208 protein-coding genes, 2 tRNA genes and 1 pseudogene (2 of these 211 only partly in view) are annotated in these 227390 nt (G+C 64.1%); 111 read left to right on the plus strand and 100 right to left on the minus strand.

What is annotated here, in order from left to right; all coding sequences use genetic code 11:
- Both U1R88_RS09065 and U1R88_RS09070 read left to right on the plus strand, forming a co-directional pair.
- Nucleotides 1-659 carry the 3' portion of a nucleotidyltransferase family protein gene (locus tag U1R88_RS09065; RefSeq protein WP_322430945.1) on the plus strand. It extends 28 nt beyond the left edge of the window, so 659 of the gene's 687 nt are visible here — the last part of the coding sequence; the start codon falls outside the window, past its left edge; its stop codon occupies nucleotides 657-659.
- 369 nt (nucleotides 660-1028) lie between these two features.
- The gene (locus U1R88_RS09070) at nucleotides 1029-2204 is read left to right on the plus strand and encodes a fumarylacetoacetate hydrolase family protein (protein WP_322430946.1); all 1176 of its coding nucleotides are present in this window, start codon (nucleotides 1029-1031) and stop codon (nucleotides 2202-2204) included.
- A 199-nt stretch (nucleotides 2205-2403) separates the two neighbouring features.
- Here U1R88_RS09070 and U1R88_RS09075 read toward each other — a convergent pair whose 3' ends face one another.
- On the minus strand, nucleotides 2404-3309 hold the full coding sequence (locus U1R88_RS09075) for a metallophosphoesterase family protein (RefSeq protein WP_311933620.1): 906 nt from the start codon (nucleotides 3307-3309) through the stop codon (nucleotides 2404-2406).
- A gap of 519 nt (nucleotides 3310-3828) precedes the next feature.
- Between U1R88_RS09075 and U1R88_RS09080 the strand changes: the two genes are divergently transcribed.
- A complete protein-coding gene (locus U1R88_RS09080) occupies nucleotides 3829-4272 on the plus strand; it encodes an NUDIX domain-containing protein (RefSeq protein WP_425545398.1) in 444 nt (147 codons plus the stop codon).
- A gap of 240 nt (nucleotides 4273-4512) precedes the next feature.
- Entirely contained in the window at nucleotides 4513-5010 is a 498-nt protein-coding gene (locus tag U1R88_RS09085; RefSeq protein ID WP_068286022.1) for a GNAT family N-acetyltransferase, read from the plus strand.
- A gap of 33 nt (nucleotides 5011-5043) precedes the next feature.
- Here the strand turns inward: U1R88_RS09085 and U1R88_RS09090 are convergent, their stop codons facing one another.
- From U1R88_RS09090 to U1R88_RS09105, 4 genes are all read right to left on the minus strand, one after another.
- The gene (locus U1R88_RS09090) at nucleotides 5044-6261 is read right to left on the minus strand and encodes a CCA tRNA nucleotidyltransferase (RefSeq protein WP_322430947.1); all 1218 of its coding nucleotides are present in this window, start codon (nucleotides 6259-6261) and stop codon (nucleotides 5044-5046) included.
- Between the two features lie 115 nt (nucleotides 6262-6376).
- Complete coding sequence (locus U1R88_RS09095) at nucleotides 6377-6637, minus strand: DUF6111 family protein (RefSeq protein ID WP_322430948.1); 261 nt, start codon at nucleotides 6635-6637, stop codon at nucleotides 6377-6379.
- Between the two features lie 21 nt (nucleotides 6638-6658).
- Nucleotides 6659-7324, minus strand: coding sequence for a CoA pyrophosphatase (locus U1R88_RS09100; protein WP_322430949.1), 666 nt, complete (start codon nucleotides 7322-7324; stop codon nucleotides 6659-6661).
- 1 nt (nucleotide 7325) lies between these two features.
- Nucleotides 7326-7922 (minus strand): DUF1285 domain-containing protein, encoded by a 597-nt coding sequence (locus tag U1R88_RS09105; RefSeq protein ID WP_322430950.1) that lies wholly within the window; start codon nucleotides 7920-7922, stop codon nucleotides 7326-7328.
- Nucleotides 7923-8074: 152 nt separating this feature from the next.
- On the opposite strand from U1R88_RS09105, the gene U1R88_RS09110 reads away from it, so the two are divergent.
- From U1R88_RS09110 to serS, 6 genes are all read left to right on the plus strand, one after another.
- On the plus strand, nucleotides 8075-9073 hold the full coding sequence (locus U1R88_RS09110; RefSeq protein ID WP_322431365.1) for an AAA family ATPase: 999 nt from the start codon (nucleotides 8075-8077) through the stop codon (nucleotides 9071-9073).
- Between the two features lie 5 nt (nucleotides 9074-9078).
- On the plus strand, nucleotides 9079-10002 hold the full coding sequence (locus tag U1R88_RS09115) for a DUF58 domain-containing protein (protein WP_322430951.1): 924 nt from the start codon (nucleotides 9079-9081) through the stop codon (nucleotides 10000-10002).
- A gap of 40 nt (nucleotides 10003-10042) precedes the next feature.
- A complete protein-coding gene (locus U1R88_RS09120) occupies nucleotides 10043-12826 on the plus strand; it encodes a DUF4159 domain-containing protein (protein WP_322430952.1) in 2784 nt (927 codons plus the stop codon).
- Nucleotides 12826-14901 (plus strand): hypothetical protein, encoded by a 2076-nt coding sequence (locus tag U1R88_RS09125; protein WP_322430953.1) that lies wholly within the window; start codon nucleotides 12826-12828, stop codon nucleotides 14899-14901. The genes U1R88_RS09120 and U1R88_RS09125 overlap by 1 nt, the downstream gene beginning before the upstream one ends.
- 330 nt (nucleotides 14902-15231) lie before the next feature.
- Entirely contained in the window at nucleotides 15232-15474 is a 243-nt protein-coding gene (locus U1R88_RS09130) for a hypothetical protein (RefSeq protein WP_068288358.1), read from the plus strand.
- 240 nt (nucleotides 15475-15714) lie between these two features.
- On the plus strand, nucleotides 15715-16977 hold the full coding sequence (serS, locus tag U1R88_RS09135) for a serine--tRNA ligase (RefSeq protein WP_322430954.1): 1263 nt from the start codon (nucleotides 15715-15717) through the stop codon (nucleotides 16975-16977).
- A gap of 30 nt (nucleotides 16978-17007) precedes the next feature.
- On the opposite strand, the gene blaOXA is transcribed toward serS, so the two are convergent.
- The 3 genes from blaOXA to U1R88_RS09150 all read right to left on the minus strand — a co-directional run bounded on the left by blaOXA (nucleotide 17008) and on the right by U1R88_RS09150 (nucleotide 19516).
- Nucleotides 17008-17844, minus strand: coding sequence for a class D beta-lactamase (gene blaOXA, locus U1R88_RS09140; protein WP_322430955.1), 837 nt, complete (start codon nucleotides 17842-17844; stop codon nucleotides 17008-17010).
- Between the two features lie 205 nt (nucleotides 17845-18049).
- Nucleotides 18050-18961 carry an oxygen-dependent coproporphyrinogen oxidase gene (gene hemF, locus U1R88_RS09145; RefSeq protein WP_322430956.1) on the minus strand — a complete coding sequence of 304 codons (912 nt, stop codon included), beginning with the start codon at nucleotides 18959-18961 and terminating at the stop codon, nucleotides 18050-18052.
- 84 nt (nucleotides 18962-19045) lie between these two features.
- Nucleotides 19046-19516, minus strand: coding sequence for a tRNA (cytidine(34)-2'-O)-methyltransferase (locus tag U1R88_RS09150; protein ID WP_322430957.1), 471 nt, complete (start codon nucleotides 19514-19516; stop codon nucleotides 19046-19048).
- Nucleotides 19517-19828: 312 nt separating this feature from the next.
- On the opposite strand from U1R88_RS09150, the gene petA reads away from it, so the two are divergent.
- The 7 genes and pseudogenes from petA (at nucleotide 19829) to U1R88_RS09185 (ending at nucleotide 27371) form a co-directional block, all read left to right on the plus strand.
- Nucleotides 19829-20383, plus strand: a complete 555-nt coding sequence (gene petA, locus U1R88_RS09155) for a ubiquinol-cytochrome c reductase iron-sulfur subunit (protein WP_105861606.1) — start codon at nucleotides 19829-19831, stop codon at nucleotides 20381-20383.
- An 11-nt stretch (nucleotides 20384-20394) separates the two neighbouring features.
- Nucleotides 20395-22545 (plus strand): annotated as a pseudogene (locus U1R88_RS09160) (cytochrome c1).
- A gap of 189 nt (nucleotides 22546-22734) precedes the next feature.
- The gene (locus U1R88_RS09165) at nucleotides 22735-23298 is read left to right on the plus strand and encodes an adenine phosphoribosyltransferase (RefSeq protein WP_068288376.1); all 564 of its coding nucleotides are present in this window, start codon (nucleotides 22735-22737) and stop codon (nucleotides 23296-23298) included.
- A 163-nt stretch (nucleotides 23299-23461) separates the two neighbouring features.
- The gene (locus tag U1R88_RS09170; protein WP_068288379.1) at nucleotides 23462-24082 is read left to right on the plus strand and encodes a 50S ribosomal protein L25/general stress protein Ctc; all 621 of its coding nucleotides are present in this window, start codon (nucleotides 23462-23464) and stop codon (nucleotides 24080-24082) included.
- Between the two features lie 168 nt (nucleotides 24083-24250).
- Nucleotides 24251-24853 carry an aminoacyl-tRNA hydrolase gene (pth, locus tag U1R88_RS09175; protein ID WP_068288382.1) on the plus strand — a complete coding sequence of 201 codons (603 nt, stop codon included), beginning with the start codon at nucleotides 24251-24253 and terminating at the stop codon, nucleotides 24851-24853.
- A 193-nt stretch (nucleotides 24854-25046) separates the two neighbouring features.
- Entirely contained in the window at nucleotides 25047-26144 is a 1098-nt protein-coding gene (gene ychF / locus U1R88_RS09180; RefSeq protein WP_322430958.1) for a redox-regulated ATPase YchF, read from the plus strand.
- 186 nt (nucleotides 26145-26330) lie between these two features.
- Entirely contained in the window at nucleotides 26331-27371 is a 1041-nt protein-coding gene (locus U1R88_RS09185) for a LacI family DNA-binding transcriptional regulator (RefSeq protein ID WP_322430959.1), read from the plus strand.
- A gap of 22 nt (nucleotides 27372-27393) precedes the next feature.
- Here U1R88_RS09185 and phnN read toward each other — a convergent pair whose 3' ends face one another.
- From phnN to phnG, 8 genes are read right to left on the minus strand one after another with little or no spacing between them, the layout of a single operon-like run.
- On the minus strand, nucleotides 27394-27999 hold the full coding sequence (gene phnN / locus U1R88_RS09190; RefSeq protein WP_322430960.1) for a phosphonate metabolism protein/1,5-bisphosphokinase (PRPP-forming) PhnN: 606 nt from the start codon (nucleotides 27997-27999) through the stop codon (nucleotides 27394-27396).
- On the minus strand, nucleotides 27996-29159 hold the full coding sequence (locus U1R88_RS09195) for an alpha-D-ribose 1-methylphosphonate 5-triphosphate diphosphatase (RefSeq protein ID WP_322430961.1): 1164 nt from the start codon (nucleotides 29157-29159) through the stop codon (nucleotides 27996-27998). Before U1R88_RS09195 ends, phnN begins: the two co-directional genes overlap by 4 nt.
- 15 nt (nucleotides 29160-29174) lie before the next feature.
- Nucleotides 29175-29885, minus strand: coding sequence for a phosphonate C-P lyase system protein PhnL (gene phnL, locus U1R88_RS09200; RefSeq protein ID WP_322430962.1), 711 nt, complete (start codon nucleotides 29883-29885; stop codon nucleotides 29175-29177).
- Entirely contained in the window at nucleotides 29882-30664 is a 783-nt protein-coding gene (phnK, locus tag U1R88_RS09205) for a phosphonate C-P lyase system protein PhnK (protein WP_322430963.1), read from the minus strand. The genes phnL and phnK overlap by 4 nt, the downstream gene beginning before the upstream one ends.
- The gene (locus U1R88_RS09210) at nucleotides 30661-31755 is read right to left on the minus strand and encodes an alpha-D-ribose 1-methylphosphonate 5-phosphate C-P-lyase PhnJ (protein ID WP_082979741.1); all 1095 of its coding nucleotides are present in this window, start codon (nucleotides 31753-31755) and stop codon (nucleotides 30661-30663) included. The genes phnK and U1R88_RS09210 overlap by 4 nt, the downstream gene beginning before the upstream one ends.
- Nucleotides 31752-32864 carry a carbon-phosphorus lyase complex subunit gene (locus U1R88_RS09215; protein WP_322430964.1) on the minus strand — a complete coding sequence of 371 codons (1113 nt, stop codon included), beginning with the start codon at nucleotides 32862-32864 and terminating at the stop codon, nucleotides 31752-31754. The genes U1R88_RS09210 and U1R88_RS09215 overlap by 4 nt, the downstream gene beginning before the upstream one ends.
- Nucleotides 32864-33484, minus strand: coding sequence for a phosphonate C-P lyase system protein PhnH (gene phnH / locus U1R88_RS09220; protein ID WP_322430965.1), 621 nt, complete (start codon nucleotides 33482-33484; stop codon nucleotides 32864-32866). Before phnH ends, U1R88_RS09215 begins: the two co-directional genes overlap by 1 nt.
- Entirely contained in the window at nucleotides 33484-33975 is a 492-nt protein-coding gene (phnG, locus tag U1R88_RS09225; RefSeq protein ID WP_425545399.1) for a phosphonate C-P lyase system protein PhnG, read from the minus strand. Before phnG ends, phnH begins: the two co-directional genes overlap by 1 nt.
- A 134-nt stretch (nucleotides 33976-34109) precedes the next feature.
- On the opposite strand from phnG, the gene phnF reads away from it, so the two are divergent.
- On the plus strand, nucleotides 34110-34862 hold the full coding sequence (gene phnF, locus U1R88_RS09230; RefSeq protein ID WP_322430966.1) for a phosphonate metabolism transcriptional regulator PhnF: 753 nt from the start codon (nucleotides 34110-34112) through the stop codon (nucleotides 34860-34862).
- A 65-nt stretch (nucleotides 34863-34927) separates the two neighbouring features.
- Here phnF and U1R88_RS09235 read toward each other — a convergent pair whose 3' ends face one another.
- Nucleotides 34928-35965, minus strand: a complete 1038-nt coding sequence (locus tag U1R88_RS09235) for a lysine-2,3-aminomutase-like protein (RefSeq protein WP_322430967.1) — start codon at nucleotides 35963-35965, stop codon at nucleotides 34928-34930.
- Nucleotides 35966-36145: 180 nt separating this feature from the next.
- Between U1R88_RS09235 and U1R88_RS09240 the strand changes: the two genes are divergently transcribed.
- On the plus strand, nucleotides 36146-36394 hold the full coding sequence (locus U1R88_RS09240) for a hypothetical protein (RefSeq protein ID WP_322430968.1): 249 nt from the start codon (nucleotides 36146-36148) through the stop codon (nucleotides 36392-36394).
- Between the two features lie 21 nt (nucleotides 36395-36415).
- Here the strand turns inward: U1R88_RS09240 and U1R88_RS09245 are convergent, their stop codons facing one another.
- Complete coding sequence (locus U1R88_RS09245) at nucleotides 36416-36745, minus strand: NIPSNAP family protein (RefSeq protein ID WP_322430969.1); 330 nt, start codon at nucleotides 36743-36745, stop codon at nucleotides 36416-36418.
- 75 nt (nucleotides 36746-36820) lie between these two features.
- Between U1R88_RS09245 and U1R88_RS09250 the strand changes: the two genes are divergently transcribed.
- On the plus strand, nucleotides 36821-37501 hold the full coding sequence (locus tag U1R88_RS09250; RefSeq protein WP_322430970.1) for an ArsR/SmtB family transcription factor: 681 nt from the start codon (nucleotides 36821-36823) through the stop codon (nucleotides 37499-37501).
- A gap of 2 nt (nucleotides 37502-37503) precedes the next feature.
- Here U1R88_RS09250 and phnE (U1R88_RS09255) read toward each other — a convergent pair whose 3' ends face one another.
- The 4 genes from phnE (U1R88_RS09255) to phnC all read right to left on the minus strand — a co-directional run bounded on the left by phnE (U1R88_RS09255) (nucleotide 37504) and on the right by phnC (nucleotide 41183).
- Complete coding sequence (gene phnE, locus U1R88_RS09255; RefSeq protein WP_322430971.1) at nucleotides 37504-38397, minus strand: phosphonate ABC transporter, permease protein PhnE; 894 nt, start codon at nucleotides 38395-38397, stop codon at nucleotides 37504-37506.
- Entirely contained in the window at nucleotides 38394-39275 is an 882-nt protein-coding gene (phnE, locus tag U1R88_RS09260) for a phosphonate ABC transporter, permease protein PhnE (RefSeq protein WP_068288421.1), read from the minus strand. The genes phnE (U1R88_RS09255) and phnE (U1R88_RS09260) overlap by 4 nt, the downstream gene beginning before the upstream one ends.
- Before the next feature lie 108 nt (nucleotides 39276-39383).
- Nucleotides 39384-40316: a phosphonate ABC transporter substrate-binding protein gene (phnD, locus tag U1R88_RS09265; protein WP_322430972.1), complete on the minus strand. Its 933-nt coding sequence runs from the start codon at nucleotides 40314-40316 to the stop codon at nucleotides 39384-39386.
- Nucleotides 40317-40376: 60 nt separating this feature from the next.
- On the minus strand, nucleotides 40377-41183 hold the full coding sequence (phnC, locus tag U1R88_RS09270) for a phosphonate ABC transporter ATP-binding protein (RefSeq protein ID WP_322430973.1): 807 nt from the start codon (nucleotides 41181-41183) through the stop codon (nucleotides 40377-40379).
- Between the two features lie 197 nt (nucleotides 41184-41380).
- Between phnC and U1R88_RS09275 the strand changes: the two genes are divergently transcribed.
- The 3 genes from U1R88_RS09275 to U1R88_RS09285 are packed head-to-tail and all read left to right on the plus strand — an operon-like array spanning nucleotide 41381 to nucleotide 42964.
- Nucleotides 41381-42031: an LbetaH domain-containing protein gene (locus U1R88_RS09275; protein ID WP_322431367.1), complete on the plus strand. Its 651-nt coding sequence runs from the start codon at nucleotides 41381-41383 to the stop codon at nucleotides 42029-42031.
- Between the two features lie 4 nt (nucleotides 42032-42035).
- On the plus strand, nucleotides 42036-42494 hold the full coding sequence (locus U1R88_RS09280; RefSeq protein ID WP_322430974.1) for a MaoC family dehydratase: 459 nt from the start codon (nucleotides 42036-42038) through the stop codon (nucleotides 42492-42494).
- Nucleotides 42491-42964 carry a MaoC family dehydratase gene (locus tag U1R88_RS09285; protein ID WP_322430975.1) on the plus strand — a complete coding sequence of 158 codons (474 nt, stop codon included), beginning with the start codon at nucleotides 42491-42493 and terminating at the stop codon, nucleotides 42962-42964. The genes U1R88_RS09280 and U1R88_RS09285 overlap by 4 nt, the downstream gene beginning before the upstream one ends.
- A gap of 117 nt (nucleotides 42965-43081) precedes the next feature.
- Here the strand turns inward: U1R88_RS09285 and U1R88_RS09290 are convergent, their stop codons facing one another.
- From U1R88_RS09290 to pgeF, 9 genes are all read right to left on the minus strand, one after another.
- Nucleotides 43082-43750: a class I SAM-dependent methyltransferase gene (locus tag U1R88_RS09290; RefSeq protein ID WP_322430976.1), complete on the minus strand. Its 669-nt coding sequence runs from the start codon at nucleotides 43748-43750 to the stop codon at nucleotides 43082-43084.
- Entirely contained in the window at nucleotides 43747-45012 is a 1266-nt protein-coding gene (locus U1R88_RS09295) for a BtaA family protein (protein WP_322430977.1), read from the minus strand. The genes U1R88_RS09290 and U1R88_RS09295 overlap by 4 nt, the downstream gene beginning before the upstream one ends.
- Before the next feature lie 113 nt (nucleotides 45013-45125).
- Nucleotides 45126-46775 (minus strand): ABC transporter ATP-binding protein, encoded by a 1650-nt coding sequence (locus U1R88_RS09300; protein ID WP_322430978.1) that lies wholly within the window; start codon nucleotides 46773-46775, stop codon nucleotides 45126-45128.
- A 113-nt stretch (nucleotides 46776-46888) separates the two neighbouring features.
- The gene (locus U1R88_RS09305) at nucleotides 46889-48013 is read right to left on the minus strand and encodes an ABC transporter permease (protein WP_322430979.1); all 1125 of its coding nucleotides are present in this window, start codon (nucleotides 48011-48013) and stop codon (nucleotides 46889-46891) included.
- Nucleotides 48006-48929, minus strand: a complete 924-nt coding sequence (locus tag U1R88_RS09310) for an ABC transporter permease subunit (RefSeq protein WP_068288442.1) — start codon at nucleotides 48927-48929, stop codon at nucleotides 48006-48008. The genes U1R88_RS09305 and U1R88_RS09310 overlap by 8 nt, the downstream gene beginning before the upstream one ends.
- A gap of 121 nt (nucleotides 48930-49050) precedes the next feature.
- Complete coding sequence (locus tag U1R88_RS09315; RefSeq protein WP_322430980.1) at nucleotides 49051-50646, minus strand: peptide ABC transporter substrate-binding protein; 1596 nt, start codon at nucleotides 50644-50646, stop codon at nucleotides 49051-49053.
- Nucleotides 50647-51066: 420 nt separating this feature from the next.
- Nucleotides 51067-52035, minus strand: coding sequence for a ribose-phosphate pyrophosphokinase (locus U1R88_RS09320; RefSeq protein ID WP_322430981.1), 969 nt, complete (start codon nucleotides 52033-52035; stop codon nucleotides 51067-51069).
- 150 nt (nucleotides 52036-52185) lie between these two features.
- Nucleotides 52186-53334 carry a M24 family metallopeptidase gene (locus U1R88_RS09325; protein ID WP_322430982.1) on the minus strand — a complete coding sequence of 383 codons (1149 nt, stop codon included), beginning with the start codon at nucleotides 53332-53334 and terminating at the stop codon, nucleotides 52186-52188.
- A gap of 127 nt (nucleotides 53335-53461) precedes the next feature.
- Nucleotides 53462-54250, minus strand: a complete 789-nt coding sequence (pgeF, locus tag U1R88_RS09330) for a peptidoglycan editing factor PgeF (RefSeq protein WP_322430983.1) — start codon at nucleotides 54248-54250, stop codon at nucleotides 53462-53464.
- A 179-nt stretch (nucleotides 54251-54429) separates the two neighbouring features.
- Here pgeF and U1R88_RS09335 point away from each other — a divergent pair, with 179 nt between their 5' ends.
- Nucleotides 54430-55005, plus strand: coding sequence for a DUF992 domain-containing protein (locus U1R88_RS09335; protein ID WP_322430984.1), 576 nt, complete (start codon nucleotides 54430-54432; stop codon nucleotides 55003-55005).
- A 137-nt stretch (nucleotides 55006-55142) separates the two neighbouring features.
- Here the strand turns inward: U1R88_RS09335 and U1R88_RS09340 are convergent, their stop codons facing one another.
- Both U1R88_RS09340 and lgt read right to left on the minus strand, forming a co-directional pair.
- On the minus strand, nucleotides 55143-56231 hold the full coding sequence (locus tag U1R88_RS09340) for a class I SAM-dependent methyltransferase (RefSeq protein ID WP_322430985.1): 1089 nt from the start codon (nucleotides 56229-56231) through the stop codon (nucleotides 55143-55145).
- Entirely contained in the window at nucleotides 56228-57088 is an 861-nt protein-coding gene (gene lgt / locus U1R88_RS09345) for a prolipoprotein diacylglyceryl transferase (RefSeq protein ID WP_322430986.1), read from the minus strand. Before lgt ends, U1R88_RS09340 begins: the two co-directional genes overlap by 4 nt.
- 426 nt (nucleotides 57089-57514) lie before the next feature.
- On the opposite strand from lgt, the gene U1R88_RS09350 reads away from it, so the two are divergent.
- From U1R88_RS09350 to U1R88_RS09370, 5 genes are all read left to right on the plus strand, one after another.
- Nucleotides 57515-57769, plus strand: coding sequence for an accessory factor UbiK family protein (locus U1R88_RS09350; RefSeq protein WP_068288466.1), 255 nt, complete (start codon nucleotides 57515-57517; stop codon nucleotides 57767-57769).
- Between the two features lie 179 nt (nucleotides 57770-57948).
- A complete protein-coding gene (locus tag U1R88_RS09355) occupies nucleotides 57949-58449 on the plus strand; it encodes a type III secretion system chaperone family protein (RefSeq protein WP_068288472.1) in 501 nt (166 codons plus the stop codon).
- A 159-nt stretch (nucleotides 58450-58608) separates the two neighbouring features.
- Nucleotides 58609-59436 (plus strand): pyrroline-5-carboxylate reductase, encoded by an 828-nt coding sequence (proC, locus tag U1R88_RS09360; protein ID WP_322430987.1) that lies wholly within the window; start codon nucleotides 58609-58611, stop codon nucleotides 59434-59436.
- A 99-nt stretch (nucleotides 59437-59535) separates the two neighbouring features.
- A complete protein-coding gene (locus tag U1R88_RS09365) occupies nucleotides 59536-60276 on the plus strand; it encodes a TetR/AcrR family transcriptional regulator (RefSeq protein WP_322430988.1) in 741 nt (246 codons plus the stop codon).
- Nucleotides 60273-60635: a tRNA-binding protein gene (locus U1R88_RS09370; protein ID WP_322430989.1), complete on the plus strand. Its 363-nt coding sequence runs from the start codon at nucleotides 60273-60275 to the stop codon at nucleotides 60633-60635. The genes U1R88_RS09365 and U1R88_RS09370 overlap by 4 nt, the downstream gene beginning before the upstream one ends.
- Before the next feature lie 334 nt (nucleotides 60636-60969).
- Here the strand turns inward: U1R88_RS09370 and U1R88_RS09375 are convergent, their stop codons facing one another.
- Nucleotides 60970-62160 carry an acetyl-CoA C-acyltransferase gene (locus tag U1R88_RS09375; RefSeq protein ID WP_322430990.1) on the minus strand — a complete coding sequence of 397 codons (1191 nt, stop codon included), beginning with the start codon at nucleotides 62158-62160 and terminating at the stop codon, nucleotides 60970-60972.
- An 87-nt stretch (nucleotides 62161-62247) separates the two neighbouring features.
- On the opposite strand from U1R88_RS09375, the gene U1R88_RS09380 reads away from it, so the two are divergent.
- Together U1R88_RS09380 and U1R88_RS09385 are read left to right on the plus strand one after the other, a co-directional pair.
- Entirely contained in the window at nucleotides 62248-63027 is a 780-nt protein-coding gene (locus U1R88_RS09380) for an alpha/beta fold hydrolase (RefSeq protein WP_322430991.1), read from the plus strand.
- A gap of 17 nt (nucleotides 63028-63044) precedes the next feature.
- Nucleotides 63045-63653 carry a TetR/AcrR family transcriptional regulator gene (locus U1R88_RS09385; protein WP_322430992.1) on the plus strand — a complete coding sequence of 203 codons (609 nt, stop codon included), beginning with the start codon at nucleotides 63045-63047 and terminating at the stop codon, nucleotides 63651-63653.
- Nucleotides 63654-63692: 39 nt separating this feature from the next.
- On the opposite strand, the gene U1R88_RS09390 is transcribed toward U1R88_RS09385, so the two are convergent.
- The 3 genes from U1R88_RS09390 to U1R88_RS09400 form a co-directional block, all read right to left on the minus strand.
- Nucleotides 63693-65045: an ATP-binding protein gene (locus U1R88_RS09390; protein WP_322430993.1), complete on the minus strand. Its 1353-nt coding sequence runs from the start codon at nucleotides 65043-65045 to the stop codon at nucleotides 63693-63695.
- A gap of 95 nt (nucleotides 65046-65140) precedes the next feature.
- A complete protein-coding gene (locus tag U1R88_RS09395) occupies nucleotides 65141-65854 on the minus strand; it encodes a response regulator (protein ID WP_068288500.1) in 714 nt (237 codons plus the stop codon).
- Nucleotides 65851-66402, minus strand: a complete 552-nt coding sequence (locus U1R88_RS09400; protein ID WP_322430994.1) for a MarR family winged helix-turn-helix transcriptional regulator — start codon at nucleotides 66400-66402, stop codon at nucleotides 65851-65853. The genes U1R88_RS09395 and U1R88_RS09400 overlap by 4 nt, the downstream gene beginning before the upstream one ends.
- 575 nt (nucleotides 66403-66977) lie before the next feature.
- Between U1R88_RS09400 and U1R88_RS09405 the strand changes: the two genes are divergently transcribed.
- Both U1R88_RS09405 and U1R88_RS09410 read left to right on the plus strand, forming a co-directional pair.
- Complete coding sequence (locus tag U1R88_RS09405) at nucleotides 66978-67871, plus strand: branched-chain amino acid aminotransferase (RefSeq protein WP_322430995.1); 894 nt, start codon at nucleotides 66978-66980, stop codon at nucleotides 67869-67871.
- Between the two features lie 168 nt (nucleotides 67872-68039).
- Nucleotides 68040-68390 (plus strand): hypothetical protein, encoded by a 351-nt coding sequence (locus tag U1R88_RS09410; RefSeq protein ID WP_322430996.1) that lies wholly within the window; start codon nucleotides 68040-68042, stop codon nucleotides 68388-68390.
- 54 nt (nucleotides 68391-68444) lie between these two features.
- On the opposite strand, the gene U1R88_RS09415 is transcribed toward U1R88_RS09410, so the two are convergent.
- On the minus strand, nucleotides 68445-69443 hold the full coding sequence (locus U1R88_RS09415; protein ID WP_322431368.1) for an aldo/keto reductase: 999 nt from the start codon (nucleotides 69441-69443) through the stop codon (nucleotides 68445-68447).
- 94 nt (nucleotides 69444-69537) lie between these two features.
- Here U1R88_RS09415 and U1R88_RS09420 point away from each other — a divergent pair, with 94 nt between their 5' ends.
- Nucleotides 69538-70428, plus strand: a complete 891-nt coding sequence (locus U1R88_RS09420; protein ID WP_322430997.1) for a LysR family transcriptional regulator — start codon at nucleotides 69538-69540, stop codon at nucleotides 70426-70428.
- Between the two features lie 9 nt (nucleotides 70429-70437).
- Here the strand turns inward: U1R88_RS09420 and U1R88_RS09425 are convergent, their stop codons facing one another.
- From U1R88_RS09425 to U1R88_RS09440, 4 genes are all read right to left on the minus strand, one after another.
- The gene (locus tag U1R88_RS09425; RefSeq protein ID WP_322430998.1) at nucleotides 70438-71025 is read right to left on the minus strand and encodes a dihydrofolate reductase family protein; all 588 of its coding nucleotides are present in this window, start codon (nucleotides 71023-71025) and stop codon (nucleotides 70438-70440) included.
- Between the two features lie 25 nt (nucleotides 71026-71050).
- The gene (locus U1R88_RS09430; protein ID WP_322430999.1) at nucleotides 71051-71527 is read right to left on the minus strand and encodes an SRPBCC family protein; all 477 of its coding nucleotides are present in this window, start codon (nucleotides 71525-71527) and stop codon (nucleotides 71051-71053) included.
- The gene (locus tag U1R88_RS09435) at nucleotides 71520-71870 is read right to left on the minus strand and encodes an ArsR/SmtB family transcription factor (protein WP_322431000.1); all 351 of its coding nucleotides are present in this window, start codon (nucleotides 71868-71870) and stop codon (nucleotides 71520-71522) included. The genes U1R88_RS09430 and U1R88_RS09435 overlap by 8 nt, the downstream gene beginning before the upstream one ends.
- A 166-nt stretch (nucleotides 71871-72036) precedes the next feature.
- Nucleotides 72037-74367, minus strand: coding sequence for a heavy metal translocating P-type ATPase (locus tag U1R88_RS09440; RefSeq protein ID WP_322431001.1), 2331 nt, complete (start codon nucleotides 74365-74367; stop codon nucleotides 72037-72039).
- A gap of 81 nt (nucleotides 74368-74448) precedes the next feature.
- Here U1R88_RS09440 and U1R88_RS09445 point away from each other — a divergent pair, with 81 nt between their 5' ends.
- Complete coding sequence (locus U1R88_RS09445; RefSeq protein ID WP_322431002.1) at nucleotides 74449-74877, plus strand: MerR family transcriptional regulator; 429 nt, start codon at nucleotides 74449-74451, stop codon at nucleotides 74875-74877.
- A gap of 50 nt (nucleotides 74878-74927) precedes the next feature.
- Here U1R88_RS09445 and U1R88_RS09450 read toward each other — a convergent pair whose 3' ends face one another.
- Nucleotides 74928-75779 carry a LysR family transcriptional regulator gene (locus tag U1R88_RS09450; RefSeq protein WP_322431003.1) on the minus strand — a complete coding sequence of 284 codons (852 nt, stop codon included), beginning with the start codon at nucleotides 75777-75779 and terminating at the stop codon, nucleotides 74928-74930.
- A gap of 98 nt (nucleotides 75780-75877) precedes the next feature.
- Here U1R88_RS09450 and U1R88_RS09455 point away from each other — a divergent pair, with 98 nt between their 5' ends.
- Together U1R88_RS09455 and U1R88_RS09460 are read left to right on the plus strand one after the other, a co-directional pair.
- Entirely contained in the window at nucleotides 75878-76336 is a 459-nt protein-coding gene (locus U1R88_RS09455; protein ID WP_322431004.1) for a RidA family protein, read from the plus strand.
- Between the two features lie 33 nt (nucleotides 76337-76369).
- Nucleotides 76370-77158 (plus strand): SDR family oxidoreductase, encoded by a 789-nt coding sequence (locus U1R88_RS09460; RefSeq protein ID WP_322431005.1) that lies wholly within the window; start codon nucleotides 76370-76372, stop codon nucleotides 77156-77158.
- Here the strand turns inward: U1R88_RS09460 and U1R88_RS09465 are convergent.
- Both U1R88_RS09465 and U1R88_RS09470 read right to left on the minus strand, forming a co-directional pair.
- The gene (locus U1R88_RS09465) at nucleotides 77155-77697 is read right to left on the minus strand and encodes a hypothetical protein (RefSeq protein WP_322431006.1); all 543 of its coding nucleotides are present in this window, start codon (nucleotides 77695-77697) and stop codon (nucleotides 77155-77157) included. The two genes, U1R88_RS09460 and U1R88_RS09465, sit on opposite strands and share 4 nt — an antisense overlap.
- Before the next feature lie 132 nt (nucleotides 77698-77829).
- Nucleotides 77830-79044, minus strand: a complete 1215-nt coding sequence (locus U1R88_RS09470) for an alanine racemase (protein WP_322431007.1) — start codon at nucleotides 79042-79044, stop codon at nucleotides 77830-77832.
- A 251-nt stretch (nucleotides 79045-79295) separates the two neighbouring features.
- Here U1R88_RS09470 and U1R88_RS09475 point away from each other — a divergent pair, with 251 nt between their 5' ends.
- Genes U1R88_RS09475 through U1R88_RS09485 form a run of 3 tightly spaced genes read left to right on the plus strand, consistent with a single transcriptional unit; the run spans nucleotide 79296 to nucleotide 80770 of the window.
- Nucleotides 79296-79736: a hypothetical protein gene (locus tag U1R88_RS09475; protein ID WP_068288558.1), complete on the plus strand. Its 441-nt coding sequence runs from the start codon at nucleotides 79296-79298 to the stop codon at nucleotides 79734-79736.
- Nucleotides 79733-80398 (plus strand): ribonuclease T2 family protein, encoded by a 666-nt coding sequence (locus tag U1R88_RS09480; RefSeq protein ID WP_322431008.1) that lies wholly within the window; start codon nucleotides 79733-79735, stop codon nucleotides 80396-80398. The genes U1R88_RS09475 and U1R88_RS09480 overlap by 4 nt, the downstream gene beginning before the upstream one ends.
- Nucleotides 80399-80419: 21 nt before the next feature.
- On the plus strand, nucleotides 80420-80770 hold the full coding sequence (locus tag U1R88_RS09485) for a cupin domain-containing protein (protein WP_322431009.1): 351 nt from the start codon (nucleotides 80420-80422) through the stop codon (nucleotides 80768-80770).
- Between the two features lie 112 nt (nucleotides 80771-80882).
- On the opposite strand, the gene U1R88_RS09490 is transcribed toward U1R88_RS09485, so the two are convergent.
- Nucleotides 80883-81008 (minus strand): hypothetical protein, encoded by a 126-nt coding sequence (locus U1R88_RS09490; protein ID WP_322431010.1) that lies wholly within the window; start codon nucleotides 81006-81008, stop codon nucleotides 80883-80885.
- Nucleotides 81009-81070: 62 nt separating this feature from the next.
- On the opposite strand from U1R88_RS09490, the gene U1R88_RS09495 reads away from it, so the two are divergent.
- Together U1R88_RS09495 and U1R88_RS09500 are read left to right on the plus strand one after the other, a co-directional pair.
- Nucleotides 81071-82270 (plus strand): low temperature requirement protein A, encoded by a 1200-nt coding sequence (locus U1R88_RS09495; protein ID WP_322431011.1) that lies wholly within the window; start codon nucleotides 81071-81073, stop codon nucleotides 82268-82270.
- The gene (locus U1R88_RS09500; protein ID WP_322431012.1) at nucleotides 82267-83121 is read left to right on the plus strand and encodes a 23S rRNA (adenine(2030)-N(6))-methyltransferase RlmJ; all 855 of its coding nucleotides are present in this window, start codon (nucleotides 82267-82269) and stop codon (nucleotides 83119-83121) included. The genes U1R88_RS09495 and U1R88_RS09500 overlap by 4 nt, the downstream gene beginning before the upstream one ends.
- A 67-nt stretch (nucleotides 83122-83188) precedes the next feature.
- Here U1R88_RS09500 and U1R88_RS09505 read toward each other — a convergent pair whose 3' ends face one another.
- On the minus strand, nucleotides 83189-84442 hold the full coding sequence (locus tag U1R88_RS09505) for an ROK family protein (protein WP_322431013.1): 1254 nt from the start codon (nucleotides 84440-84442) through the stop codon (nucleotides 83189-83191).
- Between the two features lie 297 nt (nucleotides 84443-84739).
- Between U1R88_RS09505 and U1R88_RS09510 the strand changes: the two genes are divergently transcribed.
- Nucleotides 84740-85447: an SDR family NAD(P)-dependent oxidoreductase gene (locus tag U1R88_RS09510; protein WP_322431014.1), complete on the plus strand. Its 708-nt coding sequence runs from the start codon at nucleotides 84740-84742 to the stop codon at nucleotides 85445-85447.
- A gap of 4 nt (nucleotides 85448-85451) precedes the next feature.
- A complete protein-coding gene (locus tag U1R88_RS09515) occupies nucleotides 85452-85985 on the plus strand; it encodes a 2,4'-dihydroxyacetophenone dioxygenase family protein (RefSeq protein ID WP_068288577.1) in 534 nt (177 codons plus the stop codon).
- 6 nt (nucleotides 85986-85991) lie between these two features.
- On the opposite strand, the gene U1R88_RS09520 is transcribed toward U1R88_RS09515, so the two are convergent.
- Both U1R88_RS09520 and U1R88_RS09525 read right to left on the minus strand, forming a co-directional pair.
- On the minus strand, nucleotides 85992-86471 hold the full coding sequence (locus U1R88_RS09520) for a hypothetical protein (RefSeq protein ID WP_322431015.1): 480 nt from the start codon (nucleotides 86469-86471) through the stop codon (nucleotides 85992-85994).
- A 158-nt stretch (nucleotides 86472-86629) separates the two neighbouring features.
- A tRNA-Gln gene (locus U1R88_RS09525) sits at nucleotides 86630-86704 on the minus strand.
- 145 nt (nucleotides 86705-86849) lie between these two features.
- Between U1R88_RS09525 and U1R88_RS09530 the strand changes: the two genes are divergently transcribed.
- Nucleotides 86850-86926, plus strand: a tRNA-Pro gene (locus tag U1R88_RS09530).
- 391 nt (nucleotides 86927-87317) lie between these two features.
- A complete protein-coding gene (locus U1R88_RS09535; protein ID WP_322431016.1) occupies nucleotides 87318-88559 on the plus strand; it encodes a polysaccharide biosynthesis/export family protein in 1242 nt (413 codons plus the stop codon).
- Nucleotides 88560-88571: 12 nt separating this feature from the next.
- Here the strand turns inward: U1R88_RS09535 and U1R88_RS09540 are convergent, their stop codons facing one another.
- From U1R88_RS09540 to tssA, 14 genes are all read right to left on the minus strand, one after another.
- A complete protein-coding gene (locus tag U1R88_RS09540; RefSeq protein ID WP_322431017.1) occupies nucleotides 88572-89495 on the minus strand; it encodes a protein kinase domain-containing protein in 924 nt (307 codons plus the stop codon).
- Nucleotides 89492-90877, minus strand: coding sequence for a type VI secretion system-associated protein TagF (gene tagF / locus U1R88_RS09545; RefSeq protein ID WP_322431018.1), 1386 nt, complete (start codon nucleotides 90875-90877; stop codon nucleotides 89492-89494). The genes U1R88_RS09540 and tagF overlap by 4 nt, the downstream gene beginning before the upstream one ends.
- Before the next feature lie 9 nt (nucleotides 90878-90886).
- Nucleotides 90887-94357: a type VI secretion system membrane subunit TssM gene (tssM, locus tag U1R88_RS09550; RefSeq protein WP_322431019.1), complete on the minus strand. Its 3471-nt coding sequence runs from the start codon at nucleotides 94355-94357 to the stop codon at nucleotides 90887-90889.
- A complete protein-coding gene (gene icmH / locus U1R88_RS09555) occupies nucleotides 94354-95862 on the minus strand; it encodes a type IVB secretion system protein IcmH/DotU (RefSeq protein ID WP_322431020.1) in 1509 nt (502 codons plus the stop codon). The genes tssM and icmH overlap by 4 nt, the downstream gene beginning before the upstream one ends.
- Nucleotides 95863-95875: 13 nt before the next feature.
- A complete protein-coding gene (gene tssK, locus U1R88_RS09560; protein WP_322431021.1) occupies nucleotides 95876-97216 on the minus strand; it encodes a type VI secretion system baseplate subunit TssK in 1341 nt (446 codons plus the stop codon).
- Nucleotides 97213-98475, minus strand: coding sequence for an FHA domain-containing protein (locus U1R88_RS09565; RefSeq protein ID WP_322431022.1), 1263 nt, complete (start codon nucleotides 98473-98475; stop codon nucleotides 97213-97215). Before U1R88_RS09565 ends, tssK begins: the two co-directional genes overlap by 4 nt.
- Before the next feature lie 10 nt (nucleotides 98476-98485).
- Nucleotides 98486-99481, minus strand: a complete 996-nt coding sequence (gene tssG / locus U1R88_RS09570) for a type VI secretion system baseplate subunit TssG (RefSeq protein ID WP_322431369.1) — start codon at nucleotides 99479-99481, stop codon at nucleotides 98486-98488.
- A gap of 16 nt (nucleotides 99482-99497) precedes the next feature.
- Nucleotides 99498-101276, minus strand: coding sequence for a type VI secretion system baseplate subunit TssF (tssF, locus tag U1R88_RS09575; protein WP_322431023.1), 1779 nt, complete (start codon nucleotides 101274-101276; stop codon nucleotides 99498-99500).
- On the minus strand, nucleotides 101269-101778 hold the full coding sequence (gene tssE / locus U1R88_RS09580; RefSeq protein ID WP_322431024.1) for a type VI secretion system baseplate subunit TssE: 510 nt from the start codon (nucleotides 101776-101778) through the stop codon (nucleotides 101269-101271). The genes tssF and tssE overlap by 8 nt, the downstream gene beginning before the upstream one ends.
- Complete coding sequence (locus tag U1R88_RS09585) at nucleotides 101771-102592, minus strand: type VI secretion system accessory protein TagJ (RefSeq protein ID WP_322431025.1); 822 nt, start codon at nucleotides 102590-102592, stop codon at nucleotides 101771-101773. The genes tssE and U1R88_RS09585 overlap by 8 nt, the downstream gene beginning before the upstream one ends.
- A complete protein-coding gene (gene tssC / locus U1R88_RS09590; RefSeq protein WP_425545409.1) occupies nucleotides 102589-103977 on the minus strand; it encodes a type VI secretion system contractile sheath large subunit in 1389 nt (462 codons plus the stop codon). Before tssC (U1R88_RS09590) ends, U1R88_RS09585 begins: the two co-directional genes overlap by 4 nt.
- An 81-nt stretch (nucleotides 103978-104058) precedes the next feature.
- The gene (gene tssC, locus U1R88_RS09595) at nucleotides 104059-105540 is read right to left on the minus strand and encodes a type VI secretion system contractile sheath large subunit (RefSeq protein WP_068288616.1); all 1482 of its coding nucleotides are present in this window, start codon (nucleotides 105538-105540) and stop codon (nucleotides 104059-104061) included.
- A 26-nt stretch (nucleotides 105541-105566) separates the two neighbouring features.
- Entirely contained in the window at nucleotides 105567-106082 is a 516-nt protein-coding gene (tssB, locus tag U1R88_RS09600; RefSeq protein ID WP_068288619.1) for a type VI secretion system contractile sheath small subunit, read from the minus strand.
- Nucleotides 106083-106228: 146 nt separating this feature from the next.
- A complete protein-coding gene (tssA, locus tag U1R88_RS09605; RefSeq protein ID WP_322431027.1) occupies nucleotides 106229-107293 on the minus strand; it encodes a type VI secretion system protein TssA in 1065 nt (354 codons plus the stop codon).
- Nucleotides 107294-107664: 371 nt separating this feature from the next.
- Between tssA and tssH the strand changes: the two genes are divergently transcribed.
- The 9 genes from tssH (at nucleotide 107665) to U1R88_RS09650 (ending at nucleotide 123355) form a co-directional block, all read left to right on the plus strand.
- The gene (gene tssH, locus U1R88_RS09610; RefSeq protein WP_322431028.1) at nucleotides 107665-110436 is read left to right on the plus strand and encodes a type VI secretion system ATPase TssH; all 2772 of its coding nucleotides are present in this window, start codon (nucleotides 107665-107667) and stop codon (nucleotides 110434-110436) included.
- Nucleotides 110437-110478: 42 nt separating this feature from the next.
- A complete protein-coding gene (locus U1R88_RS09615) occupies nucleotides 110479-110955 on the plus strand; it encodes an Hcp family type VI secretion system effector (protein WP_068288623.1) in 477 nt (158 codons plus the stop codon).
- Between the two features lie 123 nt (nucleotides 110956-111078).
- Entirely contained in the window at nucleotides 111079-111585 is a 507-nt protein-coding gene (locus U1R88_RS09620; RefSeq protein ID WP_322431029.1) for a hypothetical protein, read from the plus strand.
- A 117-nt stretch (nucleotides 111586-111702) separates the two neighbouring features.
- Nucleotides 111703-114219, plus strand: a complete 2517-nt coding sequence (gene tssI / locus U1R88_RS09625) for a type VI secretion system tip protein TssI/VgrG (protein WP_322431030.1) — start codon at nucleotides 111703-111705, stop codon at nucleotides 114217-114219.
- A gap of 42 nt (nucleotides 114220-114261) precedes the next feature.
- Nucleotides 114262-115467, plus strand: coding sequence for a DUF2169 family type VI secretion system accessory protein (locus U1R88_RS09630; RefSeq protein ID WP_322431031.1), 1206 nt, complete (start codon nucleotides 114262-114264; stop codon nucleotides 115465-115467).
- Nucleotides 115464-115874, plus strand: coding sequence for a PAAR-like domain-containing protein (locus tag U1R88_RS09635; protein WP_322431032.1), 411 nt, complete (start codon nucleotides 115464-115466; stop codon nucleotides 115872-115874). Before U1R88_RS09630 ends, U1R88_RS09635 begins: the two co-directional genes overlap by 4 nt.
- Nucleotides 115875-115906: 32 nt before the next feature.
- Nucleotides 115907-120685 carry an RHS repeat-associated core domain-containing protein gene (locus U1R88_RS09640; RefSeq protein ID WP_322431033.1) on the plus strand — a complete coding sequence of 1593 codons (4779 nt, stop codon included), beginning with the start codon at nucleotides 115907-115909 and terminating at the stop codon, nucleotides 120683-120685.
- Nucleotides 120682-121491 (plus strand): hypothetical protein, encoded by an 810-nt coding sequence (locus U1R88_RS09645; RefSeq protein ID WP_322431034.1) that lies wholly within the window; start codon nucleotides 120682-120684, stop codon nucleotides 121489-121491. Before U1R88_RS09640 ends, U1R88_RS09645 begins: the two co-directional genes overlap by 4 nt.
- A 199-nt stretch (nucleotides 121492-121690) precedes the next feature.
- Nucleotides 121691-123355 (plus strand): flavin monoamine oxidase family protein, encoded by a 1665-nt coding sequence (locus U1R88_RS09650; protein ID WP_322431035.1) that lies wholly within the window; start codon nucleotides 121691-121693, stop codon nucleotides 123353-123355.
- Between the two features lie 159 nt (nucleotides 123356-123514).
- Here the strand turns inward: U1R88_RS09650 and U1R88_RS09655 are convergent, their stop codons facing one another.
- Nucleotides 123515-124420, minus strand: a complete 906-nt coding sequence (locus tag U1R88_RS09655) for a LysR substrate-binding domain-containing protein (protein WP_322431036.1) — start codon at nucleotides 124418-124420, stop codon at nucleotides 123515-123517.
- An 83-nt stretch (nucleotides 124421-124503) separates the two neighbouring features.
- On the opposite strand from U1R88_RS09655, the gene U1R88_RS09660 reads away from it, so the two are divergent.
- Nucleotides 124504-124992 (plus strand): DMT family transporter, encoded by a 489-nt coding sequence (locus tag U1R88_RS09660; RefSeq protein ID WP_322431037.1) that lies wholly within the window; start codon nucleotides 124504-124506, stop codon nucleotides 124990-124992.
- A gap of 60 nt (nucleotides 124993-125052) precedes the next feature.
- Here U1R88_RS09660 and U1R88_RS09665 read toward each other — a convergent pair whose 3' ends face one another.
- Nucleotides 125053-126327, minus strand: a complete 1275-nt coding sequence (locus tag U1R88_RS09665; RefSeq protein WP_068288870.1) for a hemolysin family protein — start codon at nucleotides 126325-126327, stop codon at nucleotides 125053-125055.
- Nucleotides 126328-126612: 285 nt separating this feature from the next.
- On the opposite strand from U1R88_RS09665, the gene U1R88_RS09670 reads away from it, so the two are divergent.
- Entirely contained in the window at nucleotides 126613-126747 is a 135-nt protein-coding gene (locus U1R88_RS09670) for an entericidin A/B family lipoprotein (RefSeq protein ID WP_068288645.1), read from the plus strand.
- Nucleotides 126748-126760: 13 nt separating this feature from the next.
- On the opposite strand, the gene U1R88_RS09675 is transcribed toward U1R88_RS09670, so the two are convergent.
- The 4 genes from U1R88_RS09675 to hutI form a co-directional block, all read right to left on the minus strand.
- A complete protein-coding gene (locus tag U1R88_RS09675; RefSeq protein WP_322431038.1) occupies nucleotides 126761-127336 on the minus strand; it encodes a HutD/Ves family protein in 576 nt (191 codons plus the stop codon).
- Nucleotides 127337-127526: 190 nt separating this feature from the next.
- A complete protein-coding gene (gene hutG / locus U1R88_RS09680) occupies nucleotides 127527-128354 on the minus strand; it encodes an N-formylglutamate deformylase (RefSeq protein WP_322431039.1) in 828 nt (275 codons plus the stop codon).
- Nucleotides 128351-129898 carry a histidine ammonia-lyase gene (gene hutH / locus U1R88_RS09685; RefSeq protein WP_322431040.1) on the minus strand — a complete coding sequence of 516 codons (1548 nt, stop codon included), beginning with the start codon at nucleotides 129896-129898 and terminating at the stop codon, nucleotides 128351-128353. The genes hutG and hutH overlap by 4 nt, the downstream gene beginning before the upstream one ends.
- Entirely contained in the window at nucleotides 129895-131112 is a 1218-nt protein-coding gene (gene hutI / locus U1R88_RS09690; protein ID WP_322431041.1) for an imidazolonepropionase, read from the minus strand. The genes hutH and hutI overlap by 4 nt, the downstream gene beginning before the upstream one ends.
- A 201-nt stretch (nucleotides 131113-131313) precedes the next feature.
- On the opposite strand from hutI, the gene hutC reads away from it, so the two are divergent.
- The 9 genes from hutC to U1R88_RS09735 all read left to right on the plus strand — a co-directional run bounded on the left by hutC (nucleotide 131314) and on the right by U1R88_RS09735 (nucleotide 139715).
- Nucleotides 131314-132051: a histidine utilization transcriptional repressor HutC gene (hutC, locus tag U1R88_RS09695; protein WP_322431042.1), complete on the plus strand. Its 738-nt coding sequence runs from the start codon at nucleotides 131314-131316 to the stop codon at nucleotides 132049-132051.
- A gap of 128 nt (nucleotides 132052-132179) precedes the next feature.
- Nucleotides 132180-132968, plus strand: a complete 789-nt coding sequence (locus U1R88_RS09700; RefSeq protein ID WP_322431043.1) for an ABC transporter ATP-binding protein — start codon at nucleotides 132180-132182, stop codon at nucleotides 132966-132968.
- Nucleotides 132969-133131: 163 nt separating this feature from the next.
- Nucleotides 133132-133902 (plus strand): ABC transporter permease, encoded by a 771-nt coding sequence (locus U1R88_RS09705; protein ID WP_322431044.1) that lies wholly within the window; start codon nucleotides 133132-133134, stop codon nucleotides 133900-133902.
- A gap of 107 nt (nucleotides 133903-134009) precedes the next feature.
- On the plus strand, nucleotides 134010-135041 hold the full coding sequence (locus U1R88_RS09710; protein ID WP_322431045.1) for an ABC transporter substrate-binding protein: 1032 nt from the start codon (nucleotides 134010-134012) through the stop codon (nucleotides 135039-135041).
- Nucleotides 135042-135292: 251 nt separating this feature from the next.
- On the plus strand, nucleotides 135293-135460 hold the full coding sequence (locus U1R88_RS09715) for a DUF3311 domain-containing protein (protein WP_082979752.1): 168 nt from the start codon (nucleotides 135293-135295) through the stop codon (nucleotides 135458-135460).
- Nucleotides 135460-137010: a monocarboxylate uptake permease MctP gene (mctP, locus tag U1R88_RS09720; RefSeq protein WP_322431046.1), complete on the plus strand. Its 1551-nt coding sequence runs from the start codon at nucleotides 135460-135462 to the stop codon at nucleotides 137008-137010. The genes U1R88_RS09715 and mctP overlap by 1 nt, the downstream gene beginning before the upstream one ends.
- A gap of 265 nt (nucleotides 137011-137275) precedes the next feature.
- Complete coding sequence (gene mgrA / locus U1R88_RS09725) at nucleotides 137276-138310, plus strand: L-glyceraldehyde 3-phosphate reductase (RefSeq protein WP_322431047.1); 1035 nt, start codon at nucleotides 137276-137278, stop codon at nucleotides 138308-138310.
- A 279-nt stretch (nucleotides 138311-138589) separates the two neighbouring features.
- Nucleotides 138590-139279: an outer membrane protein gene (locus U1R88_RS09730; RefSeq protein ID WP_322431048.1), complete on the plus strand. Its 690-nt coding sequence runs from the start codon at nucleotides 138590-138592 to the stop codon at nucleotides 139277-139279.
- A gap of 106 nt (nucleotides 139280-139385) precedes the next feature.
- Nucleotides 139386-139715, plus strand: coding sequence for a YnfA family protein (locus U1R88_RS09735; RefSeq protein ID WP_322431049.1), 330 nt, complete (start codon nucleotides 139386-139388; stop codon nucleotides 139713-139715).
- A 135-nt stretch (nucleotides 139716-139850) separates the two neighbouring features.
- Here U1R88_RS09735 and nagA read toward each other — a convergent pair whose 3' ends face one another.
- A complete protein-coding gene (gene nagA, locus U1R88_RS09740; RefSeq protein WP_322431050.1) occupies nucleotides 139851-140999 on the minus strand; it encodes an N-acetylglucosamine-6-phosphate deacetylase in 1149 nt (382 codons plus the stop codon).
- Between the two features lie 2 nt (nucleotides 141000-141001).
- Nucleotides 141002-141865, minus strand: coding sequence for a glucosamine kinase nucleotide-binding domain-containing protein (locus U1R88_RS09745; RefSeq protein ID WP_322431051.1), 864 nt, complete (start codon nucleotides 141863-141865; stop codon nucleotides 141002-141004).
- A gap of 388 nt (nucleotides 141866-142253) precedes the next feature.
- Here U1R88_RS09745 and U1R88_RS09750 point away from each other — a divergent pair, with 388 nt between their 5' ends.
- The 5 genes from U1R88_RS09750 to U1R88_RS09770 all read left to right on the plus strand — a co-directional run bounded on the left by U1R88_RS09750 (nucleotide 142254) and on the right by U1R88_RS09770 (nucleotide 152006).
- Nucleotides 142254-144767 carry a glycogen/starch/alpha-glucan phosphorylase gene (locus U1R88_RS09750; protein ID WP_322431052.1) on the plus strand — a complete coding sequence of 838 codons (2514 nt, stop codon included), beginning with the start codon at nucleotides 142254-142256 and terminating at the stop codon, nucleotides 144765-144767.
- A 427-nt stretch (nucleotides 144768-145194) separates the two neighbouring features.
- A complete protein-coding gene (gene glgB / locus U1R88_RS09755) occupies nucleotides 145195-147411 on the plus strand; it encodes a 1,4-alpha-glucan branching protein GlgB (RefSeq protein ID WP_425545400.1) in 2217 nt (738 codons plus the stop codon).
- 110 nt (nucleotides 147412-147521) lie between these two features.
- Nucleotides 147522-148793, plus strand: coding sequence for a glucose-1-phosphate adenylyltransferase (gene glgC / locus U1R88_RS09760; RefSeq protein WP_068288695.1), 1272 nt, complete (start codon nucleotides 147522-147524; stop codon nucleotides 148791-148793).
- An 86-nt stretch (nucleotides 148794-148879) separates the two neighbouring features.
- Complete coding sequence (gene glgA, locus U1R88_RS09765; protein ID WP_322431370.1) at nucleotides 148880-150313, plus strand: glycogen synthase GlgA; 1434 nt, start codon at nucleotides 148880-148882, stop codon at nucleotides 150311-150313.
- 64 nt (nucleotides 150314-150377) lie between these two features.
- Nucleotides 150378-152006, plus strand: a complete 1629-nt coding sequence (locus tag U1R88_RS09770) for an alpha-D-glucose phosphate-specific phosphoglucomutase (protein WP_322431054.1) — start codon at nucleotides 150378-150380, stop codon at nucleotides 152004-152006.
- Nucleotides 152007-152047: 41 nt separating this feature from the next.
- Here the strand turns inward: U1R88_RS09770 and U1R88_RS09775 are convergent, their stop codons facing one another.
- Nucleotides 152048-152989 (minus strand): lysophospholipid acyltransferase family protein, encoded by a 942-nt coding sequence (locus U1R88_RS09775; protein ID WP_322431055.1) that lies wholly within the window; start codon nucleotides 152987-152989, stop codon nucleotides 152048-152050.
- A gap of 198 nt (nucleotides 152990-153187) precedes the next feature.
- Here U1R88_RS09775 and glgX point away from each other — a divergent pair, with 198 nt between their 5' ends.
- From glgX to U1R88_RS09790, 3 genes are read left to right on the plus strand one after another with little or no spacing between them, the layout of a single operon-like run.
- Nucleotides 153188-157024: a glycogen debranching protein GlgX gene (gene glgX / locus U1R88_RS09780; protein ID WP_322431056.1), complete on the plus strand. Its 3837-nt coding sequence runs from the start codon at nucleotides 153188-153190 to the stop codon at nucleotides 157022-157024.
- 2 nt (nucleotides 157025-157026) lie between these two features.
- Nucleotides 157027-157470, plus strand: coding sequence for a hypothetical protein (locus U1R88_RS09785; RefSeq protein WP_322431057.1), 444 nt, complete (start codon nucleotides 157027-157029; stop codon nucleotides 157468-157470).
- 50 nt (nucleotides 157471-157520) lie between these two features.
- Nucleotides 157521-158471, plus strand: a complete 951-nt coding sequence (locus tag U1R88_RS09790; protein WP_322431058.1) for a LysR family transcriptional regulator — start codon at nucleotides 157521-157523, stop codon at nucleotides 158469-158471.
- Here U1R88_RS09790 and U1R88_RS09795 read toward each other — a convergent pair.
- A complete protein-coding gene (locus U1R88_RS09795; protein ID WP_322431059.1) occupies nucleotides 158422-159150 on the minus strand; it encodes an SDR family oxidoreductase in 729 nt (242 codons plus the stop codon). The genes U1R88_RS09790 and U1R88_RS09795 overlap by 50 nt on opposite strands.
- Before the next feature lie 352 nt (nucleotides 159151-159502).
- On the opposite strand from U1R88_RS09795, the gene U1R88_RS09800 reads away from it, so the two are divergent.
- The 7 genes from U1R88_RS09800 (at nucleotide 159503) to U1R88_RS09830 (ending at nucleotide 166523) form a co-directional block, all read left to right on the plus strand.
- A complete protein-coding gene (locus U1R88_RS09800; protein ID WP_322431060.1) occupies nucleotides 159503-160147 on the plus strand; it encodes a CDP-alcohol phosphatidyltransferase family protein in 645 nt (214 codons plus the stop codon).
- Nucleotides 160131-161891: a bifunctional alpha/beta hydrolase/class I SAM-dependent methyltransferase gene (locus U1R88_RS09805; RefSeq protein ID WP_425545401.1), complete on the plus strand. Its 1761-nt coding sequence runs from the start codon at nucleotides 160131-160133 to the stop codon at nucleotides 161889-161891. Before U1R88_RS09800 ends, U1R88_RS09805 begins: the two co-directional genes overlap by 17 nt.
- 115 nt (nucleotides 161892-162006) lie before the next feature.
- Entirely contained in the window at nucleotides 162007-163404 is a 1398-nt protein-coding gene (locus U1R88_RS09810; RefSeq protein ID WP_322431061.1) for a phosphatase PAP2/dual specificity phosphatase family protein, read from the plus strand.
- Nucleotides 163388-163840 (plus strand): hypothetical protein, encoded by a 453-nt coding sequence (locus tag U1R88_RS09815; RefSeq protein WP_322431062.1) that lies wholly within the window; start codon nucleotides 163388-163390, stop codon nucleotides 163838-163840. Before U1R88_RS09810 ends, U1R88_RS09815 begins: the two co-directional genes overlap by 17 nt.
- Nucleotides 163837-164502 (plus strand): lysophospholipid acyltransferase family protein, encoded by a 666-nt coding sequence (locus tag U1R88_RS09820; RefSeq protein ID WP_425545402.1) that lies wholly within the window; start codon nucleotides 163837-163839, stop codon nucleotides 164500-164502. Before U1R88_RS09815 ends, U1R88_RS09820 begins: the two co-directional genes overlap by 4 nt.
- A complete protein-coding gene (locus U1R88_RS09825; RefSeq protein WP_322431063.1) occupies nucleotides 164502-165440 on the plus strand; it encodes a phosphatidate cytidylyltransferase in 939 nt (312 codons plus the stop codon). The genes U1R88_RS09820 and U1R88_RS09825 overlap by 1 nt, the downstream gene beginning before the upstream one ends.
- A gap of 66 nt (nucleotides 165441-165506) precedes the next feature.
- Nucleotides 165507-166523, plus strand: a complete 1017-nt coding sequence (locus U1R88_RS09830; protein WP_322431064.1) for an aldose epimerase family protein — start codon at nucleotides 165507-165509, stop codon at nucleotides 166521-166523.
- Nucleotides 166524-166545: 22 nt separating this feature from the next.
- On the opposite strand, the gene U1R88_RS09835 is transcribed toward U1R88_RS09830, so the two are convergent.
- Nucleotides 166546-167310: a metallophosphoesterase family protein gene (locus tag U1R88_RS09835; RefSeq protein WP_322431065.1), complete on the minus strand. Its 765-nt coding sequence runs from the start codon at nucleotides 167308-167310 to the stop codon at nucleotides 166546-166548.
- A 206-nt stretch (nucleotides 167311-167516) separates the two neighbouring features.
- Between U1R88_RS09835 and U1R88_RS09840 the strand changes: the two genes are divergently transcribed.
- Complete coding sequence (locus U1R88_RS09840; RefSeq protein WP_322431066.1) at nucleotides 167517-167960, plus strand: YqfO family protein; 444 nt, start codon at nucleotides 167517-167519, stop codon at nucleotides 167958-167960.
- Nucleotides 167961-168078: 118 nt separating this feature from the next.
- On the opposite strand, the gene U1R88_RS09845 is transcribed toward U1R88_RS09840, so the two are convergent.
- A complete protein-coding gene (locus U1R88_RS09845; protein ID WP_322431067.1) occupies nucleotides 168079-168711 on the minus strand; it encodes a hypothetical protein in 633 nt (210 codons plus the stop codon).
- A gap of 213 nt (nucleotides 168712-168924) precedes the next feature.
- On the minus strand, nucleotides 168925-169929 hold the full coding sequence (locus U1R88_RS09850; protein ID WP_322431068.1) for an asparaginase: 1005 nt from the start codon (nucleotides 169927-169929) through the stop codon (nucleotides 168925-168927).
- Nucleotides 169930-170080: 151 nt separating this feature from the next.
- Here U1R88_RS09850 and U1R88_RS09855 point away from each other — a divergent pair, with 151 nt between their 5' ends.
- Nucleotides 170081-171544 (plus strand): NAD-dependent succinate-semialdehyde dehydrogenase, encoded by a 1464-nt coding sequence (locus U1R88_RS09855; RefSeq protein WP_322431069.1) that lies wholly within the window; start codon nucleotides 170081-170083, stop codon nucleotides 171542-171544.
- A 68-nt stretch (nucleotides 171545-171612) separates the two neighbouring features.
- On the opposite strand, the gene U1R88_RS09860 is transcribed toward U1R88_RS09855, so the two are convergent.
- On the minus strand, nucleotides 171613-172665 hold the full coding sequence (locus tag U1R88_RS09860; RefSeq protein ID WP_322431070.1) for a DUF7847 domain-containing protein: 1053 nt from the start codon (nucleotides 172663-172665) through the stop codon (nucleotides 171613-171615).
- A gap of 72 nt (nucleotides 172666-172737) precedes the next feature.
- Between U1R88_RS09860 and U1R88_RS09865 the strand changes: the two genes are divergently transcribed.
- Nucleotides 172738-173778, plus strand: a complete 1041-nt coding sequence (locus tag U1R88_RS09865; protein ID WP_322431071.1) for an alpha/beta hydrolase — start codon at nucleotides 172738-172740, stop codon at nucleotides 173776-173778.
- Between the two features lie 36 nt (nucleotides 173779-173814).
- Here the strand turns inward: U1R88_RS09865 and U1R88_RS09870 are convergent, their stop codons facing one another.
- Both U1R88_RS09870 and U1R88_RS09875 read right to left on the minus strand, forming a co-directional pair.
- Nucleotides 173815-174156: a cupin domain-containing protein gene (locus U1R88_RS09870; protein ID WP_322431072.1), complete on the minus strand. Its 342-nt coding sequence runs from the start codon at nucleotides 174154-174156 to the stop codon at nucleotides 173815-173817.
- Nucleotides 174157-174247: 91 nt separating this feature from the next.
- On the minus strand, nucleotides 174248-174991 hold the full coding sequence (locus tag U1R88_RS09875; RefSeq protein WP_068288767.1) for a FadR/GntR family transcriptional regulator: 744 nt from the start codon (nucleotides 174989-174991) through the stop codon (nucleotides 174248-174250).
- 261 nt (nucleotides 174992-175252) lie between these two features.
- Between U1R88_RS09875 and U1R88_RS09880 the strand changes: the two genes are divergently transcribed.
- The 6 genes from U1R88_RS09880 to U1R88_RS09905 all read left to right on the plus strand — a co-directional run bounded on the left by U1R88_RS09880 (nucleotide 175253) and on the right by U1R88_RS09905 (nucleotide 183170).
- Nucleotides 175253-176332 carry an ABC transporter ATP-binding protein gene (locus tag U1R88_RS09880; protein WP_322431074.1) on the plus strand — a complete coding sequence of 360 codons (1080 nt, stop codon included), beginning with the start codon at nucleotides 175253-175255 and terminating at the stop codon, nucleotides 176330-176332.
- 10 nt (nucleotides 176333-176342) lie between these two features.
- Nucleotides 176343-177272: a carbohydrate ABC transporter permease gene (locus tag U1R88_RS09885; protein WP_068288890.1), complete on the plus strand. Its 930-nt coding sequence runs from the start codon at nucleotides 176343-176345 to the stop codon at nucleotides 177270-177272.
- Nucleotides 177273-177275: 3 nt separating this feature from the next.
- Nucleotides 177276-178121, plus strand: a complete 846-nt coding sequence (locus tag U1R88_RS09890) for a carbohydrate ABC transporter permease (protein ID WP_068288771.1) — start codon at nucleotides 177276-177278, stop codon at nucleotides 178119-178121.
- 78 nt (nucleotides 178122-178199) lie between these two features.
- A complete protein-coding gene (locus tag U1R88_RS09895) occupies nucleotides 178200-179522 on the plus strand; it encodes an extracellular solute-binding protein (protein WP_322431075.1) in 1323 nt (440 codons plus the stop codon).
- A 196-nt stretch (nucleotides 179523-179718) separates the two neighbouring features.
- Entirely contained in the window at nucleotides 179719-181230 is a 1512-nt protein-coding gene (gene arfA / locus U1R88_RS09900) for an arabinosylfuranosidase ArfA (RefSeq protein ID WP_068288779.1), read from the plus strand.
- A gap of 356 nt (nucleotides 181231-181586) precedes the next feature.
- A complete protein-coding gene (locus tag U1R88_RS09905; RefSeq protein WP_322431076.1) occupies nucleotides 181587-183170 on the plus strand; it encodes a Na+/H+ antiporter in 1584 nt (527 codons plus the stop codon).
- Nucleotides 183171-183251: 81 nt separating this feature from the next.
- Here the strand turns inward: U1R88_RS09905 and scpA are convergent, their stop codons facing one another.
- From scpA to U1R88_RS09920, 3 genes are read right to left on the minus strand one after another with little or no spacing between them, the layout of a single operon-like run.
- Complete coding sequence (scpA, locus tag U1R88_RS09910; protein WP_322431077.1) at nucleotides 183252-185411, minus strand: methylmalonyl-CoA mutase; 2160 nt, start codon at nucleotides 185409-185411, stop codon at nucleotides 183252-183254.
- Complete coding sequence (locus U1R88_RS09915) at nucleotides 185408-186760, minus strand: methylmalonyl-CoA mutase family protein (RefSeq protein ID WP_322431078.1); 1353 nt, start codon at nucleotides 186758-186760, stop codon at nucleotides 185408-185410. The genes scpA and U1R88_RS09915 overlap by 4 nt, the downstream gene beginning before the upstream one ends.
- Nucleotides 186761-186763: 3 nt before the next feature.
- Nucleotides 186764-187156, minus strand: coding sequence for a DUF2780 domain-containing protein (locus U1R88_RS09920; protein WP_068288794.1), 393 nt, complete (start codon nucleotides 187154-187156; stop codon nucleotides 186764-186766).
- 201 nt (nucleotides 187157-187357) lie between these two features.
- Between U1R88_RS09920 and U1R88_RS09925 the strand changes: the two genes are divergently transcribed.
- From U1R88_RS09925 to U1R88_RS09940, 4 genes are all read left to right on the plus strand, one after another.
- Nucleotides 187358-188860, plus strand: a complete 1503-nt coding sequence (locus tag U1R88_RS09925) for a helicase HerA-like domain-containing protein (protein WP_068288798.1) — start codon at nucleotides 187358-187360, stop codon at nucleotides 188858-188860.
- 196 nt (nucleotides 188861-189056) lie between these two features.
- Nucleotides 189057-189515, plus strand: coding sequence for a response regulator (locus U1R88_RS09930; RefSeq protein ID WP_322431079.1), 459 nt, complete (start codon nucleotides 189057-189059; stop codon nucleotides 189513-189515).
- A 139-nt stretch (nucleotides 189516-189654) separates the two neighbouring features.
- Nucleotides 189655-191040, plus strand: coding sequence for a M20/M25/M40 family metallo-hydrolase (locus tag U1R88_RS09935; protein ID WP_068288804.1), 1386 nt, complete (start codon nucleotides 189655-189657; stop codon nucleotides 191038-191040).
- A 64-nt stretch (nucleotides 191041-191104) separates the two neighbouring features.
- Nucleotides 191105-192145 carry a zinc-dependent alcohol dehydrogenase family protein gene (locus tag U1R88_RS09940; protein WP_322431080.1) on the plus strand — a complete coding sequence of 347 codons (1041 nt, stop codon included), beginning with the start codon at nucleotides 191105-191107 and terminating at the stop codon, nucleotides 192143-192145.
- Here U1R88_RS09940 and murJ read toward each other — a convergent pair.
- The 4 genes from murJ to msrB form a co-directional block, all read right to left on the minus strand.
- Entirely contained in the window at nucleotides 192123-193652 is a 1530-nt protein-coding gene (gene murJ, locus U1R88_RS09945) for a murein biosynthesis integral membrane protein MurJ (RefSeq protein ID WP_322431081.1), read from the minus strand. The genes U1R88_RS09940 and murJ overlap by 23 nt on opposite strands.
- Before the next feature lie 698 nt (nucleotides 193653-194350).
- A complete protein-coding gene (locus U1R88_RS09950; RefSeq protein WP_322431082.1) occupies nucleotides 194351-194950 on the minus strand; it encodes a superoxide dismutase in 600 nt (199 codons plus the stop codon).
- 258 nt (nucleotides 194951-195208) lie between these two features.
- A complete protein-coding gene (locus U1R88_RS09955) occupies nucleotides 195209-197329 on the minus strand; it encodes a S9 family peptidase (RefSeq protein WP_322431083.1) in 2121 nt (706 codons plus the stop codon).
- Between the two features lies 1 nt (nucleotide 197330).
- Nucleotides 197331-197738, minus strand: coding sequence for a peptide-methionine (R)-S-oxide reductase MsrB (gene msrB, locus U1R88_RS09960; protein ID WP_322431084.1), 408 nt, complete (start codon nucleotides 197736-197738; stop codon nucleotides 197331-197333).
- Between the two features lie 656 nt (nucleotides 197739-198394).
- On the opposite strand from msrB, the gene U1R88_RS09965 reads away from it, so the two are divergent.
- A complete protein-coding gene (locus tag U1R88_RS09965; RefSeq protein WP_068288823.1) occupies nucleotides 198395-198814 on the plus strand; it encodes a Ros/MucR family transcriptional regulator in 420 nt (139 codons plus the stop codon).
- Between the two features lie 126 nt (nucleotides 198815-198940).
- On the opposite strand, the gene U1R88_RS09970 is transcribed toward U1R88_RS09965, so the two are convergent.
- Together U1R88_RS09970 and U1R88_RS09975 are read right to left on the minus strand one after the other, a co-directional pair.
- Nucleotides 198941-199360 carry a SufE family protein gene (locus U1R88_RS09970; protein WP_322431085.1) on the minus strand — a complete coding sequence of 140 codons (420 nt, stop codon included), beginning with the start codon at nucleotides 199358-199360 and terminating at the stop codon, nucleotides 198941-198943.
- A gap of 41 nt (nucleotides 199361-199401) precedes the next feature.
- The gene (locus tag U1R88_RS09975) at nucleotides 199402-199704 is read right to left on the minus strand and encodes a hypothetical protein (protein ID WP_322431086.1); all 303 of its coding nucleotides are present in this window, start codon (nucleotides 199702-199704) and stop codon (nucleotides 199402-199404) included.
- A 353-nt stretch (nucleotides 199705-200057) separates the two neighbouring features.
- Here U1R88_RS09975 and U1R88_RS09980 point away from each other — a divergent pair, with 353 nt between their 5' ends.
- The 3 genes from U1R88_RS09980 to U1R88_RS09990 are packed head-to-tail and all read left to right on the plus strand — an operon-like array spanning nucleotide 200058 to nucleotide 202931.
- A complete protein-coding gene (locus U1R88_RS09980; protein ID WP_322431087.1) occupies nucleotides 200058-201806 on the plus strand; it encodes a PAS domain-containing sensor histidine kinase in 1749 nt (582 codons plus the stop codon).
- Nucleotides 201799-202584: a peptidoglycan-binding domain-containing protein gene (locus tag U1R88_RS09985; protein ID WP_068296738.1), complete on the plus strand. Its 786-nt coding sequence runs from the start codon at nucleotides 201799-201801 to the stop codon at nucleotides 202582-202584. The genes U1R88_RS09980 and U1R88_RS09985 overlap by 8 nt, the downstream gene beginning before the upstream one ends.
- Nucleotides 202581-202931 (plus strand): DUF1491 family protein, encoded by a 351-nt coding sequence (locus tag U1R88_RS09990; protein WP_322431088.1) that lies wholly within the window; start codon nucleotides 202581-202583, stop codon nucleotides 202929-202931. Before U1R88_RS09985 ends, U1R88_RS09990 begins: the two co-directional genes overlap by 4 nt.
- 265 nt (nucleotides 202932-203196) lie before the next feature.
- On the opposite strand, the gene U1R88_RS09995 is transcribed toward U1R88_RS09990, so the two are convergent.
- Nucleotides 203197-203454, minus strand: a complete 258-nt coding sequence (locus U1R88_RS09995; protein WP_322431089.1) for a hypothetical protein — start codon at nucleotides 203452-203454, stop codon at nucleotides 203197-203199.
- A gap of 8 nt (nucleotides 203455-203462) precedes the next feature.
- Here U1R88_RS09995 and U1R88_RS10000 point away from each other — a divergent pair, with 8 nt between their 5' ends.
- Nucleotides 203463-204368 carry an ADP-ribosylglycohydrolase family protein gene (locus U1R88_RS10000; protein ID WP_322431090.1) on the plus strand — a complete coding sequence of 302 codons (906 nt, stop codon included), beginning with the start codon at nucleotides 203463-203465 and terminating at the stop codon, nucleotides 204366-204368.
- Between the two features lie 56 nt (nucleotides 204369-204424).
- Here U1R88_RS10000 and U1R88_RS10005 read toward each other — a convergent pair whose 3' ends face one another.
- From U1R88_RS10005 to U1R88_RS10015, 3 genes are read right to left on the minus strand one after another with little or no spacing between them, the layout of a single operon-like run.
- Nucleotides 204425-204952, minus strand: a complete 528-nt coding sequence (locus tag U1R88_RS10005; RefSeq protein ID WP_322431091.1) for a DUF1254 domain-containing protein — start codon at nucleotides 204950-204952, stop codon at nucleotides 204425-204427.
- Nucleotides 204949-205560 (minus strand): DUF1214 domain-containing protein, encoded by a 612-nt coding sequence (locus U1R88_RS10010; RefSeq protein ID WP_322431092.1) that lies wholly within the window; start codon nucleotides 205558-205560, stop codon nucleotides 204949-204951. The genes U1R88_RS10005 and U1R88_RS10010 overlap by 4 nt, the downstream gene beginning before the upstream one ends.
- A complete protein-coding gene (locus U1R88_RS10015) occupies nucleotides 205557-207641 on the minus strand; it encodes a transglycosylase domain-containing protein (RefSeq protein WP_425545403.1) in 2085 nt (694 codons plus the stop codon). The genes U1R88_RS10010 and U1R88_RS10015 overlap by 4 nt, the downstream gene beginning before the upstream one ends.
- 307 nt (nucleotides 207642-207948) lie before the next feature.
- On the opposite strand from U1R88_RS10015, the gene U1R88_RS10020 reads away from it, so the two are divergent.
- Nucleotides 207949-208404 carry a VOC family protein gene (locus U1R88_RS10020; protein ID WP_068296756.1) on the plus strand — a complete coding sequence of 152 codons (456 nt, stop codon included), beginning with the start codon at nucleotides 207949-207951 and terminating at the stop codon, nucleotides 208402-208404.
- Nucleotides 208405-208464: 60 nt separating this feature from the next.
- The gene (locus tag U1R88_RS10025; protein ID WP_068296759.1) at nucleotides 208465-208956 is read left to right on the plus strand and encodes a YcgN family cysteine cluster protein; all 492 of its coding nucleotides are present in this window, start codon (nucleotides 208465-208467) and stop codon (nucleotides 208954-208956) included.
- A 19-nt stretch (nucleotides 208957-208975) separates the two neighbouring features.
- On the opposite strand, the gene U1R88_RS10030 is transcribed toward U1R88_RS10025, so the two are convergent.
- From U1R88_RS10030 to U1R88_RS10040, 3 genes are all read right to left on the minus strand, one after another.
- Nucleotides 208976-209119: a hypothetical protein gene (locus U1R88_RS10030; protein WP_322431094.1), complete on the minus strand. Its 144-nt coding sequence runs from the start codon at nucleotides 209117-209119 to the stop codon at nucleotides 208976-208978.
- A gap of 512 nt (nucleotides 209120-209631) precedes the next feature.
- Nucleotides 209632-210420 (minus strand): S1 family peptidase, encoded by a 789-nt coding sequence (locus U1R88_RS10035; protein ID WP_068296762.1) that lies wholly within the window; start codon nucleotides 210418-210420, stop codon nucleotides 209632-209634.
- A gap of 118 nt (nucleotides 210421-210538) precedes the next feature.
- Nucleotides 210539-211393, minus strand: a complete 855-nt coding sequence (locus tag U1R88_RS10040) for a S1 family peptidase (RefSeq protein ID WP_322431095.1) — start codon at nucleotides 211391-211393, stop codon at nucleotides 210539-210541.
- A gap of 187 nt (nucleotides 211394-211580) precedes the next feature.
- Here U1R88_RS10040 and U1R88_RS10045 point away from each other — a divergent pair, with 187 nt between their 5' ends.
- From U1R88_RS10045 to U1R88_RS10080, 8 genes are all read left to right on the plus strand, one after another.
- Nucleotides 211581-211865, plus strand: coding sequence for a PepSY domain-containing protein (locus tag U1R88_RS10045; protein ID WP_311933365.1), 285 nt, complete (start codon nucleotides 211581-211583; stop codon nucleotides 211863-211865).
- Nucleotides 211866-211875: 10 nt separating this feature from the next.
- Nucleotides 211876-212550 (plus strand): response regulator transcription factor, encoded by a 675-nt coding sequence (locus U1R88_RS10050; protein ID WP_068296769.1) that lies wholly within the window; start codon nucleotides 211876-211878, stop codon nucleotides 212548-212550.
- Nucleotides 212547-213971 carry an ATP-binding protein gene (locus tag U1R88_RS10055; RefSeq protein ID WP_322431096.1) on the plus strand — a complete coding sequence of 475 codons (1425 nt, stop codon included), beginning with the start codon at nucleotides 212547-212549 and terminating at the stop codon, nucleotides 213969-213971. Before U1R88_RS10050 ends, U1R88_RS10055 begins: the two co-directional genes overlap by 4 nt.
- Nucleotides 213972-214251: 280 nt before the next feature.
- Nucleotides 214252-214650, plus strand: coding sequence for a hypothetical protein (locus tag U1R88_RS10060; RefSeq protein WP_068296777.1), 399 nt, complete (start codon nucleotides 214252-214254; stop codon nucleotides 214648-214650).
- 222 nt (nucleotides 214651-214872) lie between these two features.
- Nucleotides 214873-216015 (plus strand): c-type cytochrome biogenesis protein CcmI, encoded by a 1143-nt coding sequence (ccmI, locus tag U1R88_RS10065; protein WP_322431097.1) that lies wholly within the window; start codon nucleotides 214873-214875, stop codon nucleotides 216013-216015.
- Complete coding sequence (gene ccmE / locus U1R88_RS10070) at nucleotides 216012-216467, plus strand: cytochrome c maturation protein CcmE (protein ID WP_068296783.1); 456 nt, start codon at nucleotides 216012-216014, stop codon at nucleotides 216465-216467. The genes ccmI and ccmE overlap by 4 nt, the downstream gene beginning before the upstream one ends.
- Nucleotides 216464-218449 carry a heme lyase CcmF/NrfE family subunit gene (locus tag U1R88_RS10075; RefSeq protein ID WP_322431098.1) on the plus strand — a complete coding sequence of 662 codons (1986 nt, stop codon included), beginning with the start codon at nucleotides 216464-216466 and terminating at the stop codon, nucleotides 218447-218449. Before ccmE ends, U1R88_RS10075 begins: the two co-directional genes overlap by 4 nt.
- Before the next feature lie 3 nt (nucleotides 218450-218452).
- The gene (locus U1R88_RS10080; protein WP_322431099.1) at nucleotides 218453-218911 is read left to right on the plus strand and encodes a cytochrome c-type biogenesis protein; all 459 of its coding nucleotides are present in this window, start codon (nucleotides 218453-218455) and stop codon (nucleotides 218909-218911) included.
- 47 nt (nucleotides 218912-218958) lie between these two features.
- Here U1R88_RS10080 and U1R88_RS10085 read toward each other — a convergent pair whose 3' ends face one another.
- The 5 genes from U1R88_RS10085 to U1R88_RS10105 form a co-directional block, all read right to left on the minus strand.
- Entirely contained in the window at nucleotides 218959-219468 is a 510-nt protein-coding gene (locus tag U1R88_RS10085; protein ID WP_068296793.1) for a Dps family protein, read from the minus strand.
- 181 nt (nucleotides 219469-219649) lie between these two features.
- A complete protein-coding gene (locus U1R88_RS10090) occupies nucleotides 219650-220537 on the minus strand; it encodes an energy transducer TonB family protein (RefSeq protein ID WP_322431100.1) in 888 nt (295 codons plus the stop codon).
- 85 nt (nucleotides 220538-220622) lie between these two features.
- On the minus strand, nucleotides 220623-223313 hold the full coding sequence (locus tag U1R88_RS10095) for a TonB-dependent receptor (protein WP_322431101.1): 2691 nt from the start codon (nucleotides 223311-223313) through the stop codon (nucleotides 220623-220625).
- A gap of 180 nt (nucleotides 223314-223493) precedes the next feature.
- Nucleotides 223494-224456, minus strand: a complete 963-nt coding sequence (locus U1R88_RS10100; protein ID WP_322431102.1) for a FecR family protein — start codon at nucleotides 224454-224456, stop codon at nucleotides 223494-223496.
- A gap of 39 nt (nucleotides 224457-224495) precedes the next feature.
- Complete coding sequence (locus tag U1R88_RS10105; RefSeq protein ID WP_322431103.1) at nucleotides 224496-225026, minus strand: RNA polymerase sigma factor; 531 nt, start codon at nucleotides 225024-225026, stop codon at nucleotides 224496-224498.
- Nucleotides 225027-225397: 371 nt separating this feature from the next.
- Here U1R88_RS10105 and U1R88_RS10110 point away from each other — a divergent pair, with 371 nt between their 5' ends.
- Complete coding sequence (locus U1R88_RS10110; RefSeq protein ID WP_322431104.1) at nucleotides 225398-226933, plus strand: Do family serine endopeptidase; 1536 nt, start codon at nucleotides 225398-225400, stop codon at nucleotides 226931-226933.
- Nucleotides 226934-227180: 247 nt separating this feature from the next.
- Nucleotides 227181-227390 carry the 5' end (the start) of a response regulator transcription factor gene (locus tag U1R88_RS10115; RefSeq protein WP_068296804.1) on the plus strand. It continues 471 nt past the right edge of the window, so the window shows 210 of its 681 coding nt (coding positions 1-210); the start codon lies at nucleotides 227181-227183; the stop codon falls past the right edge of the window.

Here is a 227390-nt window from a genome sequence, read left to right on the forward strand (position 1 = left end):
CCGCTTTGCCTTTTCCAAAGAGAAAAGTGTCATCCATGCCCGTGGACGATGATCGGCCTTTGGCGAATTACATCGCGATCGTCCTCGCCGGCGGCGAAGGGCGGCGCATGGGCTGCAACAAGCTGTTGCTCGATATCTCGGCCCGCCCGATGATCCGCCATGTTGTCGAGACCATCCGTGGCGTCATCGCCGACGTCATTGTGGTGACCGGCCATCAGCAGGAACGCATCGAGGAGGCGCTCGTTCGTACACCGGTCGAATTCGTGGCTTCCCCTCCGTCCGATGGCACGGCGACCGCGATCCGGCGTGCCTTTGAGCGCGCGCGCCTGTTGGCGGCCCAGAGGAATTGTGACGGTATCATGTTATGTGTCGGCGACCAGCCGCGGCTGACGGAGCGTGAAATCGCCGGTTTGATCAAGCAATACAGCGCCGGCGACCGGCGCAAGGCACTGGTTCCGGTGCGCGGTGAGCGACGAGGCTACCCTGTGATGATACCGCCGGATTTTGACGTGGAGGGCGTTGATCTTTTGAGTGAAAGTCTGATTGCCGACTATCCCGACCAAATCACGGCTTTTCCTACACGCAATCCTGTCTATGATTCCAGCTTGGACACGCCGGAAGATTTTCGGAGCTTTTTTGCAATCTCGGAACGTCTCTAACACGTACTTTAATACCTGGAGCGCTCCTTGCCGCGTGGAATTCGTCGGACTAGTTGCATGTATGGGATGGCCGAATGTAGCCGTAGACGTTAGGTTTTGTGTGTTAAACTTTTAAAACAAAATCTAATACCAAAATATTGGCGTTTCAGTTTTTGAAATATTTTGTATTTATCTCTTTATATATTGAATTAATTCTTAAATTCATGAGAATACGTCGCTAGTCAATTTTGCTTACAGGCCTATACCCGTGAGGTTAATCCACATTCGTACGACGCATATCTTTGTATACCGCTTATGCAAGTCTTGCCCATTCGCGCGGTTGACGCTAAGGGCAGGTTGATAGAGCTCTTACCAGCCGCGAGGTCCGCAATGTCGTTCACGCTCACCCCCGAAAATACTCTCCCGGTCGACGGTGTCGCCGGGACATTGATCGGGCGTGTCTGGCTGCCGGATGTCGAAGGGCCGGCCGTCGTGGTTGCCAAGGAGGATGGCCTGCACGACATTACCTCCAGCTTCCCGACGGTCAGGGATCTCTGCGAGGCGCGAAATCCGGCCCAGGCTGCCAAGGCGGCGCCCTCCACCGAAATCGGGCCCCTGGCGGAAATCCTCGCCAACACGCCGCCGGCCAACCGTGACCTGCGCAAGCCTTGGCTGCTGGCGCCGATCGATCTCCAGGCCATCAAGGCGGCGGGTGTCACCTTCGTGGTGTCGATGCTCGAGCGGGTGATCGAAGAGAAGGCGCGGGGAAACTCGGCCGCAGCCGCTTCCCTCAGGGCTGAGATCGTCAAGCTGGTCGGTGACGACTTGGCGCGCCTGCGTCCCGGCTCGGTCGAGGCGGCGCGGCTGAAGGAGGTGCTCATCGCCCAGGGCGCCTGGTCGCAATATCTGGAGGTGGGCATCGGGCCGGATGCAGAGATCTTCAGCAAGGCCCAGCCCATGGCGGCCGTCGGTACCGGCGCCGATGCCGGCCTTCATCCCAATTCCACCTGGAACAATCCCGAGCCCGAAGTGGTGCTGGTGGTGTCTTCGGCTGGCAAGATCGTCGGCGCGACGCTGGGCAACGACGTCAACCTACGCGATTTCGAGGGACGGTCGGCCCTGCTGCTCTCCAAGGCCAAGGACAACAACGCATCGGCGGCGGTCGGCCCCTTCGTGCGGCTGTTCGATTCCACCTTCTCGCTCGACCATGTCAGGCGCGCCGACGTAACGCTGGAGGTACGCGGGCCGGAAGGCTACCGGCTCACCGGCATGAGCTCGATCTCCAAGATCAGCCGCGATCCGGGCGATCTCGTCTCGCAGATGATCGGCGTCAACCATCAATATCCCGATGGCGCGGTCCTTTTCCTGGGCACCATGTTCGCGCCCATCGATGATCGTGACGAGAAGGGCAAGGGTTTCACCCACAAGATCGGTGACATCGTCACCATCGCCGCGCCGGAACTCGGCTCGCTGACCAATCGCATGGTGCGCAGTTCCGATGCGCCGCCCTGGACCTTCGGAGCCAGCCACCTCCTGCGCAACCTGGCGCGGCGCGGCTTGCTGTAATCGGCCAGGGGTGGGCGGTCGCGTAACGGCTGTTCCGCCTGAAGGTCCGAAGGGGACTCTCGTCCGTAATACGATTCGCTTCAGCGTCATTGCCGGGCCCGGCCCCGGCAATCCAGCCTGGGTGTCCGCCGCGGGCGGGTGGCTTCTGGATAGCCGGGTTGGCCCGGCTCATCTGCTTTCTTGAGCGATCCTGCCGCCTTCAAGCCAGTTCTTGCGAACGCAATTGCTCCGGCGGGTGGCCGGCGGCTACGAAGCCCCTGACGGTCAGTCCGATTTTCCAGTTCTTCTGCTTGCCGGTGATCGAGAAGAGATTGTAGGAGGCCGGCCAGCGGGCTCGCTCCGGCGCGGCCGAGGCCGAGGGGGTGCACACCACCGGTATCGGTCCCTTGGGCCCCTTGATACGATGCACCAGCCCGGTATGGATATGCCCGTGCAGGACGAGCTCTGCCCCGGTACGGCGCAGTACGGCGTTCAGCCGGTCGCAATCGATCAGCATCGCGGTCGGCCCGGCATCCTGGCGGCGCACCGGGTGGTGAAGCATGACTACGCGGCAATAGCCCTCATGCTCCAGATGTTCGAGAATGGGGCCGAGCTTGGCGATCTGGCGCGGGCCGAGCTTGCCGGTGGCCATGAACGGCGCGGTGGGGATGGCACTGGACAGGCCGACAAGCGCCACTTTTCCGCGGATGCGCACATAGGGAAAGCGCTCGTCCTCATCGAGAGGATGGGCGCCGGCGTTGTCGCCGCGCATCCAGGGGTCGAAGGCCGACAGCAGATGGAGGGCGCCGCCCTTGGTGTAGGCATCGTGATTGCCGGGCACCAGCGAGACGAAGTCGGGCGCGCCGACGGTTTCGAGAAAAGCGCGCGCCGCCGGATATTCGCCAGGCAGAGCGAGATTGACCACGTCACCGGTCAGGGCGATGTGGTCGGGCGCTTGCGCGTGCAAATCCACCAGGAGTTGCTGCAGCACATCCATGCGGTGGACGTCGCGGCGTCCGCGATTCCAGTTGATCCAGCCCAGAACCCGCTTTCCCGCCAGTTCCTTGGCCCTGGCTCGCGGCAAAGGCCCGATATGGGGGTCTGAAAGATGCGCGAGCTTGAACATGAGGGGGCAATCGGGAAGGCGGGGTATCACGAAGCGACAGGCAGTAATGCTAGCGTGGCCATATGGCCTGCCTCTGTCAACGCAAAACGCCTGCGCGTTCTCGCGAACGGCAGGCGTCCTTTTGGTCGGGGACCATCAACCGCCGTTAGGCAGCGGGACGATCGTTAAGCTTTGCTGAAGGTCAACAATGCGACAGTGTCGCGGGTAGCCTGGGTCTTGGCATGGATACGAACGGCGCTGGCAAGCAGCCGGAAATAGGTAAACATCGAACTATACCGGGGCGAAGGCCCCTGGGTCTCCTCTATTGGGGTGGCGCCTCTATACCGTAAGAACAGGTATTTTACCAGCCGATAAAGGCTGCTTGGCGCGCTGGACAGCCATGCGTGGGCGGGATGGCAGGGTGTAGGAAGTTTTTTTGCGATATGATCCCAGACGGGGCCTGGCCACTTCCTTCCAATCACTGAGCATCGATGGATGAATTCTTCTTCAATTACATTGCGACAGAAGATCGGACGTCTGGTGACTCCGCTTTTCATGGTCTATTCCCGCATGCAGCGCGGTATGACTTTGGGCGTCCGCGCCGCCGTGCTCGACGGGCAGGGCAGGGTCTTTCTGGTGCGGCATACCTATGTGCCAGGCTGGTATCTTCCGGGAGGAGGCGTCGAGACCGGGGAAACCGCACTGGCGGCCTTGGCCCGTGAGCTCGAGGAGGAGGGGCATATCCAGCTCAAGGGACCGCCCGAGCTGCAGGGGCTCTACTGGAACCGCGAAATCAGCCGCCGCGACCACATCGCCTTCTTCGTGGTGCGGCACCACACCCAGTCACAACCCCGCCTGCCGGATCACGAGATCGCCGAGGCCGGTTTCTTCCCTCTCGATGCCTTGCCGGAGGAAACCACCAAGGCGACACGCCGCCGGCTCGACGAAGTGGCGGGCCGGCGCCAGCCCGACGGCCTGTGGTGATGCAGCGGTGCATGCCGGCGGCATTTGCAGTGAGCGGGTTCCCGAAATGGCACGATCCGCGCAGCAAAATATCGTTTGATCGATAAATCCGGTTGTAAGGCGCCTGCTTTTGCTGTACGCGCCGCCCATGATGACGAAGAGCCTTCAGCTGCGACGACGAACCGTGGTTTCGCCCCACTCCCTTTCGTGCGCCTGAACGGCTGAGCCGGCGGGCGCTCCCTGCCTGCCGGAACCATCGCAATGCCTGAAATCGCCATCGACCTGACCCCCGAGACGCCCGACGACGGTGCCGTCATCGACAAGCTGCACGAGCGTGCCTTTGGGCCCGGCCGCTTTGCCCGCACGGCCTTCCGCCTGCGCGAGGGGGTGCCGCCCCATCCCAAGTTGTCCTATGTGGCGCGCATCGGTTCGATGATCGTGGGCTCGATCCGGCTGACACCGATCCATGTCGGCGAGGCCTCGGCCCTGCTGCTCGGGCCCCTGACGGTGGAGCCCGCCTTCCGCTCGCGCGGCATCGGCCTGACGCTGATGCAGGCCAGCCTGACCGAGGCCGCCGAGATCGGCCATCGGCTCGTCATCCTGGTGGGCGACGAACCCTATTACAGCCGGGTCGGCTTCAAGCGCATCGCGCCGGGACGTGTGGTGCTGCCCGGGCCGGTCGATCCGCTGCGCCTCCTGGTGAAGGAACTCGTCGATGGGGCCTTCGACGGCGTCGCGGGTGCAGCGCGCGGCGGCTGAGACAGGTCGCGCATTTTCAACATGCCGCGCTGGTCATGTCATCATGCGCACGGCGTCCTCCAGGATGGCTTGGCGCTGCGAGCCGTCCTCCGCGAAGCCGCCGTCGATCCAGGCCTGCTCGGCGCGCGCGAGGATGCGGCCGATGCGCGGGCCAGGCTTGATGCCGAATTGCGCGAGATCCCTGCCGCTGAAGGGGGGCTCGGGAATGCTCCAATGCTCCGGTAAAGCCAGGGCCTCGGCGAAATCCGCGTCGGGGTGGTGCGCGGCCGCGACGAGCATGCCGTCGCGATAAAGCGCAGGACCGAGGCGATAGAGCCATTCCCGGGCTTCGGGAAGCGCAGGGGCGCGTCTGACGCGCTCCAGCAACAGGGCAATCCTTGTCAGGCGCTTGGCCTCGGCGTTGGAAAGGCGCAGCCGCACCGCCAACCGCTCGGCATCGAGGCGCGTGAACAGGCCGAGGGCCGCCAGCCGCCGGATGGCGTCGGGTTCCGCCCCGCTTCCGGCTTCGAGGCCCGCGAGGCGCTGAAGCGCGTCGACACGGGCGATGCCGCCCAAAAGAATGCCGAGAAACCCGGCAGCGCCGATCTCGGCGAGGACCTCGGTCGCCCGCGGCGCCGTGAGCAGTTTGAGAAGTTCGGCCCTGACGCGTTCGGCCGAGAGCCGGCGCAGGCCCTCGCGCCCGCGTATCGCTGCAGCGAAACTCGCTTCATCGAGCGGACCCTTCCCGAAACGAGCATGAAAGCGAAAAAGGCGCAGAATGCGCAGATAATCCTCGGCGATGCGCCGATCGGCATCGCCGAGGAAGCGCACCCGTCGCGCGGCGATGTCGGCGAGGCCGCTGGCATAGTCGTGCAGCCGGCCGTCCGCGGAGAGTGAGAGCGCATTGATGGTGAAATCGCGCCGGAAGGCATCGGCCCGGAAATCGCGGCCGAAATGCACGACGGCGCGACGGCCGTCCGTTTCGATGTCCTCACGCAACGTCGTTACTTCAAGAGGGTGGCCATCAATGACCACGGTCACGGTGCCGTGCTCGATGCCGGTCGGCACCACCTTCCAGCCCCGTGCCCGAGCCCGGGCCTGGGTCTCGACGGGCAGGGCAGTGGTGGCGATGTCCCAGTCGGCGACGGCCACGCCGAGCAGGGCGTTGCGCACGGCTCCGCCTACCACCCGTGCTTCTTCCCCGTCTTGGTTCAGGGCTGCGAGCAGCGTCGACAAGGGGGGCTTGTCGAGCCAGGAGAAACGCTCATCCATCCGATCAGGCATCCAAAAGCATCTTCCAGGAAAGTCGTCGAGCTTCTCAGCTGAGAAAATGCATTAAAACAACAAGTTAGAGAAAAAATCCGATTCGGAGAATGCGCACTTTTCCCTATCGTGTCTGAGGCTCGACCAGCTTGCCGTTCTCCATATGCGCGGGGACATAGGCACTGCCGGCGGGGGCTCCGCCATAATGGGCGAAGAGGGCCAGGCCGACCGCCATGCTCATCACACCCAGCGCGATCAGTCGCAGCAGCGGCAGCCCCGACCGCGCGGGGGCATCGGATTGACCGCCGCGCAGCAACAGCCAGATCCCGTAGACCAGGAAAGGCAGGATGAACAGTACCGCCTCGAACAGGAAAGGCCGGAACATCAACGTACGACCTTCATCGTCTCAACCATAGATCCGCTCATAGAGGGTATGGATGATCCCCGCCGTCACACCCCAGATATAGTGGTCCTGCCAGGGAATTGCATAATATTGGCGCATGGCGCCGCGCCATTCACGGCTTTCTGCAATATGGTTGGCCGGATCCATCAGGAAGGTGAGTGGGCATTCGAACACGCTGTCGACCTCGGCGGGATTGAGATGCAGCACCATGCCCGGATCGGCCAGCGCCACCACCGGCGCGATGCGGTAGCCCGAGCCCGTGAGATAGAGATCGAGATAGCCGATCGGGCTGATCAGGTTGGCCGACAGCCCGACTTCCTCTTCGGCCTCGCGTATCGCGGCCGCCAGCGCACTGCCGTCTTCGGGATCGATGCGCCCGCCCGGAAAAGCGATCTGGCCCGAATGGTTGCGCAGCGCGCTCGAGCGATGGGTGAGCAGCACCGTCGGTCCGTCGGGCCGGTCGATGAGGGCGATCAGCACGGCCGCGGGCTTGGAGGGCGCTGCGGGCAATTCGGCAAGCAGGCCGGGGGAGAATCGGTGATCGCCATGATCAGGCACGCCGTCGAGATGGAGCCCTGCCGGCGCCTCGACGGCAAGCCGGTGCCGGGCTCGTGCGAGGAAGGCCTCGAGCTCGGGATGGTGGGTCGAAGGGGGCAGGGCGGTCAGCATGTCAGGGATCGGTGTTTCGGGGCTCGGCACCGATTTCATCGGCAGGGGCCATGGCAAAGAAATTGCCGCCAGAGGCGACACCGAACATGGCGACCCCGTCGATCTCCCGGATCTCGCCGAGGTCGGCAAGATCGTAATAGAGAGCGCGGTTGACCCGGGCCCAAAGGCCGGCGCGCACATGTACATAGGGCTTCAGTCCCTCGGATGCGCCGATCTCGAACCGCATGGGATGGTCCGGGCCAGCCTCGGTCCAGTCGTCGACATTGGTGCGGAAGGACAGGACCTGCCCGTTCGGCCCCGTTCCCACGCGCATCTCCACGGCCACGAAGGGCACGTCGTCCACCACGATGCCGACGCGCTCCACTGGCGTCACCAGCACATAGCGATCCTCGTCACGCCGCAGGATCGAGGCAAACAGCTTGACGAGTTCGATCCGTCCGATCGGGCTCTTCATATAATGCCAGCTGCCATCGGCCGCGATGCGCATGTCGATATCGCCGCAGAACGGGGGATTCCACAGATGCACCGGACGGGCGCCGGCATGTTTGCCGGTTTCCTTGACGGCCTTGGTCAATCCGGCCAGATCGGTCTGGGCCATAGTCGAAAACACTCGGTGATAAAACGGACGTGAAAACGACAGACAAGCTCTCGCTCCTGCCTTAGTTGCTCTCTAGTATCCTGCGATACAAGGGAATCGCGCAAGCTTTCCCATTATCCAGCGCCTGTCCGGCGCGTTTCCTGCGAGGCATGATGACGGCCGATACCGCCACCAATCTCGATGAAGCCATCATCCGCTCGGCCGAAAACACGGCAGATCTGATCAAGCGGGCCCGCGAAGCGGTGCATGGCGTGATCTTCGGCCAGGAGGCCGTGGTCGATGGCGCCCTGATCACCTTGCTGTCGGGCGGGCACGGCCTGCTCGTCGGCGTACCCGGGCTTGCCAAGACCAAGCTGGTCGAAACGCTCGGCGTGGTGCTGGGGCTCGATGCCAAGCGCGTGCAGTTCACGCCGGACCTGATGCCCTCGGACATCCTCGGCACCGAAGTGCTCGACGCCAGCGAGACGGGCAAGCGCAGCTTCCGTTTCGTGCGCGGGCCGGTTTTTGCCCAATTGCTGATGGCCGACGAGATCAATCGTGCCTCGCCGCGCACACAGTCGGCCCTGCTGCAGGCGATGCAGGAATATCACATTACCGTGGCGGGCGAGCGCCATGACCTGCCCAAGCCTTTCCATGTCCTGGCGACCCAGAACCCGCTCGAGCAGGAAGGGACCTATCCCCTGCCGGAAGCCCAGCTCGACCGGTTCCTGATGCAGATCGACGTGCCCTATCCCGACCGAGAGGACGAGAAGCGCATTTTGCTGTTCACCACCGGAGCCGAGGAAGCCCCGGCGCGGCCTGCCATGAGCGTGGAGGACCTTCTGGGCGCGCAACGCCTGGTCCGGCGGTTGCCGGTCGGCGAATCGGTGGTCGAGGCCATCCTTACGCTGGTGCGCTCGGCCCGTCCCGGCGAGACGCCCGACCTTGCCGGGAAGATCGCCTGGGGTCCGGGCCCGCGCGCCAGCCAGGCCCTGATGCTGGCGGTGCGCGCACGTGCCCTGGTGCAGGGCCGGTTCTCTCCTTCGATCGACGATGTCATCGCCCTCGCCGAACCCGTGCTCAAGCACCGCATGGCCCTCAGCTTTGCCGCCCGGGCCGATGGCGAGAGCATCGAGGGCGTGATCGGACGCCTTGCGCGCAAATTGGGCTGAGCCGAATGGCGGTTTCCACGCGGCTGATCGACGAGCATAAGGCCGTCAGGTCATCAGGCCTGCAGCAGGCGGCGCTCGATCTGGGCGAAGCCATGCCCAGGCTTGCCCTGGAGGCGCGCCGCGTGGCGGCGACGGCATTGCACGGCCTGCATGGCCGCCGCCGGGCCGGACAGGGCGAGAATTTCTGGCAGTTCCGCCATTTTGCGCCAGGAGAAGCAGCCGCCAATGTCGACTGGCGCCGCTCGGCGCGCGGCGACGAACTTTATGTGCGCGAGCACGAATGGGACGCGGCCCAGACCCTGTGGCTGTGGGTCGATCGCTCGGTCTCGATGAATCTGGCCTCCAGCCTGGCGCAGACCTCCAAGCTCGAACGGGCGCTGGTGCTGTGCCTGGCTTTTGCCGATCTCCTCGTGCAGGGCGGTGAACGCGTCGGGCTGATCGGCCTGGCGCGGCCGACCTCGCAACGGGCGATCATCGAAAAATTCGCCCTCGCCTTGATGGCGGCGGCTCCGCCCGCCACGACGGAGCGCAGCGGCCTGCCCGAGCGGATCGCGCTCGGGCCCCGCAGCGAAGCCATTCTGATCGGCGATTTTCTCGACGAGCCGGAGGTGACGGGCGGCACCATTGCCGCCCTGGCGGCCCGCGGCGCGCGCGGTCATCTGCTGGTCGTCGCCGATCCGATCGAGGAGACCTTCCCGTTTGCCGGCCGTACCGAACTGATCGATCCCGAGACGGGTGAAAAATTCCAGGCTCCGCGGGCCCAGGACATCCGCCAGGCCTATGAGGCCCGGCTCGCCGCCCATCGCGACGCCTTGCGGGCGATCACGCACCGTTATGGCTGGAGCATGACGCTGCATCGCACCGACAAGCCGGCCTCCCAGGCCGTGCTGGCCCTGCATCCGCTGCTGCAGCAGGGGGAGGGGATATGATGGCGGCGATCGAGAGGCTAGATCCTCTGAGGCTTGGTCGATGCTAGGTTCGCTGGCTCTCGCCTCACCCTGGATGCTGGCGGCCCTGGCCTTGCTACCGGCCATCTGGCTGCTGCTGCGCCTGGTGCCGCCACGGCCGCAACGTGTCGACTTTCCACCCCTGCGCCTGCTCTACGGCCTGTTGCCGCGCGGGCGGGTGGCGGCGCGCTCGCCATGGTGGCTGACGGCCTTGCGCCTCATCCTGGCTGCCTTGGTGATCGCCATGCTGGCCGTGCCGACGCTGCGGCCTTTCAGTCAGGCCGGACCGACGCGTACGGCACCGCTATTGTTCCTCGTCGACAATGGCTGGGGTTCCGCCGCGACCTGGGCAAAGCGCCAGGAAGTGATCCAGGCCGCGCTTGCCGCGGCCGAGCAGGACCGCCGCCCTGTGGCAATGGCGGCCCTGGCCGAACCGCTCACCGATCTTTCGCTCAGCCCCGCCGCGAGCCTCGGTCCTCGCCTTGCGGCGCTGGCTCCCCAGCCCTGGCAGGCCAGTCGCGGTGCCTATGCGCCCGCCATCGCTTCCTTCCTGCGCGCCGCGCCAGAGGCCGAGATCGTCTGGTTCTCCGATGGTCTGGCTGATGACGGCGACGACGTCTTTCTCGCCACTCTGTCGGAAGCCGGCAAGCAGGGGCGCGTGACGGTCTATCGTGACGATGCCCGCAGTTCCCTGGCGCTCGCCGGCGCGTCCAATTCGCCGAGCGGCATCTCGGTGCGCGTCCTGCGCATGAGCAAGCTCGACCGCACCTTGTCTGGCACGGTCAGGGCACTCGACCTCAAGAATCTGCCGGTCGGCCAGGCCGATTTCAACTTCCCGGCGGGCGCGGCCGAGACGACGGCCCAACTCGACCTGCCTGTGGACATCCGCAATGATGTGGCGCGGCTCGAAATCGTCGGCGATGCCTCGGCCGGCGCGGTGCAGTTGCTCGACCGCACTTGGCGCCGCCGCATGGTCGGTATCGTCTCGGGGCAGGACAAGGATGTCAGCCAGCCCCTGCTCTCGGCGAACTACTACCTCACGCGGGCGCTCGAACCCTATGCCGATGTGAGGACCGCCGAGGGAACGTCTCCGGCCGAGGCGATCGGCCGCTTTCTCGATGACAAGCTGCCGGTCTTGATGCTGGCCGATGTCGGCAATCTCGGTGAGGCCGAAGCCAAGCTCTCGACCTGGATCGAGAATGGCGGCGTTCTGGTGCGCTTCGCCGGCTCGCGCCTTGCTGCCGCCGAAAACACGCTGCTGCCGGTGAAGCTGCGCCAGGGCGGTCGTACCCTGGGCGGTACGCTCTCTTGGGAGAAGCCGCAAAAACTCGGCAGCTTCGACGCCAATAGTCCTTTTGCAGGCTTGGCCTTGCCGGACGACGTCAGCGTCAAGCGCCAATTGCTGGCCGAGCCCGATATCGATCTGCCCGGCCGGACCTGGGCAGCCTTGGCCGACGGCACGCCGCTGGTCACGGCCGAGAAACGGGGCAATGGCGTCATTGTGCTCTTTCACGTGACGGCGGACACTACCTGGTCCAATCTTGTCTTGTCGGGGACCTTCGTGGAGATGCTGCGCAAGGTGGTGGGGCTGGCCAAATCCGCGCCGGTTGCGGGCGCATCCGCAACGCCGGCGGGCGCTGCGGCACCGGTCTATGCGGCGCCGAGCCGGACGCTCGACGGGCTGGGGGCCTTCCAGGTCCCACCGGCGACCGCCCAGCCCGTGCGGGTGGACCAGCCCGGCATCGGCCGGCCCGATCATCCGCCCGGTTTCTATGGGCCGCCCGATGGTCTGGTGGCCGTCAATGCATTGGCAGCCAATGCCGTGTTGAAACCCCTGGACTACAAGGCGCTGAATGCCTCCCTGGCCGATTATACGGTTGCCAAGCCGGTCGCCCTTGGGCCCGTCCTGCTGCTGTTCGCCTTGGCGCTGCTGCTGGCCGATGCATTGATCGTCTTCTTCATGGCGGGCGGCTGGACGCGCCTTGCCCGCGCCGGCGCTGGTTCGGCGGCTTTGGTCGTGTTGGCTCTGACCTTGCTCGCGCCGCCGGACGCCCAGGCGCAGAGCCGTCCCTTCGACGCGGCGCTGAAGACGCGCCTTGCCTATATCGTGACCGGCGACAAGGAGACGGATGACACCAGCCTCGCCGGCCTCAAGGGCCTGACCGCCTATATCGCCGAGCGCACGGCGCTGGAGCCGGGGCCGCCCGACGGTATCGATCCGGCCAAGGACGAACTCGCCTTCTATCCCCTGATCTACTGGCCGATCGTGCCGGGCAAGGAACCTCCGCCGCCGGAGGTGATGGCGCGTATCGACGCGTTCATGAAATCGGGCGGCACCGTCATTTTCGATACACGCGACGCGGTACAACAGGATGCTGGCGGGGCAGCCACGCCGGCCGGCGAAACGCTCAAGCGCCTGCTCTCGGGGCTCGACATTCCCGAACTCGAGCCCATCCCGGCCAAGCACGTGCTGACCAAGACCTTCTACCTGCTCGATAAATTCGTTGGGCGCTATGACAATGGCGAGACCTGGGTGCAGGCCACCGCGCCGACGTCGGAGGACAGCGACAAGCCGGTGTTGGGGGGAGACGGCGTATCGCCCCTGATCATCACCTCCAACGATCTGGCTGGGGCCTGGGCCGTGGATGCCCAGATGAATCCGCTCTTTCCCGTTTCCACCGGGCTGGAGCGTCAGCGTGAGCTGGCCTATCGCGCCGGCGTGAACATGGTGATGTATGCGCTGACCGGCAATTACAAGGCGGATCAGGTGCATGTGCAGGATCTGCTGGAGAGGCTCGGACGCTGATGAGCGATTTCTCCCTGCAATTCCTGCCTCTGCTGCCCTGGCCTGTTGTCATCGGACTGGCCGTGCTGGCGGCTGCCGTCGCGGGGCTGTGCCTGCTGGCGCGGTTGCGCGGGGCCTGGCTGCGCACGCTGGTGCTGGGCCTGTTCGTCCTTGCTCTCACCGGGCCCATTCTGACGCGCGAGCAGCGCGCCGTGTTGCCCAATGTGGTGGCGCTGGTGGTCGACCGCTCCGCGTCCCAGTCGCTGGACGAAAGAACGCGGCAGACGGACGCGGCGCGCGACGAACTGAGCCGGCAGATCAAGGCGCTGGGCAATACCGAATTGCGGGTGGTCGAAGCGGGGGGAGGGGTCAACTCCAGCGCCGACGGCACCCAGCTCTTCGCGCCCTTGGCGACGGCCCTGTCCGATGTGCCGCCGGACCGCGTCGGCGGTGCCATCCTGCTGACGGACGGCGTGGTCCACGACGTGCCGGCACGGGCGGCAGCCCTCGGCTTCAAGGCGCCGCTCCATGCCTTGATCACGGGCCGCGAGGATGAACGCGACCGCCAGATTACCCTGGTCGAGGCGCCACGTTTCGGCCTGGTGAAGCAGGCCACCACCATCCGCTTCCGGGTCATCGATCGCGGCCCGAACATGCCGTCGACGGCCGCCGTGATCCTGCGCCGCGACGGCGAGGAGATTGCGCGTACGACCGTGCCGGTCGGCGAATTGTCCTCGCTGCAGGTACCGATCGAGCATGCCGGCGTGAACGTGGTCGAGCTTGAAGCCGAAACCGTGCCGGGTGAACTCTCGCCGGTGAACAACCGGGCCGTGCTGCAGATAGAGGGCATCCGCGAGAAGATGCGTGTCCTGCTGGTCTCGGGCGAACCCAATGCGGGCGAGCGCACTTGGCGCAACCTGCTCAAGGCCGACGCCAATGTCGAGCTCGTGCATTTCACCATTCTCAGGCCGCCGCAGAAGGGGGACGGCACGCCGATCAACGAACTCTCCCTGATTCAGTTCCCGACGCATCGCCTGTTCGACGAGGAGATCAACCGCTTCGACCTGATCATCTTCGACCGTTATGCGCAGGAAGGCCTGCTGCCGGCCGCCTATTTCGACAATATGACGGAGTTCGTGCGCAATGGCGGGGCCATTCTGCTGGCGTCGGGCGCCGATTACGCGTCCGAGAACAGTCTGTGGGGGACCGGCTTGGCCGAGATCCTGCCGGCCTCGCCGTCGGGCAACGTGCTCTATCAACCCTATCGGCCGGAGATCAGCCCGCTCGGCAAGCGCCATCCGGTGACGCGTGACCTGCCGGGCGGCAACGCCAATCCGCCGGCCTGGGGGCAGTGGTTCACGACGGTGGAGACCAAGCTGCGCGAAGGCAGCGCCGTGATGACCGGTGCTCGGGGCGACCCGTTGCTCGTGCTGGCCCATCAAGGCAAGGGGCGGGTGGCCCTGCTGCTGTCCGACCATGCCTGGCTGTGGGCACGCGGCTATGAGGGCGGTGGCCCCCATGTCGATCTGCTGCGCCGCCTGTCGCACTGGCTTTTGAAGGAGCCCGATCTCGACGAGGAGGCTCTGCGGGCCCGGGCGGTCGGCCGCGACATCACCGTCGAGCGCCAGACCATGGCGGAGACGGCGGTGCCCGTCGAACTGACAGGCCCGAATGGCGAAAAGGTCCGGCTCGCCCTCAAGCCGGAGAAGCCCGGCCTGTGGAGCGCGGTCTATTCCACCGACGTGATGGGGCTGTGGCGGGCAGAGGACGGCGCCTTGCAGGCGATCACCAATGTCGGCCCCGCCAATCCGCGCGAATTCCAGGACCTGCTTTCCACGCCCGATCGGCTGAAGGGCATCGCAGGCGAGACCGGCGGCAGCGTGGAACGTCTCGCCACCCCGTCCGGCCTGTCGATACCGGCGGTTCGTGCTGTCGGCGCCGGTTCCGCTTATGGCGGCAGCGGCTGGATCGGCCTCAAGCGCAGCGAAGCGTCGGTGGTACAGGGCATCGACACCATCCCGCTCTTCGCGGGCCTGCTGGGCCTTGCCTTGCTGCTGGGCGGCGTCACCCTGCTCTGGGCCCGCGAGGGCCGGTAACTTTCTGAAGCGGAATGCGATTTTCGCGAAGGGTCCCCTGGCCCCTCATCCCCCTGCCGGGACCTCTAGCCAACTCCAAAGGAGTTGGCGGCACCCGCAAGGGGAGAAGGGACTAGACCGGGAAAGCCTTGTGCGGCCCGGTCGCTGTCCAACAGGTGCTGCGCTATAAAGTTAACCTCCTTCTCCCCTTGGGGGAGAAGGTCCCGGCAGGGGGATGAGGGGAGCCCGAGTATTACCTTTGCGATTCGACTCTTGAGCCGTGAGGCCCTAAATTGGATCCTTAGGTTTCCGATCGGGCTTGCCTCAACGGAATAGGCCAAGGATACGAGAATGCGTAGCGACGAGATCCGGCCAGGAACGTTGGCCAAACGCCATGCAGACCGACGATCCCAGACGTCGCTTGGGTTCCGGCGCGAGAGTTTTACTTTGCCGCGTGAGGAAGCACGTGCCAAGGCGCGCGATCTGTTTACCCGCTATCCCAAGGCGGCCTATATGACAGAGATCGAATACTGGGAAGAACTGCCGGACGGGCAGATCTTCGTCACCATGCGCCATTTGCCGACGGCCGACTGAGAAGGGCGGTTTTCGCGGCCAGGGCCAGTTGACCTGCGCCGGCGTCACTGGCAGGGTGGTTCTATGTTCAGGTTCAATCGATCGAACTCGCGGCTGATCTCGTCCGACCCCCTGGGGCCGGGTTGCAGTCGCATGCGCTGAACTCTTTCCGCCATCGCGTTTCAACCAGGGCCCCGCCATTCCGGCAGGGCCTTTTCGTTTGCTCCTGCCGCTGCGCGTCGCCAGTATCAGGAGGCAACATTGCTGGACATCGCTTTCATTCGTAACAACACCGCCGCGGTCGCTGAAGCCACCCGGGCCAAGGGCACGACGGTCGATCTGGATCGGATCCTGGCCCTCGATGCTGATTTGCGTCGCGGCAAAATGCGGCTCGAAACCTTGAGGGCGGAAAGAAATCGTATCACGGCACAGTTCGCAGGTGCATCCGCGCCGCTGCGCGCGGCCGGCGCCGAACGTTCCAGGGCGATCGCAAGCGAACTTACCGCTCTCCAGGGGAATGTCGGAGAAACGGAACAGGCCTTGCGTGACCTTTTGCTGACGGTTCCCAACCTTCCCTGGCCAGGGGCGCCTGTTGGGCCGGATGAAAAGAGCAATCAACTGGTGCGCGCCGTCGGCGATCGGCCCGACTTCGCCTTTCCGCCGCTCGATCACGTCGCCATTGCAGACAGGCATGGTTGGATCGATCAATCCCGGATTGCCAAGGTTGCCGGGGCTCGCAGTTATGTGCTGAAGGGGCGTCTGGCCTTGCTGGAGCAGGCGCTGCTGTTCGACACGTCTCGTCGGCTCGCCCGCGAGGGATTCCAGCCCATCTCCGTTCCGGCCCTAGTCCGTGGGGACGCCTTCGTCAACACCGGTCATTTTCCCTTCGCCAGGGACGACACGTTCGAACTCCCGCGTGATGGTGCATATCTCGCCGGCACCGCCGAGATCGCGCTGACCGGCCTGCATGGCGGCGAGATTATTGAGGAGCGCGATCTACCTTTGCTCTATGTGGGCTTTTCTCCCTGCTTCCGTCGCGAGGCCGGCAGCGGCGGGCGTGACGTGCGCGGCCTGCTCAGGGTTCACCAATTCTACAAGGTGGAGCAATATGTGATCTGCCGCGACGATCCCGAGGAATCCGCCTATTGGCATGCCCGGCTGCTCGCCAATGCCGAAACCATCCTGCAGGCCCTGGAACTGCCCTATCAGGTCGTCGAATGCTCCACTGGAGACATGGGGCCGGGCAAGGTGAGAATGAACGACATCGAGACCTGGGTGCCGAGCCTCGAGTGCTACCGGGAAACCCATAGCTGCTCTAGCCTGCATGATTGGCAAGCACGGCGAGCCAATATCCGCTGGCGCGATCGGCGGGGGCAGGTCCGATTTTGCCACACGCTGAACAACACCGCGATCGCGACGCCACGCATCCTGGTGCCCTTGATCGAGAATCACCAGACGCCGCAGGGGCGGGTCCGAGTGCCCGCCTTCCTGCGCAACTATCTCGATGGGAAGGAATTGCTGTGACGAGGGCCAGCCCGACCGGGACAGACCGGATTACAGCCCGTCCAGCAGGTCGGGTAACTCCGCCAGGAAGGCATCGCGCGCCTGCAGCCCGGCCCGGAGATTGCCCTTGCCGGCCATCTGCACCTGGTGAACGAAGGCCACGTTGCGGCCGTCCCTGTTGGCCCAGCCGACGAACCAGCCATAGGCATGATCGAAATCGAGCCTGCCGTCGGAGCGCCGGGGCGCACCGGAGCCGGTCTTGCCGTGAATTTCCCAGCCATTGGACAGCGGCGCCAGCACGAGGATGCGGGCTGTCATGTCGTAGGCGCGGCTCGAGACCGGCAATTGGTGTCGCACCATCCGCTCGAGGAAGTCGAGCTGCTGGAGCGGCGTGATCTTGAGGGACGAGCTCAGCCAGGCCTGGGTGAGCCCGTTCTGCTTGCCCGGATCGCCCGAGACGTCCTGATTGCCGTAGTCGAATTCGGCGACGTAGCGTTTGAAGCGCAGCTTGCCGAGACTCCGGGTGATCTGCTGCGAGTACCAGACCACCGAATTCTTCATCCAGCTTGCCGGATCTGTGCTGGTGCGCCATTCCGGCACCCAGTCGGCATAGCCTTCGCGAAAGGGCAGGGCGGGCACATGCTCGTTCTTCAGCAGGCCCGAATCATAGCCCATCAGGCTGATGGCGATCTTGAAGGTCGAGGCGGGCGTGATCGGTCTGTCGCAGCTTCCTTCCCGCTTGAGCAGCTTGCCGGTCGCCACGTCGGCCAGCAGCGTGCAGGCGCTGGCGACTTCCGATGGCTGGGCCAGGGCACTGCCTCCTCCGGCCGGTATCGTCGAGAAGACGGCGGCGGCAAGGGCCACCAGGGCGGTCGTCGGACGGTGCATGCAGCAGGGTCTCCGGAGTCGACGCGCATCTGTCAGAGACATTGTGGCCCGATCTTGTCGATGGCAGCAACAGGCCGCGCCGCCCCTGGGGACAAAGTGCGATTTGACGTGATTCCGTCAAATCGCAAAATGCGTTGGTCCGAAAGCGGGCTGCGAACCTATCCGGCTGCGGCCTGACGGCAGGGAGAGGGCGGGCGCTGGCGAGTCAGGGCCATTTCACCGTGGGCGGCATCGACGACAGGATCGAGGACACATTGCCCCCTGTCCTGAGGCCGAACAGCGTGCCACGGTCATAGAGCAGGTTGAATTCGACATAACGTCCGCGGCGCACCAACTGTTCGTCGCGCTCGGCGTCCGTCCAAGGTTTTTCGAAATTGCGCGTCACGATCTCGGGATAGATGGCGGCGAAGGCCGTGCCGACCGTCTGGGTGAAAGCGAAATCGGCCTGCCAGTCGCCGCTGGCGAGCCCGTCATAGAAAATGCCGCCGATACCGCGCGACTCGTTGCGATGCTTGAGGAAGAAATAGTCGTCGCACCATTTCTTGTAGCGGGCATAGTCGGCCACCGCGTGAGCCTCGCAGGCCCGGCGCATGGCGGCGTGAAAATCGAGGCTGTCCGGGTCTTCCTGTGTACGGCGCCCGTCGAGCATCGGCGTCAGGTCCGCACCGCCGCCGAACCAGGCCTTGGTTGTCACCACGAATCGGGTGTTCATGTGCACGGTGGGCACATGGGGGTTCCAGGGATGGGCGATCAGGGAGATGCCCGAGGCCCAGAAGCGCGGATCCTCGGCAGCGCCGGGGATGTCGGTACGAAATTCGGGTGAGAATTCCCCGTGGACGGTCGAACAATGCACGCCCACTTTTTCGAAAACCCTGCCATGCATCATCGCCATCACGCCGCCGCCGCCCGGGCGACCGGTGTGGTCGGTCCGCTGCCAGGGTGTGCGCTTGAAGCGTCCTGCGGCCGTATCGGCAGGGGCTCGGGTCTGGGGCAGCGTGTCCTCGAGGGTTTCGAAGGCGACGCAGATCTGATCGCGTAGAGCCTCGAACCAGGCACGGGCCTCGGCCTGGCGGGGGGCGATCTCGGAAGAAAGAGGGGCGGAACCGGGCTTTGTCATGCTGCCTCTATAGTCCGTTTCCGCTAGCAGGCAATTGCGCAGGATCAATGACGGCCGAAAGGCGGCCGTGCCTGATCAGGGGGACTATGCCTGGGAGGGAAAGCCGTCGGTCTGGCGCAGGGCCTCGCCCAGCACCATGGCGGCGGCGACGGCCACGTTGAGCGAGCGCAGTCCCGCCCGCATCGGTACGAATACCCGTGCGTCGGCCGCGGCATGGACCGCATCGGGCACGCCGGCTGATTCCCTGCCGACCATGAGGATGTCGTCCGGCCGGAAGACGTGGCCGGTATGGGGTACCGCGCCCTTGGTCGTCAGCAGCACTAGTCGCTGCCTGCTTGCGGCGCGCCAGGCCTCGAAGGCGGGGAAGGACACATGGCGGTCGATGGTGAGGCGGTCGAGATAATCCATGCCGGCGCGGCGGAACGCCCGGTCCGAAACAGGAAAGGCCGCGGGCTCGACGATGGCCGCCTTCACGCCAAGGCAGGCGCACAGGCGCAGCATCGTGCCGGCGTTCTGGGGGATGTCGGGCTGAAACAAGGCGAGAGTGAGCGGCATTGGAGCATCGGCGGGGCAAGAGCGGAGACGTTCTTCATAGGGGACACTTCCGGCATCGGGGATAGAGAATTTGCATTTATGGCGTTGATGTCATGCGACATAGCGCCATTTGCGGGCTGCACGATCTAGACAACTTCGCAACAGAGTGGCATGAGCCCCTTGATAAGGTTTGCCCCAGTTTCGCCGCGATCCGGTTCGGCGCGGCTGGGGTGGCCGAGATTTGGCAGAGTATGGATGGTGCGGGGCGGTCGCGTCCGGTTCCTCCATCATCCCGGCGGCGGCCGGGATGCGACGTATGAGAAGGATCGATCCGTGGCAGTCACGAACGAACACGCCGCAGAGCCCACTCGTCGCGATTTCATTTACATTGCCACCGGCGCGGTCGGTGCTGTGGGTGTCGCTGGCGCAGCTTGGCCTTTCATCAGCCAGATGAATCCGGACAAGGCGACCATCGCGGCGGGCGTGCCGGTCGAGGTCGACCTGACGCCGATTCCCGAGGGACAGTCGGTGAAGATCTTCTGGCGCGGCAAGCCGATCTTCATTCGTCACCGCACCAAAGCCGAAATCGCAGCGGCCGAGGACGTCAAGCTGACCGACCTGAAGGACCCCCAGGCCGATGCTGACCGGGTCAAGAAAGACCAGGCGCAATGGCTGGTCGTGGTCGGTATCTGCACGCATCTGGGCTGCATCCCGCTGGTCAACGAAGGCTCCTATCATGGCTGGTTCTGCCCCTGCCATGGTTCGGTCTACGATACCTCGGGACGCATCCGTCAGGGTCCGGCTCCGCTCAACCTGGAAGTTCCGCCCTATAATTTCGAGAGCCCGACCAAGATCATGATCGGCGCCGAATCGAACGCACAAGCTTAAGGTCACATTTCATGAGCGGAACCTCGACCTGGACCCCGAAATCCAGCCTTGGACGGTGGTTCGAGAGCCGCCTGCCGATCGGTGGGCTCGTCCACTCCTCGTTCATCGCCTATCCCACGCCGCGCAACCTCAACTATATGTGGACCTTCGGCGCCATCCTCTCCTTCATGCTGGGGGCGCAGATCCTCACGGGCGTGGTGCTGGCGATGCATTACGTCTCCGATTCGAGTCTGGCCTTCACCTCGGTCGATCTGATCCGCCGCGATGTGAACTGGGGCTGGCTGATCCAGAAGCTGCACGCCAACGGCGCCTCGATGTTCTTCATCGCCGTTTATCTCCACATCGCCCGCGGCATGTATTACGGCTCTTATAAGGGGCCCCGTGAGGTGCTGTGGCTGCTTGGCGTCGTCATCTTCCTCTTGATGATGGCAACCGGCTTCATGGGCTATGTGCTGCCCTGGGGCCAGATGTCGGGCTGGGGCGCTACCGTCATCACCAATCTGTTCTCCGCCATTCCCGTGTTCGGCAAGTCGATCGTGACGTGGCTGTGGGGCGGCTATGCGGTTGGTAACCCGACCCTGAACCGCTTCTTCTCGCTGCACTACCTCCTACCGTTCATGATCGCCGGCGTCGTGGTGCTGCATATCTGGGCGCTGCACGTGGTCGGCCAGAACAATCCGGCCGGCGTCGATATCAAGTCGGACAAGGATTCGGTGCCCTTCACGCCGTATGCGACGCTGAAGGACGCCTTCGGCATCGCCTGCTTCCTCGTCTTCTTCATGTATTTCGTGTTCTACATGCCGGATTATCTGGGCGATCCGGAGAACTATATCACCTTCGATCCCGGCAAGACTCCCGCGCATATCGTGCCCGAATGGTACTTCCTGCCTTTCTACGCGATCCTGCGCTCGATCCCGGACAAGCTGCTGGGCGTCATCATGATGTTCGCTGCCATCGTCATGCTGGCACTGCTGCCCTGGCTCGACACCTCGAAGGTGCGTTCGGCGGTCTATCGTCCGGTGTTCCGCTGGGTGTTCTTCATCTTCGTGGCGATCTGCATCGGCCTCGGCTGGATCGGCTCTCAGCCGCCGGAAGGCTCGAAGGTGCTGATCGGCCAGATCCTGACCGCGCTGTACTTCGCCTACTTCCTCATCGCCCTGCCGCTGCTGGGGTTGTTTGAGCAGACCAAGCCGGTGCCCGCTTCCATCGCCGATGCCATTCTGGCGAAGTCGGGCGGCATCCCCCTGCCGGCTGCAAACACCGCCGAATCGCAAAGCAAGGGCTGAGGGGCGAACGAGATGATTGAGATGTTCAAACCGTCACGCGTGGCCGGCCTGGCTGTCGCCCTTGCCACCCTGTTCGGCGCTGCCGGCCTCTCCCAGCCCGCCTGGGCGGAGGGAGGCGAGCAGCCGACCCGCCAGCAATGGAGCTTTGCGGGTCCGTTCGGCCGCTATGACCAGGGCCAGCTGCAGCGCGGCTTCAAGGTCTATCGCGAGGTCTGCTCGGCCTGCCACAGCCTGCATCGCGTTGCCTTCCGGACCCTGGCCGATCCCGGTGGCCCCGGTTTCACTGAAGGCCAGGTCAAGGCTCTCGCGGCCGAATACACCGTGATGGACGTGCCCAACGACAAGGGCGAGGTGCTCGAGCGCAAGGGGCGGCCCGCGGATTATTTCCCGCTGGTCTATCCCAACGATCAGGCTGCCGCCGTTGCCAACAATGGTGCCATTCCGCCGGACATGTCCCTGCTTGCCAAGGCGCGCGGTGTGAAGTCCGGCTTCCCCGGCTTCGTCTTCGACATCTTCACCCAGTACCAGGAGCAGGGGCCGGACTATATCCATGCCCTGATCACCGATGGCTATCTGAAGGATGACGAGAAGCCGCCGGAGGGCGTCACCGTTCCGCCGAACGGCCACTACAACAAGATCTTCGGCGCTTCGATCGGCATGGCCAAGCCGCTGGCCGATGGGCAGGTGGAATATACCGACGGTGCGCCGCAGACGGTCGACCAGTACACACGTGACGTCGCCGCCTTCCTGGCATGGGCGGCCGATCCCTCGCTGGAGAAGCGCAAGCAGACCGGCTTCGTGGTGATCATCTTCCTGATCGTGCTGTCCGGGCTGCTCTATTACACCAAGAAGAAGATCTGGGCCGACGCCCATTGAGGGCTTCGACCAACGCTTGATTGAGCAAAGCCGGGGATCGCCGATCCCCGGCTTTGCTGTTTCAGGCCCTGCAGTTTCCTCTCGATCGATTTATTGGCTCGACCGGTGGGAAGCCGGCTGGCTGGTCCGGCCTCGACTCTTGCGTGCGAGCGTGGTCTTTTTCGGCAACGAATCCCCGGAAGGCAGATCATGACCGCCAAGATAGAACTCTCGGGCTCCACAGCCCGCTTCCTCAAGGACGCGATCCGCACCATTCCCGACTATCCCAAGCCGGGAGTGGCGTTCCGCGACATCACCACCTTGTTGGGCGATGCCTGGGCTTTCCGACGGGCGATCGACGAATTGGTGCAGCCCTGGGCGGGTGCCAAGATCGACAAGGTGGCTGGGATCGAGGCGCGCGGCTTCATCCTGGGGGGCGCACTCGCCCACCAGCTCTCCTCCGGTTTCGTGCCGGTGCGCAAGAAGGGCAAGCTGCCGCACGAGACCGTGCGCATCGCCTATTCGCTGGAATATGGCCTCGACGAAATGGAAGTCCACAAGGATGCGGTAAAACCGGGCGAGCGGGTCATCCTGGTCGACGACCTCATCGCCACCGGCGGTACGGCAGAGGCGGCGGTCAAGCTGTTGCGCGAGATCGGGGCCGACGTGCTGGCTGCGGTCTTCATCATCGACCTGCCCGAGCTGAAAGGGGCCGACAAGATCCGGGCGCTGGGCGTGCCCGTGCATACGCTGGTGTCCTTCGAAGGCCATTGAACGGGGCAGCGGCCTTCCGGCAAGACGAGCGGGTTCTTGCTTTTCGCCCGGGATGCGTCTATGAGAACGCCGTTCCGCGACCAGACACCCCTGGAGGCAATGCGGAACGACCGAACCGGCCGCGCCAGCGGCCTTTTTCTTTGAACAACCCTAGGAACATACAATGTCCGTGAAGCAGATTTCCGCCACGGCTCGCACGCAAGTGGGCAAGGGGGCCGCGCGTGCCGTTCGTCGTGAAGGCAAGGTGCCGGCCGTGATCTACGGTGCCGGCAAGCCCCCCGTTTCCATCGCTCTCGACGCCAAGGAAGCCAACAAGCTGGTTTATGCCGGCCACTTCCTCACCACCGTGTTCGAGATCGAGGTTGATGGCAGCAAGACCCGCGCCATTCCGCGCGACTATGCTCTCGACCCGGTCAAGGACACCGTCGAGCATGTCGACTTCCTGCGTGTCGATGCCGGCTCGCGTCTGCGCGTCGATATTCCCGTGCATGCCGTCAACGCCGCGACCTCCGTGGGCGTGAAGCGCGGCGGTGCCGTCAACATCGTGACGCACTCCCTCTCGGTTCTGGCTCCCGCCGACAAGATCCCCGATTCGATCGATGTCGACGTCGCCGCTCTCGATATCAACGATTCGGTCCACGTCTCGCAGATCAAGCTGCCGGAAGGCGTTTCCTACGCCGGGCAGGACGATGCGACGCTGGTCTCGATCGTGCCGCCGGTTGGTGAAGAGGCTGCTCCCGCCGCCGAGGCGGCTGCCGAGCCCGCCGACGCCGCCAAGAAGTAATCCGGCTGCATATCCATTGCTGCGATGGCCGGGCTCGTCCCGGCCATTCGTGCTTTCATAGCGTTTGGCGATTTGATGGAGTCACCAAGAATCGCAAAGACGCGTTCGAACGAGGAGCTGGAGCAAAACAGCGTTTTCGCTTAAACGCGCTTTGCTCCAGAGACTATCATGCGTCTGTTCGTCGGCCTCGGCAATCCAGGGGCCAAATATGCTGCCAACCGGCACAATATCGGTTTCCTTGCCATCGACGAGATCGCGCGGCGCCATCGCTTCGCACCCTGGCGCTCGCGCTTTCAGGGCCAGGTCAGCGAGGGCAGCGTCGGCGCCGAACGGGTCATGCTGCTCAAGCCTCAGACCTATATGAACGAAAGCGGGCAATCGGTCGGAGAGGCCATGCGCTTTTACAAGATCGGCCTGGCCGATCTCACGGTCTTCCACGACGAGCTCGACCTGGCGCCCGCCAAGCTGCGCGTGAAGGTCGGCGGCGGCAATGCCGGGCATAACGGCCTCCGGTCGATCACGGCCCATTGCGGCAACGACTATCGCCGCGCCCGGCTCGGCATCGGTCATCCCGGTGACAAGGCGCTGGTGCATCATTTCGTGCTGAGCGACTTTGCCAAGGCGGAATGGCCTTGGGTCGAGGATCTGTGCACGGCCTGTGCCGATGCAGCGCCACTGCTGGCTGATGGAGAGGATGCGAGCTTCCAGAACAAGGTGCATTTGTTCATGGAGGCGAGGGGGCACGGCGCCGCCAAGCTAGCGGGAGCGTGAGGGGGTTTCTGGGAGCGCGGACGTCCTCGTCCGCTCTTGGAAGCGTCACGATTACAGGATGGGACGATGCGGACGAGGACGTCCGCGCTCCCAGGGAAGCATTGACGTTGCGCTGCTTCCTATCTACCCAGCACCCTAACGGATTTCGTCGGCGGCAGGAGCGCGCCGGCTACAAGATGAACGAGCGATCACCATGGGTTTCAAATGTGGAATCGTCGGCCTGCCCAATGTCGGCAAGTCGACCCTGTTCAATGCGCTGACGCAGACCGCGGCGGCGCAGGCGGCCAACTATCCCTTCTGCACCATCGAGCCCAATGTCGGCGATGTGGCGGTGCCCGACGAGCGCCTGGAGAAGCTCGCTGCCATTGCCAAGTCCGGCACCATCATTCCCACCCGCCTGACCTTCGTCGACATTGCCGGCCTGGTGCGGGGGGCCTCCAAGGGTGAGGGCCTCGGCAACCAGTTCCTGGGTAACATTCGTGAATGCGACGCGATCGCCCATGTGGTGCGCTGCTTCGAGGATGGCGACGTTACCCATGTCGAGGGCAAGATCGACCCGGTGGCCGATATCGAGACCATCGAGACCGAGCTGATGATCGCCGATCTCGACAGCTTGGAGCGCCGCGTGGTGGCGCTGGAGAAGAAGGCGCGGGGTGGCGACAAGGAAGCCAAGGAAAGCCTCGATTTGATCAACCGGGCCCTGGTGCTGCTGCGCGAGGGCAAGCCTGCCCGTCTGGTCGAGGTCAAGCCGGAGGAGCGCCGGGCCTTCGACATGCTGCAGCTCCTTACCGCCAAGCCGGTCCTCTATGTCTGCAATGTCGAGGAAGCCTCCGCCGACAAAGGCAATGGCCTGTCCGACAGGGTGAAGGCCCGCGCCGCCGAGGAAGGCGCCAAGGCGGTGGTGGTCTCTGCCAAGATCGAGAGTGAGATCGCCATTCTGCCGCCCGAGGAGCAGAAAGACTACCTCGATGCCATCGGCCTGAACGAGCCTGGCCTCAACCGCGTCATCCGCACCGGCTATGAGCTGCTCGATCTCGTCACCTATTTCACGGTGGGGCCGAAGGAAGCCCGGGCCTGGACCATCACCAAGGGCATGCGCGCGCCGCAGGCCGCCGGTGTGATCCATTCCGATTTCGAGAAGGGCTTCATCCGCTCCGAAACCATTGCCTATGGCGACTATGTCACGCTGAACGGCGAAGCGGGTGCCAAGGAAGCCGGCAAGTTCCGTCTGGAAGGCAAGGACTATGTGGTCGCTGACGGCGATGTCCTGCATTTCCGCTTTGCGACTTGAGTGCAAATAAAAAGCGCTCGATTTGAAGATCTTGAAAGGTCTTTGTTTGCCTGCGGGTTCGGCGTAATTTAACATTGTGATATGCCAATTGGTGGCTCCTGGTGGAATGCTGCCGATTGGCGGAAGGAAATCGATTTATCTGTGCTATGATGGCGTGAGTGTTCGTTCGTGACAGGGGCGGGGGCCATGCAATCCAACGAGCCGCCACGCAAGACGCCGGGCGAGCGGGCGACCATTCATGACGTTGCCCGGCTTGCCAATGTTTCGCCCGCCACCGTTTCCAAAGTGCTTCGCGGCCTCGGCGCCGTGAAGGCCGAGAGCGTGGCGCGTATCCATGCCGCCGTGCGGGAGCTTGGTTTCCGGGTCGACCCGCTGGCAGCCAATCTGCGCCGCTCGCGCCGCTCGATCGTCGGGCTCATCGTTCCGGACTTCCGCAACCCCTTCTTCGGTTCGATGGTCGCCCATTTCGAGCGCCTGGCGGAGGGGAGCGGCTATCGGCTGGTGACCGTTTCCAGCGCCGAGAAGACCGAGCGGGAGGCTGCCCAGACCGAGGCACTGCTCGATTGGCGGGTCGCCGGCATGATCGTGGTGCCGACGGATGGGCGTCCGGCCGCCGAAGCTTCCTTGCTCGATCAGAAGGTTGCCACGATCCTGCTCGACCGCGTTCCCGACGAGACGGGCTTCGATCGCGTCAGCGTCAACAATGTCGAGGCCAGCGCCGCCGTCATCCGTGCACTCGTGGCACGGGGGCATCGGCGTATCCTGCTCGGCCCTTCCTCGCTCGATCTCACCAATATGCGTGATCGCGTCAATGGCGCGATGGCTGCAGCGCAACAGGCCGGCATCGCTGACGATGTTGAAGTCCTGCTATGCGGCCCCGATGTCGCGTCGGCCATGACGGCGATGGCCTCACGCTTCGACAAGGGAAGGCTGCCGACGGCCATCTTCACGCTGTACAGTCCCGCCACGCTTGCGGCGTTGCGGGAGGTGGAGAGACGCGGCCTCGTCATGCCACGGGATCTGTCGGTTGTCGGGTTCGACGACATCGAATGGATGCAGGTGACGCACCCGCCGATTGCCGCGGTGATACAGCCGGTGCAGGCGATTGCCGAAGTCGCCTGGGCCCAGCTCATGCAGCGCCTGGCCGAGCCCGGCGAGGCGCCCCGGACCGTCGAGGTGGCCTGCGAGCTCGATTTGCGGGGATCGGTCGCCGGTCCGCGCGCCTGATCCTACGATCCGCCGTTCCGGCCTATTCCATCGCCTGTGCCTGTCCGGAGAGTTCGGCCTGCAGATGGGCGATCAGCCTGTCTGTTGCCGCTTCCACCGGGCCGTCATTGCGGATGATGAGGTCGGGGGCGAGACTGTCCTCGCGGTCGATCTTGCGGGCCAGGCGCGCCCGGATCATCTCTTCGCTTTCGCGACCGCGGGCCGCCAGGCGCTGGGCGATGATCTCGGCCGGCGCGGTCACCAGCACGACGCTGAGGCCGGCGAAGCGCTGGCGTGCTTCCGGCAGGCTGGAGCGCGAGAGGTTGCAGACGGCATGGCGACCTTCCTCGGTCGCCAGCCGCACCTCGAGGGGCAGGGCATAGCTCAGGCCATGCGCACGCCAGGACAGCGAAAAGCCTCCTTGCGCTTCCAACTCGGCAAAGCGCTCCTCGGACAGCGTATCGTGATCTTCCGAGCTGTTGCTTTCACGCGTGATGATGCGGCGCGGGAAGATCAGGCCGGGATGGTCGGCGAAACGCAGGCGGGCGGCATCGATCAACGTGTCCTTGCCCGCGCCGCTCGGTCCGACGATGGCGATCAGCTTGCCGAGGCGCGGTTTGGGCTGGATCAAGGCGGGTTCGTCGGTCATGCCGCGATCTTGCCCTCGCTCCAGACACGGCGGATGATCGGCGTGGTGCCGGCACCCGAGGCAACCTGGGTTACCCGCACCAGATCCGCGCGGCGTCCCTGCTCCAGCCGGCCACGATCATGAAGGCCGGTGGCACGGGCCGGCGTATCGCTGACCATGCGCACCGCCGCCGGCAGGTCGATCGAGGGCACCCGCTCGGGCAGCTGGAAGGCGGCAAGCAGCAGGCTGGCCGGTACGTAATCAGAGGAGAGAATGTCGAGTACGCCCTCTCCGGCGAGGTCCGACGCCGCGATATTGCCGGAATGGGAGCCGCCGCGCACGACGTTGGGCGCACCCATCATCACGCTGATGCCGGCTGCGTGGGAGGCGAGGGCCGCTTCGAGCGTAGTGGGGAATTCGGCGATGGCGACACCGTCGGCCACCGCTTCTTCCACATGCCCGGCGGTGGCATCGTCATGGCTGGCGAGCACGATGCCATGTTCGCGCGCCAGCGCCACCAGGCTGGAACGGCTGTGCAATGCGAAGCGGGCATGCCTGTCGAGCTTGTCCTTGATGTAGGTCTCGACATCGGTTTCGCCGCGCACCCGGCGTGGAAAATAGAAATTCATCCAGGTGTTGAGATCGCGGAACTGGCGCTGGCCGGGGGTATGATCCATCAGCGACGCCAGATGAACGGGGTAGAGTTCCCGGAAGGCCTGGAAGGCCGTGAGGACGTCGGGTGTGGCGAGCTCGCAGCGAATATGGGTGCGGTGCTCCACGCGCAGATGTCCGTGCTGGCGTGCTTCTTCCAGGGCTCCGGCCAGCGCCGTGCCCTCCTTGGAGATGGTGCCTTCTTCCGTCTCGGATCCGAGACGGATGGAATCGAACACGGTGGTGATGCCGGCAGCCGCGATCTGGGCGTCATAGGCCATCACGGCGCTGAGGGCATGCCAGCGCACCGAAGGGCGCGGCGAGTAATGGGCTTCCAGATGGTCGGTATGGAGTTCCACCAGGCCGGGCAGGATATGATCCCCTGCCATGTCCAAACCTTTCTCCGGCGCCTCGCCCTCGCCCATCTCGGCGATGCGGCCCTTGTCGACGGCGATCCAGCCCTTGCCGATCACGCGGTCGGCCAGGACGAGGCGGGCATTTGAGAGAACAAATTGCTCAAGATCAGGCATGGTTGAAATGTCCGTTCAGGCGGCAAGTGAAGTTACGGAAAACCGGGTGACGTCGACGACGCGGTCCGCGACTCGTTCGCGCACATCCTCGTCATGAAAGATGCCGACAATTGCGACGCCATTTTGTTTCTTGGCGGTGACGAGGTCGACGACGACCGCCCGGTTGGCGGCGTCGAGCGAAGCGGTCGGCTCGTCGAGGAGCAGAAGCGGCCGGTCGGCGGCGAGGCCGCGCGCGATGTTGACGCGCTGTTGCTCGCCGCCCGAGAAGGTCGCGGGCGGCAGGCGCCAGAGCCGCTCCGGCACGTTGAGCCGGTGAAGCAGATCCTGGGCGCGCCTGGTGGCGGCGTCCTCGGCCAGGCCGGTTTCGCGTGCCGCTTCCGCCACGATGGCGAGGGCGGAGACGCGGGGAATCACGCGCAGGAACTGGCTGACATAGCCCATGGTGCGGCGGCGTAGCGCCAGGATGCGCCGGGGTTCGGCGGTGGCGATATCGACGACCTCCTCACCTTCGCGCAGCAGGATCGCGCCGCTATCGCAGCGATAATTGCCGTAGATCATCTTGAGGATCGAGGATTTGCCGGCCCCGGACGGCCCGCCGAGCACGACGCATTCGCCGGGGGCGACGGCAAAGCGAACATCCTGCATCACGCCGATGCTCTGGCCTCCCTGAAGATGCAGGGTGAAGCTCTTGGAAACGCCTTCGAGGGTGAGAATGGGGGAGGTCATGCTGCCAGCACCGAAGAAACCAGAAGTTGGGTGTAAGCCTCGTGCGGATCGTCGAGGACCTGGTCGGTCAGGCCCGTCTCGATCACCCGGCCCTGCCGCATCACCATGATGCGATGCGATAACAGCCGTGCGACAGCGAGGTCGTGCGTGACGATGACGACCGCGATGCCGAGATCGGCAACGAGGCCGCGCAGGAGGTCGAGCAAGCGCGCCTGCACCGAAACATCGAGGCCGGAGGTCGGCTCGTCCATGAAGACGAGGCGCGGGCGGGTGACGAGGTTGCGGGCGATCTGCAGGCGTTGGCGCATGCCGCCGGAGAAGCTGGCGGGGGTATCGTCGATGCGGTCGGCCTCGATTTCCACCCGGCCGAGCCAGTCCAGTGCCGATTCGCGAATACGCCCATAATGCCGCGCGCCGACCGCCATCAGGCGCTCGCCGACATTGGCGCCGGCCGAGACGCCCATGCGCAGGCCGTCGCGCGCATCCTGGCGCACGAAGCCCCAGTCGGTGCGCAGGAGGAAGCGGCGTTCGGCCTCGCTCAGCGCGAAGAGGTCGCGGACGGCCCCGTCACGCATGCGATAATGCACCGAACCGGCAGTGGGCTCGACCTCGCTGGAGAGGAGGCCGAGCAGGGTGGACTTGCCCGACCCGGACTCGCCGACCACGGCAAGGACCTCGCCCTCATAGAGATCGAAGGAAACGTCGGCGCAGCCCAGGCGTGTGCCGTAATGCTTGGTGAGCCCGCGAGCCTGGAGCAGGGGGGAGCTGTCGAAAGTCATGGCTCATCCTTCCTGGGAGCGCGGACGTCCTCGTCCGCTCGTGAAAACGATGCACTCGACGACAAGGCTGGAGCGGGTGAGGACGTCCGTGCTTCCAGGGGCGACGAGCCCAGCATCTCGCCCCTGTGCCCCGCGGCCCGCCTCGTTTCGCAATGGTCGGTGTCCGAGCAGACGAACATGCGGCCGCCGCGATCGTCGAGGACGACCTCGTCGAGATAGACGTCCCGCGCGGCGCAGAGGGCGCAGGGCTGACTGAAACGCTGCACGCTGAACGGATGATCTTCGAAGTCGAGGCTCTTCACCCGCGTATGTGGCGGCACCGCATAAATGCGCTTCTCGCGCCCGGCTCCGAAGAGCTGCAGCGCCTCGCAATCGTCGATCTTGGGATTGTCGAATTTCGGCGTCGGCGAGGGATCCATGACATAGCGCCCGGCGACTTCCACCGGATAGGCGTAGGTTGTGGCGATATGGCCGTGGCGGGCGATGTCCTCATAGAGCTTCACATGCATCAGGCCGTAATCGGCGAGAGCGTGCAGCTTGCGCGTCTCGGTCTCGCGCGGTTCGAGGAAGCGCAGCGGCTCAGGGATTGGCACCTGATAAACCAGGATCTGGTCAGGCTTGAGGGGCGCTTCCGGCACGCGGTGGCGTGTCTGGATGATGGTGGCGTCCTGCGTGGCGGTGGTGGTGGCGACGCCGGCCGTCTTGGCGAAGAAGCGGCGGATCGAGACGGCGTTGGTGGTGTCGTCGGCGCCCTGGTCGATCACCTTCAGCACGTCGTCGGGGCCGATCACCGCCGCTGTTACCTGCACGCCGCCGGTGCCCCAGCCATAGGGCATCGGCATCTCGCGCGAGGCGAAGGGCACTTGGTAGCCGGGGATGGCGATGGCCTTGAGGATCGCCCGGCGGATCATGCGCTTGGTCTGTTCGTCCAGATAGGCGAAATTGTAGCCGCTGGGATTGTCATCCCGTGCGCGGTGCAGCGCGGAGCGATGCCCCGCAGACACGGGACCGTTCGAAGAGTGAGCCTCTTCCTGCTTGCGGTCCCGGCTCTCCGCTTCGCTCCGACCGGGATGACTTGCTGCCTCGGTCATGCTGCGTCCTCCTGCCGGGTTTCGGCCAGCGCCGTCTCTCGCCGCTCGGCATGCTCGGCCCTCAGGCGCCTGACGAGGTCGAGCTCGGCCTGGAAGTCGACATAGTGGGGCAGTTTCAGATGCTCGACGAAGCCCGTCGCCTGCACGTTGTCGCAATGGGACATCACGAACTCCTCGTCCTGGGCGGGCGCAGTCCTCTCTTCGCCGAACTCGCGCGCCCGCAGCGAGCGGTCGACCATCGCCATGGACATCGCCTTGCGCTCAGCCTGCCCGAAGACCAGGCCATAGCCGCGTGTGAATTGCGGCGCGGCTTCGGCAGAGCCTGCGAACTGGTTGACCATCTGGCATTCGGTGACGGTGATCGAGCCCATCGGCACGGCAAAGCCGAGCTCCTCCGGCACGAATTCCACCTCCACTTCGCCGAGCCGGATTTCGCCGACGAAGGGGTGGGTGCGGCCAAAGCCGCGCTGGCTGGAATAGGCGAGCGCCAGGAGGAAGCCTTCATCGCCCCGGGCGAGCGCCTGCAGCCTGAGATCGCGGTCGGCCGGGAAGGCGAGGGGTTCGCGGGTGAGATCGCCCACCGGGCGTTCGGGGTCGGGAGCGGCGTTGCGCTCGATCAGGTCCTCGCCGCCGAGCAGGTCGCTGACGCGCGGCGTCTTCTCCCCGGTGGCGGGCTTTTCCTTGGGGGGCTCGACCTCGGCGCTGGCGGCCAGCATGAAGTCGAGCAGGCGATGGGTGTAGTCGAAGGTCGGGCCGAGCACCTGGCCGCCCGGCAGGTCCTTGAAGGTCGCCGAGATGCGACGACGAATGGCCATGTCGTCGGTATCGACAGGCGTGCTGGTGCCGAAACGCGGCAAGGTGGTGCGATAGGCGCGTACCAGGAAGATCGCTTCGATCAGGTCGCCCCGGGCCTGCTTGATGGCGAGGGCGGCCAGATCGCGGTCGTAAAGCGAGCCCTCGGCCATCACGCGGTCGACGCCGAGGGTGAGTTGCTCGCGGATCTGATCGGTGGCGAGATCGGGAACCGCCTTGTCGCCGCGCCGGACATGAGCGAGCAGGCGATGGGCGTTGTCGATGGCTTCCTCGCCACCCTTGACGGCGACATACATCAGGCTACTCCAAGAATTTGGGACGAGCGCGGCAGGCCGGCGATCCTGCCCGGTGCCGTGAAGACGATATCGACGCCGCATGGAAAGGCGGCATGGTTGGCGCTGAGCTGCCGGCGGAAGTCATCGGGAAGCGGCGCGAGCGCCAAACCTGCGTCGGCCTTGATGCCGGGCCCGGTAAAGGCGAGATCATGGCCGGCTTCGAGCCGCTCCAGTGCGATCAGCAGCGTGGTCGAGCGATCGGGATATTCGTCACTGCCCTGGGCGAAACTGGCGAGGTCAGGACAGGCGGCGGCATCTGCGACAAGGGCAAAGGCTGCCTCTTGTGGGTCTTCCGTCAGGTGGGCTCCGGTATGGAAGGTGAGATAGGCTCGTACCTCCGCTGTCCGCAGCCTGGCATCGAGCCAGAGCGGGGCCTCGTGATCGGCCACAGCGAGGGCAAGGGCGGCCAGTTCCGGCGTCAGTGGTGCCGGTGGCACCAGCCCCGTCAAAAGGGGCTGGGGACGGGCCGGCCGGGCCAGCGCATTCATGCAGGCGCGGAAGACCGCCTGGGATTCGAGTGCCGCATCGGCAAAGCCGGGCGCCAGATCCTGTGCAAATTGGTCCTGTGCAAGGCTGATCATCAGTCCTCTCCCCGTACCATGGTGAAAAAATTGACCTTGGTCGCTGCGGTCTGCCGGGCTGAAACGCCGGCTTCCGCATTCAACCGGGTGGCCACCGGCCGCAGTGCCCGTTCGACCGCCTTGCGACGGGCCTCGTCCTGCCAGAGTGCGTCGAGCAGGGCGGCGGCGCTGGCCTTGGCGCTGTTACGGCCGAGATGATAGGCAAAGCCGACAGGCCCATTTTCGAGCCGGACGGTGGCGCGCGACGTGCTCGCCTCGCCCAGGTTGAAGGCGGCGCCGTCGCCGCCGACCCGGCCCTGCAGCATGACGAGGCCGGTTGCGGCGGGCCGCAGCGCGGCATGGGCCGGCAACGGAGCCAGGGTCGAGAGGGCCTGGTCGAGTTCGCTGCCGGTTGCGTGGGCGCAAAGGCGCATGACGGCCTGGCGTGCCTTCAGTCCGGCAGCCGGCTCGGCCGCCATCTGGCGATGACGATCTGGGGAGGACTCATTCATGTCGGAACCATTGCTCTGCCTTGGGTCACAACAGGCTGGCGAAGCATGTTGTCTAGTGATATAGACAACTATATGAGGAACCTTGCAACGCTTCCATGACAAAACCAGTCCCGCCTAGGAATTTTTCGTCGCAGATGGCAACAAGCGATTTTGCTGCTGCGGAAGACGGTGTTTCCCGTGGCGATGGTATCGCCGCCTGGCGCAAGATCGTGGATCTCGTCGAGGCGGAGATCATTGGCGGCATGCTGGCCCCCGGGACGCAATTGCCGACGGAGGCCGCACTGGCCGCCCGCTTCGGCGTCAACCGGCATACGGTGCGCCGGGCCCTCGGCGAACTGGCCGGCAAGGGCCTGGTGCGCACCGCGCAGGGCAGGGGGACCTTCGTCGAGCTTTCTCGGCTTGCCTATCCGATCGGCGAGCGCACGCGTTTCAGCCAGAACATGGCGCAGGAAGGGCGCGAGGCCGGGGGCATCGTGCTGGAGGCCGTCGAAATCGAGGCCGATCCGCGCCTTGCCGGATTGCTGGCCATTGCACCGGGCAGTCCGGTGCTGAAGCTGCTGACCATGCGTTCGGCCGACGGGGTGCCGATCGCCTTCGGCAATTCCTTCCTGCCGCTGCCGCGCTTTGCCGGTTTTGCCGATGCCTATCGGCGCTTCGGGGCCGTGACGCCGGCCTTGGCGGCCTGCGGCGTCGAGGATTACAAGCGGGTATCGACCCGTGTCGGGGCGCGCTTTGCCTCACCCGATGAAGCAACCAGGCTCGATATTGCGGTCGGCCGCCCCGTCCTGACGGTGGAGGGTGTCAACATCGATGCCGACGGCGTGCCGATCCAGGCGATCTTCAGCTTGTTTGCCGCGGACCGTACCGAGATCGTGGTGCAGAGCTGACGGGCGCTGAGTGCCGGCCTTTCAGCTCCATCAATCGATGGAGCGTGGTCGACACACCAAGATCCCTAGCCGCGATAGTCGTGCCGGATGCCGCGCGGATCCGTCACGACAGGGCCGTTCTCGCCATCGTCGAGATAACCAGGCCCGATCGGCACCTTGCCGTGTCCGCCGGGAATGTCGAGCACATAGGTGGGCTGGCCGAGGCCGGTGAGGGTGCCGCGAAGGTCCCGCATCACCGCCTGGCCCTCGGCGATGGTGGTGCGGAAATGGCCCGTACCCTTGGCGAGGTCGCCATGGTGCAGATAATAGGGCTTGATGCGCAGGCCGAGCAGAGCCCGGAACAGGGCCGACAGTTCCTCGGCCGTGGCGTTGACGCCCTTGAGCAGCACGGTCTGGCTGACCATGGCGATCCCCGCCTTGACCAGCCGCGTACAGGCAACCCGCGCGGCGGGCGTGAGTTCGCGCACATGATTGGCGTGCAGGGCGACGAACACGCCCTTCGGGCTGTCGAGGCTTTCGATGAGCTCGTCCGTGACCCGTTCGGGCGCCACCACCGGCACGCGCGTATGAAAGCGGATCACGCCGACATGATCGATGGCCGACAGCGCTCTCACGATCCGGCCGATGCGCCGCGGCGACAGCGCGAAGGGATCGCCGCCGGTGATGATGACCTCGAAGATCGCCGGATTGCCGGCGATATAGGCCAGGGCGGCATCGAGTTCGCCACTGCCGAGCATGTCGCCCTCCGGCCCCACCATCTCCCGCCGGAAGCAGAAGCGGCAATAGACCGGACACACATGCAGTGGCTTGAGCAGGACGCGGTCGGGGTAGCGATGAACGATGCCCTTCACCGGCGAGAAGGCGTCGTCCCCGATCGGGTCCGAGAGTTCGTCCGGGCTCCATGTCAGTTCATGGCTGGTCGGTACGAACTGGGCGGCGATTGGATCCTGATCGGGGGGGCCCTCGATCAGGTCCGACATCGCAGGGGTGATGGCAACGGAGAAACGTCGCGCGACCTCCTCGATGTCGAGGCGTTCGAGCGGCGAGACAAGGCCGGCGGCCTCCAGATCGGAAGCGCTCCTGAGACTGGAATGCTTGTTCATGTGATCGTCTGTTCCGGGAGGCCCGTTTCGGTCCTGTCCCGGAAATCCTGCAGGGTTTCAAAATCTGGCCCTGCTCATAAACCTTTGGGCCGCCTTTCGGAAGGTGAAAGGCAAGAATCGTCTCGACCGTACCCTGCGGGCCATGCATGCTTCGCCGGGGGCTGTCCTGGGAGAATCAGCATGATCCGTTTGCTCGGTGTTGCTCTCGTTTCGTCTTGCCTCGTCGCCAGTGCCATGGCCGCAGGTGCCACCTGCAAGGCCCAGGCAACCGACAAGAAGTTGGCGGGGGCCGCCTTGACGGCCTTCACCAACAAATGCGCCAAGGATGCCGCCGGCGCCTGCGATGCGCAGGCCGCTACCAAGAAACTGAACGGTGCGGCCAAGACGAGCTTCGTCAAGAAGTGCACGGCTGACGCCGTCGGCGGCTAAGATCCATCAGGCGCCGCGTTCTCATGCCTTCACAAGAGGAGCATGCGGCGCCGAAACCTGCCGCAGGAAAAGGCGATCTTCCCGCCGGATGAAGGCTTCGCGCTTGGCGAGATCGTAGTTGGCGCGGCCGCCGGCGCTGTTGCGCAACCGGGCTCGGTAGGCCTCATAGGCGGCGAGGTCCTCGATATTGTAGACCCCGTAGGCCGTCGTGGCCGATCCCTCATGCGGCGCGTAGTAACCGATGAGGTCGGCCCCGCAGGCCGGGATGAGCTGGCCCCAATTGCGGGCATATTCCTCATAGGCTTCGAGCTTGAAGGGATCGATGTCATAGCGGATGAAGCACGTGATCATGGCCGTCTCCTTGGTTGGCTGACCGGGACAGGCTAGGCGATTGAGCGACGTCAATGCTTCGGCTATGATCGTAGTATGAAAGACGGACCGATGATCGCCTCTGTCGCCGCCCTGATCGGCGACCCCGCCCGCGCCAACATGCTCACGGCGCTGATGGATGGGCGGGCCCTCACCGTGAGTGAATTGGCCGAGGCCGGGGGCATCACCCTGCAGACGGCCAGCGGCCACCTTGCCAAGCTCGATGCGGCCGGCCTGCTCTCAGCTGAGAAACAGGGACGGCACCGCTATTTTCGCCTGTCCGGCCACGATGTCGCGCAGGTGCTGGAAGCGCTGATGGGGCTGGCCCAACGCACCGGCGCCGTCAGGGTGCGAACCGGCCCGCGCGACGAAGCCATGCGGACAGCCAGGATCTGCTACGACCACCTCGCCGGAGCGCGCGGCGTCGCCCTGCTGGACGGCTTCGTCTGTCAGGGCTTTATCAGCGGTGATGACGATCCCGTGGTCACGGCCACCGGGCAGCAATTCTTCGTCGGGCTGGGGCTCGACGTGCCGGCCATGGCCAAAAGCCGGCGCCCGCTCTGCCGGCGCTGTCTCGACTGGAGCGAGCGCCGCAGCCATCTCGGCGGTGCCCTTGGTGCGAGGCTCCTCGACTGGGTGATCGAGCGTGATTGGGCTCGGCGCAGGGAGGGGCGCGTGATTGCCTTCACACCGGTCGGCGCAAAGGCTTTCGATGCGGCGTTCGGCCTGGCGGGATAGGATCAGGGCCGTTGCGGCTGGCCGATGATCGCGAGGCGCAGGCGCGACGAGATCACGTCGATGACGGCGACGGTCACCAGGATCATGAAGATCAGCACGCCGAGGGGCGGCAGGTCGAGCACCCGCAGCAATTCGGCCAGATATTGGCCGACACCGCCAGCGCCGACGATGCCGATGATGGTGGCCGAGCGCACGTTGGATTCGAAGAAATAGAGCACCTGGCTGGCCATCACCGGCAGAACCTGCGGGATCAGGGCGAAACGGATGCGGTGGATGCGGTTGCCGCCGGTGGAAAGCACGCCCTCGCTCGCCTTGTTGTCGGTGGTCTCGATCGCTTCGGAGAACAGCTTGCCGAAGGCGCCGAAGTCCACGCAGATGATGGCGAGCACGCCGGCGAAGGGACCGAGGCCAACCACGCCGACCCAGACCAGCGCCCAGATCAGCGCATCGACCGAGCGGATCACGTCGAGGCCGCGGCGCACGGCAAACCGGACGAAGACATTGGGAATGACGTTGCGGGCTGCCAGGAAGGCTACGGGCGCGGCCAGCACGGCCGCGGTGAGCGTTCCCGCGAAGGCGATGGCGAGCGTTTCGGCGAGGGCCTCGACGAAGAACCAGAATTTGCCCTCGTCATTGGGCGGGAACATCTGCACCACGAAGGTGCTGAGCCGCGAAAGGCCGCTGAAGAACCGATCCGGCGTGACCTCGAGCCGGATCATGGCGACGACGGCAAGGGCGAGCAGGACGGCGATCACGCCGCCCGCCAGGAAACGCGTGCGCCAGGAGGTCTCGAAATGGGCGCGATGGCGAGCCGCCACGGAGGCGAGTTTTTCAGGGCCGAGCGGGGCGAGAGGGCCTGCCGGACGCGGTGCCGGGCCGTTGATGCGGTTGTTCATGGCGTCGCCTCCTGACCGATCAGGCGGTGGCGCAGCTTCTCGGTGGCGAAATCGATGATGAAGACGGTGACGATGATCATCAGAAGAATGGCGCTGACATCGGCATAGGCGAAGGTGCGGATCGCCACCAGGAGTTCCTGGCCGATGCCGCCGACGCCGATGAAGCCCATGACGCCGGCCTCCCTCACATTGATCTCGAAGCGGAGCAGGGAATAGGAGGCGAAGTTCGGCAGGGTCTGGGGCAGCACGGCAAAGCGTATGCTCTCCAGCCAGGAGCCGCCGGTCGCGACTGTCCCCTCTACCGGCTTCATGTCGACATTCTCGACCACTTCGGCAAACAGCTTGCCGAGCGCGCCCATGGTGTGGATGGCGAGTGCCAGGGCGCCGGCCATCGGTCCCGACTTGAAGGCGATCAGGAAGATCATGGCAAAGACGATGGTGGGAACCGTGCGGCAGAATTCGAGCCAGCGGCGGACCACGGCCCGCAGAAGCCGGCTACGCGTCAGATTTGCCGCGGCCATGAAACACAGGGCGAAGGCACCGAGAACGCCGAGCAGCGTGCCGAGATAGGCGACGAGCAGCGTGTCGCCGAGCAGCACCAGCCACTTGCCGAAGCCCCAATACCACTCCCTGATATCGCCGACGAAGTTGCCGAGAGTGAGGGGAGGGGCGATGCGGCTGAAGAAGGACGTAAAGTTGCCGATATGCGTCCACAGGAAGCCCGGCCGGACCGACGCCACATGCGCCGACAGCGCGTAGAGGGCGATGCCGACAGCGACGGCGAGCCAGATCCGCCGCTTCTTGGCGGCAATGGTTGCCTGGTAGGCTTTCAGCAAGGCTCGGGCCTGCGCTTCCGGCAAGCTATTGATAGCCGGCAATGTTATATCCTCCTGCCTGGTCGAGCGGCCGTGGCCTACTGCGAAATCCGCCTGTGCAAAGGGCGCGCACCTCGCGGTGCGCGCCCTCTCTTGCGATCATGCCTGGCCTTACTGGGTCTTGCGGAGCGTGTCGTTGAACTTCACCATGTCGACGATCGGCTGATATTCCTTGGCGCTGATCGCCGTGAGTTCAAGATCCTTGCCGTCGGAAAGCTTGTCGAAATTGGCCTTGTCGTTCTTGGCATAGTCGATCAGGGCCGTGCCGATCTTCTTCTTCAAATCGTCGGGCAGCGAGGCGAGCACCGTATAGGGACCTTCCGGCAGGAAGGGCGTCTTGTAGATGACGCGGAAGTCGGCCCTGGTCATCGGAGTGCCGTCATCCTTCTTGAGGATGCCGCGGCTGAGCATGCGGGTCAGGTTGGAATCGTCTTCCGAGTTCCAGCTGTTGGCCGCGGCGTCGGCGGTACCCTGGGCAAGGGCCAGCACGGCGTTGTCATGGCTGCCGGCGAAGACGACGGAGGAGAAGAACTTGTCGACGTCGATGCCCTGGCTGTGCAGGCCGAAGCGCGGCGCATTGTTGCCGGAGGTCGAGTTGGGGTCGACGAGGGCGAGCTTCTTGCCCTTGAGGTCCTCGATGGTCTTGTAGGGGCTGTCGGCCTTCACATAGATCACGGAGTAGTAGCCGGTAAGGCCGTTGTTGTGGCGGGGAACTGCGACCGGCTCGGTGGCGACGCCGGTGATGATGGCGCGGGCGTAGGAGGCCGGGCCATACCAGGCGATCTGGGCAAAGCCGGCGCGCTGGGCTTCGATCACGGCGGCGTAGTCGTTGGCGATGTTGAGCTTGACCGGCACGCCAACCTGCTTGGCGATGTAGTCGGCCAGCGGCTGGTAGCGATCATTGGTGGTGGAGGCGTTTTCAGCCGGAATGACGGCGAGCGTCAATTCGGGATACTGGGCCTTCCAGTCCTCGGCCTGGGCAGTACCGGCGGCAAAGCTCATGGCTGCTGCGGCAAGGCCGAGCAGCGTGCGGCGCGAAAGCATAGGTCTCTCCTGTCGGAAATATCGTGTTCTTGTGGCTCTTGAAGATGCGCGGCCGGCCTGTCAGGCGGCGACGCTGGCGGGGCGAGCCTGACCTGCCCATTTGGTGTCGGCATCGGCGTCCATCACCTCGCCGGCCTCCAGGCCGTAAAGGTCGCGGGCCGCGTCTGCCGTCAGCGCTGCGGGAACGCCGTCGAACACCACACGGCCTGCGGACATGCCGATCAGGCGGTCGCAATAGCCGCGAGCGAGATCGAGCGAATGGAGGTTGCAGATGACGGTGATGCCGAAATGCTTGTTGATGCGCAGCAGGGCATCCATCACGATCTTGGTGTTGCGCGGGTCGAGCGAGGCGATCGGCTCGTCCGCCAGGATGATCGAGGGTTCCTGCACCAAGGCGCGGGCGATCGCTACGCGTTGCTGCTGACCGCCGGACAGGCTGTCGGCGCGCTGGCCGGCGAGATTGGCGATGTCGAACTGCTCCAGCGCGGCGAGTGCCATGGCCTTGTCTTCGAGGCCCCAGAGCTGCAGCACGGCGCTGGCCGTCGAGACCTTGTTGAGGCGGCCCATCAGCACATTGGTGAGCACGTCGAGGCGGCCGATCAGGTTGAACTGCTGGAAGATCATGGCGCAGCGCGCGCGCCAGTCCCGCAAGGCCTGTCCACGCAAGGCCGTGACGTCGACGCCGTCGAAGGAGATCGTGCCCTCGCTCGGGTCGACGAGGCGGTTCAGCATGCGCAGCAAGGTCGACTTGCCGGCCCCCGAGCGGCCGATCACGCCGATGAAGGCGCCGGGCGTAATTTCCAGATTCACATCGGCGACAGCCGTCTTGCCGCCAAAGCGCCTGGAAACTCCTTTGATCGCCAGCATGAACAGATCCCTTCTCGTGCAGGTTTCCGGAGTCGGTAACGCCGGGCGATTACAGAGGGATGGCAGTTCAATGATGTTTCAGTGACGATCCCCCGCGGATGTCGCCGGCAATTGCGACAGGCCGGGCGCTCGGATCGTTTCTTGTCATGGCATTGTCGCAGGAGGATGGGAAGCAGGAGGCTTTCCATCACCGGTGAATTGCCTTGCCCAAACTCAGCCACGCGCCTTTCATCGACCCGACGGCTTTGATTTCAGCGAGCCGGCTCGGGCGTTACACCGAGGTGGGTCCGCGGACCAGCCTGAACGAGGTCGAGCTCGGCGACTATTCCTATGTCGTCAACGATGCGGACATCGCCTACAGCCATATCGGCCGTTTCGTCTCGATCGCGGCCCATACCCGCATCAATCCGGGCAATCATCCGATGGACCGGGCAAGTCAGAGCCATTTCAGCTATCGCGCCTCGGCCTATTTCGAAGGCGAGGAGGACGAAACGGAATTTTTCGCCTGGCGCCGACGGCATGACGTCCATATCGGTCATGATGTCTGGATCGGCCATGGCGCGATCGTGCTGCCGGGGCGCCGGATCGGCAGCGGCGCCGTGGTGGGCGCTGGCGCCGTGGTTACCCGCGACGTCGAGGCCTACACCATCGTCGCCGGCAATCCGGCGCGGCCGATCCGCCGTCGCTTCGAGGATGCGATTGCCGATCGCCTGCAGGCTCTGGCCTGGTGGGACTGGTCACATGAGGCGCTGCGCATGGCCCTTCCGGACTTCCGTGAGCTCCCGGTCGAGGCTTTCCTCGACAAGTATGAGACTCTTGCCGTTGAGGGGCTAATCGGTCCATCCTGAGGGCATGGCTGATGCACTGCTCCATTTTGAAGATTTCCCGGTCGGCGAGATTGCGACATACGGGTCGTACCGGCTGACGCGCGAAGCCATCCTCGCCTTCGCCAGGGAATATGATCCCCAGCCGTTTCATCTCGATGAGGAAGCGGCAAAGAACACCATGCTGGGTGGACTTGCTGCTTCCGGCTGGCATGCCTGCTGCATTTTGATGCGGCTCAACTGCGATGGCTTCATGCTCAACTCCACCTCGATGGGCGCGCCCGGCATCGACGAGGTCAAATGGCTGGCGCCGCTCCGCCCGGATGTCACGCTGAGCGTTCGCCGCACGACCCTGGAGGCGCGCGCTTCCAAGAGCCGCCCCGAGATGGGCCTGGTGAAGTTCCTGTTCGAGCTTGTGGCTGATGGAAAGACGGTGGTGACCACCCAGACCGGCTCCATCATGTTCAGCCGGAGGCTGGCGGCATGAAATATTTTGAGGATCTCGCCATCGGCGATACCGACGAGATCGGTGCCTTCACCTTTTCGGTCGAGAACATCAAGCGCTTTGCGATGCTCTACGATCCCCAGCCCTTTCACGTCGACGAAGCGGCTGCGGCGGCCAGCCATTTCGGCGGCCTGGTGGCGTCGGGCTGGCAGGTTGCGGCCGTGTGGATGAAGCTCCTGGTGGCGCATCAGGAGGTCGAGATCGCCAGAGCACACCAGCTCGGCAAGCCGGTGGTCAAGCTCGGCCCGTCACCGGGCTTTCGCAACATGGTCTGGGCTAGGCCGGTGCGCGCCGGCGATACGCTGCGCTACAGCGTGGAGGTCACGGGCAAGAAGGAGAGCACCTCCCGGCCCGAATGGGGCATTGTCTCCATGCTGAGCTCGGCGCTCAACCAGCACGGCGAACAGGCCTTCCGCTTCGAGGGCACGGTGTTTTGGGAAAGGCGGGGGTGAAAGAATCAAGCCAATCCTCCGTACCCCCAAGCGTGCCCTACCGTTGCGTTTGCCTAAAAGAGCACGGGATAGGCTGACACTCCAAATCCCCTTCGAATAAAAACCGCAACTGCAGTACTACGTCACTGTGGCAGGCCGCTCCAGCTCCGCATAGAACGCGTAGCCGCGGTAGAGGTCACTGGTCCGGAGCTGCAGGTGCTCGCGGCTTGCGAGTTCCGCCAGAGCCGCGGGCAATGCCGCGATCGGATGGACGTGGAAGCGCGCCAGCCAGGCAAAGAGCAGCCGCTTGAACCAGCTCGGGAGGCCCTCCTGCTGGCCGAAATCCACGATCAGGAGGCGACCGCCCGGTCCGAGGGCTGCAATGGCCCGTTCCAGCACGGCCTGCCAATCCGGGATCATCGACAGTGTGTAGGAGATATAGATGCGCTCGAAACCCTTGCGCCCGAATTGCTCGGGTGAGAAACGGGTGGCGTCGGCCTGGGCCACGGTGACGCGGGCCAGCCGATTGCGGTCCAGCGAGTGCCGTGCCGTTTCGAGCATCGCCGTCGAAATGTCGAAGCCGGAGAGCGGCGTGGCGGGGTAGCGCCTGGCCACGGCAATGAGGTTGCGGCCGGTGCCGCAACCGATTTCGAGAATGGCATCGCTAGCAGCCGGCCGCAGCGATGCGATCAGGTGATCCCGGCCGAGCAGATAATATTTGCGCGTGAGATCATAGATGTAGCGCTGGTGGCGATAGATCCGGTTCATCGCCGCCGCGGCATCGCCCGTCTGGATCTCGATGCTCAATGGAGGGCTCGCAGCTCGTAGAGATGGAAGCCGCCATAGATGGCGGAGCGGTCGCGCGCAGTCCAGGCCCGGCAGCGCTCGCGATCATAGGACCAGCGCGCTAGCAAATCGGCGGGAATACGCCCCGGCAGCAGGCTTTCCTCGGCGGCGGTGCGGAAGATCACGCGGGCGCCGGGGCGGGCCGTGCGGGTGATCTCGCTCCACAGTTTGGTGAGGATGACATCGGTCATCCAGTCCTGGGCATCGAGCAGCACATAGGCGTCGAGGCTGGCCGCCGGCTGGGCCTTGAGATGGTCGATCAAATTGACATGGCGAACATCGATGCGGTCGGCGCGGTCGCGCACGGCCTCGTAGGCCGCCGGCTCGAGATAGGGCGGCACCGGCCCGTCGCCATCGGGTTTGTAGCCGCGGCCGAAGGCCTGCCAGGCGAAATAATTGTCCTTGAGGTCGAAATCGCAGGCGAGGCGTTCCAGCCGCTCGCGCAGCACGTCGGCAATGCCTTCCCCGTCGGCTGCCGCCCCGGCCAGGGCGTCATACTGCTCGGGCGGAATGCCCAGGCCATAGAGCGAGGCCCGCCGGCGCGTGAGCCATTTGATATGGGGGCGATCGAACAGGGGCGCGATGCGCTCGTCGAAGACCCGGCGCTGCTCGGCGAGATCGCGAGCGGCCAGGAGGTCGGCCGGATCGATGCGATGCAGCCGTCCGATCAGATGTCCCAGGCCGATGAAACGGCCGAGCAGGCCGTACCGATAGAGGTTCTTGCCGAAATAGCCGATGCGGCGGCGGCCGAGCAGGTCACGCCCGTCCCAATAGGCGCGTGTCTCGGCGTCGAGATGGGAGCGCAGTGCCGTCTCGTAGATCGAAACATTGCGGCGCTGGTGGGCGCGCGCGAAGAAATCGTAGAAGGCGGCATGGTCGGGCAGGTGCCGGGCCGCCGCGATCTTCAGCCGGTTGAGGGCGATATGGTGGCGGTTGAGGTCGACCGCGGTGATCGCGGCCGGGCCAGCCTTGAGATAGCTCATCACATTGCAGCCGCCGGAGGCGATGGCAACCAGCCGGTCGTCGGATTTGAGAGCCAGCGCTTCCATGTCGATCTCGGGATCTTCCCAGATCTGGGCGTAGACGAGGCCACTGAAAGCCAAGGTGAAGAGCCGGTCCTGCATGCCGCGCAGCGACAATAGCCGGTGATGCTCCACGGCCTGCTTGACATGGCCCTGGCCCTTGGCTGGCGCCTGTGTCCCGATGCTGTTCACATCCGTCATGCCCATCCGCTCCTTCGCCGAATCCGGGTTGCGCGATGGGATTCGCGGATAAGACCAAGCGATGACGGGGGGATGACAAGGGGCCGCCAAAGCGACGCGCAGGCGACAGGTCCTCAGGCCGTACCGGCCGCCTCCACGCGTTCCTTGCCGAGTGCCGCCGCCATAAGCGTGCGGGTATAGGTTTCGCGCGGTGCGTCGAAGATCTGGGCGGTGGAGCCCTCCTCGACGATGCGTCCCTCCTTCATCACGACGACATAGTCGGACAGCGCGCGTACCACCGACAGATCATGGCTGATGAACAGATAGGACAGGCCGTAGGTGGCCTGCAGGTCGCGCAGCAGTTCGACGATCTGTTTCTGCACCGAGCGATCGAGCGCCGAGGTCGGCTCGTCGAGCACCACCACCTTGGGCTTGAGGATCATGGCGCGCGCAATGGCGATGCGCTGGCGCTGGCCGCCCGAGAATTCGTGCGGATAGCGGTTGCGGGCGGTGGGATCGAGGCCGACCTCCGTCAGGGCCTGGACGGCCCGCTTGTCCCGTTCGGCAGCCGACAGGCTGGGCTCATGCACCCTAAGGCCTTCGGTGATGATGGATCCCACCGACATGCGGGGAGAAAGCGAACCGTAGGGGTCCTGGAACACCAATTGCAGGGCGCGCCGCAACGGACGCATGTCGAGCGCGCTTGCCCGCGAGATGTCGCGGCCATCGAACCGGATGTCGCCTTCGCCGGTATTCAGCCGCAGCAAGGCGCGGCCCAGGGTCGACTTGCCCGACCCCGACTCACCCACGATGCCGATGGTCTGTCCCTGCTGCAGGCGCAGGGAAACATCGTCCACCGCCTTCAGATCCATCGCCTTGTGGCCGCCGAAAAGACTGCCGCTGAGATGATAGGTGACGCGGATGTTGCGGCCCTCGAGCAGCACGGGAGCATCGGGACGTGGTGGATCCTTATGGCCCGACGGTTCGGCCGCCAGCAGCATCTTGGTGTAGTCATGCCGGGGATTGTCGAAGACCTCCTGCGTGGTACCGGCCTCCACCACTTCGCCACGACGCATGACATAGACGCGATCGGCGAAACGCCGGACGATGTTGAGATCGTGGCTGATGAAGACGATCGACATGCCCAGGCGCTGCCTGAGATCGGCGAGCAGGGACAGGATCTGGGCCTGCACGGTGACGTCGAGCGCGGTGGTCGGCTCGTCCGCAATCAGGAGATCGGGATCGTTGGCGAGCGCCATGGCGATCATTACACGCTGGCGCTGGCCGCCCGACATCTCATGGGGATAGGCATCCACCCGCCGCTCGGGATGGGGAATGCCCACGAGCTTGAACAGCTCCACCGCCTTCTTGCGGGCTTGCTTGTAGCTGCCGCCGCGATGATGGACGATTGGCTCGGCCACCTGACGCCCGACCTTGTAAAGCGGGTCGAGCGAGGTCATCGGCTCCTGGAAGATCATGGTGATCTTGTCGCCACGTACCTTGTTGAGCTCCTTCGCCGGCAGGCCGAGCAATTCCCTGCCGCGATATTTGGCCGATCCCCGGACCTGGCCATTGCCGGCGAGCAGGCCCATCAATGCCATCATGGTCTGGCTCTTGCCCGAGCCGGATTCGCCCACGATGGCGACGGTCTCGCCTTTGCTGACCTTGAGGTCGATGCCCTTGACCGCCTTGACCGTACCGTCGGGGGTGCTGAAGTCGACCTCCAGGCCGCTGACGTCGAGGAGGATGTCTTTCGTATCCGGATCCGAGGGTGTCTGTTGCATCGGTCTTCCCTTGAGCAAAATGCGGCTAGGCCGAACCGCCCCCGCGTTTTTTAACGTGTTGATATCGGCAGCATTTTGCGGTTCAAAGCGCCTCCGTCTGAAAGAAAAACGCTCTAGCGATCTTTGGGGTCGAAGGCGTCGCGCAGGCCGTCGCCGATGAAATTGAGGCAGAACAGGGTGGTGACCAGGAAAATGGCCGGGCAGATCAGGAGATAGGGGGCGGCTTCCATGGAATCGGCGCCTTCCTTGATCAGAGCGCCCCAACTGGTGAGTGGTGCCTGCACGCCGAGCCCGAGGAAGGAGAGGAAGCTTTCGAGCAGGATGATGCGGGGAATGCGCACCGTCAGGAACACCAGCACCGGGCTCAGCGTGTTGGGAATGATGTGGCGGCGAATGACCGCCCCCTCGCTGAGCCCCAGGGCGTGGGCTGCCGAGATGAAGTCGCGCCGCTTCAGCGACAAGGTCTGGCCCCGCACGATGCGGGCCATGTCGAGCCATTCGATGGCGCCGATGGCAACGAAGATCAGCCAGAAGTCACGCCCGAAGGAGGCCACCAGCAGGATGACGAAGAACATGAACGGGAGAGAATAGAGGATCTCGACGAAACGCATCATCAGATTGTCGGTACGCCCGCCAATATAGCCCGACACGGCGCCATAGGTGACGCCGATGACCAAGCTGACCAGGCTGGCGAGCAGGCCGACGAGCAGCGAGACCTGGCCGCCGATCATGATACGCGTCATGAGATCGCGGCCATTGCCATCGGTGCCGAGCAGGAAATACTGGCCATTGATGTCACCCTGCATGACGACCGTGCGGCCGTCGTCCCGGGTCTCGGTGACCTTGGTGTTGCGGAATTCGTCGATGCGGTCGACATAGCGGGTGGCGCGCGGATCGATCGCCCGGCTCGACGTCAATGTCGCCGTGAACTGGGTGCCCGATGTCTCGAAGGATTGGACCTGCAGACGGGCCTGGGAAGCCGCACGCTTCATGGCCTCCTCGAGCGTCGCATGCTTGGGATAGGGCGAGAGGCTGGGCGGAACCTTGACGTAGGACCCATAGACCTGGTCGTAGCCGTGAGGCGAAAAGAACGGCCCCAGCACGGAAAAGATCACGATGGCCGCAAACACGAACAGGCTGACCATGGCGGCCTTGTTGCGGCGCAGCCGCAGCCAGGCGAGTTCGAGCAGGCTGCGGCTGCGCGGGAGTGTGGCGGGTGCCAGGCTTGTTTCAGTCATGACGCACCCTCGGATCGAGCCAGGCATAGAGCAGGTCGACGATCAGGTTGAAGATGATGATGAAGACCGAAACCAGCACCACGGTCGCCATCACCAGCGTGTAGTCGCGGTTGAGGGCACCCTCGACGAAATCCTTGCCGACGCCGGGAATGCCAAAGACCTTTTCGACCACCACCGAGCCCGTCAGCAGCGAGGCGGCGGCGGGAGCAAGATAGGTGACGATCGGCAGGATGCCGGCGCGCATGGCATGGGCGACGATGGTCAGTTTGGCGGGCAGGCCATAGGCCTTCGCCGTGCGGATGTGGTCGGCGTGAAGGGCTTCGAGCATGGAGCCGCGCATCAGGCGGGCAAAGGTCGCCAGTTCCGGCAGCGCCAGGGTGATCATCGGCAGGAGCAAATAGCGAAACGAACCGTCGCCCCAGCTGCCGGTCGGCAGCCAATGCAGGGTTTGTCCGAAGAGGAGCGCGAGGACCGGCCCGATGACGAAATTGGGTATGGTGATGCCGATATTGCCGATCGCGGTTACGGCAACATCCACGATCGAATTCTGGCGCAGTGCAGCGATCGTTCCGATCAGAATGCCGCCGACGACAGCCAAAAGCAGGGCCATGCTGCCCAGTTGCAGGGAGTATGGCAGTTTCTGGAGGATGATTTCAGAGACCGTATAGTCGCGATAGACGTAACTGGGGCCAAAATCGCCGCGCAATACGTTCCAGATATAATTTAGATACTGTTTCCATACCGGGTCATCGAGATGATAGACGCGGTTCAGGTTGTCCATGATCTGCGGCGGCAGCGGCCGGGCGAGATTGAAGGGCCCGCCCGGTACCTGGCGCATCAGGAAAAAAGAAAGCGTGACGATCACGAACAGGGTCGGAATCGCGCTCGCCAGACGCTTCAGCACGAATGAAAGCATGACATCGCCTCGGATTGGCTGTCTGCGAAGCGTTCAGGCCCATCATCGGCGAGGCAAGCACGCTTCTCCAGCCGCGGATGAGAGACAGGAGGATGGCCTCCTGCCTCTCACACGCAGCAGCTCATTCCTTGGTGAGGAAACGCGTGCCGTGGTGGTTGGCAAGGTTGTCGTGCCAGCCCTTGACCTTCTTGGAGACCAGCCAGGGGTCGTTATAGACCAGCAAGGGTGTGACCGACGCATCGCGCAGCAGCATGGCTTCGGCGTCGTGCAGGATCTGCATGCGCTTGGCCACGTCCCGCTCGGTGAAGGACTTGGCCATCAAGGCATCGAATTCGGGATTGTTGTAGTGGCCGTAGTTGAAGACCTTGTTGGTGGAGACACCCAGGGTCAGGAAGTTCTCGGGATCGGCATAGTCGGCGACCCAGCCCGCCCGCGTGACGTCGAAACTGTTGCCCTGCTGCAGATAGGAATAGTGGGACTTGAGATCGGAATTGAGCATGGTGACCTCGGCGCCGAGGCCCTTCCACATATCGGCGATCGCCGTGGCGACTTTCTTCCAATTCTCGTTGGTGTTGTAGCGGATCTCGACCTTGAGCGGCTTGCCGCCCGGACCGTAACCGGCTTCTTTCAGCAATTCCTTGGCCTTATCCTCGCGGTCGAGCTGAGGCATGTCGGCGAAGTCGGCCTTGGCTGGCGTGTAATTGACGATGCCGTCCGGGATCCAGCTATAGAGCGGCTGATAGACGCCGTTCAGCACGTCATTGGCCAGGAAGTCGCGGTCGATCGCCATGGCGAAGGCCCGTCGGACCCGGATGTCGTCAAAAGGCGGCTTGCGGGTGTCGAAGGCGTAATATTCGCTCGACGTCGATGGCGAGACGTGAACCTCGTCGCCGACCTTCTCCTGCAGGAACTTGCGCTGATCGGCCTGGAATTGATAGGCGAGGTCAAGTTCTCCGGCCAGGAAACGGCGCTGGATGGCGGCCTGGTCCTCGCTCGGATAGGCGATCACGCGGTCGATCTTCACATTCGCCGCACCCCAGTAATTGGGGTTCTTCACGAAGGTGAGGTGATCGCCGGGGATCTGCTCGGTCACCGTATAGGCGCCGTTCGACACCAGCTTGCCCGCCTTGGCGAAATCGCGGCCATATTTCTCGACATTGGCCTTGTTCACCGGCACGACGCTTTGATGAGCCAGGAGTTCGGGGAAGAAGGGAACGGGGCTTTCGAGGGTGATTTCCAGCGTGCCGGCATCGATGGCCTTGACGCCGAGCGTATCCACCGCTGCCTTGCCCGTATTAATCGCCTGAGCGTTCTTGATCGGGTAGGACAGGCTGGCATATTCGCCGGCTTCCTTGGGATCGAGATTGCGCCGGAAGCTGTAGACGAAATCCTCGGCCGTGACCGGGTCGCCGTTCGACCACTTGGCGCTGGGCCGCAATTTGAAGGTGTAGACCAGCCCGTCCGGCGAAACCGTCCAGCTTTCGGCGACGGCGGGACCCACCTTGCCGGCGCCGTCATAGGCGGTGAGACCTTCGTAGAGGTCGTCGATGATGAACTGCTCGATATTGGTAGTCGTGTGGATGGGATCGAGCGATTGGGGTTCGCCGCCCAGGCCCTTGTTCAGCACGGTTTCGGCGGAAGCCGACAAGGCCGTGCCGCTGAGCAAGCCCACGGCGAGCAGGGCGCCGAACAAGCGCGTTTTCAAGGCTGCTGTCATCCTGATGTCCCCTCTGAAGCCAGTTGTTCCGGCTATTGGTTGAAGGCCGGCAGTAAAGGCCTTCGCATTCGCTACGGCAACCCGCGATTTTCGACGGGGAGAGGAAGGGTAGAGCTGCTCGGTCCGCGTGCAAGGGGATAGTATGTCGAAGGGTATAGTGATCGTCTGAAAATTACGGATGGCCGGGATGCGACGCAATATTCGCCATAACCGACTGCGCTTTATGCCCCTTGCATTGCGAAGACTGATGGGACGAAGGTCGGGCTGAATTATGGGGATAAGCCCTGCACAACCTGGCCGCGTGTGACGGGGCAGAATGTGGCGCCATGCCGGGGCCAGGCAAAACCAAACCGCCGCGCGAATGGTGACATTCGCACGGCGGTTCCGGGACGGTAATTCGAACTGATGAGAACGGCCGGTTCAGTTGAACAGGCTGGAGACGCTCTCTTCGGAGGCTGTGCGGCCGATGGCCTCGCCGATCAGCGGCGCGATCGAGATGACGCGGATGTTCTGGGCGACGCGTACCGCCTCGGTCGGCATGATCGAGTCGGTGATCACCAGTTCGCGCAGCTTGGAGGAGGCGATACGGGCCACCGCGCCGCCTGAGAGCACGCCATGGGTGATGTAGGCCAGCACATCCTTGGCCCCGCGTTCCAGCAGGGCTTCAGCGGCATTCACCAGCGTGCCGCCGGAATCGATGATGTCGTCGATCAGAATGCAGGTGCGGCCCTTGACGTCGCCGATTACGTTCATGACCTCGCTCTCGCCGGCGCGCTCACGGCGCTTGTCGACGATGGCAAGGGGAGCATCGATGCGCTTGGCGAGAGCACGGGCACGTACCACGCCGCCGACGTCGGGCGAGACCACCATGAGCTTGTCGAGCTCCATGCGGGCCTTGATGTCGCGCTCCATCACCGGAGCGGCGAAGAGGTTGTCGGTCGGAATGTCGAAAAAGCCCTGGATCTGCCCGGCATGCAAATCGAGGGTCAGCACGCGGTCGGCGCCGGCATGGGTGATCAGGTTGGCGACCAGCTTGGCCGAGATCGGCGTACGGCCGGAAGCGCGGCGATCCTGCCGGGCATAGCCGAAATAGGGGATCACCGCCGTGATGCGTCGGGCCGAGGAGCGGCGCAGGGCATCGGTGATGATCAGCAGCTCCATCAGATGGTCATTGGTGGGGAAGGAAGTCGACTGGATGACGAAGACATCCGCACCGCGGACATTTTCCTGGATCTCGACGAAGATCTCCATGTCGGCGAACCGCCGCACCGAGCACTTCGTCAGGGGGGTCTTCAGATAGGTCGCAATCGATTCGGCCAGTGCACGATTCGAATTGCCGGAGACGAGCTTGATCTCGCCCGAACCGTGGCCCCTGTCACCTGCCGCCATGAAGCCGGCTCCCACTTTGAGAAAAATGCACCCGGCTCTTAGCAATTGACCGGCCCGCATACAATGGGGGCGTCACAAGGAGTTCACACTTGCATGGCTGGAATGCGTGCAGATTGGGATGATTTGCCGCTGTTCCGATACCCGGCCGGGTCAACGCATCTGCAAGCCGGCGTCCGCCCCGTTCAGCACTTCGCTGCCTTTCTCGGTCGTCAGGCTGGTACGTCCCAGGCACATGGCGGTGCCGCTGTCGGAATCCATCAGGATCATATGGGCGAACATCACCATGCCCGGTTCAAGCACCCAGTCATTGCCTTCGTAGAACATCGGCCGGTCCATCCAGGACGGCGTGAATTTGGCGCCGAGCGAATAGCCGCAGGCGGCGAGCCGGTGCTCCTCCAGCCCGTGCGAATCCATCACCCTTGCGTGGGCGGCGAAGACATCGCCGGCCGTGCGTCCCGGCCGGATCTCGGCCTCGCAGGCGAGCAGGGCCTCATGGGCGGCGGTATAGAGTTCGCTGTGACGGGGCGAGACGTCCCCAATCGTGATCGTGCGCATCAACGCCGCGTGGTAGTGGCGATAGACCCCGGCGAATTCCAGCGTGATCTGGTCGCGTTCGGCGAGCTTGCGGCGGCCGCTCTTGTAACGGCAGAGCAGGGCGTCGCGCCCCGAGCCGATGATGAACTCGTTGGCGGGATAGTCGCCGCCGGCCGAGAAGATGGCATTGTGCTGGGCGGCGAGGATGTCGCCCTCATCGGCGCCGGGAAACACGGCGGCGATGCCGGCTGCATCGGCCGCGTCGGAGAGGCGTGCGGCTTCGCGCACATAGGCGATCTCTGCGGCCGACTTGACGGCCCTGAGATGGGCGACGACATCGGAAGCGTCGACCAGTTCGAAATCGCCGGCAAAAGCTGCCTCGAGCTTGCGGCCATTGGCATGGGTGAGGCCGTAGGAATCGAACTCGACACCAATGCACCCGCCTGTCACGCCGAGATCGCGGACCATGTCGAGCAGTTGCTGGGCTGGCGTGGCATCCTTGCGATCGGTCCAGATGCGGATATCGGCGAGGATGGAGGTGTGCTGGGCCTGGCGCAGGTCGGCCGTGCGCGTGAGCAGCGCCATCGTGCCGTCGGCGCGCACCAGCAGCGATTGGAAGAAGCAGAAGCCGAAAGTGTCGTAGCCGGTCAGCCAGTACATGCTCTCCTGGGCGAAGAGCAGTATGGCATCGAGCTTTTGCGTGGCCATCTCCGCCTGCAGGCGTTTCAGGCGAGCGGCGAATTCATCCGTCGAAAAATGCAGCATGGCAGGTCCTGCCTCGAACCTTGTTCCCAAAGCGTTTTGCGATTTGGTCGTTTCACCAAGAATCGCAAAGACGCGTCGAACCAAAGAGTTAGAGCAAACAAGCGTTCACGCCTGAACGCGCTTTGCTCTAGTGATCCACCAGCGCGATCGCATGCAGCAGGCGGCCATAATCGGGCTCCTTGCGATGGGTCACCCGCCGATAGGAGAAGAAGCGATCCTCATCCTGATAGGTGCACAGCGCCATGTTCTCGAAACGGCCGACGCCGGCCGCCGTGAGGCGCATGGTGATATAGGCCGGCAGATCGAACATGGCATGACCGGCATTAGGGCTTGGACCGAAGAAACGCTCATTGGCCACGTCGACCTCCAGGAAGCGGGCCTTGAACTCCGGCCCAACCTCATAGGCCGCGCGCGAGATCATAGGGCCGAGTACCGCGACGATGTCGCCCCTGATGGCACCGAGGCCCACCATGGCGTCGAGCGTGGTTTCGAGCACGCCGGTGAAGGCGCCCTTCCAGCCGGCATGGGCCGCGCCGATCACGCCGGCCTTGGCGTCGGCGAACAGGACGGGGCCGCAATCGGCGGTGGCGACGGCCAAAGCGAGATTGCGTTCGCGCGTCACCATGGCGTCGACCTTGGGGGCATGTTCGCGGGCCCAGGGGGCGGTGACGGTGACGACGTTGGGGGAGTGCACCTGGTAGCAGGTGATGAAGCGATCACGCGGCACGCCGAGGCTGTCGGCCATGCGGCCCCGGTTCTCGCGGACACGCTCCTGATCGTCATCGGAGCCCGAACCGCCGTTGAGCGAGGCATAGATGCCGTTCGACACGCCTCCCTGGCGCGTGAAGAAGCCGTGGCGGATGCCGGGCAGGTCGAGGGCGGCGTGCTGGAGCGCGATGGCGGACGAATCGGTCATGGCGGCAGGATCGGGAGGAAGTGGAGGGATGTCAAACGGGCGCCCTAAAGGGAACCCGAACCAGTCAGGGTTGTGATACCGGCGATTTCGCGGCGGGAACCGTTGCGTTTTCAAGCCGTTGGTTCAAAGTGCCCCGGTATCCGGCCATGGCTGGAGAAGATCTGTTGAATAGGTGCCCCATGAAGATCACGAAAATCCTGCCTGCCTTCGCTTTGGCCGCCTTGCTGGCGCCCGCGGCAGCCGGTTCGGCCGAGGCCGCCGTCAGGACGGGAACGCTCACCTGCGACATCGGCGGCGGCATCGGCGTGGTGCTCGGTTCGCGCAAGCCGGTATCCTGCCGGTTCTCCGGCTTCAACGGCTACAGCGAACTCTATGACGGCACCATCACCAAGGTCGGCGTGGATATCGGCTTCACCTTCGGCGGGCGCATGGTCTGGGCGGTCTTCGAGCCTTCCAACCGTCACGCGCCCCTGGGCGGCAACTATGCCGGCGTGTCGGCCGAGGCCAGCGCTGCGGTGGGTGTCGGGGCCAATGTCCTGCTCGGCGGCGGCAATGGCGGCGTGACGCTGCAGCCGATCTCGGTGCAGGGGCAGACCGGCCTCAACGCGTCGGCTGGCATCGGCAGCCTGCATATCCGCCCGGTCGCGGCGCCGGTGATCATCCAGACCGAGCGGGCTTACCGCCCGCGCCACAAGGTGCATCGTCATCACCACAAGGTGAAGAAGCATCGCAAGAGCTGCCGCTGCAGGGTCTGAGATTCCTGAAGAGCTGACCGAAAACCGAGAGAACCTCGATTTCTTGTGATCATCGGGCCGGTCCCGGTGATCCGGGACACGTGGCGGTATCCTGGATGCCCGGGACGAGCCCGGGCATGATAATGGCGGTGCTTTGCTCAGCCTCGCTCGATCCCTGGCGCCGAGACTGCCAGCACCTTGAACAGCGAACCCATGGCGCGCGGGGCGTCGTCGGTGAGGCGCTCGAGCGCCCTGGCGATCGCGTCTGCCTGTTCCGGCGTAGCATGTCGGCTGAGATTGGCAGCCATCGGGCGGATACCGAGTTCGTTGAGGAAGTGGGCCTGCGTGGTGAGGATGTCGATCGCCAGCTGCTGGTCGGCGGCGATGCGGGCCAGCGTCTCGAAGCAGACATGGGTGGTGAGGTCGGCCTCGCCGGGGCGGCCCAGCGGATCGACGAAGGCATGGCCGGCCATGGCCTGCAGCGTGTCGCCGACGCCGAATTCGAGATGCCCGTAATCGATGATCAGGGCGGCGCCGCCGAAGCGGCCAAGGCGCGCAGAGAGGGTCGCCATCACCCTTGAACCGGCTTCCGGATATTCGACGATCGTGCCGTCGAGCGCGCCATCGGAAAGGGGAGGCGCCTGATTGGCCGGTACGGGCTCCGGGGCGAGGCCGAAGGCGAGTTCGTCATCGACCAGGCCGACCAATCGTTCGTGCCAGCGCCCGCCCTGATGCACCAGCTGGTGCACGGGCAGGGCATCGAAGAACTCGTTGGCGATGATGATCGACGGCCCGTCGGGCAGGTCGGCGATGTCGTCATGCCAGGTCGGGCGGCGTCCCCCGAGGCTGTCGGCCAAGGTAGCGGCCTGGGCCTTGCGCAAGACCGGGCTCGTCTCCACCAGATGGAGCGCGATGGCGTCGGTGAGATCAGGCACGACCTTGCCGATGGCCCGCAGGGCGTCCCCCATCAACGTGCCGCGTCCGGGGCCCAGCTCGACCAGGTTGATCCGGCCGGGCGAGCCCAGGATCATCCAGCGATGGGCCGCCCACAGGCCGATGATCTCGCCGAACATCTGGCTGATTTCCGGAGCGGTGGTGAAATCCCCGGCGGCGCCGAGCGGGTCGCGCGTGATGTAATAGCCGTGACGGGGGTGGCCGAGCGCGAGCGTCATGTAGCGCGCCACGTCGATCGGCCCCTCCTGGCGGATGAGATCCTTGATCTCGCGGGCGAGAGGGGTCTCGCTCATGCCGATTTCGATGCGTCGGAAGCCTTGGGCGCCTCGGGGCGGCGCGCCAGGGCGTACACCACCAGGCCAAGGCCAGCCACGACCATGGGCAGCGAATAGGCTTGTCCAATGGTCAGCACGTCCTGGATCCACCAGCCGTCCGGCTCGCGATAGAGTTCGCTGAAGGAGCGCGCGCCGGCATAGCCGATGCCGAACAGGCCGGCGATCAAGCCCGGCCGTTTCAGGGCACCGAAGCGCGTCATGATGGCAAACAGCACGAACAGCGCGAAGCCCTCCAGGGTAGCCTCGATCAACTGGCTCGGATAGCGCGGCGTCGGCCCCTGCGGAAACACCGAGAACGGACTCGATGGCGAGATCATGCCCCAGGACGAGCCCCAGGCCGGACGCCCCCATAATTCGTCATTGATGAAATTGGCGATGCGGCCGAGGAACAGGCCGATCGGTGCGACGCAGGCGGCAATGTCGAGATAGGACAGGATCGGGATCTTGTTGAGCCAGGCGAACAGGATCACCGCGAGCGCAGCCCCCAGGAAACCACCATGGAAGGCCATGCCGCCTTCCCAGACCTTGAAGATCTCGATCGGATTGGCGAGATAATAGTCGGGTTCGTAAAGCAGCATGCCGAGCCGCCCGCCGATCACCACGCCGAGCGTGACCCAGATCAGGAGGTCGTCGAATTGCAGCTTGGTGCCAGGCTGCACCAGCCAGAGCCTGGTGTTGTCGATCAGGCGGCGCCCATACCACCAGCCGCCGAGCAGGCCGAAAATATAGGCCAGTGCATACCAGCGAATGGCGAGCGGGCCGAGATGGATCAGCACCGGATCGAAGGCGGGGACGATGAAATATTGCTCAGGCATGGGGGCCTTTTGGTGACTAGAGACGACAGCGTCAAGGCAGAAGCTTCTAGGACGTGTCGTCAGTTATGGTTTGGAGCGAGATGAGGTCAAAAATGGCGAGATGGGAGGAGCGAGCGCTGCCAGGACTTTTGTCTTGGCAAGCGAAGCGACGCCGCAGATGGCCATTTTTCACCTCACCGCCCAAGCTATTGACTACAGACGGGTTTCCAATCCGCGGGATTGGAAACCCTTCCCCGGCGGGGCACTTTTGGCCGATTGGCGCGTCGGATATCGTAGCAAGTCGAAAGACTTGCGTCCTCATCCTCCTTCCACTCGGCCAAAATCGCTCCCGTCTAGCCCGAAACCATAACTGACGACACGCCCTAGCGGGGCCAAGCTTTTATCGAGGTCTGGCCCGTGCTATCGACGCCGCAAAGGAGTTTCGTGATGCCACAGCAATCCGGCCGTATCTATGACGAGTTCGCCAAATTGATGACCGACGCCGCCGGCGTCGCCCAGGGCGTGCGTCGGGAAGTCGACAGCGTCGTGCGCAGCCAGGCCGAGCGCATCATGCGCGATCTCGATTATGTCCGCCGCGACGAATTCGACGCCGTGCGCGAGATGGCGATCAAGGCCCGCGACGAAAACGAACGCCTGGCGGCTCGTATTGCCGAACTCGAAGCCAAGCTTGCCGCGCGTTGAGTGCAAACCGGCCCGGTCATGCGACAATAAGACCGGCGAGGAATGAGAGGCCTCCTTGTGGACGGCGGGAACGAATCCTTGCCGATTCAGCCCGAATGCCTGAACTCTCCCCTCACAGGCTGCGTATCGATCGGTATTCGCAGCGCCAATGCGCCTCCTCGGAGGCGCCGGGAGTTGCAATGTCGGTAATCGAGCTCCAGAGCGAGCGGGCCGGTCATCCGGTTGATCTCGTCGAACACCTGGCGAGCCTTCATGACTGGGCCTTCGACAGGCTCGGCGAAGACGAGATCTCCATCGTGGTGAAGGGGCATGGCTGCGACTACGCGGTATCCTTCACCTGGATGGACGATATCGAGTCGCTGCACCTGGCCTGCTCCTTCGACGCCAAGATTCCCAAGCGCCGCCACGCCGATCTCCTGCAGACGATCGCGCTCGTCAACGAACAGCTCTGGATCGGTCATTTCGACGTCTGGAATGCCGACCAGGTCATCATGTATCGCCATGCCCTGTTCCTGGCCGGCGGCGCCGAAGCCACGCCGCGCCAATGCGAGGCCCTGATCGAGATCGCGGTGGAGACCTGCGAGCGCTACTTCCAGGCCTTCCAGTTCGTGATCTGGGCCGGCAAGACGCCCAAGGAAGCGCTCGAGGCTGTGCTGTTCGAAACCGTGGGCGAAGCCTGACACGACAATTGCGCTTGTCTGACGGAGCGAAGGAAACACGGAGTGTCAGCCTCCGGCGGACATTCTGCCCGCCGGCAAGCGCCGGGTTTTCAAGATGTCAGCCGGAGGCTGACACTCCAGCCGGTCGGTCGACATTCCCCTTTCGCAGGAGTTCTTCACATGGCTGAAACATTGGACATTGGCGGCAAGCTGTTGCTGCTGGGCGCCGGCAAGATGGGCGGGGCCATGTTGGAAGGCTGGTTGAAGCTCGGCCTCGATCCCGCCGAAGTGGGCGTGATCGATCCACATTTGCCGCCGGAGATCGCCAGCGACCTCGCCGTGAAAGGTGTCGCGGTCAACCCGATGCTGGCCTCCTTCGGCATGCCGGCGGTGGTTCTGCTGGCAATCAAGCCGCAAATGATGGATGTCGCCATGGCCTCCGTCGCGCCCCTGTTCGGATCGGATACGCTGGCCGTCTCCATCATGGCGGGCAAGACTATTGCCAGTATCGCGGCATTGCTGCCGGCCGACACCGCCATCGTGCGCGCCATGCCGAACACGCCGGCTGCCGTCGGCCGCGGTATCACGGCCGCCGTGCCGAATGCCTTCGTGACCGCCGATCAGGAACGGGCGGCCGACGCCCTGTTGCGGGCGACCGGCGCCGTGGAGTGGGTCGCCGATGAAAGCCTCATCGATGCGGTGACGGCGGTTTCCGGCTCGGGGCCGGCCTATGTCTTCCATCTCGTCGAAGCCATGGCCGAGGCCGGAGCCGCGGCGGGACTTCCCGCCGATCTCGCCATGCGGCTGGCGCGCGCCACCGTGGCGGGAGCGGGCGAGTTGCTGCACCAATCCGACCTGCCGGCGGCCACGCTGCGCCAGAACGTCACCAGTCCGGGCGGTACCACTGCTGCGGCGCTGGACGTGCTGATGGCCGAAAATGGCTTGACGCCGTTGATGAAGCGGGCGGTCGAGGCGGCGCGCCGCCGCGCGGGCGAACTCGCTTCCTGAGGACCGGCGTGGCCTTGCCTGCCAATGCGCCGCATTGATCCGGACTGCAATCGGCCTATCTTTATCGGACGGGGCACACCGAAAAACGAGGTTCGAGCCATGGTTGCCAAGCCGAAAGCCGATAATGCCGTCGATCCGCGTCAGGCCGCGATAGAGGCCTTGCTGGCGCTTTGCGCCGACAATCCCTGGGGCGAGATCGGCCTAGCCGACATTGCGGATAAAGCGGGACTGTCCCTGTCGCAATTGCGCGGCCTCTACCCCTCCAAGGGAGCCATCCTGGCCGCCTATTCCCGTCAGGTCGACCAGAAGGTGCTCGATGGCATCGACAAGGGCATGGCTGGCGAGCCGGCGCGCGAAAGGCTGTTCGACATTCTGATGCGCCGCATCGATGTTCTCTCGCCGCACAAGGCTGCCATCGCCAATATTTCCAGGGCCTTCGCGCTCGATCCGCTTGCCATGGCGGCCTGGAACCGCGTTGTCACCAATTCGATGCAATGGATGCTGACGGCGGCCGATATCGACGCCGATGGCCCGATGGGGGCCGTGCGTGCGCAGGGACTGGCGCTGGCCTGGGCTCGCATCGTCAAGGTCTGGCTGAAGGACGAGGACGAAGGCCTGGCCACGACGATGAAGGAAGTCGACCGGCAGCTTCGTTCGGGCGAGCGCTGGATGGAGCGAGCCGACGATCTTTGCCAGATCTTCGCACCGTTCCGCCGCATCGCCGAACGCTCTCATGAGCGCCGTGCTCGCATGCGCGAGAGGCTGCGCGAGCGTTTTCACGATTTCGCCGAGTCGCGCCGGCGGGGCAGGGATGATCGCGACGATGCGGAGGCAGTGTGAGTACCAGTAACGGGCAGCCGGCGGCGGAGATCGGCTTCGATGATTTCCTCAGGGTCGATATTCGCATCGGCACGGTGCTGGAGGCGGTACCCCTGGAAGGGGCGCGCAAACCGGCCTATCGCATGCGGATCGACTTCGGTGACGAGATCGGCGTCAAGGCCTCCTCCGCCCAGCTCACCGCGCTCTACAGGGCCGATGAGCTGGTCGGCCGCCAGGTGATGGCGGTGGTCAATTTTCCGCCGCGCCAGATCGGCAAGTTCATGTCGCAAGTGCTGACGCTGGGCTTCCCCGGCGCCGATGGCGCCGTCGTGCTGGCGACGCCGGAACGTCAAGCTCCGAACGGCTCGCGATTGTTCTGAGGCGCCCCTTTCAAGATGTTTGGAACGAACCCGAAAAAGACTGGGATGGGGCAACGCGACCCCTCATCCGCCCCCAAGGTTCTTTACTTGAACGCGTGATCCTGAAAGGACCACGCTATGGCACCTTCTCCCGCAAGGGGAGAAGGCGATCGACCAGCACTGAGCCTCCCGAAAGTGATTCCCTTCTCCCCTTGCGGGAGAAGGTGCTGTCAGGCGGATGAGGGGGCACCGCTCGACCCGGATTTCACACATCAACACCTTGAAAAGGGTGGTTCTGAGAGCAGAGGCGGCGGCGACCTCTCCGCGTAAGGATGGGGTTCCACCATGCCTGTCCCTACGCGATCCTCTCGACCGCGATCGCCGTCGCTTCGCCGCCGCCGATGCAGAGCGAGGCAATGCCGCGCTTGAGGTCGTTGCGTGCCAGGGCATGCAGCAAGGTGACGATGATGCGCGCGCCGGTCGCGCCGATGGGATGGCCGAGAGCGCAGGCGCCGCCATGGATGTTGAGGCGGTCGGCCGGGATGTCGAGGTCGTGGCGCGCTGCCATCGCGACTGCGGCGAAGGCCTCGTTGATTTCGAACAGGTCGACATCTCCCACGCGCCAGCTCGTGCGTTCGAGCAGCTTTCGCATGGCCGGGATCGGCGCCGTGGTGAACCAGGCTGGGTCCTGGCTGTGGGTGGCGTGTCCCTTGATCTCGGCAAGCACGGGTAGCCCGTCGCGCTCGGCAATGGAGCGGCGGGTCAGGACGAGCGCGGCCGCGCCGTCGGCATTGGCCGAGGAACTGGCGGCGGTGATGGTGCCGTCCTTGCGGAAGGCCGGCCTGAGCTGTGGTATCTTGTCGGGCGAGACCTTGAGCGGGTTCTCGTCGTCGGCAACCAGCCGGGGACCGCCCTTGCCCGGCACCTCCACCGGCACGATCTCGGCGGCGAAAGCACCGGTCTCGACTGCCTTGCGGGCGCGGGTCAGGGTTTCCACGGCATAGGCGTCCTGGTCATCGCGGCTGAACTGATAGGCCTCAGCCGTCGCCTCGCCGAAATCGCCCATCGGGCGGCCGCCTTCATAGGCATCCTCCAGGCCGTCGAGCATCATGTGGTCGAGAAGGCGGTCATGGCCCATGCGGTAGCCGCTGCGTGCCTTGGCCAGCAGATAGGGCGCGTTCGACATCGATTCCATGCCACCCGTCACCACGATGTCGGCAGAGCCGGCGCGAAGGAGATCGTGGCCGAACATGGTCGCCTTCATGCCGGAACCGCAGACCTTGTTGACGGTCGTCGCTCCCGTGGCGTCGGGCAGTCCCGCATGACGGGCGGCCTGACGGGCCGGGGCCTGGCCAAGGCCGGCCGGGAGCACGCAGCCTAGCAGGACCTCGTCCACGCGATCGCCGGCAAGGTTCGCGCGCGTCAGGGCCTCTTTCACTACATGGGCGCCGAGCGCAGGAGAGAGCAGGCTCGAGAGGTCACCCTGGAAACGTCCCAATGGGGTACGTACGGCGGAAACGATGACGACGGGGTCGCTGCTGGACATGGCTCGATCCTCACTGACATTGCGGGACACTATTGCATGATGGATGACATATTATATTATGGTCATAATTTAAAGGGGAGAATGGCCATGGATCTTTCGGAATGCGTCGACCCACGCAAACTGGCGTTGCGGATGATCACGCCCCGGCGGCTTTCCCCGCGCGCCGTGCCGGTTCCCGAAGGCGCGACCCCCTTCTTCGTCGCGCATGATGGCGGCTCGATCGCCGGCTGGCGCTGGGGCCATGGCGAGCCGGTGCTCCTGGTACATGGCTGGGAAGCAACCCATGTCGACATGCTTGCTTTCATAGAGCCGCTGCTCGCACGTGGCCTTGGCGTGATCGCCGTCGATTTGCCAGCCCATGGCGCTTCCGAGGGCGTCTCGGCGACCATCCCGCAGATGGCCAGGGCGGTAACCGCCGTCGGCGAGGCCTGCGGGCACCTGCATGGTGTGATCGGCCATTCCGTCGGCGGGCCGGTTCTGACCGTCGCACTGGCCGGAGGGCTGGATGCGGGGCGTGTCGTCCTCATCGCCTCGCCTGCCAATTATGGCCGCCAGATGCGGGCGGCGGCGATGGCATCGGGGGTGGTCGACGCCCGGGATCTCGCCCATATGGCCGATGAACTCATCCGCCTGGGTACCGAATTGCCGATCATGGACCTGCCCAGTTTCGCGGAACGGTTGACGCAACCGGCTCTTCTCCTTCATTCCAGGGATGATCGCGTCGTCGCCATTGGCGAAGCGCGCGAAATCGCCAGATATTGGCGCGGATCGCGATTGATCGAGCTGGATGGACTTGGTCATGGCCGTATCCTTAGCGATGCCGGCGTGATCGGTCAGGCCGTGGATTTTCTGGCGGTGCGTTCCTGACGGGAGACGAGGCGGCCATGCGCTATGACAAGGGCCACAAGGATGCGACGCACCGGCACATTCTCGAAACTGCCGCATTGCGCCTGTTGCGGGATGGCATAGACGGCACCGGCATCGCGCCGTTGATGGCCGAAGCGGGCCTGACCCATGGCGGTTTCTACAGCCATTTCGCCTCGAAGGACGCCCTGGTTCGCGAAGCCGTCGCTCATACGCTGACGCAGCGACGCGGCAAGCTGCGCCGCTCCGCCGAGCGCGCCGACGACCCGATCGAAGGGCTGATCCGCTATTATCTGCGCCCCATCCACCGGGATACGCCGGAAAAGGGCTGCGCTATCGCCGCGCTCTCCGGCGAGATTGCGCGCCAATCCGAGATGACACGGACCGCCTTTACCGAAGAACTCTTCGGCAGCATCGGCGTGATTGCGGATAACCTGCCCGAAGGCGATGCCGAAGCGCGCCGCAGCACCGCCATCGCCATCATGGCCCTGCTGGCGGGAACGCTGCAGCTCGCGCGTGTCGTCCCAGACCCTACCCAATCCGACGCGATCTTGGAGAACGGCATCGAGGCGGCGCTCAAGCTGGCGCGTGGCACTTCCGGTGGCGGGAAAGTCAGCACAGACAAGTAGATCGGCGAGCGCCAGGCATCTGCCGATCTTTGATCGGCATCAGACCGGGATGCGTACATTCGCCCGCAGTCCACCCAGCGGGCTGGTGGCAAGGGTGATGTCGCCGCCATGGAAGCGGGCGATGTCGCGTGCGATGGCAAGGCCGAGGCCGGTGCCGCCATGGTCCTGGTTGCGAGCCTCGTCCAGCCGAAAGAAAGGCTTGAACACGTCCTCCCGGCTTTCCTCGGGCACACCGGGCCCGTCATCGTCGACGGTGACGACGAGATAGCGTTGCTCGCGCACGCCGGTGATGACGATGGTCCTGGCGAAACGCTGGGCGTTCGATACCAGGTTCGTCAGGCAGCGCCGGAAGGCGTCCGGTCGCACCACCACGATGGGATCGCCCTGGAAACTGACGCGGGCATCCTGGCCTTGGCGTATGGCATTGGCGCGCAACTCCTCCAGCAGGGCGGCGATGTCGGTGGCTTCGGCCTGCTCCGCTGCATCGCCGCGCGCGAAGGCGAGATAGGCCTCCAGCATGCGGCTCATCTCGTCGACGTCCTTCTGCAGGTCCTCATATTCGGGACTGCTTTCGTCGAGCAGCGCCAGGGACAGCTTGAAGCGCGTCAGGATGGTGCGCATGTCGTGCGAGACGCCGTTGAGCATGGCAGTGCGCTGTTCGAAGGCGCGCTCGACGCGCCGGCGCATCTCGATGAAGGCGCTGGCGGCCTGGCGTACCTCTCGAGCGCCGCGCGGGCGGAAGTTCTGGACGTCGCGCCCCTTGCCGAAATCCTGCGCCGCATTGGCGAGCTGCTGGATCGGCCGGATCTGGTTGCGCAGGAACAGGATCGCCACCGTGATCAGGATCAGCGAGGAGCCAAGCATCCAGAGCAGGTAGATATAGGAGTTGGAGGCGAAGGTCTGGCTGCGGCGAGCGAAGACGCGCAGCACAGCATCGTCGAGCTTGACACGGATCTCGACAAAATCCGAGCGGCCGACCGTATCGATCCAGAAAGGCAGGCCGATGCGCATGCGGATCTCGTCCGAAAGCGCCTGGTCGAGAATATCGAAGAAGGGCCGGGCACCTCGCGGCGGCAGGTCCTCGAGGGGGCGGAACTCGATGCCGAGCGCGAGCTGCTTCTGGGCCACCAGTTGGAGCAGGTCCGTCGTGCCCTTGTCATGGGGCATTTGCTGGTAGAGCTCGACGATCGCCGCGATGTCCTTGGTGGTGGCGGCCGACAGCCGCGCCGTCACGCCCTGCCAGTATTTCTCCATGAACATGTAGGTGACGATGGCCTGCAGCAGCACCATCGGCGTGATGATGATCAGCAGCGAGCGGGCATAAAGGCCCTTGGGCATGCGGTCGCCCAGCGCCGACAGCACGCGGCCGGGGCCGGCCGCGAGTTCGCGCATCCTGGGCAACGCAATGCGGACGACCTCCGACGCCCGCGACAGGCCTTTGCGGAGCAGCGCCCCGGCAGATTGAAGGGCCGGCGGACGGGACTCCATCACATGTCGACCATCAGGCGATATCCCGTGCCGCGCACCGTCTGCAGATAGACCGGATTGCCCGGATCCTTCTCGATCTTGCGGCGCAGGCGGTTCACCTGCACGTCGACAGTGCGCTCATTGGCGATGTCGGCGGCCGAGCCGGCAAGCGCCAGCCGGTCGACCGTCTCGCGCGGGATTTCGACCAGCAGGCGCAGCATGTCGCGCTCGCGTTCGGTGATGCGAACCGTCTCGCCGCCTTGCTGGAGTTCTCCGCGCGAGACGTGGAAGGCGAAGTCGCCAAAGGTGACGATGTCGCGCACCGGTTCTGCCGGTGTCGGAGCAACTGCCCGCTTCAGGATGTTGTTGAGGCGCAGCAGCAATTCGCGCGGCTCGAACGGCTTGGGCAAATAGTCGTCGGCGCCGATCTCCAGGCCCTTGATGCGATCGTCCGGATCGCCGCGCGCGGTGAGCATCAGGATCGGCACGCTCGAGCCGGTCCGGATCCAGCGGGTCAGGTCGAAACCGTTCTCGCCCGGCATCATCACATCGACGATCATCAGATCGAAGGTGATCGCCTCGATGCGCTGGCGGGCGCTGGCCGCATGTTCGGCCGTGGTCACACGATAGCCGTGCTCGCCGAGATAGCGCGAGAGCAGGGTGCGGATGCGGTTGTCGTCGTCGACCAGCAGGATATGGGGGGCGTCGTCGGGAAGGACGGCAACCTTGTTCATCGTTTTTCACCCCGGGTCTTGTCGCTTTTGGTGATGTTGTTGCGGATAAGCCGGGCGACTTCTGCCCGCCCGTCCGGATCGACCATGGCGAACAGGAAGCGTTGTGCCAGCTCGGGACTGGTCAGGCCGGCTTCGGCGAGTGCTCGCGCGATGCGCTGGGATTGCGTCGTTGCCAGTTCGACGGCCAGTTGCTTGCCTTTCACCGTGGTGGTCAGCAAACGCTGCCGACGATCTTCCCGGCCTTCGCGCTGCAGGATGAAGCCCTGGTCGACCAGGTCCTTCAATACCCGGGCCAGCGACTGCTTGGTGATTTTCAGAATATCCAGCAATTCGGCGACAGTAAGATCGGGATTGCGGTCGACGAAGTGCAGCACGCGATGATGGGCCCGCCCGAAACCATAGGCTTCGAGGGCATGGTCGGGGTCGGCAACGAAGTCGCGATAGGCGAAGAAGAAGAGTTCGATCAGCTCATAAAGCGGGGGCTCGCCCTGCTCGTTTTCCGAGCGTGGCGTGGGGGCAGGGGAGAACGAGAAATTTACGTCAGTCATATTGACATATTTTCGTCAGATCGTTACGCAAACCGGGCTCAGCGCGAAAGGATGTTCCGCCGGAGCGTTTTGCGATTTGGCAGAATTGCCAAGAATCGCAAAGACGCATCGAACCAAAGAGTTAGAGCAAAATAGCGTTTCCGTCTAAACGCGCTTTGCTCTGGAACGGGTGGATATCTCAACGCGCGAAGCGTGGTGCCGTTTCCGGCACGAAACATAAGGGGATTTGCCCCCCGACGCAAAAGCGACGGTTGCCATTATCCAGCCACGTCCCGAGCGGAAAAAGACGCTCGCGGCGAACGGAACAGTTTCCGCAACTGCCCGCCAATGGCTATAACATTGCGGTTACCGGAGTGTTTTGCGATCTGCCGGAGCCACTGGCGGGCGCAGGGCCTCGAAACAGGAGTTGGAGCAAGAGCGCTCAGGTATGAACGCGCGTTGCTCCAAAGCGCTTTGCGACTTGGCGGAATCGCCAGGAACCGCAATGACGCGTCGAACGGAAGAGTGAGAGCAAACAAGCGTTTTCGCCAAGACGCGCTTTGCTCGAGGAAGCGCGAAGCGCTGGAGGATGTGTCATGTCGATGTTGCCCTTCGATCAACGCGATGGCTTTATCTGGCTGGACGGCCAGATGCTGGCCTGGGGCGATGCCAAGCTTCATGTTCTGTCGCATGGGCTGCATTATGGCGGTGCCGTCTTCGAGGGCGAGCGCTCGTATGGCGGCAAGATCTTCAAGTCCTCCGAGCATTCCGCACGCTTCAAGCGTTCTGCCGAGATTCTCGATTTCGCCATTCCCTATTCGGTCGAGGAGCTCGATGCCGCCAAGCAGGCCGTGCTCGACAAGAACGGCCTGAAGGATGCCTATGTCAGGCCGGTCGCCTGGCGCGGCTCGGAAATGATGGCGGTGGCCGCCCAGCATGCCACCATCCACACCGCGATCGCGGTATGGGAATGGCCGAGCATGTTCGACATGGCCACCAAGATGAAGGGCATCCGCCTCGACGTGGCCGAATATCGCCGGCCCGATCCGAAGACGGCACCCTCCCTGTCGAAGGCCGCGGGCCTCTACATGATCTGCACCATCTCCAAGCATCGCGCCGAGCGTCGCGGTTATGCCGATGCGCTGATGTATGACTGGCAGGGCCGCGTGGCCGAATGCACCGGCGCCAATGTCTTCTTCATCCAGGACGGCAAGATCCACACGCCGATTGCCGACTGCTTCCTCGACGGTATCACCCGCCGCACGGCGATCGATCTCGCCAAGGCCCGTGGTCTGGACGTGATCGAACGGCGCATCATGCCGGAAGAACTCGGCAGCTTCAGCGAGTGCTTCCTGACGGGTACGGCTGCGGAGATCACGCCTGTCGCCGAAATCCTCGAGCATCGCTATACGCCGGGTACCATCACTCGCACGCTGATCGAGGACTTCAATCGGGCGGTGCGCCCGGAAAGCCAGTCGGCTGCGGCCTGATCCTTCGGGGGCGTCGGGAGATATGGAAAGGGCAGGCCCGGTGGCCTGCCTTTTTGCATTTTGGCGCCACAGGCTCGAAAAGGGCCTGAGCTGTCGCCATGGCAACAGCCCAGGCCTCGACGTCATGCTGGAATGGATGGAGAGGCAATTTCCATAGGGAGGCGAGTGATGGAGGCTTCTGGATACCGGGCCTTGGGCATGGTCGCGGCCCTGCTGTTCGCCGGCGCCTGTGTGCCGGATGGCGCCGACGCACAGGCCCGATCGCAGGCGCTGCGCCTGGCTCCGCTTCAGATCATGTGCATTCGTGCCCCATGCCCCTGGGGCGAGATGGCGATCAGGCCGGTCGACGCCTCGGACACGCCGCATCCGCTCTATCGCGGGCCGTTGCCCAGGCTTCAGGCCCGGCCTGCCGACGCGGCCGTGATCCGGCGCGCCTGGCAGCGGCGCACATGCATGATCGTTCGCGGCAGCGTGGAAGGGGCGAGCCTGCGCGTATCCCGGATCCTGGGCCGATGCTGAAGCACCGGTTCAGCCCGGCCTGACAGGCCGATGTGCCCTTCGCTTCCCGCCCGTTCACGTAGCATCGACCAGCGCCATGGCTTCCGGCATGTAGCGCTCGCCGCTGACGCTGGCCGGCGGCATCGCTTCGTCGATGGCAGCAAGATCGGCCGCGCTGAGGGCGATTGTGGCCGCCGCCGCATTGTCTTCCAGATGGGACAATCGCCGGGCCCCGGGAATAGGCACGATGTGGTCGCCCCGATGCAGTACCCAGGCCAGCGCGAGCTGGGCCGGCGTTACGCCCTTGTCCTCGGCGATGCGGGCAAACTTCGTCAGCAGGCGCTGGTTCGCCGCCATGTTGTCTTCCTGGAAGCGGGGCAGGGATTTACGCCAGTCGTCGTCGGCGAGCGTGCTGTGATCCTGGATCGTGCCGGTGAGCAGGCCGCGGCCCAGCGGACTGTAGGGCACGAAGCCGATGCCGAGTTCCCGGCAGACCGGCAGCACGTCCGCCTCGACATCGCGGCTCCACAATGAATATTCCGTCTGGACCGCGGCAATCGGATGGACGGCATGGGCACGTCGGATGGTCGTCGCGCCGGCTTCCGACAGGCCGAGGGCCTTGATCTTGCCCTCTCTCACCAGCTCCGCCATAGCCCCGACCGTGTCCTCGATGGGCACGGCGGGATCGACACGATGCTGGTAGAACAGGTCGATGGCCTCGACGCCGAGACGGCGAAGCGAGGCTTCGGCGACGGCACGCACATGTTCGGGACGGCTGTCGACGCCGATGATGCGATCCCTGTCCTGGCCTTCCGGCGCGATGCGGAAACCGAACTTGGTGGCGATGACCACCTTGCTCCTGAGCTCCTTCAACGCCTTGCCGACGAGCTCTTCATTGGTGAAGGGCCCATAGACTTCGGCCGTGTCGAAGAGGGTGATGCCGAGATCGACGGCGCGATGCAGCGTGCGGATGGCATCCGCCTCGGCCTGGCCGCCATAGGCAAAGCTCATGCCCATGCAGCCGAGGCCGATGGCGGAAACGGTGAGCGCGGTGCCGAGTTGGCGTGTCTTCATGGTGTGGTTCTCCGTAATGCCGGCCACCATGCGCTTCATTGAGTTGTTCGATAATCCATGCTTTCGAAAATGAGTTGTTTCGTATAACTGAACAATGAAACGAACCGATCTACCCAGCCTCGTCATTCTCTCGGCTATCGCAGAGCAGCGCAGCTTTCGTGCCGCGGCTCGCAAGCTCGGCATGTCGGTGTCGGCCGTCAGTCAGGCGATCACGGGCCTCGAGGAAAGCCTCGGCGTGCGGCTGCTGGCCCGCACGACACGGAGCGTTGCGCCTACCGCCGCCGGGGAACGCTTGCTGGGGCAATTGCAGCCTGCGCTCGCATCGATCGAGGAGGCGCTCGAACAGGCGAGCGCTTCGCAGGCGGATATCGCCGGGAGGCTCCGCTTCAGCGCGCCGCGTACGGTCGTGCAGCATGTGCTGCTGCCGCTGGCCCTGCGCTTCATGCGCCGATATCCCGCGGTGAGCGTGGAAATCCTGGCCCAGGACGCCTTCACTGATATTGTGGCGTCGGGTTTCGACGCCGGCATACGGTTCGGCGAAAGCCTGCAGCAGGACATGATCGCCGTGCCGCTCGGCGGCCCGCTGCGGTTTGCCATCGTCGGGGCGCCCGGCTATCTCGATAGCCGGCGCAGGCCGGAACTGCCCGCCGATCTCCACGATCACGATTGCATCCAGCGCCGCTTCACCGATGGCTCTCTTTATCGCTGGGAGCTCGAACGGGACGGCAAGGCCGTCGAACTGGCGGTGACGGGCAACCTCATCGTCAATGACGACGCCCTGATGCTCGATGCCGCTTTGGCCGGACAGGGGCTGGCTCTGCTGATCGAGGGGCTTGCGGCGGAGGCGCTCGCCCAGGGCAGGCTCGTGCGCCTCATGGAGGATTGGTGCCCGGCCTTTCCCGGTCTCTTCCTCTATTATCCCAGCCGGCGCCTGATGCGTCCGGCCCTGCGCACCTTTGTCGATTTCCTGAAGGCCGAGGCATGATCGAGGCCGTTACGTCCTGGCGTAGTGCAGCACCGCCACGCCGCAGCGGAAGGGACGGGCGTCGACCAGCCTGAGCCGCGTTGTCCGATGTAACTCGCCGAGCACGGGCTTGCCACGACCGAGCAGGGCTGGATTGACGATAAAGTGGAATTCGTCGATCAGCCCTGCCTCGACCAGGGACGACACCAGGATCGGACCGCCATAGACGATGATGTCCTTGCCGGCTTCCTGTTTGAGGCGGCTGACTTCCTCGGCGAGGCCCGATCTCGCAATCTCGGTATTGGCCCAGCGCGACTCCTTCAGGGTGCGGCTGAAGACGATCTTGCGCATGTGACCGATCGCCCTGGCGAAACTTGACTGGGGGTTGGCGGAATTCTCCGCAACCGTCTGCCAATGCTGGTGAAAACCTTCTTCGGCCATCATGCGGCTGAGCAGGATGCAATCGGAGGAAAAGGTCAGCGCCTCGTGATAGTGCCTGAGTTCTGTATCCCAGCCCCAGTCGGGCGCCCAGTTCCACACCATCCAGTCATTGTTGCCATCCTGGCTTGAACTGAGGCCATCGGCGGAGATCTGCATTTCCAGTTTGAGCTTGCGCATGGCGAGGTCTCGTTGTGGCGCGGGTTCAGGGTGCGATCTCGGCGAGATAGGCTTCGAGCCTGTCAAAACTCTGGCTCCAGCCTTCGCCATGGCCGTCCCGCGAGGCGAGGGTGGTGAAGACAGCCTGGTGGAAGCGCATCAAGGTCTGGCCGCCCTTGTCCTTGAAGGTGACGGTGACGATGGTCTCGGGCCCGGGATTGCTATAATCGCCCTCCCAGGCATGGGTGAAGACGAGGCGGGCCGGCGGCTCGACCGCCAGATAGGTGCCACGCACCCAATGGTCAGTGCCGTCGGGGGCATGCAGGCAGGTACGATAGATACCGCCCGGACTGCAGTCGAACTTGTCGGAGGTCGCGGTAAAACCCTTGGGACCGGGCCAGCGCATCAGGTGCCGCGGCTCGGTCCAGGCCTTGAACACCAGTTCGCGCGGCGCCTTGAACAGGCGGGTGATGACGAGTTCGTGCTCGCTGGGTGCCGGGGCTGTGTTCGGGGCACTAGTCATGCTTGTTGTCCCTGTCGTTTCCGCGGGCCTGGAGTTCGGCGAGATAGTCATCGAGGCGGTCGAAGCTGTCGTCCCAGAAGCGGCGATAGTGCTGGACCCAGTCGAAGGCGTCCCTGAGCGGGCCCGGCTCCAGCCGGCAGGGGCGCCATTGCGCCGTACGGGTGCGGCTGATGAGGCCGGCCTTTTCGAGAACCTTGAGATGTTTGGAGATCGCCGGCTGGGTCAGCGTGAAGGGTTCCGACAGCTCCATGACGGTGGCTTCGCCCTGCGCCAGCCGGGCGAGAATGGCTCGGCGGGTCGGATCGGCCAGGGCCGAGAAGGTGTCGCTGAGATGGTCGGGCACAGTATATAGCCATTAGGTTAATTAACTATTTGGCTATATACGATGCCTGGACCGATGCGTCAAGACCGTTGGAAGGGCGGTCCATGGCAGGGCCTGCGCCACGAAAGAGGGCGCGGGACCGGAGTCCTCACGCCCTCTGGGTGTCGAATTGAAGGGGGGCCGCCTTTCAGCCGATCCTCACCCGCAGCAACCGGAGGGCATTGATGGTGACCAGCACGGTTGCGCCCGTATCGGCGAGGATGGCCGGCCACAGGCCGGTAATGCCGGCAATGGTGGTGACCAGGAACACCGCCTTCAATCCGAGCGCCATCGTGATGTTCTGATGGATGTTCGTCATGGTCTGGCGCGACAGCGAGACCATGCCGGCCACGTCGCTGACGCGCCCATGCAGGACGGCGGCGTCGGCGGTCTCCAGGGCGACGTCGGTGCCGCCGCCCATGGCGATGCCGACATCGGCGGCCGCCAGCGCCGGGGCGTCATTGATGCCGTCGCCGACCTTGGCCACTGTCAGCCCCTGCGCCTTGAGTTCATTGACGATGCGCTGCTTGTCCTGCGGCAGCAGTTCGGCATGGACCTCCAGCCCGAGCTTCTGCCCGATCGTCTGGGCGGTGCGGGCATTGTCGCCCGTGAGCATCAGAGTGCGCACGCCGGCCGCACGCAGGGCCGACAGCCCGGCAATGGCATCCTCGCGTGGCTCGTCGCGCATGGCGATGAGGCCGGCTGGAACACCACCCGCCAGCAGCACCGAGACAGTCTTGCCTTCCTGGTTGAGGGCTTCGATGCGCGCCACGATGTCGGCGGGAAGCGCTGCCTGGCTTGCCGCAGCCGTGGGCGAGCCGAGGAACAGGGCAAGGCCATCGACGCTGCCGGTGACGCCCTTGCCGCCGAGTGCCTTGGAATCCTTGGCGACGGGGGTGAGGATATTGCGTTCGGCGGCCTTGCCGAGGATGGCGGTGGCGAGCGGGTGACTAGACCCGGCCTCGAGAGCCGCGGCCAGCCGCAGCACTTCGGCTTCCTCGCGGCCGAGCGGCACGATGTCGGTCACCTTGGGCTTGCCTTCGGTCAGCGTACCGGTCTTGTCGAAGGCGGCGGCGGTGATCTTGCCCACGGTTTCGAGCACGGCGCCGCCCTTCATCAGCAGGCCACGGCGCGCGCCGGCCGAGAGCGAGGCAGCGATAGCCGCCGGCGTCGAGATGACCAGGGCACAGGGGCAGCCGATCAGGAGGATCGCCAGGCCCTTATAGATCCACTCGTTCCAGGAAGCGCCGACGAGCAGGGGAGGCAGGATCGCCACCAGGGCGGCGACCACCACCACGCCCGGCGTGTAGTAGCGCGAGAACCGATCGATGAAGCGTTCGGTCGGCGCCTTGCTCTCCTGGGCTTCCTCGACCAGCTTGATCACCCGGGCGATGGTGTTGTCGGCAGCGGCAGCACTTACGCGGATACGCAGGGCGCCGTCGCCATTGACGGTACCGGCGAAGACATTGTCGCCGGTCTCCTTGCGCTTGGGCGTGCTCTCGCCGGTGACAGGTGCTTCGTCGATGGCGCTATCGCCCGAGACGATGACGCCATCGGCGGGAATGCGGTCGCCCGGCCGTACCAGGATGGTGGCGCCGACGGCGAGCCCGTCGGCCGGCACCTCCTGCGTGCGCCCGTCCGTTTCGAGAAGAGCGGTCTTGGGTACCAGGCTGGCAAGGGACTGGATGCTGGCGCGCGCCTTGCCGGCGGCGACGCCCTCCAGCAATTCGCCGACCAGGAAGAGAAAGACCACGGCGGCCCCTTCCTCGGCGGCCCCGATGATCACCGCACCCACGGCGGCGATGGTCATCAGCATCTCGATGGTGAAGGGCATGCCGTAGCGGGCTGCGACGAAGGCGCGCCGCGCGATCGGGATCAGGCCAACCAGCATGGCGATGTCGAAGGCCCAGACCGCGATCGCGGGGAAGAGATGCCCGATGCCATAGGCGGCCACCAGCGCGGTGCCGGCGGCAATGGTAAGCCGGCCCTTGCCCGAGCGCCACCAGGGGCCGGAGGAGGGGCCATGATCATGGCCGTGTAGGCCGGCAAGGGCCGGAGCCTCACCGTCGGTGGCATGATCATGCTTGCCATGCCCGTGCTTGCCGTGATCGTGGCCGGCATGATCGTCATGGTCATGGTCGCCATGATCGTGGCCATGTCCGGGATGATCATGGTCATGGCCGCAGCAGGCGCCGTGATCGTGGCTATGCTCATGGTCGTGTGCGGGCTTGGCGGTGCCGGCCGCTGGCGTCGCAACGAGAAGGGGCGAAACCTTGTAGCCGAGGCGGCGGACCCGATCCTCGACGGCGCCGAGATCCTGGCCGTCGCCATGCTTGATCGTCATCGTGCCTGCCGTCACCGACACCGAGACGTCCTCCACGCCGGTGACGCCGCGCACGGCCTTGTCGATCTTGCTGGCGCAGGAGGCACAGTCCATGCCCTCCACGCGATAACGGGTCTGGGTCGCAGCGATAGCCATTTCGAGTCTCGCATTTCGAATGGGTTGCATCTTCTGCGAAGGCAACTACATCCTCTAGTGGCTAGAGGAGCAAGCGAAAAAATGAAGCTTTCAGGTGTGGCGATCGGCGAGGCGGCCAAGCGCAGCGGCGTCAAGGTGCCGACCATCCGTTACTATGAGCAGGTCGGCCTGCTGCCGGCGCCGCCGCGCACCGACGGCAACCGGCGCCTCTACGAGGCAGCCGATGTCAGGAGGCTGGCTTTCATCCGCCATGCGCGGGAACTCGGCTTCGAGGTCGAGGCGATCCGGACCCTGCTCGACCTGCAGGACAATCCCGGCCAGTCCTGCGCGGCGGCGGATGCCATCGCCCAGGCCCGCTTGGCCGAAGTGGAGCAGCGCATCTCCAGCCTGCAGGCGCTGAAGGTGGAACTGCAGCGCATGGCGGAAGGCTGCCGCCATGGCCGCGTCGACGAATGCCGCGTGATCGAGATTCTGGCCGATCACGACAAGTGCCTGCACGTCCATCATTGAGGAGAGGAGCTGCTACGGGACCGGATGCACGGGGTCGGTCCCTTTGAAACTCAGGCAACCAGCCTCTCACGCAGGAATGCCGCGAGCTGTTGCGTTGGTGTGCTCGCCTCCTGGCCCAGGAACAGGCCGAAATGGGCGCTGGGCGGTGGCGGCAGGCGAAAGCGGGGTGCCAGGGCTTCGCAATCGGCAGGGAGTGTCTCCGGCAACATCAGGCTGATGCCGAGACCGGCACGCAATGCGCCAACCAGCGCCGCGAACGTGGTGACGTGGCAGGCGATCGTCCAGGCGATGCCGGCTTCGGCAAAGGCGACGGCTGTCCGGTCCTGCCAGGTGCAGGATTCTTCGAAGGCGACAAAAGGCACAGGCGCAGTTTCGGACAGGTCGATGAGGCGGCTGCCGCCCCAGACCAGGCGCCGGGACCAGTGGAAATGGGGTGCCGACCCAAAACGGGCTGGATCGCCGATGACGATATCGCAGCGACCTTCCCGAACGGCGCCTTCGAGTTCGGGGCTGTGGGCCGTCATCAGGTCGAGCTGGATCTTGGGATGCTGTTGCCGAAACTCGGCGAGTGCGAGCGGCAGTTGCGTCATTGTCAGGTCCTCGACCAGGCCCAGTCTGACTCTGCCCGCCAACTGCCGGCCCTCGATCTGTCGCCGCGCATCGCTGGTCAACGCGAGCAGGCGCCTGGCATAGGCCGCCAGTGTTTCGCCGGCCTGCGTCAGCGAGACGCCGCGCGGTGTCCTGTCGAGCAGCCTGACGCCGAGATCGCCTTCGAGCCGTTGCAGCTGCATGCTGACCGCCGCCTGCGTCCGGGACAGGCGTTCGGCCGCCGCACTGATCGTCCCGGTTTCGGCGGCTGCAAGCAGAGCACGCAGGAGATGAGGGTCCAGATCGCGCTCCATAAATTATCCTGATGTTGACATAATCATTATAAGGATACTTTCTGAGCCCTCGATCTGGCAAGCCCATTCCTTCACATCGCGGGAAGGAAGCCCTGTCCATGCTCAGCCAGATTTTTCACGAACTCGGCTTCACGCCGCCGCAGGTCGTCCGCGCCGACCTGCCATTCGAGCCCTGCGTGCGTATCGGCGACATCGTCTACATCTCCGGCCAGATTCCGGAACGGGGTGAGGAGATCACGGCCATCGGCAAGGTCGGTGACGGCGTGAGTCTCGACGAGGCCCGCAAGGCCGCCGAGCTATGCGCCGCCAACGTGCTGTTCTGGCTCGACAGGGAACTGCAGGGGGAGCTCGATCGGATCGTCCGGGTCGCCAAGCTCACCGTCTATGTCAATGCCGCGCCCGGGTTCAACCAGATCTCACAGGTGGGCAATGGTGCTTCGGAGTTGCTTCTCAGGATCCTCGGATCACGAGGCGAGCACGCCCGCTCTGCCTTGGGAATGGCGGCGCTCCCGTTGGGCGTGGCCGTCGAGGTCGATGCCATCGTGCATGTGCGCTGAATGGATGATGCGACAAGATATTGGATTAGAAACATGAATCTCGGAATCGAAGGCAGGCGGGCCCTGGTGCTCGGCGGGAACAAGGGCCTCGGGCGCGGCGTGGCCGCCCGCCTGGCGGCGGAAGGTGCGGTCGTCGCCGCGGTTGGACGCGACGCGGCAGCACTCGAGGCGACGGTCGCGGATCTCCGCGGCGTCTCGCCGTCCTCCTTCGGCATCCATGCCGATCTCGAAAATCCCGCCGATGTCGCAGCCATGTTTGAGCGGATCGATTTGGAATGGGGCGGCGTCGATATTCTGCTGCTCAATGGCGGTGGGCCGCCGCCTTTCGGTGCCGGCGATGCGGATGGCGCGCGATGGCATCGGCAGTTCGATGCTCTCTTCCTGACGGGCCTCGGCATCGCCGCCCATGTCCTGCCGGGCATGAGGGCAAGGCGTTGGGGGCGCATCCTCGTGGTGTCGTCGACCAGCGTGCGTGAGCCGATCAGGGGCCTGACGGCCTCGAACGCCTTGCGGGCGGCGGTGGCCGGATGGGCCAAGAGCCTTGCCAACGAGGTGGCGGCGGATGGCGTCACCGTCAATCTTCTGCTTGCCGGCCGCATCGACACTGAGCGCACGAAGGTGCTGGATCGTCTCGATGCGCAAGCGCGCGGCGTGGATGTAGAGGCGATTGCGGCGGAGAGCCAGGCCGAGGTTCCGATCGGGCGCTATGGCACCGCCGACGAGTTCGGTGCGGTCGCCGCCTTCCTGGCCAGCGACCTCGCCTCCTATGTCACCGGCTCGGCCATTCCGATCGACGGCGGCCTTGCACGGGCGATCCTTTAATTGGGGAGCAGCCCCAACCGCTGCCGCGCACTGGCCATGGTCGGACCACCGGCCACCACGACCGACATGTCGGTTCCCCTGACATCGGCGCGGGCCAGTCCGATGATACGGCCCGTTTGGGGCGTGCTCTTGGCAAAGGAGAACGTCAGCACGACCGAATTGGCCTGTTTACGTGCGCCGATGAGGTGGCCGTCGATTCCCGCCAGGTTCGGAGAACCCTCGCTAAGCAGCCGGAGTGCCTGGAGGAGCTTGGCATCGGTAAGGGAACGGTTGGCCATCACGCCCCGGAAACCCAGTGCGCTGCCATTCGGCAGGGAAGCGGTTCCGGTCATCACGAAGCCTGGCCCACCGCAGCGTGGGCTCCGGCAGATAAGCCCCTTGGTGAGACGCACGCCCGACGGCGCGTAATATGCCAGATTACGAGCTTCCTCCCAACCTCGCGATGCCAGGTCGGCATCGGTGGCCGGTGAAAGCGATACGCGTCCGGCACAGGAAGCCAAAGCAAGGCAAACAGCAAAAATACCGAGAAGACGGATCAAGAGAACCCCCGAGGCATAGAACAAGTGGTGTATTCCACCACGTCACCAAGCTAGGGGTAGTCCTCGTCACGAGCAAATGATTTCGAAGTGGAGATCAACGCCCGGCGATAAAAGAACAGGACAAGAAGATCGCTACTCGGCCGCAATCGGAATGCTGACGCCGGGCTCTTCCTCGAACGGGGTTGCGAGCTCGACGAACCTGTCGGGGAAGAAGCCGTTGAAATGGGTGCGCAGGCCGAGCGAATAGGCGCCGATATGGCCGATCTCGATCCAATCGCCGGTGTCGATGGTTTCGGGCAGATAGAAGGGGCGGGTCAGGATGTCGACGGAATCGCAGGTCGCGCCGCAGACGCGGAACGGCAACAGCTTGTCGGGCGAGCCGTTGCGGCGCTTGCGGGCGGGATCGGGAATGAAGCGGGTCGGCAGCAGCAGCTTGCCCGTCCATGAATCGGAGAGCGAGGCCCAGACGCCGTCGTTGATGTAGAGGCGCTGGCCCTTCTTGAGCAGCACGCGCACCATCACCGACAGGCAGCGCGCCACGATCACGCGGCCGGGCTCGGCCACCAGCGGCAGGTCGTCCAGCTTCCAGTCGGCGATGTCGGCCCGGATCTGGCGCATCAGCGCCTCGGTCGTCGGTGTGCCCTGGTTCGAGCCCTTCTTTTTGGGGTCGAGGCCATATTGGGCGGGAAAGCCGCCGCCGATGTCGAGGCTGACGATATCCTCCTTGATGCGCGAACGCACCCAGGCGACGGAGGCCATCGCCCGTTCATAGGTCTCCGGATCCTCGACCTGGGAGCCGACATGGAAGGCGATGCCGGTCTTGAAGCCGATGCCGGCCATGCGATCCAGCAGCTCGACCGCATGGGTCGGCGTGGCGCCGAACTTCTTGGAGAGTTCGTAGGCTGCCGCACCCTTGGTGGCAAGGCGCAGGAACAGCGTGATCTCCTCGGGCGGAATGTCGAGGGCGCGCACGATGCGCAGGATCTTGGCGACCTCATCCTCATGGTCGAGCGAGAGCTCGCGAATGCCATAGGTCTCCAGCGCCAGGCGGATATGGGACTGCGCCTTGACCGGATGCATGTAGAGCAGTTCGCAGTTCGGCGACGCGGCCCTGGCCGCTTCGAACTCGGCCGGGCTGGCCACGTCGAAGGAGGTGATGCCGGCCTCGGCCAGCACCTTGAGGATCATCGGCTCGCCATTGGTCTTCACGGCATAGGCGGTCTTGCCGGGAAACTGGGCCATGAACTCGCGCGCATCGGCGGCCAGGACCTGCGGTCGGAAGCCATAGACCGGTTCGTCCGGGCGGAGTGCCAGCGCAGCTTCGCGGGCGGTGGTGAATTTCTGCATGGCCGAATCGACGCCCCGTTTCATGATCCATGTTTAAGCCTGTTCATGGCTGCTGCAAAACAACCGTGTTTCCTGACGGAAATGTGACAGACGAAGGCGATCATGTCGTCTTGGGAGCAGCAGCAAGCCGAGCGATTGCAAGGCCGCCTTGCGAACGGCAGCAATTGGGGCCCGGCCCCATGGCTTGGCGCTTGACGGCTGGCCTCAGCGCGGACAGATTCGCATGAGTTGCTGATTTAAGGATTCTCATCATGCGTATTGCCGGTCTTGCCGCCGTCCTGCTGGCTGCATCCTGTGCGCCGGCGCTTGCCGCCTCGGCGCTGGAAAAGAATTTCTGGCTGTCCGGGCCTAATTACGACGCCATCCTGCCCCATTGCGCCGACAAGGCCGTCTCCGACCAGATCGCCGCGCGCTTTGCCCGCAAGGAGGCGAATTACTGGCATTCCAACCTGGCGATCCAGCAGATCGACCGTCATCGCCAGGTCGCCTTCCGGCCCTGGGGCGCGAGCTACATTCCGCGCCGCTTCTGCGTGGCGCGCGTGCTGACCAATGACGGGCATTATCGCCGCGTCTCCTATGCGATCGCCGAGGATACCGGCTGGATCGGCGCAAGCTGGGGCGTGGAATGGTGCGTCGATGGCACCGACCACAACCTGGCCTATGCGCCCGCCTGCAAGATGGCGCGTCCGTGATCCGTCTCCTGCTCGCGGCCATTGTCATGGTGGCCGCGAGCAGCGGTCTCGCCGCGCGTGAGATCCGTGGCGGGGCACCGGGCGACTTTGACCTCTATCTGCTCGCGTTGACCTGGTCGCCGGGCTTCTGCGCCACGGGTGGCGCGGCCAAGCAGCGCGACCAGTGCGATATCGGTTCGCGCCTCGGCTTCCTTGTCCATGGCCTGTGGCCGCAGGGGGAGCGCGATTTTCCCACCGAATGCAATCCCGGTGCCTTCGTGCAGCGGCGAGACCTCGCCGCAACCCGGGGCGTGATGCCCTCCGAAGGCCTGGCCCGCTATGAGTGGCGCAAGCACGGCACCTGCTCAGGCCTGTCGCCGGCACGCTATTTCGAGGCGATGGCGACGCTCTATCGCCGGATCGCCATCCCCGAAACCTATCGGAACCCGGGGCAGGACAGCCGCGCCGCGCCCATCGAGATCGAGCGGGCCTTCTCGCAGGCCAATCCCGGCCTGCGGCCCGACATGATGACCGTGGTCTGCGGCCGTGGCGAGCGCGGCAGCGTGCTGACCGAATTGCGCATCTGCCTGAGCAAGGATCTGCGCAATTTCCGGGCCTGTCCGGCGCAATTGCAAGTTCAGGGCTGCCGGACGCGAAACATTCTGATACCAGCGCTCAACTGACATTGGTCTTGGTGAACCGACATGGCTCTATGGCTCAAATTCGCAGGCACGGGGGAAGGGGAGGCCGAGGCAGGCGCACCCAAGCCCGAACGGCTGGAAGCCGGCAATCCGGCCTTCCGCACCTGGAACAGCTATGAGAGCGCCGATGGCAAGACCTTCTGCGGCATCTGGCAGGCAACGCCCGGGCGCTGGCGCATCGTCTACGAGGAATGGGAAAGCTGCACCCTGCTCGAGGGCCGCTCCATCGTCACGCCGGATGGCGGGGCGCCGGTGGAATTGAAGGCCGGCGACAGCATGATCCTCGAGCCGGGCTTTGCCGGCAGCTGGGAAGTGGTGGAAACCACGCGCAAGAGCTATGTGATCCGGATCTGATCACAATTGCCCGGATGAGACGCAAGTCCGCCTTCTTCCGCTTGCGGGGCGTTGGGCATGGCCTTGTCGCGCCTGATGGCCGGGCGCGTCATCTCGGCATGGCCGTGCCGATTCAGTCATTGTCGTGGTCCACCTCGATCGTCTCCACCCCGGATGCCGACGTGCGAGCGACCTGGGCCTCGCTGGGCAGGCCGATCTGAGCCGTGGACTTCTCCGTGCCGTGCCGCGAGACTGTCATTTCCCCTCTTGCCACCCCGGCGGGTTCCCGGCGATATGGGCTGGGCGGAGGTGACAGGTACAATGGCAGCAGAGCAGGGTGGTTCCACCCGTTTTTTACGTGAGCGCGATGGTCATGAGGCCCGCGTTTCCTATGCGGAACTCTTCTTCGATCTCGTCTATGTCTTTACGGTGACGCAGCTTTCCCATTCGCTTCTGGAGCATCTTTCCTGGGGCGGGGCACTGCAAACCCTGGTGCTATGGTTCGCGGTCTGGCTAGCGTGGCAATATACCTGCTGGTTCACCAACTGGTTCGATCCCGAGAAGACGCCGGTCCGTATTTGTCTGTTCGCGCTGATGGCACTTGGCCTCGCCATGGCCGCCGCCCTGCCGGAAGCCTTCGGTGAGCGTGGGCTCGTCTTCGCGATCTGTTTTGCGGCCATTCAGGTCGGGCGCACGGCCTTTGCCGTGTTCAGCCTGGGGACCGGCACGCCGATCTCCCGCAATTTCCAGCGCATGATCGGCTGGAACCTGATCGCAGCCTGCATCTGGATCGCCGGTGGCCTGGCCGAGGGCGAGGCCCGCATCGCGCTGTGGATCATCGCGGTGGCCTGCGAATATTTCGCCCCTTGGTTCGGCTTTTGGCTGCCGGGGCTCGGCCGCTCCGATCCCGGCAAGGAATGGACGGTGGAAGGCGGCCATATCGTCGAGCGCTGCGCGCTCTTCGTCATCGTTGCGTTGGGCGAATCCGTCCTGGTCACCGGTGCTACCCTGGCCAAATCGACGGCCTGGGATGCGCCCGGCCTGATTGCCTTCTTCGTCGCCTTCCTCGGTTCGATCGCCATGTGGTGGATCTATTTCGACATCAGCACCAAGGATGCCACCGAGGCGATCGTCGAGTCCGACAATCCCGGACAGATCGCCGCCTATACCCACTACCTGCATGTAGCCCTGATCGCGGGCGTCATCGTTACGGCCGTCGGCAATGATCTGTCGATCGCCCATCCCGCCCATCACGTCGATTTCGGCGGCATGGCGGTAATTTTCGGTGGGCCGGCGATCTATCTCATCGGCAATGCCCTGTATAAGCGCCTGATCTATGGCGGTGTGCCGATCACTCATGTCGCCGGCCTGCTGGCACTGGCCATTACGGCGCCTTTCGCCTTCATGACCGATCTCTTGATGATCAGCGGCATCACCACCGTGATCGTGCTCGTCGTGGCGATCTGGGAAGGCTATATCGGCAGGAAAGCGAAATCGAAGGCTCCGCAACACGCATCATGAACTATCGCCATGCCTTCCACGCCGGCAACTTCGCCGACGTCCTCAAACATATCGTGCTGGCGCGCATCCTGACCCATCTCACGGCGAAGGAAGCCCCTTTCCGCGTGATCGATACCCATGCGGGCACCGGGCTCTACAGTCTCGAAGCCGACGAGGCCCGCCGCACCGGCGAATGGCAGGACGGCATCGGCCTGGTGGCGGCAAATCCGCCGCCAGCGCGGGTCGCCGAGTTGATAGCGCCCTGGCAAGGTCTGTGCCAGGGGCTGATGGCCCAGTCGCCGCCGCTCTATCCCGGCTCACCTTGGCTCGCCGCCGACCTGACACGCGACCAGGACCGCCTGGTCTTCTGCGAGAAGCACCCGGAGGATGCCGGCAGGCTGCGCGGCAATTTCGCCCGCGGCAAGCGCACCAAGGTGATGGAAGGCGATGCCTGGGCCTTGCTGCCAGGGCTGCTGCCGCCGCCTGAGCGGCGGGGGCTCGTCTTCATCGATCCGCCTTTCGAGGAAGACAACGAATTTCGCGCCATCGCCGATGGTCTGGCGCAGGCTTTGCGGCGCTGGGCGACCGGTATCTATGCCATCTGGTATCCGATCAAGGGCATGCGCGAGGTCGAGAGCTTCGCCCGCAAGGTGGCCGCGCTACCCGCCGGCCGCATCCTGCGTTTCGAGCTCAGCCGCTACGCCGTGCAGCGCATCGACCGCCTCAATGGCTGCGGCATGATCATCCTCAACCCGCCCTGGAAGCTGGACGAAGAATTGCGCGCCGTCGGAGAGTATCTCGCGCCGCTGTTCGCGAAAGAAGGCAGCGGCCTCATACGGCTCGACTGGCTGAAGGAAGAAGAGAAGCGCTGATTATACCAACCTGCATAAGGTCTGCCTTTATGGTCCCTGGTTTTATTTACCCCGCGATTGGGGAAGCTCAGGCCAGGCGGGTCTCTCCCAAGGAGGCGATCGGCCGGGCGCTGGCCGACAGTGTGGCCCGCGGAGCGAAATCGATGAACAGCGGCAGGCTTGCCGCACCCAGGGCATGGGCGATCGAGCCGAATGTCCCCAGGCGCAGCACAGGTGCGCTGCGTGCCTCGGGAATGGCGCTGGCCAGCGCCGTTTCCAGGCGCGAGACGATCTCCTGCATGATCGGCGTCCCGAGGTCGCCGTCGATGACCACATTGGGAACGTCGAGCAGGGCCTGTGCCGACAGGACCGGCCCGACCAGGGCGTCGACGCAATCGGCGACCCATTCTTCCAGCGCCACCGGATTGGCGGCGATGGCTGCCGGCAGATCGTGGGGGCCGACGATCTTGCGGCCATGCCAGCCGAGATGGCGCATCAGGGTCGCGATAGAGGCCCGGGCCAGCAGGATGTCATAGGGGCCTTTGGGCGGAGGCACCGAAGGCAGGCGCGAGGGCGGCACGGGCAGCATGGCGACATCGCCGGCATTGCCCTGGGAGCCGCGGCGATAGTCGCCGCCCAGCACCACGCCGCCGCCAATGGCCGGTCCGATGAAGAAGTAGACGAAATCATCCGATTCCCGGCCAAAGCCGTAGAAGAGCTCGGCTATGGCGGCTGCGGTGCCGTCATTCTCGGCATGGACGTCGAGGCCGGTCAGGCTCTGCAGGGCCGCGGCAAAATCGTAGCCCTCCCACAGCGACAGCGTGTCGATCTCCAAATTGAGCCGGTCGAGCCAGGCACCGAGATTATAGGGCTGGGCCAGGCCGATGCCGAGCACGCGCCCGGGAGACAAGCCGTCGGCGATGGCCTTGAGATCGGCGACATCGGCCGCCACCACCGCCAGGGCCTCCTGTGGGGCGGGCAGGGGATAGTCATGCGAACGCTTGTCGATGAGATGGCCGCCGAGATCGACAAGGGCGGTCTCGATGCGGTTGCGGTCGATGCGCACGCCGATGCCATAGGCTCCGGTCGGCTCCAGGCGCAGCAGCGTCGCCGGCTGGCCGCGTTGGCCGTGATAGCGCTTGCCGACCACGGAGATCAGCCCGAAGGCCTGCAGGTCCGAGACGATCTCGCCGATGGCGGTGTTGGTCAGGTTGGCGGCGCGGGCAAGGTCGGCCTTGGAGGCTTCGCGCAGGCGTCGCAGGCGCTGCAGCACCACGCGGTGGTGGTAGTGACGGATGCGCGCGGAGGTCAGTCCGCGTTCCGCCATCGACGCGGGCGCCATGGCTTCCTCCCCCTTACCGCCTGGAGCAAAACACGTTCGGGTGTGAACGCCTATTTGCTCTCACTTTCCGGGCGAGCGTATAGTCGCCACGCCGCTCTTTATTCATTGCCGTTGAGTAAATTCAAGAAGAGCGAAGGTGTCAAGCATCATGCGGGGCCTTGCTGTCCGGCGCGTCAAGGAACTGACGCAGTCCTTGTCCCGTTTCCCATGGTCGCACCCGGATTGACGCCGGGCAGGGGGTATTGTCAGATCATTGGCAGGTGCCCGCCTGAGCCGGCGCACCATGGTGAATGGATCATGCAATTCGATTTCAAGGACAGGCTGGTGCTGGTCAGCGGCGGCACCAGCGGCATCGGAGCCGCGATTGCGGCAGGGTTTGCCGAAGCCGGCGCGTCCGTCGTGGCTGCGGGCTTGCCCGGTGCGGCCGCTCCTCCCGGCGTCGAGACGGTGGAACTTGATGTGAGGGACGCCGCGGCCGTCTCGGCGCTGGCCGGGCGCTACCAGCGGCTTGACGTGCTGGTGAATGCCGCCGGCATCATCCGGCGTGGTGCCGAGCACGAGCCCGAGGTCTTCGAGGAGGTCGTCGACATCAATCTCAACGGCACCATGCGCCTGTGTGCCGCCTGCCGCGGCGCCCTGGCGGCTTCGGGTGCCGGTGCGGTGGTCAACCTTGCCTCCATGCTGTCCTTTTTCGGTGGCGGCCTAGTGCCGGCCTACAGCGCCAGCAAGGGTGGCATCGCCCAGCTCACCAAATCGCTGGCCATCGCCTGGGCCGGCGAGCGCATCCGCGTCAACGCGATCGCTCCCGGCTGGATCGAGACGCCGCTCACCAGCGCGCTGGTGCAGGATCCTGCCCGCAGCGGCCCGATCCTGGCCCGGACGCCGCTCGGGCGCTGGGGCGTGCCGGCGGATCTGGTCGGGCCCGTGCTGTTCCTGTGTTCCCCCGCCGCCGCTTTCGTCACGGGCACGATCCTGCCCGTCGACGGCGGCTATCTGATCGGATGAAGCCATGACTGTGCCTGACCGCAAGCTCGACCAGAGCCGGATGCCCTATCAACTGCCGATGCCCGCAGAGGCGGCGCCCGAGATCGTGGTGCCGCATGTTCTGCCCGACGACGAGCGCGTCTGGGTGCCGCAGATGGAGAATGTCTGGTTCCGCCCTCTCTGCCTGCATGCCGGCCAGGGCTACTGGGTCAATCTGCTGCGCGTGCGCAAATCCGGCGTGCTCTCGCGCCACCGTCATCCGGCACCGGTGCATGGCCATGTCCTGAAGGGGCGCTGGCACTATCTGGAGCATGACTGGGTGGCCGAGACCGGCTCCTATGTGTTCGAGCCGCCCGGTGAGACCCATACCCTCGTGGTGCCGGAGGATTGCGAGGAGATGATCACCCTGTTCCACATCACCGGCGCCATGATCTATGTCGACCCCTGGGGCAAGGTGACCGGTTTCGAGGACGTCTTCTCCAAGATCGAGATGTGCCGTGCCCACTATGCCGCCAACGGCCTGGGCGCCGATTATGTCGAGCGTTTCATCCGGCGCTGAGCGAACCTATTTGGGGGCGGGGCGTTGCGCCGGGGTGGCAGGTTTGCTGTCGCCATGCGGGCGCGGCACCATGGCGAGCACGGCTGTTTCGAGCGACTTGTCGCGGTGCTTCAGGCAATAACCGCGCAGATGGGTGCGCAGGGCGACCGGATCCGTGAGATCGGCAAGGGAGCGTTCGCTGCCGAAATGCCCGGGATTGGCCTTGGCATAGCCTTCGATATAGCCGCCCGCCCAGGCGATGATCTGGCCGTCGAGGATGTCGCGGCGGCGCACGGCGAAGCCGCAGCGCATGTCGCCATAGTCGACAGCCTGGCTGACGGGCACATGCGGCTTGGCGGGTGTCGTGGGCTTGACTGCCGCAGGCGCTACGTCCTCCGGCTTGGCCGGCGCCGTCTTGTCGGCGGGGGGCTTTTCGGTCGCCAGCGCCGGTGGAATCGGGAGGCTGCCTAGACAAAGGGCGCCTGCCAGGAATGCTGCCATCGTCACGCGCACATTTGCCTCCATTGCATTGATTTGCTGCATCATGCTGCGCAAACAAAAGGGCGGCCGCAAGGCATCGTGACCGGTGCATGAACGCAAATCTTCGACATGGCGGGTATTGGGCGCCGCGGGAGACATGGAAATCGGGCCGGGCAGGAAAAACCTGGCTGGGGCGGGAGGGTTCGAACCTCCGAATGGCGGAATCAAAATCCGCTGCCTTACCACTTGGCTACGCCCCAATCGGTGCGGCTCAATAAACGGTTCGCTCCAAGGCCGCAAGATATGGCTACAAAAAAGCGCTGTGAAATTCATCACCAAAAAAAGCGCATATCCCGCTTGCGGCTCGCCGACGATCCCGCTATAGACCCGCCCACGACTGGAATACGGAGTGTGGCTCAGCCTGGTAGAGCACTACGTTCGGGACGTAGGGGTCGCAGGTTCAAATCCTGCCACTCCGACCAGTCGACTTTCCCGAGATCCAATCCATAGATGCCAAGCCGTGGACGTCGCTTATAGCGGCGCTGGCCGTGTACGCGCCAGCCTGTCAGGCTGTCGTACTGGTACGCGAAGCAGCATCTCGGTGTCTTTCCTGTAGAAAGTCATGATGATACCGTCTTCGGCAAGCGCATAGCCATTGCCTCGTGAAGTATGGTGGGGTGGCTGCCTCAGCGCTCCACGGCTGTTACATGGGTAACTGAATACAGTGTAACAACTTTATGACAATGGTCCGGTGCCGAATAGATTGCCGCTTGTTTAAGTTTTGTCGTTATTCCGTCTCTCTGCGTAGAGATATTGTCTTTAATGTGGCATTTGGATATCTGTGCGATTAACGATTCGTTATGAGGATTGGGAATGCGGAAGCTGCTGGGCGTAGGCCTGCTTGTCCTGCTGGGTGGCTGCTCCAGCCCATCCGACGGCCCGAGCGCCGGAAGTTTCCTCAATGCGCGCCAGCCCTATACGAATGAGCGTGTTCCGGTCATCGACATCACCTATGCCGCGCAGACGGCTCTGACGCCGGGTACCAGCGCCTCGTCCTTTGCCGGCACGCCCGGTCTATCGAAGCTGCGTTCGGCCGGATATACGGGCACTCAGATCAGCCGCGGCGACGTCCTGCAGATCACCGTGCTGGATACCGGCGAGGACGGCCTGTTCTCGCCGACGAACAGCAAGACGCTGGATCTCGGCCGCTTTACGGTCGACGACAATGGCTCGATCGATGTTCCCTTCGTCGGCAAGCAGCGGGTAGCGGGTTCCTCGCCGGAATCGGTGCAGAAGCGCATCGTCGGCAGCCTCAAGGGCTCTTCCGTCAATCCTCAGGCGGTGGTTACCATCGTCGACCGGCCCAACAGCGCAGTTGCCATTTCCGGTGCGGTGCGGGCCGCCGGCCGCATGCCGATGGCGTCGGGCAAGGAGCGCATCCTCGATGTGGTGGCGCGGGCCGGTGGCGCCACCGGGCCCGCCAATGCGACGACGGTGACCGTCATTCGCGGCAACCAGCGTGCCGACCAGAGCCTCGACCAAGTGATGGCCGATCCCAAGCAGAACGTCTATCTGCAACCGGGCGACCAGGTCATCCTGGGTGGCAATACGCCGAGCTTCACCGCGATGGGGGCGTTCAAGAGCGCCGGGGAGTTCAATTTCGAACCTGGCCAGCTGACGCTGGCACAGGCCATCGCACGCAGCGGTGGCCTGCTCGATGACCGGGCTGATTCCCGCTACGTCTATCTGTTCCGCAAGCGTGCCTATTACTGGACCACCAAGGATTGTGTGTTGGTGCGCCCCTCGCCCTATGGCAGCGGCACCATGCCGCCGCGCACCAATTGTCCGGAAGCCATGGCCTCGCCGCCACCGCCGCGCGCCGTGATCTTCCGCATCAATATGAGGGACGCTTCCAGCCTCCTGATGATGCAGCAGGTCCAGATGGAGAGCGGCGACATGCTGTTCGCCAGCAATGCTGGCATGGTCGATTTCGCCAAGCTCTTCACGGTGTTCCAGAAGAGCGTGCCGACGGCGGCGGCCCCGCAGCCGACCGGCGGAATCCCCTCCAGCCCGCCTCCCGCACCGGGTGTGTCCCTGAATCTGCCGTCCCCCTGACGCAGGCAGACTTCAGGAGGCCTTCTGGGTGCCGTGCAGCATCGCAAGGGCGATGCCTGCCGATGACGGCCTTTGGTCCCGATCGGGACGAGCGAGTTGCCCGGCAAGTTTTCGCAAGGGGTCGTCGGCCTTGGGTGGATCGGCACGGTCTTCCAGCAGCATCTGCAGGATCCGCCCGCAGGCATAGAGATCCGCCCGGCCGTCGAGGGGCTTGGCGGCCTGCTGTTCGGGGGCACTGAAGCCTGCGCGACCGGCCTTCGCCAGGTCGATATCGCCGTGGCACTGCCCGGCTTCCAGGGCGATGCCGAAATCGGCGATACGCAGCGTGGCGAGATCCTCGCAGTCATAGAGCAGATTGTCCGGCGCGAGATCGGCATGCACCAGGCCGGCTGCATGCACCGCCTCCAACCCCGACAACAGGGCGGCGGCGATCCCCGCCACCTCGTCACGGACGAACGGGGCTTTCCTCATCCGCTCCGCGAGGCTGGAGGGCAGCCAGTCGATCAGCAGGGCAGGACGACCGTCGGCGAGCCGCAAAGCGGCGGTGGCGGCTGCGACGTGGCGGTGGCGCAGCCTGGCACCGAAGCGGGCCTCGCGCAGCAGGAGGTCGCGGGCGACGACATTGTCGGCCTGGTCAGGCCGCAACGTCTTGAGGGCGTGGAGGGTGCCGAGATCGCGATGGCGCAGGCGATGGATCTGCGTGAGCGCGCCCTCATGGACGATTGCTTCCAGGGCGAAGCTGTTGGCGATGAAACCCGGCTCCGCCGCATCCAGCCTGTCGAGGCGCCGGTCGAGCGCATCGCGCACGCGATCGGCCAGCAGATTGGTTTCAGTGGGCGTGCGCGGTCCGGCGACATTCCGGCTGAGGGCTTGCCACAACGCGGCAAAGCGGGTGGCGATTGCCTCAAGGTCGCCCGGTGGCGGTTCGCCGCTCATGTCGCCTGGACGGCCACGACGATGGCGCTGACATTCTCCCGTACATTGGCGATCAGGGCCTCCTGAACCAGGGCTGCTGCTGCCTCCTTCGCCGGCTGCTCGGCGATGATGGTGGCGATGCTGCGCTCGTCGAGGACCCGCGCGAGCGCGGCACTGCAGAGCAGAAAGCGATCGCCGGGCTGGGCCCTGTCGTGCACGATCTCGGGCACGAACTGGCGAGGTGCGCCGATGCTGCGCGCGAGCGCGAAACGCAGGCCGATCTCGACATGGTCGCGCGTCAGGCAGCGCATCATGCCCTCGCGCATCAGATAGCAGCGGGCATTGCCGGCCCAGATCACGGCGAAATCCCGGTTCCCGAGGGCGAGGGTGACGACGCTGGCGCTCGCAGGCTCCACCGCGCCAGGGAACCGAATCGACTGCACCAGGCTATGTGCCCGCCCGAGCTTGCCTTTGACATCCTGGACCAGGGTTTCAAGCGTATCGGCAGGGGAAACAGAGGCCAGTGTGTTGGTGACGATCTTGGCAGCCTCCGCTGCGCCATTGCTATCGCTGACGCCATCGGCAACCGCGAAAAGGCGGGGATTATCGGAGACCAGCAAGGCGTCGGCATTGATCGACAGGCGCGTGCCGGCATGCGTGGCATAGCCGCGTTCCATCACCAGTGCCGGCGGTGGCGCTGCAGCCACGGGCAGGGGTGTCGTTTCGGTTCTCTCGGCCGGCGGGGGCGGTGAGGGCGGCCGGGAGGGCGGCTTGACGGTGGGGTTGCCGCCTTTCAGCAGGCGCACGAAGTCGCCGGCGCGCGGTGCCCCTTGCGTCTTGAAGCCGCTGGCCCGTCCCGTGCCGCTTTCGACGGTCCACCACAGCGAGACACGGCTATCGGCAGCGCCGGGCGGTGGTGGCTGCAGCGGCCGGGCCTGGGGAAGGCGCAGGCGCTTCAGCCCGCCCAGAAAGGCAGTGATATTGAAATCGCGCAGTGTCGAGGTCTCGGCAATCGCTTCGGCGGCAGTGAACCAGCTCTCGTCGAAGCAGAAAAGGCGTGCCGGACCGTCATAATTGCTGAGCCGGGCCGCGATCACCAGCGGGAAACTGCGGCCGACCCTGTCCTTGCTCGGCAATAGGATGCCCACCATGGTGGCGTGCCCCCACAAGGATCGCTCGATCACGAAACGCCAGGGCGGGGAGGCATGAAACAGGCTTTCCCATTGCGTGCCGAGCGTCTGCTCGCTTTCCTGCAGGCCCGATTGCAGCCAGTTGACGAGCTCGGTCTCGGCCTGGCGACCGAGACCGGTCGAGACAAAATCGCCGTGACTCGGCACCTTGCCGAAAAAGCCGATGCCGTCATTCTCGGACAAGGGAGGGCGGGAAACGCCGCGCTGACTCATCACTCGCCCTCAGAACTGCGAAGGGCAGCGGAAATCCGCCAGCGCCTTCAGGCGGTAGGGATTGAGCGTGCCGCCGAACTGCACCCTGAACTCGGCGCTCCTGCCGTCCTGGCTGAAGCGGGCCTTGAACAGATCGGTACCTTCAGCAGTGATCACAGCCTTGTCGAGCAGCCGGAAGGTCGCCCATTCGCCGGTTACCTGGATCTTCCGGTTGAAGTCACCGGGAGGCATGTACACCCAGGATTCGGCCTTGGTGTCCTTCGACGGCCATTCGAATGTCTTGGCCTGGGCGTTGCTCTTGAACAGACGAACGCCTTCGCCGGCCGTCGTGAGGACGGCCATGTCGGTCGCATCATTGAGAGACAGGCCGGTCATGGTAATGCGGATCGAGGGCATCTCGCCATCATTCGGGAAGAAGGCCTTGCGGATCTCGTCGGCATTTTCGAACTGGGTCAGGGCCTCGCTTGCCATGCCCTCCGTCCCGGGGGCACCCTTCCAGCGCCACGGACTGGCCGAGGTGTCGACGAAGGCCTGCAGCTCGTTCTGGAAGAAGCTCGGGAAAAGCCCCTTGGGACCGAACAGCCGGGCAAAATCCGTCAGTGCCATGTCTTCCCTGGCGGACCGGTCGAAGGGATAGCGCCCCGCCATGATAGTGGAGCAGAGCCTGGCGCCATCACCAGCCCATTTGTCGGCCGCCTCGTTGCGGGCGGTCTTGGACGCCAATGCACCGACATCCCCGACCAGGCCCGCCACCAGATCGTCGATCGGGGGCGGCAAGCGTCGGCTCTCTTCCGCCAGGGACTGGACGGCGGCGGCGAGCTGGCTGTCGGTGTTGAAGATCTTGTTCACCGGCTGTGTCGATCCTGCCGCCCGCGAGAGCTGGGTATACATGGCTCCGAGCAGGGGTTTGAGGGCCTGGATCTGCGAACGTGGCTTTTCCGAGCTGCTGGTCTCGCTCTGCTTGGGGGTTTCCAGTGCTTCGCGCAGGCGGCCATAGGGATCGGGGACGCTGATCGTGCTGCTGTTCAAGGCAGTGCTCTGGTTACTCTGCTCAGCCAGCGCCACGGAGGCGTTCGCCTGGGGCCTGAGGTCGGAGGCCTTGGCGATGGAACGGGCCAGGGATTCGATCGGGCCCGGCTCGCTGGAGAGGACACGAAGCGTATCGGCGGCATCGGCCAGCGACTGGAACGGCTTTATGTTCAGGTCGGCCAGGAGGCTCGCCCAGCGTTTCTCGTATTGATCGAAATAGAGCTGCAGCGCGGCCAGGGACAGGCTTTCCACCGTCATGCCGGCGCTGGGCTGCTCGCCGCGAACCCAATGTTCGTCCAGCGCCTGACGGGCCGCCTCGGCGACCTCCGGCAGGACGACGGAGCGATAGCCTTCGCCGGTGAACAGGCCAGGAATGCCTTCGCGCAGAGCAGCCTTGGATTTACGCTGGAACACCCGTTCGCCGAGCGGGCCGAGTGCGTCGGCGGGCACCCAGGGCGCCAGGGCGCGGACCTGCCGGTTCTCCTCCAGGATGTCATAGGCCCGTGCCGCCAGGCTCTGCCCGCTGATTGCCTGCCGGGCCTTGGCGACCAGGGTCTGGTCGATGTCGATCGGTGGCAGTCTCCTCGCCACCAGCTGCTCGACATGCTGGAGAAGTTCGCGGCGGGCGGCCACCCTTCCCTCGCCGGGATAGAGGGAGTCGAAGATCCGCTCGGCTTCCTGCGAGGCGAATTTGGCGTCGATCTGGCCCAACCCGCCGAGCATGCCGTAGAGCTTGAGGGCATCGAAGGTCTGGCGGACATTGGAGGTGTCACCCAATTGCTTCTGCAACTGCACCATCAGGCGCGGCAGCAGCAGCGAATTGAGGGCGCGCTGATAGGCCTCGCGCTGCCGGCCGGCGATCTTGTCGCTCTGGTCCAGCCCGAAGCCGACCTGCCACGTATCGGACGCCGAGAAGCCATCGGTTACGCCTCTGATATCGTTCAGCGCCGGGAGGATGCGCAGGAAATCGGTGTCGTTGACGTCGCGGACCGGGATGCCCTGCACCAGCTTCTCATAGGAGCTGATACGTTCGTCGGCCTGCGCCAGGGCGCGGGAATTCTGGAAATAGGTCGCGATCCAGCTTGAGAAAACCACGCCGAGTATCACGGCCGACGCGCCATAGGCGATCCGGCGCAGCATCAGCTGGCGGCGGGTCAGGCGCTTGTCGCGTGCGACGAGCGCCGCCTCTCCGAAGATGACTTCCTTGAACAGGCGCGGCAGGAAATAGCTGCGGCGCATGCGTGGAGCACCGGCTGCGCCGGGCACCTCCGCCTGCGTTCCGGAGGCGAAATAGATGCCGCGCAGCAGCGGGGATTCGACCAGCTTCGATCCCGCGCAAAGTTCCACCAGCACCTCGTGCAGGCGCTCCTTGAGGGCAGCGAGCTCGGCGGGGAAACGGAAGATGCGTCCGCGTATCTCGCTGTCGGGTTCCTGCTGCAGGCGCTCGATCAGCATGGCGTCGACACGTTGCTGGAGCAGGCTGAATTCCTCCAGGAAACGCTCGGGCAGATCGTCGGCCTTGTAGCTCTCGTCCAGACCGAAGGTGGTGCCCCAGACCTGTTCGCGGTCGCTGGCATTGAACCCGTCGAAGAATTCCACGAAGCCAGTGAGCAGGTCCGATTTCGTCAGCACGAGATAGACGGGGACGCGGGCCTGCAGGTATTCGTCGAGCTCCGACAGGCGCTGGCGGATGGCGCGCACCTCTTCCAGCCGGGCGGTGGGCTCGCGGGTCAGGATGTCGGCGATCGACAGCGTGACCAACGCGCCATTCACCGGCTGCGAGCGACGGTGCTTTTTCAAAAGGGTCAGGAAACCTTCCCAGCCGGCCTTGGAACTGCCGTTGAGATCGTCTTGGGTGGTGTAGCGGCCGGCCGTATCGATCAGGATGGCTTCGTCGGTGAACCACCAGTTGCAGCTGCGCGTGCCGCCGATGCCCTGCACGGAATTGGCGCCGAGCGCATCGCCGAGCGGGAATTTCAGGCCCGAATGGGTGAGGGCCGTGGTCTTGCCCGATCCCGGCGCCCCGAAGATCACATACCAGGGCAGTTCATAGACATAGCCGAAGCGTTTCTTGGTGACGCGGCGCAGCAGTGCCAGGGCCTGTTTCAGGCGGTCGCGGATTTCGCTGACCTCGGCCTGCTGGCTGGCGGCGGCTTCCGCCTCCGCACTCTTTTCGAGGTCGGCGACCAGCGCCTTGTCGCGCTTGCGGGCCCTGTAGATGCTGATGCCGATATAGGCGAGGCCGGCAACCAGCACGATGCCGATGGCGATCAGTCGATTGGTCGCGCTGGCAAGCGGATAGAACTCGCCATAGCCGATGAGGTGGCCGTAGAACCAGATGATCAGGCAGAGCGCCGCGATCCAGACGATGGGCAGGAAGCGCTGGCCGAGCAGCGTGCCATAGGCTTCGACATAGGAGCGGATCGTATAGTAATAGCTGAGCGGGTTCATGGCGTGGCGCCTCCCGGCCGTATGACGCTGCGATCGACAACCGGCAGGCTCATCACGAGAGGCGAGCCGGTATAGCCGTCCTCAGGCCTGCCGATCACCAGGATTTCCGTGCGGCGGTTCTGCGCGCGTCCCGGGTCGGTATCGTTGGAGGCGATCGGTTCGGTTTCACCCCGGCCTTCGGTGGTGATGCGGTCACGAGCGTAGGTCTTCAATATGTTGCCGACGGCGTCGGCCCGCTCCTCCGACAATTGTTGATTGTCGCGGATGCGCCGGTTGCCGTTGAAGGGCCGGTTGTCGGTATAGCCAATTACCCTTGCGCTGAATTGGGAAGCGGCCAGGGCGACTCCGATCTTGTCGATCAAGTCCTGAAAACCAGGTTTGACGTCAGCCTTGCCCGTATCGAACAGGCCGGCATTGTTGATGCGGACCAGCACCTGGCCATTGTCATTCCACAAGGTCACGAGCTTCTTGTCGACCTCCGGCTGCAGGAAGTTCATGAATTGACGGATGCGCGTTACACCCACAGGTTCCGGGGGAACCTCCGCCTTGGCCTGGACCTGGGCCTCGACCGGGGGTGGATCCTTCGCCTTGGGAGGCGGCGGTATGAAGATGCTGGGCGCCTCGTTGGGCGGCAGGTTGGCCAGGCGCGTGAAAGTGCCGTCCGAAGCCCGGTCGAGCGACAGCGAGAAGAAGAGGTAGCCGAGCCCGAACAGCAGCGCGAGGATGCTGAGCAGCGTCCATAGCGCCGCCGCGGTGCGCAACGGCTTGTGCCTGGCGATGACGCCGCGCCAGTGCGGCGACAATTCCCGCTCGAAGGCGCCATATTGGCCGAGCAGCGTCTTGTAGAGGCTGTCGCGGATGCGGCTGAGTTCGAGCGCTCCGCGCGGCGAGACGCGGGTGCGGCCTTCGAAGGCGAGCGAGAGGCTGAGATAGATCAGCAGCAGCAGATCCTTGTTGGCGCCGGGACTCTGGTGAAAATGATCGAGCAGGTCGAAGACCTTGTCACCGCCGGTGACGTCCATGTGATAGGTCGAGACCAGGCCCGAACGCGCCCAGCCGGCGCGCACGCCCCAGGGCTTGCTGAGCACCACGTCGTCAACGGTGGCGCAGACGACATAATGGGCGGCGCGCGCCCGCTCCGGATTGATGCGGGCGCCGGCGAGATCGCGCTCATAGCGGTTGATCGCCTCGGTGGTGGTGCGGCGTAACTGCTCGATGTCGGGCTGGTCCGCTGTGTGGCGCAAGGCATGGGCGAGATTGAGCAGGGGCGCGGCGGAGGCCACGATGGTGGGGACTTCCTCGCCGCCGAAGCGGAAATTGCGCACCAGCGTGTCGGCCGACCAGCCGCCCGAGCGCAATGGCTCGGCCGAACCCGCGGCATCCTGCGGCGCATCGTCCAGCATCTCCGCCATCTTGCGGGCGACCTGCTGCTTCCTGGCGCCGTCCTCGGTGAGCTCGACCACCGTCGGCAGGGACTGCCAGGGGGCTGTCGTTGCCTTGTTCATCGACTGGCCTCCTTCATTCCCTCAGGGCCCAGAGCTCCATCTCCAGGCTTGGAAAGTCGCCGGCGAGATGGAGGGCGATGGCGCCCGACGTATCGAGCTGTTTCCACAGCGGGTTCTTGGTATCGAGCTCGAAATAGATCGTGCCCGAGCGATAGGGCAGCTGGCGCGGCAGCACCGGCAGGGGGCGGACGGGAATGCCGGGCAGGGCGACATTGACCAGTTCGGCGATGCGCTCCACCGGGCCGACCTTGATCTGGGCCGGCAGGCGACGGCGCACTTCCTCGGCCGGCATCTCGGCCCGCACGGCCAGCACGAAGCCGGCATCCTTGAGCAGGGTCCGGTCGTTGATGGTGCCCACGCGCACGCCATGCCGGCGCTCGGCAAGCTCGATGGCGACGGCCGCCTGTTCGAGCACGGCCGAGAGCGAGGTCCTGAGATCGTCGAACACGGCGGCGAAGGTCGCCTTGAGATCGTCGTGCCGATAGGGCGGGAACTCGCTGGCGCGCTTGGAATCCATGGTGAAGGTGGCAAGTTCGCCGGCGAGCTGGATGCAATGCTCGTAGAAAGTCATCGGATGGATCCGCGTCGCATTGGCGGCGATGTGGCTGAGCAGCGGATCGGCCCGGTTGAGGATATGAAGCAGGAAATAGTCGCCGACTTCGGCCGTGCCGCGGATGGTGGGATCGCCGATACGCTCGGCGATGGCCGCCGCGCGGTGGCGCACGATGCCGAGGAGCTCGGTCATGAGTTCGCTGAGCCGCGCCTCGGCGGCGCAATTCAGGCACGGGGCGATGTAGTCGGGATCGAGCAGCACGGCCTTGTCCGACCGCACCTCGATGATGCGCGCAAGGCCGATCAGCTCGTAGCCGGCGAGATCGTCGCCGCTCTTGAGATAGCGCAGGCTCAGCCGGCCGACATCGATGGGAGCCATGAAGTCGGTCTCGACATTGGCGTCCGGTGCCTCGTAATGCGAGGCGACGAAACGCACGCCGGGCGAGGAAGCCCCGCCATTGACGGCGATGTCGGCGCGCCCGGGCCGGCGGGCCGGCAGCCCCAGATAGATGATGGCGTTCTTGGTGGTCTCGTCGAGCTCCAGCGGCGGCGGCAGGTCGGTGTCGAAGGGAGCTTCGAAAGGCGTGCCGTCGGGCAGGGTGCCGCGCAGATTTGCCAGGGCGAACTGGCCGATCGCCAGGGCGCCGCGGTCGATGCCGATCTCGGCGATGCCCCAGGGATAGGCGGCAAGCTCACGCGTGGTCGCTCGAACGAGCCGCTCCGTCCAGCGGTCGGCCTGCTGGAAATGCTGCACGCGAAGGAACATGCCCTCGCTCCACGCGACCCTGTTCTCGTTTCTCATGCGACTTCGTCGTCCTTGCTTGTCGTGCTGTGTGCGGCGCCGTGCCCGGTCCTGGCCGGCTCGCTGCCGCCTGGTTCGTTCCTAGCCGGCTCGAGCGAGCGCAGCATTGCCCTGCGGAACAGGTCGCGGACGGAAAGATCCCGGCCATCGGCCTCGAATTGCCGCCGATAGGCCTGCCAATAGGCGCCGTTGCGGCGCCAGGGCAGGCTGATCGCGCGGGCGTCGATACTCGCTTCGATGATGCGTGGCTCCAATTGGGGGCCGACTTCGCGAACCAGGGTGCCGAGCGCTTCCGCGAGCGCCTGCTGGCGTGCCAGCAGGGTTTCGAGCCGCGCCAGCAGGGCTTCCTCCCGATCGAGGCCGAAGACGTCCGGTGCTGGCATCAATGTGTCGGCGCTGATCTCGAAGGTGACGAAGGCCTTCTCGAGCGCCTCCTCGCATTGGGCCAGCAGGCCGTCGCAACGCGGCTGCCAGGATGAGGGGGCGGCCATCGCAACCAGGAAATCGGCGGGCTCTTCGTCCTGTTCCGTGGGGACGACCACCTGCCTTCCATCGTCACTTGCCGGTGCCGTCTCGGTGCCGTCCTTGCTGCGGTCGCGGGCCATGGGTACGGACACGAAGGTGGCACGGCCATGTTCGAGGCGATTGCCGTAGTCGGAATCCTCGTTCCAGTCGTCCGGCAGGACCGCCTTGATCGCCCTGGGATCCGGCGGGCCGTTCCAGCCGATCTCGACATGCCGCGAGGAGGGAGCGGCCTCGCGCTTGCGCCCCGTGGTCCGGGAGGCTTTTGGCTGCTGCAAAGGCCAGTCGTCGGAAAGACGCCCGCCCATCACGCCGGTCGCCGTCTGCCCGCCCGGCGCGATATCGGCCAGGATGGCGGTGATCGTCAGGTTCTCCGAACTGACGGCGAGGCCGGCATCGGGGTCGACGATGTCGCGGTCGGCCTCGCCGGTGACCGACACCGCGAAGGCATGGCCCCCCAGTTCCAGGCGTGACTGATGCCTGAGGCGGGCGGTCTCGCCCTCCAGGACCAGGACGCCGTCCACGCGGGTACCGTTGGCGCTTTCGTCGCGCAGCAAATAGCCGTCGCGATCACGCAGGATGGTGCAATGGAGCTTGGAGACCGTGCGGCCCGCGTCCGGCACTTGCCAGTCGCAGTCGACCGATCGTCCCAGCGTCCGGCGCCCGCGTTCCAGCACCCAGGGTTGTGCCCCTGTCCCGGCTCCGCTTGCCTCGACCTGCCTGAGTTCCAACCGCATGGCCATCTCCTCACGAGACCGGTTGAAGCACCGCCTGGCGCTCGGTGATGACGGCATCGTCGCTGTCCCGTGCCGCCGGTGCGATGCGTGCCCAGCTGTTCCAGCCCAGGCGTGGCGGATCACTCGCCTGACCGAGCTGGCAGAAAGGCACGTGCTCCTTCCTGAGAACGACCTGGATGTCGAAATCGAGCCCGCAACCGACGAACAGGCGGGTGAGCGCGAAGAGTTCCTGGATGTTGCGGCTCCCCGGTGCCAGCGACAGATAGTTCCTGTAGTCGAGCGGGCCGATCACCACGCGGAAGGTGCTGGAGAGGTCCCGGATCGCCGAGCCCGCCATGGCATCGACGCCAAGGCGCACCGTGGCCGACCGGGTCATCCGGCTCTGCTCGTGTTCCGGCACACCAAGCCAACGGCCCTGGAAGAGCTCGATTTCGACCGGCAGGCCGCTCACTTCGCGCAGCATGGCCCTGAGATTGCTGACGTTGCGGGTTCGTGCCGCGAAGAAGCCGCTGAAGCGCAGCAACACGTCGTCGTCGGTGCCGCTGCGCTCCCGCAGCCTCGCGGTGCCGAAGCCGGTGAGGGACAGCAATGTCTTGATGAAGCCATTGCGCCCTTCGCGGGTGCCCCAGCGCAGCAGGCGGGCGAGCCGGTATTTCTCGCAGGCATCGACGAACAGCTCGTCCATGCGGGCACCGAATAATTGCAGGAAGGCCGCGAGCGAGAAGGATTTATTGCGCTCCTCGCGCATGACCAGTTCGTTATAGGCCGGTGGCAGCGAACCCAACGGCCCGGCAAGCCCAGCCAGGGCGCTGCGCAAGGTGGCCTGGCCCTCCTTCCGGCGAAAGCCCGACACAGGCAGGGCAGCCGGCGAGACGCCTCCATGCGCAGTGACGGCAAGCTGTTCTTCGGAGGCCTGGGCGACCCGGAAGGCCGTGGTCGGCTCGAAACGGCCAGGGTCGCGTTCGAGCAGATCGGCAAGGGTGTCTGTGCTGGGATCGGGAAGCATGGCGCGCAAGGACCTCCTACAGCAGCGGCCGCTCGGCCGCGCGGGCGGGCCAGGTGGCGATCGGCTTGGATTGGCCCTTGATGGAGACAGTCAGCCGGGTGAAGCTGTTCACCGAGGTGTAGAGGCCGCAGAAGCGATCGAGCACGCTGCCGAACAGAAAGGCGGAAGGGCGGTCGATCGCGGCCGGATCGAACTCCACCGTGATCTCCGTGCCGGGGACCATGCCGCCTTGGATGCGGGCGGTGGCGGCCCGTGCCTCGACCCGGATGATGGCGTCGACCAACTGACGGGTCTCCGGCAGGTCACGGAAGGCATAGAGCGAGAGGATGTCCTTCAGCGCTGCCCCGCCATTGTCGAACAGCGAGACATGATTGAGCAGGAGATGCGACATCAGCCGCCAGTTGCGGCCATCCTCGTCATTCATGCGCACAGCGGGTGTCGGGGCGATCAACGCCTCGATGCGCCCGACTGCCTCGTTGCCGAGTGCGAGCTTGAGATGCGGGTGGCCGCCTCCGAAGGGCAGGCGCTCGGGAAGAGCGCGATTGAGGCACCAGGCATCGACGCTCGCCACGGCATCGATATTGCCGCTGACACGGCGGTTGTGGTCGACGAAGGCGATGTCGAGATCGGAGGTGCCGTCGTCGGGGTCGAAGCGCCGATAGCTCTGCCAATAGGCGGCGGCAGCGCCTGACCGCTGGGTGCGGCCGAAGAAGGGCTGGCAGGATTGCTGCTCGCCCTTCGATCCCGTCAGCGTCACCTTCTCGATGGAATAGATCTCGCGTGTCCGCTGCCGCCGCGAGTCGGAGAGCAGCCGATATTCGGTGCGCGTGCCGTCGAGCGCCAGCGGCTCGCAGGTCTGGCGGAACAAATTGACGACCGGCGTGGCATGCAGCACCAGGTCCCGGCTGGTAACAGAGCGCTCCAGCTTGCCGTCCGTCTCGCCGAGATAGACGAAGATCTCCAGCCCGTCGCCATGCCAGCGCTGCAGCCCGTCGATCTCGAAGAACAGGAACTTCTGCGGCAGCGCGAAGAATTCCGTCAGCAGGCGGTAGCCGGTAAAACTCGTGCTTGGATAGGGCAGCATGGTCTCGTCGGCCGAAAAGCCGACGGGCTTGAGGTGATCGGCCGGCAGGAAGATCGCCTTGTCGTCATCGGCGTGGCGCGCCAGCGCGATGCCCTGCGTGTGGTTGACCAGCAATTCGTAGAGGGCGCTCGCCTGCCGCCAGGGCGAGGCGATGTAGAAGCGCAGGCGCTTGACCCCGAGCTCGGAGAGCGGACGGCGCCCCGCCAAAGAGCGGATCGACAGCCGCAGGCAGCCGGCTGCGCCGGCATGGCGGGAAAGGGGAGCCTGGATCGGCTGTCCCGACAGCGTCACCGCGGCTATTTCCACCGGTGCGATTTCGACATCCTGCGTGGTGAGGAAGCGGCAGGTCTCGCCGCCGACCGGTTCGGCCTGCACCTCGGTGTGGCGTGGCAGCGTCTGCATGGCGGCCAGCGACTCGCCGGGCGCGAAGCGTACGATGCTCATGGACGGCAGGGGGGCGAGATAGTGCGGATAGAGCGTTTCGAGCAGCCCGTCGGTGAGCTCGGGAAACTCGTCGTCGAGCTTCTGGCGCACCCTGGCCGCCGAATAGGCGAAGCTCTGGATGAGGCGCTCGACATGGGGGTCGTCGGCGACCTCTCCGGTCAGGCGCAGGCGTCCCGCGATCTTGGGGAAGGCATCGGCAAACCGCGATGCGCGCCGGCGCAAGGCCGACAATTCCTCATTATAACGTCGCAGGAACCCCTCAACCATGGGCTGCCTCCACCTGGAAGCGCTGGCTGGAGGGATCGATGGTCGATTCGAAATTGATCGGCGGCATGCCGTCATAGAGGCGGAAGGTCGCCTCGATGCGCATGCGCAACGCTCTTTCGCCCTGGGTGCGGTTCTTGAGGATGGTCACGCGGATGTTCGACAGTCTCGTCTCGAACAGGGCGATGCGCCGCTCGAGGGCGCGCGCCAGCTGCAGCTTGGCTTCGTCCGTGACCAGGTTGGCCGAGACGATGCCTTCCACGCCGTAGCTGACAAGCGCGTCCGCGAGCTCCGCCAGCCTGTCCGGCGGGCTGGTCGGGCAGCGCCTGGTATTGAGCAGCGCCTCGAGGTCGCGGCGGATGGCCTCGCGCATTTCCCGCGCCTGGTCCGCAAGGCTGAGGGCAGGATCCTGGGCGAGATCGGGTGTCGCGTCGAGCAACCGATCGAGGATCGAGCGCGACAGCACCTGTTCGCGGGCCCGGAACCGTTCGAGCGGATCAACCATGGGCAGCCTGCTTGCGCCGTGCGACTTCCGGCATGCCCAGGGTCTGCATGTCATGGAAGGAGACCAGGTCGTCGCCGGCCAGGAAGCAACGCTGGCCGCGGCCGGTGGTGATGCCCGAGGGTTCGGCAACCCATTCGGTTTCGCGTCCCAGCAACAGCTTCTCCTTGCCTTCGGTGCCCTGATAGATCGCGGGCAGCAGCACGGGTGCGGAAGCGCCGTCGATCAGCGACAGCTCCGCCCGCCGGAAGGCGAGGTCGCGCGGCCGGGCGATCGGCTCCACCACCACCGAGGCGATCTTGGCGAAGTCGATCCACAGATAGGCGCCGCCCGTCATGATGACTTCGAGCGCATGCGGCACCCGATCGTCGAGGTCCCGGAAATCACCGACCGGCTTGCCGTTCCACAGCATGGGCTGTTCGCCGCGTAGCTGGTCCAGCGCTTCCAGCGCGGGTCTTGCTGCACCACCCTCGCGATTGATGATGGCGAGCTCGATGGCGGCCTTGTCGAGCGCACTCGGCCCCTGGGGAAATTCCGGCACGGCGCCGGCCTCGAACCAGGCCTTGCGGGCTGCCATGGCGCGCAGCTGGTTGCGCAGCAGGGCAAAGCCCATGGTGTCCTGCGGCGCCAGGGTCACGGCCAGGCTGCATTGCGTGTCGGCGCGCTCATAGTCCCCGGCGAGGACGAGCAGGTCGATATAGAGGTGGCGGGCATCCTTGTCGGAGGGATGGGCCCGCACATGGTCCTTGGCATGGTCGAGCGCCTGGCTCAGGGTGCCTTCGGACAGGGAACTGGCGATGCTGGCGGCGAGCGTCATGCGGTCATCCTTCTGGGCGGGGAGGCCGAATCGACACCGCTCGTCGGCGGCGCCATTTCGGCAATGAGGTGGAAGCTGGTCGACACGTCGTCGAGCTGGAAATGCGGCTGCAGCCGTACGGTGCAGATGAAGGTGCCGGGCTTGCCGGCAAGTTCCTCGACCGCGATGCCCGCCGAGCGCAACGGGTAGCGCGTGCGCAGCGGCAGGTCGGCATCGTCATTGCCGAGCGTATAGCCCGACAGCCAGTCCTCGAGCTTGCGCTGCAGCGCGGTGGCGTCGGCCAGCCGGCCGACCTGGTCGCGCATGATCACCTTGAGATAGTGGGAAAAGCGCGAGGCGCAGAGCACATATTGCAGCATGGCGGCAAGGCGTGCGTTCTGGCGCGCATTTTCATTGGCATAATGCTGCGGCGCATGGAGCGACTGGTTGGCGTTGAAGATGGCCGATGCGGACATGTAGGTGGTGCCGATCGGCACCAGCCCGTGATCGCAGAATTGCTGCTCCTGGCCGCTGGTCAGACGCACTTCGACCGGCGGCTGGGCAGACAAGCCCTGGCTTTCGGTCGCGAAATCATAAGCGGCGAGTTCGGCCGTGCTCAGCATGCCGCCATCGATGGCGTCCTGGGTGACGCCGCGTATGTCGGCGAACCAGCCGGACTGGATGAAATTGCGGATAACGATGGTGGCGAAGGCGAAGGCGCCATTGCCCCACAGCAGACTGGCACCATCCGCCGATACGGCTTCGCGGAAGGGGAAGCCGTCGTCACGCCGGCGCGAATAGGGCTCGTAGGGCTGGCGCATCAGGACACGCGGCGCGACCAGGCCGAGGAAGCGCGTATCCTCATGGGTCCGCAGGCGGTTCCAGCGTATGCGATCGGGGCTGCTGTCGAGCCAGTTGAGATCCTGCACCCGGTTGAGTTCGGAAAAGCTCTCCAGCCCGATCGCGCGCGGCGAGGCGCCGGCCACGAAGGGGCAGAACGCGGCCGCCGCCACCGGGGCCAACTGGGTCAGCGTGCCGACCACATCGCCGCCTTCCTGGGGATCAGTGGGCGAGAGGTGATAGTCGCCGATGATCAGGCCATAGGGCTCCCCGCCCGGCATGCCGAATTCGCGATTATAGACCAGCTCGAACAGGTGACTCTGGTCGAAGTCCGAAGCGCGTTCCATGCCGCGCGCCAGCTCCTTCCAGCTCAGCCCGAGCAACTTGATCTTGACCTCGCTCGAGCGCGAGGCGACGCGCACCAGCATCGCCAGCCCGCGCCAGCGTGCTTCCATCGCCTGGAATTCGGGATGGTGCAGGATCGCGTTGACCTGGCGATTCAGCGCCTCGTCGATCAGGGCGATGAGCCGATCTGCTCTGCCTCGCAGCAAGTTCTCGAAACCTATCGTCGGATATGGCTTTCGGAAGGAAAGCCGAAGGTGCCGCCGGACGCGCCGGCGGCACGGCTCACTGTCTGTTGCGCCGGCTCAGTTCTTGGCGGGAATGCGAGCGACCATGCGCAGCGAGGTGGTCAGTTCCTCCATCTGCAGCCAGGGGCGCATCCAGGCCACGGCATTGTAGGAGCCCGGCTTGCCCGGAACTTCCTGGACCGTCACCTTGGCATCACGCAGCGGGTAGCGCGCCCTCGTCTCCTCGCCGGCCTCGTCATTGGCGTTGACGTAGTTGGAGATCCAGCGGTTGAGCCAGGCTTCGCAATCCTTGGCTTCCATGAAGGAGCCGATCTTGTCGCGGCCCATCACCTTGAGGTAGTGGGCAAAGCGCGAGGTCGCCATCATATAGGGCAGGCGGGCCGAGACGGCGGCGTTGGCATTCGCCTCGGGCCGGTCGTAGAGCTTGGGCTTGTGCGCGGTCTGGGCACCGAAGAACACGGCGTAGTCGGTGTTCTTGTAGTGGCACAGCGGCAGGAAGCCGAGCTTGCCGAGTTCGGCGTCGCGCCGGTCGGTGATGCCGACCTCGGTGGGGCATTTGAGATCGAGGTCACCATCGTCGCTGGAGAAGATGTGCATCGGCAGGTTCTCGACCTTGCCGCCATTTTCGGCGCCGCGGATGGCGGTGCACCAACCGAATTTGGCAAAGGCCTCGGTCAGGCGCGTGCCCATCACATAGGCGGCGTTCATCCAGCAATAATTGTCGTGCGGGAGTTCGCCGGTCTTGGAATCGCCGGTCTCGTCATAGCCGAATTCGTCGATGGGATGCGTCTTCGGTCCATAGGGCATGCGGGCGAGCACGCGTGGCAGGGCCAGGGTGACGAAGCGCGAATCGTCGCTTTCGCGCAGCGAACGCCACTTGGCATATTCCACCGTCTCGAAGATCTTCTCCAGATCGCGCGGGCGCGCCAGGTCGCGATAATCCTCGAAGCCGAACATGCGCGGGCTCGCGGCCGAGATGAAGGGCGCGAAGGCGGCCGCTGCGATCGAGGACAGGCCCTGCAGCAGCTGGACGTCGTCGAAGGAATTGTCGAACTCGTAATCGCCGATGATCGCACCCATCGGCTCGCCGCCGGGCGTACCGAATTCGTCCTCATAGATCGACTTGAACAGGCGCGACTGGTCGAACTCGACCGCCTTGGACAGGTCCCTGGCGAGATCGCGCTTGGAGGCGTTCAGCACCCGGATCTTCAGATTGACGCTGGTCTCGGAGTTCTTCACCAGATAGTTCAGGCCGCGCCAGGCGCCCTCGAGCTTGGTGAATTCGGGCGACTGCATGATCGTCGCGAGCTGGCGCGAGATCGTCTTGTCGATGGCGGCGATGGCGTTGTTGAGCGTCACCGTGAGGTTGCGGTCATAGACCACCGTGCCCTTGAGGGCCTGGTCGGTCAGGGTGCGCAGCAGGTCCTGAGCGCGGTCCGGCTCGGTCTGGCGGGTGGCCGACACCACCTTGGAGAGCAGGTTCTCTTCCGCAGTCGTTTCGATGACGACATCGCGCTTGGCTTGGGTCTTGGCATTCATGGCTCGATCCTCGTGTCGCTGCGGCGTCAGTTCGCCGAGCCGTCCTTCTTGTTGCCGCCGAGTTCACCGACCAGCTGCTTGATGTCGGACTGGTTCTGCAGGATGTTCTCGAGCAGCCGTTCCAGGTCCTCGGAGCGGTCGGCCTTGCTCATCAGGTCGCGCAGCTGGTTGCGGGCGTCGAGCAGGGCCTTGAGCGCCGGCACCTGATTGACGATCGCGCCAGGCTCGAAATCTTCCATGCTCTCGAATTTGAGATTGACGGCGAGGTCGGTACCGTCATCGGCCAGGGTGTTTTCGACCGCGATGTTGAGGCCGGGCGTCATGCGGCGCATGACGTCGTCGAAATTGTCACGGTCGATCTGCACGAACTTGCGTTCGCCGAACGGCTTAAGCGGCTGGGTGGGGTTACCGGAGAAGTCGCCGAGCACGCCGACGACGAAAGGCAGTTCCTTGACCACCATCGCCCCTTCGGTTTCGACCTCGTACTTGATGTGGACCCGGGGCTTGCGCACCCTTTCGAGCTTGGCGTGAACGCTTTCCATCTTGGTCTTCCTGTCTGTGCCAAGGGCACGTTGGTAAAATTGGGCACGTTGGTAAAATTAGGCCGCGGATAAATTTCTTGCGTCGTTCGGAACGGGAAACGGCCAGGGCGACGAGGGCTTCAATGCGCCCGGCGCCGAAGGTTCTCTCAATTGTCCCGCTTTTCGGTCTTGGCCTGGATCCCGGCCGCGGTCAGGACAGCGTTGCGCGTCTGCGCCTCGGGAAGGAGTTCGGCCAGCAGTTCGGAAAAATCCATGCGCCCTCTGCGCACCAATGTTTCGATGGCTAAGGAAATCGGCGAGTGCGGTTCCGTCCGCCGGAAATGGCGGGCAACGGTGAGCAGGATCTCGAAAGCCTCCTCGCGCGAGCCGATGCTGCCGGGAACGAGGGGACGCGGCGCCGACGCTGCCGGAGCGGGATCGGCAGCGGCGCTCGCCTGCGTTTCTGCCGCGGCAACTGGCATGGCATTGCCCTCTTCCGCGCCAAGGCCGGTGAGGTCCCGGATGGCGGCTGCGACTTCCTGGAGGACGTTGCGGGTGTTCGAGCTTGGCGGCGCCCGGTCTCCGCAGCGTTCGGTCAGTACCGTCGCCAGCTTGGCAAAAGAGGCTATGCAGTCATTGACCACGGCCAGATGGGAGGCCATGGCAGCCATTCCCGCTTCCGTGGCCGCCTCGTGTAGGAGGTCTCGGCGCTCGGTTTCTCCGGCCCGCTGGGCGAGCTGGTAGTCCCACAGCGAATGCTGGGCGAAACTGCCATTGGGAACCAGCGAGGTCAGGCGAATCGCCTGGATCAGGGACCCCTCGCTATTGACGCCATTGAGGCCGGCAAGAGGAGCCAGTCGTTCCTCGATATCGTCGTCGCCAATGGAGTGCAGCTCCTCCCAATAATTGCCTAAAAGCGACATCATGGCGGTGAAGCTGTCCCGCAGGCCCTCGAAACCGCGCAGTCTGAGCTGCGCCTCGGCAAGCCAGGCAAGGATTTCGATATCCTTGCTGTTGGTCGACAAGATCTGAAGACCTAGCTCATTGACCTCATGCCAGGCCGGCGTAAGCCGAATATTGTCGTTCGGAGACGCACTTCGCTCGACGCTTCGAGCAGCATTGCGAGCGTCCTTAATCCGATAATACTTTTCCTGATATTTGGGAGCTACCCTAATATTCTCTCCGCAAGGGCTATCCTGCCCAAGTGGAGAGATAATCTCCCTTAAATCCATCAGCACAGCGGCCCCAAGCTTTAAACTCCTGACACATCCCGATGGCAGTCTGCTTCCAAAGGCTCAAGCATTCTGTTTCCAAAGGTACAGTAATGTCAATGCCACACCCCGTATGATGAATGAATGACGGTATATGGTATTACCTTACAGTTTTCCAATTGATGAAGAATCGCATGAATCGCGTCGCGCAAATGTCATCAAAATGTCATGTACTATCGTACCGCAGTTATGGTGGTAGACTCACAGTGGTGTACCGGTATCTTGGCTTTTGTAATAATAGCTCTATAGACGGAAAATAGGAATCCTGCTTAACTCAATTGACGTTACGGCGCACTTGCGCATGAGCAGAAAAACCTACGTGGAATTCGTGGATGCCGAATATCGATCTCAACCAACTTGTCAGGATGTTGGGACCGGAGCTTCGTGTCGCTCTTGAGACAGCCGCCTCCATTGCCGCTCGCAACGCAAACCCTACTGTGGAAGTGGCGCATTGGCTGAGCGGGCTCGTCCAGGCCCCCGGTCCGGTGGCGCGTTTTGAACAGGCGGGGATCGGCGTCGAGGCACTCAGGCGCGAGCTCGACCTTGCTATCGCCGACCTGTCGCGGGACAGCCAGGCGCAGCTGACCTTGTCGCAGAATGTGCTGACGCTCGCCCGTGAGGCGTGGCTGGTGGCTTCGCTGCAGTTCGGGCGCAACCGTGTCGAGTTCGGCGATCTCCTGGTGGCGCTCGCCACCGAGCAGAACCTTCGCATCGTGGCGAGGGCCACGGCCCCGAGCCTGCGGGACATCGACCTCAAGGCCGTCGAAGCAGCGCTCGCCGACCTCAAGGCGGCAGATGTGGACCAGGCACCGGCGGGCACGCCGCCGACCGCCGGGGCGACCGGCGAAAGCGATTTCCTGCGGCTTTACACCCAGGACATGACGGCGGACGCGCGTTCCGGCCGTATCGACCCGGTGATCGGGCGTGACCGTGAGCTGCGCCAGGTCGTCGACGTCCTGATGCGCCGCCGGCAAAACAACCCGATCCTGGTGGGCGAGGCCGGAGTCGGCAAGACGGCGATCGCCGAGGCGCTGGCCCTGGAGATCGCGGCCGGCAATGTGCCGGCCATGCTGAAGGACGTCCGCCTGCTGTCGCTCGATCTCAGCCTCCTGCAGGCGGGGGCCGGTGTGAAGGGCGAGTTCGAGCGCCGGCTGCATGGCGTGGTCGATGCGGTCAAGGCCTCGTCCGTGCCGATCATCCTGTTCATCGACGAGGCGCACAGCCTGATCGGGGCCGGCGGCCAGGCCGGGCAGGGCGATGCCGCCAACATACTCAAGCCTTCGCTGGCGCGTGGCGAACTGCGTACCATCGCTGCCACGACCTGGGGCGAATATAAGCGTTTCATCGAGCGCGATGCGGCCCTGACACGGCGGTTCCAGACGGTGAAGGTCGACGAACCCGACGAAGAAACCGCGATCCGCATGCTCCGCGGCGTCGCCGGCGCTTTCCGGTCCCACCACAAAGTGCGCATTCGCGACGAGGCCCTGGCTGCAGCGGTACGGCTGTCGGCGCGCTACATTCCGGCCCGGCAGCTGCCCGACAAGGCGATCAGCCTGATCGACACGGCGGCGGCGGCGGTATCATTGGGCCGCCAGGCGGTGCCCGAGGCGATTCGCACCCTTCGGAGCGAGCGTGAATTGCTCGAGGTCGAAACGGCCTGGCTCGCCAAGGAGCCCGAGAGCGCCGAGGGCCTGGAACGGCAAGGCTGGATAACCACGAGGCTGGTGGCCATCGCCGACGAGATCGAGGCGCTCGAAGCTCGTTTCGAGGCCGAAGCCCGCCTGGTGGAGGAGGCCGATCGGCTGGAGGCGATCCTGTCGGGCGAGGACGAGGCGGGCGAGCCGTCATCGTCAGGGGGCGAGGAGGGCAATGTCGCGCCTTTCCCCGAGCAGCCCGGCACCCGCGAAAGCGCCCGCGCCGCGCTGGCCGAGGCTGAAGGGAGCCTGGCCGCACTCACCGGCGAGACGCCTCTGTTGCCGCGCGCCGTCGATCGCGAGGTGATCGCGGCCCTGGTGGCGCGCTGGACCGGCATTCCCGTCGGGAAGCTGCTGACCGACCAGGTCGAGACGGTCAAGACGCTGGAAGCGCGCCTGAAGGAGCGCGTCATCGGCCAGGACGGTGCCGTCGGCCGGGTCGCTTCGGCGATGCGTACGGCCAGGGCCGGGCTCAACGATCCGCGCCGCCCGCCCGCCGTGTTCCTGTTCGTCGGCATGTCCGGCACCGGCAAGACCGAGACGGCGCTGGCGCTGGCCGACCTGCTCTATGGCGGCAGCCAGTATCTGACCACCATCAACATGTCGGAATTCAAGGAGGAGCATAAGATCTCCATGCTCCTCGGCTCGCCCCCCGGCTATGTCGGCTATGGCGAGGGCGGGGTGCTGACCGAGGCCATCAGGCGCCGGCCCTATGGCGTGCTGCTGCTCGACGAGATCGACAAGGCCCATCCCGGCGTCCAGGAGATCTTCTACCAGGTCTTCGACAAGGGCACGCTGCGCGACGGCGAAGGCCGCGACATCGATTTCAAGAACACCACCATCGTGATGACGGCCAATACCGGCTCGGAATTGCTGGCCACGCTGGCGGCCGATCCCGATACCATGCCGGAAGGCGAGGCGCTGGAGGGACTGCTGCTCGGCGAGTTGCAGAAGCAGTTCAAGCCCGCCTTCCTCGGCCGCACCACCATCCTGCCCTTCATGCCGCTCGGCCGGGAGGCGCTGTCGGGCATCGTCGACATCCAGATCGGGCGCATCCAGGACCGTGTCGCGGCGAGCTATGGCAGCGAGGTGGTGCTGCTGGCCCCGGCGCGTGAGGCCCTGGTCGCCCGCGCCGGCACCAGCGAGATGGGGGCGCGTGCCATCGAGGCGATGATCGCGCGCGAACTCCTGCCGGATCTGTCCACCTTTTTCCTCGATCAGGTCACCGCCGGAACCAAGGCGGGGCGGATCGAGATCGGATTTGACGGCCACCGTTTCAGCATTGCCGCTGAGCCGGCGGCCGCCAAGGAATTCGCCAGGCCGAGGAAACGGCCGGCGGATAAAGCAGCCTCGAATGGCAAGAAGGCTCATTCGGATGCGGTACGACCCAGAAAGGCGCGAGCGCCTTGACCTGTCTTAAGCCGATTCAACTTCGAACAGGAGAGAAGTAGTATGCCGATTTATCTGCAGCTCGATGGTATCCAGGGCGACGCCACCCAGGAACAGCACAAGAAATGGATGGATATCGAAGCCATTCACTGGAACGTTTCGCGCAACATGAACACCTCGGCGGGTTCGGCCGCCAACCGCGAAGCCTCCGAGCCGACGATTTCGGAAGTGATCCTGACCAAGGTCAGCGATTCCTCCTCCACCCGGCTGTTCCAGGAAGCCTGCTCGGGCCGCACGGGCAAGACGGCGGTGATCCATCTGGTGTCCACCGGCAGCCCCGGCAACACCTATATCGAATACACGCTGACCAACACGCTGCTCGCCAATTATTCGGTCGATTCGAATGGTGACCGCCCCGTCGAGACGATCCGGCTCAACTTCACCAAGATGCAGGTGAAGTACACCCCCTACAACGAGGACAACACCTCCGGTTCGCCGACGATCGCCACCTACGATCTGGCCACGACGAAGGCTGCCTAAGTACCTCCGGCACGATGACGGGGCGCCGCCGATCCGGCGGCGCCCCGGACCTTTCGACGGCTTTCCGGTCCGGTTCCGGATGGGCCTTCCAGCCATATCGAACGACAATCGCAAGGGAGTGGCATGGTCGATTTCAGCGTTTCCTCTGCAAGGCTCAGCGTAAGGCCGCTGGTTCCGGCCGACGTACCGCCCATTGCCCGTATGGGCCGGGCCCCCAACCTCGATTACTTCGCCTATGCTCCCGGGCCGCGCGAAGCCGGCGGCAGGGCCGCCACGGTCGGGGCGGCCGCGGCCTTGTTCCGCCAGGGCTCCGAATTGCTCAACGAATATTCGCTGACCTATGCGCTGCGGACCTGGCTGAAGAACAACGATCAGCCGATCTCCCAGGCGATGGACGCCAAGGGCCACACCGTCTTCGTGATGCAGGTGACCTATTCGCTGGCGCAGGGCGCCGATACCCGCGCCTTCATGTGGCGCAGCGCCTATTTTCTCGAATCGGCCCGCAGCCGCGCCGAGCTGGAGCCGACCTTGGCCAGGCTGGTGCAGGGGCCATGGATCGGCCCGACGCCGCCGAACCGCTCGATCAGCTATGTGACGGTCTATCTCCTGGGAGAGCGGATCAGCCACTGAGCATCGACTTCGCATGCGGCGCCGGCGCCAGGCCGGGGCCGCGATCGAAACGGGCAGGCCCGCGGTCAGGCGAACTCGCCACCGCCGCTGGCCAGATGATACGGGGACAGGCATTCGATGGACGGCGACGCCAGCTCAGCATCCTATATCCAGGCCGAACGCATCCTGCGCATCGAGACGCCGCTGGGCGCCGACGTGCTGCTGCCCGAGCGCGTGGAGATGCGCGAGGCGGTGAACGATTTGTTCACGCTTCACGTCGCGGTGCGTTCCAAGAAGACGGACATCAAGCCGAACGAGATCGTCGGCAAGCTGGTCGACGTCTCCCTCGAACTCGGCCAGGGCGAGCGGCGCACCTGGAACGGGCTGGTGGTTCGCCTGGTGGAGGGGCCGCCGGTGACTCGGGGCCTGCGCGCCTACAGCCTGGAGATCCGGCCCCAGCACTGGCTGATGAGCCAGCGTTCGGATTGCCGGATCTGGCAGGACAAGAGCTCGCTCGACGTCGCCCGCACGCTCCTGTCCGAGCACAGGCTGATCGCGCCGGTGACCTCCGGCGTCATCCCCGAGCCCAAGCCCCAGCATTATTCGGTGCAGTATAACGAGACGGATCTGGCCTATCTCCTGCGCCGCCTGGAAGAGGACGGCCTGTTCTTCTGGTTCGAGCATGAGGGCGGCTCGGCCGGCTCGGTCGCCGCCAAGCATGTCATGCACATCGCCTCGCATGTCTCGGGCTATACCAGCGGGCCCGAGACCGATGTGCGCCTCGCCATGGGCTCGAGCGACCGCAACCACCTCACCAAGTTCGAGCGCAGCTTCACCTATGTGCCCGGCAAGCGCTCGGCGGGGGATTGGAACTTCCTCACCCCCGGCTCCGTGCCCTCGGGCGAGACGCCGAGCCTGGTGTCGCTGCCGGGCAACGAGGCCTATGAGCTCTATGAATACCCGATGGTTGGCGGCTACGGCTCCGACAGCGCCTCGGAAGGCATCGCCAATGACCGGGTCGAGCGCCAGTCCAAGCTGAGGATGCAGGCGGCCGAGGCCGACTATGAGCGTATCGAGGGCGCTTCCTCCATCCGCACGCTTTCGCCCGGCCGGCGCTTCAAGCCCTATGACGTCGCCAATCCCGGCAATGCCTATGAGGAGCACGTCACCTTCCAGATCGTGCATGTGGCGCGCGACCGCTCCTACGAGACCAATGAGGGCGAGCCGGAGTATTCCAACCGCTTCATCGCCTTGCCGAGCCGGGTACCGGCGACGCCGCACCGCTCGACGCAGCGCCCGCGCATCGACGGCACCGACATCGCCATCATAGCCGGCCCGCCGGGCGAGGAGATCCATCCCGACAAATATGGCCGGGTGAAGGTTTGGTTCCCCTGGGACCGCCGCGCCAAGAAGGACGGCACCGACACCTGCTGGATCCGGGTGGCGCAGAACTGGGGCGGCGGCAATTGGGGCGGCCAGATCATCCCGCGCGTGGGTATGGAAGCGATCGTTTCCTATCTCGGCGGCGACCCCGACCGGCCGATCATCACCGCGCTGGTGCCCAATGCCAGCCAGCAGGTGCCCTACCAGCTGCCCGAGCACAAGACCAAGAGCATCTTCCGCTCCAACACCTACAAGTCCAAGGATCCGACCAAGTTCAACGAGTTCTCCTTCGAGGACGCACCGGGCCAGGAGAACTTCCACCTGCATGCCCAGAAGGACATGACCTCGAAGGTGCTCAACAACCAGATCCACACGGTGGATGCCAGTGCGCTGCACAGCTACGGCCAGCAGCACCAGCTCACCGTGGGCGCCAACATGAACCACCAGGTCGGGGGCGGGCTCAACCAGGTGGTGGGCGCCACCACCGGCATGGGCGCGGCCGCCCTTTTGGCCCCGCTCGCCGGGCTGATGGGCCAGAGCGCGGGCATGCTGCAGCAGGCCATGGCGATCGCCGCGCAGGCGGCCGCGAGCCAGCCGGGCAGTGCCGCCAGCAAGACAGCCGGCGCGGCGGCCTCGGCGGTGACGCAGGCCGCTCTGGGCGGGTTGGGCGGCGGATCCGGCCTCGGCGCTGCGGCGGCGGCAGGGGGAGGAAGTAGCGGCAGCGATGGCGGTATCCTCTCCACCCCACCCTTCGTACCGCCGGCCGATGCCGGCGGGCAGGGCGGCATCGCGGGGGGCATTGCCGGCTCCTTGATGAACAACGTGCTCGGCGTCGCCTCCGGCCTCTTCGACCAGGGCCTGAAGGCCGCCGCCAATGTCGGCCCCCAGGCCCTGTTCCAGGCTGGCGGCGCGCCGATGGCCGCGGCTGGGACATCGGCGCTTGGCACGCTGGGTGGGCTGTTGGGCGGGGGCGTGCTCAGCCAGACCATCGGGCGGATGCAGGTCAAGAATGTGGGTGTGGCGAGGACCACGCAGGTGGGAACGGCCGATGTTTTGAATGTGGGAAGTGTTGCCTCTCACAAAATTGGGAATGTCTACAAGATCGAGGTTGGCGACGAACTGACGATCGGCGTCGGCAAGAGCCTGTTCATCATGAAGAAGGACGGCCACGTCATCATCAAAGGTACCAAGTTCAACTTCGAAGCCGAAGGGCCGACCTTTGTGGCGGGCAAGGTGGTGGATTTGAACGGCAAAGGACCGAGTGTCGCCTGATGGTTGTCGCGATACATGCAACGCGGAAATTCATGAGGCTTTATGGTTCATATCACAAATAGGACCGCTTTCCCCCATTTGCGTTTTTCGAACTCGGACAATGCGGGAAAAGTATTCGGAGTCATTTTAGTCAAGGTGGCTTTTGACGTTCAGGAGGACGGCACCTGTGTTGTCGCGCCGGAGCAGGAGCCGTTCAATTTCACGGATGCTTGCCATGGGGCCGTGAACGAGACATCGTTGCGCCATCCTTCCGATCTCGTGGCCTATAAACCAGCCACCGACATAATCGTCGACGCCATCGCGCATGCGCCGGAGGGCAAGCCAAGCCCTCGTTGGCAAGCGGGGTTGCGTGTTCGCGATGTCGCAGGTGCGGGCATCGAGAAGGTGGTGACCGTCACTGGCCCGCGCCAATGGCTGCCACATTGGAAGCGTCAGTTGCGCGAGGCAGAGACGGCGGAGTGGCAAAAACATATCAAATGGTTCGACCGCTGGGCTCTGAGCGAGCCAGAGCTGATCTCAAGCCTACCGATGCAATGGGAATATGCCTATGGCGGCCAGCTCGCCAAAGGCATGGACGAGCAAGGCAAGCCCATCGTCGAGGCCTTTGAATACAACCCACTGGGGCGCGGCTGGATCGATAAGACTTGGACCGATCACACTAGGTCCGTTCCCGCGCCACAGATCGAGGTGCCGAACCTGCCTGTTACCGAGGCAGGCAGTCACTATCCTCCTGCCAATCTCGGCCCCGTACCGGCCCATTGGCTGCCGCGCCGAAAGCTGGGCGGCACTTATGATCAGAACTGGCTCGACAACATCCGTCCGAAATGGCCGCCTGATTACGATTTCGCCTTTAATAATTCAGCGCCGGAGGACATGCGTTCCGACCGCTTCTTGCAAGGTCCATTGCATATCGAACTCATCAATCTGCGCAAAGGACAGAGTCAGTTCGCTCTGCGGTTGGATCCGGTCACACTGACAATGGCCGTCCAGAGCGGAAATGATGTCGATTTATACCGTCCGCCGCTCGATACGTTGTTTTTGGAAATCGCCGAGGAAGACCTGTTCGACTGCCGTGTCAGCCTGTGTTGGCGGTTGCCTTACCGGATGGACATGACGGACGCCATTACGATCGCCGAAGTCGATCACAGTGATTCCAATTCGCTGCGTGCTCTTGAGGAAAACCTTAAGCCGGCTCCGACACCCACCGATTGCGCCGCGCATAGCAAAATTCTGGAGATGTCTTCGTGAGCATTCCAATTTCCGCCCGTGTCGACGGCAGCCACTACACCCACTCAGTCGCCCCCGATGTGTGCTTGACACCGATGGGGTCGGGCATGGTGCCCGTGCCCTACAACACGATCGCCTTTTACGACCGCTGCGATGGTGCGTCGCGCACCGTACGCAACAATGGCGATCATGATTTCCAGATCAATACACGCCCCATCCGCTGCTACGGCCACGAGCCGGGCACGGGCAAGGGAATATGTGTGCCCGGTTATGTCTCCCATGCGGTGATCAAGAATGGCGCTCCCTTCGTCTTTTCAGAAGGCTGGCAGGTGGTGCGGGATGGCGATACTGGCGAAATCAATCGCCCTGGACGCGGCTTGGTGGAAAAGGAGCGCACGCTCACCACCGTCAAGATCGAGCATTGGTGAGCGGGTGCAGCGGCGGATGATGGTCTGATCTCATGCAGTTCTTGTCGAATGGTCTTAACGAATTTCTCGGCATCGTGGTTTGCTTCGATACCGATGGGACCGCGCCCGACGTCACGGATACGAACAAGGCGCAAGGTCCCGGAGGGCCGGCAGTTGAAACCGCCAATGCACCGAGTGTGTCGGTTGATGGCACGGATATAAATGCACAGATTCGCGAACTTGAAGAGGAATTGGCGAACGAGACCGATCCAGCGCTGCGAGATGAAATCCAACAAGATCTTCAGGAAGCAAGACAAGACCAAGGCGCCTCTTCTGCGGATCGGGCCAGCACGGATTCAGAGGATGCCTATATTGATAAAGTATTAAAAGAATATGAAAACTCTCCTTGGTATAGCCAGTTGGGAACTGCTACTAATGATGTGGTTCGGATATTGGGAGATGATATTGGCGGAGATGCTCCAAATCAATTAAACGCTCTTACTTATTCTATCTTTGGAGATAAAAGTTACTCGGAGTATTTGGCTGACGAATACAGGTATTCAGATGAGGCTAGAATTAGGGCCGGACTCGCTGCTTACGGCATTGATGGTTTGGCAGAATATCTGTCTAGAGGATTGGCGAGCGGAAATGTCAGTCGTCGAGCCCTCCGCCTCGGTGAGAAGTTAGTAGCGAGGTACAAAAGGCTTAAAAGGATAACAGAAAGAATTAAAAAGCTTTTTAAGCGAAAAAGAAAAAAAGACGAAAGGAATAAAAAGAGATGTAAGAGTAATCCTATCTATGTTGCTTCTGGTGCAGCGGTAAATGAGGATCCAGAATTCGTTCTTCCGGGTGCTATACCGCTGCTGATTGGTAGTGGTTATACATCGAATCTTGAAATGTTCGGCCCGCTGGGGCGCAATCGTGTTGGCCCACTCGATGCGACAATTCGGGTTTCCGCGGAGTATCCAGATAAGCTCGAGTTGCTGCGCGAGGATGGTCTAACGGTCTCCTTTCAGCGCCCCTTGCCTACGCCTGGCCATTGGGAGATCGGTGACAGTGTTGAAGAAATGGCGTTGGCGCAAGGGCCTCGGCGTACTTTGCTGCTCAAGGTAGGCACCCTTGTCACGCATTATCACAAATACAAGGACGAGCTTTGGCGAATTGGGAAGATCACCGATCCCTTCGAGCGCAAGATTCAGTTTTTCCGTAACGCCTTCGGTTATCTCGAGCGTATTGATACACCTGAGGGCATCTCAGTATTTTTTACCAACTCCGAGCGTGGGTTACGCTTGGCGGTAGATATTAAAGCGCCAGGTGAGAAGATTATACGTGTTCTCACATATGGCTATGACAAGTTTGATAATCTTACCTTAACTCATGCCAATTTCGGTGATAAAGTTGAGTACGGTTATGACGAGTTAAATCAACGTATAATAACTGTACGTAATGATAAATATATTTCTAAGCACACATATAAAGATGGACGTGTTGTACGAATTAATACCAATGTGTTGCAATATAACGATGATCAATTTGTCTATGATGTTGAAAATCGTGTCACCCATTATTACCCTGGCGGTGATCGCAGTAGGGGTGAGAGCTTCTATTATGACGAAGAAGAAGTCGTCACTCGCGAGGTGAATGCGCTTGGTCACGAGACGCGCTACGAATTTGACGAGACCGGCTATCTTTCAGCCGTCATCGACGGCGAGGGTAACGCTACACGCTACGACTATGACAAGCGCGGCAACATCACCAGCATTCGGGACGGGGAGGGTCGGGAGAGCCATTATTTTTGGAGCGCCGAAGGTCAGCTTGAGATCTACATCGATCCCGAGGCCAATAGCTGGGACTATGTCTATGGCTCCCGGGGAGAACTGACGGCGATCGAGGATCCGCTCGGTCATCGCACCGAGATCATAAACAACGAAATGGGCCTACCTGTACGCATCATGCGCCATGACGGCCTGATGGAAAGCCGGTCCTATGACCGACATGGCCGACTGATCGCGATAACCGACTTCCGGGGTGAGACGACAGGATTAGAGCGTGACGCTTATGGGCGGGTAACGGCGGTCATCGATCCCCTCGGCCAAGTAACCCGCTATGACTACCGTGACGAAGCTGGAGCGGATTTTTGGCAGCCGGCCGTCCTCACCCGCCCTGACGGGGTGCGTGTCGAGAGTAGCGGTGCGGCCGATCACTCGTTCAGGCGGGTGGTCGACGGCGAAGGGAGGCTGACCCTATACCGGTATGGCAAGCGTGAGCTTCTTGAGGAGATGGTCGATAGCAGTGGTGGTACGCTGCGCTTTAGCTATGATGGTCTCGAACGCTTAGTCAGCGTGACAAACCAGCTCGGTTATGTCTGGACATTTGAGCGCGATGGCGCCGGGCGAGTGATCCGCGAAGAGGATTTTGACGGGCTCATCATTGACTATTCCTATGACAAGGCGGGGCGCTTGATCGAGACACGCCATGCCGACGGTGCCCGCCTCCTCTATGCCTATGACAAATCCGGCTTGGCGATTCAGGAAGAGATATTCGGGCCTGGAAGGATTCCGGGTAGGGATGAGCCCGAGGACGTTACTCGCTTTTGGTATGACGGGCGCGGCCTGCTCGCCAAGGCCGAGAATAAGGCGTCATTGGTTGAATATGAACGCGACAAGATGGGCCGTATCGTCGCGGAGACGCTGAACGGTCGTCGGGTGGAGAGCGCCTACGACTGCTGCGGCAACCGGATCGAGCGGCGAATTGGTGGTCGTCTGGTGGTATCGACGTATGATCCTTTGGGAGCGCTACAGAGTCTTGCCGTTGGTGATCATGCGCGACTGACTTTTAAGCGCGATTCGTTGGGGCGAGAGGTCTCGCGACAGAGTGAGGCGGGTTTTGCATTAGATCAGCGTTATGATGTCATCGGTCAGCTGAAAAGCCAGCGTGCGGGACGGATGCAGACTTCCGCTGCGCCACGGCTCCATGGCGTGCCTTTTGTTGAGGCGTCAGCCTCCCCCTTAACCTCTAGGCTGCGGGCGGGAGGAGGCCCTCTCATCGAGCGTTCCTATGGCTGGGACAAGGCTCTTGCACCGACCGCCATTCACGACAGCCTGTGGGGCAAGCTTAGCTACGACTACGACGCCAATGGGCAGATCATTCGCACGGCTTTTGGCGACGGCCATAATGAGGGGTTCTCGTATGACGCAGCGATGAACACGGCGGGTTTTGGTGAAGGTATAGCGGAAGGTGGAGGTGGGATTGGGCCTGTCATTGCAGGCTCCGGCTACGGCCTTGGTCAAAGCGCACCGCAGAACTGGTTGCTTTCACCAGGGGGGCGGATCAAAGACGCAACGGGCGTCTATGGCGAACGTATCAGACTTAGCCATGATTCCAGGGGGCGCGTTATACAGCGGGTGGTTGAGCGTAAGGGCTTTCGGCCCAAGGTCTGGCGCTATAAGTGGGACGCCAAAGATAGGCTGGTGCGCTGCATAACGCCTGGTGGGGATGCATGGCGTTACGGTTATGATCCGTTTGGGCGAAGAGTTTGGAAAGTGCGCGAACTCAGTAAGGCTGAAACGCGGCAGCACGCTATAGCATTCCCCAGACTCGTTGGTATTCAGATGGCAATGCCCGACTATGCTAGTCAGCTTCTGCCGCTGCCTTCGGAGTTGCGGAGTGGCCCGCCCGCGAATTGGCGTGGAGAGGAGGGTGATAAGCCACCTGTGGTGGGTATCGCTTATGGTTGGGACGGCAATGTAGTTGCCGAGGAGGCTCCTCTCCGGCTTGACGGTGCTGTAGATTGGGATGTCGCTGAACGCTGGTATTACGAGCCAGACAGCTTCCGGCCGGTAGCAAAGGAAGCCGCGAACGGTGATCTCTTCTATATTGTGACTGACCATTTGGGTACGCCGCGTGAGATGTTCCGTGAGGATGGCAGGCTTGTTTGGGCGGTTGACTATCGCACTTGGGGTGAAGTGCGCCGCTTATGGTTGGCCGATGCAGTTAACGACAATCTGCTAGAGGGGGGGCGAGGAAATTCCCGTTATCCACGAGGTGACGGCAGGTGGCAGGCTGCTAATGTTGACAGCAGTGCAGCAGAAGGCGAAGACATCAGTTCCTTCGGCTCAGATGGTGCCAACACCGCAGGCGACGGCGACCCAGGTTACGGTGGTCGAACCTATGGCAGTTTGGCCCTGAAGGACGATCTTGCCGCTACCCAAGCACGCCTTCTCTGCCCCATTCGCTTTCAAGGGCAATGGGAGGATGAGGAAACCGGATTATACTACAATCGATTTCGACATTACGACCCGATAGCCGGACAGTATATCTGCCGCGACCCGATTGGCATTGACGGTGGAACCAGACAATATGGGTATGTCGACGCAGCTACCAGCTTTGTCGATCCATTAGGCCTTGCAACGCTCAGAGATAATCTTATTGCCGCAGGCAGGGGACTAAATGTCCCCTGGCAAGCTCACCATTTGATTCCGTGCGCTGTTTGGAGAAATCATAAAGGTATGTTCGATGGTTTAGGAATGCAAAGGGACGCTGCAGATAACGGAATTGCACTGCCGACTGATCCTAATAATGTGTTTAATCCGGGCGACCTGCCAATACACCGCGGGTCCCATGCGATGTACAATGCTAGAAACGAACGAATGGTGAGTTCAATTGAAAGCAGATGGCGTCAGGCAAGGAGATGTGCGAAAACACCTGCTGAACGTGCCGCTGCCGACAGCGCAGCAAGAGGCCAGCTGCAGGCATTGCAGCGAGGCAATGAAGGGATCATACGAGCGTTCGGGATGGCAAATCCGGGCGCAAATATGAATCAGTGCCCATGACACATTTTGTACTCACATATGGTGCGGACAAGGATAAGCGTCTTCCCCATTTTCTGAAAGGTTCTTTGACGCCTGTCAAAGTGAAGAAATATGATCAAGTTACAAGGGATACGCTTGCACCTTATTGGGATGAAAAGAAAAGTATTTTTAAATTTAAAAAAGATCTTTTTTTTATTTCCAGAGAGAAGCTTGTAGATGTCGATTTTTACCCTGTTGCAGATGGTTTTTTGGCATCAAAAGCATTTGTCGATATCTTGTTAACATTCGCGAGCAATTCGGTTCAATTGACTGATGTTGAGATGTTAAATGAAGCTGGGATATCCAATTCCAAGCAAGAAATGAAGTTTTGCCAAATCATTGATGTTAAGCAAGTTTGTGATTTGGCTAGAATGGATATTAATGGAGCGTATCATAAAGAAATTGACGGCCCTAACGCTGTCGAGGAGCAGAATGGTATAAAAGTTGTCACTTCGGCGGCGTATATAATTTTGGATAAAAATATTCCGAATGTTACTCGCTCATGTGACATTCCATCACTGATGGCTTTAGTGTCTCAAGATGTGCGGGACGCTTGTACGGGAGAAGGTCTGCGAGGTCCTTATTTTGTGCCGGTGGATCAGGTGATGGTTGTTGATTTTATGTTAGGTAGCGGTCAAAGCTTTTCTAAAACCACCCCTCGTTGGCAAGAGCGCAGTGTTGTTGAACTTTGGGGACGTGAAGTAAGTCGTGAGAATTTCTTCGATCCCCACTCTGTTGGTGCGCAGAAAACGCTTGAAAGCCTTTTGAAACAATTCGACACGGAATGAACCAAGCCGAGGCTTGGGCTGCATTTCACACGGGTAACCGCTAAAGTGAGATAGCAGTGGGCTCCCAACAATCTGACCCGGTATGCTGAGCGCCGAACTGGCCGTTTAGGACATGTTCACCCCACTTCCCCTATTCCCCGGCCTCGCGCATGATGGCGTGCGCCTTTCCGGTGCCCATCATGCCAGCAGGGAAACAACCATGCCGAACCAGCCCTCCGATGCCATCAGCGCCTTCGGGCCGGACTTTCCGTTTGCCTATGACGAATGGCTGGCCCATCCGGCCGGGCTCGGGGCGGTGCCGGCCGACAAGCATGGCAAACGGGTTGCCATCATCGGGGCGGGGGCGGCCGGGCTGGTAGCCGGCTATGAGCTGATGCGCCTCGGTTTGAGGCCGGTGCTCTATGAATCGGCGCGGCTCGGCGGGCGGCTGCGCTCGCAGCGCTTCGAGGGCACGGACGGCATCATCGCCGAGCTCGGCGGCATGCGCTTTCCGATCTCCTCGCGCGGCTTCTATCACTATGTCGACAAGCTCGGGCTGGAGACGCGGGACTTTCCCAATCCGCTCACCCCGGCGGCCGGCTCCACCGTGATCGACCTGGAGGGCGAGACCCTCTATGCCCGTACGCTGGACGATCTGCCGCCGCTCTACCGGGAGGTCGCCGACGCCTATCACCAGGCGCTGGAAGAAGGGGCCCAGTTCTCGGCCCTGCAGGCGGCGATGCGGGCGCGCGATGCCAAGCGCATCAAGGAGATCTGGGATCCGATCGTGCGCGAATGGGACGAGCGCACCTTCTATGATTTCGTGGTGTCGTCGCAGGCCTTCCGCAAGCTCTCCTTCCGCCATCGCGAGGTGTTCGGGCAGGTCGGCTTCGGCACCGGCGGCTGGGATTCGGATTTTCCCAATTCGATGCTGGAGATCCTGCGCGTCAATCTCGGCGCCTTCGACGACGAGCAGCGCTATGTCGTCGGCGGGGTCGAGCAGGTGGCGCAGGGCCTGTGGCAGAAGGCGCCGGAAAAGCTGGCGCATTGGCCCGCCGGCACCACGCTGGCCGGGCTCAATGCCGGCGCCACCAAAGGGCGGGCCCAGGCGATCGCCCATAATGGCAAGGGCGGTTTTGCCGTGACCGACCAATGGGGCAACCGCGACGATTATGATGCCGTGGTCGTCACCTGCCAGAGCCATCTGCTCACCACCTCGATCGCCGCCGAGGAGAACCTGTTCGACCAGAAGCTGTGGATGGCGCTCGACCGCACCCGCTACATGCAGGCGGCCAAGACCTTCATCATGGTCGACCGTCCCTTCTGGAAGGACAAGGACCCGGCCACTGGCCGCGACGTGCTGTCGATGACGCTGACCGACCGCATCACCCGCGGCACCTATCTGTTCGACAATGGCGAGGGCAAGCCGGGCGTGATCTGCCTGTCCTATTCCTGGATGACCGATGCGCTGAAGGTGCTGCCGCTGCCGGCCGAGCGGCGGGTGGAGCTCGCCCTTTCGGCCCTCGGCAAGATCTATCCCGGGCTCGATATCGCCAGCCATATCATCGGTTCGCCGATCTGCGTGAGCTGGGAGGCCGACGAGAACTTCCTCGGCGCCTTCAAGGGCGCGCTGCCGGGGCATTACCGCTACAATCATCGCATGTACGGTCATTTCATGCAGGCCGACCTGCCGGAGACCCAGCGCGGCATCTTCATGGCCGGCGACGGCGTGAGCTGGACGCCGGCCTGGGTCGAGGGCGCGGTGCAGACGGCGCTCAATGCTGTCTGGGGCGTGATGACCCATCTCGGCGGCCGCTCGCCGGCCGAAAATCCCGGCCCCGGCGATCTCTATCCCACGCTGAAGCCGGTCGATCTCGGAGATTGAAGAGAAGATCCACTCAGGCGGTCATTGCGAGCGCAGCGAAGCAATCCATGAGTGCAAGCAGCGTGCCTCACCAAGATTGCTTCGCTGCGCTCGCAATGACGGCATGTTGGTGGTGGGTCTGCTGTAGGCCGGCCTCCCGACAAGGCCTCGACTGCCCGTTCATCCCTCCTGAAAGAAGCCAGCGATGCGCGCGCGCAGCCACTGATGGGCGGGATCGCCCTGGCGGCGCGGGTGCCAGATCTGGGTGAAGGGCACGGCAGGCAGGGCGTACGGGGGCTCGAACAGGCAAAGGCCGTCGGCCCCGATCGAGGCCGGCAGGATGCCGCGCGCCACGGTCAGGATGATGTCCGTGCCGACGATCAGGCGGGGCGCCACTCCCCAATGCGGCAGGGTGAGGCAGATCCGCCGCTTGTGGCCAAGCGCGGCGAGCGTGCGGTCGATCTCGTTCTCGACATCGGCGCGCAGCGCTACCAGCGCATGTGGGCGGGCGAGATAGGAAGCAAGGTCGAGCCCGCCGGAGGGCGGCAGGCCCGCCCCATCGGCGAGGCAGACATAGCGGTCCTCGAACAGGAGGACGCGGGCCAACTGCTCGCCGAGATCGGGAAACACGCCGAAGGCAATGTCGATTTCGCCATCGAGGATCTGGGCCGCCATCGCCTCCCGGCTCGCCTGGGTGACGAGGAGGTTGCAGCGCGGTGCTTCGGCCCGCAGCAGCGGCACGAGCCTCGGCAGCAGCACGGCGGTGCCATAGTCCGACATCGCCAGCCGGAAGGTGCGCTGCTCGCTCGCGGGGTCGAAGCCGGCCGGGGCCAGCAGATGGCGCATGCGATCGAGCGCCTCGCCGAGATGAGGCTGGATCTCGAGTGCCCGCGCCGTCGGCCTGAGGCTGCCGCCCTGGCGCGTCAGCAGAGGGTCGTCGAGCAGCAGGCGCAGTCGCGCCAGGGCATGGCTGACGGCCGGCTGGCTCTTGTTCAGGCGCAAGGCCGCGCGCGAGACATGGCGTTCCGCCAGCAGGGCCTCGAGGACCGTGAGCAGGTTGAGGTCGATGCCGGCAAGATTATTCATAGGATGCATAGTAGGGATAGGAAATCGGAATTTCCATCTGAATTGAGCATGACTTAGGTCTTCGGCGACTGAAGGAGACCACTATGACCAACCCCGCTTCCCTGTTTCTGCTGCTGCCGGCCCTGATCGCAGGCGCGGTCGTGCCGTTCCAGGCGGGGGCCAATGCCACGCTCGGCCGCCTGCTCGGCCATCCGCTCTGGGCCACCCTGGTTTCGCTGGCGGTGAGCATCGCGGTGGTCCTGCCGGTGATGACGGCCTTCCGCGTCTCGGCCCCCACCATCGACGCGGCGTCGAAAGGGCCGTGGTGGATCTGGACGGGCGGCCTGGCCGGTGTGATCTACATCACCGCCGCGCTCCTGCTGGCGCCCCGGCTCGGCGCCGCCAATTTCATGGTGGCGGTGATCGCTGGCCAGATGATCGCCTCGCTGGCGATCGATCATTTCGGCCTGATGGGCTTTGCAGCAAGGCCGGTCAACCCGGCGCGCCTTGCCGGCGTCCTGCTCATCATCGGCGGCATGGTGGTGACGCAATGGGCCAACGCCGCCGCGCTTGCGGCCGCCGAGGCACGTTGAGAGGCGAGCAGGAAGCGGCGCGAACACCCTTCTCCCGCAAGGGGAGAAGGATTTCCTGCCTCAGGCTTCCTTCGAGACCAGGATCTTGTCGATGCGCCGGCCGTCGAGGTCGACCACCTCGAAGCGCCAGCCATCGCGCACGAAGCTCTCGCCCGTCTGCGGCAGGCGGTTGAGTTCGGCCAGGATGAAGCCGGCGGCGGTTTCGTAGTCGCCCCGCTCGATCGGCATGGCCAGGGTCTCTGCCAGTTCGTCGGCCTGCATCCAGCCCGAGACCAGGTAGGAGCCGTCCGAGCGCATGGTGATGGCCGGCTCGTCCTCGTCGTCGTCCTGGAAGACCCCGGCGATGGCCTCCAGCACGTCATTGGCGGTGATCACGCCTTCGAAATGGCCGTATTCGTCAAAAACCAGCGCCATATGGGCTCTTGAGGAGCGCAGCGAGGGCAGCATCCCGAGGGCCTCATTGGTGTCCATCACGATGGGCGCGGCCTGAATATGGTCGCGCACATTGAGGGCCCGGCCATCGAGCTGGGATTGGAACAGGTCCTTGACGGTGACGACACCGATGATGTTGTCGTCCTCGCCGTCCTGCACGGGCAGGCGCGAGCGGCTGGTGGCACGCAGTTGCGCCATGATCGTTTTGGCGGAATCGGAGAGGTCGATCACCTCGACGTCGCGGCGCGGCGTCATCAGCGAGCGGGCGCTGCGGTCCCCAAGGCGCATGACGCCGGAGATCATGTCGCGCTCGGCGGTCTCAAGCACGCCGGCGTTCTCGGCTTCCTTGAGGATGGTGCGCACTTCCTCTTCCGTCACCTTCTCCTCGCTTTTGCCGGCCTGGCCGAGCAGCCTCAATACGGTGCGCCCGGAGATGTCGAGCAGGAAGACCAGCGGCGCCGCGCATTTCGACAGGAGCCGCATGGCCGGCGCTACGCGGGCCGCCATGCGCTCGGGATCGCGCAAGGCGATCTGCTTGGGCACGAGTTCGCCGATGATCAGCGACAGATAGGTGATCGCCACCACCACGATGCCGACGCCGAGCGTGTCGGCGAGATGGGTGGAGAGGCCCTGGGCCTGCAACCAGCCGGCAAGGCGCGTGCCGAGCGTCGCACCCGAAAAGGCGCCGGAGAGCACGCCCACCAGCGTGATGCCGATCTGGACGGTGGAGAGGAAGCGGCCGGGATTTTCCAGGAGCTCCAGCGCGGTGGCCGCGCCTCGCTTCTTGCGGTCGGCGAGTGCGCGCAGCCTGGCTGGGCGGGAGGAGACAATCGCGAGTTCCGACATGGCGAGGACGCCGTTGAGAAGCGTCAGGAAGACGATGATGGCAATGTCGAGGAACAAGGTGCCTTTGAGGGGGTTGCATGCCCGCGACGAATGTCGGGCCGCTTCGAGGGGGCGGAGCATAACGGCATCGGTGGGCTTGGGATAGAGGGGCGGCCCGGCCCGCTGGGGATGGCAGCCATTCCGGGGACCGCCGCCTGTCTTATGGGAGCGTCAGGATAGGCAAGTACAGGATTGATATTCCCTTTGGGAAGGAAAAGTCCGGCTGTGCAAAGCCGGCGAATATGGCATAACGATTCCCGTCTTGTTGCCATTGTCGGCACAGCCAATTCGGGGAATGTACGAATGTCAAAAATTTCTTTCGCGATCGTCGCTCTCGTGGTGTCCGCGCTCACCCTGACCGCCTGCGCCAATACGGTCACCGGCGTCGGCCGGGATGTGAAGGCCACCGGCCGCGCCGTCAAGCACGCCGTGCAGTAAGTTCGCGCCGGCCTCAGCCGGTCGTCGCGGGCAGCAGTCCGATCGACAAGACGGGCAGCGCTCCTTCGATGCTGCCCGTATCGCCTGCCTCGAAGGCGAGGACATCGCCGAAGCCGAGGTCAAGGCTCGCCGCGCCGATCCGCACCGGGCCGGTGCCGAGCGCCACCACCAGCCGCAAGCCGTCCTGCGGCAATGCCAGCCGTCCGGATGCCAGATCGTACCTCACCACCCGATGGCTGAACCGCCCGCGCCGGGTCATCACGTTGAAGTCGCGAATGGGGCCGTCGACCAGACTGGCCGTGACGGGCACATCGCCGGGGAAGGCCAGGGGAGCGGAGGCCGGGGTCAACCTCACCGCCTCGCGACCCTCGATCGACATGTCGAGACCGTGGCCCTCGATGAGGGTCAAGGTGCGGTCGATCTGCGGGAACAGCGAGAAGGGGCCGTCGCTCGCCACCTCCGCCACCGACAAGCGCCAGTCGAAGTCGTCGAAGCCGGCGCCCTCCGGCGCAACCGCGATCTCGGTGGTGGTGCCGCCGCCATTCTTCCAGGGCTTCGGCGCGAGGTCGGCGAAACGGATGAGCTTCATGGCGGGGTCCATTCGGGGCGGTCTACAGGGTCATTTATTGATCGAGGTCGCGCCGCGCCTCAATGCGAGACGTGGTGCTTGCCGGAGAAGACACGACGCCGAAGTCCCCCTCGCCCCGCTTGCGGGGAGAGGGTAAGGGTGAGGGGCGGCACAGCGCGTGCCAGCGGCTTCCCCAAGCTTCGAAAACGCCCTATTTCAACGCCCTGGCGAACACCAGGCAGGCGCTGAGGATGCTGCCGAGGGTTTCGCGCAGGGGCTGGGCATAGGTCGGGTCGAAGGTAACAGGCCAGTTGGCTTCCCCGACCGGGCCGAGCGGCTCGTCGATGTAGGAGCGGCAGGCGAGTTCCATCTGCACGGCATGCACACCCTTGTCGGGCTGGCCCAGGCTGCGTGTGATGAAGCCGCCCTTGAAGCGTCCGTTCATCACGGTCTCGCGCCCACTGGAGCGGCAGAGCGCCTCGATCGTCTCGGCCAGGGCGGGATGACAGGTCACGCCGCCATTGGTGCCGATGTTGAACTGCGGCAGCGTGCCCTCGAACAAGCGCGGAATGACCGAGCGGATCGAATGGCAGTCATAGACGGCGATGTTGCGATGGCGTCCCCTCAGCCTGGCGACTTCGTCGGCCAGGGCCTGGTGATAGGGATCGAACCAGAGGGCGCGCCGCTCGGCGACCTCGGCCGCGCTGGGGGCCTCGCCGTCCTTGTAGAGCGGCTCGCCGTCGAAGCTGGTGGTCGGGCACAGCTCCGTAGTGGCCTGGCCGGGGTAGAGCGAAACCCCGGACGGGTCACGGTTGACGTCGATGACGGTGCGCGACATCGGCGTGCGCACGATGGTGGCGTCGAGCCCGGCTGCGAAGTCGTAGAGCGTCTCGATCCACCAGTCGGTGTCCTTGCGGGCGAGCCAGGGCGAGACCAGCCGCGCTTCGATCGCGGCCGGGATCTCCGTGCCTGTATGCGGCAGCGAGACGAGCAGGGGTGCCTGTCCCTGCCGGATCTCGAGCCAATCGGGCCGGCTCATGCCGTGCCCTCCACCACGCCAGCCAAAGTCTTGAGGCCGGCGGCCTTCTGCGCCGCGCCGCTCCAGATCAGCGCGGTGGCGGCGGCCATGTCGGGCGCGAAATGCCGGTCGTCGGAAAGGTGGGGCACCTCGGCGCGCAGCGTGGCGCGGGCGCTTTCCAGCGCTTCGCTCGACTTCAGCGGTGCATGGAAATCGCAACCCTGCACGGCCGCGAGATATTCGATGCCGATGACGTTGGCGGTGTTGCGGCTCATCTCCAGGAGGCGGCGGGCGCCGTGGCAGGCCATGGAGACATGGTCCTCCTGGTTGGCCGAGGTCGGGATCGAGTCGACGCTGGCCGGGAAGGCACGCTGCTTGTTCTCCGACACCAGTGCGGCGGCGGTGACCTGCGGGATCATGAAGCCGGAGTTGAGGCCGGGCTTGGGCGTGAGGAAGGCCGGGATGCCCGAAAGAGTCGGGTCGACCAGCATGGCGATGCGGCGCTCGCTGATCGAGCCGATCTCGCACAGCGCCATGGCGATCATGTCGGCGGCGAAGGCGACGGGCTCGGCATGGAAATTGCCGCCGGAGATGACGTCGCCCGTGTCGGTGAAGACCAGCGGATTGTCGGTGACGCCATTGGCTTCGATCGTCAGCGTGGCGGCGGCCTGGCGCAGGAGGTCGAGGCAGGCACCCATCACCTGCGGCTGGCAGCGCAGGCAATAGGGATCCTGCACGCGCTCGTCGCCGGTAAGATGGGAGGCGCGGATGGCGCTGCCGGCCATCAAAGCGCGCAGCGTGTCGGCGACCTCGGCCTGGCCACGGTGGCCGCGGACCTTGTGGATGCGCGGATCGAAGGGGCCGTCAGAACCACGGGCCGCGTCGGTCGAGAGCGCGCCGGTCACCAGGGCGCCCTGGAACACGCGTTCGGCCTGGAACAGGCCCGCCAGCGCCAGGCCGGTGGAGACCTGCGTGCCGTTGAGCAACGCCAGGCCTTCCTTCGGACCGAGCACGAGCGGCGACAGCCCGGCGCGCTTGAGCGCCTCGGTGGCTTCGACCTTCTCGCCCTTGACGAAGAAGGCGCCGACGCCGGTCAGGGCGGCGGTCATGTGGGAGAGCGGCGCCAGGTCGCCCGAGGCGCCGACGGAGCCCTGGCCGGGAACGACCGGGATGAGATCGCGGGCGAGGCAGTCGCGCAGCATGGTGATGGTGGACCATTGCACGCCCGAAGCGCCTTGGGCGAGGCTGCCGAGCTTCAGTGCCATGATCAGCCGGACGGCCTCGACCGGCAGGGGCTCGCCGACACCGGCGGCATGCGAGAGCACGATGTTGCGCTGGAGGATGGCGAGGTCGGCATTCTCGATGCGCACGCTCGCCAGCTTGCCGAAGCCGGTATTGATGCCATAGACCGGCTCGCCCTTGGCGATGATGTCGGCGACGGCCTTGGCAGCGGCCTCGACCAGCGGGCGGCAGCCCTCGTCCAGGTTGATGGGCGCGCCGTCATAGATGGCGCGCCATTGCGCGAGCGAGACGCTGCCGGGACGCAGCAAAACGGGGTTGGTCACTGGCCTCTCCAGATGCGTTGATGTAGCGGATTGAAACCTAGGCGGTAGACGAGTTCAGCCGGGCGCTCGATATCCCAGATGGCGAGGTCGCATTGCTTGCCGGCTTCGAGCGTGCCGATGTCGTCGGCCTTGCCGAGCGCCTTGGCGGCGTTGCGGGTGACGCCGGCGATGCATTCGTCGACGGTCATGCGGAACAGGGTCGCCGCCATGTTCATGGTGGTGAGCAGCGAGGTCAGCGGCGAGGTGCCGGGATTGCAGTCGGTGGCCACGGCCATCGGCACCTTGTGGGCGCGGAAGGCGGCGATGGGCGGCTGCTTGGTTTCCCGGATGAAGTAGAAGGCACCCGGCAGGATCACCGCGACCGTGCCGGCCGCATGCATGGCGGCGGCGCCTTCGTCGTCGGTGTATTCGAGATGGTCGGCCGACAGCGCGCCGTAGTCGGCCGCGAGCTTGGCGCCGTGCAGGTTGGAGAGCTGGTCGGCATGCAGCTTGACCGGCAGGCCCGCCTTCTTCGCCGCGTCGAAGACCTTGCTGATATGCTCGGGCAGGAAGGCGATGCCCTCGCAGAAGCCATCCACGGCATCGGCGAGGCCCTCGGCGGCCACCGCCGGCAGCATTTCGTTGCAGACGAGGTCGATATAGGCGTCCTTGTCGCCCTCGGCCTCGACTGGCAGGGCATGGGCACCGAGGAAGGTGGTCGAGACATTCACCTTGCGCGCCTCGGCGAGCCGGCGGGCGGCCCTCAGCATGGCAAGCTCGGTGCGGGTTTCCAGGCCATAGCCCGATTTCACTTCGACCGTGGTGACACCCTCGGCGATCAGATGGTCGAGGCGGGGCAGGGCGCTTGCGAGAAGCTCATCGTCGCTGGCGGCCCGCGTCGCGTTGACCGAGGAAACGATGCCGCCGCCTGCCCGGGCGATCTCCTCATAGCTGGCGCCCTTGAGGCGCAGCTCGAATTCATGCGCCCGGTCGCCGCCGAAGACGAGATGGGTGTGGCAGTCGATCAGGCCCGGGGTGATCCAGCGCCCTTCGAGGTCGATGGTCTCGACCTTGTCGCGCATGCCGGCTGGCAGGTCGCTCTCGGGGCCGGCGAAGGTGATGCGCTCGCCCTCGGCAAGCACGGCTCCCCGCTCCACGATGCCGAGGTCATCCCCGACCAGGGTTGCCAGGCGCGCATTGCGCCACAAACGACCCCCTTGGCTGTCTGTCGCCATCGATCTCTCCACCCTGCTATTATGTGGGAACATGTATAGACATATTAATTGACGCGCAAGTGGAATGATGAAAGTTTAGTGCCGATTGGCTTGGGCGGGAAAGCAGAACTTGGCGGGGGAGGCGGCAATGGCTAAGGAAGCGGAGGTCTTCGAAATTGCGGCGCTCGCCCGGATGGGGCCATATCGCAGCGGGAGCCTTTGATGAACGAGACAGCCCCCCTCGAGCTGGATGCCAAGGCGCAGACGCTGCATCAGCGCATCCTCGGCGATATCGAGCACCGCATCGTTTCGGGAGAATGGCCGCCGGGCTATCGCATCCCTTTCGAGACCGAGTTGACCGAGATCTATGGCTGCTCGCGCATGACGGTGAACAAGGTGCTGACGCAGCTTGCCACCGCCGGGTTGATCGAGCGTCGGCGCAAGGCGGGCAGTTTCGTGGCCCAGCCGCGCAGCGAGGCCGCCGTGCTCGCCATTCACGGCATCGAGGCGGAGGTGACCGCGCTAGGCCTACCTTATCGCTTCGAATTGCTGCAACGTCGCCAGCGCCGGCCCACGCCGGCGGAACGCCTGACATTCGCGCTGGAAGGCTCCAAGCCGTTGCTGGCGCTGACCTGCCGCCATTTCGCCGGCGACAGCCCGTTCTGCCTGGAGGAGCGCCTGATCGATCTCGAGGCTGTACCGTTGGCGGAGGAGGCCGACTTTACCCGGGAGCCGCCGGGCGTATGGCTGCTGGGGCATGTGCCCTGGACGGTGGCCGAACACCACATCAAGGCCGCGGCGGCCCGCGGGGAAGAGGCGACCCTGCTGAAGCTCGAGCCCGGCAACGCCTGCCTGGTGGTGGAGCGGCGCACCTGGCGCGGCGACCAGTTCGTCACGGCGGTGCGCTTCACCTATCCGGGCGACCGCCATCAGCTGGTGGCGCGTTTCTCGCCGTCCTGACCATGCCTTGCTCCTGACCAGCCTGCTCGCGGGGCTGGCCGTTGCTTGCTGTCGCGGTATAGAGTTCGCACAAAGCCGACTCGTAGGACCAATCCGGGAGGACAGCAGATGAGAAGGGCCGAGGCCGCATGAGCGCAGCGCAAGCCGTTGCGCTGAAGGGCGTTTCGATTTCATTCGCGACCAGGGATTCCCGCTTCGATGCCGTCGCCAATGTCGACCTCTCGGTGGGGGAGCATGAATTCGTCGCCATTGTCGGGCCGACGGGTTGCGGCAAGTCCACGCTGCTCAATGCTACGGCCGGGCTGCTGATCCCGGTCGCCGGAAGCGTCGAGGTCTTCGGCAAGCCGCTCAAGGGCTTGAACGGGCAGGCCGGCTACCTGTTCCAGCAGGAATCGCTGATGCCCTGGAAGACCGTCCTGCAGAATGTCGCCATCGGCCTGGAGGTTGCCGGCACGCCCGCGGAAAAGGCCAGGCAGGCGGCGCAAACCTGGCTGGAACGGGTCGGCCTCGCCCGCTTCGGCGATCGCTATCCGCGCATGCTGTCCGGAGGGCAGCGCAAGCGCGTGGGCCTGGCGCAGGTGCTAATCCGCAATCCCAAGCTGCTGTTGATGGACGAGCCCTTCGGGCCGCTCGACGCCCAGACCCGGCTGGTGATGGGCGACCTCCTGCTGAAGCTGTGGTCGGAGGATCGCAAGGCGGTCATGTTCGTCACCCACGACCTCGACGAGGCGATAGCCTTGGCCGATCGCATCGTCATCATGTCGGCCGGTCCGAGGGCCGGCATCATCGGGGAGTTCAGCGTACCTCTGCCCCGGCCCCGCGCCATTGCGGAAATCCGCCATGACCCCGCTTTCATCCGCCTGCATCGCGACATCTGGGATGCGCTGCGCGACGAGGTGATGAAAGCCTACAGCTAGCTTGGCGGTTTTTTCTCATGAATTCGATCGATCATTCGTCATTGCGAGCGCGGCGAGGCAATCCAGAGCTCCTGCTTAATGGCAGCTGGATTGCCTCGCCGCGCTCGCAATGACGGATCAGCCTTTACGCATCCTGTATGAAACGGCCGTCGTGGGGACCCGAATGAACAACAAGATCGTCTTGCTCACCCTGCAGGTGCTCGTCGCGGTCGTCGGCATCACCCTTTGGCACCTGGCCTCGACGACGTCGCTGTTCGGCTCGCCCAAGACGGTGGCCTTCTTCTTCGGCGAGCCGCTCAGCGTGTGGAAGCGGATCGTGGAGTGGTTCAGCGATGGCTCCATCTGGTATCATCTATGGATCACCCTGGCTGAATCGGCGCTGGCCTTCCTGTCCGGTGCTCTGGGCGGCGTCATTCTCGGCTTCTGGTTCGCCCGCCAGCCCGTGGTCGCCGCTGTTTTCGACCCCTATGTCAAGGCCGCCAATGCGCTGCCCCGCGTGGTGCTGGCGCCGATCTTCGCGCTGTGGTTCGGCCTCGGCATCTGGTCGAAGGTGGCCCTCGGCTTCACCCTGGTGTTCTTCATCGTCTTCTTCAACGTCTATCAGGGCGTCAAGGAAGTAAGCCCGGCCGTGCTCTCCAATGCCCGCATGCTCGGCATGAACGAGCGCCAGCTCCTGCGCCACGTCTATCTGCCTTCGGCGATGTCCTGGGTGTTCTCCAGCCTGCACACCTCCGTCGGCTTTGCCGTGGTCGGCGCGGTGGTCGGCGAATATCTCGGTTCCTCGGCGGGCCTGGGTTACCTCATCCAGCAGGCCGAGGGCGTGTTCGACGTCACCGGTGTCTTCGCCGGCATGTTCGTGCTGATGGCCTTCGTTCTCATCGTCGACTGGCTGATGACGGCGGTGGAGCGCCGCCTGCTGGTCTGGCGCGGGTAGAGAAATGCATGATTCCCTTGAAGCGTACTTTTCTCTAACTCTTTGTTTCGATGCATTTTCTTGAAAATGCTTCTGGCAATACTGAAAATCGGATTGGGAGGAAAATCATGAAACGCAGAACTTTTCTGGTCGGCACTGCCGGCATGGTATTTAGCGCCTCGCTCGGCGGAACGCTGCCGGCCTTCGCCGACGACGCCAAGCCCGAAAAAACCGACCTCGCCATCGGCGTCGGCGGCAAGCCGCTGCTCTATTATCTGCCGCTGACCGTGGCCGAGCAGAAGGGCTTCTTCAAGGAGGAAGGGCTCAACGTCACCATCAACGACTTCGCCGGCGGCTCCAAATCGCTGCAGGCCCTGGTCGGCGGCTCGGTGGATGTAGTGACCGGCGCCTATGAGCATACCATCCGCATGCAGAACAAGGGGCAGGACATCGTCGCCGTCTGCGATCTCGGGCGCTTTCCCGGCATCGTCATCGCGGTGCGCAAGAGCCTTGCCGGCGAGATCAAGACCATCGCCGACCTCAAGGGCCGCAAGGTGGGCGTGACGGCGCCGGGATCCTCCACTGCTCTCCTGTTGCAATATGCGTTGCAGAAGAACGGCCTCACCTCGGCCGACGTCGCCCAGATCGGTATCGGCGGCGGCGCCAGTGCCGTCGCCGCCATCAAGAACGGCGGCATCGATGGCCTCTCCCATCTCGATCCGGTGATCAGCCAGCTGCAGCATGACGACGATATCGCCATCCTGCTCGACACGCGTACGGAGGAGGGCACCAAGGCCCTGTTCGGTGGCACTAATCCTGCGGCTACGGTCTATCTGAAGCAGTCTTTCGCGCAGGAGAATCCCGTGACCACCCAGCGCGTGGTCAATGCCATGATGAAGGCCCTGAAGTGGCTCGGCCAGGCCAAGCCCGAGGATGTCGCCGATCTCGTGCCGAAGGAATATCTGCTGGGCAATCGGGACCTCTACATGCAGGCGTTCCAGAATTCGCGGCAGATGTATTCACCGGACGGCATGGTCACCAAGGATGGCTATGAGTCGATGTTGAATGCGCTCAAGGCCCTCGACCCGGAACTCGCCAATGCCGACGTTCCCTACGAGAAGACCTTCGATCCGGCTTTCGTCAAGGCGGCCAAGATCTGACGGCGCGGCCGGGCAGGCGAGAGCTTTGTCAGCAGGCCGGCCCCGGCAATCCAACCTCGGGTTGTGTCGAGCGGGGCTTCTGGATAGCCGGGCCGAGCCCGGCTATGACAAATCGCAGCCTTTCCCGTTCAGGGAGCCGCATTGCCGCTGGACTCAATCTTTCTCCAAGGGAATAAGAATCTGCCCAAAGAGTTTGCAGCAGGCGAGGATTCGGCTGCCGCCACGTTCTCAGAGTCTCCGGGGGAAATGCCATGAAATACCTGCTTCTGCTGGTACCTTGCGTACTGGCATTGCTGACGCCGCTTTATAACAGCATCGATCCCGTGCTGTTCGGATTGCCCTTCTTCTATTTCTATCTTCTCGTCCTGGTGCCGATTTCGTCGCTGTTCGTCTACCTCGCCTGGAAGGTTGAACGCTGATGCTGGACAATCTCAATTGGACGGCGGCGATGGTCTTCGTCTTCTTCTTCCTCCTCGTCACCGTGGTGGGTTTCGTGGCGGCACGCTGGAAGGCGGGGGATCTCGACCAGTTGCATGAATGGGGGCTCGGTGGTCGGCGCTTCGGCGCCTGGATCACCTGGTTCCTGCTGGGGGGCGACCTCTATACCGCCTACACCGTCATTGCCGTGCCTGGCCTGATGTATGCGGTGGGCGCTTACGGCTTCTTTGCGGTGCCCTATACCATCCTGATCTACCCCCTGATCTTCCTGATCATGCCGCGGCTGTGGAATGCCACCCACAAGCATGGCTATCTCACCGGTGCCGATTTCATTGCCGGGCGTTACGGTAATCGCTGGCTGGAGCTGGCGGTGGCCTTCACCGGCATCCTCGCCACCATGCCCTATATCGCCCTGCAGCTCGTCGGCATGGAGAAGGTGATCCAGGCCCTTGGCTTCTCGGCCACGGGGTGGGCCTCGCACGCTCCCCTGACGATCGCCTTCATCATTCTGGCGCTCTACACCTATAAGAGCGGCCTGCGCGCCCCGGCCATGATCGCCTTCATCAAGGACATCATGATCTATATCTTCGTGATCGCCGCGGTCGTCATCATTCCCTATCAGCTCGGTGGTTTCGGCTCGATCTTCGAGAAGGCCAAGGTCGTCTATGACGCCAAGGCGGCAGCCCTCGCCGCGGCCGGCAAGCCCGCCAATGTCGGCCTGACGCTGACGCCGGCGCAGATCTGGCCCTTCATCACACTCTCCATCGGCTCGGCCATGGCGCTGTTCATGTATCCGCATGCGCTCACCGGCACGCTCTCGGCCACCGGCCCCAATGCCATCCGCCGCAATGCGGTGGCGCTGCCGGCCTATTCGCTGATCCTCGGCCTCATCGCGTTGCTGGGCGTGATGGCGGTTGCCGCCGGCATCGAGACGCCCAATGGCGATGCCTCGATGGCGATTCCGCTTCTGATCAACAAGATGTTCCCCGACTGGTTTGCGGGCTTCTGCTTTGCGGCCATCGCCATCGGCGCCCTGGTGCCGGCCGCGGTGATGTCGATCGGTGCGGCGAATACCTTCACCCGCAATGTCTGGAGACCCTTCATCGAGCCGGATATGTCGGCGCAGAAGGAATCCTACCTCGCCAAGCTGATGAGCCTGATCGTCAAGGTCGGTGCCCTTGCGGTGATCTTCTGGCTTCCGACAAAGTTCGCCATCGACTTGCAGCTCCTTGGCGGCGTGTGGATGATCCAGATCTTCCCCGCGCTGGTCGCCGGGCTCTATACGCGCTGGTTCAACGGCTGGGCCCTGCTGATCGGCTGGGCCGCGGGCATGCTCGCAGGCACCTATATGGCAATGGCCTCGGGTGCGGTGGCGCCGACTTACGCTCTGTTCGGCACCTCCTTCTATATCGGCCTGATCGCCGTGGTGCTGAACTTCGTGGTCTCGGTGGTGCTCACCATGGTGCTTGGCTCGACCACGCAGGACGAAACCTCGGACGCGGATTACGAGGATGCGGTGACGACCCGCTGAGGGCGTCGCATCTTGAAACGACGACGGAGGCCGGCGGTGACGCCGGCTTCTTCGTTTCCAGTAGAGCAAAGCGCGCTCGGGCGTGGACGCCTATTTGCTCTAGCTCATTGTTTCGACGCGTTTTTGCGATTCTCGGTGATTCCACCAAATCGCAAAACGCTTTAGCGGAAACGGTCATCTGCGCAGTTGAACAAATGCCGTGGGCGGGGCATTTTGTCAGATGAATCATATTGTAGAACGTTCATTTCCAATTGTGAGAACTGCCATGACCTATGTTCCGGATGAAACGCGTTACGACGCCATGCAATATCGCCGTTCCGGCCGTTCGGGCCTTCAGCTGCCGGCGCTCTCGCTCGGGCTCTGGCACAATTTCGGCGGTGACATCCCCTTCGAGAATGCCAGGGCGCTCTGCCGCAAGGCCTTCGACCTCGGCATCACCCATTTCGACCTCGCTAACAATTACGGGCCGCCGCCCGGCTCGGCCGAGGAAACCTTCGGGCGTATCCTCAAGACGGATTTTGCCCATCACCGCCAGGAATTGGTGATCTCGACCAAGGCCGGATACCGCATGTGGCCCGGGCCCTATGGCGAGTGGGGCAGCCGCAAATATCTGCTCTCCAGCCTCGATGCCAGCCTCAAGCGCATGGGTATCGAGACGGTCGACATCTTCTATTCCCATCGTTTCGACCCGAACACCCCGCTGGAAGAAACCATGACGGCGCTGCATGATGCCGTGCGCCAGGGCAAGGCCCACTATGCCGGCATCTCGTCCTACAGTGCCGAACGCACCAAGGAGGCGGCTGCGATCCTGCGTCGCCTCGGCACGCCGCTGCTCATCCATCAGCCGAGCTACTCCATGCTCAACCGTTGGATCGAGAAGGACAGCCTGCTCGATCAACTCGCGACCGACGGTGCAGGCTGCATCGCCTTCACCCCACTGGCGCAGGGCCTGCTCACCAGCAAATATCTCGGAGCAAGCGGCATTCCGGCTGACAGCCGCGCCGCAGCCGGCAAGTCGCTCTCACCCGACCAGCTCTCCGAAGCGAATCTGGCAAGGCTGCGGGCTCTCGACGCGATTGCCCGTCGTCGTGGCCAGTCGCTGGCCCAGATGGCGATCGCCTGGGTCCTGCGTGATCCGCGCATGACCTCGGCCCTCATCGGTGCCAGCCGGCCTGGCCAGATCGAGGACTGCGTCGGTGCCTTGAGGAATCTCGATTTCTCTGCCGAGGAACTGGCCGAGATCGATCATTATGCCGAGGAAGGCAATGTCAATCTCTGGGCGGCCTCGAGCAAGGGCTGATCGCGAGACAGCTGAGCGTCGATCCAGCAGCGGGCCGCTTTGCGGCCCGTTTTGCTGTCAGGACTTGGCAAGGCAATATGCCTGTGTTTCCCTAGAGGCCAATTAGACTTAAGAATGATAGAGCAACAAGCAATCAAATTATTTCTAAAAAGCATGAAGTATATTCAATAGAAATTGTCTCATGCCAAATTCTTTGAAAATTTGTCGAAAATGTGGACAATTAATAAGAATTGTGACAGTGGTTTATTGCTGAATCATATCACGATGGGGGTGGTCAACATGAAAAAAATCGTCCTGGCGGCCTTTTTGCTAGCACCGGCACAGGCTCTCGCAGCAGATCTCGCGGCGACGCCTGTCGAGCCGGTCGCGCCAATAACGCCCTATAGCTGGACCGGTTTCTATGTCGGTGCCCATATCGGCTATGCCTGGGGCAAGGAGAGGGACGATCTGAGCCGGACACTGCCCGTGCCCGCCGACAGCTTCAACGTCAATGGCGTGCTCGGCGGCCTGCATGCGGGCTACAACGAGCAGTTCTCCAACAATATCGTGGTCGGCCTGGAAGGCGACATCGATCTCAGCGGCATCAACGGTTCTCACACTGTCATCGACGCCAATAACGGCAATAGTCGTCTGCATATGCGCAATCGCTGGCAGGGTTCGATCCGCGCCCGTTTGGGATATGCCTTCGACCGGGTCCTGGTCTATGCCACCGGCGGTGTCGCCTTTGCCGACATCCGCGAGCGCTGGAACCTGTTTGATGGTGATGTCGTCGGCTCCGGCTCCAAGACCAAGGCGGGCTGGACCGTGGGCGCCGGCGTCGAATATGCCTTCACCGACAATTGGATCGGCCGCGTCGAGGTGCGCTATACCGATTTCGGCAAGTCGCGCTTCCGGGTGGCGCCCGATACCCGCTTCAAGGCTGGCTTCCACGAGACGGTCGCGCTGGTTGGCGTCAGCTACAAATTCTGAGCAGGTCGGGGGCGGGAGTGCGATGGGTTCCCGCCGCCATCTTCGCCGCCTTCCGCCTTCTGCGACAGCCCGTTAAGCTGACGTGGAAGCGGAGCGTGCGGCCGGCATGAAATCAATTCTGTTCTACGTCTTGGCGGCCGCCGGCGAGATCGGCGGCTGCTATGCTTTCTGGAGCTGGCTGCGGCTGGGCAAGCCGGCCTGGTGGCTGGTGCCGGGCGCGGCTGCCCTCGTCGCCTTTGCGCTCCTGCTTTCCCAGATCGAGACGGATGCCGCAGGCCGGGCCTATGCTGCCTATGGCGGCATCTATATTGCCGCCTCGCTGCTGTGGCTCTGGGGCGTCGAGGGGATCAGGCCTGATCGCTGGGACCTGATCGGAGCGGTCCTGTGCCTCGCCGGCATGGCCGTCATCCTGTTCGCGCCGCACCGTACCGCTTGATATCAAGTCGCGAAGATGCTTGCGCATCCGTGACTTGAACACCTCGCGATTGTCGATGCCAAATCAGAGATTTGGCGAAAATCGCAAGGCGGAACCAAGAGTCGTTTTCAATGACTCTTGGTATGAGAACTTACTTCACCCGGCCAGCTTGCGGCCACCCACCCACACGCCGCGCGCGGTCAGCTGTTCGTCGAGATGCACCAGGTCGGCGCGATAGCGCGGTGCCAGGCGCCCGCGACGGCTGTCGAGGCGCAGGAACTGGGCGGGATAGAGGCTGGTCATGCGCAGGGCCTCGCCGAGACCGATGCCGAGATGGGCGACACTGTAGCGCAGCGCCGCATCCATGGTGAGGTCTGAGCCGGCGAGCGTGCCGTCTTCGAGTGACAGGGCGCCATTGCGCCGCGTGACCTTGCGGCCGTTGAGATAGAAGACATCGTTGGCATCACCGGCCGTCGGCATGGCGTCGGTGACGAGGAACAGCCGCCCCGGAGCCTTTTTCGCCCGCAAGGCCAGCGAGAGCGAGCCGGGATGCACGTGGAGGCCGTCGGCAATGATGCCGACCCAGAGTCCGCCATGATCGAGAGCGGCACCAGTGACGCCGGGGTGGCGGCCCTGCAGGGGCGACATCGCATTGAAGAGATGGGTGATGCCGGTGGCGCCGGCATCGGCCGCCGCCATCACCGCCTCGTAGCTGGTGTCGGTATGGCCGAGGCTGACGATCACGCCCCCGTCCGCCAGGCGCCGGATCAGGTGAAGCGGCGCGTTTTCCGGTGCCACCGTGAGCAGGACGGTCTCGATGCCGCTGCTCAGAATGAGCTCGACATCGGCGTCCGTCAGCGGGCGGATCAAAGCGGGATCATGGGCGCCCTTGCGCGGCACCGAAAGGAAGGGGCCTTCGAGGTGGATGCCGGCCATGCCCGGGACGCCGTCGGCGATCGCCTGGCGGGCGGCGGCGATGGCGCTCTTCATGCCGTCGGCCGTGTCGGTGATGTAGGTGGGCAGCAAAGCGGTGCTGCCGTGGCGGCGATGGGCCGAGACCATGCCGTCGAGTGTCGCGACATCGGGGGATTGATTGAACAGGAACCCGCCACCGCCATTGACCTGGGCGTCGACAAAGCCGGGGGCCAGCACGCCGGAGGGCAGGGTGGTCACGGTGGCATGGGAGGGAATATCGGCCCGCGGCACCAGGCCGATAATGGTATCGGCGTCCACCAGGACGGCGTGGCCCTCGACAAAAGCCTCGCCATTGAACAGGCGCGGGGCGGTCAGAGCGTTGAGCGACATCGTCAGTGCCCCCTCTTTGCCAGGGTCAGGGCCCCTGCCAGGGCATCGCCCCTGGGCGGAACCAGGATCTCGTCATAGCGCACCGGCAGATAGGGGCGATAGGGTTCGGCGAGCCCGCCCATCAGGGCGATCCTGGGCACGCCCAGGTCCGTCAGGCGATCGAGCATGGCGACGATGGAGCCGGTCGCCCCGGCAATCAGATGGTCCGCCACCACATCCCCGCCAGCGGCCTCGAACACCAGGGGAGCGAAGCGGCCGTAGTCTCTCGGTGTGGCGGTCTTGGCCCAGATCACCGCCTCGTTCGGATCGTCATGGAAATGCGCCAGCAGGCGGCGGGTCAGGTCGCTCACGGGCCCAAGCAGGTCGACGCTGAGCAGGGCGGCCCGCAGGGCAGAGCGTCCGAGCACGGCACCGGAGGCATCGTCGCCCAGGGCAAACCCCCAGCCGCCGACCGAGGTCTCCCTGCCGCCCACCAGCGCCAGCCCCTGCGAGCCCGTACCGAGGATGAAGATGCCGCCATCCTTGCCGGCATGGGCGCCGAGGCAGGCGGTGACGGCATCCGAGGTGACCGTCAGGGCTCCATAACCGAAGGGAAAGGCGGCGATACTATCGGCGAGAGCCGGAATATTGCCGCCGGAAAGGCCGAGACCCGCCCGGATGCGCAGCTTCGCGTCCGGTGCCAGTCCGGCCGCGGCAAGGGCGGCATCGCCGGCCGCTGCGATCGCCGGACCCGCGATCTCGGTGCCGAGAGTGAGATTGGAAGAACCCGACAGGCCTTCGCCAATCAGCTTGTCATCCTCGTCGTAGAGCCTTGCGCGCGTATTGGTGCCGCCGCCGTCGACCGCAAGATAGAGGATACCCGTCATACCTGTCTCCCAGGGCAGAACGCCGGAACGTTCGATTGCCCTAACTCCTTGTTTCGACGCAGCTTTGCGATTCCTGCCGATCCCACGCAATCGCATGCCCCCGTGTCGGTGGCATATCATCATCGTCAGCGGAATTCAGCCAGGATTCCGTCATGGGAGTGTACTCTCCACGGCCATCGGCAACAGCAGTGGGTTGTTCTGTGCTCACCATGCACAAGGCGGGAGAGCTATGCAGAACCAACATATGAGATGATCATGGCGGCGTAGCGTGCCAAAATCACAAGATATCAGTGTTTTTGCCTACATCTTATGCAAAAGGGGCACTCGTAACCGGGCGTCACTTGGGTTAAGGACCACCGTCCTGGGATCAACGATCGAGAAGCGACACATGACTTCAACGTTGCACGACAAGCTCTATTCGGCCGAGGCGGCGATGGCTGTCGGTGATGATGCGGCCAAGCTGCCCGAAGCGACCGGTGAGGCGCGCGCCTTCCGGGACCTGATCCTCGCCAAGCTGACCTATGCCGTCGGCAAGGACCCGATCGTGGCGCGCGACCATGACTGGCTGCGGGCGGTGAGCCTGGCACTGCGCGATCACATCGTCGACCGCTGGATGGCGACGACGCGCGGCGTCTACCGCATGGGCGGCAAGCGCGTCTATTATCTCTCGCTCGAATTCCTGATCGGCCGCCTGCTCAAGGATGGCCTCAACAATCTCGGCCTCGTGGCCACGGCCCGCGAGGCGCTGGCCTCCGTCGGCGTCGACCTCGACATGATTGCCGAGATGGAGCCCGATGCCGCCCTCGGCAATGGCGGTCTCGGCCGCCTCGCCGCCTGCTTCATGGAGAGCATGGCCACCGTCGGCATCGCCGCCTATGGCTATGGCATCCGCTACGAGAACGGCCTGTTCCGCCAGAACATCGTCGATGGCTGGCAGACGGAATCACCCGAGAACTGGCTGCAGAACGGCAATCCATGGGAGTTCCCGCGCCGGGAAGTCGCCTATGAGGTCGGCTTCGGCGGTGCCGTCGAGGCGAGCGATGGCTGGGACGGCTCGGCCGTGCACAGCTGGAAGCCGGCCGAGACCGTACTTGCCGTCGCCCATGACACGCCGGCCGTCGGCTGGCGCGGCAATCGCGTCAACACGCTGCGCCTGTGGTCGGCCCGCTCGCTCGACCCGATCTCGCTCGATGCCTTCAACGCCGGCGACCATATCGGCGCCCTGAACGATCGCACCAAGGTGGAGTCGATCTCGCGCGTGCTTTATCCGGCCGATTCCACCCCGGCGGGGCAGGAATTGCGCCTGCGTCAGGAGTATTTTTTCACCTCCTCCTCATTGCAGGACATCGTTCGCCGCCACCTGCAGCAGCATCGCGACATCAAGTCCCTGCCGTCCAAGGCGGCGATCCAGCTCAACGACACGCATCCGGCCATCGCTGTGGCCGAGCTGATGCGCATCCTGATCGACATTCACGGGGTCAACTGGGCCGATGCCTTCGCCATCACCCGCGAGACGATCTCCTACACCAACCACACCCTGCTGCCCGAGGCGCTGGAGACCTGGCCGGTGCCGCTGATCGAGCGGCTGCTGCCGCGGCATATGCAGATTATCTACGCCATCAATGCGCGCGTGCTGACCGAGGCGCGCGAGAGCGGCGCCTCCGATGCCATGATCGCCACCGTCTCGATCATCGACGAGAGCCACGGCCGGCGTGTGCGCATGGGTAATCTCGCCTTTGTCGGCTCGCACAAGGTCAATGGTGTGTCGGCCCTGCATTCGGAACTGATGAAGGAAACGGTATTCCGCGACCTCAATATGCTGTTCCCGGGCCGCATCACCAACAAGACCAACGGCATCACGCCGCGGCGCTGGCTGATGACGGCCAATCCGGGGCTGACCACGCTGCTGCGCGAAACCATCGGCGATGCCTATCTCGACGATGCCGAAAAGCTGGTGGCCTTGGAGCCCTACGCCAAGGACGCGGCCTTTCAGGAGGCCTTCGCTGCGGTCAAGCATGCCAACAAGGCGCGATTGGCCAAGGTGCTGCAGCAGACGGTCGGGCTTCGCGTCGACCCCTCCGCGATGTTCGATGTCCAGATCAAGCGCATCCACGAATACAAGCGCCAGCTCCTGAACATCCTCGAGACCATCGCGCTCTACAACGCCATCCGCGCCCATCCCGAGAAGGATTGGGCGCCACGCGTGAAGATTTTTGCCGGCAAAGCGGCGGCGAGCTATACGGCGGCCAAATATGTGATCAAGCTGATCAACGACGTCGCCAAGGTAGTGAACTCGGATCCGGCCGTACGCAATTTGCTCAAGGTCGTGTTCATGCCGAACTACAATGTCAGCCTTGCCGAGGTGATCATCCCGGCGGCGGACCTGTCCGAGCAGATCTCGACCGCAGGCCTGGAAGCCTCCGGTACGGGCAACATGAAGTTCGGTCTCAACGGCGCCCTCACCATCGGCACGCTCGATGGCGCCAATGTCGAGATGAAGGAGCATGTCGGCGACGACAACATCTTCATCTTCGGCCTGAAGGCGCATGAGGTCGAGGCGAAGAAGCGGCAGGGCCGCAATCCTGCCGATGCCATCGCGGCCTCGCCCGCCCTGGCCGAGGTGCTCGACGCGGTGGAAAGCGGCGTGTTCTCGCCGACCGATCGCGAACGTCATCGCGGCACAGTGCAGGCGCTGCGCTCCAGCGACTGGTTCTTCGTCACCGACGATTTCGACGCCTATGCCGCCATGCAGCGCAACGTCGACACGCTGTGGGCCAACAAACCGGCCTGGCGCGAAAAATCGATCCGCAACGTCGCGCGCATGGGCTGGTTTTCCTCGGACCGCACCATCCGCGAATATGCCGACGAGATTTGGGGCGTGCAGACGACCCCGGTGGAATAGGCGACGCTATCGTCGTATTCCCGGCAGGATTTGCATCCCGCGAGGCATGAAGTCCTGCCTCGCGGGATGTCGTTTCTTGCAAGCCCGTGCCTCTTGCCCTGGCCCCGTAGAGCGGCGACATCAGGTCGAGCTAGGCCATGAACCCTCTTGGACTTTTTCGGGGGGACCGTCCGTTCCGTTTCCGCCAAAGGCCGAAAACACCAAATTTTTCACCCTGCAGTACCCTCGACATAACCCATTTGGGCAGGCTGCGTTTAATCGTTGACCGTTGTAGCAAAAGCCCTAGCTTGTGTTCGAGAGGATCACAGGAAGACGCCTGGTCCCGGCAAGTCCAGGCGTTTCGATCCGGTTCGAAAAGGGGTCGTGGCGCTTGGCAAAGACAACGAAGACGAACGCTCCCGCCGCCAGAGCCGCAAAGCCGGCACCCTTGGCTAAGCGGCCGGTCAGCCGCAGCAAGACGGCGGATTGGCGTTTGTCAGAGGTCGAGGTCGCCGCGCTTGCGGCGGGACGTCATGCCGATCCTTTCGCCGTACTCGGCCCGCATGAGACACCCGCCGGCCTCGTCATCCGCGCCTTCATCCCCAATGCCGAGACGCTGTCGGTGCTCGCGCCCAATCTGGTCGGGCCCGTTGCCTTGGAGCGGCGGCATGATGATGGCGTCTTCGAAGGCTTGGTGCCCGACAGCGTCGGGATTTACCGCCTGCGTGCCGTCAATGCGGGAGGGCAGTGGGAGGTCGAGGACCCCTATCGTTTCGGGCCGCTGCTGGGTCAGGTCGACGATTACCTGCTGACCGAAGGCACCCATCTCCGCCTCTGGGACAAGCTCGGTGCCCGTCCCCTGCAGCATGGCGATATGGACGGCGTGCATTTCGCCGTGTGGGCGCCGCACGCCAGGCGGGTATCGATCGTCGGCGATTTCAACGACTGGGACGGCCGGCGCCATCCGATGCGCAAGCGCGTCGATACCGGCGTGTGGGAGATCTTCCTTCCGGGCGTCGGTGTCGGCGCCCATTACAAATACGAGATCATCGGCCCGAACGGCGCGCTGCTGCCGCTGAAGAGCGATCCCTTCGCCTTTGCCAGCGAATTGCGCCCCGGTACGGCCTCCCGGGTCGCCTCGTCGGAGCCCTTCGTCTGGACGGACCAGCAATGGCTCGAGGAGCGGGCGCACCGCGATGCGCGGCGGGCACCGATGTCGATCTACGAGGTGCATCTCGGTTCCTGGAAGCGCGGCGAGCATCAGCGCTTCCTCAGCTATGACCAGCTTGCCGACGATCTGATCGCCTATGCCCAGCACATGGGCTACACCCATATCGAATTGCTGCCGGTGACGGAGCATCCCCTCGATGCGTCCTGGGGCTACCAGCCAACCGGCATGTTCGCGCCGACCAGCCGTTTCGGCTCGCCCGAGGGGTTCGCGCGTTTCGTCGATCGCGCCCATGCCGCCGGGATCGGCGTGATCCTCGACTGGGTGCCCGCGCATTTTCCCACCGACTCGCATGGCCTTGCCTGGTTCGACGGCAGCGCGCTCTACGAGCATCCCGACCCGCGGCGCGGTTTCCATCCCGACTGGAACACGGCGATCTATGATTTCGGCCGGCGCGAGGTCGCCAATTTCCTAATCGCCAACGCCCTGTTCTGGCTGGAGCGTTATCATATCGATGGGCTGCGCGTGGATGCCGTCGCCTCCATGCTCTATCTCGACTATTCGCGCAGGGATGGGGAGTGGCTGCCCAACATTCACGGCGGGCGTGAGAACCTCGACGCCATTGCCTTCCTGCAGCGCATGAACAAGGAGGTTTATGCGGCCCATCCCGGCGTGATGACCATCGCCGAGGAATCCACCGCCTGGCCCGGCGTGTCCAAGCCCGTGCATGACGGCGGGCTCGGCTTCGGGTTCAAGTGGAACATGGGCTTCATGCACGACACGCTGAGCTACATGCAGCGCGAGCCGGTTTATCGCCAATATCACCATGACGACCTGACCTTCGGCCTCATTTACGCCTTTGCCGAGAATTTCGTGCTGCCGCTCTCCCATGACGAGGTGGTCCACGGCAAGAATTCCATCGTCAACAAGATGTCGGGTATGGAGGGCGATAAATTCGCCACCCTGCGGGCTTATTACGCGCTGATGTGGGCGTATCCCGGCAAGAAGCTGTTGTTCATGGGCCAGGATTTCGGCCAACGCCGGGAGTGGAACGAGAATGTCGGGCTGGACTGGGACTTGATGCAATATGGCCCGCACAAGGGGTTGAGCGATCTCGTCCGTGACCTCAATCATCTCTATCGCGGCCGTGCGGCGCTGCATCAGCGCGATTGCGAGGGCGACGGCTTCGAGTGGATGGTGGTCGACGACAACGCCAATTCGGTGTTCGCCTGGGCGCGCTATGCCACCGATGCGATGCCGATCGTGGTGGTGGCCAATCTCACTCCTGTCGCGCGTGACGACTATCTGCTGCCCCTGCCTCTGGCGGGACAGTGGTGGGAAATTCTCAACACCGACGCCGAGCGTTATTTCGGGCTCAATCGAGGCAATGCCGGCGGAGTCTTTGCTTATGCGGGCGATTGGAAGGGCAAACCGGCGTCCGCGCGTATCAATCTGCCGCCCTTGACGGCCATCATGCTGGAATGGGCGGGGAACTAGGCTGGGGAGTGGGCGTTGCATGTCTTTGGAGAGTCGCGGCTCCCCGATAGGAGCCGAGGCTGAAAAGGAAGGCAGCAGCGTCATCCCGGATTATCAGTGGGAGGAACTGTATGACGGAACCGAGGCATTCGAAGGGTGGGCCGCTGGCACGTTCGGCCATGGCTTATGTGCTGGCCGGAGGCCGCGGCAGCCGCCTGATGGAACTGACCGACCGGCGCGCCAAGCCCGCGGTCTATTTCGGAGGTAAGAGCCGCATCATCGACTTCGCCCTTTCGAACGCGATCAACTCGGGCATCCGTCGTATCGGCGTGGCCACGCAATACAAGGCGCATTCGCTGATACGCCACCTCAACCGCGGCTGGAACTTCCTGCGGCCGGAGCGCAACGAAAGCTTCGACATCCTGCCGGCCAGCCAGCGCATTTCCGAGGACATGTGGTATCGCGGCACGGCGGACGCGGTCTACCAGAACCTCGACATCATCGACGGCACCGGCGTCGAATACATGGTCATCCTGGCAGGCGACCATATCTACAAGATGGACTATGAGCTGATGCTCAAGCAGCATGTCGAGCAGAACGCCGATGTCACCATCGGCTGCCTCGAAGTGCCGCGCATGGAGGCCACCGGCTTCGGCGTCATGCATGTCGACGAGCAGGATCGCATCGTCGCCTTCGTGGAGAAGCCCAAGGATCCGCCTGGGATCCCCGGCAATCCCGAGATGGCGCTGGCATCGATGGGCATCTATGTCTTCTCGATGAAATTCCTCACCGAGGAGTTGAAGCGAGACGCCAACGATCCCAATTCCAGCCGCGACTTCGGCAAGGACATCATTCCCCACATCGTCAAGAACGGCAAGGCGGTGGCGCACCGCTTCCCGGCGAGCTGCGTGCGCTCCGAGCACGAAAAGGAATCCTATTGGCGTGACGTCGGCACGGTGGACGCCTATTGGGAGGCCAATATCGACCTCACCGACGTCGTGCCCGCGCTCGACCTCTACGACCAGGAATGGCCAATCTGGACCTTCGCCGAAATTACCCCGCCGGCTAAATTCGTGCATGACACCGAGGGACGCCGTGGCACCGCGATCTCCTCGCTGGTATCCGGCGGCTGCGTCGTCTCCGGGGCAACCGCCAAGCATTCGCTGCTCTATACCGGGGTGCGTATCAACTCCTATTCCAGTGTGGAGAACGCCGTGATCCTGCCCTATGTCGAGATCGGGCGATCGGCACAGCTCAAGAATGTGGTGATCGACCGCGGCGTGATCATCCCCGAGGGCCTGGTCGTCGGCGAGGATCCGGAACTGGACGCCAAGCGCTTCCGGCGGACGGAAAAGGGCATCTGCCTGATCACCCAACCCATGATCGACAAGCTGAAGCTCTGACGACACGATCCTGGGCATTTTCCGGTGAGGCGCCAAGCTTCTCGGCCCGGAAAATGCGTCAAAACAAGAAGTTAGCGCTTTCGATGATCAAAGTTCTCGCGGTTGCGTCCGAAATCCATCCGCTGATCAAGACGGGGGGGCTCGCCGACGTCGTCGGTGCGCTGCCGGCTGCCCTGAAAGGCCATGACGTCGCGGTGACGACGGTCATCCCCGGCTATCCCGCCGTGATGGCGGCAAGTGCTTCCTGGGAAACGGTGGCCAAGCTGCCGGGCTTCTTCGGCGGCCGCACCGCCATCAAGCGCGCCACCATCGGCGAACTCGACCTCCTGGCCGTGGATGCGCCGCATCTGTTCGACCGGCCGGGAAATCCCTATGTCGATGCCGATGGGCGCGACTGGCTCGACAATCCCCAGCGCTATTGTGCCCTGTCGAGCGCGGCGGCGGAAATCTGCCACGGCCTGGTCAAGACCTACAGGCCCGACATCGTGCATGTGCATGACTGGCAGGCGGCGATGACGCTGGCCTATCTCAACTATACCGATGCCGTCAGGCCGAAATCGGTGATCACGGTGCACAACCTCGCCTTCCAGGGCCAGTATCCCCGCTCGATTCTCGGCAGTCTCGGCCTGCCGCAGCGGGCCTTTGCCCTGGACGGGGTCGAGTATTACGGCATGATCGGCTTCCTGAAGGCCGGGCTGCATTTTGCCGATCGCATCACCACCGTCTCGCCGCGCTATGCCGCCGAGATCAAGACGGCGGAAGCCGGCATGGGGCTGGAAGGCCTGCTCGCTGGCCGCGCCGATGTGCTCTCCGGCATCGTCAACGGCATCGACGAGCGGGTATGGAATCCCCAGACCGACCCGAGCCTGGCCGTGAATTACGATGCCAGGTCCCTCGCCAGGCGTGTGGGCAATCGCAAGGCGCTGGAAGAGCGCTTCGGCCTCGATCACGACGACTCGCCGCTGTTCTGCCTGGTCAGCCGGCTGACCTGGCAAAAGGGCATCGACATTCTCGCCGAGGCGTTGCCGCATCTGGTCGCCTCCGGCGCGCGACTGGCCCTGCTCGGTTCCGGCGACAGGGAGCTTGAGGGCATCTTCCGCCAGGCAAGCCTTCAGCACCGGGGGCGTGTCGGCACCGTGTTCGGTTTCGACGAGGCACTCTCGCATCTGATGTTCGGCGGCTCGGACATGACGCTGGTGCCGTCGCGCTTCGAGCCTTGCGGCCTTACCCAGCTTTATGGCTTGCGCTATGGCTGCATTCCCGTGGTGGCGCGCGTCGGGGGGCTCTCCGACACCATCGTCGATGCCAACGATGCGGCCTTGACGCTCAAGGCTGCCACCGGCGTGCAGTTCCAGCCGATCACGCCGGACATGCTGCGCGATGCGATTTCCAGAGCCATCGCGCTCTACAACGACAAGCCCGTCTGGCAGGCGATGCAGCGCCGCGGCATGGGGCTGGACCAGTCCTGGGATCTCAGGGCTGCCGGCTATGCCAAGCTCTATCGCGAGCTCCTGGGGTGAGGGCAACTGCCGTCCTCGCCCTGCACAGATCGACCTTCGGATAAACCAGAACCGGAACCTCACTATGATCCGTACCGTCCCGACCCAACCCTTCGATGGCCAGAAGCCCGGCACGTCCGGCTTGCGTAAGAAGGTGCCGGTGTTCCAGCAGCCGCATTATGTCGAGAATTTCGTGCAGTCGATCTTCGACACGCTGGAGGGATTTGCCGGCAAGACATTGGTCGTGGGCGGCGATGGGCGCTTTTACAACCGCGAGGTCGTGCAGAAGATCCTCAAAATGGCGGCCGCGGCCGGTTTCGGCCGTATCAAGGTGGGGCAGGGCGGCCTGATGTCGACGCCGGCCGTCTCGGCCGTCATCCGAAAATATGGGGCCTTCGGCGGCATCGTGCTCTCCGCCTCGCACAATCCCGGCGGGCCTGACGGAGACTTCGGCATCAAGTACAATATCGGCAATGGCGGCCCGGCGCCCGAGAAGATCACCGATGCCGTCTTTGCCCGCACAAAGTCGATCAGCGAGTTCAAGATCGCCGACGTGCCCGATATCGACATCGACAAGCTCGGCGAAACGGCGATCGGCGATACCATCGTCGAAGTGGTCGATCCCGTCGCCGACTATGCCGAACTGATGGGCAAGCTTTTCGACTTCGATGCCATCCGGGAGCTGTTCAAGTCCGGCTTCACCATGCGCTTCGATGCGATGTCGGCCATCACTGGACCCTACGCCCGCCGCATCATCGAGGAGCAATTGGGGGCCGCCGCGGGCACGGTGGTGAACGCGACGCCGCTGCCCGATTTCGGCGGCCATCATCCCGATCCCAATCCGGTCAACGCCAAGGAGCTCTACGATCTCATGATGGGGTCGAACGCCCCCGATTTTGGGGCGGCTTCGGATGGCGACGGCGACCGCAACCTCATCATCGGCCGCGGCATCTTCGTCACCCCCTCGGACAGCCTTGCCATCCTGGCTGCCCATGCCCATCTGGCGCCCGGCTATGCCAAGGGCATTTCCGGCATCGCCCGTTCGATGCCCACCAGCCTTGCGGCAGACCAGGTCGCCAAGGCGATGGGCGTGAACATCTACGAGACGCCGACCGGCTGGAAATTCTTCGGCAATCTGCTCGATGCCGATCGCGTCACCATCTGCGGCGAGGAGAGCGCCGGCACCGGCTCGAACCACGTCCGCGAGAAGGACGGGCTGTGGGCGGTATTGCTCTGGCTCACTTTGCTGGCCAAGCGTCGCCAGCCTACGCTCGACATCGTGCGCGAGCATTGGGCCAAATATGGCCGGAACTATTATTCGCGCCACGACTACGAGGCCGTGCCCACGGAGGCCGCCAATGCGGTGATGGAAGCCGTCCGCTCGCAAATCACCAGCCTGCCCGGCAAGAGCTTCGGCGCCCTCAAGGTCAAGTCGGCGGACGACTTCGCCTACCACGATCCCGTCGATGGTTCAGACTCGAAGAACCAGGGCCTGCGCGTCCTGTTCGAGAACGGTTCGCGCATCGTCTATCGCCTGTCCGGGACGGGGACGGAAGGAGCGACCTTGCGCGTCTATCTCGAGCGCTACGAAGCCGATCCTGCCCAACACGGCATCGAGACGCAGGCCGCCCTCACCGATGTCATCGCCGTCGCCCGCCAGCTCAGCGGCATCGCCGAGAAGACAGGCATGGCCGAACCGAGCGTGGTGACCTGAGGGCGGAGATCTTCCTTCTCCCGCAAGGGGAGAAGGAAACCCTACACCCGCGGCGCGCAGAGTTTCGGCTGGTTCAGCGCCACCGGTTCGAGATGGCCGGCGGCGATGCGCTTGGCGGTGCGGTCATCCGTCAGCTGGCCCGCCAGGGCGTAGGTACGGCTCATCAGCTCCAGCGCGACCGCCTTGCGGTCGGTTGCAGCGGCGAAAGCTGCGCCATCGATGGGATCGCCGATGGCGATCGGCAGGATCGTGCCGATGCGATCGCGCACCTCCTTGAAGATCAGGGACAGGCGCAGGGTCTGGTTGAGGTGGCTGGCGATCTGGAACAGGCGGCTATTCTGGCCGCCGAAGAAGATCGGCACCACCGTCGCCTTGGAGCGCTGGATCAACTGCACTGTGAAGGGTTGCCAGGGGGCGTCCATCGCAGGGCGCCGCCCGAGCTTGTCGGGCGAAGTGGAGACGCCGCCGGCCGGAAAGACGATCACGCAGCCGCCGCGATCGAGCAACCGGCGCGCTTCGGCGCGGGTGCGCAGGTTGGTCTGCATCGCCTCCTCGGTCTCCGCGAAATCGACGGGCAGCAGGAAGGCTTGTGTTTCCGGCGCATGCAGCAGCACGGCATTGGTGAGGATGACGAAATCCTGGCGGACCAGGCCGATCAGCCAGGCGATGGTGATGCCGTCGAGCACGCCATAGGGATGGTTGGCGACGATGACGCAGGGCCCGGTCTTCGGAATCTTGTCGAGCTGCGTTCTGTCGAACTGGACGTCGAGCCGGAGCTGGCGGACCGCTGCGGCAAAAAAGCTCTCGCCCGCCACCGGATTGCGCTGGTTTTCGAGGTAGAGGCGCTTCAGCCGAGGCTGCCCTGTCACCTTCTCGATGGCTCGGATCAGGGCCTGTTTCGGTTTGGAAAAGGTGGGGTCCGCATAGGTGAACTGGACGACGTCCGTTTCGGCCCCGGCTGGGTCGGCAATATGGCGAACCATGGTTTTCCTTCGGGCACACTATCGCGCTAGGACGTTCCTACAGCAAAACGCGCGACAAGGACATTGGTCGGAGACGATTCACCCGCAATGGGTAGCGGACAGAAATTTCGCCGCATCCTGTCATCTAGTCTTTGCGTTTTGATCGTCCAAGATGTCAGGAAAGTACGACAGGCATTCGACAGTCGAGGCAAGGACCGTATGGCACGTTCAAGTATGGCGAATCCCGGTGCGGCAGCTCCGCTCGGAGCGAGCTGGATCGGGGAAGAGGTCAATTTCGCCGTCCACGCTGCCGAAGCCGAACGCATCGAGCTGTGCCTGTTCGATGCCGATGGCACGGAGAGCCAGCGGATCCTGCTCTCCGGACGCGACGGACCGGTGCATCATGGTCGTATCGGTGGGCTTGCTGAGGGGCAGCTCTACGGGTTGCGCGCCCATGGTCCCTGGCGCCCGGAGGAGGGGCTGCGCTTCAACCCGGCGCGCCTCTTGATCGATCCTCATGCGACCCGGCTCGTCCTGCCGGAGGGCATGACCTCCGCCCTGCCGGTGAAAGGCGCCCAAGGCGTGGATGACCACGTCCTGGATGGCACGGATACCGCTGCGATCATGCCGAAAGCCGTGCTGGAGCGGCTAGCGCCGGACAAGACCCGTCCTTCCGGCGTGCAGCCCGAAACCCGCATCATCTATGAAGTCCATGTGAAGGGCTTCAGCCAGGCCCATCCCGACATCCCGCCCGAGCTTCGCGGGACCGTCGCCGCCCTGGCTCATCCGGCGGCGATCGCCCATTTCACCGAGCTCGGCATCACCACGCTCGAATTGATGCCCCTGGCCGCCGCCATTGACGAACGGCATCTCGAGCCGCTCGGATTGAGGAATTACTGGGGCTACAATCCCGCCTGCTTCCTGGCGCCGGATCCGCGCCTTGCCCCCGGCGGCATGGCCGAGATTGCGCGGACGGTGGACCGGCTGCACGAGGCCGGCTTCGAGGTGCTGCTCGACGTCGTCTATAACCACACCTCGGAGAGCGATGAGCGTGGCGGCACCCACTCGCTGCGTGGGCTCGACAACCGTTCCTACTACCGGCTCGCCGACAATCCGCGCTTCTATGCCAACGATACCGGCTGCGGCAACACACTGGCTCTCGATCGCGAGCCGGGGCTCGGCCTCACCCTCGCTGCCCTCCGGCATTGGGCCGAAATCGGCGGCTTCGATGGCTTTCGCTTTGATCTCGCTCCGGTGCTGGGGCGCCGGCCCGATGGTTTCGATCGGCAAGCGCCCTTGTTCGCCGCCATTGCCGCCGATCCAGTCCTGAAGGCGCGGCTGATGATCGCCGAGCCCTGGGACATCGGCCCCGGCGGCTATCAGCTCGGCCAATTTCCGGCAGACTGGGCGGAATGGAACGATCGCTATCGCGACGACGTCAGGCGGTTCTGGCGGGGCGATGGCGGCATCGGCGCGCTGGCGACCCGCCTGGCCGGCTCTTCGGATCTGTTCGATCCCGGCCGCCGCCGCCCGAGCGACAGCATCAATTTCGTCGCGGCCCATGACGGCTTCACGCTCGCCGATACGGTGAGTTTCGCCGGCAAGCACAATGACGCCAATGGCGAGGGCAACCGCGACGGCCATTCGGGCGAGGTGAGCTGGAACGATGGCGCCGAGGGACCCAGCACGGCGCCGGAGATCGTGTCGCTCAGGCGCAGCCATATCAGGGCCTTGCTGGCCAGCCTCCTGTTGTCGCGGGGCACGCCGATGATCGCCATGGGCGACGAACTCGGCCGCAGCCAGCGCGGCAACAACAACGCCTATGCCCAGGACAATGCGATCACCTGGATCGACTGGGCCAACGCCGATCGCTCCCTGATCCAGTTCGTGGCGAGCCTGACGCGCCTGCGCAAGTCATTGCCTTTGGTGACGGCGGATCGGTTCCTGACCGGCAGGCCTTCTGCCGACGTCGCGGCTGATGGAGCGCCCGACGTGATCTGGCTCGGTCCAAGCGGCCAGCCTCTGCAGGACAATGAATGGGGCAATCCGGCCCTGCGCAGCCTCGGCATGGCGATTACGGGACCGGATGGCTCGAAAGCGCTGATCTGGTTCCATGCCGGCGCCGAGCCGCTATATGCCCGGCTGCCGGATCTCGCACCCGGGCTCGTCTGGCGGCTGGCGCATGTCAGCGACGAATACCAGGCCTTCGCGCCACCGGCCCTCTACGGCGCCTTCGACATCATGGAGCTTGCGCCACGCTCGGTCGGCGTGTTCATCGCCGAGCCGGGGCGTGCGCCGAGCAGGGATGGGGATGCGCCACCCGAAGTGCTTGAACTCCTGGCCAAGGCTGCCGGCATCGCGCCGGAATGGTGGGAGGTTTCGGGCCGCCACACCTTGGTCTCTCCTGACACCAAGCGCGCTCTGCTCACCGCCATGGGCCTGCCCCATCATTCGCTCGCCCAGGCGCGCGAGAGCCTGGAGCACCTGCGCTCGCTCGGTGCGCCCGTCGAGAACCGGCAAGCCAGGGCCTATCTGCCGCCGACACTCGCCGATGGCGGCAGGCGCTTCGGGCTTTCGGCCCAGCTCTATACGCTACGACGGCAGGGGGACCAGGGTGTCGGGGATTTCCGCACGCTGGAGGCTTTTGCCCGGGACGCGGCCGGCAAGGGCGCGAGCCTGATCGCCCTCAATCCCTTTCATGCCATGTTCCCCTCCGACCGCCAGCGGGCCAGCCCCTATCAGCCTTCCGACCGGCGCTTCCTCGATCCGGCCCTGATCGCCCTCGACGCCGTACCCGAACTCGAAGGCCATCTCACGGCTTCACCGCCGGCCGGGCGTTTCATCGATTGGCCCGAAGTCTGGCGCCACAAGCGGGCGGCGCTGGCGCAGGCTTTCTCGATCCTGCCTGAACGTCCTGCGCGCCTCGCTGCCTTCCGGGCCTTCCAGGTGGCGGCTGGCGAGGCGCTGGCTCGCTTCTGCCTGTTCCAGGCACTGGAAGAGCAGGCCGGATCGAGCGCGATCCCGGCGATGTCGACGGCGGCCTTGTCCCCCGACCTGCAGCATGCCGCCGATTTCGCCGGCTATCTGCAATTCCTGGCGGAAGAGCAGCTTGCCGCGGCCAGCCGCAGTGGCCTGGCCATCGGCTTTTGCCGCGACCTCGCCGTGGGAGCGGCGCCGGATGGCGCCGAGGTCTGGACGGCGCCCGATGCCTTCCTGAAAGGGGTTTCCGCCGGCGCGCCGCCCGATCCCTTCTCGGCCAGCGGCCAGGTCTGGCATATCCCGCCGCTCGATCCGGTCGCCCTGCGCCAGAGCGGCTTTGCCCATTACCGCGAACTGCTTGCTGCCAATATGCGCCACGCCGGGGCGCTTCGCATCGACCACGTCATGGCTCTGACCCGCCTCTTCGTGGTGCCCGACGGCATGCCGGCCAGCGAGGGTGCCTATCTGACCTATCCGCTCGAAGGCATGCTGACGGTGCTGGCCGAGGAGAGCCAACGCCATCGCTGCATGGTGGTGGGCGAGGATCTCGGTACCGTGCCGGAGGGCCTGCGCGAGCGGCTGTCCGAAGCCGAGCTCTATTCCTATCGCGTGCTGTTCTTCGAACGCGACGGTACGGTCTTCCGCCGCCCCGACGTCTATCCGGCCGCTTCGCTCGCCTGTGTCGCCACGCACGATCTGCCGACCCTGCGCGGCTGGTGGAACGGCGCCGATCTCGCTTTGGAACGCTCGCTCGGCCGGCCCGTCGCCGAGGATGCGGAAGCGGCACGCGCCGAGGACAGGCAGGCGCTGCTGCAGGCCGTCGGCAGCGAGGAGAGAGCGCTGACGCCGGCCCTCGTCGGCGCCATCCATGGCTTCCTGGCCTCCGCTTCCTCCGGCCTTGTCGCCGCGCAGGTCGAGGATCTCGCCGGCGAGGCAGAGCCCGTCAACCTGCCCGGAACCGATCGCGAATATCCCAATTGGCGCCGACGCCTCGACCTCGATGTCCACGCCATGCTGGAAACCGACGAAGCCAAGGCGGTGTTCGAGGCGATGCGGCAGGCGGGACGAGCAGAATAGCCATGCAGGAGGCCGGCAAGCAGCATGCGAGAAGCCTGGCGCTCGGGGGCCTGGTTAGTCCCTGGACGGTTCCGGCCGGCCTTCCGCTTCTGTTTATCGTGCTCGATCTCGTGGCCGGCGGGCAGGGCAGCATTCCCAACTCCGAGATTGCCGGTGTCTTCGCAGCCTTTCTGATGTTTGGATTGCCTTTCACCTATGCCGTCACCCTGATCCTGGTGGTGCCGGTGGCATTGTGGCTGCGGCGCAGGCAAGCCTTGTCGGCCGCGAGATTGTGCCTGTGGTGTATCCTGCTCGGGCCGGTCACCATGTATGGCTATGCCTGGCTGCTGGGAGGAAGGCCGGGGGAACTGCTGGAGCCCGAGGGCTTGTTGTTGTCGGCGGCGTATGGCCTGGCTTCCGGCATCGTCTTCTGCCTCGCATCGGGCATCCGTCTCCTGGCCCGTTGAAGCACGTTCTGGACTCTGCAGCGTCATTCGAGACCGAGGTCTGAAAAACCATGCATCCCAGATTGCTCAAGACCTTTCTTGCCGTTGCCCGCCATCGCAATGTCACTCGGGCGGCCGAGGCGGTGCATCTTGCTCAATCGAGCGCGAGCGACCAGATCCAGGCGCTCGAAGCCGAACTCGGCACGCCCTTGTTCACGCGTTCGCGGTCAGGCTTGCAGCTGACGGCCGCCGGAGCGGCGCTGCAGCCCTATGCCGAAGAAATCCTGATGCTGACGGACGAGGCCCGCGGAGCGGTGGCCATGACTTCGGGGCAGGAGCGGGGAGCAGTGTCGATCGGCGCTTTGGAAACGATCGCGGCCGCCCGCCTGCCGGCCTGGCTCTCGCGTTTCGGGCAGGCCCATCCGGAAATCGCGCTGCGCTTGTCGGTCGCGGGCACGGGTGACCTCCTGCGCAAGCTGGAGGACGGGGAGGTGGAGGTCGTCTTCTGTTTCGACCGGGGGGAATTCGACGAGCGTTTCGCCACGCGCAGCATTTCCAGGGAACCGCTGACTTTGATCGCGCCGGCGGACGAGCCGCCGCTGCCGCCCGGCAATGGGCTAGCCATGCTTGGCGCGAGGCGGTTCGTGGCGACGGAGCCAGGCTGTGTCTACCGCCATTTGTTCGACGCGGCCTTTGTTCGCGCGGGGCTGGCTGCACCGAGCCTGGCCGCCGAAGCCGGCAGCATCGGTGCGATAGCCCGGCTGGTGGCTGCGGGAACGGGCCTTGGCCTGGTACCGCGCCTGGCGGTTGCCGAGGCGCTGGCGCGGGGCGAGGTGACCGAGCTTTCCTGGCCGGATCCTGCCCAAGCGGCCGACCTGGCCGCGGAGCTGGTGATGATCTGGCGCCGGCGGCGGGTGCAGCCGCCGGCCCTGAAGCTGCTGCTCGCCTCGGCCAGCACCGGGCTCGACGCACTCAGACCAGGCGATGCCCGCCCTCGACATGCAGAACCGTTCCCGTCATGAAGCCGTTGCCCATCACGAAGGCCAGGGCATCGGCGATATCGTCGGGGCGGCCGACCCTGCCGACCGGCAATTTACGGGCCATGGCGTCCAGAGTCTCGTCCTTCTTGTCGCCGGCGACGAAGGTCCAGATCGGGGTGTCGACCCAACCCGGTGAGACGGCATTGACCCTCAGCGGCGCGAGCTCCACGACCAGCGCCTTGACCAGCCCTTCCAGCGCGGCATTGACGGCGGCGACCGCTGCACCCCGCGGCAGGGGACGATAGGCCGCGATACCGGAGACGAAGGTCAGGGAGCCGGACGGTGCCAGCTTCCCGGCGCCATGCTTGGCCAGGAGGAGGGCCCCGTAGACCTTGCTTTCCATGATTCTCTGGACGGCCTTCAGGTCGAGAGAGGGCAGAAGCGCATAGGCTCCCTCGATATCGGCCGCGGTACTGACGATGTGATCGAGCCGGCCGATGTGCTCGAACAACGCCGCGACCTCGTGTTCCCGAGTGATGTCGGCAGATACGGTATCGAGAGCGTCATCGGCACCGAGGCTCGAGCGGGCCTGGGCCAATCTCTCCTCACTCCGTCCGACAATGACGACCCGCGCACCGGCATCGAGGCAACGCCGCGCCAGTGCCAGGCCCATGCCGGAACTGCCGCCGGCGATAAGAATTCTCGACTTTGCAAGACTCATGATGAAGCGTTTCCTTTCGATGCCGATGGACCTGCGCATGGGCATCCCAGATCGGCGACGGCCTGGAAAACGGAAGAAACCGATAGTGCTATCGGTGTTTCCGATGGCAGAGCCGCGCTTGCTGGGAAGGGGAGGCGGACGAGACGTCCGCGGTCCCAGCCGCGCAGCTGCCCGCGCGATGCTGGCAAGGTTCGTACTGGAGGCACCAAGGCTGGGACCGCGGACGTCTCGTCCGCCTCTCCGATCCGGCAAGCATGCCATGCACCGGTACGCGCCGGCCTATCCGTCGGGTTGCATAAGTCTCGCCGGCTGAGCCATGATAGCCGGCTAAACCGCGAATCTGGACAGTCCCGTGAGTCTCTATGCCCTCAAGCCCCGTTTCCAGGCTCTTTTGCGCCCACGCGTCACGCGGCTGGCCGAGCGGGGCACGACCGCCAACCAGGTGACGCTGGCGGCGGCGGCGGGCTCTCTCGTCGTTGGTCTCGGTGTCGCCTGGCTCTCGGATCTGCGCATCCTCTTCCTGCTGTTGCCGGTCTGGCTCGCCATCCGCATGGCTCTGAATGCCATTGACGGCATGCTGGCGCGGGAATTCGGCCAGAAGAGCCTGCTCGGGGCCTATCTCAACGAGATCGCCGACGTCGTCTCCGACGCCGCGCTGATCCTGCCCTTCGCCACCCTGCCGGTCTTCGGGCCGTTCTGGACAGGCGCGGTGATCGTGCTTGCCGTCATCAGCGAGTTTGCCGGCGTGATGGGGCCGATGGTCGGCGCTAACAGGCGCTATGACGGCCCGCTCGGCAAGAGCGACCGCGCTTTCGTGTTCGGCGCGCTCGGCCTGTGGGTCGGCCTCGGTTTGCCGCTGCCCGGCTGGTTCGGTTGGCTGATGCCGCTTGCCGTGCTTTTTCTCACACTGACCATCGTCAATCGTGTGCATAAGGGCCTGCGTGAGGCCCGCGCCAAGCAGGCCGATGACGGCAGGAGTCATGATGCGTCCCTCTGAGACCGGTTTTTTTCGCAGCCATGACGGTGCCGAGCTGTTCTATCGCCATTGGCCGGTCGTCAATGCCCCCGCCAAGGGCGCGGTCGTACTATTTCATCGCGGCCACGAGCATTCGGGCCGGATGGCGCATCTGCCCGACGAACTCGCCATGCCCGATTACGAGTTCTTCGCCTGGGATGCCCGGGGCCACGGCGACTCGCCCGGCGAACGTGGCGATGCCCCGAGTTTCGGCGCCCTGGTGCGCGATGTGCAGAGCTTCATCGACCATATCGGCGCTGCGCATGGTTTCGCGCCGGCCGACATCGCCGTGCTCGCCCAGAGCGTCGGGGCTGTTGTCGCCTCGGCTTGGGTGCATGACTACGCGCCCAGGATCCGTGCTTTGGTGGTGGCCTCGCCCGCCTTCAAGGTGAAGCTCTACGTGCCCTTTGCCCGGCCGGGCCTGAAGCTGTGGCAGGCCTATAAGGGCAATTTCTTCGTGCAATCCTATGTGAAGGCCAAGTTCCTCACCCATGATCTCGAGCGCCAGGCGACCTTCGACGCCGATCCCAAGATCACCCGGGCGATCTCGGTGCGCATCCTCCTCGGGCTCTATGAGGCAGCACGACGGGTGGTCGAGGATGCCCGGGCCATCACGGTGCCGACGCAATTGCTCGTCTCGGGCGCCGACTGGGTCGTGCATCACGGACCCCAACACCGCTTCTACGAAAATCTGGGATCGGCCACCAAGGAGCGGCACGTGCTGCCGGGGTTCTACCACGACACGCTCGGCGAAAAGGACAGGGCGGTGGCGATCGGCCATGTCAGGCGCTTCCTCGGCGAGCGCTTCGCTGCGCCCCTGGAACGCACCGTTCTCACCGAGGCCGATCGCCAGGGCTACACCCGCGACGAAGCCGACAGGCTGGCCTCGCCCCTGCCGCTCGCCTCGCCGAGGGGCCTCTACTGGGCGGGTACCAGGCTTGGACTGAAGGCGACGGGGCTGATCTCCGACGGCATCAGGCTCGGCCATGAGACCGGCTTCGATTCCGGCTCCACCCTCGATTACGTCTACCGCAACACGCCGTCGGGACGCTCGGCTCTCGGGCGGCTGGCCGACAGGAACTATCTGGAGGCGATCGGCTGGCGCGGCATCCGCCAGCGCAAGCTTCATGTCGAGGAATTGCTGCGTGTCGCCATCGCCCGGCTGCGGGACGAGGGGCGGCCGGTCTCCATCGTCGACATCGCCGCCGGCCATGGCCGCTACGTGCTCGAAGCCTTGGAGGCGGAGGGCGTGTCGCGTCCGGACTCGATCCTGCTGCGCGACTACAGCGACATCAATGTCGAGGCGGGCGGGCGGCTGATCGCCGAGAAGGGCCTCGCCGACATCGCGCGCTTCGTCAAGGGTGACGCCTTCGATGCCGCGAGCCTTGCCGGCATCGAGCCCAGGCCCACTCTGGGGCTGGTTTCGGGTCTCTACGAGCTGTTCGCGGACAACAATCTGATCAAATGGTCGCTTGGCGGGCTCGCAGCCGCCATCCCGGCCGGCGGCTATCTGATCTATACCGGCCAGCCCTGGCATCCGCAGCTCGAATTCATCGCGCGGGCCCTGACCAGCCATCGCCAGGGGCGAGCCTGGGTGATGCGCCGGCGTACGCAGGCCGAGATGGACCAGCTCGTCGAGGCCGCGGGCTTCGAGAAGCTCGAACAGCGTATCGACGAATGGGGCATCTTCTCGGTGTCGCTCGCTCGCCGCAAGGCCGCGTCATGAATCCTTTGGAGCGCGGACATCCTGTCCGCTTCTTTCCTTCCTGCCAGCGTGGCGTTTCCAAGAGCGGACAGGATGTCCGCGCTCCGAGACGCCGCACTTGGCAAAAGGCCTCGTCATGAGCATGACGATACCGGCAAGGCCCGCCGATAGGCGTCCCTGGGGTAGGGCGCTTGTCTGGCTCGTGGGGCTCGGCATCTTCTTCTATTCGAGCTATGGCCTCGCCAACTACCTCGCCGACCAGCGCGCCTTCGTACCGTCCATCATGTTCGGCTGGGAACGCGGCATCCCGTTCCTGCCCTGGACGATCATTCCCTATTGGTCGGTCAACCTATTCTATGCCGCCTCGCTGTTCGTCTGCACCAGCCGCGCGGAGCTGGATACGCTGGGCCGCCGGCTGCTGACCGCACAGGTCATCGCCGTCGCCTGCTTCCTCGCCTTTCCGTTGCGCTTCAGCTTCGCCAAGCCCGAGATCGGCGGCGGCCTGCCGGGCTTCATGTTCGATGCCCTGCTCAGCTTCGACAAGCCCTATAACCAGGCGCCCTCGCTGCATATCGCGCTCCTGGTGATCCTCTGGGTGCATTACATCAGCCATCTGCCGTCATGGGCCCGCTGGCTTGTTCATCCCTGGTTTGCCCTGATCGGCCTCTCCGTCCTCACCACCTACCAGCATCATTTCTTCGACATACCGACCGGCGCCTTGCTGGGCCTGTCCTGCCTGTGGCTCTGGCCGGATGAAGAATTCCGGATGCGCGGACGTCTCGTCCGCTCTTCCGAGCCTGCAAACGTGGTGTTTCCAAGAGCGGACGAGACGTCCGCGCACCCGGGAAGTAAGGCCAAACGTCACAAACTCGCAGCTTTCTATGGCCTTGGCGCGCTCAGCTGCGTATTTGCCGGCATCGGGGTGGGTGGCTGGGCGCTCTGGCTCTGCTATCCGGCGGCATCGCTCGCCCTCGTCGCGGCGAACTACCTCTGGCGCGGGGCAGCCGGTTTCCAGAAACGGGCCGACGGTTCGATGCCGCTCGCGGCTCGTCTGCTGTTCGCGCCCTATCAGCTTGGCGCTTTCCTCAATTCCCGCTGGTGGACGTGCCGCGAGCCATCCGCCGGCGAAGTCCGTCCGGGGATCTATTTGGGCCGTATCCCCTCGCGCCTCGATCGTGCGCCGGCTACCTATGGCAGCGTTGTCGATCTTGCTGCCGAGCTGCCCGCCTGGCGAGGCGTGTCGACGCGCGCGGTGCCGATGCTCGACCTGATTGCACCGGATGCGGTCAGCCTCGTGGCTGCGGCGAGGGCAATTGAAGTGGCGCGCGGACAAGGCACGGTCCTGGCGTGCTGCGCGCTCGGCTATTCGCGCAGCGCCGCCGCCGTCGCAACCTGGTTGCTTGCCAGTGGTGAAGCCGGGACGGTGGACGAGGCCGTTGCGATCATACGTGCTATCCGTCCGCGAATCGTGCTGGGGTCGGATGCGCAGGCCGCCATCGCGGCGGCTGGAAGGCTTGATGGCACTGATGGCTGAGGCACAGGAAAATCCGGCGGTGATTGCCGCCATCGCCGCTTCCTATCTGCGGCAGGGCAGGGCGCTCGATCGGATATCGCGCGGGCTCACTTTGCTCGGCGTGGGGGGGATCCTGGCCGGCACCTATGCCTCGGCACCTCTGGCCGTCAGCGGGCTTGCGGCGCTCGCCGTGCTGTTTGGCCTGATCCAGAGCTATTTCGCCCTGCGTGCGGGCTTCGATGCCGATATCTTCGGCCATCTGGCCGGCAACGCCTTCAGCACCACCAATTTCGACGGGGCGATGAAGCGTCTCGGCCTGTTCGCGCCGGACCGTCCCTCGCGCCCGATGTCCGAGCGGGCTCGCGGTGCCATGACCCTGGTCCGCCGCCAGGCCATCTTCCTGGCCCTGCAGGTCGTAAGCCTGCTGGCCCTGCCATTGCTCGGGGTCGTGCTGTGAATGACACTGTGGTGCGGGACGGCCGATCCCTGCTCGGCCGGCTGGTGGGGATCGCCACCATCGGTTTTGCCCGGCTCGTCACCGGCGTGCGCGGCAATTGGCAGGGATGCCTGCCGGCGCGCAAGCCGCGGATCTATTTTGCCAACCATGCCAGCCATGGCGACTTCATCCTGGTCTGGACGGTCTTTCCGTCGGCCTTGCGTTCGGCAGCACGGCCAGTGGCGGCGCGTGATTACTGGAATGCCGGCGCGACGCGGCGCTTCCTCGCCCACAATGTCTTCGATGCCGTGCTGATCGATCGCGAAAGCACGACCCGCAGCGTCGATCCCATCGGCCAGATGGCCTCGGCGCTCGAGGCAGGATCCTCGCTGATCCTGTTTCCGGAGGGCACGCGCAACATGGGTGAGGAGCCGCTGCTGCCCTTCAAGTCCGGCCTGTTCTGGCTCGCCAAGCGCCAGCCCGAGGTCGAGATGGTGCCGGTCTGGATCGAGAACCTCAACCGCGTGATGCCCAAGGGCGAATTCCTGCCGGTGCCCTTCCTGTGCACGGTGACCTTCGGGGTACCGCTGCGCCTGGGTCCCGGGGAGGAGAAGCAGGCTTTCCTCGATCGCAGCCGCAATGCCTTGCTGGCCCTCAGGCCGCATGAGGGGGATGAGGGCTGATGTTCGAGAACCATACCCTGGCCCTGTTCGGCGGCATCATCGCCTTCCTGGTCCTCGCCTCCCTGGTCGGCTGGCAGCTCGACCGCCGGGCTGGGCCGCAAGGCAATGCCGCCATTGACAATCTCAATGCCCGCATTCGCGCCTGGTGGGTGATGGTGGCGCTGATGGGCGGTGCCTTCCTCCTCGGCAAAGCCGGCGTGATCGCCCTCTTTGCCTTCGCCTCCTTTGCCGCCCTGCGCGAATTCCTGACGCTGACCCCGACGCGCCGGGCCGACCACCGCACCTTGTTCGCCATGTTCTTCGTGGTGCTGCCGATCCAGTATTACTTGATCTGGATCGAGTGGTACGGCCTCTACTCGATCTTCATTCCCGTCTATGTCTTCCTGCTCCTGCCGATCCTGATCGCACTCAGGGGCGATACCGCCAAGTTCATGACCCGCGTCGCCGAGATGCAATGGGGCGTGATGATCGCGATCTTCTGTCTCTCCCACGTCCCGGCGCTGCTGACGCTGGACATTCCCGGCTTCGAGGGCCGCAAGCTTCTGCTCATCGCCTTCCTGGTCATCGTCGTGCAGATGAGCGACGTGCTGCAATATGTCTGGGGCAAGCTCTTCGGCCGGCACAAGGTCGCGCCCAAACTGTCGCCCTCCAAGACCTGGGAAGGCCTGATCGGCGGCGTGGCGAGCGCCACGCTGCTCGGCGCCGGCCTGTGGTGGATCACGCCGTTCTCCTTCTGGCAGGCCGGACTGGTGGCGCTGGTGATCACCCTCATGGGATTCTTCGGCGGGCTGGTGATGTCGGCGATCAAGCGCGATCGTGGCGTCAAGGACTGGGGGCATTTGATCGAGGGACATGGCGGCATGCTCGACAGGCTCGATTCCGTCGTCTTCGCCGCGCCGATCTTCTTCCATGTGGTCCGTTATTGGTGGACTGTGTAGAAACGAGTCGTCGCCGCCTGCCGGCGATCCGGAGTGTCCACGCCTCACTGCTATCAAGGAAATCTCATGTCCAAGCCTGTCCTGTTCGGAACCTTCAACGGCGCCGATGTGCTCGAGGTCACCCTGCGCTCCGATGCCGGTGCCGAGGCCCGGATCATCACCTATGGCGGCGTGGTGCGCGATCTCCTGGTGCCATCGAAGAACGGGCCGCAGCGCGTGGTGCTCGGCTTCGAGAAGTTCGAGGACTATCCCAAATATTCCCCGCATTTCGGCGCCAATCCCGGCCGCGTCGCCAATCGCATCGGCTTTGGCCGCTTCACCCTGGATGGCGTGACCTACGATCTCTCCAAGAGCCATGGCGGACCGCATACCCTGCATGGCGGCGCCACCGGCTTCGGCAAGCGTGTCTGGTCCCTGGTGCAATCGGACCAGCGCTCGGCCACTTTGGTGCTGGTCTCCGAGGATGGCGACATGGGCTTCCCCGGCCGCGTGGTCACCACCTGCACCTACCGCCTGCTGGAGCCGGCGACGCTGCAGGTGATCTTCACCGCCACCACCGACAAGGCGACGCCGGTCAATCTCGCCCAGCATTCCTATTTCAATCTCGATGGTTCGGCCGATGTGCTCGACCATCGCATGGAGATCGATGCCGATTTCTACACGCCCACCGATGCCGACCTGATCCCTACCGGCGAGATACTCTCGGTGGCGGGTACGCCATGGGACTTCCGCCAGGAGCGCACCTTGCGGCTGGAGACGCCGGAAGGGCCGTTCAAATATGACGGCAATCTGGTGCTGAGGAGCTCGGGCGTATTGGCGCGGGCGGCGCGGGCCTGGTCCCCCAGGAGCGGCGTCAGCCTGGAGACCTGGACGACCCAGCCCGGCGTGCAGCTTTATGATGCCGCCAAGCTGGATATCTCGGTGCCGGGCCTGGGCGGCGCCAAATATGGGGCCTTCGCCGGCTTCTGCCTGGAGACCCAGAACCTGCCGGATGCCGTGAACAAGGCGCATTTCCCGTCCTCGATCATCCGGCCGGGCCAGGTCTACGATCACGAGACGCAATATCGCTTCGGACAGGTGTGAGCGCGCGGCCCGCATCTTAGGACTAAGACAGCGTGATGTTGACGACTTCGGTTTCAATCACGCTGCCTGGATAGTGCACGATACGATAGCCGCATGTCGTCCGATCGACCTGAAGCCGTTCGGCCTGCTTGACGATCTGGTAGGAGACGGCGGGGGTGCAGAACTGCCGGATGTTCGCTTCGCGCCGTTCATCCGTCATGTGATAGTGGCCGCAAAACAGCGATACGTCGCATTGGCTGCCGGTCAGGAGCGCCTTGAGGGCATCGCGCTCCCTCAAGGCGGCTCCGGCATGCTCCACCGGCGCATCGATCGCCAAGACCGGGTGATGCAGGAACAGCAGGAGCCTGCGCGTGCCCTGCAGCTCCTGCGCGAGCCAGGCGAGCTGGCCCTCGTCCACCCAATTGGACGATGAATCGAGAAACACCCACTTCAGCGTCGGATCGCCCTCGGAAAAGCAGGCCTTGCCCTGAACGGCATGGGTTTGACCGCAAAGGAAGGGTGAGACCGCGGCATAGTCGTCGTGGTTGCCCAGGACTATTCTCGACCTGAAATCATAGGATCCCAGGACCTCGAAGAAGTCGGGAACGGAACTGCGTGCTCCGATGTCGCCGCCGAAGATCACCTCCGTTATGCTTCTTGCCGCGACATCATCGAGCACCCGGCGCAGGTGGTCTCGATGCTCGTTCGGGTCGTGGGCATAGCGCATCCTGTCGCTGTCCATGGTGCCACTCATGACGAGCTTTTGCCCGAGATGGACGTCGGTGAAATAGGCAAGTTTTTTCGTCATCACGGCGGCCCGCCAGTTGCATGGACTTGTCGTCCCTTTCTAACGGGCCGTCTCAGCGAATGCTTCGAGGTGCGTCGAAGCATGACGCACTTAGCCGTTGCTCCGCCGACAAGGCGGTCCGTGGGGGATCCGATCGCGATCGTGCTGACAGATCCTTGTCAGCAGCGGTCGGCTAAGGTGCCTGCCTCGATCAGCAGGAAAGGGTGATGGCCATGACGGGTTTCGAGACATTGTCGGTGTCGATGGTTCCCCTGCGCCTTCTGACCTTTCAGGCCCCGGCAGAGGACGTCGACCGCATCATGGCGGCGGTGGTTGCCATCGTTCCCCTGACGATGGGGGTCTATGACAGCAATGCCTATCAATCCGCGCCTGGCGTCGAGCGCTATCGGCCGCTGGAAGGCGCAGCCGCCGGTGCCGAAAGCGACCTTCGCCGACGCCCCGGTGTCGTGGAGGTCGTTTTCGAACTTCCCGACGCACAGGATGTCACGGAGAGGGTGATCGAGGCCATCTTCCAGGCCCATTCCTACCAGGAGCCGGTGATCCGACTGCAGGCCATCCTGTCCAGCCGCTCGAAGGGGCTTGATGACAGCAAGAACCCCAATCGCTGGTGGCATAGCGCCGGCGATTGGAAGAAGGCGGCTTCGACCTGAAAGAAGGCAGGGGACGAAGGCATCATCCGAATACCGGCTCAGTTTGCTGCTGGACACGGGCTTGGTGGTTGCCTGGAGCATGGGTGGCCCATGCACCGGCAGCGCTTTCCAGCCTCATCTAGATTTCTATGGGGGCGCCATATCTTGCTTCACCGACAAATGTCCCATCATCGGTCAAAGGGATTGTTGCCGCGAAGGAGCAGAGATCGTCGCCGGATCCGAACAAGCTCATAGGACCGGTGTATCTGTTCCTGGTCGTGCGCCCATCGACGAGCAAGGCCGAGTATCCTGACCGGAGACAGCGGATGAAAACCTCGAGATTGGGAAAGTCGTCTCCGGATACCTTGCCACTCACGTGCATCGCATTCTTGAAACCCCAATCCACGCGGATTTGAACCTTTGTATCGATGTCCGGCGATGCGGGGACGAGCGGATTGGCGCCGGCGGTGCTTGCGGTGAAGCTCAACAAAGCGGGGCCTTCTTCATGAAGGCGGGTCGTCACCATCGAAACCTTGGCCATTCTTTTCCGATCGAGGAAGTGCAGCACGAGATTGGCGTCTTCCGTTCCCGAAGACCCGGCCGCGCTCTCTCGAATCCCGGCTGGGCTAAACATCACGCAGCCGAAAGTGCGGCTGGTTGCCGACAGCGCTGTCGAAGCCGCCGTCCTGTTATCGCCCTTGAATGAGGGAATGCCGAACTTCTCAAACGGCGCGTAGCGCCTGAAATACAGGCCAAATTCTGGCAGGCTCATCCCGGTGTCCCCAAGGCAGCGTGTCAAGCTGACCTGGCAAGTATCACGTCAATACGAAGCTGTATTTCCCCTAAACTGGGGTATCGGGTGTGCGCAGCCAGTGACGACCTTGGTGGAACTGGGCGGTTGCGCACTTGGAGCCTTCCCAGGCCTTTGGACAGTCGGGCGGAAGCGGACCTTTGTCCGGGATGTCAAAGCTCGTCCCGGATAATGTCAGGCCAACGCCCCCGCCAGCCGTAGCCTGCCCACTTCGATGCCGTTCCAGTTCTTCTGCACGGGCTGGAGAAAGCGCTGCAGGGCGTCTGCCTCACTTTCGGACAGCGGCAGCAGCTTGGCGATCACGCCGGCCATCATCAGTTCCGCAGCCCTTGTGCCGCCATCGTCGCATTTGAGGGCGATGCCGTAGCCGAGTTCGGGGAAGGCCGCACAGAACACACCCTCGGCGCCGGTCTTCACGAACACGCGCTCGCCGAAGATCGTCATGATATCTGTGCAGAAGCGCTTGGTGCCGGCGACCAGGAAAGGCTCGGCTGCCGCGGCGCGACGGATGCGGGCGGCCGCCTTCGCCCGTTCGGGGCCGAGATGGGCACCGGTGCCGAAGCGGGCAAAGCCCCGTGCCACGCCCGCAAGCGGTGCGGCCTGGGTGGGGATGGAGCAGCCGTCGATGCCGACGCCATCGCCGGTGAGGGCGGCCCCGCTCATCTCGTTCACTGCCCCCATCACCTCGCGCATCACCGGATGTGTGGCCTCGATGTAGTGGTGCGGGTCGCGGTCGCTGGCGCAGGCCAGGCAGACGAAGCCGGCATGCTTCCCGGAGCAGTTGTTGTGCAGGGCGCAGGGCTCCTCGCCGGCGCGGAGCAGGGCCCAGGCCGCCGGACGGAAGCTCGGGGCATGGACGCCGCATTCGAGCGTGCCGGCATCGCGGCCGGCCTTGGCCAGCATGGCGGCTGCCGTCTCGACATGGCGCGGCTCGCCGCCATGGGAGGAGACGGCGAGGGCGATTTCCGCGTCGGTGAGATCGAGCTTGTCGGCTGCCCCGGATTCCAGCAAGGGCAGGGCCTGGAATGCCTTCACGGCCGAGCGGGGAAAGACGGGCCTGGTGACATCGCCCAGCGAAAGCACAAGCCGACCTTCGGGGTCGCTCACGGCAATGGCACCGCTATGGCGGCTTTCGACGATGCCGCCGCGGATGAGTTCGGCCAGAATGGGATTGGACATGCTTGCGGACTTTCCCTATGTGCAGGCGGGCCTCCATCGCAGGCTTCGCGAGCCGAGGCAACACCCGAATATGTGATCACATTTCGACATTGATCCGCGCGCGCTGAACGCCTATCTAAGCGCCAGCGAGAGACACAACGGAGGAAGGCGCATGTTGGAAAAATTGGCTCAGCAGCTCGAATTCAAGCGTGAGGCCGCCTACGTCAACGGTCAATGGATCGCCGCCGACAACGGCAAGACCTTGCCGGTCTCAAATCCGGCCACTGGCGAACTCATCGGCAGCGTGCCCGATTGCGGCAAGGACGAGACGGCGCGCGCCATTGCCGCCGCCGATGCCGCTTTCCCGGCCTGGCGCGCCAAGACGGCCAAGGAGCGCGCCAAGATCCTGCACAAGCTTGCCGATCTCGTCGAAGCCAATGCCGAAGCGCTGGGCGTGCTGCTGACGGTCGAGCAGGGCAAGTCGCTCACCGAGGCCAAGGGCGAGGTGAACTTCTCCGCCGCCTATGTGCGCTGGTTCGCCGAGGAAGCCCAGCGCGTCTATGGCGACGTGATCCCGTCGCCCTGGCCGGGCCGCCGCATCCTGGTCACCAAGGAGCCTGTGGGTGTCGTCGGCGCCATCACGCCGTGGAATTTCCCCTCCTCGATGATCGCCCGCAAGCTCGGCCCGGCCCTTGCCGCCGGCTGCACCATCGTGATCAAGCCCGCCGCCCAGACGCCTTATTCGGGGCTGGCCTGGGGTGCGCTCGCGGAGATGGCCGGCATCCCGGCCGGCGTGGTCAACGTGCTGACGGGCTCGGCCAGCGCCATCGGTGGCGAGCTCACCTCGAACCCGCTGGTGCGCAAGATCACCTTCACCGGCTCGACGCCGATCGGCAAGCTGCTGGTCGAGCAGTCAGCCAAGAGCTTGAAGAAGGTCTCGATGGAACTCGGCGGCAACGCTCCCTTCATCGTGTTCGACGATGCCGATGTCGATCGGGCGATCGAGGGCGCGATGATCGCCAAGTACCGCAATTCCGGTCAGACCTGCGTGTGCACCAACCGTTTCCTGGTACAGTCGGGCATCCATGACAAGTTCGTCGAGAAGCTGATCGCCGCTTCCAACGCGCTCAAGGTCGGCAACGGCCTCGAGGCCGGCGTGCAGCAGGGCCCCCTGATCGACGAGAAGGCGGTTCAGAAGGTCGAGGAGCACATCAACGATGCCGTCGCCAAGGGCGGCAAGGTGGTGGCGGGCGGCAAGCGCCATGCCCTCGGCCACACCTTCTTCGAGCCGACCGTGGTGACCGGCGTGACCCCGGACATGCTGGTGGCACGCGACGAGACCTTCGGGCCGCTGGCTCCTGTGTTTAAGTTCGAGACCGAAGAGCAGGCCGTCCAGATGGCCAACGACACCGAATTCGGCCTCGCTTCCTACTTCTACACCAAGGATCTCGGCCGAGCCTTCCGGGTCGCCGAGGCCCTGAAATACGGCATGGTCGGCGTCAATGAAGGGCTGATCACCACCGAAGTCGCGCCCTTCGGTGGCGTTAAGGAATCCGGCATGGGCAAGGAAGGCTCCAAATACGGCATCGAGGATTATATCGACGCCAAATATGTTTGCCTCGGTGGCCTGGGCTGAGGCTCGCTTCGCCTGCTGACAGCTGAAATCGGAAAGGGCCGGCGTCGCGCCGGCCCTTTTTGTTTGGCTCAGTCGAAGACCGTTGCCAGCTGCCTGACGTCGGCGCCTTCCTTCATGCGGAGGAGTTGGAAATAGGTCACGGCCGACGCCACGAAGGTAAAGCTGGTCGATAGGGCATCGGCGATAATGGTTGCGGCATATTTCAGGTAATTGACCTGGCCCGGCGCTGCGCCCGGGCCTTGGAAAGCTGCGCTGATTTCCTCGAAATTGATGGCCAGTCGCGGCGCAATCTGGAGAACCAGGAGGAGCAGGCCGAGGATCAGCAATTTCCACCGGAAGCCCTTCGTCAGTTCTGCGCTTCTTTTCAGCGCCTGGAGAGGGCCGGTTCGCTCGATCACGCAGACGGGCCCTGCGACGAAGTAACGACAGAGCACCACCAGGCCGGGGACGATCAGGACGACGAGCCCCAGATAAAAGGCCCCGAAGAAGATGATCGTGGTCGCGAAGAGGGCAAGAAAATTGCGGCCGGCATGAGCGAGCGCGGCTCCAAGCCAGAAGGGCTGGTGGCCGAGGATCTGCTGGACACCCAGACAGGACATCGCCCCGGCCATCGCACTCAGTGCCAGGCTCAGCACCAGGGTCGACCAGTACTCGGCCGAGGTGAGGAGGAGATCCTGCGGTATGGGATAGAAAGTCAGGATCAACGGGGGAGGCAGCACTGCAGCCAGCGCCAGCAAGTTGAAGCGCAGGAACCGTATGCGATAGATGGCCCAGCTTGCCCGTAGCAACAGGCCAAGACCAAATTGATGCGCGGCGGGCCCGGCATGGCTGATGTTTTCGCTTCTCGACATGGCCGGACGGACTTTCCCCTGGCGTTTTGCGATTGGGTGCGCCTCTCCGGACTGCAGAGAGGCGTCGAAGCAAAGCGTTCGAGCGGAGAGGCGCTTCTGCCGAAATGCGCCTCGCCCTCGAATGTGCCGTGACAACCTCCACGATGTGACGGCGAAGCACAAGGTTCGGCTTTCGGGCAGATAGGTCGATTGCGTGACATTTTTGCCGCCATCGCGCAGAAAGCACCATGAAATCTGGAATTTTTTGCCTGGAGAGCGCTGTCGCCTCAATTTCGCCCGTTCACTGACTATTCACCCCTTGCGCTGCATTGAAAGCAGCTCGGCAAATGGGATTGTGTTTCGATGCGGGCTGCCTCGCTCTTCGCTTTGATCGCTTCGGCGCTTGTCCTGACGGGCTGCGTCGGGATCGATGACGATTCCGGTGACTCGACCTCGTCTCTCAAGCCGGTGCTGACCAATACGGCCTCGAACGACCAAGCGGCCAACACCGCCCCGCTCGGCATCTGGCGCGGCGGCATGACCATGCTGGTGATGACTACGCGCAATGCGACCGGCAACAAGGAGCCCTGGTTCGGCCCCAAGCGCGCTTCCGATCCGACCGCGGCGCGCCTGGTGATGTATCCGCCGTCCAAGTCGCTGCTGGCCGCGGTCAACCCGGTTTCGACACCCGGCTGGTCGATCGCCGGCGTCAGTGCCCTGCCGGGCGATCAGCCAGCCACCTCCCTTGCGACGCAGGCCGAGGGACGCGACGTCATCGTCTATGTCCACGGCTATAACGAGACCTTCGACAGCGCGGCGACGAGCTATGCCAAGCTGGTCGATGGCATCAAGTTCTCTGGCGTGCCCGTACTGTTCTCCTGGCCCTCGCGTGCGGCGCTCCTGGATTACGTGACCGACAAGGACAGCGCGATGTGGTCGCGCGATGCCCTGGAGGACACGCTCACGGCGCTCGCCAACGATCCCAAGGTCGGCCGCATCAACCTGATCGCCCATTCCATGGGCTCGATGGTGGCGATGGAAGCCCTGCGCTCGATGTCCGACCGCATGGGCGGTTCCCTGCCCAACCATTTCGGCGCCATCGTGCTGGCCAATCCTGATGTCGACCTCGATCTCTTCCGTCGCCAGATGAAGCGGCTGTCGTCGCTGTCGACGAAGATGACGGTGATCGTCTCCAAGAACGACCGCGCTCTGGAGATCTCGACAAAGCTCGCCGGCGGCGTGCCACGCGTCGGTTCCGGCGACAGCGAGGAACTGCAGAAGACCGGCGTGAAGGTGGTCGACGCCTCCGACTTCGGCTCCGGCTTCATCAACCACGACATCTTCATGAGCCGCGAGGAAGTGCGCGCCGTGGTCGCCCGCGCGATCGAGAACGCGGATCAATAGTTTTCGCGCCGGCCTCGCAATCTCGCAAATGCGGCACTACGCCAGGAAATCGGCGCGATGCGGGGTGAAGCAGTCGACCAGCCGGCCTTTCTCGAGCGCCTTGACCCCATGTTCGAGGCCGGATGGCACGATGAAGCTGTCGCCGGCGCCGAGCGTTTCGGTTCTGCCCGCGATGGTGACCTCGAACCGTCCCTCGGCGACATAGCTGGACTGTATGTGGGGATGGGAATGCAGCCAGCCCACGCCATCCTTCTCGAAGGCGAATTCGACCATCATCAACTCGTCGGTATAGGCCAGGATGCGTCGCCGGTTGCCATCCGGCGTCGGCTGCCATTCGGCGTCGCCGGAGCGGATGAATAGCTCCTTGCTGCGGATCATCGGACTTCACCTCTCTGTTCAGCTACGACCGGGAAGATAAGCTCTGGTTCGGCGCGCTGTCCCGCGGACCGTTACCCCGACGGGGCGGCCGCTATTGCCCGGCTGTCTTCTCGACGGCGCGCGGTGCATTGCGCAGGGCCTCCAGCATGCGGGCCCGCGAAATCTCCAGCAACTGGCTCATGGCCCGCGAGGCCTCGTCCGCCTTGCGGGCGAGGATGGCCGAGACCACGGCCTGATAGGGCTGCAGGTCCATAGCCTGGCCGTTGGCGCTGCGCTGGGTCAGGCCGAAGGAAACCTTCAGGGCCGTCTTGACCGCCCGCCCGATGGTGACGAACAGGCCGTTATGGGTGGCCGTCATGATGGCGAGATGAAACTCCGTCTCGGCGCCCGCCGCCAGGGCCGGCTGCCCGAGCATGGAAACAAGGTCGGAGAAGCGCATGCGAATGCGTTCGAGATCATCCGCCGAGCCGTCCCGCGCCGCCAGGAAGCAGGCGCGCGGCTCGAAGCAATTCCGCATCTCGTAGAGATCCTCGATGATGCGCTCGTCGAACTGGGCGTTGAGGCGCCAGGACAGCACATCCTGGTCGAGCAGGTTCCAGTCGGCGAAAGGCAGCACGCGCGTGCCGGTCTTGGGGGAAACTTCGACCAGTCCCTTGGCCGCCAAATTCTTCACGGCCTCGCGCACCGTCGAGCGGCTGACGCCATAGGCCTGGCAGAGTTCGTTCTCGATCGGCAGGGTGTCGCCGGGGCGGAACTCTCCCGAGGTGATGCGGGTGCCGATGATGCGCGCGACCTGCGCACTCATCGTGCTGATGGCGGTATCCCGCTCGAACATACTCATCTCCAAACCAGCCCGACGCTCGACGCGGGCGGCATCATGCTCCTCGCACCGGCTGATTCCGCCATGTTCTGAGAGGCTTCCCACCTCTTAACACTGCTATCGGGGGGGAACAAAGCGCCCAGCAACCCTCCTGCCAACGAGAAATCCTCCTACAAATTACCATTCTTCATGTCGGCGACGGATTGACACCGCATCGCGATTGTCGATATCTTATCATCAGATGATAATAAGAAAAGATGGTTGGAGGAAGAGGCCTTGAGTGCCATCGACATCGACAGGGTGTCCAAGACATTTGGCGCCGTGAACGTCATCGCGGACCTCTCTTTGAAGATCCGCTCGGGCGAGTTCATTGCGTTCCTCGGGCCGTCGGGCTGCGGAAAATCCACCTTGCTTCGCATGATCGCGGGGCTGGAGCGCGTCGATGGCGGTTCGATCTCGATCGGCGGCCAGAGGGTCGACCAACTGCCCCCGGGGGCGCGTGGCGTCGCCATGGTGTTCCAGCACTATGCACTCTATCCGCATATGACGATCTATGAGAACATGGCCTTCGGCCTGCGCAACATTGCCGTGCCCGCGCAGGAAATCGATCGCCGTGTGAAGGAAGCGGCACGCATCCTGGAGATCGAGCCGCTGCTTGCCCGCAAGCCAGGCCAGCTCTCCGGCGGCCAGCGCCAGCGCGTCGCCATCGGCCGCGCTTTGGTGAAGAGCCCCAAGGCCTATCTGTTCGACGAGCCCCTCTCCAATCTCGATGCGGCACTGCGCGTTCGCACGCGCGTCGAGCTGGCGCGCCTGCACCAGCAGGTCCAGGCTACCACCATCTTCGTCACCCACGACCAGGTCGAGGCGATGACCCTGGCCGAGCGCATCGTGGTGATGAACGCCCGCAAGATTGAGCAGGTGGGCACGCCGATGGAGGTCTATTCACGGCCCGCCACCGAATTCGTGGCACGCTTCGTCGGTTCCCCCGCCATGAACTTCCTGCCTGTCACGGTCGCCGAGCAGGGCGGCCTCGCCGCCGCTAGGCTGGCCGATGGCACCGGCATCACCACGCGCGTGCCTGTCGCGACCCTGCCACAGGGGGCCAATCTGCGCCTGGGGGTGAGGGCGGAGGCCGTCAGGGCCGATCCGGCAGGCTCCCTTACCGGCCGGATCGAGGTGGTCGAGCGCCTCGGCGATCGCACGCATCTTTATGTGCGCCTGCCCGATGGCACCTCGCTGGTCGCCGAGGACAAGGGCGCGTCGACCGCCGTCGCAGGGGGCGAGGCCCGCTTTTCGGTGGATTCGCAGGCGGCACACCTGTTCGACGATGGCGGCCGCGCCTTCCATGCCGCGTGAGGAGGGGCTGATGTCGACACAGAGCCTTGCCTCCACCGCAACTGTGACACCCGCTCCCCGCTATGCCGGCGCCTCGATCGGGCCGAGCTGGCGCAATCTCCTGTTCATCCTGCCCTTCCTCGCCGTCTATGTCGTGTTGCTGGTCTACCCGCTGTTTCGCGGTATCTGGATCAGCCTGCAGGAATACGACATGTTCGACCAGACGGCGTCCTTTGCCGGCCTGGCCAATTTTCGCCGCCTGTTCGCCGATAAGGTCTTCTTGGGCACGGTGAGCAACACCTTCGTCTTCGTATTGATGACCGTGCCGGTTTTCGTCGCCATCGGCCTTGCCCTCGCGCTCGCCCTCAACCGGGAGAGCAGGGGCAGTGCGGCCCTGCGGGCGATCTTCTTCGGCACCTCGGTCCTGTCGGTGACCATCGTCACCATCATCTGGAAGATGATGTATCTGCCGGACCGGGGCCTGATCGCCGGCATCCTTTCGGTCTTCGGCCTGCCGCCGATCCAGTTCCTGACCAGCCAGGAGCTTGCCCTGCCGGCCATCGCGCTGTGCACGCTGTGGTGGGTGATCGGCCTGCCGATGATGCTCTTTCTCGCTGCCCTGCAGCAGATACCGGGGGAGCTCTACGAGGCGGCGGCGCTCGACAATGCCGGGCGCTGGCGCTCCTTCTGGTCGATCACGCTGCCCTCGATCCGACGCAGCGTCGTGGTCGTGGCGATCTACGAGATCGTGGCGCAGTTCCAGCTCTTCGGCCAGGCGCAGCTCCTCACCCGGGGAGGGCCCAACAACGCTTCGCGCCCCATCGTACAGTTCATCTATGAGGAGGGCTTCCAGCGCTGGAACGTCGGCTACGCCGCCGCGGCCTCCGAGGTGCTGTTCCTGCTGATGGCGGTTGCCGCGATCCTGCAATATGTCGCCGCCCGTCGGCGGACGGAGGGCTAGGCCATGGCGAGCGCGCAGCAATTCGTCGGCCGCACCGCCGGCGACCGGGTGATCCTGGCTGGTGTCCTGCTCCTCGCCTTCGCCTGGCTGGTGCCGGTCGCCTGGGTGATCGTGCTTTCCTTCAAGCCCAATTCCGAGCTGATGCTCTCCACCGCCACGGTCCTGCATCCGCCCTATACGTTGAAGAACTACACCGACATCATCGCTTCATCCGGCGTGTTTCGCTGGCTGCTCAACTCCATGATCGTGGCGGGCGGCATGACCATCGGCACGCTGGTGCTGTCATCCCTCGCCGGTTACGGCTTCGCCCGCACCGAATTTTTCGGCCGCGACATCCTGTTCGTGCTGGTGCTGCTGGGCCTCGCCATCCCCGAGCAGGCGGTGATCATTGCGCGCCACCAGATGTTCACCGACTGGAAGATGCACAATGGCTATCCGGCGCTGATCCTGCCCGGGCTCTCCCATGCCTTCGGCGTCTTCCTGATGACGCAATACTTCAAGGCCATCCCGCGCGACATCGACGAGGCGGCGATGCTCGACAATGCCTCGCGCTTCAAGATCTTCTGGAAGGTCGTGCTGCCGCTGACCATTCCAGCCCAGGCCACGCTCGGCATCTTCACTTTCCTGTCGGCCTGGAACGATTATCTCTGGCCGCTGATCTCGGCGACCAAGCCCGACATGTTCACCCTCACCGTCGGCATGGCGTCGACCCAGACCAACTTCGCCCAGTCCGAGGGGCTCGGCTTCCTGATGGCGCAGGCCGTTTTCGCCGGGCTGCCCGTCTTCATCGTCTATCTGTTTTTCCAGAAATATATCGTCCGCGCCGTGGCCGGCGCCGCGATCCGCTGAACCCGACGAGATCTCCTGGTTCCGCGTCCCGGCCGCGCGCTCGACCTTGAACAAAATCGGCCGAAACGGAGGAAATGCATGATCGGTTTGAAACGATTGCTCTATGCCGGGGCCCTCTTGCTGCTGTCGTCGCAGGCCGGCCTTGCCCAGGACAAGACCGAGATCTCGGTGTCGCGTTTCTTCGGCGCCTGCGAAGCCGACTATGGCGCGGTGACGGATGTCGCGAAGGCCAATGGCGAGTGCGGCATCATCACGGCGCTGATCAACAAGTTCAATGCCGAGAGCAAGGATACCCGCGTCAAGGTCGATATCGTCGAATGGCCCGGCTACGACCAGCTCACCGCCCGCATCCGCTCCGGCGAGCCGCCGACCATCTCGGTCATGCACGAGGCAGTGATCAGCGACTATTCCTCGCGCGGGCTATTGGAGCCCCTGGACGAGGGCCTGAAGGCGGCGGGGGTCGATACCGCCGATTTCACCGACGCCGCCAAGGCCGGTGTCATCAAGGACGGCAAGACCTTTGCCCTGCCGTTCGATACCCATACCTGGCTCTGGCACATCAATCTGAACCTGTTCAAGCAGGCGGGCCTCGTCGATGCCGCCGGCAAGCCGATCCTGCCCAAGAATGGCGAGGAGTTGCTGGCCCAGGCCAAGCAGTTCAAGGAGAAGACGGGCAAGCCCTATTTCGTCTGGACCATCGCCAACGAGCGCGCCTTCTTCACGCGCACCTTCGATACGCTGCTCTACCAGCAGAATTCTGAGTTCTTCGCCGATCCGGCCAAGGTCAATTTCGCCACGCCCGAGGCCAAGAATGCCGCGACGCTGCTGAAGGCGCTCTACCAGGCCGGCGATACCACCAAGGGGCAGGACTATGCCGCCTCGGTCGCCAGCTTCGCCGCCGGCGATGCGGGCGTGTTCATCTGCGGCACCTGGCTGGTCGATACCTATGACCAGGAATCCAAGAAGAGCGGCGCGCCCCTGTCCAACGGCTATGCCGTGGTGCCGTTCCCGCAGCTCTATCCCGGCAGCCCGCGCGTCTGGGCCGATGGGCATAGCTGGGTGATCCTCAAGGCCGATCTCACCGATGCCCAGCGCAAATCGGCCTACGAATTCCTGAAATTCCTGTGGGACAATGATTTCCAGTGGGCGCGCACCGGCCATCTGCCCATCCGCAAATCCGTGGCCGACAGCGCCGAATTCAAGGCCCTGCCGCACCGGGCGGACCTTGCACCGCTGACCACAAATGGCGCTGCCCGCCCGGCGGCGGTGAAGCGCCAGTTCGCGATCCAGGAGATCGAGAATGACGAGGTCACCGCCGGCGTGACCGGCGACAAGGAGATCGACGCCGCGCTCGCCGATGCCCAGTCCCGCATCAACGAATTGCTGGCGAACGCAAAGTAACGCCGCGTCTCGCCACACCTAGAGCAAAGCGCGTTCAAGTGAGCGCGCTTATTCGCTCTAACTCTTTGATTAGACGCGTCTTTGCGATTTGCGGTGACTCCGTCTAATCGCAAAACGCCATAGGACCCACGGCTTTCCTCCCGCCGTGGGTCCCTTTCCCGCCAAACGTTCCCCGGTTCAAAGGTCAGTTTTCGCCATGCCGTCCGCCCGCCTGATCGTCGATCACGATTTCATCATCTCCGATCTCGACCGCCGTATCTTCGGTACCTTCGTCGAGCATATGGGACGGTGCGTCTACACCGGTATCTTCGAACCCGGCCATCCCAGCGCGGATGACCAGGGTTTCCGCCAGGATGTCGCCGAGCTGACCCGCGAGCTCGGCACCACCATCGTGCGCTATCCCGGCGGCAATTTCCTGTCCGGCTACAATTGGGAAGACGGTGTCGGCCCGGTTGAGCAGCGACCGCGCCGGCTCGACCTCGCCTGGTTCTCGACCGAGACCAACGCCTTCGGTACCAACGAATTCATCGACTGGTCCCGCAAGGTCGGGGTGGAGCCGATGTTCGGCGTCAATCTCGGCACGCGCGACCATGACGAGGCGCGGCGCTTCATCGAATATTGCAACCATCCCGGCGGCACCGAGCTTTCGGAGCTGCGCAAGAGCCATGGCTATGAAAAGCCGCACGACATCAAGTTCTGGTGCCTGGGCAACGAGATGGACGGCCCCTGGCAGATCGGCGCCAAGACGGCGGGCGAATATGGCCGCATCGCCCATGAGACCGCCAAGGTGATGCGCTGGGTCGACCCCTCGATCGAGCTCGCGGCCTGCGGCTCATCCAATCGCGACATGGCCACCTATGCCCGCTGGGAGTACGAGGTTCTCGACCATTGCTTCGACTATGTCGACTTCATCTCCCTGCACACCTATTTCCAGAACCCGCATGACAGCACCGAGGAGTTCCTCGGCAATATCGAGCTGCTGGAAGCCTTCATCCGGGAGGTGGTCGCCATCGCCGACGCCGTGGCCGCCACGCGCCGCTCGCCCAAGCGGATCATGCTATCCCTCGACGAGTGGAATGTCTGGTACAAGGCCCGCACCCATGAGCATCTGCGCAAGCCCGGCTGGCCCGAGCACCCGCCGCTGATCGAGGAGGTCTACAACACCGAGGATGCGCTCCTGGTGGGCGGTGCGCTGATCACGCTGCTCAACAATGCCGACCGGGTGAAATGCGCCTGCATCGCCCAGCTCGTGAACATCATCGGTCCGATCATGACGGAGCCGGGCGGAGCGGCTTGGCGCCAGACCATCTTCCATCCCTTCGCGCTCACGGCACGCCATGCCCATGGCCGCGTGCTGCGCTCGCTGATCTCCTCACCCTCCTATGCCGGCAAGACGGCGCCGGAAATTCCCTACCTCCATGCCTGCGTCACCGAGGACGAGACGACCGGCCAGGTCACCATCTTCGCCCTGAACCGCCATCTCGGCGAGCCGATGGACCTCGAGGTCCTGCTGCGCGGCTTCGGCGGCAACCGCCAGGTGGTGGAAGCTTTGCAGATCCATCATCCCAATATGAAGGCGGTGAACACCAAGGACGCCCAGGATACCGTCGCGCCGGCGCCGATCGAGAAGGTGAGCCTGGAGGGAGATCGCCTGCAGGCGCGGCTCTTGCCGGGCTCCTGGAACGTGATCGTCACCGCGCCGCGCTGAGCGGAGGAGGCGATTTCGCCGAACGAGTTGAACAAGGCTGGATTTCAGAGTTGAGCGCGCCAATCCCTCCCCGTCTGCGGGGAGGGTGGCCCGAAGGGCCGGGTGGGGGAGAGTGGCGCTACAGTGCTTATTGTTGCTCGATTTGAGCCACTCTCCCCATTCCGTCGATGCTTCGCATCGCCACCTTCCCCGAAACCGGGGAAGGATCGGCGCGTTTCGCTCGTCCTGGCCGTGCTCCTCAAAATGAGAGGCACGACAGGGGCGCGCATCAACCCGGCATTTGTGCCGAAAACGCCGGCTTTCATTTCTGACGTGACGATATAGGGTCTGCAAAAGCCAAATCGGGGCAGAGGCGGATGGACCCAATTCACCTGTTCGAACTGGTGATCGCGATGTTCCTGGCGATCATCGTCCTGCATTATGCCGCCCACAAGCTGGGGCTGCCGCCCTCCGTGGCGCTGCTGGTCGGCGGTGCATCGCTTGCCTTTCTGCCGGGCCTGCCCGCCATCGCGCTCGATCCCAACCTGGTGCTCGTCATCTTCCTGCCGCCGCTGCTGATGGACGGGGCCTGGTTCATCGCGCTCGGCCGGTTGCGGCGCCACATGATCGGTATCGCCTCGCTGGCCGTCGGGGCGGTGGTCTTTACCTGCGTCATCGTCGCCGTGGCGACCCATCTCGTCTTCCCGTCCTTGCCTTGGGCCGCCTGTGCGGCGCTCGGTGCCATCGTGTCGCCGCCCGATGCCGTCTCCGCCCGTGCGGTGCTGCAGCGGGTGAAACTGCCCCGGCGCCTGCAGATCCTGCTCGAGGGCGAGAGCCTGTTCAACGATGCGAGCGGCCTCGTGCTGTTTCGCTTTGCCATCGCGGCCGGCGTCACCGGCACTTTCAGCGCGATGGATGCAGTCGGTGAGTTCTTCCTGCTGGCATTGGGCGGCGTGCTCGTCGGAGTCGCTGCCGGCGCAACCTGGGTTCTCCTCGCGCGCCGCCTCGGTGACGAATATCTGATCATCGCCGCCACATGCCTGTTGTCCTGGTCGTCCTATCTGCTGGGTGAAATGCTTCATGTCTCCGGCGTCATCGCCACCGTCACCACGGGCCTGATTGCCGGCTGGTACCAGCACACCGTGTTTTCCGCTTCGGTACGCATGCGCGGCACGGCGTTCTGGACTGTGATGATCTTCCTGATGGAGGCCGCGGTCTTCATCCTTATCGGTTTTACCCTGCGGGGCGTGGTGGAACGCGGCGGCGGCTTCGGCGTGGTGGCCAATACGATGGTCGTGCCTATTCTGGTGATCTTGCTGGCGCTTACCCTTGCGCGCTTTGCCTGGGTGTTCGGATCCGATCTGGTGATCCGGCTTTGCATGGCTGCGGGGCTCGACCGCTACACGCCGCTTGGCCTTGCCAACGCCACCATCCTGAGCTGGGCCGGCGTACGCGGTGTCGTCACCCTGGCTTTGGCGCTGAGCATACCGGAAGGCTTTCCCGGCCGCGACTTCATCCTGGTGACGTCGTTCGCCGTGATCCTGGGAACGGTGCTGGTCCAAGGCACCACCCTGGGGCGGGTGATCGGCTGGGTGAAGCCGGTCGAGCCGGAATCGGAAAGGGCTCGCCTCACCATGGCCCAGGCCGAATCTGCCATGGCGCAGAAGCAATTGCTCACCATCCAGCAACTCGCCTATGACAGCGAGGGGACACTCATCCATCCCCGATTGCTGGAGCGCTACCAGCGCCGGGCCACGATGATCGTCGACTATGCCGAGCGCACCGAAGAGTATCAGCCGGGGCTTCATGCCCATTTCGACGTCGTCCTGGCGGCGATCGCCACCGGGCGCAGCGAACTGATCAGGCTTCACCGGGTTGGGAAGATCGACAACGAGACGTTGCACGAATTGGAACGCGACTTGGACCTGGAAGAGTTGAGCGCGATCTCCGCCAAATCGTGATGAGGGCAGGCCGTGACGATCTTGGCGGAGTACATTGGGATCGCAGGCAGGGATGCCTACGATCCCATAAAACGCCGGCCGTCACTGAGCGTCCCGTGGCCGGTTGTGGTGCCGGTGGCGCAGCTGGTTTAGCAATTCGTCGAGCAGGCCGCTGGCCGCCTCTGTGATCACCGTGCCGGGTGGGAAGATCGCCTGGGCGCCTGCCGCATAAAGAGCTTCGAAATCGTGCTCTGGTACCACGCCGCCCACCACGATCATGATGTCGGGCCGGCCCTCGGCCACCAGGGCCTTGCGCAAGGCGGGAACCAACGTCAGGTGTCCGGCGGTGAGGGAGGAAACGCCGACGATATGGACATCGCTGTCGGCGGCCTGCCTGGCGACTTCCTCGGGCGTGGCGAAAAGGGGGCCGATCTCGACCTCGAAGCCGAGATCGCCGAAGGCGGAAGCGATGACCTTTTGGCCGCGGTCGTGGCCGTCCTGGCCCATCTTGGCGACGAGGATCTTGGGCGGACGTCCTTCTTCCTCGCGGAAGATGGCGGTCTGGCGCTGTACCTTCTCGATGCCGTCGCCACTCATGGCCGCCTTGTAGACGCCGGAGGTGGCGCGGATCTGCGCCTTGTGGCGGCTGAACACCTTTTCGAGGGCTGACGAAATCTCGCCGACGGTCGCCTTGGCCCGCGCCGCGTCGACGGTGAGGGCAAGGAGATTGGCATCGCCTTCCGCACCCTTGCTCAGGGCATCCAAGGCCTGCTCCAGGGCAGCCGGATCGCGCTCGGCCTTCAACTGTTCGAGCTTGGCGATCTGGGCCGCTCGCACGGCCGAATTGTCGACCTTGAGCAGGTCGAGCGGTGGCTCCGACTGAGGCTTGTAGATATTGACGCCGATCACCGCCTGTTCGCCGGCATCGATGCGCGCCTGGGTCCGGCTGGCGGCTTCCTCGATGCGCAATTTGGGCAGGCCGGCTTCGATCGCCTTGGCCATGCCGCCCATTGCCTCGACTTCCTCGATATGCTGCCAGGCCTTGGCGGCGAGGTCGGCGGTGAGGCTTTCGATGGCGTGGGCCCCGCCCCACGGGTCGATCAGCCTCGTGGTGCCGCTTTCCTGCTGCAGCACGAGCTGGGTGTTGCGGGCGATGCGGGCCGAAAAATCCGTCGGCAGCGCCAGGGCCTCGTCGAGGGCGTTGGTGTGCAGGGACTGGGTGCCGCCCTGCGTGGCCGCCATCGCCTCGATCAATGTCCGCGTGACGTTGTTGTAGACGTCCTGCGCCGTCAGCGACCAGCCGGACGTCTGGCAATGCGTGCGCAAGGCCAGCGACTTGGCCGATTTCGGATTGAACTGCTGCACCAGACGCGTCCACAGCAGCCGGGCGGCCCGCAGCTTGGCCACCTCCATGTAGAAATTCATGCCGATGGCGAAGAAGAAGGACAGGCGCGGCGCGAAATGGTCGATGTCGAGCCCGGCCTTCAGCCCGGCCTTGATGTATTCGACCCCGTCGGCCAACGTGTAGCCGAGCTCCAGATCCTGCGTCGCGCCGGCCTCCTGCATGTGATAGCCGGAGATCGAGATCGCATTGAATTTCGGCATGTTCTGCGCGGTGTAGGCGATGATGTCGCCGACGATGCGCATGGAGGGACCCGGCGGATAGATATAGGTGTTGCGGACCATGAACTCCTTCAGAATGTCGTTCTGAATGGTGCCCGCCAGCTTGCCTGGTGAAACGCCCTGTTCCTCGGCTGCGACGATGTAGAGCGCCAGGATCGGCAGCACGGCGCCGTTCATGGTCATCGACACTGACATCTCGTCGAGCGGGATGCCTTGGAACAAAGTGCGCATGTCGATGATGGAATCGATGGCGACGCCGGCCATGCCGACATCGCCGGTCACACGCGGATGGTCGGAATCATAGCCGCGATGGGTGGCAAGATCGAAGGCGATCGACAGTCCCTTCTGGCCCGCCGCAAGATTGCGCCGATAGAAGGCGTTGGATTCCTCGGCGGTCGAAAAGCCGGCATATTGGCGAATGGTCCAGGGCTGCTGGACATACATGGTTGGGTAGGGGCCGCGCAGGAAGGGCGGCAGGCCCGGCCAGGAATCGACGGCCTGCAGGCCGATCAGGTCGCTCTCCCCATGTACGGCCTTGATATCGATACCCTCGGGCGTCTGCCAGACCTCGCCGGTCAACAGCGGGCCGGGTGAAAGACGGCGCAGGGAGAGGTTCGAGAAATCGGGGATGCGGCTCATGCGGCGCCTCCTGGCACGCTCTCGAACGGGACCGCATCGCGCCCGCGATTCAAGGCCGGAGCCGCAGGCGATACCGCGTCCGCAGGGGCCGGGCGCAGCACCGAAACGATCGGTTCTTCGGCAAGGGCGTATTTATTGGCGCCGATGATGGTGCCGACAGGCTGGCGTAGCCGTTCGATCTCCTCCTGCAGCCAGCCTGACTGGATCACGTTGATGATGCCGCCCTGGCGTTCGATGGCCTGGAACTGGGCCCAGCCTGCCTCGCGGAGGGCCTGGGTCATAGTCTCCAGCCCGCCCGAGCCGGCGGCCGGGTCAGCGATGCGGTGCAGATTGGCTTCGCTGATCAGGACGTGCTGGCAATTGCGGGCAACACGCCGGGCATGGGTGTCGGCGAGCCCATTGGCGGCCGTATGAGGCAGGATGGCGACACTGTCGGTACCGCCCAACCCCGCAGCTGCGGCGGCCAGTCCGTTGCGCAGCATGTTGGTGGCCGGGTCACGCCGACTCAGCATGCGCCAGGCGGTTTCCGCGTGGATATGGATCGGGTTCGGGGCGAGGCCGCAGGCGTCCTCGATCTCGAGCCAGAGCAGGCGCAGGGCCCGCAGCTTGGCGATGGTGGTGAACACGTCCTGGTCGGCGGCGACGGTAAAGCCGATGCAGTGGCGCGCTTCTTCCAGGCGCAGGCCGGTCGCCTCCAGCACGCGTAGATAGGACAGGGCCGAACTCAGCACGCTGGCGAGCTCGAGCCCCGGGGTCGCGCGGGCCTCATGAAAGGCGCGGCTATCGGCGGTCAGCACCGTGCCGCCTTGCCGATGATTGCCGAGAACCGAAGCTGTCGAGGGCCATCCGGTCGGCAAGATGCCAGTGGTGGCGAGCTGGCCGATCGGGTCATAGCCGTAGTGAACGGTACCGCCTTCGATCTCGCTGAGCCAGCGCGCGACCTGCAGGGTCTGCGGCCCAGCATCGAGCCGGATCTCGATGGCATTGCGCACGACGCCGGCCAGCAGGCCATCCAGGCTGTCGGCACCGTTGATGGACAGGCCGAAGCCGCGTGCGAACGGGCTTTGGGCCGATACCAGCGTGATGCCGTTGGCGCCACCTTCGAGATCTTCGAGGAGCTGGGCATTTGCCGATACGATGTCGGGATGATCGGCGCGCTGGACCACGGTCCAGGGTGCAGCCGGCGGCCGCCCAGGGATGGGCAGGGCGCCGGTCATGCGGGCATAGATGGGCTGTAGGCGCGCGCCGTCCGGCAACGGGCTGGTCAGCCTGTCTTCGAAGGAGGCTCCCTTGAGCACGCCGGCGACGGTGTCGCGCCAACGGGCCTCGTCCGCACCCGCCTCCGCCATGGCTTAGACGAACTGGCCGAGTTCGGGGATCTCGGCGACGATCTTGCCGACCACTTCCGGCCCGGCTTCCTTCTCGGCATAGGCGAAGAGCTCCTTGCCGATCGCCTGGATCTGGTTGAGGTCGAGGCCGAGCGCCATCAACTGGCCGCCAAGGCCGGCGATGCCGCCGCCGACATGGCCGACCATGCCGGCCAGCATGCCCATGAAGCCGCCGCTCTGGGCATTCATGGCCTCATTGGTGACTTCACGCGCGCCACTGATCGAATCGACGAGCTTCGATACCGCATCCGCGGGTCCTTCCCGCTCCAGGAAGGCAAGCACGGCACCGATAGCCTGCGTCGCAACTTCGGGGCTCACGCCAATCTTCGCACCCAGTTGGGCGACCAGCTCTTCCATCTTTTTTCTCCCTGACGTGACGCGGATGCTACCAAAGACCCACGGTAGGCCAACCGCTCTTCTCTGTTTCCCATTTTGCCATGGAGATCAAGGCCGTGGCTTTAAATACTTGTAACACTTCATCAAGCCATTGGCCGTAGCGATTGGCCGCGCGGCCGGTTATGGTTCGCGTTGCGATTTGACCGTTCAGGACAGGAAGAGATGACCGATCAGAGCCGGATTTTCGTTGCCAAGAGCGCGGAGCCTCAATATCTCGCGCTGGCCTTCGGCAATCGGCACGGGCTGGTCACCGGGGCGACGGGAACCGGCAAGACGGTGACCCTGCAAGTCCTGGCGGAAGGGTTCTCCGCCCGTGGCGTGCCGGTGTTCGCGGCGGACATCAAGGGTGACCTCTCCGGCGTCTCCCAGCGCGGCGAAGCCAAGGACTTCATCGTCAAGCGGGCCGCCGACGTCGGCATCACCTATCAGCCCGACCAGTTTCCGGTGCAGTTCTGGGACGTCTTCGGCGAGCAGGGCATGCCGATCCGTGCGACGGTCTCTGATGTCGGGCCGCTCCTGCTCGCCCGGATGCTGCAATTGAACGACGTCCAGGAGGGTGTGCTCAACGCCGCCTTCAAGCTCGCCGACGACCAGGGCCTGCTGCTGCTCGATCTCAAGGACCTTCAGGCCCTGCTGGCTGACATGGCCGACAAGGCGGCCGAGCTGATCAAGACCTATGGCAATGTCTCCAAGACGACGGTGGGGGCGATCCAGCGCCAGCTCCTGGCGCTGGAGCAGCAGGGCGGCGACAAATTCTTCGGCGAACCGGCCCTGTCGCTTGCCGATATCGGCCTGCTCGATGCCAAGGGGCGCGGCACCATCAATATCCTGGCCGCCGACAAGCTGATGATGGCGCCCCAGCTCTACGCCACTTTCCTGCTCTGGCTGCTGTCCGAGCTCTTCGAGCAACTGCCCGAGGTCGGCGACCTCGACAAGCCCAAGCTGGTGTTCTTCTTCGACGAGGCGCATCTCCTGTTCAACGATGCCCCGCCCGCGCTGCTGCAGAAGATCGAGCAGGTGGTGCGCCTGATCCGTTCCAAGGGCATCGGCGTCTATTTCGTCACCCAGAACCCGCTCGACGTGCCCGACACCGTGCTCGGCCAGCTCGGCAATCGCGTGCAGCATGCCTTGCGCGCCTTTACCCCGCGCGACCAGAAGGCGGTCAAGGCCGCGGCCGAGACCTTCCGCCCCAATCCCGAGCTCGACACCGCCAAGGTCATCTCGGAACTCGGCAAGGGCGAGGCCCTGGTTTCCTTCCTCGAAGGCAATGGCGTGCCCTCCATTGTGCAGCGGGCGCTGATCCTGCCGCCGGCGGCGCGGGTGGGCGCCATCACGCCGGCCGAACGCCAGGCGATCCTGCAGGCTTCCCCGCTACGTGGCAAATATGAAACCGTGGTTGATCGCGAATCGGCCTTCGAAATGCTGCAGCGCCGCGTCACCGACGAGGCAGCGCCCGCCGAGCAGGCGGAGGAGGGCGGCGGTTTGCTCGGCAGCGTCCTGGGAAGCGTGTTCGGTTCGGGCAGCGGCGGCGGGCGTGCTTCCGGCCGCATGACGACCTCGCAGGCCGTGATTCGCTCGGTGACACGCACGATCGCGACGACCGCCGGCCGGGAGATTACCCAGGCGATCCTGAGAGGTGTGCTCGGCGGCCGTTCGCGACGCTAAGGCAAGCGCCCTCGCAATGCCATAGCTGAAGAGTCAGTATACAAGTACTACCAGTTCGCCGTTATTCGGGCCGCCTACGTCAAATTTCCCGTATTGCATTCCTGCCCCTCCTGGTGAGGTATTGGGATCAGCATATACGTTTGGGTACCCTTGGCGTATGAGCTTTTGAAGCGCGATTGCTGGAGGCTCTTGGGCGATGGATGGCGCAACTATACTGAACGACCGGTCGAATAGAAAAGTAATACAATCCGCTGATATTTTATTAGTGAATCCAAACAGAGAGGTTGCCGAGTTTTGGCGTGAGAACCTGTTGGATTTCGGCATGACCAAAGTCAGACTTGCTTCGGGTATCGTGGATGCTCTGGAGATGGCGCGCCGGGATCCCCCGCTCGGTGTTGTGATCGCACTGCCGGTGCTTGCGGACGCCTTTGCATTGTTGGGCGCACTGAGCCAGGACGAAGGAGGCGAGCTGCGTGAAGTGCCGATTCTGCTGATCGCAAACCAGCCGAACCGTGCTGCGCTTCTCACGGCCACCCAGGCTGGTTTCGATGCCGTGCTGACCGAGCCGGTCTCGCCGCGGCAGATCTATCGGCGGGTGGGATCGATGATCCAGCGCACACGACTCACCGCTCGGATGCGGAGCCTTGCGAGCTGACCAGCGCTATTTTTGCCCTTCCCGCTCAGGGAGGGCGCAGCCACGGGCCGCGAAAATGCCATCGGAAGACAAGTCGGCCCTACCCAGAGCGGGCAAGGCGCGTTAGCTTGGCGCTTTCTCACCTGCATCGTTAAGGCACATGTCTGATATCAATAAAGCGCTCGATGCTGCCGACAAGGCACTCGATGCCAGCCTCGACCGGCTGTTCGAATTTCTCCGCATTCCCTCGATCTCCGCCGACAGCGCCTATGCCGGCGATTGTCAGAAGGCCGCCGAATGGGCGGCCGCGGTCTTGAGGGACATCGGCTTCGATGCCTCGCCGCGCAAGACCATCGGCCATCCCATGGTGGTGGGACATCGCCGCACCGGCAAGCCGGGCGTACCGCATGTCCTATTCTACGGCCACTATGACGTACAGCCGCCGGATCCGCTCAATCTGTGGCACACCAAGCCGTTCGAGCCGGTGCGCAAGCCCGGTCCCCACGGCGATATCATTGTGGCCAGGGGCGCTTCCGACGACAAGGGCCAGGTGATGACCTTCATCGAGGCCTGCCGCGCCCTGATCGAGACGCAGGGGGAACTGCCGATCGATGTGACGGTGTTCCTGGAGGGCGAGGAAGAATCATCCTCGCGCAGCCTCATTCCCTTCCTCAAGGAGAACAAGGACGAGCTAAAGGCCGATTTCTGCCTGGTCTGCGATACCGACATGTGGGATCGCGAAACGCCGGCCATCACCACCATGCTGCGCGGCATGGTCTATGAGGAAGTCACCATCAAGGCCGCCAGCCGCGACCTGCATTCGGGCATGTATGGCGGTGCTGCCCAGAACCCGATTCGGGTGCTCTCGAAGATCCTCGCCGCCTTGCACGACGACGATGGCCGCGTCACCCTGCCGGGCTTTTACGACGGCGTGAAGGAATTGCCCGACGCGGTGAAGGCCGAGTGGGCCGCTCTCGATTTCGACGGTGAGGCCTATCTTGCCGAAGTCGGCCTGAAGGTGCCGGCCGGCGAGAAGGATCGCACGGTGCTCGAGCAGATCACCGTACGCCCGACCTGCGATGTCAACGGCATCAGCGGCGGCTATGAGGGCGAGGGCGCCAAGACGGTGATCGCCGCCCAGGCTTTCGCCAAGGTGTCCTTCCGCCTCGTGGCCGGCCAGGAGCCCGAAAAGGTGCAGGCTGCCTTCCGCAAATTCGTGGCCGATCGCCTGCCGGCTGACTGCCAGGCCGAATTCCAGTCGCATGGCCTCGGCCCCGCCATCGCCGTGCCGGCGGATAGCGAACCACTGGCCAAGGCGCGAGCGGCGCTGGCGGAGGAGTGGGGACGCACCGCACCGGTGATCGGGTCGGGGGGGTCGATTCCGGTGGTCGGCGACATGCAGCGCATCCTCGGCATCGATTCGCTGTTGATCGGCTTTGCCCTGGAAGACGACCAGATCCATTCGCCCAACGAGAAGTACGATGTGCGCAGCTTCCACCGGGGCATCCGCTCCTGGGTGCGCATTCTCGACGCGCTCGCCAAATAGAACAGGCCGTCAGCGGGGCCGGTGCCAGCACCTGCCCCCTTTGTTGGCGCGATACGGATCCATCATGAAAGCCGTGGTTTTCGAACAGTTCGGGCAGCCGCCGAAACTCCAAAGCGTTCCCGACCCGACGCCCTCGCCGGAGGGGGTGGTGGTCAAGGTCGAGGCCACGGGCCTGTGCCGCAGCGATTGGCATGGCTGGATGGGGCACGACTCCGATATCGTGCTGCCCCATGTCCCGGGGCACGAATTGGCCGGCACTATCGTGGCGGTCGGCAACCAGGTCAGGCGCTGGCGTGCGGGGCAGCGAGTCACCGTGCCTTTCGTCGCCGGCTGCGGCCATTGCCGGGAATGTGCCGGCGGCAACCAGCAGGTCTGTGAGCAGCAGTTCCAGCCGGGCTTCACGGCTTGGGGCTCCTTTGCCGAGTTCGTAGCGCTCGATTTCGCCGATGCCAATCTGGTCGAATTGCCCGAAACCCTCGATTCGGCGACGGCGGCGAGCCTGGGCTGCCGTTTTGCCACCTCCTTCAGAGCGGTGGTCGACCAGGGACGGGTCCGGGCAGGGGACTGGGTCGCCGTGCATGGCTGCGGCGGCGTCGGGCTGTCGGCGATCATGATTGCCAGCGCTGTCGGCGCCAATGTCGTGGCCATCGATCTGACCGATGAAAAACTGGATTTCGCTCGCCAATTCGGCGCGGTGGCAACCATCAATGCTGCCCGAACCAAAGATGTGGTGGCCGCGGTCCGAGACCTCACCGGCGGCGGCGCCCAGGTATCGCTGGATGCGCTGGGCCATCCCGTCACCAGCGTCAACTCCATCGGCAATCTGCGCCGGCGCGGCCGCCACGTCCAGGTTGGCCTGATGCTGGGCGACCATGCCAGGCCGCCGATACCCATGGATCGTGTGATCGCCTACGAGCTCGAGATCCTCGGCAGCCACGGCATGCAGGCCTTCCGCTACCAGGCGATGTTCGACATGATCGCCGCCGGCAAGCTGGCGCCTCAGAAGCTGATCGGCAGCCGCATCGGCCTCGACGAGGCGCCGGAAGCCCTGATGCGGATGGACCGCTTCGACGGTGTCGGCATCAGCGTCGTAACGCGCTTTTGAGATCCATGCCGGCCGTGCCGAACGCACAATAGACGGTGGCGCCGTAGAACGCCGCGCCGACGATGCCAACGACGGCGAGGCCGATAATGTCTCCAATATGGGAGAGCCCGGCCAGGAATGGCACCAGGGCGGTGGCGGCCGCATACATGGCCAGGCCGGTGGTGACGGTTGCCAGGGCGACGCAAGCCAGCATGGCATAGAGGCGCCGGTCGAGATGCATGAAGCCGCGGCGACTGGCCAGCATAGCCAGGAGGCCGAAATTGACCCAGGCGCCGAGCGAAGTCGCCAGGGCAAGCCCCGCCTGCTGCAGCGGTCCCATCAGGACGATCTTCAGCCCGATATTGACGGCGATGCCGGTAAGGGAGGCCCAGAGCGGCGTCGCCGTATCGCCGCGGGCATAGAAGCTGGCGACGGCCGAGCGGATCAGCACCACCGCCGGCAGGCCTGCGCCATAGGCGAGAAGGGCGCTGGAGGCGGCCTCGGCATCAGCCGCGGTAAAGGCGCCGCGCATGAACAATGCACGCATGATGAGATCGGGGACGGCAAGGAAGCCGGCGAGAAAAGGCGCGGCCAGCAGCCAGGTCAGGAAGATGGTGCGCCGCTGGGCGGCATGCGCCTCGTCGACCTGTCCGGCCGCCAGCAGGCGGCTCATCTGCGGCAGGATCACGGTGCCGGCCGCGATGCCGATGATGCCGAGCGGCAATTGATTGATGCGGTCGGCATAATAGAGGGCGGCCACTGCACCGGCCGATAGCAGCGAGGCGATGATGGTATCGGCAAAGATGGCGATCTGGGTGCCCATCGAGCCGATAGTGGCCGGCCCCAGCGCCTTGAAGAAGGCTTTCACCGGCGCGTCCAGCTTGATCGGCTCGGGCTTGGCGAGCACGCGGGCCCGGCGCGCCGCCCACAGCATGAAGCCGAGCTGCAGGACACCGGAGATGGTGAGGCCCCAGGCCGCGGCGTGGGCGGTGGTCGGAAACCAATGATGCGCGAGCAGGGTGGCGATCATCGCCACATTGAGCAGGATCGGTGCCGCGGCGGCGGCCGTGAAGCGTCCGACGGCGTTGAGCACGCCGCCATAGAGCGTGGCCAGGGTGATCAGGATGAGATACGGAAAGGTGATGCGGGTGAGCGTCACGGCGAGGTCGAAACGCTCGCCCTCGAAGCCCGGCGCATTCAAGCCGACGAATTGCGGCGTGAAGATCAGCACCAATCCGAGCAGGATGACCTGCGAGATCAGCAATATCGACACAATCCGCCCCTGGAACAGCCGTGCGGCGTCGTCCCCATCCTGCTGGTGAACCCTGGTGTAGGCGGGCACGAAGGAGGCGTTGAAGGCGCCTTCGCCGAAGATGGCGCGGAAATTGTTCGGTAGGCGGAAAGCGACGATGAAGGCCTCCGCGGCCGGGCCGCTTCCCATCAGGGCGGCCATCAAGGCGTCCCGGACAAAACCGGTCACGCGCGACACCATGGTCCAGGCGCCGATGGAAAGAATGTTCTTCAGCAAGGAGAGGGCCTATCGTGATGTCAGCTCCGCCTATACGCGGCTTTGATCGGCGGGAACAGGCAGTATCGCCTTGAAAAGGTTGCCGTCGGGTGAGGACGGTATGGATTTTCGGTGGAGAAGCCACTGTCCGGGCGAGTCGCGTTCAAGTGTGGCGTCGATTTACTCGGATGTGCCGTTTCCATGCCTTGCGATTCTCGACAATTGCGCCAGAGTGCAAAAGCCCCTGAAAAAGAAAGAGGCCGCAGCTTGCGCTGCGGCCCAAGTCTAGGGAGGAAACGCCCAAGGAGGGCTATCAAACGGGGAAAAAGTTCCGCGCCGTTTGACAAGGATTAGTTTAGTGTGCGCCGCACAATAAACAATTGCTGAGTTTGCATGGCTGCTAGGCGAGCTATGCGTAGCGATTGCAGGTGCTCCGCTACCAATTTTTGAGAAAATATAAGAATATCAATGCATTATCTGATCTGTCGAATATTTCGAATTTAGGCCTTGTGCCAAAAATGGGGCAAGCCATGCGTCAGGTGGGACGGACGCACGGTAAATCTCCTAAAATGAAAAGGGCGGAGAACGCTCCGCCCTTTCAGCTTCTCGATAAAGTGCTGAAGACGCCCTGCAGCCCGATGGATTGCGGGATGTGGAGGGCGGTCCCTGCGAAGTAGGCGCCATTCGAGCCCATGGGCCGAATGGCGCTCCAAGGCTGCTTACTTCACTGCCGCTTCATAGAGCTCGGCGACATATTCCCAGTTCACCAGGTTGTCGACAAAAGCCTTGAGATAGTCGGGGCGACGGTTGCGGTAGTCGATGTAATAGGAATGCTCCCAGACGTCGACGCCGAGGATCGGGGTGGCGCCGTGCACCAGCGGGCTCTCGCCGTTCGGGGTCTTGGCGACGATGACCTTGCCGTCCTTGACGGCGAGCCAGGCCCAGCCCGAACCGAATTGGGTGACGCCGGCTTGGATGAAGTCTTCCTTGGCCTTGTCGACCGAGCCGAGGCCGTCAACGATGGCCTTTTCGAGGTTGCCGGGAATCGCGCCGCCGCCATTGGGCTTCAGCCACTTCCAGAAATGCAGATGGTTGTAGTGCTGGCCGGCATTGTTGAACAGGCCGGCATTCTTGCCATAAGAGCCCTTGACGATGTCCTCGAGGCTCTTGCCTTCCCACTCCGTGCCCTTGAGCAGGTTGTTGCCGTTGTTCACATAAGCAAGGTGATGCTTATCGTGGTGGAACTCCAGCGTTTCGCGCGACATGTAGGGCGCGAGGGCGTCATAGGAGTAGGTCAGTTCGGGAAGCGTGAAGGACATGGTGTTCCTCGTGAAGTGACATGATGGCGATGGGCATGGCTACAAAACGCAGCCCGCCCGTCCAGTGTTCCCGAACGGTTGCCGCGAGATCGCAGATCTTGCAGCCATCCGGGCGGGAGCCGAGTGAAGGGGTGGCGGCTAGCGGCCTCGATGCCCGCCGGAGCGGGCTGCAAGGCCGATGCACCGTCGGCGGGCAAACTTAAGCGCGATGGCGCTGGAAGGGAACAGATTTGGCAGGGAGCTGGCATGATTTTTAAGTCACGCCGCTCCCATCCTCTGCAGGGCGAAGGCCTGGACCAGAGCCACTTCCTTCAGTCGCTCGAAGCGCCCCGAAGCCCCGCCATGGCCCGAATCCATATTGACCTTGAAGATCACCGGGTTGCCCTGCGGGTTCTTCTCGCGCAGCCGCGCCACCCACTTGGCCGGTTCCCAATAGGTCACGCGGGGATCGGTCAGGCCGGCAAGGGCCAGGATGGGCGGATAGGGACGGGCGGCCACGTTGTCGACCGGACTGTAGGAAAGAATGGTCCGGAAGGCCGCCTCGTCCTCGATCGGATTGCCCCATTCGGGCCATTCCGGCGGGGTGAGGGGCAGGCTGTCATCGAGCATGGTGGTGAGGACGTCGACGAAGGGAACCTCGGCCACGATGGCGCCGAACAGATCGGGGGCGAGATTGGCGACGGCACCCATCAGCATGCCGCCGGCCGAGCCGCCATGGGCGACGATCCGCTTGCGGGCGGTGAAGCCGCGTTCGGCCAGGTAGCTGCCGGCCGCGATGAAATCCTGGAAGGTATTGGGCTTCTTGGCAAGCTTGCCTTCGCGATACCAGCGCCAGCCCTTTTCCGTGCCACCACGGATATGGGCGATGGCATAGACGAAACCGCGATCCACCAGCGACAGCGCGTTGGTGGAGAACTGCGCCGGCATGGACAGGCCATAGGCGCCATAGCCGTACAGCAATAGGGGTGCCGAACCGTCCAGGCGCGTTTGCTTGTGGTAGAGCAGACTGATTGGTACGCTTTCGCCGTCGGCCGTAGGAGCAAAGACCCGGCGGGTGACGTAGAGTGCAGGGTCGTGCCCGGATGGAACCTCCTGGCGCTTGCGCAGGACGCGCTCGCGCGAGCGCATGTCGTAGTCATAGGTCTCGGCCGGCGTGGTCATCGAGGAATAGATGAAGCGGATACGGTCGGTGACAAATTCCATGCCGCCGTCGAGCGAGAGGGAATAGGCCTCCTCGGCAAAGTCGATGGCGTGTTCCTCGCCGCTGGACAGGGAGCGGATCACGATGCGCGGCAGGCCGTCCTCCCGCTCGAGCCGGACCAGCCAATCGGCCAGCAGCACCATGTCGAGGATGTAGCGGCCCGGCTTATGCGGGATGAGATCGCTCCAGGACGCCTGAGCTGAAGACGCCTGAGCCGGCGTCGCCAGAGGCGCGGTCATGATGCGAAAATCCTCGGCGTCGTCGAAATTGGTCCGGATCAGCAGCTGATCCTTCCCGTCCGGCAAGGGGCGATGCTCGATCTCATATTGCACGCCTTCCTGGCGAGCGGCGATCAGATGGACACGGCTGTCGGCATCGTCGAGGCGGATCACCCGGACTTCCGATGTTTCATGGTCGTGGATGTCGATAACGGCCAGGCGGCGCGACTGGGTCTGCGACAGGCCGACGAACATGCCGGCATCGGCCTCTTCGTAGATGAGGTGGTCGGCACTGGCCGGGGTACCCAAGAGATGCAGCCACACGCTGGAGGCGCGGTGGTTCTCGTCGAGCCTCACATAGTAGAAGCCCGATCCATCGGCGAGCCAGACAGCCTCACCCTCCGTATCGGGAGTATTGTCCGCCAGCATTACGTCTTTCGAAGTATCGAGCAGGCGTATCGTATGAAACTCCGAACCGTTCTCATCGCAACTCCAGGCGATCAGTCGGTGGTCGGGCGAGGGGGCAAAGCCGCCAAAGGAGAAGAAGCTCTTGCCCTTTGCCAGAGCGTCGCCGTCCAGCAGTATCGTTTCCTCGCCGCCACCACGCGGGCGACGGCAGAACAGACGATGCTGTCCGCCCTGCCGAAAACGCGAATAGTAGTCGAACGGCCCGTCCGGCGAGGGTACCGAGGAATCGTCGGCCTTGATTCTCCCCTTGAGCTCTTCGAACAGCACGCTCCGCAAATGCTCGCCGCCCGCAAGCTGGGCGTCGGCATAGCGATTTTCTTCCTCGAGATGCGCCTTGATGTCGGCGGGCAGCGTCGAGCCGTCACGCAGCACTTCTTGCCAGTTGTCGGCCCGCAGCCAAGCATAGTCGTCCTGTAATGTAATACCGTGAACGATGCGCTTGCTTGGCCGTTTTTCGGCGATAGGCGGCAGAATAGGGGAAGAAATCGTCATCTCATGCCTTCTGGTCGGGCGTGAAATTCATGGAATGGCCATTGATGCAGTAGCGCAGGCCGGTGGGAGGCGGACCATCCGGGAAGACATGGCCGAGATGGGCCTCACAAGCCGCGCAACGGATCTCGACGCGGCGCATGCCGTAGGATCTGTCCTCCAACTCGACTACCGCATTCGCATGCACGGGTTCGAAGTAACTCGGCCAGCCACAGCCTGAGTCGAACTTGGTATCGGATCGGAACAATTCCTCGCCGCAGCAGACGCAGGAATAGGTGCCCTTTTCTTTGGAGTTCCAGAACGGCCCGGTAAAAGCACGCTCGGTGCCGCGTTCGCGGGTAATGTGGTATTGTTCTGGAGAGAGAAGCGTCCGCCATTCCGCATCTGTTTTGTTAACTTTCTTGTTTGGCACAATTGTCTCCCAATATTTTGCCGCAAAGGGATGCTATCGAAACGGTAGACATACTTTGCGACTGATTCGACGAGCCGAGCGTTTGAAGACTATTCAGTTCGTCGTAAATAGGGAGTGGGGCGACAGTTCGCAATTCAGTGTCTCGTTGAATTCCGCGGCGAGCTTGCAAATTTGCATTTGCTGTTTGCCGAGGGTGGCAATTGTCGCAAGGGAAGACGGTCGAATCGTAGACCTTTCTCATCGGCGAGAGATCGGCGGCAGGCGCAGCGATGCTGCGTAATGCGCTGGTCGCGCGCGCCTTTCTACAATTGCAGTCTGCTGTCGTGTCTGGCGTGACCTATCCGGTTATCAGTGCAGATCAGATAGTCCGATCGGGTGTTGCAGTACCCATTTGTGATAGGGGCGCTTCTTACGTAGGCGGTTGCATGTTTTCACGGCAGTAATCAGAAACGGCGTAGTGAAAAATTCATGCTTGTCTTGCAAAAGATCTTGATTGATAAGATTTGAGAGTTTACATCAGTGCGCAATTCGAAATTCGCGATTCCAAAGTTGCGAAGCGGATGTATGGCCTGCACTGCTGTTAATGAATGGCGCGGCAGCGTAGCCGGTGGTGAACATTTAGTTAAATCAGACCAAAAAAAGAAAGTCGATTTACCATGAGCGACGGATCCAACAACACCAACTTCATCGAGCTCGCGGCGGACATTGTCTCGGCCTATGTCAGCAACAATTCGGTTGCTGCATCGGACCTGCCCGGCTTGATCAATGAGGTCCATGGTGCTCTTCAGCGTATCACCAGCGGCGTGCAGGAAGTGCCGGCCGAGGCTCCCAAGCCGGCGGTTCCGATCAAGAAGTCGGTGACGGCTGACTACATCATCTGCCTCGAGGATGGTAAGAAGTTCAAGTCCCTGAAGCGTCATCTGCGCACGCAATACAATATCTCGCCGGAAGAATACCGCGAGAAGTGGGCCTTGCCGGCTGATTATCCGATGGTCGCCCCCAATTATGCTCAGGCCCGCTCCAACCTGGCCAAGCAGATGGGCCTCGGCCAGCAGCGCCGCCGCAAGGGACGGTAGTTTCGCCACGGCCCTGCCGGAACGACAACAAGAGCCGGATGCCACGCATCCGGCTCTTGTTGTTTGAAGCATCGCGGGCGTGTCGTCAGTTGTAGTTTGGAGCAAGATGTTCGAGGCGGGAAGCGATCAGGTCGTGACCAGGACCTGCCGAGCGTCGCTGCGAATGCGTTCGACAAAGGATTTCAGCCCGTTGGAACGCTGCGGCGTGAGATGTTCCTCGAGCTGCAACTTGCGAAAGATCTCGAGTGCGTCGATGGCCAGAATCTCCGACGCGGTGCGGCCGGAATAGACGGCAACCAGGATCGCCAGGAGTCCGCGTACGATAAAGGCGTCGCTGTCGCACTGAAAACCGGCCCGCCCGTCCTTCCAATGGGTAACGAGCCAGACCTGGCTGACGCAGCCCTGCACCTTGTTGGCCGCTGTCCGAGCCTCGTCAGGCAGCGGCGCCAGCGTCTTGCCGAGCTCGATCAGGTAACGATAGCGATCCTCCCAATCGTCCAGGAGTTCGAAATTCTCGATGATGACGGCGATATCTTGGCTGCTCATCCCCTTCATATAAGTGAGATGCCGAGGAAGACAAAGCCCTCTCAGGGAATGGAAGGGCGAGGGGGCGGCAGGGCTGTGAAGCGCTGACCGGCTGGGCTAGGAGCGGCGGCGGCATCGTCACCTGGGCTGGTGAGCAGGCCGGTGAGCTGCCTGGCACCGGCGAGGCCGGCGGCGCATTGCCGGGGACTGGCGGCGCAATAGGACAAGGCGGCGCCGACGGCCTTGTCGGCGAGGGTCGTTGCCGACAGACCCGCCAGGGCCTGCTTGTCATGCTGGGCCCGCGGACCCGGCAACAGCAGGGCAACCACGGCCAGCCAGAACATCATGCGCAGGATAAAGAACACGTCTTAGGCTCCCGATCGATGGTCAATTCTAGCATGGGCACCATCGACAGGAGCGTGACTCACCGCACAGACGGCGGCAAAGTGAAGGGATGGTTAACCCGCGAGCCCATCTTGGTGAGGAATTGTTCACCATGTTTGGCACTTGCGCCGCCAAGAGGCCTTTCCAGACGCAGGAACGGCCTGGCAGGCCCATTCTCTTAGGGTTCGTTTAAAGGACGCACTGCCATGGTCGACGGGTCATGTAGGGAGCGCGGCCACAGGGCCGTGCCGGGGCGTTGCGTCAGTTTGATTGGTTCATATCCGCCAAAGCATCCGTCGACCGCTTGGTCCACGGATCGGCGAAACACGATCCCTTGACAGCAGCTCGCCATGGTGCCTTCGTTGCCATGTTGCTGGGCGCGGCGCTGTTCGGGCTGACGCTGGTACCACCTTTCCTGGCCTTCTCCGGCGGTCCCAGCCTCGGTGTCGGCGGCATCATGGTACTGGTTGCCGCCCTGCTCGCTATCGTCTGGCGCTTGTCCGTCACCGGTCGTCTCGATGTTGCGGCTCTGCTCACTGTCCTCGCCGTATGCGGTTTTGCCGGCATCGTCGCCCGCCACAGCGGCGGGCACAGTGCCAGCGCCTACGCGCTTCTGGCGATTGCTCCCGCCCTCGCACTGCTGACGGGCGCCCGCAACATCGTGATCCGCGCTATCGTCCTGGCCGGCATCACCGCCATGGTGATCGCCCTGGCGGGAACGAAGATGGCGCCGCCGCCCAGTCTCGGTGCGCGCTTCCTGGACGGACTGGGCGTCGTGCTTGCCCTTGCTGCCGTCGGCGGCATCGTGCTGATGGAATTGCGGCTGCGGCGCTACGACCGCCAGCTCGTGAAGTCCGGTGAAGCCCGCTATACCCTGCTGGCGGAAAACATCAGCGACCTCGTGACCCGGCACGGCAAGCGCGGTCAGGTCGTCTATGCTTCGCCAGCCTCCCAGGCCTTGTTTGGTGCCGAACCGTCCGAACTGCTCGGCCAGGGCCTGTTCGACTATGTGCATATCGCTGACCGGCCGGCTTATCTCTCCGCCCTTTCCAGCGCCGAGATGGACGGCCTCGCCTCGACGGTGGAGTTCCGCCTGCGCCGCAAGGGGGAGGGGGCTCCCGTCTTCCTGTGGGTGGAGATGCGCTGCCGGCCGCTGGGCGAGGACGAGGATCGCCAGACCGTCGCCGTCATGCAGGACATCACCGACCGCAAGGCCTATGAGCACCAGCTCATCGACGCCAAGATCGAGGCTGAGAAGGCCAATGCCGCCAAGAGCCGCTTCCTGGCGACGATGAGCCATGAACTGCGCACGCCCCTCAATGCCATCATCGGCTTTTCGGAACTGATGCTGAACGAGGAGATGATGAAGCTGTCGGCGGAGCGGCGGCATGAATATGCCGGCCTGATCCATGACAGCGGCCATCATCTGCTGTCGATGGTCAATGGCATCCTCGACATGTCGAAGATTGAGAGCGGCAGCTTCGAGCTGGTGCCCGAATCCTTCCAGATCCGCGATCTCATCGAGAACTGCCGCAATATCCTGCTGCTGAAGGCGCAGGAACTCGGCATCTCCCTGGAGACCGCCATCGCGCCCGACATGCCGCCGATCATCGCCGACAAGCGCGCCTGCCGCCAGATCTACCTCAACCTGATGTCCAACGCGCTCAAATTCACCAAGCGCGGCGGCCATGTCACCATTGGCGCGCGCCAGGAGAAGTACGGCGTTGCCCTCTTCGTCGCGGATGACGGTGTGGGCGTGGCGCGCGAAGACGTGCCGCGGCTGGGCGAGGCCTTCTTCCAATCGACGGCCGGCAAGCCGTCCAAGGACTACGAACGGACCTATGAAGGCACCGGTCTCGGCCTTTCCGTGGTCAAGGGCCTTGCCCAGTTGCATGGCGGGCGCATGGAGGTCGACAGCCTGATCGGTCACGGTACCACCGTGACGGTCCAGTTGCCGTCCGATTGCGAAAGCGAAGCCTCGCGCCGGGCCTTTGCCAGCGGTGCCACCATTGAAATGCTGCCGGTGCGTCCGGCGGTCCAAGATCATTTTATCGAAGAAGAATTGGGGAAGAAGCGTGCGTGAAGCGTTAGCCCGTTCCGATCGCGATTTTCTGCTGTCGGACAAGGTCGAAGAGGCCCCCTCGCGCTATGTCGGTATCGTCAGGGTGATCCTGCAGCGTCCGGCCGAGGTCGCGGGACTGGCGGTGATGGGTGGCCTCAGCCTTGCGATCCTGGTCAATGCTCTGGTTCTGCAGAACGGCACGCATACCTCTCCCTTCATCGCCCAGCGCGGCTCTGCCTCGTCGGCTCCTTCCGTTTCGGCGCCCGGTGCGGACGCACGTGGGGCCGGCGATGCCGCCGCCCAGGATGCGGTTGCCGTGCTGCGGGACGTCCAGCTCGCCTTGGCCGAGAGGGGGCTCTATGACGGCCTGGCCGACGGGGTCCTCGGTCCCAAGACCACCGCGGCGATCCGCTCCTTCCAGCAGCACAACGGCATGCCGGTCGACGGCCAGTCCAGCGCGGCGCTGCTCACCAAGATCATCGCCAGTTCCAGTCCCCTGCTCACCACAGAGCCGAGCACCGCGGAGGCCCCCCCGGCTCCGCCCGTCGACCAGATCGCCGCGCTGATCAATGGCGAACCGCCGGCCCCGGCCGGCCCGCAGCCTGACAAACGCGTGCTCGGGGTCGAGAAGGCACTGGCCAAGCAGGGCTATGGTCCCCTGAAGGTCGATGGTTTCATGGCGGCCGACACGCGCAACGCCATCTCCCGATTCGAGAAGGATCGCGGATTGCCGGTAACCGGCCAGATCTCGACGCGGCTGCTGCAGGAATTGACCCGCTCCGGTACCAAGGTGGAATGAGCGCCCGGCTCAAATCCAGCCTGTTCGTGGCGGCCTATCTTCGCCGCGCCATGGCCGAAGGCGCCTTCGCCGCGTTGCGCCAGCGCGGCTCGGAGGAGGCCGGGGCCATCTTCGTCAAGATCGATCATCTCGACGGCACCGCGGCGCTTTACGGCCCGGCGCCGCAATCGCTCATCACCGAGGATGATGGTGTGCGCCGCTTTGTTCGGATCACGCCGCCGGACGCCACGCCCCTGGATGCGGAGACGCGGCTGCAGCGCGAATTCCGCTTCGACCCCGACCTTTGGGTCATCGAAGCGGAAGACCGCCAAGGCCGGCATTTTCTCGATCTCGCCGAGGAAGACTGAGACGGGTATTGCCCGAATTACCATTCGGCAATGTATCAAAACGTGATTCCGCAACCGGCTGCTTTGGGTGCATAGTCTGGCCCGGGCGGCCGGTGGTGCCTTGCCGGATGCCCCATGCCCGAAAGGCCTACGCCTATTTTGTTGGGCGCGTTTTGCCCAAAAAGGGCCAATTGGCCGTAATATCGGGCCCCGATGTGCAAAATCGCACACCGGAGTCACGCCGCAGCGACGGCGGGCGGCGTTTAGTGCGTATGTACACAGACTGTTAACTTTCCTTACCTGCTAATGACCCCAAAGCGAACGGAGTCTCGATTTCTGGTGCAATCTGCTGATAGGTCCCGCCATGAGCATCGTCCTGCCATTTCCCAAACAACTCCAAGCCCTGCGTCCGCCGAGTGAACAGGAGGCCCGGGAGCATAGTGCCGAAATCCTGTTCTTCACCGGCGTGCGTATCGAGCGCCATGTGGAAGACGATCGCCAGTCGCCCCAGCCGCGCCGTGGCGCCGGTGGTGGCAAGCGCCATCGTAAGGCGTGAGTTCCAGCGACTATCTCGACCGAGCCGAAGGGGCTCTCCTCGGGCTTGCCGTCGGTGATGCGCTGGGCACCACGCTCGAGTTTTCAGCCCGCGACAGCCGTGCTCCCCTGACCGACATCGTCGGCGGCGGGCCATTCGCCCTTCCACCAGGGGCCTGGACCGACGACACCTCCATGGCGCTTTGCCTGGCGGCCAGTCTTCAGCAGCACAAACAATTCGATCCCCGGGATTGCATGAACCGTTTCGTCAATTGGTGGCGATACGGCTATCTGAGCGCGACCGGCGAATGCTTCGACATTGGCGGGGTGACCAGCGGAGCCTTGGCTCTCTATGAGGCCTCGGGCAATCCGTTCGCCGGCCCGACAGCCCCCGATACCGCCGGCAACGGCTCCCTGATGAGGCTGGTGCCCGTCGTCATCGCGGCTCGGGGGGATCGCCGGCGTGCCCTGCGGGATGCGGCGGACCAGTCCCGCCTGACCCATGGGGCCGAGGAAGCCGTCGAGGCCTGCGTCTATTTCGCAGCTCTGCTTTTCGAGGCCCTGCACGGAGCCGATCCGGCGAGCGTGCTGCGGCCGAGGTCCTTGCGGGAGAACCTTCCCGAGCGGTTGCGGCGTTGTGCAAGCACGGATTGGCGGCTGGTCGAGCGCGATGCCATTTCCTCCAGCGGCTATGTCATGCACACGCTGGAGGCGGCGTTATGGGCCGTATCCCGCGCCGGATGCTTCCAGGATGCGGTGGTAGACGCGGTGAATCTGGGTGGGGACGCTGACACGATCGGCGCTGTGACAGGCCAACTGGCCGGCGCCTTGTGGGGACGAAGCACCATTCCGATCGCCTGGCAGCGCAAGGTCGTGTGGGGCGACGAGATCAAAGAGACGGCTCGCGCGCTCGCTCTGGGCTGAAACGGTCTCGAGCATCTTCTCGACCGAAAAGTCTGTCGACGTTTCTGGAAAACATTCTAGCGACAGCTTGCCGGTTCCAGTCCCCGCTCGACATCGGCTTGCTGGGTTGGTTCAGGCACGAGCGCGCGCACCACGATCAGGCCCGTCGGCTCCGGTGCCTGAAGGCGCAAGGCGACCGGCAGGTCCGGACCCTGCTTGGCCCTGATCTCGGCAAGCTGCGCGAGCGTGAACAAAGTCATGTCAAGCGCACCGTTTGCGCCCGCCCGGTCGGTCAGGGTGTAGAAATTGAGACCCGCCGGCGTATAGAAGGATACCGAGAGAAAGCCGGCATTCAACGGTACATGCACATGGACCGGCCCGCCGGCTAGGTCGTAGCGGCAGAAGGCCGTGACGATGGCCGGGTCCGGCAGCGGCAGTGGGGTCTTGTCGGCGGTCAGGACGACGAAACGCCCGAGCGGGGCAATCGCGCTTGCACGCTGGAAGCCGGTCTGTCCGCTGAGGCCGGGCAAAGTGACGATCGTGGTCAGGTGAACCACGATGCCGATGAGCAGGCCCGCAAGCGTCCATAACAGCCAGCGGATCACGGGGTGCCTCCAGCCGTGCAGTCGAGCCGTTCGATCGCAGGAACGGCGATGGTCCGTCCAGCGCCGAACTCCGTGGCCAGACCCGTCGAAACCGGGCTGTCATACAGGCGCAGGATCAGGCTCATCGGTCCGGGGGAACTCGGCAACCAGTTGCCGGGCTGGCTGTCGGGCGCCACTGTGATGGTCACCCGGCCTTCTTCGCCCCTCAGAACGGAAGCACTGGTGAAGCCGGCCCGGTTGCTGGGATTGCGTTGGAGCTTGTCGGATCGATCATAGAGGCTGAGGGTCCACCAGCGCGCCTGCGGCAGCAGGGCCGAAAGGCGATATCGGCAGGCGCCATCGAGCGCTCGCCCCGCCGAATCCTCCCATGCCGTGAAGGCAAGGCCTTCGCCAGGTCCGAGTGGCAGGTCTCCACTGCGGGCGATGCGCGCGCGGCTGTAGTGATCGGCTCCGAGCGGATCGGCCAGGGGCCATGCCGTCCAGGGCCCGAACCGCAGGGCGCCGAGCTGGAAATCGGACCCGGTAGTCCACCAGGTGAGGCCGAGCCCCAGCACGCCGCCGAGGGCAAGGGCATAGACCAGCCCCAGGATCGAGGAGAAGCCTTTCATTCGATCGCCGAAGCCGGCGCCGGGCGGCGCATCTGAGCTGCCTGCCTGGCAGGCATGCGATCGGCCTGCTCGATCAGGGTGGCGACATCCCGCAGGATCTGGGTCGCGCTGCGGGTGAGGACAGGCGGCGGAGCGAGAGCCGTCTGGGCTGCATCCGCGGCATTGGGCGCCGACGGTTCGGCCTTGCTGGGCTGCTGCCCCGGCGGGAAGGGGGCAACGCCGGGAATTGGTCGGATTTCCACGCCTTGGTGAGCGACGGTCATCACCTGCTGCCAGGTCATGGCCGGAAGCGAGCCGCCGGTCATCTCCTCGGTGGGCTGGAAATTATCATTGCCGTACCAGACGCCACCGATGAAATTGCCGGTGAAGCCCATGAACCAGGCATCGCGGTAGGAATTGGTGGTGCCTGTCTTGCCCGCCACCTTGATGCCGGGCAATTGGGCTCGCTTGGCCGTGCCGTTTTCGACCACGCTGTTGAGCATGCCGTTCATGTCGGCGATGACCTTGGGGTCGATCACCACCGGATCCTCGCGGGCGGGATCGAACTTGTGGAGAAGGTCGCCCTTGGCATTGCGGATCTCCAGCGCGGCATGGGGTGGTGCCTTGTGTCCGCCGGACGAGAAGACGCCGTAGGCGCCGGTCATCTCCAGGAGATTGACCGCCTCGACCCCGATCGGCAGGGCCCAGGACTCCTTGAGTTCCGTCTCGATGCCCATGGTCTTGGCCGTCTCGATGATCATGCGCCGACCATCGACGGCGCTTTTGCTGAGGGCCAGGGAAATCTTGACGGGGATGACGTTGATCGAGCGGGTAATGGCCTGCGTCAGCGTGATCGGGCCGGAGAATTTGTGGCCGAAATTCTGGGGACACCAGTTCCGGATGCAGACGGGTGAATCCACCACGATGGATTTGGGGGTGAAGCCATTCATCAGGGCGGTGGCATAGACGAAGGGCTTGAAGGAGGAGCCGGGTTGGCGCAGGGCGTCCGTGGCGCGGTTGAACTGGCTCTGGCTGTAGTCGCGCCCGCCCACCATGGCACGCACGGCACCATCGGGCTCCATGACCACGATTGCACCCTGATGTACGTTATAGTCCTTGCCATATTGGCGCAGATTGGATTCCAGGGCGTTTTCCGCCGTCGCCTGGATGATCGGATCCAGCGCCGTGCGCACCACGAACACGGATTCGCTGCCCAGCGCACCGTCATCGGCAAGGTCGGCGATCTCGCCATAGGCCCAGTCCAGATAATAGTCGGGCGCCTTTTCGCGCGCTCGATCGACCGGCGTGGCCGGATTGCGCCGGGCGCCGGAGACCTGGCCCTCGGTCATGAAGCCGGCGTCAACGAGATTGCTGAGGACCTGGTTTGCCCGCCCACGCGCAGCCGCAAGGTTATTGGTCGGCGCGTATTTGGTCGGTGCCTTGAACAGCCCAGCCAGCATGGCGGCTTCCGCCAGGGAGACATCGCGCACCGACTTGCCGAAATAATATTGCGCGGCCGCCTCGATGCCGAAGGCGCCGCCGCCCATATAGGCGCGATCGAGATAGAGCTTGAGAATCTCGTCCTTGCTCAGATGCCCCTCGAGCCAGAGCGCCAGATAGGCTTCGCGGATCTTGCGTTCCAGCGTGCGCTGGTTGGATAGGAAGAGATTTTTGGCGAGCTGTTGGGTGATCGAGGAGCCGCCCTGCACCACGCCACTCGCCTGGCTGTTGACGGTGAGCGCGCGCAGCGTGCCGATGACGTCGATGCCGAAATGATCGTAGAAGCGCCGGTCTTCGGTGGCGAGAACGGCCTTGATGACATAGTCGGGCATGTCGGCCAGTGCCACGCTGTCATTGCTGCGGATGCCGCGCTGGCCGACGATATTGCCATAACGATCCTCGAAAGTGACGGCGATGTCGGCGCGGCGCAACCAGTCATCGCCGATCTGGCGGATCGCCGGCTGCATCAGCATCAGGCCGAAGATCATGCCGGCCGTGCCCAGCGTCAGCCCTTCGCAGCCGACTTCCACCAGCATCCGGCGCCAGCCCGAGACCTGGAACCTGTTGGAGATGTCGGAGCCGCGCTCGATCCCGGCTCTCACTTTCTGCCACGACGCGTAGACGGCGTTGTCGAGCCATGAGTCCAAACGAAGGGCGGCGCGGCTCAGGCGCTTTCGAAAGGACGGCTCTGGCTTGCGTTCAGGCACGATGGAACCAACCGGTACGCGAAAGACGTCAGGATGGATAGTCTAACCCCCGGTCGCCGATCCTGAAAGACCCACGCTGATTTTCCGCCGGGCATGGCAAATGCCATGGCTTGCGAAATTTTTCATTCGTGCCTGTCGGCGCCGGATGTGGCGCGTCGTCCTTGGGGTAAGTCTGAGAGTTTTGCCCATGAGGAGGAAGACCATGGCTGAAATCGCCCCGAACGGCATGAACACGCTGTCGCCCCATCTGGTCTGCGATGGCGCAGCCGATGCCATCGAATTCTACAAGAAGGCTTTTGGCGCCGAAGAGATGATCCGCCTGCCCGGACCCGACGGCAAGCTGATGCATGCCTCAATCAAGGTCTGCGGCAGTTCGGTCATGCTGGTCGACGCGAACAGGCAATGGGGCCTGCTATCGCCCAAGATGCTCAACGGCACCCCCGTGACCATCCATCTCTTCGTCGCCGACGTCGACGCTTTCGTCGCCCGCGCTGTCGAGGCGGGCGCCGAAGTGGCGATGCCGGTGCAGGACATGTTCTGGGGAGACCGTTATGGCGTGATCAAGGACCCCTTCGGGCATCATTGGTCGATCGCCACCCATCAGCGCGACCTCACCGTCGAGGAAATCCAGGAAGGCATGCGCAAGATGGCCTGCTGAAACGCTCCCTTCCGGCGGCCCGCCTTCTCACGAAGGGTGACTCTGACCGGCTGTTCCGCTATGGCAACGGCGATGGAACAGCCTTCGAAGCCCTTCTGGAAGACCAAGCCCCTGGAGGCCCTCTCCCCGGAGGAATGGGAGAGCCTTTGCGATGGCTGCGGGCGCTGCTGCCTGGTCAAGCTCGAGGAAGAGGAAACCGGCGACACCTATTTCACCGATGTCGCCTGCTTCATGCTCGAGTGCCACAGCTGCCAATGCTCCGACTACGAGCATCGCAAGCGTCATGTCCCCGATTGCGTCACGCTGACGCCCGAGCTGGTGCGCACCATCGATTGGCTGCCGCCGACCTGTGCCTATCGATTGGTTGCCGATGGCGAGGATCTCTATTGGTGGCATCCCTTGGTTTCGGGGGACCCCAATACCGTGCACCAGGCCAATGTCTCGGTGCGCGGCAAGGTCAAGGCCGACGACAAGCAGGTGGGCGAGGGCGAGTGGGAAGAGCATGTGGTGCGCTGGCCCATGCGCGTACCCAAGGCGGCCCGCAGGCGCTGAAGCCGTTGTAGAGACGACGTCACGTCGCCATGCCCGAGACGGCAGGATGCGGGCCGGCGACGATCGCCTGCGGGGTTTTCCTGCCGCGGCGGCAGATGCCGTTCGAGTGCGCCTGAGACGAGTGGAATCTCGGTGACGAGGCACCGAAACGGCGACGCGTCATCGAGCATCTCCGTGCGTATATTCTGGGAATTGCCCCACTCGGGCAGCATTCCAGCAACACAACACACCTATCTTGGCATCATTCAACAGGAGTTGCGGGATGGAAACGCTTGTCGATATCGGCTCTGCCGCCGTGCTTATGGTCTTGGCGGGCATGATCTTGCATGTCGCCTTGTCCATGCCGGTTTGAGGTCGGACAAATACTAAGTTTACTCTTTGGTAAACATGTTTTGTCGAAGGAGAGGAGTTTGTGCGTTTTCGCACAGAGCGAATGCGCTCAACTGTTCGAAATAGGGCGTGTTGAACATCAGATTCGGGGGAAGATTGATGACACGTGCGCAACTGGTTTTCGATCGTCCTGAGCGGCTGGCTGGCTTCGGCCGCGTTAATCCCTCCGCAGCTGGACGGCATCTCAGTTTTGCGATCTCGACTCTGTCTTTCGTCGTGATCGCCGCCTCCGCCCTGTTCCTTGCGTCTTTCTTCTAGGCCTGGTGCCGTCTATCAGCATCTCGCCTACTGGAAGCGCACGGGGGAACCGGCCCTGTCGGCCATGGTCTCGATGAAGGAGCGATAGGCCGAGACGGCGGTGACGGCGGTGATCGTGCCGCAATCGCGCCCCTTGCCACCCATCACGGCCGAGATTACGCCGACCAGCACATAGCTCGCACCTTGGCGCTGGAACACTGGGCCGCCCGAATCGCCCCGGCAGATGCCGTTGTTGTTGATGGTGCGGCGGGTTGCCTTGTGATCGATCAGGAAGAGCTGGTGGGATTTGCTGTCGATCTGGTCCAGCATGTCGAAGCGCCGCTCACGCAGCTTGCCGGCGCTGCTGACCACGCGATCGCGGCTCATGCCGAAGCCGGCGACCTGGACGTCAACGAAACTGCCGTCATCGGCGATACGCGAGGCCAGCGGCACCGGCACCAGCCAGTCGGGAAAATCGTGGTCGACCCGGATCAGCGCGATATCGTTGATCGCGGCCGAAGTGCCGAGCGCCGTGACGTCGAACTGGGGATGGATCGCCACTTGGGTCGCTTCGGCAAAGCGGAAACGGAACTGGGTGTCGAGGGCGCGGATGCGATAATCGCCATGCCCGCTCAGGAAGCAATGAGCAGCCGTGAGCACAAGCTTGCGGGAAATTACCGTACCACTGCATTTAGTGCCGCTCGGCCCGGTGATCTGCACCACATGACTGCGCACGCCGGTGGGATCGGTGACGTCGCGACCGCCTTTGATCGCCAGGGCTGGCATGGTGAGGGCCACGAAGGACATGACAGCGGCGGCGAGGCGGGTTTTCATCATGGCTAAGCTGTAGAGCATTTCCGACCAAAACCAAATTATTGCGCGTTCGGGCGGATTCTTCTTGAGCGAGTCTCGGATTCGACCTGGAAGAATCGGCCGGGTCTCAAACGCCGGGCGGTCATGGCAGGGACGCTCCCATTCGCGCTGCATTGCTGCGAATCCAGGGCAGGGCGGTACCCAGCAGGGCCACGCCCGTCATGCCGCCGCAGCCCCGACCGCTATTGGCGCCCACGGCCGAGGCCAGCACGCCCACGAGCATGCCCTCACGCAGCACCGGACCGCCCGAATCGCCCTGGCAAGCGCCGCCGACCCCGCTGCTTTCGCGCAGGCGCAATTGCACCCTGGAGATGGGCGGAGCTCCTTCCAGCGCGATCTCGCGCAGGACGCCGCCGCTCTTGCCGGCATTCTGGGCAGTCAGGCCGAATCCGGCGACGCGGTAAACCGCACCCGCGATGCCTGCTTCGGCCGTCAGGGAAAGCGGCGCATAGCCCGCCAGGGGCGTATCGAGCTTCACCAGGGCAAGATCGATGGTGAAATGCCGTTTGTCATAGGCCTTGGCATCGAATTGGGGATGGATCGCCACGCTGCCGAGCTGTGACAGCACCGGCTTGCCGGCCTGATAGGTCAGCAGGCGGTAATTGGCGCCCTTGCGCACGCAATGACCCGCCGTCAGCAGAAGATCGGAAGCAATGACGGTGGCCGAGCAAAAACTGCCGCGATCGGAGACGATCATCACGACATGGCGGGCCATATCGGCGGCTGCCGGGGTACCGCCGACGATGGCACGGGCCGGCAGCGCCGACGCAAGAGCCATGACCAGGGTCAGAAGGGCGATCATGGGCGAGTGTAGGGCCCAGATCGACATCGATGCCAGTATGCGTGACAGGCCTGGCCCGGGTGCGAACCAGCCGGGGCCTGTCGCATTAACGGGGCGCTCCTTCTGGCGAAAGGCGGGATTGAGCATTACGTTCATGCCGTGTTCAGTGGCTCTGCACAATGATGATGGCTCGAATCGAGGGGAATTGCGGCGAAATCTAGAGCAAGGCGCGTCGGGCGGAAATGCCGCCTTGTTCTAACTTCTTGTTTCGTCGCGTTTTTGGATTTTGCACGAGGCGAGCTATAGCAGAAGGATGAGGATGGGGCGGATATCTTCCTTAGCCGTGGCCCTTGCCCTGGGATTGGGCTGGTTTGTAGCGCTGCAGCCGGCGATGGCTGCTTGCGTCAGCCTCAGTGAGGCACGCCCGCTCGTGAAGTCGGGTACGATCGTGCCTCTTCTTTCGGCATTGGGGGCGGCCCGACGTGCGGTAAAGGGGGAAATGATCGACGGCAATTTGTGTGGAGACCCTGGCAATTACCGCTATGTCGTCACATTTCTGGGGACCGATGGGCGGGTGATAAGAGCGACGATCAACGCCAAGACCGGCGAAGTCGTGGGTGTGAAGTAAAGGAATACCGATGCGGCTTCTCGTGGTCGAGGACGATCAGGATCTCAACCGCCAACTGGTCAAGGCGCTTGAAGAGGCCGGCTATGCCGTTGACCGGGCCTTCGACGGTGAAGAAGGCCATTTCCTCGGTGATACCGAACCTTATGATGCCGTTGTGCTCGATGTCGGGTTGCCGAAGCTCGACGGCATCACCGTGCTCGACCGCTGGCGCCGCGCCGGCAAGGTGATGCCGGTGCTGATCCTTACCGCCCGGGATCGCTGGTCCGACAAGGTGATGGGGTTCGATTCGGGGGCGGACGACTACGTCGCCAAGCCCTTCCACATGGAAGAGGTCCTGGCTCGTCTTAGGGCTCTCATCCGTCGCACCACCGGCCATGCCACCAACGAACTCGTCTGCGGCCCCGTGCGTCTCGATGCCCGGGCCGGCCGCGTGGTGGTCGATGGCAATCCGATCAAGCTCACCTCGCATGAATATCGGTTGCTGGCCTATCTGATGCACTATACCGGGCGCGTCGTGTCGCGCACCGAATTGGTCGAGCATCTCTACGATCAGGATTTCGACCGTGATTCCAACACGATCGAGGTGTTCGTCGGCCGCTTGCGCAAGAAACTGGGGGTGGATGTGATCCAGACCGTGCGCGGCATGGGCTATATCCTCACGCCGCCGGACGCCATGCGCGTATGACCACACGCTCGCTGGCCTTCCGCCTCTTCGTCGCCGCCGCGGCCTGGGTGGTGGTGGTGCTGGTGGTGGCGGGCGTGGTTCTCTCCTCCGTCTACCAGCATGCGACCGAGCGCTCCTTCGACGAGCGCCTGCATGTCTATCTCAAGACGCTGGTGGCCGATATCGCCGGCGCCGATGTGGGCGACCGCACGGCACCCGGTGCCATGGGCGAGCCACGTTTCGAGCTGCCGCTGTCGGGCTGGTACTGGCAGATCAACCGCCTCGACAAGCCGGCGTCCAACGGTTCCAAATCGCTGTTCGAGGCGACCCTGCCGAGTCTCGACGACCAGAACACGCCCGGTGAGCCCAGCGGTGTGCGCGAGGGCTATATCAAGGGTCCGGACGATCGCCGGCTGCGCGCCGTCGAGCGCCTGATCGATCTCGGGGAGGACGGCCGCTACCGCGTGACCCTGGCCGGCCCTGCCGACGAGATCGACAGCGCCATTTCCGATTTTCAATATTCGCTGCTGCTGACCTTTACCGCACTCGGCGTCGGCCTGCTCGCCGCCATTCTGCTGCAGGTGCGCTTCGGCCTCAGGCCGCTGTCGCGCATCAGCGGTGCACTGGCCCGCATGCGCACCGGCGAGGCGGCCAAGCTGCCGCCCGACCTGCCGGACGAGATCGTGCCGCTTGCGCGTGAGCTGGATGCGCTGGTCGATGCCAACCGGGAAGTGGTCGAGCGGGCCCGCACCCATGTCGGCAATCTCGCCCACGCCCTGAAGACACCCTTGTCGGTCATTGCCAACGAGGCGGGCACGGCGCCGGTGAGTCCCCTGGCCGAACAGGTGGGCCGGCAGGTCGGCGTGATGCGCAAGCAGATCGATCATCACCTCCAGCGCGCGCGCATCGCAGCGGCCGTCAGCGTGGTCGGAACGGTGACCGAGATCGCGCCGGTAATCGAGGGGCTGGTCCGGGCCATGGAGAAAATCCATGCCGTCAAGCGTCTGAAGATCAAGGTTCAGGTCGATCCAGCGCTGCGTTTCCGCGGTGAAAAGCAGGACATCGAGGAGATGACCGGCAATCTCATCGACAATGCCTGCAAATGGGCAATCAGCGAGGTGATGATCCGGGCCGAGGCGTTTCACCTGGATGGCGCGATGTTCGCCCGGATTACTATCGACGACGACGGACCGGGCCTGTCGCCCGAGAAGCGCGCCGAGGCAGGGCAACGCGGCAAGCGGCTTGACGAGACCAAGCCCGGCACCGGCCTCGGCCTTGCCATCGTGCAGGATCTCGTCTCGCTCTATGGTGGCCGTTTCAATCTCGATGAAGCACCGATCGGCGGTCTGAGGGCCGTCCTCGATATTCCCGCCCTGCAGGGGCCGGTGCCAACAGCTGGCGCCCGACCGTCCTCGCGAAGCGGTGAGGGAGCGACGGTCTAGCCCCACAGCTGCATTTGGCGGATTGGGAGTGTCAGCTTCCGGCTGACATCTTGAAGGCCAAGCCCTTGCGGTCCGGTAGAATGTCGGCCGGAGGCTGACATTCCGCACATCTTGCGCTCCTTCATGCAAACACAACCGGGGTTACGCATGGTGGTAGGATCACTTTCTCGTATCACGCGGAACACCTGCCCCTTGCGACACTGCGAGACGGTTGGCGCAGGGCGTTTTTGCGTGTAAGGCTGCCGGCAGCTTATGCTCTTATGCTTAGGTCAGGGGTCCTATGAAAAAATCGATCGTCAAGCTGTTTGGCCTGGCTGTGGTGGCACTGCCGCTGGCAGGATGCGGGCTTACCAGTTCGACCACCCAGCCGACCGTTGCCGCTGCGCCGCCCACGCCCGCCACCAGCAATTCGCCGATCCTCGACGGCCTCGATCCGGCCGATCGCGCCCGGGCCGAGCAGGCTCGGCGCACGGCCCTGGATGGCAAGGCCAAGGTCAGTGTCGACTGGAAGAGCGACAGCAACGCCACTACCCATGGCAGCGTGGTGGCCGGGCCACTGCAGAACCCGGGTGCGGCCCCGTGCCGGCAATATTCCCAGACCGTCTACAAGGACGGCGTGCCAAGCGTCGCCCGTTCGACGGCGTGCCGGCAACCGGATGGCGGTTGGGTCAACAGCTGAAGGCGTTTTGCGATTGGGCGGAAGGGCCGGGAATCGCAGCGACGCGTCGGGACGACAAGCCGGAGCGAAGAGGTGTTCGGTCATGAACGCGCTTTGCTCCGGCGATATCTGGGTGGGCGGGGGTGCGGTCGCGCACGCTGCCCGCAGCCGATGGGTGATAAGGCGTCTCTGCGCGTTTGAAACGCCCAAATTAGGCCTTATGGCCAGCGCAAGAGATCTCGAATGCTCCTTTGGATAGCCCTGGCCGCCATGACCGGCCTCGCAGCTCTGGCATTGCTGTGGCCGCTGGCGCAGCGTGGCAGCGCCGTGACGCCGCAGGCATCCGATGTCGCCATCTACAAGGACCAGCTGGCCGAGATCGATCGCGATCTTGAGCGGGGGCTGATCGCCAGGAGCGAGGCGCAGGCCGCCCGCATCGAGGTCTCCCGCCGGCTGATCGAGGCCGATGAGGGAGAGAAGGCCGAGAATGACCGGCAGCCGGCCGAACGGGCAGCCAGTGGGCGGCGCAGGTTTGCCGCGTGCGTCGTCCTGGTTGCGGTTCCACTGCTCAGCCTCGGGCTCTATGCCTATCTCGGCTCGCCATCGAGTCCCGACCAGCCGCTGGCGGCACGGCTGGACGGCAATATTGAAAACGCCTCGCTCGACGAATTGGTGGCCCGGGTCGAAGCCAAGCTGGCGGAGAATCCCGAAGATGGCCGCGGCTGGGAATTGATGGCGCAGATCTATCTGCGCCAGCAGCGCTTCGAGGATGCCAAGCAGGCCTATGCCAATGCGCTGCGGCTGCTGGGATCGACCGCCGAGCGCGAGGCCAATTTCGGTGTTGCCGTCGTCGCCGCCGCCGACCGCATGGTGACGGCCGACGCCAAGGCCGCTTTCCAGCGGGCCCTCAAGCTCGATCCCAAGGAATTCCGCTCCGCCTATTTCCTCGGCCTCGCCAAGGAACAGGACGGCGACAAGAACGGGGCGATCGAGGCCTGGCGGGCCCTGATCCCCGACAATCCCAATGCTGCCGACTTCCTGCGGCAGGAAATCGCCAGGGTCGGCGGGCCGCCCAAATCCGCTCCCGATGGTGCCGGTCCCGATGCGGCTGCACGCGGCCCGTCACAGGACGATGTCAAGGCCGCCCAGGCGATGACGCCGGAGGAGCGCGGCAAAATGATCCAGGGCATGGTGTCCGGGCTGTCCGAGCGGTTAAAATCGCAAGGGGGCAGCCCGGAGGAATGGATGAAGCTGATCAAGGCCTATAGCGTGCTCGGGCAGGCGGACAATGCCCGCACTGCCCTTGCCGATGCCCGCAAGGCCCTGGCCAATTCGCCCGATGCCGTCAGGCAGATGGACGAGCTTTCGAAGGCATTGGGTCTATGACGCGCAAGGGCAGACGTCTGGCGATGATCGGGGCGGCCGGTGTGGTCCTTGCGGCTGCGGTAGGCCTGGTGCTGTTCAGCCTGGGCGGCACCATGTCCTATTTCGCCGGGCCGAGCGACATCGTCGGCAAGCAGACCACGCCCGGCCAGCGCTGGCGGTTGGGCGGCCTGGTGGAGCAGGGCTCCCTGCAGCGCGGCAGCGCCTCCGAGATCGCCTTTACGGTGACCGACACCAACAAGTCGATCAAGGTCGTCTATTCGGGTATCGTGCCCGACCTCTTCCGCGAGGGGCAGGGCGTGGTGGCCGAGGGCGTGGTCGACAGCGCTGGTGTCTTCCAGGCCGATACGCTGCTGGCCAAGCATGACGAGAAATACATGCCCAAGGAGGTGGCGGATGCGCTGAAGGCGCAAGGCCATTGGGAAGAGGGCGGCGCCTACGGGAAGAAGCCATGATCGTCGAAGCCGGCCATTACGCACTTGTTCTCGCCCTCACGCTTGCCGTGATCCAGTCGGTGCTGCCGCTGTGGGGCGCTCGCTCGGGCGATCTCGGGCTGATGCGCATCGGCACGAGTTCGGCCTTGTTCCAGCTTCTCTTCGTTGCCGTGGCGTTCGGCGTGCTGACCTATGCCTATGTCAGCTCGGATTTCTCGCTTACCAACGTGTTCGAGAATTCCCATTCGGCCAAGCCGCTGCTCTACAAGATTACAGGCGTTTGGGGAAACCATGAGGGCTCGATGCTGCTCTGGGTCCTCATCCTGGCGTTTTTCGGCGGGCTGGTGGCTGCTTTCGGCCGCAACCTGCCGCCGACCATGAAAGCGACCGTGCTGGCGGTGCAGGCCTGGATCAGCACGGCCTTCCTCTTGTTCATCCTGCTCACCTCCAACCCCTTCACCCGCCTCACGCCGGCGCCGATGCAGGGGCAGGATCTCAACCCGATCCTGCAGGATGTCGGCCTCGCCATCCATCCCCCGCTCCTCTATCTCGGCTATGTCGGTTTCTCCATCGCCTTTGCCTTCGCCGCCGCCGCGTTGATCGAGGGGCGCATCGATGCCGCCTGGGCACGCTGGGTCAGGCCCTGGATCCTGCTGGCCTGGATCTTCCTGACATTGGGCATCGCCATGGGTTCCTACTGGGCCTATTACGAGCTGGGCTGGGGCGGCTGGTGGTTCTGGGATCCGGTCGAGAACGCCTCGCTGATGCCCTGGCTGGCCGGCACCGCGCTGCTCCACTCCGCTTTGGTGATGGAAAAGCGCAATGCCCTCAAGGTGTGGACGATCCTGCTCGCCATCCTCACCTTCTCGCTCTCTTTGCTCGGCACCTTCCTGGTGCGTTCGGGCGTGCTTACCTCGGTGCATGCCTTCGCCACCGATCCCAGGCGCGGCGTGTTCATGCTGGCCATCCTGGTGCTGTTCATCGGCGGCAGCCTCAGCCTGTTCGCCTGGCGCGCATCGGCCTTGAAGCAGGGCGGCATCTTCGCGCCGATCTCGCGCGAGGGCGCGCTGATCCTCAACAATCTCCTGCTCACGGTGAGCTGCTTTGCCGTGTTCATCGGCACGCTCTACCCGCTGGCGCTGGAAGCGCTGACCGGCGGCAAGGTGTCGGTCGGTCCGCCTTTCTTCGACCTGACCTTCGGGCCGCTGATGCTGGCGGTGCTGGTGGTGATGCCGTTCGGGCCGTTCCTGGCCTGGAAGCGCGGTGACCTGGCCGGTGCCATGCAGCGCCTCGCCGCTGCGATCGGCCTGGCCATCCTGGCCGCGCTGGTGACGCTGTGGCTCAAGCAGGGCGGGCCGGTGCTGGCACCGCTCGGCGCAGGCCTCGCCTTCTTCATCATGGCGGGAGCGGTGGTCGAGATCGCCGGGCGCATCAAGCTGTTCCGCGAGCCGCTGGGATCCAGCCTGCGCCGGGCAACGGGCCTGCCGCGGTCGGCCTTCGGCACGGCCTTTGCCCATTTTGGCGTTGGCGTCACGTTGATGGGTGTCGTCGCCGCCTCGGCCTGGCAATCGGAGACCATCGTGGCGATGAAGCCCGGCGACACCGCCACCTTCGGACGTTTCCAGGCCACCTATGTCGGCGCAGTACCCAGGCGCGGCTCGAACTACACGGCCACCGAGGCGCAGTTCGTGATCCGCCGCGATGGCGTCGAGATCGGCCGCATGACGTCCTCCAAGCGTTTCTATCCGGCGCGCCAGATGCCGGTGACCGAAACGGGCATCAGCACCCATGGTTTCGACCAGATCTATATCGGCCTCGGCGACAACCTGCCGGATGGTGCCATTGCGGCCCGGCTCTACGACAAGCCGCTGATCACCCTGATCTGGCTCGGCTGCCTGATCATGGCGTTTGGCGGCCTGCTGTCGCTCTCGGACCGTCGCCTGCGCGTCGGCGCGCCCAAGCCGGCTCGCCGCCTTGCCCAGACCATGCAACCGGCCGAGTAGGCGATGGCGAAGCGCTTCATCCTCGCCTGCCTTTTCGGCCTCATGGTGCTGCCGGCGCTGGCCGTGCAGCCGGACGAGGTTCTGCCCGACCCGGCCCTCGAGGCACGCGCCCGCGCGCTGTCGGCGCAGCTGCGCTGCATGGTCTGCCAGAATGAATCGATCGACGATTCGAATGCCTCGCTCGCCAAGGACCTGCGCATCCTCGTGCGCGAGCGCTTGAAGGCCGGCGACAGCGACGTTGAAGTCAAGGACTTCCTGGTGGCCCGGTATGGCGATTTCATCCTCTTGAAACCGCCTCTGGAATGGCGGACGCTCGCTTTGTGGTCGGGGCCGCCCGCATTGCTGCTGCTGGGCGGCATCGCCATATTCCTGTCGACGCGGCGGCGGCAGGCTGCTGCTCCTGCACCGCTCAGTTCGGATGAGCAGGCCAGGGTCGACGATATCCTCAAGCGGGAAGGCTAGGCCGCGGATCGCCGCGGCCGCCCGGCTCGCGATGCGGAAGAGGTTTGCTATCGGCCGGTCTCGAACAGGAACCAGGCTCGGCGTTCGGTTTCGTCGATCCAGTTTTCGATCAGGCTCGCCGTTGCGACATCGCGGTGTTCATCGCACAGATCGTGGGTTTCGCGCAGGAAGCCGACCAGGCGCTTGTTGTCGTCGAGCAACTCGGCGAGCATGTCGCCGGGCGTAACGAAATCGGCATCATTGTCCGACAGGCGCTGCAGCCGCCCGATATGGCCAGCCGAGCGCAGCGTGGTGCCGCCGATCTTGCGGACCCTCTCCGCGATGGCGTCGGTCATGGCGAAGATCTGATCGGCCTGCTCGTCCAGCAGCAGATGATAGTCGCGAAAATGCGGGCCCGAGACGTGCCAGTGGAAATTCTTGGTCTTCAGATAAAGGGTGAACACGTCGGCAAGCAACGTCGTGAGTGCGCCTGACAGATCCTTTGTCGCATTGGAACCCAGATCGGTGGGGACCCGCAGATCCGCCGTCTTCAATGCCTTCGCCTTGTCCTTGGCCATCAAGTCGTTTCCTTTTGCTATCAGGTCGGTGGCGCTCCTCTCCAGCCCAAGCGGAACCATGACAGAGAGGCAGCCTTCATAGAACATCGCTCGGCCAGCAAGGTTCATCGCGGATCGAGCTTGGACAATCGTTGGACCGCCATGGCCCTGTCTGCTTTGCCTGGTTGCTCGGGCACCGATCTCATCTCGAATCAAACCGAACCGGCGCGGTGATGGTCCGGTTGACGCCAGCCGGCGGCGCGGGAACGGGCGATGCCCTCCGGACCAGGGACAGTACCTCCTGGTCGAGTTCGACAGAACCCGAGGAGCGGGCGAGCGAGGCTGCCAGTACGTTGCCTTCGTCGTCGATCCGGAAGCGGACATAGGCAATACCGCGTTCACCGCGCGAACTGGCGCCGGCCGGATAGCGCTTGCGCCGTTCGAGATGCGCCATCAACTGCGAGCGCCACTGCGCCGGCGCCTGGCCGGACAGCTGGCCGGAGCTGGTTTGCCGGGCTGCGTTGCGGCTCGACTGGTTGGCCTGGACCTGTGCCACGACGGCCGCCTTCGAAGCCTCCTGGGCGTGCTGAGGACGTGGCTTGGCTGGCTTTTGCTTGGGCGGCTTTTTTGGCTCTGGCCGGAGAGCAGTCTGCTGCCTCGCCTTCACCTCGATGGGCCGCTGCTGGGGGAGCTGTACTTCGGCCTGTGTGACCTGTGTCTGCGGCGTTTCCATTATCGGTTGCGGCTTGGCTGCCTCCGTTACCGGCTCCGGAGCCTGGACCTCCTCGATGGGGTCGGCGGGCACGGGTTCCTCGGGCGCCGGGGCCGCTTCGCTGGCCGCCTGGGGTTCCGCCGCCTGCAGGTCGGGAGAAATCTCGTTGGTCTGGGTCTGCACCGCCTCCGGGGTCGGCGCGAGCTCGATCATGATCGCTGGCGGGGGCGCATCGGCGGAAGGCGCCGCCGGCGACGGCCACAGACACCAGATGGCAACCCCAAGGTGCAGGCTGAGCACGACGAGACCCGAACCGGCCCAGAGAGCCAGATCCGCGAGGCGGCTCCCGGAGCCTGAGACGGTTTGCCAATCGGTCACGATGAGGCGCCTTCCGGTACGCACTCCAGCCCGACCGGGGCTATCGTGGGATAGCTGGCCTCGCGCAGCGTGTTCATCGGCGCCGTCAGAATGTGGCGGTCAGCGAGGCGTAGAAGGTGCGTCCCGGGCCCGGTTGCTGCACCAGGCTCAGGGGGTCGACGTAATATTGGTCGGTCAGGTTCTCGACGCGGACGCTGCCCGTGAGGTTCTTGCTGAACTTGTATTCGGCGAACACGTCCACCAGCGTGTGCCGCTTCCAATCCACCAGGGCGATGAACTGGGATGCGCCCTGGGCCGTCACGTCGCCATGGCCGATGGCGCGGGCACCGACATGGGAAATCCGGCCTCCGACGGTGAGCGCGTCGTCCATCAATTTCTGGGATAGCGTGAGCGCCAGCGAATAGCGGGGCGGAATATGGTTGGTCGAATAGTCGGCATAAAGCGACTTGTTCTCGCAGGTCCCGGCGGTGCGGCAAAACTCGACATTGGTGTAGTAATTGGCCGCCAGATCCGCCGTGAAGCCGCCGAGCTCGTAGCGGCCGGACAGTTCCAGGCCGGAGAAATGGGCGCGATCGATGTTGAAGATGCGCATGCCCGAGACGCCATTGGGGAAGGTGTACCATTGGCGCGCGATGTAGTCGTCGACGGTCCAGTCGAAATAGCCCAGCTTGAGCATGCCCTTGTCATTCGCCGAGAGCATGCCCTCCCGGCGCAGATTGGTGCCGATTTCCCAATTGCTGGAACGCTCGGGCTTCAGATGCGAATTGACGTTCATGGTGAAGGCCGAGACCGATTCCATGATGCTGGGGAGCCGCATCGCATTGGAATAGTTGACGTAGAACTGGGTGCCGTCGAAAGGCTCGACCGTCACGCCGATCGAGGGACTGATGCCGCCCTTGGCCAGCCTGGTGTCGTAGGTGTAGTCGGGCCGCACCTGTTCGGGGGCGTTACGATCCTCGGACCAGAAATACTGGTAACGCAGCCCCCCGTTGAGGGTGAGCCAGTCGACGGGCTGCCAGGCGACCTTGGCGAAACCGGCGGCTTCGTGGCGGATGCCGTCGCGCAAGTCCAGCCAGGTTTCCGCCTCCTTGGTGCCGCGGCTCGGGCGAGTGTCCTCGCCCCGATAGGAGAGGCCATAGGTCAGGTCGGCCGAACCGTAGGGCAGATGGAATTTGGAGGTATTGGTGATCTCGGCGCCCCACATGTCGGTGTCGGATCCGGAGCGAAAATCTCCCGGCTTGGGCGGCCTGTAGCCGGCGCGCAGGGGATTGCGCATCTCCAGCTTGCTCCACCACAGATTGGTCTTGAGGTTGATGAGATCGTTGTCCTCGGGCTTCCAGCGGTAGCGCAGCGTGACTGTATCCACCGAGGTTCCGGTGGTCTGGGCCTGCTGGACCGCCCGGCCCCGGTCATTGGTGAGCCTGGAGGCGAGAAGGTCGCCGGCTTCGCTGCGAAAGCCGTTATAGCCGAGCTGCACGCCATGCCCGTCGCCGAAGCGCACCGTTCCCTTGGCGATCCAGGATTGCGTCTCCAGCTGGGTGTTCAGCACCTCCTCGCCGGCGCGGTAATTGGCGATGCCGCCATTGTCGATATAGTCCTTGTAGTTCTCGCAGTAGGTGGGCGTGGAGCACACGCGGCGTGGTCCCAGATGGATGGGATAGGCCGAAGGCCCGTTCGTTCCCGCGTGGTAATTGCCCTGCTTGCGGTAGGCGTAGCCGGCGATCAGGTCGAAATTCTCCTGCTTGACCGCTGCCACGACGCTGGCTGATCCACTCGTCGGCGACAGGAGGGCTGGCCGGTCCATGCCGGTCGGGGATGGCGTGGCGACGGGTGGGGCCCAGGAGGCGTAAGGCCACTGGTAGCCAGCCACCGCGCCGGCTTTCGGCGAAGAGGTGTTGGTGCCGAAGCCGCCACGGACCCGCACGCCGTAATTCTTGCCGCCCTCCACGATGTCGGCAGCATCGAGCGTGCGCATGGCGACGGTGCCGGCGATGCCGCTGGAGGTGACATCCGATCCCTTGGTGATGTCGATGCCGCCGAGCAGGTCCGGGTCCACGAAGGTGCGGTTGGACATGCCCTGATAGCCCTGGTAGACGGTCACCGCATTCTCGGCGCCATCGACCGTCACCGCGACGCGGCCCATGCCCTGCATGCCGCGGATGTTGACGTCGATGGCACCGGCGCCGTTGCGCGCTTCGCCCGACGTCACGCCCGGCGTGCCCCGGAAGATGTCGGCCGGGCTCGATCCCCGGAAGCGCTCGATGGCCTTTTCCGAAATGTAAGCGGTGGGCGCCGGCGTCTCATAGGGGGCTTCCTGCGGGTTGCCACCACTGCCGGCCGTCACGGTGATGACGTCGAGAACCAGCGAGCCGTCGTCGGCAGGCGGGGCCGCCGTGCCGGCAGCACGCCCGCCAATAGTCACGGTGTTGGCGCTGGTGAAGCTGTAGGAAAGCCCGGTGCCTGCGAGCAGGCGCGAAAGCGCCTGTTCTCGGGTGTAGCTGCCGGACAGGGCAGGGCTGGTTCGATTGGCGACCAGGGACGAGGCGAACAGCAGGCGCAGCCCGGCCTGATCGGCAAGGCGGGTGAGCGCCGGGCCCATGCCCTGCTGGCGGATGTCGAGGCGAATGGTGGCCTGTTGTGACGTCTGCGCATAGGCGGCGCCGCCGCACCATGCCGACGCCAGCGCCAGGCCGATCGATGCCGACCCCAAAAGTGCGATCCTGGTGAGACCGCCAAAGCCGCACCCCTTGTCATGTCCCGATCTTCTGCCGTCCATCAATCCCGCCCCGCTGATCAAAGGGGGAGAGCAGGCGTTTCCTGAAAACGTCTGCCAGACCCCCATATCTCCAGGACGAAACGAGACCGGCGATCTTGCACCGCGTCGGCAGGAAAATTTCGAAGTGCCCGCGGAAGAGGGGAGCGCAACCATGTCCCAAGCGCTCGAGGGAAGGCGGCTTCAGTGCAGGATCGTGACGAAGGGCAGCCGCGTCACCTTGACGGGGAGCGTCGCCTCGATGGTGGAGAGCACGGATTCCGGGTCGGCCAGCTCGAATACCCCGGTCACCTCCAGCGACTGCAGGCGGGCGCTGGTGATCACGATCCTGCCGCGGCGCTGTCGCTCGATCTCGACCACGACATCGCCCAGCGGCCTCTGGTTGAAGATGAGCTTGCCTCGGCGCCAGGCCGTCTCGGATTCGGCGTCGACGGGTTCGGCCGCCGAGGGGAGGCTGTCTGGGCCGTAGCGCACCCGCTGATCGGCTGCCGCGAGTACGCCCGGGCCGGGGCGGGCACCGGCCGTCACGTCCACTTGTCCCTCCACCACGGTAACGACCACTTCCTGCGAACGGATGTCGACGTCGAATACGGTTCCCACGGCCCGCGCCTGCCCGCCATTGGCCGCCACCACGAAAGGCCGTCCGGCGTCCGGCCGGACTTGAAACAGCGCCTGACCTGCGAGCAGTTCCAGGCGCCGCTGGGCGGCATCGAAGGAGACATTCAGCGCCGTGTCGCCGTTGAGAAGGGCGGTGGAGCCATCCGGCAGGGTTATCGTCGCACGTTCTCCGGCACCGGTGTTGTGGTCGGCGAACAGATGCGGACGTAGAAGGCTGGAACCGGCGACGGCCAATCCACCGATCGCCACGCCGCCAAGCACTGCCCGTCTCGTCAATTTGGCGCGGGCATTGCGTTGGACCTTGCCTCCGGCAAGGCCGATGCCGTGCCAGATCGTCTCGGCCTCGCGGGCGGCCAGTTCGTGTTCCGGGCTCTGCCCGCGCCAGGCCGCGAAAGCCTCATGGTCGGCCTTGCCTGCCTGGCCGGAATGGAGCCTGACCAGCCAGTCGATGGCCGCGTCACTGAGTGCGATATCGGCTTGCTGCCTCTCTTGGCCCGGTTCCATCTGTCTGGTCGGCGTTCTCGTCACCCTCTGCTCCCGGCAATCTATACGCGATCGGCCGAGGGGTCAGGCGACGGCGCGGAAATGGTCGCGGCAATATCGCAGCGCCTGGGCGAGGTAGCGCGCCACCATGCTTTCGGAAACGCGGAGCCGCTTTGCGATGTCCCGATGGGAAAGGCCGTCGCAACGATTCAGCAGCAAGGCGGTGCGTGGCTTGGGTGCAAGTTTTGACAGGCCGATGGCCAGGAAACGCAATTGGTCGCAATCGATCGTGATCGTCTCGGGCGACGGTGCATTGTCGGCTATGGCCTGGAGAATAGCCTCGTCACTGAGGCAGCGGGCCGAATGCCGGCGATCCTTGCGGGCGAGATCGATGGCGATGTTGCCGGCGATGCGCAGCAGGAAGGCCTGCTGATCCAGAATGGGGCCTCGCGTGCTCTTCATGTCCGCCAGCCGCAGCCAGGTTTCCTGGACGGCCTCCTCCGCCAGATCGTGCGAGCCGCTGCGTTTGCGCAGCAGGCTGCGCAGCGTTTTCCATTGACGCAGATAAAGCGACATCAGGTCGTCACGGGCATCGGTCGTGGTGAACGTCGTCATCGGCGCGGCATCGGAAATGGAAACGAAGTCGCGCTTCGAGAGGTCGATGCGCGTCAACTCAATGCAGGACCTGATATCCCATCAATAATTTCCCTGCAACATCAATAGTTTATATGGATTCTAAGGGGCGCGGAAATCCGGTGCCGTCCGGTGGGATGTGCGGTTATAGTGCGACAGGGGTCGGCATCCAGCCGGTGGAACATGCTCTCAAGCGGGAAAAAAGTGCGTCTTACTAAAGAGTAATGCGACGGAAAAAGAGCCGTAATGTTGGTCAGGGCATTGTCACCGGCAACGGCGCTGAATGGGGGCGCTGAAGCAAAGGCGACCGGTCTATCCCTACGGAAGGCCGTGTCATTATGGAGCCTATCACGATGAATTCATCCGATCATGACATGAAGCCGAAGGCCGGTATCCTTGCCCGCCGCCGCACGCGCCTGATGGCCGCCGTGTTCGGCCTTGGCGTCGCCGGCGCGGTTGCCGGCAACTTCGTGGTCATGCCGTCCGTCACGCCTGCTTTCGCTCAGACCCAGAGCCAAGCCGTTCAATCTGGCGTCGCGCAGCCGGGTTTTGCCGATATCGTCCAGAAGGTGCGGCCGGCGGTGGTTTCCATCAAGGTCAAGACCGAAACCAATGCCAGCGCCTCCGACGACGACAATGACGGTGCGCCGGCCAATCCGTTCGAGTTCTTCTTCAACGGGCCTGGCGGCGGCAACATGCAGCCCGGCCGGCCTCGCAAGCAGTTCGGCATGGCGCTGGGCTCCGGCTTCTTCATCTCGGCTGACGGCTATGTCGTGACCAACAATCACGTCGTCGACCATGCCAAGGAAGTCGATGTCGTCACCGATGGCGGCAAGACCTATACGGCCAAGGTGATCGGCGTCGATCCGAAGACCGACCTCGCCTTGCTGAAGGTCCAGGACGATGCGGGCAAGTTCCCCTTTGTCGAGCTCGAACTGCAGAATGAGCCGCGCGTGGGCGATTGGGTGCTGGCCGTCGGCAATCCCTACGGCCTGGGCGGTACCGTGACGGCGGGCATTGTGTCGGCGCGTGGCCGCGATCTCAACAACTCGACCTATAACGACTTCCTGCAGATCGATGCTCCCGTCAATCGCGGCAATTCGGGCGGCCCGACCTTCGACCTCTCCGGCCGAGTCATCGGTGTGAACACGGCGATCTACTCGCCGTCTGGTGGTTCGATCGGCATCGGTTTTGCCATTCCCGCCGAGACCGTCTCGCGCGTGGTCTCGCAGCTCAAGGCCGACGGCCAGGTGACGCGTGGCTATATCGGCGTGCAGATCCAGCCGGTCACCCAGGATATCGCCGACTCCATCGGCCTGAAGAAGGCTTCGGGTGCCCTGATCGCCGACGTCACCAAGAACGGCCCCGCCGCCAAGGCCGGCCTTCAGTCGGGTGATGCCATCACGGCCGTCAACGGCAAGGAAGTTAGCGATTCCCGCGAGCTTGCCCGTGCCATCGCCGATGTGAAGCCCGGTGAGACCGCTGATCTGACCGTCTGGCGTGACGGCAAGGAGCAGAGCGTCAAGGTCGAGACCAGCAAGCTGCCGGGCGACAAGCAGCTGGCCGATGCGCGCTCGCAGCAGGATGACGACACTGGTGGCAAGAGCTCACTGGCGAGCCTGGGCGTTGAACTCGCGCCGGCCGCTGCCGTGGCTGGCGCCGGCAAGGCCGGTGTGGTCGTAACCGATGTCGACCCGGGCAGCCCCGCGGCCGAATCGCTGCGCCCGGGCGACGTCATCCTCGACATTGCCGGCAAGCCGGTGAGCAATGTGCGTGAGGTTCGCGAGATCCTTTCGAGCGCCAAGGCCGACTCCAAGCGCACCGTATTGCTGCGCGTGAAGAACAATGACGGCCTGCACTTTGTCGCCCTGCCGATCGGCAAGGCCTGATCCGAGCTGAAACCGCTGGTGCGGCCGCCCATCACGGGCGGTCGCGCCGGCTTCTTGGCCCGAATCCTTGCCGCCTCCGATTCCGTTCCCTCCGGCCGGAGGAGATCGGGATTGGGGGTGCGTTCTTGAAAACATCAATGTGAATGCTGCGGGCGCGGATCATTGCGCCCTATGAGGTGACCTCGAAATGTGGCAAAGCTCGTCTCAGACGCCTTCAACTCGAAATATGAATGAGTCTGAAACCAAAATGCGTATTCTGATCGTCGAGGACGACCGCGACGCAGCTGCTTACCTGGTCAAGGCCTTTTCGGAAGCGGGACATGTTGCCGACCATGCCGCCGATGGCTTGAGCGGCTATGCCATGGCCAAGGACGGTCCCTATGACGTGCTGATCGTCGATCGCATGCTGCCCAAGCTCGATGGTCTTTCGATGATCTCTCGCCTGCGCCTCGAAGAC

The organism is Labrys sedimenti (assembly GCF_034424805.1).
Classification (GTDB): Bacteria; Pseudomonadota; Alphaproteobacteria; order Rhizobiales; family Labraceae; genus Labrys; species Labrys sedimenti.

Excerpts from the sequence above, each read along its gene's own strand:
- U1R88_RS09185 (WP_322430959.1), top strand. The coding sequence starts at position 26,331 with ATGCAATCCAACGAGCCGCCACGCAAGACGCCGGGCGAGCGGGCGACC.
- icmH (WP_322431020.1), bottom strand. The coding sequence starts at position 95,862 with ATGAACAAGGCAACGACAGCCCCCTGGCAGTCCCTGCCGACGGTGGTC.
- mgrA (WP_322431047.1), top strand. The coding sequence starts at position 137,276 with ATGACCTATGTTCCGGATGAAACGCGTTACGACGCCATGCAATATCGC.
- nagA (WP_322431050.1), bottom strand. The coding sequence starts at position 140,999 with ATGTCGCTCAACGCTCTGACCGCCCCGCGCCTGTTCAATGGCGAGGCT.
- U1R88_RS09835 (WP_322431065.1), bottom strand. The coding sequence starts at position 167,310 with ATGACGAAAAAACTTGCCTATTTCACCGACGTCCATCTCGGGCAAAAG.
- U1R88_RS09650 (WP_322431035.1), top strand. The coding sequence starts at position 121,691 with ATGCCGAACCAGCCCTCCGATGCCATCAGCGCCTTCGGGCCGGACTTT.
- U1R88_RS09250 (WP_322430970.1), top strand. The coding sequence starts at position 36,821 with ATGAAAGACGGACCGATGATCGCCTCTGTCGCCGCCCTGATCGGCGAC.
- U1R88_RS09340 (WP_322430985.1), bottom strand. The coding sequence starts at position 56,231 with ATGAGCGAGACCCCTCTCGCCCGCGAGATCAAGGATCTCATCCGCCAG.
- phnC (WP_322430973.1), bottom strand. The coding sequence starts at position 41,183 with ATGCTGGCGATCAAAGGAGTTTCCAGGCGCTTTGGCGGCAAGACGGCT.
- U1R88_RS09995 (WP_322431089.1), bottom strand. The coding sequence starts at position 203,454 with ATGGCGCTTGCCACCACCGGCGCCACGGCGCGGCTGGGGCGACTGGCG.
- U1R88_RS09450 (WP_322431003.1), bottom strand. The coding sequence starts at position 75,779 with ATGGAGCGCGATCTGGACCCTCATCTCCTGCGTGCTCTGCTTGCAGCC.
- U1R88_RS09430 (WP_322430999.1), bottom strand. The coding sequence starts at position 71,527 with ATGACTAGTGCCCCGAACACAGCCCCGGCACCCAGCGAGCACGAACTC.
- U1R88_RS10060 (WP_068296777.1), top strand. The coding sequence starts at position 214,252 with ATGAAAAAATCGATCGTCAAGCTGTTTGGCCTGGCTGTGGTGGCACTG.
- U1R88_RS09710 (WP_322431045.1), top strand. The coding sequence starts at position 134,010 with ATGAAACGCAGAACTTTTCTGGTCGGCACTGCCGGCATGGTATTTAGC.
- tssI (WP_322431030.1), top strand. The coding sequence starts at position 111,703 with ATGGACGGCGACGCCAGCTCAGCATCCTATATCCAGGCCGAACGCATC.
- U1R88_RS09100 (WP_322430949.1), bottom strand. The coding sequence starts at position 7,324 with ATGCTGACCGCCCTGCCCCCTTCGACCCACCATCCCGAGCTCGAGGCC.
- ccmI (WP_322431097.1), top strand. The coding sequence starts at position 214,873 with ATGCTCCTTTGGATAGCCCTGGCCGCCATGACCGGCCTCGCAGCTCTG.
- scpA (WP_322431077.1), bottom strand. The coding sequence starts at position 185,411 with ATGAGCCGCATCCCCGATTTCTCGAACCTCTCCCTGCGCCGTCTTTCA.
- U1R88_RS09485 (WP_322431009.1), top strand. The coding sequence starts at position 80,420 with ATGGCTCTATGGCTCAAATTCGCAGGCACGGGGGAAGGGGAGGCCGAG.
- tssG (WP_322431369.1), bottom strand. The coding sequence starts at position 99,481 with ATGCTTCCCGATCCCAGCACAGACACCCTTGCCGATCTGCTCGAACGC.
- U1R88_RS09505 (WP_322431013.1), bottom strand. The coding sequence starts at position 84,442 with ATGGCGCCCGCGTCGATGGCGGAACGCGGACTGACCTCCGCGCGCATC.
- U1R88_RS09125 (WP_322430953.1), top strand. The coding sequence starts at position 12,826 with ATGAGCGATTTCTCCCTGCAATTCCTGCCTCTGCTGCCCTGGCCTGTT.
- U1R88_RS09585 (WP_322431025.1), bottom strand. The coding sequence starts at position 102,592 with ATGACGCTCGCCGCCAGCATCGCCAGTTCCCTGTCCGAAGGCACCCTG.
- U1R88_RS09215 (WP_322430964.1), bottom strand. The coding sequence starts at position 32,864 with ATGTATGTCGCCGTCAAGGGTGGCGAGGAAGCCATCGACAACGCCCAT.
- U1R88_RS09130 (WP_068288358.1), top strand. The coding sequence starts at position 15,232 with ATGCGTAGCGACGAGATCCGGCCAGGAACGTTGGCCAAACGCCATGCA.
- U1R88_RS09115 (WP_322430951.1), top strand. The coding sequence starts at position 9,079 with ATGGCGGTTTCCACGCGGCTGATCGACGAGCATAAGGCCGTCAGGTCA.
- U1R88_RS09870 (WP_322431072.1), bottom strand. The coding sequence starts at position 174,156 with ATGATCCGCAGCAAGGAGCTATTCATCCGCTCCGGCGACGCCGAATGG.
- U1R88_RS10085 (WP_068296793.1), bottom strand. The coding sequence starts at position 219,468 with ATGGCCAAGGACAAGGCGAAGGCATTGAAGACGGCGGATCTGCGGGTC.
- phnD (WP_322430972.1), bottom strand. The coding sequence starts at position 40,316 with ATGCTTTCGCGCCGCACGCTGCTCGGCCTTGCCGCAGCAGCCATGAGC.
- U1R88_RS09675 (WP_322431038.1), bottom strand. The coding sequence starts at position 127,336 with ATGAAGCTCATCCGTTTCGCCGACCTCGCGCCGAAGCCCTGGAAGAAT.
- U1R88_RS09350 (WP_068288466.1), top strand. The coding sequence starts at position 57,515 with ATGCCACAGCAATCCGGCCGTATCTATGACGAGTTCGCCAAATTGATG.
- U1R88_RS09830 (WP_322431064.1), top strand. The coding sequence starts at position 165,507 with ATGTCCAAGCCTGTCCTGTTCGGAACCTTCAACGGCGCCGATGTGCTC.
- mctP (WP_322431046.1), top strand. The coding sequence starts at position 135,460 with ATGCTGGACAATCTCAATTGGACGGCGGCGATGGTCTTCGTCTTCTTC.
- arfA (WP_068288779.1), top strand. The coding sequence starts at position 179,719 with ATGCCGTCCGCCCGCCTGATCGTCGATCACGATTTCATCATCTCCGAT.
- U1R88_RS09445 (WP_322431002.1), top strand. The coding sequence starts at position 74,449 with ATGAAGCTTTCAGGTGTGGCGATCGGCGAGGCGGCCAAGCGCAGCGGC.
- U1R88_RS09540 (WP_322431017.1), bottom strand. The coding sequence starts at position 89,495 with ATGAGCGGCGAACCGCCACCGGGCGACCTTGAGGCAATCGCCACCCGC.
- U1R88_RS09410 (WP_322430996.1), top strand. The coding sequence starts at position 68,040 with ATGGAGGCTTCTGGATACCGGGCCTTGGGCATGGTCGCGGCCCTGCTG.
- U1R88_RS09815 (WP_322431062.1), top strand. The coding sequence starts at position 163,388 with ATGGCACTGATGGCTGAGGCACAGGAAAATCCGGCGGTGATTGCCGCC.
- U1R88_RS09955 (WP_322431083.1), bottom strand. The coding sequence starts at position 197,329 with ATGACGATTTCTTCCCCTATTCTGCCGCCTATCGCCGAAAAACGGCCA.
- phnG (WP_425545399.1), bottom strand. The coding sequence starts at position 33,975 with ATGAATGAGTCCTCCCCAGATCGTCATCGCCAGATGGCGGCCGAGCCG.
- U1R88_RS09925 (WP_068288798.1), top strand. The coding sequence starts at position 187,358 with ATGACCGATCAGAGCCGGATTTTCGTTGCCAAGAGCGCGGAGCCTCAA.
- U1R88_RS09875 (WP_068288767.1), bottom strand. The coding sequence starts at position 174,991 with ATGTTCGAGCGGGATACCGCCATCAGCACGATGAGTGCGCAGGTCGCG.
- U1R88_RS09490 (WP_322431010.1), bottom strand. The coding sequence starts at position 81,008 with ATGACAGTCTCGCGGCACGGCACGGAGAAGTCCACGGCTCAGATCGGC.
- U1R88_RS09715 (WP_082979752.1), top strand. The coding sequence starts at position 135,293 with ATGAAATACCTGCTTCTGCTGGTACCTTGCGTACTGGCATTGCTGACG.
- tssB (WP_068288619.1), bottom strand. The coding sequence starts at position 106,082 with ATGGAAAGCGTTCACGCCAAGCTCGAAAGGGTGCGCAAGCCCCGGGTC.
- U1R88_RS09375 (WP_322430990.1), bottom strand. The coding sequence starts at position 62,160 with ATGTCCAGCAGCGACCCCGTCGTCATCGTTTCCGCCGTACGTACCCCA.
- U1R88_RS09475 (WP_068288558.1), top strand. The coding sequence starts at position 79,296 with ATGCGTATTGCCGGTCTTGCCGCCGTCCTGCTGGCTGCATCCTGTGCG.
- tssK (WP_322431021.1), bottom strand. The coding sequence starts at position 97,216 with ATGAGAAACGAGAACAGGGTCGCGTGGAGCGAGGGCATGTTCCTTCGC.
- U1R88_RS09405 (WP_322430995.1), top strand. The coding sequence starts at position 66,978 with ATGTCGATGTTGCCCTTCGATCAACGCGATGGCTTTATCTGGCTGGAC.
- U1R88_RS09930 (WP_322431079.1), top strand. The coding sequence starts at position 189,057 with ATGGATGGCGCAACTATACTGAACGACCGGTCGAATAGAAAAGTAATA.
- U1R88_RS09895 (WP_322431075.1), top strand. The coding sequence starts at position 178,200 with ATGATCGGTTTGAAACGATTGCTCTATGCCGGGGCCCTCTTGCTGCTG.
- phnL (WP_322430962.1), bottom strand. The coding sequence starts at position 29,885 with ATGACCTCCCCCATTCTCACCCTCGAAGGCGTTTCCAAGAGCTTCACC.
- U1R88_RS09775 (WP_322431055.1), bottom strand. The coding sequence starts at position 152,989 with ATGGTTCGCCATATTGCCGACCCAGCCGGGGCCGAAACGGACGTCGTC.
- U1R88_RS09855 (WP_322431069.1), top strand. The coding sequence starts at position 170,081 with ATGTTGGAAAAATTGGCTCAGCAGCTCGAATTCAAGCGTGAGGCCGCC.
- U1R88_RS09325 (WP_322430982.1), bottom strand. The coding sequence starts at position 53,334 with ATGCTGCATTTTTCGACGGATGAATTCGCCGCTCGCCTGAAACGCCTG.
- U1R88_RS09735 (WP_322431049.1), top strand. The coding sequence starts at position 139,386 with ATGAAATCAATTCTGTTCTACGTCTTGGCGGCCGCCGGCGAGATCGGC.
- phnF (WP_322430966.1), top strand. The coding sequence starts at position 34,110 with ATGGCAACAAGCGATTTTGCTGCTGCGGAAGACGGTGTTTCCCGTGGC.
- U1R88_RS09950 (WP_322431082.1), bottom strand. The coding sequence starts at position 194,950 with ATGTCCTTCACGCTTCCCGAACTGACCTACTCCTATGACGCCCTCGCG.
- U1R88_RS09075 (WP_311933620.1), bottom strand. The coding sequence starts at position 3,309 with ATGTTCAAGCTCGCGCATCTTTCAGACCCCCATATCGGGCCTTTGCCG.
- lgt (WP_322430986.1), bottom strand. The coding sequence starts at position 57,088 with ATGCCTGAGCAATATTTCATCGTCCCCGCCTTCGATCCGGTGCTGATC.
- U1R88_RS09070 (WP_322430946.1), top strand. The coding sequence starts at position 1,029 with ATGTCGTTCACGCTCACCCCCGAAAATACTCTCCCGGTCGACGGTGTC.
- U1R88_RS09425 (WP_322430998.1), bottom strand. The coding sequence starts at position 71,025 with ATGCGCAAGCTCAAACTGGAAATGCAGATCTCCGCCGATGGCCTCAGT.
- U1R88_RS09535 (WP_322431016.1), top strand. The coding sequence starts at position 87,318 with ATGCGGAAGCTGCTGGGCGTAGGCCTGCTTGTCCTGCTGGGTGGCTGC.
- U1R88_RS09420 (WP_322430997.1), top strand. The coding sequence starts at position 69,538 with ATGAAACGAACCGATCTACCCAGCCTCGTCATTCTCTCGGCTATCGCA.
- U1R88_RS09700 (WP_322431043.1), top strand. The coding sequence starts at position 132,180 with ATGAGCGCAGCGCAAGCCGTTGCGCTGAAGGGCGTTTCGATTTCATTC.
- U1R88_RS09745 (WP_322431051.1), bottom strand. The coding sequence starts at position 141,865 with ATGACGGGTATCCTCTATCTTGCGGTCGACGGCGGCGGCACCAATACG.
- U1R88_RS09965 (WP_068288823.1), top strand. The coding sequence starts at position 198,395 with ATGAGCGACGGATCCAACAACACCAACTTCATCGAGCTCGCGGCGGAC.
- U1R88_RS09805 (WP_425545401.1), top strand. The coding sequence starts at position 160,131 with ATGATGCGTCCCTCTGAGACCGGTTTTTTTCGCAGCCATGACGGTGCC.
- U1R88_RS09500 (WP_322431012.1), top strand. The coding sequence starts at position 82,267 with ATGAACTATCGCCATGCCTTCCACGCCGGCAACTTCGCCGACGTCCTC.
- U1R88_RS09840 (WP_322431066.1), top strand. The coding sequence starts at position 167,517 with ATGGCCATGACGGGTTTCGAGACATTGTCGGTGTCGATGGTTCCCCTG.
- phnK (WP_322430963.1), bottom strand. The coding sequence starts at position 30,664 with ATGACTTTCGACAGCTCCCCCCTGCTCCAGGCTCGCGGGCTCACCAAG.
- U1R88_RS10020 (WP_068296756.1), top strand. The coding sequence starts at position 207,949 with ATGGCTGAAATCGCCCCGAACGGCATGAACACGCTGTCGCCCCATCTG.
- tssE (WP_322431024.1), bottom strand. The coding sequence starts at position 101,778 with ATGGTTGATCCGCTCGAACGGTTCCGGGCCCGCGAACAGGTGCTGTCG.
- U1R88_RS09795 (WP_322431059.1), bottom strand. The coding sequence starts at position 159,150 with ATGAGTCTTGCAAAGTCGAGAATTCTTATCGCCGGCGGCAGTTCCGGC.
- U1R88_RS09495 (WP_322431011.1), top strand. The coding sequence starts at position 81,071 with ATGGCAGCAGAGCAGGGTGGTTCCACCCGTTTTTTACGTGAGCGCGAT.
- U1R88_RS09390 (WP_322430993.1), bottom strand. The coding sequence starts at position 65,045 with ATGCGCGAACTCGCGGCCGGCCCCGGCCGCGTGCTGTCGGCGCTGGGC.
- U1R88_RS09415 (WP_322431368.1), bottom strand. The coding sequence starts at position 69,443 with ATGAAGACACGCCAACTCGGCACCGCGCTCACCGTTTCCGCCATCGGC.
- U1R88_RS09630 (WP_322431031.1), top strand. The coding sequence starts at position 114,262 with ATGGTTCATATCACAAATAGGACCGCTTTCCCCCATTTGCGTTTTTCG.
- U1R88_RS10110 (WP_322431104.1), top strand. The coding sequence starts at position 225,398 with ATGAATTCATCCGATCATGACATGAAGCCGAAGGCCGGTATCCTTGCC.
- U1R88_RS09295 (WP_322430977.1), bottom strand. The coding sequence starts at position 45,012 with ATGACGGATGTGAACAGCATCGGGACACAGGCGCCAGCCAAGGGCCAG.
- U1R88_RS09620 (WP_322431029.1), top strand. The coding sequence starts at position 111,079 with ATGGTCGATTTCAGCGTTTCCTCTGCAAGGCTCAGCGTAAGGCCGCTG.
- U1R88_RS09905 (WP_322431076.1), top strand. The coding sequence starts at position 181,587 with ATGGACCCAATTCACCTGTTCGAACTGGTGATCGCGATGTTCCTGGCG.
- hutI (WP_322431041.1), bottom strand. The coding sequence starts at position 131,112 with ATGGCGACAGACAGCCAAGGGGGTCGTTTGTGGCGCAATGCGCGCCTG.
- U1R88_RS09095 (WP_322430948.1), bottom strand. The coding sequence starts at position 6,637 with ATGTTCCGGCCTTTCCTGTTCGAGGCGGTACTGTTCATCCTGCCTTTC.
- tssC (WP_068288616.1), bottom strand. The coding sequence starts at position 105,540 with ATGAATGCCAAGACCCAAGCCAAGCGCGATGTCGTCATCGAAACGACT.
- phnE (WP_322430971.1), bottom strand. The coding sequence starts at position 38,397 with ATGAACAACCGCATCAACGGCCCGGCACCGCGTCCGGCAGGCCCTCTC.
- U1R88_RS09935 (WP_068288804.1), top strand. The coding sequence starts at position 189,655 with ATGTCTGATATCAATAAAGCGCTCGATGCTGCCGACAAGGCACTCGAT.
- U1R88_RS09915 (WP_322431078.1), bottom strand. The coding sequence starts at position 186,760 with ATGGCGGAGGCGGGTGCGGACGAGGCCCGTTGGCGCGACACCGTCGCC.
- U1R88_RS09810 (WP_322431061.1), top strand. The coding sequence starts at position 162,007 with ATGAGCATGACGATACCGGCAAGGCCCGCCGATAGGCGTCCCTGGGGT.
- U1R88_RS09235 (WP_322430967.1), bottom strand. The coding sequence starts at position 35,965 with ATGAACAAGCATTCCAGTCTCAGGAGCGCTTCCGATCTGGAGGCCGCC.
- tssM (WP_322431019.1), bottom strand. The coding sequence starts at position 94,357 with ATGAACCCGCTCAGCTATTACTATACGATCCGCTCCTATGTCGAAGCC.
- proC (WP_322430987.1), top strand. The coding sequence starts at position 58,609 with ATGGCTGAAACATTGGACATTGGCGGCAAGCTGTTGCTGCTGGGCGCC.
- U1R88_RS09565 (WP_322431022.1), bottom strand. The coding sequence starts at position 98,475 with ATGCGGTTGGAACTCAGGCAGGTCGAGGCAAGCGGAGCCGGGACAGGG.
- U1R88_RS09615 (WP_068288623.1), top strand. The coding sequence starts at position 110,479 with ATGCCGATTTATCTGCAGCTCGATGGTATCCAGGGCGACGCCACCCAG.
- U1R88_RS09105 (WP_322430950.1), bottom strand. The coding sequence starts at position 7,922 with ATGGCCCAGACCGATCTGGCCGGATTGACCAAGGCCGTCAAGGAAACC.
- U1R88_RS09510 (WP_322431014.1), top strand. The coding sequence starts at position 84,740 with ATGCAATTCGATTTCAAGGACAGGCTGGTGCTGGTCAGCGGCGGCACC.
- U1R88_RS09990 (WP_322431088.1), top strand. The coding sequence starts at position 202,581 with ATGAGCGCCCGGCTCAAATCCAGCCTGTTCGTGGCGGCCTATCTTCGC.
- U1R88_RS09385 (WP_322430992.1), top strand. The coding sequence starts at position 63,045 with ATGCGCTATGACAAGGGCCACAAGGATGCGACGCACCGGCACATTCTC.
- hutC (WP_322431042.1), top strand. The coding sequence starts at position 131,314 with ATGAACGAGACAGCCCCCCTCGAGCTGGATGCCAAGGCGCAGACGCTG.
- U1R88_RS09110 (WP_322431365.1), top strand. The coding sequence starts at position 8,075 with ATGACGGCCGATACCGCCACCAATCTCGATGAAGCCATCATCCGCTCG.
- U1R88_RS10030 (WP_322431094.1), bottom strand. The coding sequence starts at position 209,119 with ATGACGCGTCGCCGTTTCGGTGCCTCGTCACCGAGATTCCACTCGTCT.
- tssA (WP_322431027.1), bottom strand. The coding sequence starts at position 107,293 with ATGGATTTAAGGGAGATTATCTCTCCACTTGGGCAGGATAGCCCTTGC.
- phnH (WP_322430965.1), bottom strand. The coding sequence starts at position 33,484 with ATGATCAGCCTTGCACAGGACCAATTTGCACAGGATCTGGCGCCCGGC.
- U1R88_RS09355 (WP_068288472.1), top strand. The coding sequence starts at position 57,949 with ATGTCGGTAATCGAGCTCCAGAGCGAGCGGGCCGGTCATCCGGTTGAT.
- U1R88_RS09245 (WP_322430969.1), bottom strand. The coding sequence starts at position 36,745 with ATGATCACGTGCTTCATCCGCTATGACATCGATCCCTTCAAGCTCGAA.
- U1R88_RS09640 (WP_322431033.1), top strand. The coding sequence starts at position 115,907 with ATGCAGTTCTTGTCGAATGGTCTTAACGAATTTCTCGGCATCGTGGTT.
- U1R88_RS10025 (WP_068296759.1), top strand. The coding sequence starts at position 208,465 with ATGGCAACGGCGATGGAACAGCCTTCGAAGCCCTTCTGGAAGACCAAG.
- U1R88_RS09365 (WP_322430988.1), top strand. The coding sequence starts at position 59,536 with ATGGTTGCCAAGCCGAAAGCCGATAATGCCGTCGATCCGCGTCAGGCC.
- U1R88_RS10010 (WP_322431092.1), bottom strand. The coding sequence starts at position 205,560 with ATGAAAGGCTTCTCCTCGATCCTGGGGCTGGTCTATGCCCTTGCCCTC.
- U1R88_RS09470 (WP_322431007.1), bottom strand. The coding sequence starts at position 79,044 with ATGCAGAAATTCACCACCGCCCGCGAAGCTGCGCTGGCACTCCGCCCG.
- U1R88_RS09315 (WP_322430980.1), bottom strand. The coding sequence starts at position 50,646 with ATGACAGCAGCCTTGAAAACGCGCTTGTTCGGCGCCCTGCTCGCCGTG.
- U1R88_RS09865 (WP_322431071.1), top strand. The coding sequence starts at position 172,738 with ATGCGGGCTGCCTCGCTCTTCGCTTTGATCGCTTCGGCGCTTGTCCTG.
- tssH (WP_322431028.1), top strand. The coding sequence starts at position 107,665 with ATGCCGAATATCGATCTCAACCAACTTGTCAGGATGTTGGGACCGGAG.
- U1R88_RS09300 (WP_322430978.1), bottom strand. The coding sequence starts at position 46,775 with ATGCAACAGACACCCTCGGATCCGGATACGAAAGACATCCTCCTCGAC.
- glgC (WP_068288695.1), top strand. The coding sequence starts at position 147,522 with ATGACGGAACCGAGGCATTCGAAGGGTGGGCCGCTGGCACGTTCGGCC.
- U1R88_RS09460 (WP_322431005.1), top strand. The coding sequence starts at position 76,370 with ATGAATCTCGGAATCGAAGGCAGGCGGGCCCTGGTGCTCGGCGGGAAC.
- U1R88_RS09210 (WP_082979741.1), bottom strand. The coding sequence starts at position 31,755 with ATGACCGAGGCAGCAAGTCATCCCGGTCGGAGCGAAGCGGAGAGCCGG.
- U1R88_RS10095 (WP_322431101.1), bottom strand. The coding sequence starts at position 223,313 with ATGGACGGCAGAAGATCGGGACATGACAAGGGGTGCGGCTTTGGCGGT.
- U1R88_RS09165 (WP_068288376.1), top strand. The coding sequence starts at position 22,735 with ATGACCGCCAAGATAGAACTCTCGGGCTCCACAGCCCGCTTCCTCAAG.
- glgX (WP_322431056.1), top strand. The coding sequence starts at position 153,188 with ATGGCACGTTCAAGTATGGCGAATCCCGGTGCGGCAGCTCCGCTCGGA.
- pgeF (WP_322430983.1), bottom strand. The coding sequence starts at position 54,250 with ATGACCGATTCGTCCGCCATCGCGCTCCAGCACGCCGCCCTCGACCTG.
- U1R88_RS09645 (WP_322431034.1), top strand. The coding sequence starts at position 120,682 with ATGACACATTTTGTACTCACATATGGTGCGGACAAGGATAAGCGTCTT.
- U1R88_RS09660 (WP_322431037.1), top strand. The coding sequence starts at position 124,504 with ATGACCAACCCCGCTTCCCTGTTTCTGCTGCTGCCGGCCCTGATCGCA.
- U1R88_RS09285 (WP_322430975.1), top strand. The coding sequence starts at position 42,491 with ATGAAATATTTTGAGGATCTCGCCATCGGCGATACCGACGAGATCGGT.
- U1R88_RS09310 (WP_068288442.1), bottom strand. The coding sequence starts at position 48,929 with ATGCTTTCATTCGTGCTGAAGCGTCTGGCGAGCGCGATTCCGACCCTG.
- hutG (WP_322431039.1), bottom strand. The coding sequence starts at position 128,354 with ATGAGCCGGCCCGATTGGCTCGAGATCCGGCAGGGACAGGCACCCCTG.
- U1R88_RS09085 (WP_068286022.1), top strand. The coding sequence starts at position 4,513 with ATGCCTGAAATCGCCATCGACCTGACCCCCGAGACGCCCGACGACGGT.
- U1R88_RS10075 (WP_322431098.1), top strand. The coding sequence starts at position 216,464 with ATGATCGTCGAAGCCGGCCATTACGCACTTGTTCTCGCCCTCACGCTT.
- U1R88_RS09850 (WP_322431068.1), bottom strand. The coding sequence starts at position 169,929 with ATGTCCAATCCCATTCTGGCCGAACTCATCCGCGGCGGCATCGTCGAA.
- U1R88_RS10050 (WP_068296769.1), top strand. The coding sequence starts at position 211,876 with ATGCGGCTTCTCGTGGTCGAGGACGATCAGGATCTCAACCGCCAACTG.
- U1R88_RS09240 (WP_322430968.1), top strand. The coding sequence starts at position 36,146 with ATGATCCGTTTGCTCGGTGTTGCTCTCGTTTCGTCTTGCCTCGTCGCC.
- U1R88_RS09335 (WP_322430984.1), top strand. The coding sequence starts at position 54,430 with ATGAAGATCACGAAAATCCTGCCTGCCTTCGCTTTGGCCGCCTTGCTG.
- ccmE (WP_068296783.1), top strand. The coding sequence starts at position 216,012 with ATGACGCGCAAGGGCAGACGTCTGGCGATGATCGGGGCGGCCGGTGTG.
- U1R88_RS09845 (WP_322431067.1), bottom strand. The coding sequence starts at position 168,711 with ATGAGCCTGCCAGAATTTGGCCTGTATTTCAGGCGCTACGCGCCGTTT.
- tssF (WP_322431023.1), bottom strand. The coding sequence starts at position 101,276 with ATGGTTGAGGGGTTCCTGCGACGTTATAATGAGGAATTGTCGGCCTTG.
- U1R88_RS09970 (WP_322431085.1), bottom strand. The coding sequence starts at position 199,360 with ATGAGCAGCCAAGATATCGCCGTCATCATCGAGAATTTCGAACTCCTG.
- U1R88_RS09825 (WP_322431063.1), top strand. The coding sequence starts at position 164,502 with ATGTTCGAGAACCATACCCTGGCCCTGTTCGGCGGCATCATCGCCTTC.
- U1R88_RS09515 (WP_068288577.1), top strand. The coding sequence starts at position 85,452 with ATGACTGTGCCTGACCGCAAGCTCGACCAGAGCCGGATGCCCTATCAA.
- U1R88_RS09750 (WP_322431052.1), top strand. The coding sequence starts at position 142,254 with ATGACTTCAACGTTGCACGACAAGCTCTATTCGGCCGAGGCGGCGATG.
- U1R88_RS09885 (WP_068288890.1), top strand. The coding sequence starts at position 176,343 with ATGTCGACACAGAGCCTTGCCTCCACCGCAACTGTGACACCCGCTCCC.
- U1R88_RS09940 (WP_322431080.1), top strand. The coding sequence starts at position 191,105 with ATGAAAGCCGTGGTTTTCGAACAGTTCGGGCAGCCGCCGAAACTCCAA.
- U1R88_RS10055 (WP_322431096.1), top strand. The coding sequence starts at position 212,547 with ATGACCACACGCTCGCTGGCCTTCCGCCTCTTCGTCGCCGCCGCGGCC.
- U1R88_RS09455 (WP_322431004.1), top strand. The coding sequence starts at position 75,878 with ATGCTCAGCCAGATTTTTCACGAACTCGGCTTCACGCCGCCGCAGGTC.
- U1R88_RS10080 (WP_322431099.1), top strand. The coding sequence starts at position 218,453 with ATGGCGAAGCGCTTCATCCTCGCCTGCCTTTTCGGCCTCATGGTGCTG.
- U1R88_RS09380 (WP_322430991.1), top strand. The coding sequence starts at position 62,248 with ATGGATCTTTCGGAATGCGTCGACCCACGCAAACTGGCGTTGCGGATG.
- U1R88_RS09320 (WP_322430981.1), bottom strand. The coding sequence starts at position 52,035 with ATGGCGGCAGGTGACAGGGGCCACGGTTCGGGCGAGATCAAGCTCGTC.
- U1R88_RS09120 (WP_322430952.1), top strand. The coding sequence starts at position 10,043 with ATGCTAGGTTCGCTGGCTCTCGCCTCACCCTGGATGCTGGCGGCCCTG.
- ychF (WP_322430958.1), top strand. The coding sequence starts at position 25,047 with ATGGGTTTCAAATGTGGAATCGTCGGCCTGCCCAATGTCGGCAAGTCG.
- U1R88_RS09785 (WP_322431057.1), top strand. The coding sequence starts at position 157,027 with ATGCAGGAGGCCGGCAAGCAGCATGCGAGAAGCCTGGCGCTCGGGGGC.
- tagF (WP_322431018.1), bottom strand. The coding sequence starts at position 90,877 with ATGAGTCAGCGCGGCGTTTCCCGCCCTCCCTTGTCCGAGAATGACGGC.
- hemF (WP_322430956.1), bottom strand. The coding sequence starts at position 18,961 with ATGACAAAGCCCGGTTCCGCCCCTCTTTCTTCCGAGATCGCCCCCCGC.
- U1R88_RS09670 (WP_068288645.1), top strand. The coding sequence starts at position 126,613 with ATGTCAAAAATTTCTTTCGCGATCGTCGCTCTCGTGGTGTCCGCGCTC.
- blaOXA (WP_322430955.1), bottom strand. The coding sequence starts at position 17,844 with ATGCACCGTCCGACGACCGCCCTGGTGGCCCTTGCCGCCGCCGTCTTC.
- U1R88_RS09400 (WP_322430994.1), bottom strand. The coding sequence starts at position 66,402 with ATGACTGACGTAAATTTCTCGTTCTCCCCTGCCCCCACGCCACGCTCG.
- U1R88_RS09790 (WP_322431058.1), top strand. The coding sequence starts at position 157,521 with ATGCATCCCAGATTGCTCAAGACCTTTCTTGCCGTTGCCCGCCATCGC.
- pth (WP_068288382.1), top strand. The coding sequence starts at position 24,251 with ATGCGTCTGTTCGTCGGCCTCGGCAATCCAGGGGCCAAATATGCTGCC.
- U1R88_RS10105 (WP_322431103.1), bottom strand. The coding sequence starts at position 225,026 with ATGACGACGTTCACCACGACCGATGCCCGTGACGACCTGATGTCGCTT.
- U1R88_RS10035 (WP_068296762.1), bottom strand. The coding sequence starts at position 210,420 with ATGATGAAAACCCGCCTCGCCGCCGCTGTCATGTCCTTCGTGGCCCTC.
- U1R88_RS09440 (WP_322431001.1), bottom strand. The coding sequence starts at position 74,367 with ATGGCTATCGCTGCGACCCAGACCCGTTATCGCGTGGAGGGCATGGAC.
- U1R88_RS09150 (WP_322430957.1), bottom strand. The coding sequence starts at position 19,516 with ATGCCGCTCACTCTCGCCTTGTTTCAGCCCGACATCCCCCAGAACGCC.
- U1R88_RS09090 (WP_322430947.1), bottom strand. The coding sequence starts at position 6,261 with ATGGATGAGCGTTTCTCCTGGCTCGACAAGCCCCCCTTGTCGACGCTG.
- U1R88_RS09170 (WP_068288379.1), top strand. The coding sequence starts at position 23,462 with ATGTCCGTGAAGCAGATTTCCGCCACGGCTCGCACGCAAGTGGGCAAG.
- phnN (WP_322430960.1), bottom strand. The coding sequence starts at position 27,999 with ATGACCGACGAACCCGCCTTGATCCAGCCCAAACCGCGCCTCGGCAAG.
- U1R88_RS09920 (WP_068288794.1), bottom strand. The coding sequence starts at position 187,156 with ATGGAAGAGCTGGTCGCCCAACTGGGTGCGAAGATTGGCGTGAGCCCC.
- U1R88_RS09770 (WP_322431054.1), top strand. The coding sequence starts at position 150,378 with ATGATCCGTACCGTCCCGACCCAACCCTTCGATGGCCAGAAGCCCGGC.
- U1R88_RS09280 (WP_322430974.1), top strand. The coding sequence starts at position 42,036 with ATGGCTGATGCACTGCTCCATTTTGAAGATTTCCCGGTCGGCGAGATT.
- U1R88_RS09655 (WP_322431036.1), bottom strand. The coding sequence starts at position 124,420 with ATGAATAATCTTGCCGGCATCGACCTCAACCTGCTCACGGTCCTCGAG.
- U1R88_RS09305 (WP_322430979.1), bottom strand. The coding sequence starts at position 48,013 with ATGACTGAAACAAGCCTGGCACCCGCCACACTCCCGCGCAGCCGCAGC.
- U1R88_RS10040 (WP_322431095.1), bottom strand. The coding sequence starts at position 211,393 with ATGAACGTAATGCTCAATCCCGCCTTTCGCCAGAAGGAGCGCCCCGTT.
- U1R88_RS09195 (WP_322430961.1), bottom strand. The coding sequence starts at position 29,159 with ATGCCTGATCTTGAGCAATTTGTTCTCTCAAATGCCCGCCTCGTCCTG.
- U1R88_RS09890 (WP_068288771.1), top strand. The coding sequence starts at position 177,276 with ATGGCGAGCGCGCAGCAATTCGTCGGCCGCACCGCCGGCGACCGGGTG.
- U1R88_RS09395 (WP_068288500.1), bottom strand. The coding sequence starts at position 65,854 with ATGAACAAGGTTGCCGTCCTTCCCGACGACGCCCCCCATATCCTGCTG.
- U1R88_RS09730 (WP_322431048.1), top strand. The coding sequence starts at position 138,590 with ATGAAAAAAATCGTCCTGGCGGCCTTTTTGCTAGCACCGGCACAGGCT.
- U1R88_RS09705 (WP_322431044.1), top strand. The coding sequence starts at position 133,132 with ATGAACAACAAGATCGTCTTGCTCACCCTGCAGGTGCTCGTCGCGGTC.